Source organism: Pseudomonas sp. Pseusp15, from assembly GCF_059492165.1.
The window spans coordinates 4,002,121-4,232,806 of the sequence record NZ_CP168523.1; the positions used below are offsets into that span (position 1 = coordinate 4,002,121).

At 59.6% G+C, this 230,686-nt stretch carries 191 protein-coding genes, 2 tRNA genes, 2 rRNA genes and 4 pseudogenes (2 of these 199 running past the window's edge); 95 read left to right on the top strand and 104 right to left on the bottom strand.

Annotated features, from left to right (window positions below; translation table 11 throughout):
• Positions 1-810, top strand: the 3' portion of a protein-coding gene (pyk, locus tag ACEN8R_RS18220) for a pyruvate kinase (RefSeq protein WP_018926537.1). It extends 642 nt beyond the left edge of the window; the window shows 810 of its 1,452 coding nt (coding positions 643-1,452); the start codon falls outside the window, past its left edge; its stop codon occupies positions 808-810.
• 97 nt (positions 811-907) lie between these two features.
• Here the strand turns inward: pyk and ACEN8R_RS18225 are convergent, their stop codons facing one another.
• The 3 genes from ACEN8R_RS18225 to ACEN8R_RS18235 all read right to left on the bottom strand — a co-directional run bounded on the left by ACEN8R_RS18225 (position 908) and on the right by ACEN8R_RS18235 (position 3,824).
• On the bottom strand, positions 908-1,657 hold the full coding sequence (locus ACEN8R_RS18225) for an enoyl-CoA hydratase-related protein (RefSeq protein WP_258613207.1): 750 nt from the start codon (positions 1,655-1,657) through the stop codon (positions 908-910).
• A 132-nt stretch (positions 1,658-1,789) separates the two neighbouring features.
• Positions 1,790-2,725 (bottom strand): iron-sulfur-binding ferredoxin reductase, encoded by a 936-nt coding sequence (locus ACEN8R_RS18230; RefSeq protein WP_258613206.1) that lies wholly within the window; start codon positions 2,723-2,725, stop codon positions 1,790-1,792.
• Positions 2,718-3,824, bottom strand: a complete 1,107-nt coding sequence (locus ACEN8R_RS18235) for a GGDEF domain-containing protein (RefSeq protein ID WP_026286454.1) — start codon at positions 3,822-3,824, stop codon at positions 2,718-2,720. The genes ACEN8R_RS18230 and ACEN8R_RS18235 overlap by 8 nt, the downstream gene beginning before the upstream one ends.
• A 566-nt stretch (positions 3,825-4,390) precedes the next feature.
• Between ACEN8R_RS18235 and ACEN8R_RS18240 the strand changes: the two genes are divergently transcribed.
• The 4 genes from ACEN8R_RS18240 (at position 4,391) to ACEN8R_RS18255 (ending at position 10,859) form a co-directional block, all read left to right on the top strand.
• Complete coding sequence (locus tag ACEN8R_RS18240) at positions 4,391-5,914, top strand: fumarate hydratase (protein ID WP_007938826.1); 1,524 nt, start codon at positions 4,391-4,393, stop codon at positions 5,912-5,914.
• A gap of 217 nt (positions 5,915-6,131) precedes the next feature.
• Positions 6,132-7,892 (top strand): sensor histidine kinase, encoded by a 1,761-nt coding sequence (locus tag ACEN8R_RS18245; protein WP_086944484.1) that lies wholly within the window; start codon positions 6,132-6,134, stop codon positions 7,890-7,892.
• The gene (locus ACEN8R_RS18250; protein ID WP_018926548.1) at positions 7,892-9,226 is read left to right on the top strand and encodes a sigma-54-dependent transcriptional regulator; all 1,335 of its coding nucleotides are present in this window, start codon (positions 7,892-7,894) and stop codon (positions 9,224-9,226) included. The genes ACEN8R_RS18245 and ACEN8R_RS18250 overlap by 1 nt, the downstream gene beginning before the upstream one ends.
• Positions 9,227-9,539: 313 nt before the next feature.
• Entirely contained in the window at positions 9,540-10,859 is a 1,320-nt protein-coding gene (locus ACEN8R_RS18255) for an MFS transporter (RefSeq protein ID WP_018926549.1), read from the top strand.
• Between the two features lie 66 nt (positions 10,860-10,925).
• Here the strand turns inward: ACEN8R_RS18255 and ACEN8R_RS18260 are convergent, their stop codons facing one another.
• Positions 10,926-11,681, bottom strand: a complete 756-nt coding sequence (locus ACEN8R_RS18260; RefSeq protein WP_018926550.1) for a COG4705 family protein — start codon at positions 11,679-11,681, stop codon at positions 10,926-10,928.
• A 206-nt stretch (positions 11,682-11,887) separates the two neighbouring features.
• Here ACEN8R_RS18260 and ACEN8R_RS18265 point away from each other — a divergent pair, with 206 nt between their 5' ends.
• A complete protein-coding gene (locus ACEN8R_RS18265) occupies positions 11,888-12,079 on the top strand; it encodes a hypothetical protein (RefSeq protein ID WP_018926551.1) in 192 nt (63 codons plus the stop codon).
• 160 nt (positions 12,080-12,239) lie between these two features.
• Positions 12,240-12,869 (top strand): flavin reductase family protein, encoded by a 630-nt coding sequence (locus ACEN8R_RS18270; protein ID WP_018926552.1) that lies wholly within the window; start codon positions 12,240-12,242, stop codon positions 12,867-12,869.
• Here the strand turns inward: ACEN8R_RS18270 and ACEN8R_RS18275 are convergent, their stop codons facing one another.
• Positions 12,870-13,100 (bottom strand): hypothetical protein, encoded by a 231-nt coding sequence (locus ACEN8R_RS18275; protein ID WP_018926553.1) that lies wholly within the window; start codon positions 13,098-13,100, stop codon positions 12,870-12,872. It lies immediately after the preceding gene.
• Positions 13,101-13,141: 41 nt separating this feature from the next.
• Positions 13,142-13,495, bottom strand: coding sequence for an antibiotic biosynthesis monooxygenase family protein (locus ACEN8R_RS18280; protein ID WP_258613204.1), 354 nt, complete (start codon positions 13,493-13,495; stop codon positions 13,142-13,144).
• A gap of 336 nt (positions 13,496-13,831) precedes the next feature.
• On the opposite strand from ACEN8R_RS18280, the gene ACEN8R_RS18285 reads away from it, so the two are divergent.
• On the top strand, positions 13,832-14,761 hold the full coding sequence (locus ACEN8R_RS18285; protein ID WP_258613203.1) for an AraC family transcriptional regulator: 930 nt from the start codon (positions 13,832-13,834) through the stop codon (positions 14,759-14,761).
• 123 nt (positions 14,762-14,884) lie between these two features.
• Here the strand turns inward: ACEN8R_RS18285 and ACEN8R_RS18290 are convergent, their stop codons facing one another.
• From ACEN8R_RS18290 to ACEN8R_RS18315, 6 genes are all read right to left on the bottom strand, one after another.
• Positions 14,885-15,940, bottom strand: a complete 1,056-nt coding sequence (locus ACEN8R_RS18290) for an ABC transporter ATP-binding protein (protein WP_018926556.1) — start codon at positions 15,938-15,940, stop codon at positions 14,885-14,887.
• Positions 15,941-15,958: 18 nt separating this feature from the next.
• The gene (locus tag ACEN8R_RS18295; RefSeq protein WP_258613202.1) at positions 15,959-16,807 is read right to left on the bottom strand and encodes an ABC transporter permease; all 849 of its coding nucleotides are present in this window, start codon (positions 16,805-16,807) and stop codon (positions 15,959-15,961) included.
• Complete coding sequence (locus ACEN8R_RS18300; RefSeq protein ID WP_019581522.1) at positions 16,804-17,712, bottom strand: ABC transporter permease; 909 nt, start codon at positions 17,710-17,712, stop codon at positions 16,804-16,806. Before ACEN8R_RS18300 ends, ACEN8R_RS18295 begins: the two co-directional genes overlap by 4 nt.
• 203 nt (positions 17,713-17,915) lie before the next feature.
• Positions 17,916-19,019 carry an extracellular solute-binding protein gene (locus ACEN8R_RS18305; protein ID WP_019651395.1) on the bottom strand — a complete coding sequence of 368 codons (1,104 nt, stop codon included), beginning with the start codon at positions 19,017-19,019 and terminating at the stop codon, positions 17,916-17,918.
• 218 nt (positions 19,020-19,237) lie between these two features.
• Positions 19,238-20,686, bottom strand: coding sequence for an aldehyde dehydrogenase family protein (locus ACEN8R_RS18310; protein ID WP_258613201.1), 1,449 nt, complete (start codon positions 20,684-20,686; stop codon positions 19,238-19,240).
• Between the two features lie 8 nt (positions 20,687-20,694).
• Positions 20,695-22,332 (bottom strand): 5-guanidino-2-oxopentanoate decarboxylase, encoded by a 1,638-nt coding sequence (locus ACEN8R_RS18315; RefSeq protein WP_258613200.1) that lies wholly within the window; start codon positions 22,330-22,332, stop codon positions 20,695-20,697.
• A 159-nt stretch (positions 22,333-22,491) separates the two neighbouring features.
• Here ACEN8R_RS18315 and ACEN8R_RS18320 point away from each other — a divergent pair, with 159 nt between their 5' ends.
• On the top strand, positions 22,492-23,373 hold the full coding sequence (locus ACEN8R_RS18320) for a LysR substrate-binding domain-containing protein (protein ID WP_018926562.1): 882 nt from the start codon (positions 22,492-22,494) through the stop codon (positions 23,371-23,373).
• 130 nt (positions 23,374-23,503) lie between these two features.
• Here the strand turns inward: ACEN8R_RS18320 and ACEN8R_RS18325 are convergent, their stop codons facing one another.
• The gene (locus ACEN8R_RS18325) at positions 23,504-24,118 is read right to left on the bottom strand and encodes an NAD(P)-dependent oxidoreductase (RefSeq protein WP_138866899.1); all 615 of its coding nucleotides are present in this window, start codon (positions 24,116-24,118) and stop codon (positions 23,504-23,506) included.
• Positions 24,119-24,326: 208 nt separating this feature from the next.
• Entirely contained in the window at positions 24,327-25,208 is an 882-nt protein-coding gene (locus tag ACEN8R_RS18330) for an MBL fold metallo-hydrolase (protein WP_477744536.1), read from the bottom strand.
• Positions 25,209-25,322: 114 nt separating this feature from the next.
• Between ACEN8R_RS18330 and ACEN8R_RS18335 the strand changes: the two genes are divergently transcribed.
• A complete protein-coding gene (locus tag ACEN8R_RS18335; RefSeq protein WP_019581528.1) occupies positions 25,323-26,228 on the top strand; it encodes a LysR family transcriptional regulator in 906 nt (301 codons plus the stop codon).
• Positions 26,229-26,322: 94 nt separating this feature from the next.
• Positions 26,323-26,499 carry a hypothetical protein gene (locus tag ACEN8R_RS18340; protein ID WP_167331182.1) on the top strand — a complete coding sequence of 59 codons (177 nt, stop codon included), beginning with the start codon at positions 26,323-26,325 and terminating at the stop codon, positions 26,497-26,499.
• A gap of 20 nt (positions 26,500-26,519) precedes the next feature.
• On the opposite strand, the gene ACEN8R_RS18345 is transcribed toward ACEN8R_RS18340, so the two are convergent.
• Positions 26,520-27,431: a helix-turn-helix domain-containing protein gene (locus ACEN8R_RS18345; protein WP_018926567.1), complete on the bottom strand. Its 912-nt coding sequence runs from the start codon at positions 27,429-27,431 to the stop codon at positions 26,520-26,522.
• 179 nt (positions 27,432-27,610) lie between these two features.
• Between ACEN8R_RS18345 and pobA the strand changes: the two genes are divergently transcribed.
• Together pobA and ACEN8R_RS18355 are read left to right on the top strand one after the other, a co-directional pair.
• Positions 27,611-28,804, top strand: coding sequence for a 4-hydroxybenzoate 3-monooxygenase (pobA, locus tag ACEN8R_RS18350; RefSeq protein ID WP_018926568.1), 1,194 nt, complete (start codon positions 27,611-27,613; stop codon positions 28,802-28,804).
• Between the two features lie 78 nt (positions 28,805-28,882).
• Positions 28,883-30,400, top strand: coding sequence for an MDR family MFS transporter (locus ACEN8R_RS18355; protein ID WP_018926569.1), 1,518 nt, complete (start codon positions 28,883-28,885; stop codon positions 30,398-30,400).
• A gap of 248 nt (positions 30,401-30,648) precedes the next feature.
• Here the strand turns inward: ACEN8R_RS18355 and ACEN8R_RS18360 are convergent, their stop codons facing one another.
• The 3 genes from ACEN8R_RS18360 to ACEN8R_RS18370 all read right to left on the bottom strand — a co-directional run bounded on the left by ACEN8R_RS18360 (position 30,649) and on the right by ACEN8R_RS18370 (position 33,589).
• Entirely contained in the window at positions 30,649-31,518 is an 870-nt protein-coding gene (locus tag ACEN8R_RS18360; protein ID WP_018926570.1) for a hypothetical protein, read from the bottom strand.
• Positions 31,519-31,634: 116 nt separating this feature from the next.
• On the bottom strand, positions 31,635-32,627 hold the full coding sequence (locus ACEN8R_RS18365) for an NAD-dependent epimerase/dehydratase family protein (protein WP_018926571.1): 993 nt from the start codon (positions 32,625-32,627) through the stop codon (positions 31,635-31,637).
• A 68-nt stretch (positions 32,628-32,695) separates the two neighbouring features.
• Positions 32,696-33,589 (bottom strand): LysR family transcriptional regulator ArgP, encoded by an 894-nt coding sequence (locus tag ACEN8R_RS18370; RefSeq protein WP_018926572.1) that lies wholly within the window; start codon positions 33,587-33,589, stop codon positions 32,696-32,698.
• 96 nt (positions 33,590-33,685) lie between these two features.
• On the opposite strand from ACEN8R_RS18370, the gene ACEN8R_RS18375 reads away from it, so the two are divergent.
• The 10 genes from ACEN8R_RS18375 to ACEN8R_RS18420 all read left to right on the top strand — a co-directional run bounded on the left by ACEN8R_RS18375 (position 33,686) and on the right by ACEN8R_RS18420 (position 47,649).
• Positions 33,686-34,087 (top strand): ACT domain-containing protein, encoded by a 402-nt coding sequence (locus tag ACEN8R_RS18375; protein ID WP_258613195.1) that lies wholly within the window; start codon positions 33,686-33,688, stop codon positions 34,085-34,087.
• A 7-nt stretch (positions 34,088-34,094) separates the two neighbouring features.
• On the top strand, positions 34,095-34,697 hold the full coding sequence (locus ACEN8R_RS18380) for a LysE/ArgO family amino acid transporter (RefSeq protein ID WP_018926574.1): 603 nt from the start codon (positions 34,095-34,097) through the stop codon (positions 34,695-34,697).
• A gap of 176 nt (positions 34,698-34,873) precedes the next feature.
• Complete coding sequence (locus ACEN8R_RS18385) at positions 34,874-35,470, top strand: superoxide dismutase (RefSeq protein ID WP_007938876.1); 597 nt, start codon at positions 34,874-34,876, stop codon at positions 35,468-35,470.
• A gap of 342 nt (positions 35,471-35,812) precedes the next feature.
• Positions 35,813-37,864, top strand: coding sequence for a putative bifunctional diguanylate cyclase/phosphodiesterase (locus tag ACEN8R_RS18390; RefSeq protein WP_018926575.1), 2,052 nt, complete (start codon positions 35,813-35,815; stop codon positions 37,862-37,864).
• A gap of 144 nt (positions 37,865-38,008) precedes the next feature.
• Positions 38,009-39,343, top strand: coding sequence for an imelysin family protein (locus ACEN8R_RS18395; protein WP_018926576.1), 1,335 nt, complete (start codon positions 38,009-38,011; stop codon positions 39,341-39,343).
• Positions 39,344-39,614: 271 nt separating this feature from the next.
• Positions 39,615-41,042 carry a di-heme oxidoreductase family protein gene (locus tag ACEN8R_RS18400; RefSeq protein WP_495624245.1) on the top strand — a complete coding sequence of 476 codons (1,428 nt, stop codon included), beginning with the start codon at positions 39,615-39,617 and terminating at the stop codon, positions 41,040-41,042.
• A gap of 27 nt (positions 41,043-41,069) precedes the next feature.
• On the top strand, positions 41,070-42,134 hold the full coding sequence (locus tag ACEN8R_RS18405) for an imelysin family protein (protein ID WP_019651380.1): 1,065 nt from the start codon (positions 41,070-41,072) through the stop codon (positions 42,132-42,134).
• 14 nt (positions 42,135-42,148) lie between these two features.
• Positions 42,149-43,246, top strand: coding sequence for a DUF1513 domain-containing protein (locus ACEN8R_RS18410; RefSeq protein WP_018926579.1), 1,098 nt, complete (start codon positions 42,149-42,151; stop codon positions 43,244-43,246).
• Between the two features lie 214 nt (positions 43,247-43,460).
• Positions 43,461-44,609, top strand: a complete 1,149-nt coding sequence (locus ACEN8R_RS18415; RefSeq protein WP_018926580.1) for an efflux RND transporter periplasmic adaptor subunit — start codon at positions 43,461-43,463, stop codon at positions 44,607-44,609.
• Positions 44,610-44,622: 13 nt separating this feature from the next.
• On the top strand, positions 44,623-47,649 hold the full coding sequence (locus tag ACEN8R_RS18420; protein ID WP_018926581.1) for a multidrug efflux RND transporter permease subunit: 3,027 nt from the start codon (positions 44,623-44,625) through the stop codon (positions 47,647-47,649).
• 58 nt (positions 47,650-47,707) lie between these two features.
• Here the strand turns inward: ACEN8R_RS18420 and ACEN8R_RS18425 are convergent, their stop codons facing one another.
• The 4 genes from ACEN8R_RS18425 to colR form a co-directional block, all read right to left on the bottom strand.
• Positions 47,708-47,935 carry a hypothetical protein gene (locus tag ACEN8R_RS18425; RefSeq protein ID WP_026331876.1) on the bottom strand — a complete coding sequence of 76 codons (228 nt, stop codon included), beginning with the start codon at positions 47,933-47,935 and terminating at the stop codon, positions 47,708-47,710.
• 141 nt (positions 47,936-48,076) lie between these two features.
• Positions 48,077-48,745: a class I SAM-dependent methyltransferase gene (locus ACEN8R_RS18430; protein ID WP_018926583.1), complete on the bottom strand. Its 669-nt coding sequence runs from the start codon at positions 48,743-48,745 to the stop codon at positions 48,077-48,079.
• Between the two features lie 141 nt (positions 48,746-48,886).
• The gene (locus tag ACEN8R_RS18435) at positions 48,887-50,167 is read right to left on the bottom strand and encodes a sensor histidine kinase (RefSeq protein WP_018926584.1); all 1,281 of its coding nucleotides are present in this window, start codon (positions 50,165-50,167) and stop codon (positions 48,887-48,889) included.
• Positions 50,157-50,840 (bottom strand): two-component system response regulator ColR, encoded by a 684-nt coding sequence (gene colR, locus ACEN8R_RS18440; protein ID WP_007938890.1) that lies wholly within the window; start codon positions 50,838-50,840, stop codon positions 50,157-50,159. Before colR ends, ACEN8R_RS18435 begins: the two co-directional genes overlap by 11 nt.
• Before the next feature lie 201 nt (positions 50,841-51,041).
• Between colR and ACEN8R_RS18445 the strand changes: the two genes are divergently transcribed.
• Together ACEN8R_RS18445 and ACEN8R_RS18450 are read left to right on the top strand one after the other, a co-directional pair.
• Positions 51,042-52,991: an LTA synthase family protein gene (locus ACEN8R_RS18445; protein ID WP_258613193.1), complete on the top strand. Its 1,950-nt coding sequence runs from the start codon at positions 51,042-51,044 to the stop codon at positions 52,989-52,991.
• Positions 52,992-53,044: 53 nt separating this feature from the next.
• Complete coding sequence (locus ACEN8R_RS18450) at positions 53,045-53,788, top strand: phosphatase PAP2 family protein (protein WP_258613192.1); 744 nt, start codon at positions 53,045-53,047, stop codon at positions 53,786-53,788.
• A 175-nt stretch (positions 53,789-53,963) separates the two neighbouring features.
• Here the strand turns inward: ACEN8R_RS18450 and groL are convergent, their stop codons facing one another.
• From groL to ACEN8R_RS18470, 4 genes are all read right to left on the bottom strand, one after another.
• Positions 53,964-55,610, bottom strand: coding sequence for a chaperonin GroEL (gene groL, locus ACEN8R_RS18455; protein ID WP_018926587.1), 1,647 nt, complete (start codon positions 55,608-55,610; stop codon positions 53,964-53,966).
• A 49-nt stretch (positions 55,611-55,659) separates the two neighbouring features.
• On the bottom strand, positions 55,660-55,953 hold the full coding sequence (locus tag ACEN8R_RS18460) for a co-chaperone GroES (RefSeq protein ID WP_018926588.1): 294 nt from the start codon (positions 55,951-55,953) through the stop codon (positions 55,660-55,662).
• A 245-nt stretch (positions 55,954-56,198) separates the two neighbouring features.
• Positions 56,199-56,675, bottom strand: coding sequence for an FxsA family protein (locus ACEN8R_RS18465; protein ID WP_018926589.1), 477 nt, complete (start codon positions 56,673-56,675; stop codon positions 56,199-56,201).
• Positions 56,676-56,741: 66 nt separating this feature from the next.
• Entirely contained in the window at positions 56,742-57,473 is a 732-nt protein-coding gene (locus ACEN8R_RS18470; RefSeq protein WP_495624246.1) for a HugZ family pyridoxamine 5'-phosphate oxidase, read from the bottom strand.
• A gap of 165 nt (positions 57,474-57,638) precedes the next feature.
• Here ACEN8R_RS18470 and ACEN8R_RS18475 point away from each other — a divergent pair, with 165 nt between their 5' ends.
• On the top strand, positions 57,639-58,397 hold the full coding sequence (locus ACEN8R_RS18475) for an SDR family oxidoreductase (protein WP_018926591.1): 759 nt from the start codon (positions 57,639-57,641) through the stop codon (positions 58,395-58,397).
• Between the two features lie 64 nt (positions 58,398-58,461).
• Here ACEN8R_RS18475 and apbC read toward each other — a convergent pair whose 3' ends face one another.
• Positions 58,462-59,556: an iron-sulfur cluster carrier protein ApbC gene (gene apbC / locus ACEN8R_RS18480; protein ID WP_018926592.1), complete on the bottom strand. Its 1,095-nt coding sequence runs from the start codon at positions 59,554-59,556 to the stop codon at positions 58,462-58,464.
• Positions 59,557-59,754: 198 nt separating this feature from the next.
• On the opposite strand from apbC, the gene metG reads away from it, so the two are divergent.
• The 8 genes from metG (at position 59,755) to ACEN8R_RS18520 (ending at position 66,640) form a co-directional block, all read left to right on the top strand.
• Positions 59,755-61,809, top strand: a complete 2,055-nt coding sequence (metG, locus tag ACEN8R_RS18485) for a methionine--tRNA ligase (protein ID WP_018926594.1) — start codon at positions 59,755-59,757, stop codon at positions 61,807-61,809.
• A 144-nt stretch (positions 61,810-61,953) separates the two neighbouring features.
• Entirely contained in the window at positions 61,954-62,523 is a 570-nt protein-coding gene (locus tag ACEN8R_RS18490) for an electron transport complex protein RnfA (protein ID WP_064616316.1), read from the top strand.
• Entirely contained in the window at positions 62,520-63,524 is a 1,005-nt protein-coding gene (rsxB, locus tag ACEN8R_RS18495) for an electron transport complex subunit RsxB (protein ID WP_495624247.1), read from the top strand. The genes ACEN8R_RS18490 and rsxB overlap by 4 nt, the downstream gene beginning before the upstream one ends.
• Complete coding sequence (locus ACEN8R_RS18500) at positions 63,511-64,503, top strand: RnfABCDGE type electron transport complex subunit D (protein ID WP_018926597.1); 993 nt, start codon at positions 63,511-63,513, stop codon at positions 64,501-64,503. The genes rsxB and ACEN8R_RS18500 overlap by 14 nt, the downstream gene beginning before the upstream one ends.
• Positions 64,500-65,111 carry an RnfABCDGE type electron transport complex subunit G gene (locus ACEN8R_RS18505; RefSeq protein ID WP_064616314.1) on the top strand — a complete coding sequence of 204 codons (612 nt, stop codon included), beginning with the start codon at positions 64,500-64,502 and terminating at the stop codon, positions 65,109-65,111. The genes ACEN8R_RS18500 and ACEN8R_RS18505 overlap by 4 nt, the downstream gene beginning before the upstream one ends.
• The gene (locus tag ACEN8R_RS18510; protein WP_018926599.1) at positions 65,104-65,718 is read left to right on the top strand and encodes an Rnf-Nqr domain containing protein; all 615 of its coding nucleotides are present in this window, start codon (positions 65,104-65,106) and stop codon (positions 65,716-65,718) included. Before ACEN8R_RS18505 ends, ACEN8R_RS18510 begins: the two co-directional genes overlap by 8 nt.
• On the top strand, positions 65,715-66,353 hold the full coding sequence (gene nth, locus ACEN8R_RS18515) for an endonuclease III (RefSeq protein WP_018926600.1): 639 nt from the start codon (positions 65,715-65,717) through the stop codon (positions 66,351-66,353). Before ACEN8R_RS18510 ends, nth begins: the two co-directional genes overlap by 4 nt.
• Positions 66,354-66,460: 107 nt before the next feature.
• Positions 66,461-66,640 (top strand): PA3496 family putative envelope integrity protein, encoded by a 180-nt coding sequence (locus ACEN8R_RS18520; protein WP_018926601.1) that lies wholly within the window; start codon positions 66,461-66,463, stop codon positions 66,638-66,640.
• A 91-nt stretch (positions 66,641-66,731) separates the two neighbouring features.
• Here the strand turns inward: ACEN8R_RS18520 and ACEN8R_RS18525 are convergent, their stop codons facing one another.
• Positions 66,732-67,358 carry a response regulator transcription factor gene (locus tag ACEN8R_RS18525; RefSeq protein ID WP_018926602.1) on the bottom strand — a complete coding sequence of 209 codons (627 nt, stop codon included), beginning with the start codon at positions 67,356-67,358 and terminating at the stop codon, positions 66,732-66,734.
• Positions 67,359-67,923: 565 nt separating this feature from the next.
• On the opposite strand from ACEN8R_RS18525, the gene ACEN8R_RS18530 reads away from it, so the two are divergent.
• A complete protein-coding gene (locus ACEN8R_RS18530; protein ID WP_018926603.1) occupies positions 67,924-68,505 on the top strand; it encodes a hypothetical protein in 582 nt (193 codons plus the stop codon).
• A 174-nt stretch (positions 68,506-68,679) separates the two neighbouring features.
• Here the strand turns inward: ACEN8R_RS18530 and ACEN8R_RS18535 are convergent, their stop codons facing one another.
• Entirely contained in the window at positions 68,680-69,897 is a 1,218-nt protein-coding gene (locus ACEN8R_RS18535; RefSeq protein WP_007938916.1) for an argininosuccinate synthase, read from the bottom strand.
• A 129-nt stretch (positions 69,898-70,026) separates the two neighbouring features.
• Complete coding sequence (locus ACEN8R_RS18540) at positions 70,027-70,935, bottom strand: flagellar protein MotY (RefSeq protein WP_018926605.1); 909 nt, start codon at positions 70,933-70,935, stop codon at positions 70,027-70,029.
• A gap of 157 nt (positions 70,936-71,092) precedes the next feature.
• Between ACEN8R_RS18540 and pyrC the strand changes: the two genes are divergently transcribed.
• On the top strand, positions 71,093-72,139 hold the full coding sequence (gene pyrC, locus ACEN8R_RS18545; RefSeq protein ID WP_018926606.1) for a dihydroorotase: 1,047 nt from the start codon (positions 71,093-71,095) through the stop codon (positions 72,137-72,139).
• A complete protein-coding gene (gene rnt, locus ACEN8R_RS18550; protein ID WP_007938919.1) occupies positions 72,136-72,813 on the top strand; it encodes a ribonuclease T in 678 nt (225 codons plus the stop codon). Before pyrC ends, rnt begins: the two co-directional genes overlap by 4 nt.
• Before the next feature lie 76 nt (positions 72,814-72,889).
• Here the strand turns inward: rnt and ACEN8R_RS18555 are convergent, their stop codons facing one another.
• Entirely contained in the window at positions 72,890-73,492 is a 603-nt protein-coding gene (locus ACEN8R_RS18555; RefSeq protein WP_018926607.1) for a peroxiredoxin, read from the bottom strand.
• A gap of 314 nt (positions 73,493-73,806) precedes the next feature.
• On the opposite strand from ACEN8R_RS18555, the gene ACEN8R_RS18560 reads away from it, so the two are divergent.
• Complete coding sequence (locus ACEN8R_RS18560) at positions 73,807-74,025, top strand: bacterioferritin-associated ferredoxin (RefSeq protein ID WP_018926608.1); 219 nt, start codon at positions 73,807-73,809, stop codon at positions 74,023-74,025.
• Positions 74,026-74,225: 200 nt separating this feature from the next.
• Positions 74,226-74,699, top strand: coding sequence for a bacterioferritin (gene bfr, locus ACEN8R_RS18565; protein WP_007898512.1), 474 nt, complete (start codon positions 74,226-74,228; stop codon positions 74,697-74,699).
• Positions 74,700-74,873: 174 nt separating this feature from the next.
• Here bfr and grxD read toward each other — a convergent pair whose 3' ends face one another.
• The 3 genes from grxD to plzR form a co-directional block, all read right to left on the bottom strand.
• Complete coding sequence (gene grxD / locus ACEN8R_RS18570) at positions 74,874-75,215, bottom strand: Grx4 family monothiol glutaredoxin (RefSeq protein ID WP_007938922.1); 342 nt, start codon at positions 75,213-75,215, stop codon at positions 74,874-74,876.
• 97 nt (positions 75,216-75,312) lie between these two features.
• On the bottom strand, positions 75,313-77,421 hold the full coding sequence (locus ACEN8R_RS18575) for a molybdopterin oxidoreductase family protein (protein WP_018926609.1): 2,109 nt from the start codon (positions 77,419-77,421) through the stop codon (positions 75,313-75,315).
• A gap of 135 nt (positions 77,422-77,556) precedes the next feature.
• On the bottom strand, positions 77,557-77,847 hold the full coding sequence (gene plzR, locus ACEN8R_RS18580; protein ID WP_018926610.1) for a PlzR type 4 pili assembly inhibitor: 291 nt from the start codon (positions 77,845-77,847) through the stop codon (positions 77,557-77,559).
• Between the two features lie 406 nt (positions 77,848-78,253).
• On the opposite strand from plzR, the gene argF reads away from it, so the two are divergent.
• Both argF and ACEN8R_RS18590 read left to right on the top strand, forming a co-directional pair.
• Positions 78,254-79,174, top strand: a complete 921-nt coding sequence (argF, locus tag ACEN8R_RS18585) for an ornithine carbamoyltransferase (RefSeq protein ID WP_026286458.1) — start codon at positions 78,254-78,256, stop codon at positions 79,172-79,174.
• Complete coding sequence (locus tag ACEN8R_RS18590) at positions 79,171-80,280, top strand: ABC transporter ATP-binding protein (RefSeq protein ID WP_018926612.1); 1,110 nt, start codon at positions 79,171-79,173, stop codon at positions 80,278-80,280. The genes argF and ACEN8R_RS18590 overlap by 4 nt, the downstream gene beginning before the upstream one ends.
• Before the next feature lie 48 nt (positions 80,281-80,328).
• On the opposite strand, the gene ACEN8R_RS18595 is transcribed toward ACEN8R_RS18590, so the two are convergent.
• Positions 80,329-81,111, bottom strand: a complete 783-nt coding sequence (locus tag ACEN8R_RS18595; RefSeq protein WP_026286459.1) for a PhzF family phenazine biosynthesis protein — start codon at positions 81,109-81,111, stop codon at positions 80,329-80,331.
• A 117-nt stretch (positions 81,112-81,228) separates the two neighbouring features.
• Positions 81,229-81,699: a Cys-tRNA(Pro) deacylase gene (gene ybaK, locus ACEN8R_RS18600; RefSeq protein WP_018926614.1), complete on the bottom strand. Its 471-nt coding sequence runs from the start codon at positions 81,697-81,699 to the stop codon at positions 81,229-81,231.
• Between the two features lie 369 nt (positions 81,700-82,068).
• On the opposite strand from ybaK, the gene ACEN8R_RS18605 reads away from it, so the two are divergent.
• From ACEN8R_RS18605 to ACEN8R_RS18655, 11 genes are all read left to right on the top strand, one after another.
• Entirely contained in the window at positions 82,069-82,920 is an 852-nt protein-coding gene (locus ACEN8R_RS18605) for an MIP/aquaporin family protein (RefSeq protein WP_019581559.1), read from the top strand.
• A 76-nt stretch (positions 82,921-82,996) separates the two neighbouring features.
• A complete protein-coding gene (gene glpK / locus ACEN8R_RS18610) occupies positions 82,997-84,502 on the top strand; it encodes a glycerol kinase GlpK (RefSeq protein ID WP_018926616.1) in 1,506 nt (501 codons plus the stop codon).
• 95 nt (positions 84,503-84,597) lie between these two features.
• The gene (locus ACEN8R_RS18615) at positions 84,598-85,353 is read left to right on the top strand and encodes a DeoR/GlpR family transcriptional regulator (protein WP_007938932.1); all 756 of its coding nucleotides are present in this window, start codon (positions 84,598-84,600) and stop codon (positions 85,351-85,353) included.
• Positions 85,354-85,674: 321 nt separating this feature from the next.
• Entirely contained in the window at positions 85,675-87,213 is a 1,539-nt protein-coding gene (gene glpD / locus ACEN8R_RS18620; protein WP_018926617.1) for a glycerol-3-phosphate dehydrogenase, read from the top strand.
• 355 nt (positions 87,214-87,568) lie between these two features.
• Positions 87,569-88,483 carry a glutamate/aspartate ABC transporter substrate-binding protein gene (locus tag ACEN8R_RS18625; protein WP_026286460.1) on the top strand — a complete coding sequence of 305 codons (915 nt, stop codon included), beginning with the start codon at positions 87,569-87,571 and terminating at the stop codon, positions 88,481-88,483.
• 164 nt (positions 88,484-88,647) lie between these two features.
• Entirely contained in the window at positions 88,648-89,394 is a 747-nt protein-coding gene (locus ACEN8R_RS18630; RefSeq protein ID WP_018926619.1) for an amino acid ABC transporter permease, read from the top strand.
• Complete coding sequence (locus ACEN8R_RS18635; RefSeq protein WP_018926620.1) at positions 89,394-90,065, top strand: amino acid ABC transporter permease; 672 nt, start codon at positions 89,394-89,396, stop codon at positions 90,063-90,065. Before ACEN8R_RS18630 ends, ACEN8R_RS18635 begins: the two co-directional genes overlap by 1 nt.
• Positions 90,062-90,796 (top strand): amino acid ABC transporter ATP-binding protein, encoded by a 735-nt coding sequence (locus ACEN8R_RS18640; protein ID WP_018926621.1) that lies wholly within the window; start codon positions 90,062-90,064, stop codon positions 90,794-90,796. Before ACEN8R_RS18635 ends, ACEN8R_RS18640 begins: the two co-directional genes overlap by 4 nt.
• Before the next feature lie 148 nt (positions 90,797-90,944).
• Positions 90,945-92,846, top strand: a complete 1,902-nt coding sequence (aauS, locus tag ACEN8R_RS18645; RefSeq protein WP_018926622.1) for a two-component sensor histidine kinase AauS — start codon at positions 90,945-90,947, stop codon at positions 92,844-92,846.
• Complete coding sequence (aauR, locus tag ACEN8R_RS18650; RefSeq protein ID WP_086946084.1) at positions 92,843-94,171, top strand: two-component response regulator AauR; 1,329 nt, start codon at positions 92,843-92,845, stop codon at positions 94,169-94,171. Before aauS ends, aauR begins: the two co-directional genes overlap by 4 nt.
• A gap of 8 nt (positions 94,172-94,179) precedes the next feature.
• On the top strand, positions 94,180-94,509 hold the full coding sequence (locus ACEN8R_RS18655) for a GlpM family protein (protein ID WP_495625019.1): 330 nt from the start codon (positions 94,180-94,182) through the stop codon (positions 94,507-94,509).
• Between the two features lie 193 nt (positions 94,510-94,702).
• Here ACEN8R_RS18655 and ACEN8R_RS18660 read toward each other — a convergent pair whose 3' ends face one another.
• Positions 94,703-95,737, bottom strand: coding sequence for an alpha/beta fold hydrolase (locus tag ACEN8R_RS18660; protein ID WP_026286461.1), 1,035 nt, complete (start codon positions 95,735-95,737; stop codon positions 94,703-94,705).
• A 245-nt stretch (positions 95,738-95,982) separates the two neighbouring features.
• Positions 95,983-98,295: a 5-methyltetrahydropteroyltriglutamate--homocysteine S-methyltransferase gene (metE, locus tag ACEN8R_RS18665; protein ID WP_495625020.1), complete on the bottom strand. Its 2,313-nt coding sequence runs from the start codon at positions 98,293-98,295 to the stop codon at positions 95,983-95,985.
• A 119-nt stretch (positions 98,296-98,414) separates the two neighbouring features.
• Here metE and metR point away from each other — a divergent pair, with 119 nt between their 5' ends.
• Positions 98,415-99,332 (top strand): transcriptional regulator MetR, encoded by a 918-nt coding sequence (gene metR / locus ACEN8R_RS18670; protein ID WP_018926627.1) that lies wholly within the window; start codon positions 98,415-98,417, stop codon positions 99,330-99,332.
• Positions 99,333-99,337: 5 nt separating this feature from the next.
• On the opposite strand, the gene ACEN8R_RS18675 is transcribed toward metR, so the two are convergent.
• The 4 genes from ACEN8R_RS18675 to nosR form a co-directional block, all read right to left on the bottom strand.
• Positions 99,338-99,847, bottom strand: coding sequence for a GNAT family N-acetyltransferase (locus ACEN8R_RS18675; RefSeq protein ID WP_018926628.1), 510 nt, complete (start codon positions 99,845-99,847; stop codon positions 99,338-99,340).
• A gap of 2 nt (positions 99,848-99,849) precedes the next feature.
• Entirely contained in the window at positions 99,850-100,488 is a 639-nt protein-coding gene (locus tag ACEN8R_RS18680) for a LysE family translocator (RefSeq protein ID WP_064616303.1), read from the bottom strand.
• 36 nt (positions 100,489-100,524) lie between these two features.
• The gene (locus tag ACEN8R_RS18685) at positions 100,525-100,959 is read right to left on the bottom strand and encodes an NUDIX hydrolase (protein ID WP_018926630.1); all 435 of its coding nucleotides are present in this window, start codon (positions 100,957-100,959) and stop codon (positions 100,525-100,527) included.
• A gap of 179 nt (positions 100,960-101,138) precedes the next feature.
• Positions 101,139-102,491 carry a response regulator c-di-GMP phosphodiesterase, NosR family gene (gene nosR, locus ACEN8R_RS18690; protein WP_019581571.1) on the bottom strand — a complete coding sequence of 451 codons (1,353 nt, stop codon included), beginning with the start codon at positions 102,489-102,491 and terminating at the stop codon, positions 101,139-101,141.
• 257 nt (positions 102,492-102,748) lie between these two features.
• On the opposite strand from nosR, the gene ACEN8R_RS18695 reads away from it, so the two are divergent.
• The 6 genes from ACEN8R_RS18695 to ACEN8R_RS18720 all read left to right on the top strand — a co-directional run bounded on the left by ACEN8R_RS18695 (position 102,749) and on the right by ACEN8R_RS18720 (position 113,029).
• The gene (locus ACEN8R_RS18695) at positions 102,749-105,055 is read left to right on the top strand and encodes a GGDEF/EAL domain-containing response regulator (protein WP_138866884.1); all 2,307 of its coding nucleotides are present in this window, start codon (positions 102,749-102,751) and stop codon (positions 105,053-105,055) included.
• Entirely contained in the window at positions 105,052-106,914 is a 1,863-nt protein-coding gene (locus ACEN8R_RS18700) for a putative bifunctional diguanylate cyclase/phosphodiesterase (RefSeq protein ID WP_064616301.1), read from the top strand. The genes ACEN8R_RS18695 and ACEN8R_RS18700 overlap by 4 nt, the downstream gene beginning before the upstream one ends.
• Before the next feature lie 44 nt (positions 106,915-106,958).
• Positions 106,959-107,918, top strand: a complete 960-nt coding sequence (locus ACEN8R_RS18705; protein WP_018926634.1) for a cytochrome-c peroxidase — start codon at positions 106,959-106,961, stop codon at positions 107,916-107,918.
• Positions 107,915-109,726, top strand: coding sequence for a DAHL domain-containing sensor histidine kinase (locus ACEN8R_RS18710; protein ID WP_495624248.1), 1,812 nt, complete (start codon positions 107,915-107,917; stop codon positions 109,724-109,726). The genes ACEN8R_RS18705 and ACEN8R_RS18710 overlap by 4 nt, the downstream gene beginning before the upstream one ends.
• A complete protein-coding gene (locus ACEN8R_RS18715; RefSeq protein WP_477744522.1) occupies positions 109,723-111,129 on the top strand; it encodes an ATP-binding protein in 1,407 nt (468 codons plus the stop codon). Before ACEN8R_RS18710 ends, ACEN8R_RS18715 begins: the two co-directional genes overlap by 4 nt.
• Positions 111,130-111,409: 280 nt before the next feature.
• A complete protein-coding gene (locus ACEN8R_RS18720) occupies positions 111,410-113,029 on the top strand; it encodes an FMN-binding glutamate synthase family protein (RefSeq protein WP_018926637.1) in 1,620 nt (539 codons plus the stop codon).
• On the opposite strand, the gene ACEN8R_RS18725 is transcribed toward ACEN8R_RS18720, so the two are convergent.
• The 3 genes from ACEN8R_RS18725 to ACEN8R_RS18735 are packed head-to-tail and all read right to left on the bottom strand — an operon-like array spanning position 113,007 to position 117,043.
• Positions 113,007-114,602, bottom strand: coding sequence for a glycosyltransferase family 39 protein (locus ACEN8R_RS18725; protein ID WP_495624249.1), 1,596 nt, complete (start codon positions 114,600-114,602; stop codon positions 113,007-113,009). The two genes, ACEN8R_RS18720 and ACEN8R_RS18725, sit on opposite strands and share 23 nt — an antisense overlap.
• Positions 114,592-116,100, bottom strand: a complete 1,509-nt coding sequence (locus tag ACEN8R_RS18730) for a glucosyltransferase domain-containing protein (protein ID WP_495624250.1) — start codon at positions 116,098-116,100, stop codon at positions 114,592-114,594. The genes ACEN8R_RS18725 and ACEN8R_RS18730 overlap by 11 nt, the downstream gene beginning before the upstream one ends.
• Before the next feature lies 1 nt (position 116,101).
• Entirely contained in the window at positions 116,102-117,043 is a 942-nt protein-coding gene (locus tag ACEN8R_RS18735; protein WP_018926640.1) for a glycosyltransferase family 2 protein, read from the bottom strand.
• 257 nt (positions 117,044-117,300) lie between these two features.
• On the opposite strand from ACEN8R_RS18735, the gene ACEN8R_RS18740 reads away from it, so the two are divergent.
• The gene (locus ACEN8R_RS18740; protein WP_495624251.1) at positions 117,301-118,425 is read left to right on the top strand and encodes an OpgC domain-containing protein; all 1,125 of its coding nucleotides are present in this window, start codon (positions 117,301-117,303) and stop codon (positions 118,423-118,425) included.
• Positions 118,426-118,479: 54 nt separating this feature from the next.
• Here ACEN8R_RS18740 and ACEN8R_RS18745 read toward each other — a convergent pair whose 3' ends face one another.
• Entirely contained in the window at positions 118,480-119,901 is a 1,422-nt protein-coding gene (locus ACEN8R_RS18745; protein ID WP_457327282.1) for an amino acid permease, read from the bottom strand.
• Positions 119,902-120,515: 614 nt separating this feature from the next.
• Between ACEN8R_RS18745 and ACEN8R_RS18750 the strand changes: the two genes are divergently transcribed.
• The 3 genes from ACEN8R_RS18750 (at position 120,516) to ACEN8R_RS18760 (ending at position 129,601) form a co-directional block, all read left to right on the top strand.
• Positions 120,516-120,974, top strand: a complete 459-nt coding sequence (locus ACEN8R_RS18750; protein ID WP_082920823.1) for an REP-associated tyrosine transposase — start codon at positions 120,516-120,518, stop codon at positions 120,972-120,974.
• Between the two features lie 301 nt (positions 120,975-121,275).
• Positions 121,276-124,386, top strand: a complete 3,111-nt coding sequence (locus ACEN8R_RS18755) for a transglycosylase domain-containing protein (protein ID WP_495624252.1) — start codon at positions 121,276-121,278, stop codon at positions 124,384-124,386.
• A gap of 388 nt (positions 124,387-124,774) precedes the next feature.
• Complete coding sequence (locus ACEN8R_RS18760; RefSeq protein WP_495624253.1) at positions 124,775-129,601, top strand: NEL-type E3 ubiquitin ligase domain-containing protein; 4,827 nt, start codon at positions 124,775-124,777, stop codon at positions 129,599-129,601.
• A gap of 51 nt (positions 129,602-129,652) precedes the next feature.
• On the opposite strand, the gene ACEN8R_RS18765 is transcribed toward ACEN8R_RS18760, so the two are convergent.
• The 7 genes from ACEN8R_RS18765 to ACEN8R_RS18795 all read right to left on the bottom strand — a co-directional run bounded on the left by ACEN8R_RS18765 (position 129,653) and on the right by ACEN8R_RS18795 (position 137,867).
• Positions 129,653-130,867, bottom strand: coding sequence for a hypothetical protein (locus ACEN8R_RS18765; RefSeq protein WP_495624254.1), 1,215 nt, complete (start codon positions 130,865-130,867; stop codon positions 129,653-129,655).
• Positions 130,868-130,905: 38 nt separating this feature from the next.
• Positions 130,906-132,153 carry a hypothetical protein gene (locus tag ACEN8R_RS18770; protein ID WP_495624255.1) on the bottom strand — a complete coding sequence of 416 codons (1,248 nt, stop codon included), beginning with the start codon at positions 132,151-132,153 and terminating at the stop codon, positions 130,906-130,908.
• Positions 132,154-132,177: 24 nt separating this feature from the next.
• A complete protein-coding gene (locus tag ACEN8R_RS18775; protein WP_457327279.1) occupies positions 132,178-132,678 on the bottom strand; it encodes a CS1 type fimbrial major subunit in 501 nt (166 codons plus the stop codon).
• Between the two features lie 3 nt (positions 132,679-132,681).
• Positions 132,682-133,422 carry a molecular chaperone gene (locus ACEN8R_RS18780; RefSeq protein ID WP_457327278.1) on the bottom strand — a complete coding sequence of 247 codons (741 nt, stop codon included), beginning with the start codon at positions 133,420-133,422 and terminating at the stop codon, positions 132,682-132,684.
• Between the two features lie 41 nt (positions 133,423-133,463).
• Positions 133,464-134,747 (bottom strand): hypothetical protein, encoded by a 1,284-nt coding sequence (locus ACEN8R_RS18785; protein ID WP_495624256.1) that lies wholly within the window; start codon positions 134,745-134,747, stop codon positions 133,464-133,466.
• Entirely contained in the window at positions 134,747-137,269 is a 2,523-nt protein-coding gene (locus ACEN8R_RS18790; protein WP_026286465.1) for a CS1-pili formation C-terminal domain-containing protein, read from the bottom strand. The genes ACEN8R_RS18785 and ACEN8R_RS18790 overlap by 1 nt, the downstream gene beginning before the upstream one ends.
• Positions 137,270-137,378: 109 nt before the next feature.
• Positions 137,379-137,867 (bottom strand): CS1 type fimbrial major subunit, encoded by a 489-nt coding sequence (locus ACEN8R_RS18795; protein ID WP_018926651.1) that lies wholly within the window; start codon positions 137,865-137,867, stop codon positions 137,379-137,381.
• A 517-nt stretch (positions 137,868-138,384) separates the two neighbouring features.
• Here ACEN8R_RS18795 and ACEN8R_RS18800 point away from each other — a divergent pair.
• On the top strand, positions 138,385-138,966 hold the full coding sequence (locus ACEN8R_RS18800; RefSeq protein ID WP_018926652.1) for a PadR family transcriptional regulator: 582 nt from the start codon (positions 138,385-138,387) through the stop codon (positions 138,964-138,966).
• Positions 138,963-139,754 (top strand): siderophore-interacting protein, encoded by a 792-nt coding sequence (locus ACEN8R_RS18805; RefSeq protein ID WP_018926653.1) that lies wholly within the window; start codon positions 138,963-138,965, stop codon positions 139,752-139,754. The genes ACEN8R_RS18800 and ACEN8R_RS18805 overlap by 4 nt, the downstream gene beginning before the upstream one ends.
• A gap of 184 nt (positions 139,755-139,938) precedes the next feature.
• On the opposite strand, the gene ACEN8R_RS18810 is transcribed toward ACEN8R_RS18805, so the two are convergent.
• From ACEN8R_RS18810 to ACEN8R_RS18820, 3 genes are all read right to left on the bottom strand, one after another.
• A complete protein-coding gene (locus ACEN8R_RS18810; RefSeq protein ID WP_026286466.1) occupies positions 139,939-140,583 on the bottom strand; it encodes a Pr6Pr family membrane protein in 645 nt (214 codons plus the stop codon).
• A 2-nt stretch (positions 140,584-140,585) separates the two neighbouring features.
• Positions 140,586-140,816, bottom strand: a complete 231-nt coding sequence (locus ACEN8R_RS18815) for a VF530 family protein (protein WP_018926655.1) — start codon at positions 140,814-140,816, stop codon at positions 140,586-140,588.
• 160 nt (positions 140,817-140,976) lie between these two features.
• Positions 140,977-142,365, bottom strand: coding sequence for an aminotransferase-like domain-containing protein (locus ACEN8R_RS18820; protein WP_018926656.1), 1,389 nt, complete (start codon positions 142,363-142,365; stop codon positions 140,977-140,979).
• Positions 142,366-142,713: 348 nt separating this feature from the next.
• Here ACEN8R_RS18820 and ACEN8R_RS18825 point away from each other — a divergent pair, with 348 nt between their 5' ends.
• From ACEN8R_RS18825 to lon, 8 genes are all read left to right on the top strand, one after another.
• A complete protein-coding gene (locus tag ACEN8R_RS18825; protein ID WP_018926657.1) occupies positions 142,714-143,919 on the top strand; it encodes a benzoate/H(+) symporter BenE family transporter in 1,206 nt (401 codons plus the stop codon).
• On the top strand, positions 143,916-145,088 hold the full coding sequence (locus tag ACEN8R_RS18830) for an NAD(P)/FAD-dependent oxidoreductase (RefSeq protein ID WP_018926658.1): 1,173 nt from the start codon (positions 143,916-143,918) through the stop codon (positions 145,086-145,088). The genes ACEN8R_RS18825 and ACEN8R_RS18830 overlap by 4 nt, the downstream gene beginning before the upstream one ends.
• Positions 145,089-145,118: 30 nt before the next feature.
• Positions 145,119-145,550 carry a Rid family detoxifying hydrolase gene (locus ACEN8R_RS18835; RefSeq protein WP_007941724.1) on the top strand — a complete coding sequence of 144 codons (432 nt, stop codon included), beginning with the start codon at positions 145,119-145,121 and terminating at the stop codon, positions 145,548-145,550.
• Between the two features lie 108 nt (positions 145,551-145,658).
• Positions 145,659-146,912 carry a threonine synthase gene (gene thrC, locus ACEN8R_RS18840; RefSeq protein WP_026286467.1) on the top strand — a complete coding sequence of 418 codons (1,254 nt, stop codon included), beginning with the start codon at positions 145,659-145,661 and terminating at the stop codon, positions 146,910-146,912.
• A 13-nt stretch (positions 146,913-146,925) separates the two neighbouring features.
• On the top strand, positions 146,926-148,164 hold the full coding sequence (gene glyA, locus ACEN8R_RS18845; protein ID WP_018926660.1) for a serine hydroxymethyltransferase: 1,239 nt from the start codon (positions 146,926-146,928) through the stop codon (positions 148,162-148,164).
• A 243-nt stretch (positions 148,165-148,407) separates the two neighbouring features.
• Entirely contained in the window at positions 148,408-149,790 is a 1,383-nt protein-coding gene (locus ACEN8R_RS18850; RefSeq protein ID WP_018926661.1) for a carbohydrate porin, read from the top strand.
• Positions 149,791-149,940: 150 nt separating this feature from the next.
• Positions 149,941-152,349 (top strand): glucose/quinate/shikimate family membrane-bound PQQ-dependent dehydrogenase, encoded by a 2,409-nt coding sequence (locus ACEN8R_RS18855; RefSeq protein WP_018926662.1) that lies wholly within the window; start codon positions 149,941-149,943, stop codon positions 152,347-152,349.
• Positions 152,350-152,593: 244 nt separating this feature from the next.
• Positions 152,594-155,011 (top strand): endopeptidase La, encoded by a 2,418-nt coding sequence (lon, locus tag ACEN8R_RS18860; protein ID WP_018926663.1) that lies wholly within the window; start codon positions 152,594-152,596, stop codon positions 155,009-155,011.
• 727 nt (positions 155,012-155,738) lie between these two features.
• Here the strand turns inward: lon and ACEN8R_RS18865 are convergent.
• Complete coding sequence (locus tag ACEN8R_RS18865; RefSeq protein WP_018926665.1) at positions 155,739-158,810, bottom strand: efflux RND transporter permease subunit; 3,072 nt, start codon at positions 158,808-158,810, stop codon at positions 155,739-155,741.
• 6 nt (positions 158,811-158,816) lie between these two features.
• Positions 158,817-159,917: an efflux RND transporter periplasmic adaptor subunit gene (locus ACEN8R_RS18870; RefSeq protein ID WP_019581601.1), complete on the bottom strand. Its 1,101-nt coding sequence runs from the start codon at positions 159,915-159,917 to the stop codon at positions 158,817-158,819.
• A 94-nt stretch (positions 159,918-160,011) separates the two neighbouring features.
• Between ACEN8R_RS18870 and ACEN8R_RS18875 the strand changes: the two genes are divergently transcribed.
• Positions 160,012-160,656, top strand: a complete 645-nt coding sequence (locus ACEN8R_RS18875) for a TetR/AcrR family transcriptional regulator (protein WP_018926667.1) — start codon at positions 160,012-160,014, stop codon at positions 160,654-160,656.
• 64 nt (positions 160,657-160,720) lie between these two features.
• On the opposite strand, the gene ACEN8R_RS18880 is transcribed toward ACEN8R_RS18875, so the two are convergent.
• Positions 160,721-161,503, bottom strand: a complete 783-nt coding sequence (locus tag ACEN8R_RS18880) for a class I SAM-dependent methyltransferase (protein ID WP_086946360.1) — start codon at positions 161,501-161,503, stop codon at positions 160,721-160,723.
• Between the two features lie 93 nt (positions 161,504-161,596).
• On the opposite strand from ACEN8R_RS18880, the gene ACEN8R_RS18885 reads away from it, so the two are divergent.
• On the top strand, positions 161,597-162,217 hold the full coding sequence (locus ACEN8R_RS18885) for a hypothetical protein (protein ID WP_018926669.1): 621 nt from the start codon (positions 161,597-161,599) through the stop codon (positions 162,215-162,217).
• A gap of 35 nt (positions 162,218-162,252) precedes the next feature.
• On the opposite strand, the gene ACEN8R_RS18890 is transcribed toward ACEN8R_RS18885, so the two are convergent.
• The 6 genes from ACEN8R_RS18890 to ppc form a co-directional block, all read right to left on the bottom strand.
• A complete protein-coding gene (locus ACEN8R_RS18890) occupies positions 162,253-163,074 on the bottom strand; it encodes an isocitrate lyase/PEP mutase family protein (RefSeq protein ID WP_086946358.1) in 822 nt (273 codons plus the stop codon).
• A 31-nt stretch (positions 163,075-163,105) separates the two neighbouring features.
• Positions 163,106-163,966 carry a DUF72 domain-containing protein gene (locus ACEN8R_RS18895; protein WP_026286468.1) on the bottom strand — a complete coding sequence of 287 codons (861 nt, stop codon included), beginning with the start codon at positions 163,964-163,966 and terminating at the stop codon, positions 163,106-163,108.
• Positions 163,963-164,268 carry a hypothetical protein gene (locus tag ACEN8R_RS18900; protein WP_018926672.1) on the bottom strand — a complete coding sequence of 102 codons (306 nt, stop codon included), beginning with the start codon at positions 164,266-164,268 and terminating at the stop codon, positions 163,963-163,965. Before ACEN8R_RS18900 ends, ACEN8R_RS18895 begins: the two co-directional genes overlap by 4 nt.
• Before the next feature lie 277 nt (positions 164,269-164,545).
• Positions 164,546-165,220: a tRNA (adenosine(37)-N6)-threonylcarbamoyltransferase complex dimerization subunit type 1 TsaB gene (gene tsaB, locus ACEN8R_RS18905; protein WP_018926673.1), complete on the bottom strand. Its 675-nt coding sequence runs from the start codon at positions 165,218-165,220 to the stop codon at positions 164,546-164,548.
• Between the two features lie 93 nt (positions 165,221-165,313).
• Complete coding sequence (gene adk / locus ACEN8R_RS18910) at positions 165,314-165,961, bottom strand: adenylate kinase (RefSeq protein ID WP_018926674.1); 648 nt, start codon at positions 165,959-165,961, stop codon at positions 165,314-165,316.
• Between the two features lie 303 nt (positions 165,962-166,264).
• Entirely contained in the window at positions 166,265-168,895 is a 2,631-nt protein-coding gene (ppc, locus tag ACEN8R_RS18915; protein ID WP_018926675.1) for a phosphoenolpyruvate carboxylase, read from the bottom strand.
• A 202-nt stretch (positions 168,896-169,097) separates the two neighbouring features.
• On the opposite strand from ppc, the gene ACEN8R_RS18920 reads away from it, so the two are divergent.
• The 3 genes from ACEN8R_RS18920 (at position 169,098) to lptF (ending at position 170,972) form a co-directional block, all read left to right on the top strand.
• Positions 169,098-169,442: a hypothetical protein gene (locus ACEN8R_RS18920; protein ID WP_018926676.1), complete on the top strand. Its 345-nt coding sequence runs from the start codon at positions 169,098-169,100 to the stop codon at positions 169,440-169,442.
• Between the two features lie 286 nt (positions 169,443-169,728).
• Positions 169,729-170,127 carry a DUF4398 domain-containing protein gene (locus ACEN8R_RS18925; RefSeq protein ID WP_018926677.1) on the top strand — a complete coding sequence of 133 codons (399 nt, stop codon included), beginning with the start codon at positions 169,729-169,731 and terminating at the stop codon, positions 170,125-170,127.
• Positions 170,128-170,183: 56 nt separating this feature from the next.
• The gene (gene lptF / locus ACEN8R_RS18930) at positions 170,184-170,972 is read left to right on the top strand and encodes a lipotoxin F family OmpA-related lipoprotein LptF (protein ID WP_018926678.1); all 789 of its coding nucleotides are present in this window, start codon (positions 170,184-170,186) and stop codon (positions 170,970-170,972) included.
• A 123-nt stretch (positions 170,973-171,095) separates the two neighbouring features.
• Here lptF and ACEN8R_RS18935 read toward each other — a convergent pair whose 3' ends face one another.
• The 17 genes and pseudogenes from ACEN8R_RS18935 to ACEN8R_RS19015 all read right to left on the bottom strand — a co-directional run.
• Entirely contained in the window at positions 171,096-171,425 is a 330-nt protein-coding gene (locus ACEN8R_RS18935) for a PA3694 family proteiin (protein ID WP_007940182.1), read from the bottom strand.
• A complete protein-coding gene (locus tag ACEN8R_RS18940; RefSeq protein WP_007940179.1) occupies positions 171,422-172,336 on the bottom strand; it encodes an alpha/beta hydrolase in 915 nt (304 codons plus the stop codon). Before ACEN8R_RS18940 ends, ACEN8R_RS18935 begins: the two co-directional genes overlap by 4 nt.
• A gap of 130 nt (positions 172,337-172,466) precedes the next feature.
• Entirely contained in the window at positions 172,467-173,717 is a 1,251-nt protein-coding gene (locus ACEN8R_RS18945) for a flavohemoglobin expression-modulating QEGLA motif protein (RefSeq protein ID WP_172901247.1), read from the bottom strand.
• A gap of 63 nt (positions 173,718-173,780) precedes the next feature.
• On the bottom strand, positions 173,781-174,335 hold the full coding sequence (locus tag ACEN8R_RS18950; RefSeq protein WP_018926679.1) for a hypothetical protein: 555 nt from the start codon (positions 174,333-174,335) through the stop codon (positions 173,781-173,783).
• 70 nt (positions 174,336-174,405) lie between these two features.
• The gene (locus ACEN8R_RS18955) at positions 174,406-175,122 is read right to left on the bottom strand and encodes a TetR/AcrR family transcriptional regulator (protein WP_007940176.1); all 717 of its coding nucleotides are present in this window, start codon (positions 175,120-175,122) and stop codon (positions 174,406-174,408) included.
• A gap of 102 nt (positions 175,123-175,224) precedes the next feature.
• The gene (lysS, locus tag ACEN8R_RS18960) at positions 175,225-176,727 is read right to left on the bottom strand and encodes a lysine--tRNA ligase (RefSeq protein WP_018926680.1); all 1,503 of its coding nucleotides are present in this window, start codon (positions 176,725-176,727) and stop codon (positions 175,225-175,227) included.
• A 68-nt stretch (positions 176,728-176,795) separates the two neighbouring features.
• A protein-coding gene (gene prfB, locus ACEN8R_RS18965; RefSeq protein ID WP_096481021.1) for a peptide chain release factor 2 occupies positions 176,796-177,891 on the bottom strand; the annotation gives its coding sequence in 2 pieces (ribosomal slippage) (positions 176,796-177,818 and positions 177,820-177,891; 1,095 coding nt in all).
• A gap of 282 nt (positions 177,892-178,173) precedes the next feature.
• Positions 178,174-179,175, bottom strand: coding sequence for a response regulator (locus ACEN8R_RS18970; RefSeq protein ID WP_018926681.1), 1,002 nt, complete (start codon positions 179,173-179,175; stop codon positions 178,174-178,176).
• Between the two features lie 48 nt (positions 179,176-179,223).
• Positions 179,224-180,234, bottom strand: coding sequence for a chemotaxis response regulator protein-glutamate methylesterase (locus tag ACEN8R_RS18975; RefSeq protein ID WP_018926682.1), 1,011 nt, complete (start codon positions 180,232-180,234; stop codon positions 179,224-179,226).
• On the bottom strand, positions 180,231-182,537 hold the full coding sequence (locus ACEN8R_RS18980; protein WP_018926683.1) for a hybrid sensor histidine kinase/response regulator: 2,307 nt from the start codon (positions 182,535-182,537) through the stop codon (positions 180,231-180,233). Before ACEN8R_RS18980 ends, ACEN8R_RS18975 begins: the two co-directional genes overlap by 4 nt.
• Positions 182,534-183,217, bottom strand: a complete 684-nt coding sequence (locus tag ACEN8R_RS18985; RefSeq protein WP_018926684.1) for a chemotaxis protein CheW — start codon at positions 183,215-183,217, stop codon at positions 182,534-182,536. The genes ACEN8R_RS18980 and ACEN8R_RS18985 overlap by 4 nt, the downstream gene beginning before the upstream one ends.
• A complete protein-coding gene (locus tag ACEN8R_RS18990) occupies positions 183,214-184,488 on the bottom strand; it encodes a CheR family methyltransferase (protein ID WP_018926685.1) in 1,275 nt (424 codons plus the stop codon). The genes ACEN8R_RS18985 and ACEN8R_RS18990 overlap by 4 nt, the downstream gene beginning before the upstream one ends.
• Positions 184,485-185,021, bottom strand: coding sequence for a chemotaxis protein CheW (locus tag ACEN8R_RS18995; RefSeq protein WP_018926686.1), 537 nt, complete (start codon positions 185,019-185,021; stop codon positions 184,485-184,487). Before ACEN8R_RS18995 ends, ACEN8R_RS18990 begins: the two co-directional genes overlap by 4 nt.
• Positions 185,021-186,196 (bottom strand): annotated as a pseudogene (locus ACEN8R_RS19000) (methyl-accepting chemotaxis protein); the annotation flags it as partial. The gene ACEN8R_RS18995 and the pseudogene ACEN8R_RS19000, both read right to left, overlap by 1 nt.
• Positions 186,170-186,823, bottom strand: a pseudogene (locus ACEN8R_RS19005) (MCP four helix bundle domain-containing protein); the annotation flags it as partial. The pseudogenes ACEN8R_RS19005 and ACEN8R_RS19000, both read right to left, overlap by 27 nt.
• 202 nt (positions 186,824-187,025) lie before the next feature.
• Complete coding sequence (locus tag ACEN8R_RS19010; RefSeq protein ID WP_018926688.1) at positions 187,026-189,440, bottom strand: hypothetical protein; 2,415 nt, start codon at positions 189,438-189,440, stop codon at positions 187,026-187,028.
• Positions 189,441-189,725: 285 nt separating this feature from the next.
• A pseudogene (locus ACEN8R_RS19015) lies at positions 189,726-189,848 on the bottom strand (tellurite resistance TerB family protein); the annotation flags it as partial.
• A 325-nt stretch (positions 189,849-190,173) separates the two neighbouring features.
• On the opposite strand from ACEN8R_RS19015, the gene ydcS reads away from it, so the two are divergent.
• From ydcS to ACEN8R_RS19040, 5 genes are all read left to right on the top strand, one after another.
• Entirely contained in the window at positions 190,174-191,325 is a 1,152-nt protein-coding gene (ydcS, locus tag ACEN8R_RS19020) for a putative ABC transporter substrate-binding protein YdcS (RefSeq protein ID WP_018926690.1), read from the top strand.
• 154 nt (positions 191,326-191,479) lie between these two features.
• The gene (locus tag ACEN8R_RS19025) at positions 191,480-192,517 is read left to right on the top strand and encodes an ABC transporter ATP-binding protein (RefSeq protein ID WP_018926691.1); all 1,038 of its coding nucleotides are present in this window, start codon (positions 191,480-191,482) and stop codon (positions 192,515-192,517) included.
• Between the two features lies 1 nt (position 192,518).
• Complete coding sequence (locus tag ACEN8R_RS19030; protein WP_018926692.1) at positions 192,519-193,463, top strand: ABC transporter permease; 945 nt, start codon at positions 192,519-192,521, stop codon at positions 193,461-193,463.
• On the top strand, positions 193,453-194,277 hold the full coding sequence (locus ACEN8R_RS19035; RefSeq protein WP_018926693.1) for an ABC transporter permease: 825 nt from the start codon (positions 193,453-193,455) through the stop codon (positions 194,275-194,277). Before ACEN8R_RS19030 ends, ACEN8R_RS19035 begins: the two co-directional genes overlap by 11 nt.
• Before the next feature lie 80 nt (positions 194,278-194,357).
• On the top strand, positions 194,358-195,782 hold the full coding sequence (locus ACEN8R_RS19040) for a gamma-aminobutyraldehyde dehydrogenase (RefSeq protein ID WP_018926694.1): 1,425 nt from the start codon (positions 194,358-194,360) through the stop codon (positions 195,780-195,782).
• A gap of 88 nt (positions 195,783-195,870) precedes the next feature.
• Here ACEN8R_RS19040 and ACEN8R_RS19045 read toward each other — a convergent pair whose 3' ends face one another.
• Positions 195,871-196,056 carry a hypothetical protein gene (locus ACEN8R_RS19045; protein WP_007940616.1) on the bottom strand — a complete coding sequence of 62 codons (186 nt, stop codon included), beginning with the start codon at positions 196,054-196,056 and terminating at the stop codon, positions 195,871-195,873.
• A 410-nt stretch (positions 196,057-196,466) separates the two neighbouring features.
• Between ACEN8R_RS19045 and ACEN8R_RS19050 the strand changes: the two genes are divergently transcribed.
• The gene (locus ACEN8R_RS19050) at positions 196,467-198,092 is read left to right on the top strand and encodes a glucan biosynthesis protein D (RefSeq protein ID WP_018926695.1); all 1,626 of its coding nucleotides are present in this window, start codon (positions 196,467-196,469) and stop codon (positions 198,090-198,092) included.
• Positions 198,093-198,165: 73 nt separating this feature from the next.
• Here the strand turns inward: ACEN8R_RS19050 and ACEN8R_RS19055 are convergent, their stop codons facing one another.
• From ACEN8R_RS19055 to ACEN8R_RS19065, 3 genes are all read right to left on the bottom strand, one after another.
• Positions 198,166-199,272, bottom strand: coding sequence for an NADH:flavin oxidoreductase/NADH oxidase (locus ACEN8R_RS19055; protein WP_018926696.1), 1,107 nt, complete (start codon positions 199,270-199,272; stop codon positions 198,166-198,168).
• 229 nt (positions 199,273-199,501) lie between these two features.
• The gene (gene recJ, locus ACEN8R_RS19060; protein ID WP_495624257.1) at positions 199,502-201,211 is read right to left on the bottom strand and encodes a single-stranded-DNA-specific exonuclease RecJ; all 1,710 of its coding nucleotides are present in this window, start codon (positions 201,209-201,211) and stop codon (positions 199,502-199,504) included.
• Between the two features lie 66 nt (positions 201,212-201,277).
• Entirely contained in the window at positions 201,278-201,820 is a 543-nt protein-coding gene (locus ACEN8R_RS19065) for a YaeQ family protein (RefSeq protein ID WP_007940622.1), read from the bottom strand.
• A 149-nt stretch (positions 201,821-201,969) separates the two neighbouring features.
• Here ACEN8R_RS19065 and ACEN8R_RS19070 point away from each other — a divergent pair, with 149 nt between their 5' ends.
• Together ACEN8R_RS19070 and ACEN8R_RS19075 are read left to right on the top strand one after the other, a co-directional pair.
• Positions 201,970-203,169 carry a CaiB/BaiF CoA transferase family protein gene (locus tag ACEN8R_RS19070; protein WP_018926698.1) on the top strand — a complete coding sequence of 400 codons (1,200 nt, stop codon included), beginning with the start codon at positions 201,970-201,972 and terminating at the stop codon, positions 203,167-203,169.
• Positions 203,150-204,076 (top strand): TIGR02285 family protein, encoded by a 927-nt coding sequence (locus ACEN8R_RS19075; protein WP_138866857.1) that lies wholly within the window; start codon positions 203,150-203,152, stop codon positions 204,074-204,076. The genes ACEN8R_RS19070 and ACEN8R_RS19075 overlap by 20 nt, the downstream gene beginning before the upstream one ends.
• Before the next feature lie 171 nt (positions 204,077-204,247).
• On the opposite strand, the gene ACEN8R_RS19080 is transcribed toward ACEN8R_RS19075, so the two are convergent.
• From ACEN8R_RS19080 to queA, 12 genes are all read right to left on the bottom strand, one after another.
• Positions 204,248-204,535, bottom strand: a complete 288-nt coding sequence (locus ACEN8R_RS19080; RefSeq protein ID WP_018926700.1) for a DUF3509 domain-containing protein — start codon at positions 204,533-204,535, stop codon at positions 204,248-204,250.
• A gap of 203 nt (positions 204,536-204,738) precedes the next feature.
• A complete protein-coding gene (locus ACEN8R_RS19085) occupies positions 204,739-206,112 on the bottom strand; it encodes a transporter substrate-binding domain-containing protein (protein WP_495624258.1) in 1,374 nt (457 codons plus the stop codon).
• A 133-nt stretch (positions 206,113-206,245) separates the two neighbouring features.
• Positions 206,246-207,655 carry a threonine synthase gene (gene thrC / locus ACEN8R_RS19090; protein WP_019651847.1) on the bottom strand — a complete coding sequence of 470 codons (1,410 nt, stop codon included), beginning with the start codon at positions 207,653-207,655 and terminating at the stop codon, positions 206,246-206,248.
• Between the two features lie 66 nt (positions 207,656-207,721).
• Positions 207,722-209,026 (bottom strand): homoserine dehydrogenase, encoded by a 1,305-nt coding sequence (locus ACEN8R_RS19095; RefSeq protein ID WP_018926703.1) that lies wholly within the window; start codon positions 209,024-209,026, stop codon positions 207,722-207,724.
• Between the two features lie 134 nt (positions 209,027-209,160).
• Complete coding sequence (locus tag ACEN8R_RS19100; protein ID WP_018926704.1) at positions 209,161-209,892, bottom strand: DsbC family protein; 732 nt, start codon at positions 209,890-209,892, stop codon at positions 209,161-209,163.
• Between the two features lie 265 nt (positions 209,893-210,157).
• Positions 210,158-211,054, bottom strand: a complete 897-nt coding sequence (gene xerD / locus ACEN8R_RS19105; protein WP_007934017.1) for a site-specific tyrosine recombinase XerD — start codon at positions 211,052-211,054, stop codon at positions 210,158-210,160.
• Positions 211,055-211,190: 136 nt separating this feature from the next.
• Entirely contained in the window at positions 211,191-211,739 is a 549-nt protein-coding gene (locus ACEN8R_RS19110; RefSeq protein ID WP_018926705.1) for a glycine zipper 2TM domain-containing protein, read from the bottom strand.
• Between the two features lie 120 nt (positions 211,740-211,859).
• Positions 211,860-212,774, bottom strand: coding sequence for a protein translocase subunit SecF (gene secF, locus ACEN8R_RS19115; protein WP_018926706.1), 915 nt, complete (start codon positions 212,772-212,774; stop codon positions 211,860-211,862).
• A gap of 9 nt (positions 212,775-212,783) precedes the next feature.
• A complete protein-coding gene (gene secD, locus ACEN8R_RS19120; protein ID WP_495624259.1) occupies positions 212,784-214,652 on the bottom strand; it encodes a protein translocase subunit SecD in 1,869 nt (622 codons plus the stop codon).
• 63 nt (positions 214,653-214,715) lie between these two features.
• Positions 214,716-215,051 (bottom strand): preprotein translocase subunit YajC, encoded by a 336-nt coding sequence (gene yajC / locus ACEN8R_RS19125; protein ID WP_007934009.1) that lies wholly within the window; start codon positions 215,049-215,051, stop codon positions 214,716-214,718.
• Between the two features lie 43 nt (positions 215,052-215,094).
• The gene (gene tgt / locus ACEN8R_RS19130; RefSeq protein ID WP_019651852.1) at positions 215,095-216,210 is read right to left on the bottom strand and encodes a tRNA guanosine(34) transglycosylase Tgt; all 1,116 of its coding nucleotides are present in this window, start codon (positions 216,208-216,210) and stop codon (positions 215,095-215,097) included.
• A 14-nt stretch (positions 216,211-216,224) separates the two neighbouring features.
• Positions 216,225-217,274, bottom strand: a complete 1,050-nt coding sequence (gene queA / locus ACEN8R_RS19135) for a tRNA preQ1(34) S-adenosylmethionine ribosyltransferase-isomerase QueA (protein WP_019651853.1) — start codon at positions 217,272-217,274, stop codon at positions 216,225-216,227.
• A 107-nt stretch (positions 217,275-217,381) separates the two neighbouring features.
• Between queA and ACEN8R_RS19140 the strand changes: the two genes are divergently transcribed.
• The 3 genes from ACEN8R_RS19140 (at position 217,382) to ACEN8R_RS19150 (ending at position 218,515) form a co-directional block, all read left to right on the top strand.
• A tRNA-Leu gene (locus ACEN8R_RS19140) sits at positions 217,382-217,466 on the top strand.
• A gap of 161 nt (positions 217,467-217,627) precedes the next feature.
• Positions 217,628-217,957: a hypothetical protein gene (locus ACEN8R_RS19145; protein ID WP_495624260.1), complete on the top strand. Its 330-nt coding sequence runs from the start codon at positions 217,628-217,630 to the stop codon at positions 217,955-217,957.
• A complete protein-coding gene (locus ACEN8R_RS19150) occupies positions 217,958-218,515 on the top strand; it encodes a hypothetical protein (RefSeq protein WP_258613154.1) in 558 nt (185 codons plus the stop codon).
• Here the strand turns inward: ACEN8R_RS19150 and ACEN8R_RS19155 are convergent.
• Complete coding sequence (locus tag ACEN8R_RS19155; protein WP_230139360.1) at positions 218,512-219,261, bottom strand: tetratricopeptide repeat protein; 750 nt, start codon at positions 219,259-219,261, stop codon at positions 218,512-218,514. The two genes, ACEN8R_RS19150 and ACEN8R_RS19155, sit on opposite strands and share 4 nt — an antisense overlap.
• A gap of 129 nt (positions 219,262-219,390) precedes the next feature.
• Here ACEN8R_RS19155 and ACEN8R_RS19160 point away from each other — a divergent pair.
• The 6 genes and pseudogenes from ACEN8R_RS19160 to ACEN8R_RS19185 form a co-directional block, all read left to right on the top strand.
• Positions 219,391-219,519: pseudogene (locus ACEN8R_RS19160) on the top strand (DUF3077 domain-containing protein); the annotation flags it as partial.
• Positions 219,520-220,180: 661 nt separating this feature from the next.
• The gene (locus ACEN8R_RS19165) at positions 220,181-220,657 is read left to right on the top strand and encodes a formate dehydrogenase subunit gamma (protein WP_018926718.1); all 477 of its coding nucleotides are present in this window, start codon (positions 220,181-220,183) and stop codon (positions 220,655-220,657) included.
• Positions 220,654-222,216, top strand: coding sequence for a formate dehydrogenase beta subunit (locus tag ACEN8R_RS19170; RefSeq protein WP_495624261.1), 1,563 nt, complete (start codon positions 220,654-220,656; stop codon positions 222,214-222,216). The genes ACEN8R_RS19165 and ACEN8R_RS19170 overlap by 4 nt, the downstream gene beginning before the upstream one ends.
• Positions 222,213-225,101 (top strand): formate dehydrogenase subunit alpha, encoded by a 2,889-nt coding sequence (gene fdhF, locus ACEN8R_RS19175; RefSeq protein ID WP_019581640.1) that lies wholly within the window; start codon positions 222,213-222,215, stop codon positions 225,099-225,101. Before ACEN8R_RS19170 ends, fdhF begins: the two co-directional genes overlap by 4 nt.
• Positions 225,098-225,319 carry a formate dehydrogenase subunit delta gene (locus ACEN8R_RS19180; RefSeq protein ID WP_018926721.1) on the top strand — a complete coding sequence of 74 codons (222 nt, stop codon included), beginning with the start codon at positions 225,098-225,100 and terminating at the stop codon, positions 225,317-225,319. Before fdhF ends, ACEN8R_RS19180 begins: the two co-directional genes overlap by 4 nt.
• A 229-nt stretch (positions 225,320-225,548) precedes the next feature.
• Entirely contained in the window at positions 225,549-225,932 is a 384-nt protein-coding gene (locus ACEN8R_RS19185; RefSeq protein ID WP_018926722.1) for a hypothetical protein, read from the top strand.
• A gap of 92 nt (positions 225,933-226,024) precedes the next feature.
• Here the strand turns inward: ACEN8R_RS19185 and ACEN8R_RS19190 are convergent, their stop codons facing one another.
• The 5 genes from ACEN8R_RS19190 to ACEN8R_RS19210 all read right to left on the bottom strand — a co-directional run.
• Positions 226,025-226,378, bottom strand: coding sequence for a gamma-glutamylcyclotransferase family protein (locus tag ACEN8R_RS19190; protein ID WP_064616227.1), 354 nt, complete (start codon positions 226,376-226,378; stop codon positions 226,025-226,027).
• Between the two features lie 13 nt (positions 226,379-226,391).
• A complete protein-coding gene (locus tag ACEN8R_RS19195) occupies positions 226,392-227,057 on the bottom strand; it encodes a M24 family metallopeptidase (protein WP_018926724.1) in 666 nt (221 codons plus the stop codon).
• A 153-nt stretch (positions 227,058-227,210) separates the two neighbouring features.
• Positions 227,211-227,326, bottom strand: a 5S ribosomal RNA gene (rrf, locus tag ACEN8R_RS19200).
• A gap of 168 nt (positions 227,327-227,494) precedes the next feature.
• Positions 227,495-230,386 (bottom strand): 23S ribosomal RNA (locus tag ACEN8R_RS19205).
• A 246-nt stretch (positions 230,387-230,632) separates the two neighbouring features.
• Positions 230,633-230,686 (bottom strand) — tRNA-Ala (locus ACEN8R_RS19210); it runs 22 nt beyond the window's last position.

The window sequence follows — 230,686 nt, forward strand, 5'->3', positions numbered from 1 at the left end:
ACCGCCTGGCTGGTGGCGAAGATCGAACGCGCCGAAGCCGTGGCCGACGACGAAACCCTCGACGGCCTGATCAAGGCCTCCGACGCGGTGATGGTGGCCCGTGGTGACCTGGGTGTGGAAATCGGCGACGCTGAGCTTGTGGGCATTCAGAAGAAAATCATTCTGCACGCACGTCGCCACAACAAGGCCGTGATCGTCGCGACCCAGATGATGGAGTCGATGATCCAGAACCCGATGCCGACCCGCGCCGAAGTGTCCGACGTAGCCAACGCCGTGCTCGACTACACCGACGCCGTGATGCTCTCGGCCGAAAGTGCTGCTGGCCTGTACCCGCTGGAAGCGGTGCAAGCTATGGCGCGCATCTGCATCGGCGCTGAAAAGCACCCGACCAGCAAGACCTCCAGCCACCGCATCGGCAAGGAATTCGAGCGCTGCGACGAGAGCATCGCGCTGGCAACCATGTACACCGCCAACCACTTCCCAGGCGTGAAAGCGATCATCGCGCTGACCGAAAGCGGCTACACCCCGCTGATCATGTCGCGTATCCGCTCGTCGGTGCCGATTTACGCGTTCACCCCGCACCGCGAAGCCCAGGCCCGCGCAGCGATGTTCCGTGGCGTGTACACCGTTCCGTTCGACCCGGCCTCGCTGGCACCGAACGAAGTCAGCCAGAAAGCCATCGACGAGCTGGTCAAGCGCGGCGTCGTGCAGAAAGGTGACTGGGTGATCCTGACCAAGGGCGACAGCTACCACACCACCGGCGGTACCAACGGCATGAAGATCCTGCACGTGGGCGACCCGCAGGTCTGAGTGACCGATTGCTGAAAAACAAAAGCCCCGCCATGTGAATGGCGGGGCTTTTTTCGTCTGTGGTGATCGTTCCCACGCAGAGCGTGGGAACGATCGGTTAGTGTTTGCTGATAAACGCTGACAACGCCGCCATCGCTTCCGGCGAGCGCAACCGCTGGGTGAACAACGCGCCCTCTTCTTCTATGACCTGGCGCAGCTGTTCCCGGTCCGGCGCTTTCATCAATTGCTTGCTGATGCGCACCGCTTCCGGTGGCAATGACTCGAACCGCAACGCCATCTCCCGCGCCTTGGCCAACGCCGCCTCGCCACTGCCCAAGGCCTCAGTCGCAATGCCCCACGCCGCAGCCTGTTCACCGCTGAACCCTTCACCCAACAGCAACAACTCCGCCGCTTTGGCCTGCCCAAGCAAGCGCGGCAGGATCAGGCTGGAGCCGAACTCCGGGCATAACCCCAGATTGACGAATGGCATGCGCAACCTCGCAGCCGCACTGACATAAACCAGATCGCAATGCAGCAGCATCGTCGTGCCGATCCCCACCGCCGCGCCGGCTACCGCAGCGATCACCGGCTTGCGGCACTCAAGAAGGCCGAGCATGAAGTGGAACACCGGGCTGTCGAGGTTGCCCGGCGGTTGCTGGATGAAGTCGGCGATGTCGTTGCCAGCTGTGAAGCATTCGGCGCTGCCGGTGATCAGCACGGCGTTGATGTCGGGATCGCTGTCGGCAAGCCGCAAGCCCTCCGCCAGTTGACTGTACATGGCGCGGGTCAGGGCGTTTTTCTTTTCCGGGCGGTTGAGGCGCAGGGTCAGTAAACCGCGCTCACGTTCAAACTGGATGGCGTCGGGCATGGCGTGTCCTGATCTGAGAGGATCAACTGTGGCGAGGGAGCATGCTCCCGCTTGAGTGCGCAGCGCTCACAAACTTTTGGGGCCGCTTCGCAGCCCAACGGGGGCGAGCCCCCTCGCCACAGCAATCAGCGCTCAACCATGGGGGACAAAGACATCCGCCAGCAGTTGATTGCGCGGCAAACCCGCCAGGTACAGGCGCCGGGCAAAGGCGTCGACGCTGTCGGGTGCTCCGCAGACTAAGGCCAGGGTTTGCCGGGAAACAAGGCGCAGTTGCGCCAAAGCCGCGGGCAACTCGGCCGCCGTCCACAGCTCGACATTAAGGTTTTCACGGCCCTCGGCCATGGCTTGCAGGGGTTTGGCCAGATAATGCTCACTGGCATCATGGGCCAGGTGAATGACGCGGATGGCGCCCTGGTGATGCTGACGCAACGCTTCGCGCAAGATGCCGAACAGCGGCCCCAGACCGGTGCCAGCCGCCAGCAACCACAGCGGTCGGGTGTGCCAGTCCGGATCGTAATGCAGCGCCCCGCCGCGCAACTCGCCGAGGCGGATCGGATCGCCGATTCTCAAGCGACGCGCCGCGTCACTGAACTCCCCCGGTTGACGGCAATCGAGGTGGAATTCCAGAAAGCGGTCTTCTTCCGGCAGGCTGGCCAGGGAATATGGCCGCGCCACCTGCCCCGCCCACAACACCAGATGCTGCCCCGCCTGATAGCGCAACGGGCGCTCGCTGGTCAGGCGCAAGCGCAATACGCTGGCGCTCAGCCAATCGCTGGCGACCACTTGCGCGGCAAGACCATCGCGCAACGGGTCAAAGGTTTCGACTTGCAGATCGTCAACCACCTGGCACTGACAGGCCAACCGCCAACCCTGTTGGCGCTGTTCATTGCTCAAGGCATCGGGACGGCTGTCGCTGGGCAGGCCCTCGACACATTTGACCAGGCACGCGTGGCAACTGCCGGCGCGGCAGCTATAGGGCACCGGCACGCCGTTTTGATTGAGGGCATCGAGCAGGTTACTGCCCGCCGCCACTGCCCATTGGCGTTCGCCGACCCGTAACTCAGGCATCGACATTCTCCCAGGCGGCCGCGCAACGGTTACGGCCGTCACGCTTGGCGCGGTACAGCGCCTGATCGGCGCGGTGCAAGGCGTGATCCAGATCGTGGCCCAGTTCCAACAAGGTCATGCCCGCCGACAGGCTGAGATGGGCGATCTCCAGGCCGACCAATTCGACATCCATGAAGGCTATGCGCAAGCGCTCGCAACAGGCCGTCAGGCGCTCGGCATCGCAATCGGGCAACAGCACCACGAATTCTTCACCGCCGTAACGGGCCAGAATATCGCCATCGCGCAGGCAGGCCGTGGCCACTCCGGCGAACGCTTGCAGCACCTGATCACCGGCGGCGTGGCCGTGAACATCGTTGATGCGTTTGAAGTGGTCGAGGTCGATCAGCGCCAGGCCATGCACCACACCGACTTCCATGGCATTCAACTCGCGGGAGGCCAGGCGCAGGAAATGCCGGCGGTTGAACAGCCCGGTGAGTTCGTCGGTCGCCACCAGGCCTTCGAGCTGGCGCATCATCCCGCGCAGGGTGTCTTGATGCGCCTGCAAGGCGAACCGCCGCTGCCGCATACGCTGGCGCGACACCTGGACGTAACGGGCATAGAGCACCAGCCAGCCGAGTACCACAAACAGCACGCACACCTGCAACAGGGACTGCGTCGGGTCGTGCAGCTCGAAGTGGTAGAGCTCCCATAACGTGATGGCGCTGAAACTGAAAAACACCAGCAACGCGCAACGCACAAAAGCAATACGCGACAGATGAAACAGCCCGAACAACAGGATCAGCAGGTAAAACACCAGAAACGCACCGCGCGCCTCGTCCAGATGGGCGATCAGCCAGGATTGCCAACCCAGCCCCAGCAGAATTTGCACTTCGGTCAGGCTGGGGTCGGAACACCGCAGGTTCGTGCCGCTGTAAAACACCGCGAACAACACGGCCTGACTGAACACCGTCAACACGCTGCCGATCACCATGCCAGCAAGGGAGTCGTTGTAATGGCCGGTGAAAAACGCCAGCCACACCAGCAGCAAGGCCAGGGCATAAGTGCCGGCCGCAAGGGCAAAGCGTTTGAGCAAAAGCCGCTGGATGGCGTTATGGGTCAATCGTTGATTCACCGTGCGAAAGGAGGCTGTCAGAGTGTCCTACTCTACAGGCCGGATGCCACTTTAGTGGCGAGTCTGATAAATGACCATTCAATTTTTGTGGCGAAAATCTGGCGTCAAACCCATGACCCGCTTCCTGTGAGTCGAGCCTTGCTGCATTCCAGGTAGCAGCTGCCGAAGACTGCGTTCGCTGTAGCAGCTGTCGAGCTTGCGAGGCTGCGTTCGGCTGCGAAGCAGTCGTGAATCCGGCTGACACGGTCTGCCTGACATACCGCAAATCTCTGATATTGCGACTGCTTCGCAGCCGAACGAAGCCTTCGGCAGCTGCTACAGGTTCGCGTTGTGCGGCTATATCAGGATTCGTGGCGATCCGCACCGGCGATGTATGCGACCAACGTTTGACTGTCAACAGATGTACCCGCCTTTGATGCGCGGTATACTGCCGCGCCTTTTTAGCGTCGCGCCAGCATGCCCGGCGTGCCTTGAAAGGTGTCTGCGACCGACCGATGCACCCAAGCCGCAGGCACCTTATTGAATGTTCCCGTCTTTTAGAGGAGCGCGACTCGATGACCGTGATCAAGCAAGACGACCTGATTCAGAGCGTTGCTGACGCACTGCAATTCATTTCTTACTACCACCCCGTGGATTTCATCCAGGCGATGCACGAGGCCTACCTGCGTGAAGAATCGCCGGCAGCCCGCGATTCCATCGCGCAAATCCTGATCAACTCGCGCATGTGCGCCACCGGCCACCGCCCGATCTGCCAGGACACCGGCATCGTCACCGTGTTCGTGCGCGTAGGCATGGACGTACGTTGGGATGGCGCCACCATGGGCCTGGACGACATGATCAACGAAGGCGTGCGCCGGGCTTACAACCTGCCGGAAAACGTCCTGCGTGCCTCGATCCTCGCCGACCCGGCGGGCGCTCGTAAAAACACCAAGGACAACACCCCGGCCGTTATCCACTACTCCATCGTTCCGGGTAACACCGTGGAAGTGGACGTGGCGGCCAAGGGCGGCGGTTCCGAGAACAAGTCGAAAATGGCCATGCTCAACCCGTCCGACTCGATCGTCGACTGGGTTTTGAAAACCGTTCCGACCATGGGCGCCGGCTGGTGCCCACCGGGCATGCTCGGCATCGGCATCGGCGGCACCGCCGAGAAAGCCGCCGTGATGGCCAAGGAAGTGTTGATGGAATCCATCGACATTCACGAGCTTAAAGCACGCGGCCCGCAGAACCGTATCGAAGAGATGCGCCTGGAGCTGTTCGAGAAGGTCAACCAACTGGGCATCGGTGCCCAGGGCCTGGGCGGTCTGACCACCGTGCTCGACGTGAAGATCATGGATTACCCGACCCACGCCGCCTCCCTGCCGGTGTGCATGATCCCGAACTGCGCCGCCACCCGTCACGCGCACTTCGTGCTCGACGGTTCCGGCCCGGCCTCGCTGGAAGCGCCACCGCTGGACGCCTACCCGGAAATCGTCTGGGAAGCCGGCCCGTCGGCCCGTCGCGTCAACCTCGACACCCTGACGCCGGAAGAAGTGCAGAGCTGGAAGCCGGGCGAAACCGTCCTGCTCAACGGCAAGATGCTCACCGGTCGCGACGCCGCGCACAAGCGCATGGTCGAGATGCTGAACAAGGGTGAAACCCTGCCGGTGGACCTGAAAGGTCGCTTCATCTACTACGTCGGCCCGGTTGATCCGGTGCGCGAAGAAGTGGTTGGCCCGGCTGGCCCGACTACCGCTACGCGGATGGACAAGTTCACCCGTCAGATCCTCGAGCAAACCGGCCTGTTGGGCATGATCGGCAAATCCGAGCGCGGCCCGACCGCAATCGAAGCGATCAAGGACCACAAAGCCGTTTACCTGATGGCAGTCGGCGGCGCGGCTTACCTGGTGGCGCAAGCGATCAAGAAATCCCGCGTGGTGGCGTTCGCCGAACTGGGGATGGAAGCGATCTACGAGTTCGACGTGAAAGACATGCCGGTCACCGTTGCGGTGGACAGCAAGGGTGAGTCGGTACACATCACTGGCCCTGCGATCTGGCAGCAGAAGATCAGCGAAAGCCTGGCGGTGGAAGTGCAGTAAGCGCTTCAGTCTGCCCGTACGGCCGGCTCATCGTTATGGATGACCCGGCCGTTTTTTTTATCCAGTGTCCAAACCGTTCGCGATAGAAAAACCTGGTACTTTGGCAACTCTCAAGCCTGTCAGTCGCCCGAACGATCGGTGAGTGCGCGAACAGGACGCCGAGCCGATCACCTGCATGGTATGGTGCCCGCCCGACTTACTCTCTGTTTGCGCCAGCATGCTGCCGACCTCCCGTACCCTGCGTCTGTCGTTGTACTCCCTGCTGATCGTCGCCGGTGCCGTCCTCGCCGCCACCCTGGCCATCCGCCACGCCGAACGCCAGGCGCTGGAAGAAGACGCCGCCCGCGCCAACCAGCAACTGGCGCTGTACGCCAATTCCCTGCATACCCTGATCGACCGCTACCGCGCCCTGCCCGCCGTGCTGGCGCTGGACCCGGAGTTGCGCGCCGCGCTCGATGGCCCGGTAACGCCTGAGCAGCAGGACGCACTGAACCGCAAACTGGAAAAAATCAACGGTGCCGCGCAGTCCTCGACCCTGGAACTGCTCGACCGCACCGGCCTGGCCGTGGCCGCCAGCAATTGGCGTTTGCCCAGCAGTTACGTCGGCCACAACTACGGTTTTCGCCCTTACTTCAGCCAGACCCGCACCCAGGGCGCCGGGCGCTTTTATGCGGTAGGCGTCACCAGTGGCATTCCCGGTTACTTTCTCTCCAGCGCGGTGACCCGCGACAGCGGCGAGTTCCTCGGCGCCATGGTGGTGAAACTGGAATTCCCGGAGCTGGAGCGCGAATGGCGTCAGGGCAGCGACACGTTGCTGGTCAGCGATGCACGCGGGATCATCTTCATTGCCAACCAGCCGGGCTGGCGCTATCGCCTGTTGAAACCGTTGAACGACAGCGATCACACCGAGCTCAAGGCCACCCGCCAATACGACAAACAACCGCTGACACCGCTGGATTACCAATCGCTGCAGCGCTTTGACGACAACAGTGATCTGGCGCGCGTCGTCGGTCCTGACGGCACGGAAAACTACTTGTGGGAATCGCTACCGCTGACCACTGAAGGCTGGACCTTGCACCTGCTGCGCCGCCCACAAGTCGCCTTCGAAGACATCCGTAACGCCGCGCTCGCCGCTGCCGGGTTGTGGCTGGCGCTGGTGTTTCTGTTGCTGTTCCTTAATCAACGCTGGCGACTGGCCAAAATGCGCCAACGCAGCCGCGAAGAACTCGAACAACTGGTGGAAGAACGCACCCGTGACCTGCGCACCGCTCAGGACGGACTGGTGCAATCGGCCAAACTCGCGGCGCTGGGGCAGATGTCCGCAGCGCTGGCCCATGAAATCAATCAGCCCCTGACCGCCCAGCGCATGCAGCTTGCTACGCTGAGGTTGCTACTCGATCACGGCCGGGTCGACGACGCCTACAAGGCGCTCAAACCGGTGGACGACATGCTCACGCGCATGGCTGCCCTCACCGGCCACCTGAAAACCTTCGCGCGCAAAAGCCCCAGCGGTTTGCGCGAACGGCTGGATCTGGCGGCGGTGGTGGATCAGGCCCTGCAATTGCTCGACGCGCGCCTGCGCGATGAACAGGTCAGCCTGGTGCTGCATCTGACCCGTCCGGCCTGGGTGCGTGGCGATGCGATTCGTCTGGAACAGGTGCTGATCAACCTGCTGCGCAACGCCCTGGACGCCATGCAGGGCAAACCCTGCAAGCGTCTGGAAATCCGCCTCGAAGCCGATGAACAGCTATGGCGCCTGAGTGTGATCGACAATGGCGGCGGCATTGCCGAAGAACACTTGAGCCAGGTGTTCGATCCATTCTTTACCACTAAGCCGGTGGGTGATGGCCTGGGCTTGGGGCTGGCCGTGTCCTTTGCCATCGTCCACGAAGCGGGCGGACGCCTGAGCGCCGATAATGGCGAAAAAGGCGCGGTGTTCAGCCTGACGTTGCCCATTGATCTGGAGGTAGCTGCCTGATGCTCAATTCGGTGATGGTGGTCGATGACGAAAGCAGCATCCGCAGCGCCGTCGAACAGTGGCTGAGCCTGTCGGGGTTCGAGGTGCAGCTGTTCAGCCGCGCCGATGAGTGCCTGGCGCAACTGCCGAAACACTTCCCTGGGGTGATTCTCAGCGATGTGCGCATGCCCGGCATGAGCGGGCTGGAACTGCTGGCCGAAGTGCAGCGCCGCGACGCCGATTTACCGGTGATCTTGCTGACCGGTCACGGCGATGTGCCGATGGCCGTCGAAGCGATGCGCGATGGCGCCTACGATTTCCTCGAAAAACCCTTCAGCCCGGAAACCCTGCTGAGCAGCCTGCGTCGGGCGCTGGACAAGCGCCGGCTGGTGCTGGAAAACCGTGCCCTGCACGAGCAGGCCGACAATCGCGCCAAACTCGATGCCACCCTGCTGGGAGTGTCCCGTGGTTTGCAGACGCTGCGCCGGCAAGTGCTGGATCTGGCGACGCTGCCGGTCAATGTGCTGATCCGTGGCGAAACCGGCAGCGGCAAGGAACTGGTTGCCCGCTGCCTGCACGACTTCGGTCCCCGCGCCGACAAGCCCTTCGTCGCCTTGAACTGCGCGGCGATTCCCGAGCAGTTGTTCGAGGCCGAACTGTTCGGCCATGAGAGCGGCGCGTTCACCGGCGCCCAGGGCAAACGCATCGGCAAGCTCGAATACGCCGACGGCGGCACACTGTTTCTCGATGAAATCGAAAGCATGCCGCTGGCGCAGCAGGTGAAACTGCTGCGGGTGTTGCAGGAGCAGAAGCTCGAGCGATTGGGCTCCAATCAGAGTATCCACGTGGATTTGCGGATCATCGCCGCGACCAAACCCGACTTGCTGGATGAAGCCCGGGCCGGGCGTTTTCGCGAGGACCTGGCGTATCGCTTGAACGTCGCCGAGCTGCGGCTGCCGCCGTTGCGTGATCGGCGTGAAGACATTCCACTGCTGTTCGAGTTCTTCGCCCAGAGTGCCGCCGAACGCCTTGGCCGTACCTTTCCACCGTTGAGCGGGCCGCAATTGAGCCATCTGCTGAGCCACGACTGGCCGGGCAATGTACGCGAACTGGCGAACGTCGCCGAGCGCCAGGTGCTGGGCCTCGGCGAACCGGAACCGGTGGGGATCGATCCCGGCCAGTCACTGGCGGCGCAGCAGGAAGCCTTCGAAGCGCATTGCTTGCGCGCGGCGCTGACCCGGCATAAGGGCGATGTGAAAGCGGTGCTTGAAGAACTGCAACTGCCGCGCCGTACCTTCAATGAAAAGATGCAGCGCCATGGGTTGAGCCGGGAGATGTTCATATCCGACACATGACCTGTGGCGAGGGGGCTTGTCGGAACGCCGCATCGCCCCGTTCGGCTGCGAAGCAGTCGTAAAATCTGCAAATGTGGTGTACCTGAAAAAATGCCGGGGAGCGCTTCGCACTCCAACGGGGGCAAGCCCCCTCGCCACAAGTGATCGGCGGAAATCCGCTCATACTTACGCATACCTTGAGCGACTATCCGCTCAACAAAACCTCTCACCCCCTCTAAACCGGCCCTCCTCTCCTTGGCACAGCTCCTGCTATAGCCCCTGCAGGCTGCGTTTACACGCGCTCCACAAAAACAATTAAACGAAGGATCCTTCAATGGATAACTCCAACGCCCTGCCCCTTGGGTCGGCTGCCGTGCCGGCTAAAGAAAGAAGCACCGCCAGCCGGATCAAATCGATCTTCAGCGGCTCTGTCGGCAACATGGTCGAGTGGTATGACTGGTACGTCTACGCCGCCTTCTCCCTGTACTTCGCCAAAGTCTTCTTCCCCAAAGGCGACACCACCGCCCAACTGCTCAACACCGCCGCAATCTTCGCCGTGGGCTTTTTGATGCGCCCGATCGGCGGTTGGCTGATGGGCCTCTACGCTGACAAGGCCGGCCGTAAAGCCGCGCTCATGGCGTCGGTCTACCTGATGTGCTTCGGCTCGCTGCTGATCGCCCTGAGCCCGGGCTATGAAACCATCGGTATCGGCGCGCCGATCCTGCTGGTGTTCGCCCGCCTGCTACAAGGTTTGTCGGTGGGGGGTGAGTACGGCACCTCGGCGACGTACCTCAGCGAGATGGCGACCAAGGAACGTCGCGGCTTCTACTCCAGTTTCCAATACGTGACGCTGATCTCCGGCCAGCTCATCGCCCTGGGTGTGCTGATCGTGCTGCAAAACTTCCTGACCACCGAAGAGCTGTACGCCTGGGGCTGGCGCATTCCGTTCGCCATCGGCGCGTTGTGTGCCGTGGTCGCGCTGTACCTGCGTCGCGGCATGGAAGAAACCGAGTCGTTCACCAAGAAAGAGAAAGCCCGAGAAAGCGCAATGCGCACCTTGCTGCGCCATCCCAAGGAACTGATGACCGTGGTCGGCCTGACCATGGGCGGCACGCTGGCGTTCTACACTTACACCACGTACATGCAGAAATACCTGGTGAACACCGTCGGCATGAGCATTTCCGACTCCACCACGATTTCCGCGGCCACGCTGTTTCTGTTCATGTGCCTGCAACCGATCATCGGCGGGCTGTCGGATAAAGTCGGTCGTCGGCCGATCCTGATTGCCTTCGGTATTCTCGGGACGCTGTTCACCGTACCGATCCTGACCACCCTGCACACCATCCAGAGCTGGTGGGGCGCGTTCTTCCTGATCATGGCGGCGCTGATCATCGTCAGCGGCTACACCTCGATCAACGCGGTGGTCAAAGCCGAATTGTTCCCGACCGAAATCCGCGCCCTGGGCGTCGGCCTGCCGTACGCACTGACCGTGTCGATCTTCGGCGGCACCGCTGAATACATCGCCCTGTGGTTCAAGAGCATCGGCATGGAAACCGGTTACTACTGGTATGTCACGGCGTGCATCGCGGTGTCGTTGCTGGTGTACGTGACCATGAAAGACACCCGCAAGCATTCGCGGATCGAGACCGACTGACAGCAATATTGATAGTGGCTGTACCGTCCTCTTCGCAGGCAAGCCCGTGAAGAGGACGACTCAGTCTCAAGTCAACTCGGCCGCCGTCTGCTTCGCGTACTTGCCCTGCACGTAAGACGCCCCCGCAATCATCACCACCAGAACCCCCGCCAACACCAGCGACGAACCGATGGTGCCGAAATCCAGGCCACCCTTTGCATGGGGTTTGGTCAGGAAGTCGCCCAAGGTTGCGCCGAATGGCCGCGTCAACACGAACGCCACCCAGAACAGCAGCACCGACGAAATCTTCGTGAAGTATTTCAACAGCACCACCAGCGCAATGGTCGAACCGATCAACAGTGCGCCGCCGGCAAAACCCAGGCCCGAGTCGTCGGCCAGGTAATCGCCAAGCGCCGTGCCCAGGGTGTTGGAAAACAGAATCGCCATCCAATAGAACATCTCGCCCCGGAAGGTCTGGACCTTGGTGACGTTCAGCGAATCGCCGCTCAAGCGCCAGGCCGCGAATATCCCCAGCAGAATCGCAATCAGGATCATCGAACCCGTGGCGTAGCCCAATTCAAGGGTGCGGTCCATGAAGTCGGACATGGTGGTGCCAGCGGTGCTGGTCGACAGAATCACGATCCAGTACAGCACCGGCTTGTAAGTTTTGGACATCAACTGCGTGACCAGCGTCAGCACAAAGACGCTGATCAGGATCAGCGAGCTGATGGCGTAACCGACATTAAGGGTCATCGATAACAAATCCCCCGCGGTTTCACCCAGGGTCGTTGCGCAGATTTTCATGACCCAGAACGCCAGGGTGATCTGAGGAAGTTTATTCATTCAAGGCAAGCTCCAGTTCGTGGCAGTCGTTTCTTCGGGTTATTGACCGGTGCGCAGACTGGCGGTGGAGCGGTGAAAAATAGGTAAGTGCAGGATGAAAATTCTGTCACGCAGACAAGAGAGCCCGATTAATCGCTGGTTAATGCCCAGTACGCATCCTGCCCCCCGTCGATCAATTCATTGCAATGTGCAAACTGGAGTTACCCATGAAAACCAAACTGATGCTTGCCCTGACCCTCTCTGTGCTGGCGGCCAATACCTTCGCCGCCGATGGTTACGACCGCACCGGTTCCGCCGTCTTCACTGCGCAAAGCAACACCGCTGACGACAGCCGCACCGACGCGGCCAAAGTCGCTACCGACAGCGTCGATCGCACCGACGCTGCCCGTACCAACTGATCCCTGTACGCACCACACAGCCCGGCTCTGGCCGGGCTTAGTCATTTCTGGGGAAAGCAAAACCCGGTGATCGCCACAGAAGCCCCACTCCCACTGATTGAAATCTGCCGCTGGCCCTTGCACCATGCTCACCTCCCGAACGCCCTCAGGAACTCACTCCATGCCCGACGATATCCACTTCTACGAACCCGCCAACGGCCATGGCCTGCCCCATGATCCGTTCAACGCCATCGTCGGCCCGCGTCCCATTGGCTGGATTTCCTCCCAGGACGCCAACGGTCGCCTGAACCTGGCGCCCTACAGCTTCTTCAACGCCTTCAACTACATCCCGCCGATCATCGGGTTTTCCAGTGTCGGGCGCAAAGACAGCCTGAACAACATCGAGCAGACCGGCGAGTTCGCCTGGAACCTGGCGACGCGTCCGCTGGCCGAGCAGATGAACCAGAGCTGCGCCATGGTCGGGCCGGAAGTCAACGAGTTCGAACTGTCCGGGCTGACCACCGCCGCGTCGAAGATCATTCAGGTGCCACGGGTCGCCGAAAGCCCAGTGTCCTTCGAGTGCAAGGTCACGCAGATCATTCAGTTGCAGCGCGCCAACAAGGAAGTGGTGCCGAGCTGGCTGATTCTCGGCGAAGTGGTCGCCGTGCACATCGCCAAATGGCTGTTGAAGGATGGGGTGTACGACACCGCCGCGGCAGAACCGATTCTGCGCGGCGGCGGGCCAGCGGATTATTTTCAGCTGGGGCCAGAGGCACTGTTCAAGATGTTCCGCCCGGGGGCGGTCAAGTGATTACCAGAGCAGGTCGGCGTCTTGTTTGACGTCTTTGAGGTGGGTCAGCTCTTTGGCCGCGGCCTCGTCGGCTTCATGAGCGGTCTTGAACGTCTGGCCTTCCAGCACTTTGTGAAAAACCGGGGCACCGGAACCACCGAGGGCTTTGACGGCAATCGCGGCGTGGTAACCGCCCTCGCTCGGTACTACTGCTGAAACGGCTTCGAAGTGTTCAAAAGCTTTACGTGCCATGTCGCGGATCCTGGCTAATGGAGAGTTGCGCCATTAAACCCTCAACCGGCCAGTTTGTGTACCGCTGCCTGGGACTGGCCGAGGGCCTGGGTCGCCGAGACATCCTTGAAAGTATGGAAATCCAGGCTGTTGACCACCATTTCCTGCACCAGCTCGGTAAAAATCTGCATCGCCGGGCTGCCGAAGTAAGCGGTCATCGCCTGTTGGCTGGCCCAGAAACCGGACACCAGCCACAGCTCGGGATCACATTGCGAGTGCTGCAGGGCGAAGCTCAGGCAACCCGGCGCGTTGCGCGACGGTTCGATCAGGGCGCTCAGGCGCGCACCGAGTTCTGCCGAACGCCCGGCGCGGGCGCGAACGAAGGCCATATGACTGACGGGGATCTGCGTAGACATGTTCAACCCTCCCAGGGAGTCGAGTGGCAGCCGTGGGACGGGCTGCGACAGGATCCAAGATTAGGCGGCGCATCACAGTCAGCGTTAGTCGATTTCTGCCGGCTTATTGCACAATCCTGCGCAACTGCAAAAAGCCTCTGTAACAGCGCGCAAAGTATTGTCACACCGCTGTCACACCACTTTTAAGCAAGTTTCATCCACATTGCCCTGCTATGGCAGCCTCGTGTATTCACCCCGCGCAGAATCAGGCAAGCTTTTGACAGGATGTGTCTACCGCTGTCCCTTGCACAAATTTAAGCTCGGCCCATGACCAACACTTCACGGAGGATTCCCTGCATGTCGTCGCTCGATCACTTTCAGGCTCCGCTTCCCGCTGACATGGAAAAACAGCGCGCGGAACTGGCCGACCTCATCCGTCGCAACACGCTGGACGATGGTTCCTATGCCACCGCCGTCGGTTCGCTGTTCATGTCGCGTCACAGCAAATCCCATGATTTCGCCCCGGGGCTGGCCCAACCGGCCCTGTGCATCATGGCCCAGGGACGCAAGGAAGTTCGGTTGGCGGACGAACACTTCAATTACGACCCGCTGAATTACCTGGTGGTATCGGTCTCGATGCCCCTGAGCGGGCGGGTGGTGAATGCCTCGCCCGAAGAACCGATCCTCGCGGTGCGGCTGGACATCGACCCGGCGGAAATCACCGCGCTGATTGCCGACGCCGGCCCCATCGGCCTGCCCACACGGCCCACGGGCCGAGGCCTGTATGTCGAGCGGATCGACGCGGCCATGCTCGACGCCGTGCTGCGCCTGGCGCGTTTGCTGGACACACCGAAAGACATCGCCATGCTGGCGCCGCTGATTCGTCGGGAGATTCTGTATCGGCTGTTGCGCAGCCAGCAGGGACATCGGCTGTATGAGATTGCCATCGCCAACAGCCAGAGCCATCGCATCAGCCAAGCGATCAAATGGCTCAACGGCAATTATGAGCAACCGCTGCGCATCGACGACCTGGCGCGGGAAGTGAACCTGAGCGTGTCGACGCTGCATCACCGCTTCAAGGCGATGACGGCGATGAGTCCGCTGCAGTATCAGAAACAGTTGCGCCTGCAAGAAGCGCGGCGGTTGATGCTGGCCGAAGGGCTGGAAGCGTCGGCGGCGGGGTATCGGGTGGGGTATGAAAGCCCTTCGCAGTTCAGCCGCGAGTACAGCCGATTGTTCGGGGCACCGCCGCTGCGGGATTTGGCGCGGTTGCGGTTGTCCGTGTAGTCAGATTCATACCCTGTAGGAGCGAGGCTTGCCCGCGAAGGCGTCGTATCAGCCAGCATCAATGCTGAGTATGAAATAGCCTTCGCGGGCAAGCCTCGCTCCTACGAGGATGGCGGTGTTTGTTCAGGCGCTCAGTACTCGGCACGCCTCAGCCGGCAAGGTCACCGACACCGGATTGCCAATGCTCAACCCAACGTCCTGACACGGCGTGCTCAACGCGGTAAACGACACCCCGGAACATTCGACGGTGGTTTCGATGGTCGCGCCGATATCCCGCACAAACGTCACCTTACCCAGCAAGCGATTCCCCGCCGTCGCCTGGGGTTGCGACAATTGCAGGTCTTCGGGGCGAATCAGCATTTTCACCTTCTCCCCCACCACGATGCTGCTGCAGATCGGCACTTGCAGCGCATCACCGCCGGGCAGGCTGACCTTGCCATTGCCCAACGCCGTGGCCGGGAAAATATTCCCCGAACCGATGAAGTCCGCGACGAATTCATTGGCCGGGTGCCGATAAATCTCAATCGGCGTGCCCACCTGCTGCACCCGATGCTCACCCAGCACCACCACGATGTCGGCCATGGTCATGGCTTCGCGCTGGTCGTGGGTGACCATGATGGTGGTGATGTTCAAGCGCTGTTGCAGCTGACGGATTTCCACCTGCATCGACTCGCGCAACTTGGCGTCCAGCGCCGACAGCGGTTCGTCGAGCAGCAGGATTTTCGGCCGCGAAGCAATCGCCCTCGCAATCGCCACGCGCTGACGCTGACCGCCGGAGAGTTTTGCCACTGGGCGATCAATCATTTCCTGCAGTTGAATCAGCTCAAGCAACTCCACCACCCGCGCCTGCTGATCGGCCTTGCTGACCCCACGCAGTTTCAACGGATAGGCAATGTTCTCCCCCACCGTCATGTGCGGGAACAGCGCCAGGGATTGAAACACCATACCGAAATTGCGCTGATGCGCAGGGGTATGGCCGATGTCTTCACCGTCCAGGCGAATCTCGCCGCCGGTCAGGGTTTCGAGCCCGGCGATCATCCGCAGCAAAGTGGTTTTACCGCAGCCCGACGGGCCGAGGAAACACACCAGTTTGCCCTCGGGCAAATGCAGGTTTACATCCTTTACCGCGCAGGCCGAGCCGTAATGTTTCTCGACGTTTTCCAGAATCAGACCAGTCATTTGAATCACCTCAAGAAATCAGAACGAAACGCCGCCTTCGCCAACCAACTTTTCCAGCGCCCAAATGAGCACGAAGTCGATCAGCACGATCAGCACGGCAAACGAGAAAACGGTAGGGTCGAGCGATGACACGGTGCGGCTGTACATCCAGATCGGCACGGTCATGACGTCGATGGTGTAGAGGAAATAGGTCACGGTGAATTCGTTGAACGAGACGATGAACGCCAGCAGCATGCCCGCCAGAATCCCCGACTTCATCAACGGCACCACCACATCGACAATCGCCCGAGTCGGTGAAGCGCCGAGCATTTGCGCGGCCTCTTCGACTTCGCTGCCGATGGAGAGCATCGCTGCCGTGCAGTTTTTCACCACGAACGGCAGCGCCAGAATCACATGGGCAATCACCAGCCGCGAGGTGGTGATCTGGAATGGCAGGCTGTCGAACACCAGCAGCAAGGCCAGGCCCAACACCACCATCGGGAACACCAGTGGCAGCGACATCAATTGCAGCGCCACGGCCTTGCCACGGAACTCGCAACGGGTCAGCGCGTAAGCCGCCGGCACCGCGATGATCGTGGCGAAGATCATGGTCAGGCAGGCCACCATCAGGCTGGTGCTCATGGCTTTGCCCAGGCTCAGCACGTCGCTGGCATCCGGTGAGACGAAGGTGTGCCAGGCGGCCTTGTACCATTGCAGGCTGTAGCTGCTGGGCGGAAAGTCGAGGTTCGACGCGCCGCTGAATGACATGACGATCATGGTCAGGATCGGCAGCACCGCCAACAGCAAAATGAAGCCCGAGAGGATGCCGGCGAACTTGCCGGTATCGCCCGGCAGCAACGACTGACGCTTCTTGATCAAAGTGCTCATTGGGAAGCCTCCAGCATGCGCCGACGACGGCCAGTGATGTATTCGGACAAGGTCATGATGGCCAGGGTGGTAACGATCAGTACCACGCCGGCAGCGGACGCGGCGGGCCAATTCATCAGCGGGGCGATCTGGTCATGGACCATTACCGCCAGCATCGGCACGCGCCGACCGCCGAGCAGCAAAGGCACCACGAAGCTGCTGGCGTTGTAGGCAAACACCAACGTCGCGCCGGTGATGATCCCCGGAAAACTCATCGGCAACACCACTTGGCGAAACACCTGCAGGCGACTGGCGCCCAAGGTTGCAGCGGCTTCTTCGTAAGTGCGGGCGACTCCGCGCATGGCACTGGCAATCGGCAGCACGGCCAACGGGAACGCGGTTTGCACCAGGCCCATCAACACGCCGTTCTGGTTGTACAGCAGCATGATCGGCCGCTTGATCAGGCCCAGGCCCATCAACGCCTGATTGAGCATCCCGCCCGGGCCGAGAATCACCAGCCAGCCATAGCTTTGCAGTAACAGGTTGACCAGCAACGGCAACAGCACCGCCGCCAGGAAAATCCGCCGCACGAACGGTGAGGTCAGCCGCGACATGGTGTAGGCCACCGGGATCGCCAGCAGCACCGCGATCACCGCGCTGATCAGCGCCAGGCGCAGGGTCAGCAGCAAGGATTTGAGGTAGTACGGTTCCAGCAATTGCGCGTAACTGGCCAGGCTGAAGCCGGACCACTCCGCACCTTTGGTGCCCACGCTCATGCGCAGCACCAGGAGGCTGGCGGCAATCAGCACGCCGAGAAACAGCATCGACGGCGAGAGGAAAAACCACGCACGCACTGTCGGTGAGACACCCCGATTAGCGCGCGTGGGTGCGACGCTTACCGGATGGGTCAGAGGTTGGTGTTCCATAGCAAGGGTCTCGTCAATGGAAAGCAGCAAGACTGAGATTCGGCAAAACCTGTGGCGAGGGAGCTTGCTCCCGCTGGGTTGCGCAGCGACCCCAATCAATCACCGCGCCCTTTCAGATAGAACGCGGTGCCTGGTTTTGCGGCTGCTACGCAGCCGAGCGGGAGCAAGCTCCCTCGCCACAATGAATCTTCAAACCGCAGAAATCAGGAAGAAAAGATTTCCGTGTAACGACGAATCCATTGGTCATGCACGGTGGCCAGGAAGGCGTTGTCGTGCATGATCGCCTTCTCGGCAATCTGCTCCGGCGTAAGGATGTACGGGCTCTTGCGGGCTTCGGCGGAGATGATCGCCTTGGCGTTGACCGGACCGTTGTAGATGTCTTCGGCCATCTTGCCCTGCACCAGCGGGTCCAGAGAGTGGTTGATGAAGGCGTAGGCCAGGTCGGTATCGCCCGGACGGTTTTTCGGCATCACCGAGAGCATCAGGTCGGTGTAGAAACCTTCCTTCATGCCGAACGTGGCGCCCAGACCGTAGGCCGGGTCGCGGATCTGTTTCGGGAAAAACGCCGGTGCGTACAAGCCGCCCATGTCCAGCGACCCGGTGCGGAACAGCTCGGCGATCTGGTTCGGGTTTTCACCCAGGGTCACCACGCGGCTCTTGAGCTCGGCGAGTTTCTTGAAGCCCGGCTCGATGTTGTGTTCGTCACCACCGGCCAGTTTGGCGGCGATGATGATCAGGTCCATGGCCTCGGTCCAGTTCGGCGGCGGCAGGAAAATGTTCGGCGCCAGGTCGGCGTCCCACATCGCGGCGTAGCTGTCCGGGGCTTCTTTCTGGGTACGGGTGCTGTAGACCAGGCTGTTGCACCACAGCAGGTAACCGATACCGTGGCCATTGGCGCCGGTGCGATATTTCTCCGGCACGTCCACCAGGTTGGGGATGCGGTTGAGGTCGGGTTTTTCCAGCAGGTTGGCGGCGGCCAGGCCTTCGGCGCCGACGCCGGCCAGGGTGATGATGTCGTACTGTGGACGATCACCGCCGGCCTTGAGTTTGGCGACCATTTCCGAGGTACTGCCGGTGCGGTCAGCGATGACCTTGCAGCCGTACTTGTCTTCGAAGGTCGCCGCGATATTGCGCAATGCTGCAAGGCCCGTGTCATCGGACCAGGTCAGCAAGCGCAGGGTCTTGCCCGCAAAGCGCGTGTCGCTGGCATTGGCCCGGATGAACGGCATGCTCATGGCTGCCGCGGCTACCGACGCCACACCCACGGTTTTGATGAATTGACGTCTGTTCAGATCATGCTTGCCCATGAAGGACTCCCTTTGTTTTTTTAAGTATGAGGTTGGTCGCAACCGTTGCATCCGCGCGGCCAGATCGGCTTAAAGTCCCCGGTTTCAAAGGACTTGAGCTGTGCCGGCGGGTTCATCCTGAGGTCGTGCAAAACACCTGACTATCGATAAAAACTCATTGAAGCCATGACGTTGGCGCATGCCTCATCAAGAGGCATGCGCTCACTGTTTTCGTGCTGTCAGACGGCCCGAATCACATGCTTGATTTCCTGGAACGCCTGCAAACCCCACGGCCCCAATTCGCGGCCGATGCTGCTCTGTTTGTAGCCACCCCAGGCGGTCTGCGGGAAGATCACTTGCGGCGCGTTGATCCACACAAGCCCCGCCTGCAAAGCGCTGGCGACCCGATCGGCGGCCTCGCTGTCGCGCGTGACCACACTGGCGACCAGACCGAACGGGCTGTCGTTGGCCAAGGCGATCGCCTCGGCTTCAGAGCTGAAACTGCGCACGCAAATCACCGGACCGAAAATCTCTTCGCACCACAACGCACTCTCGAGGGGCGCGTCGATGAAAACGGTTGGCTGCAAAAAATATCCGCGCGACAGGTCCGCCGGGCGATTGCCGCCGCAGATCAGCTTCGCGCCAGCGCTCAAACCGCGATCGATGTGGCCCAGCACCCGCTGGTATTGCGCCTGGTTGACCAGTGCGCCCATCTCCACGTTCGGGTCGAACGGGTCGGCCACGCGAATGGCTTCGGCACGGGCCTTCAATCGCGCGACAAATTCATCCGCCAGTTCATCGGCGACCAGCACGCGGCTGGTCGCGGAACACATCTGCCCGGCGTTGAAGAAACCGCCGCCACAGGCCACTTCCACGGCCAGTTCGATATCGGCATCGGCGAGCACCAGCAGCGAGGATTTACCGCCCAGTTCCAGGCTCACGCCTTTCACGGTTTCCGCCGCCCGCTGCATCACCTGCACGCCCACCGCGTTGCTGCCGGTGAAGGAAATCTTGGCGATGCGCGGGTCAGCCGACAGCGGTGCGCCGACCGCAAGGCCGGTGCCGCAGACCAGGTTGAACACACCGTTTGGCACACCGGCCTCGGCAATGATCGTCGCCAGTTCCAGCTCCGGCAGCGGCGTCACTTCAGACGGTTTGAGCACCACGCAGCAACCGGCGGCCAGGGCCGGGGCGAGTTTCCAGGCGGTGGTGACCATCGGGAAATTCCACGGCACGATCAGCCCCACCACACCGCACGGTTCGCGGCGCAAACGGGCGCTGAAATCGTCGCTCGGCAATGCCACGACACTGTCTTGTTTCGCGTCCAGGCCTTCAGCCAGACCGGCGTAATACTCGAAGGTGGCGATCACGTCGTCGACGTCGATGGCCGCTTCGAACAGCGGTTTGCCGTTGTTGCTCGACTGCAACTTCATCAACTGTTCGCGCCCGGCCTGCACGCCCGCGGCGATTCTGCGCAGGATCGCCCCGCGCTCGGCACCGGTGGTTTTCGACCATTGCTTGAACGCGTTGGCCGCAGCCGTGACGGCCTGATCGACAGCGTGAGCATCGCCGCCGTTAACGGTGGTCAGCAGGGCTTCGGTCGCCGGGTTGATCACACGCAGATGTTCGTTGCCAGCGGACCATTGGCCATCGATGAACAGGCCGTCGAGGGTCGTCGGAAAGGTCATGGGAGCACTCATTGCGACACCGCCTTCATCCACTGGGTCTGGTCGATTTCAATCAGGGTCGGGCCCTGACGATCGGTGGCCAGGCGCAACGCATCACGCAAGCTGTCAACACTGTTGACCGCTTCGGCCGCACAGCCCAGGGCCTTGGCCACACCGATAAAGTCCGGGGTATAGATGTCCACGCCCACCGGCTCGATGGCGCGGTTGACCATGTATTTCTTGATCTCTTCGTAGCCCTGGTTATTCCACAGCAACACGATCACCGGCGTACGCGCTTCCACCGCACTGGCCAGTTCCGGCAAGGTGAATTGCAGGCCGCCGTCGCCGATCAGGCACACCACCGGAGGGCGCGTGCCGCCTTCGACGCTGCCACCGAGCCAGGCGCCAATCGCCGCCGGCAAGGCGTAACCGAGGGTGCCGTAACCGGTGGACGAGTTGAACCAGCGACGCGGACGCTCCGGGTTGAAGGTCAGGTTGCCGGTGTACACCGGTTGGGTCGAATCGCCGACGAACACCGCGTTCGGCAATTCGTGCAGCACGGTTTCCAGGAAACGGGTCTGGGCCAGGGTCGGGGCGTCCCAGGTCGCGGCGAGCTCTTCTCGCAAGCGAGCGGCGCGCACCTGGCCCCAGTCGTTGCGGCGCTCGGCCAGCGACTTGTGGGACAGCGCACTCAGCAGGGCCTGGGCGGCATTGCGCGAGTCGGCCACCAACGCCACCTTCGGCGGGTAATTACGCACGGTCTGGTCTGGGTCGATGTCCACGCGCAGCAGCACGCCCGGGATTTCGAAGCCGCCGGCGAAGGTGATGTCGTAATCGGTTTCGGCCAGTTCGGTGCCGATGGCCAGCACCACGTCAGCCTCGGCCACCAGCGCACGGGTGGCCACCAGGCTTTGGGTCGAACCGATCAGCAGCGGGTGGCTGGATTCGAGCATGCCTTTGGCATTGATGGTCAGGGCCACTGGCGCATCCAGCAGCTCGGCCAGTTCAGTCAGCTCGGCCGCCGCATCGATGGCGCCGCCACCCGCGAGAATCAATGGGCGTTTGGCACCGGCCAGCAGGTCGGTCATGCGGCTGATCGCGCTGGGCGAAGCACCGGCGCGGTCGATGTTCACCGGCACGCTGGCGAGCAGGTCATCAGCCTCTTCGACCAGTACGTCCAACGGGATTTCGATGTGCACCGGACGCGGACGCCCGGCCTGGAACAGCGCGAAGGCCCGCGCCAACACGCCCGGCAATTCCGCCGCCGACATCAAGGTATGGGAGAACGCCGCCACGCCGCCGACCAGTGCGCTCTGGTTCGGCAGCTCATGCAGCTTGCCGCGCCCGCCGCCCAATTGGCTGCGCGATTGCACGCTGGAGATCACCAGCATCGGGATCGAGTCGGCGTAAGCCTGGCCCATGGCGGTGGTGATGTTGGTCATGCCGGGGCCGGTGATGATGAAGCACACGCCCGGCTTACCGCTGGTGCGAGCATAGCCGTCGGCCATGAACCCGGCGCCCTGTTCATGACGTGGAGTGACGTGGTTGATGCTCGAACGGGCCAGCCCACGATACAGCTCCACGGTATGCACCCCGGGAATGCCGAACACCTGCTCGACCCCGTAATCTTCGAGTAACTTGACCAATACTTCGCCGCACGTCGCCATGTGTTTGCCCTTTTTGTTCGTTTGAGACGCCGGGCCTGCGCAGTGTTTATGATGGATTGGCAGGCCCGGGAATGGCCTCATTGGAACGGGCGACACATAGCCGCAACAATGGATAAAAAGTCATACTAGCCATGTCCTCACGTCATACCTTGGATCCCAATGAAACGACTGCCTCCCCTGCCGGCGCTGCACACTTTTCTGATCACCGCGCAGTGCTGCAACTTCACCCGGGCCGCCGAACAGCTGCACATCACCCAAGGCGCGGTGAGCCGGCAGATCGCCGGGCTGGAAGATCATCTGGGTTATGAACTGTTCATTCGCCAGGCGCGGGGCTTGAGCCTGACCGCCGAAGGACGTGAGTGGTTGCCACGGGTGCAGCAGATTTTCGGCCTGATCGATGAGGCCGTGGAGCAGATCGGCGAGAAGCGCGAAACCTTGCAACTCAAGGCGCCGACCTGCGTGATGCGCTGGCTGTTGCCGCGCCTGTTGCAGTGGCAAAAGGAACGCCCGGATGTGCCGGTGGAATTGACCACCACGGTGAAACACGGCGTGGACTTTCATCGTGAACAGTTCGACGCGGCGGTGATGTATGGCCCGCCGCCGGAGAGCTCACTGGCCTCCCATCATTTGTTCGATGAGCAACTGACGCCCGTGTGTTCCCGGCCGATGCTTGAAGGGCCACTGGCCTTGCAGACACCGGCAGACCTGCAACAACACTTGTTGCTGCATCCGACCCGGGATGAACGGGACTGGAAAGCCTGGTTGAAAGCGGCGGATATTCATCTGAGTAATGTCGGCAAGGGCCAGCACTTCGAAACCCTGGACCTGGCGATGTCGATGGCGTCCCAGGGGACAGGCGTGGCGATTGGCGATTGGTCGTTGATCGGCGATGACCTGAGCGCCGGGCGGCTGGTCATGCCCTTTGATTTGAAGGTGAAAACCGGATTGGCGTATTACCTGGTGTTCCCCGAAAAACCTGCGCCTTCGCCGAAGTTGCGCGAATTGATGGGGTGGTTGGTGGAGCAGGCGCAGGCACGGTAACCGCCCCCCCGATGATCGTTCCCACGCTCCGCGTGGGAATGCAGCCCGGGACGCTCCGCGTCCCATCCGGAGCCGAACGCGGAGCGTCCGTTGAGGCATTCCCACGCAGAGCGTGGGAACGATCAATCACTCAATACCCGACCGTAAACCGCTGGCGGGAATGCTTCGGTGTTTCCACTTCATCCAGCAACGCGATCGCGTAATCGGCAAAGGTAATCCAGCTGCGGCCCTGCGCACTCACCAGCAAGTCATCCTTGCCGACTCGAAACGTGCCCGTACGCTCACCTTCGACAAACTCCGCCGACGGCGACAGGAAGGTCCAGTCCAGGTTCTGTTCCTGACGCAAGGTGTTGAGGAAATCGGCACCGGCGCTGGCCTCAGCCTTGTACTCCGGCGGAAAACCTTCGCTGTCGATCACCCGTGTGCCGCCCGGCAGCAACAGCGAACCGGCACCGCCCACCACCAGCAGACGCTTGACCCCGGCCTGCTTCACCGGCTCGATGACGGCGCTGGCGGGGATGGTGGAGAAATGTGCAGCACTGATTACTGCATCATGACCAGCGACGGCGGCTTGCAAAGCGGCAGCATCGAGCACGTCGACGTTTTTGCTGACGACACCGGCACGCTGGCCGATTTTAGAGGTGTCGCGGGCGATGGCGGTGACGCTGTGACCGCGACGCAGGGCTTCTTCCAACAGTTGGCTACCGGCACGACCGGTGGCACCGATGATTGCGATTTTGCTCATGACGTTCTCCAGTTGATGTAACTGTGATGTATAGCGTGTGTGTAATCAGCACAACCTTTGTGGCGAGGGAGCTTGCTCCCGCTCGGCTGCGAAGCAGTCGTAAAACCTGTAAATGCGGTGTGCCTGATGGAGTGCAGGGAGCGCTTCGCACTCCAGCGGGAGCAAGCTCCCTCGCCACAAAGGCTTGTTCAGTTTCAGGTCCGACGGGTTACCACTTCATCTCGCCCTTGGCGACTTTGGCACTCAGCTCCAACGAGCTTTCTTCGCCCAGGGTCGGGTAGCGTTTTTTCATCGCGCCGATCAGTTCGGCTGAATCTTTCGCCTTGGCGGTTTCTTCGTCGAACGCCTTGATGTAATCAGCGGTGAACTGCACAGCCGCCAGGGAGCGAGCGCTCTCACCGAGGTAGTGACCCGGCACGATGGTGTTCGGCTTCAAGGCTTCGATCGTGTGCAGCGTCGTCAGCCAATCGGCATGGGACTGCGCGGTCTGGGTATCAGCCATCCACACATGAATGTTTTCGGCGACAACCACACCACCGACCACTGCCTTGATCGACGGAATCCACACAAAGCTGCGATCCGGTTGCTTGCCATCCAGGCCGAGCACCTGCAGTTTCTGCCCTTCCAGCATCAGGCTGTCGCCCTTGAGCACGTGCGGCACGATGGTTTTGTTCGGCACGTCGGCGCCCATTTTCGGACCCCAGAACGCCAGTTTGCCGTCGACGGTTTTCTTGATGTGATCAACGGTCGGTTGCGAGGCCAGCACTTTGGCGTTCGGGAACGCCTGGGTGAGGGTGTCGAGGCCGAAGTAGTAATCCGGGTCACCGTGGCTGATGTAGATGGTGGTCAGTTGCTTGCCGCTGGCGCGGATTTTTTCCACCACTTGTTCGGCCTGGGATTTGCCGAATTGTGCGTCCACCAGAATCGCTTCCTTCTCGCCGCTGACCAGTACCGAGGTCACTGGGAAGATCGCGTTGGTGCCCGGGTTGTAGACGTCCAGGGTCAGGGTCGACGCCGCAGCGGCGTGGGCCGCGAAGCCCAGTGCGGCGGTTGCCAGAAGAATGCGTTTGATTGAAGTGAAGCCGATCATCTGTTGCTCCGTTGTCCGAATGCCGTGCTTGGCGATGGGACAGAGCTTAGTTGCCTGGTTCGATACAAAAAATGCGATGCTTGAACATAGTTTGTTTCTGAAAGCGGGCAAATCATGGATCGTCTACAAGCAATGCGGGTGTTCGTCACGGTGGTGGACCTGGGCAGCCAATCGGCCGCCGCCGATCACCTGGACCTGTCGCGGCCGGTGGTTTCACGGTATCTGGCGGAGCTGGAAGATTGGGTCGGCGCACGCCTGATGCACCGCACCACGCGCAAATTGAGCCTGACCGCCGCCGGCAGTGAAATCCTGCCCCGGTGCCGGCAGATGCTCGATTTATCCAGCGACATGCAAGCCGCCGTCAGCGAGCCGGACGACGCACCGCGCGGCCTGCTGCGGATCAGCGTCAGCACCTCGTTCGGCCAGGCGCAACTGGCCGATGCCATGGCCGCCTACGTCAAACGTTACCCCGGCGTAAGCATCGATCTGCAAATGCTCGACCGCACGGTAAACCTGGTGGATGAGCGCATCGACCTGGCCATCCGCACCAGCAACGACCTGGACCCGAACCTGATCGCCCGGCGGCTGACGGTCTGCCGCTCGGTGATCTGCGCCTCCCCCGCTTACCTGCGCGAGCACCCGGCGCCGCAGCGGGTCGAAGACCTGAGCCTGCACAATTGCCTGACCCACTCCTACTTCGGCAAAAGCCTCTGGCATTTCGAGCAGGATGGCGAACCGGTCTCGGTGCCGGTACAGGGCAACATCAGCGCCAACGAAGCCAGCACGCTGTTGCGCGCGGCGATGGCCGGGGCCGGTGTGGCGATGCTGCCCAGTTACCTGGCCGGCATGCATATCCACAGCGGCGAACTGATCCGCCTGCTGCCCCAGGCCGAGCCCCGTCAGATGAACATCTATGCGGTGTATGCCTCACGCAAGCACATGCCGGTGGCGTTGCGCAGCATGCTGGATTTTCTGGTGCTCAGATTTCCCGAAGAACCGGCATGGGATGTGGGCCTTTAACCGGAGTGAATGTGGGGTGGTTTTGATGGCAACTCACCGGCGCTGACCTATGCTCAAAGCAGTACCCAAGGGTATTCGTTCAGAGGTCAACGCCATGAACATCAAAACAAGAAGATACCTCGCCATTTTCATCACCTGCGCGGCGACGCTGGCGCTGTATGGCACAGCCGCCTGGCGTGTCGAACAGTTGCGCAAAGTGCCCCATGACTTCGCGAGCTGCAACTTCGAGCGCTGCATCCCCCACAGCGCAAGCCTCAACGCCCTCCGCTGACGAACACCTTGTGGCGAGGGTCAGGTCTCGCTCTTCTGATCGGCAGCGTCCTGATCGGCTTTCAAGCGGTCGCGAAAAGCCTTGGGCGAGATCCCCACCCGACGTCGGAACAAGCGTGTGAAGTTGGTCGGATCGGAAAACCCCAGCACATCGGACATTTCATAAATGGTCATGCTGGTGTAGGTCAGCAAGCGCTTGGCCTCCAGCAACTGACGCTCGTGCATGATCTGCAACGCCGGTTGCCCCGCCAGTTCACGGCACGTGCCGTTGAGGTGGGACACGGAAATCCCCAGCCGATGGGCCAGGTCCTCGACCTTGACGTGCTGGCGATAGGTCTCCTCCACCAGCTGGATAAAACCGTTGAGGTATTCCCGGGCACGCTGCGGACGCTGATTGGCAGCGCGGCGCTGGATCACCTGGCGGCTGACCCACACCATGATCACGCTGACCAGAGAATGCATGAGCATTTCCCGCGCCGGCTGATGGCCGGTGTATTCGCTTTGCAGCGCTGAAAACAGGCTGTTGAGGTACTCGCTGTCCTTGCCCGCCGGGTAGCTTTCGGCTTGGGCCAGGGCATTTACCGAATTGCCCAACTGCGCCTGAAGATGGGCGACCAGCGGCGCGGCCAGGGTGACGACGAATCCTTCGACGTCCTCGGAAAACCGATAACCATGCACCGATAACGGCGGCAGGATGATGATTGCCGGCTCAGCCAATTGTGAGCGTTTCCCTTCGATTTCAAGCTCTGCCTGACCTTTGAAGACGAAGAGCAACTGACACAAATCAGCGTGGCGATGGGGTTTTATTTCCCATTGATGTTCGCGGCTGCGTTTTGAAATGGTTTCACAGTGGAGCAAATCGGGGGTCGGCCAATCCAGGCTTTCACCGTAGAGTTTGAACACCGGAATCGATGGCAGGGCGGGCTTGTTCATCACTTCAATCCAGGCCTCGAAGGTAACGGGGCGATAATCGCACCGATTGGCAGAATGTACAGGTATCGGCTCAGTTTTCACCTTCAATTGACGGACCCGCAAGTGAAAAATGCAAGCACTCGATCCATAAAAATCATCCACCGGCGTTGGTCGCGTGGAGCTTGCGAGTCATAAAAACAATGAAAACACTAAAAACCCAAATCGCCATCATCGGCGCCGGCCCCTCTGGTTTGCTACTCGGCCAATTGCTGCATAACGCCGGCATCGACACCCTGATTCTCGAACGCCAGACCCCGGACTATGTGCTGGGACGCATCCGTGCCGGTGTCCTCGAACAAGGCATGGTAGAGCTGTTGCGTCAGGCCGGAGTGGGCCAGCGTATGGACGCCGAAGGGCTGGTCCACACCGGCTTCGAACTGGCCCTGGACGGGCGCCGGGTACACATCGATCTGCAAACATTGACCGGTGGCAAAACCGTGATGGTGTATGGCCAGACCGAGGTCACCCGCGACCTGATGGCCGCTCGTCGGGACACTGGCGCGCAGACAATTTATTCGGCCGGCAACGTCGTCCCCCACGGCATGAAAAGCGCTGAACCCTATGTGACCTTCGACAAGGACGGCGAAACGTATCGACTCGATTGTGACTACATCGCCGGTTGCGACGGTTTCCATGGCGTGGCGCGACAGTCGATTCCTGCCGACTGCCTGAAGGTATTCGAGCGGGTGTATCCGTTCGGCTGGCTGGGGATTCTCGCTGACACTCCGCCAGTTCACGAGGAGTTGGTCTATGCGCGGCATGAACGGGGCTTTGCGTTGTGCAGCATGCGTTCGCCGACACGCACCCGTTATTACCTTCAGGTACCGGCCCAGGATCAGGTCGATGACTGGTCCGACCAACGCTTCTGGGACGAACTCAAATCCCGTCTGCCAGCGGCCCTCGCCGATGTGCTGGTGACCGGCCCGTCGATCGAGAAAAGCATCGCGCCGCTGCGCAGTTTCGTGGTCGAGCCGATGCAGTACGGGCGGATGTTCCTGGTCGGCGACGCCGCGCACATCGTCCCGCCCACCGGTGCCAAAGGCCTGAACCTGGCGGCCAGCGACGTCAGTACGTTGTTCAATATTCTGCTGAAGGTTTACCGCGAAGGCCGTGTTGATTTGCTGGAGAAGTATTCCGAAATCTGCCTGCGGCGGGTGTGGAAAGCCGAGCGGTTTTCCTGGTGGATGACCTCGATGTTGCATCGCTTCGACGAGCACGACGCGTTCAGTCAGCGCATCAGCGAATCGGAACTGGCCTATTTCGTTGACTCCGAGGCGGGCCGAAAAACCATCGCGGAAAACTACGTCGGCCTTCCGTACGAGGCTATCGAATAGGCTCCTATCGACTTACACTGGCGAGCACTCCCGCTCGCCTTGCTCCTTGCGGGTCCATTACTGTCCGCAGGTTTTACCGTGACCAATCTCAACCGGCCTGAAACGCCCAAACCGGCTATTCGCAGCGTGCTGATCGCCCTGATGCTGGCGATCTTTCTGGGCGCGCTGGACCAGACCATCGTCGCTGTGTCGATGCCGGCGATTTCCGCGCAGTTCAAGGACGTCAGCCTGCTGGCCTGGGTCATTTCCGGCTACATGGTGGCGATGACCGTGGCGGTGCCGATCTACGGCAAGCTCGGCGATCTGTATGGCCGCCGCCGGTTGATGCTGTTCGGCATGGGCTTGTTCACCCTGGCTTCATTGTTCTGCGGCATGGCGCAAAGCATGGAGCAACTGGTGCTGGCGCGGATCTTTCAAGGCATCGGCGCCGGCGGTATGATTTCGGTGAGCCAGGCGATCATCGGCGACATCGTTCCACCGCGCGAACGCGGTCGCTATCAGGGCTACTTCAGCAGCATGTACGCGGTGGCCAGCGTGGCCGGCCCGGTACTCGGTGGCTACATGACCGAATACCTGTCCTGGCGCTGGGTATTCCTGATCAACCTGCCGTTGGGCCTGGGTGCCTGGTGGGTGGCTTATCGCACGCTGGTAGGGCTGCCGGTGCCGCAGCGCAAGCCGATCATCGACTACCTCGGTACGTTGCTGATGATCATTGGCCTGACGGCGTTGTTGCTGGGCATCACTCAGGTTGGCCAGGGGCATTCGTGGCGCAGCCCCGAAGTGGCGGGTTTGCTCGGTTGTGCGGTGGCGGTGCTGGCGGTGTTCGTCTGGCATGAACGGCGGGCGCGGGAACCGTTGCTGCCGATGCATTTGTTCGCCAACCGCAATGCGATCCTTTGCTGGTGCACGATTTTCTTCACCAGTTTCCAGGCGATTTCCCTGATCGTGCTGATGCCGCTGCGCTTCCAGAGCGTCACCGGCGCCGGGGCCGACAGCGCGGCACTGCACCTGTTGCCGCTGGCCATGGGCTTGCCGATAGGCGCCTATTTTGCCGGGCGCCGGACCTCGGTGACCGGTCGTTACAAACCGATGATCCTGACCGGCGCGTTGCTCATGCCGTTGGCGATTCTCGGCATGGCGTTCAGTGCGCCGCAGGCATTTGTGCTGAGCAGCCTGTTCATGTTGCTCTGCGGAATCGCTGGCGGCATGCAGTTCCCGACGTCGTTGGTGGGCACGCAAAACTCGGTGGATCAACGGGACATTGGCGTTGCCACCAGCACCACCAATCTGTTCCGCGCTCTGGGCGGCGCAGTGGGCGTGGCGTTGATGTCGGCACTGTTGCTGGCGTTGTTGCAGGATTCCAGTTTCGCGCACCTGGCCGGCTCGTCGCTGATTGCCGAGGGTCGTTCGGGGAATGTCTTGCTCGATGGTTTGAACGCCGCGCCGGGGGATGCGCAAAACGCCTTGCGCGCCGAGCTGCTGCTGACCTTCAGGCATTTGCTGATGGTCAGCGCGGCGGTGTCGCTGCTGGGGCTGGCGGCGGCGATTGCCATGCCGAACAGGGTGTTGCGCGGGCGGGAAGACAAGGTTCGCTAGAAAGACCGAGGCTTGCCCGCGAAGACGTCAGCCCGGACACCACTAACGACCAGGCGTTGTGTTGCTTTCTGTGGCGAGGGAGCTTGCTCCCGTTGGGTGGCGCAGCCGCCCCAAACCCATTCACCACCGCTATTCAGATAACCTGCGGTGCCTGATTTGCGACTGCTGCGCAGTCGAGCGGGAGCAAGCTCCCTCGCCACAAAAGTCCCACTCCACAGGCCCACTCCACACAACATCACTGCATCGGGCTATTGAGGCCGGGCGTGCAGCTGTTGTTGCAGGTTCTGGATCTGCGCCTGCAGGGTGTTGATGTTGCGGGTGACCTGGCCACGGAAGGCGTCGAACTCGGCGGTATTGTTGCCACCTTGCGCCGCGGCCGGGCGGTTGTCCTGTTGGCTTTTGAGCACGATCATGTCTTGCTCCAGACGCTCGACGGCGGCGCTCGGGTTACCTTGCCGCTTCAGCGCAGCGATATCGGCGCCAAGGCTTTTGAGTTGGGCGTCGACTTTGCTGGTATCGGCCGGTGCGCTCTTCAACGCGGCCAGCTCGCCGCTCAAGGCTTTGACCTGGGCCTGCAACTGAGCATTGGCGGCTTGTTGTTCGCTGGCCTGCGTGGTCATTTGCGCCAGGCGCTTGTCCAGATCGGAGGTCTGGCCGAGCACGCCTTGCTGCTGTTTACTCTGATCCTGGAGTTTGCTTTCCAGCTGTTTGCTCTGGTCCTGGAGCTTGCCTTCCAGTTGTTTGATCTGCAGCTTCAACGCTTCACTGCCGGTGTTGACCGTGGACTGGCTGGCCACGACCTTGCCGGAAATGTCCTGCAAGCGCCCCGCCGCTTCCTCACTGATACGGGCGAAACTTTCCTGGGTCGCCACCAGTTGTTGTTCCATCAGCGATATCTGCTGGAAACTCCACCAGGCAAGGCCAGCGAAGGCAAAGAACAACGCACCGACCAACGCCCACAGCGGGCCGGTGCTCGGGCCTTTGACCTTGACTACCGGTGTGGTGCGCGAATGCACGGAAGTGCGCGCGGTGGTCGGAAAATCATCGTCGTCGAGGCTGTCGGCACGCAGGCTCGGTACATCGTCGAAGTCGTCGTTGGCATCGTTACGCATGGACATTGAGTCAACCTTTGTAAAACGCGATGATGGCTTGATGCGGCGAAGTATAACCCTCGCTGCCGCACCGGTTGACCCTGAACCCCGAACTCGGTTCAGTGAGGGCCGGCCCTTGTGTGTCAGCGAATGTCCTGAGCCTTCCACCAGGCGCAAAATTCATCGAGGGCGGTCCAGAGACTGACTTTCGGATCGTAATCCAGATAATGCCGGGCGCGACTGATGTCCAGGGTGAAATTTTTGTTCATTACCTGCATGCCCAGCCGCGACAGGGTCGGCTCGGGACGACCCGGCCACAGCTTGCAAACACCCTCGTTGAGCGCGGCAAGGCTGTAGGCCAAGCCGTAGGAACGGTAACGGGTCACCTGTGGCACATCCATATTGCGCATCACGTAATTGACCACATCCCACAACGGCACCGGCGCTCCGTTGCTGATGTTGTAGGCCTTGCCCAAGGCCGAACCGCTGGCCAGCAAGCTACTGAACAACGCCTCATTGAGGTTTTGCACACTGGTGAAGTCAACCTTGTTCAGGCCATTGCCGATAATCGCCAACCGCCCTTTGCGCTGCATCTTCAGCAACCTGGGGAAAATGCTCATGTCGCCTGCGCCCGTCACGAAGCGCGGGCGCAAGGCCAGGGTTTCGAGGCCGAACTCCTGCGCACCGAAAACTTTTTGCTCGGCCAGGTATTTGGTTGCGGCGTAAGGATGCTTGAAGCGCTTGGGCACCTGGTCTTCGGTCAACCCCAGGTGATCGCGGCCATCGAAGTAAATCGATGGCGACGACAAGTGCACCAGGCGCCGCACCCGTTGTTTCAGGCAGGCCTCGACCACGTTCTCGGTGACCTCGACGTTGCCTTGATGGAAATCCTGATAGCGCCCCCACAAACCGACAGCGCCGGCGCAATGGACCACGGCTTCGACGTCGGAACACAGGTCGCGCGCCAGTTGCGGGTCGCTCAAGTCGCCCTGGATGAACTCGGCACCACGGCGCACCAGATGCTCGACGCTCTCGGCCCGGCGACCGTTGACCCGCACATCCAGGCCCTGCTCCAGGGCGAAACGCGCAAAGCGCCCGCCAATGAAGCCGCTTGCGCCGGTGACCAGAATCTTCATGTATTGCTCCGAATATTTCGTTTTGCGTTTTACGTTTTGCATAGGGCGTGAGGTCTTGACGCCAGCCGTCAGTCCAACGGCACCAGCCATTGCTTCGACGAGCGCACCAATTGATCGGTGAGTAACCCCAACAGCTGACCGCCATTGCGCCAATGATGCCAGTACAGCGGCACATCGATCGGCTTATCTGGCAAAAGCTCCACCAATTGGCCGCGCGCCAGTTGCTCGCGCACCTGCAATTCAGGCACCAGGCCCCAGCCAAGCCCTGCTTCCGTGAGACGAAGAAAACCTTCGGAAGACGGGCATAAATGGTGTTCGAAACCGCCATTCACGCCGACTGACGCGAGGTAACGATGCTGCAGGAAATCGTCCGGGCCAAATACCAGCGCCGGGGTTCTGGCCAACTGATCGGCGCGCACACCTTGGGGAAAATGCCGGGCAATGAATGCAGGGCTGGCCAACGCACGGTAGCGCATCGCCCCCAACAGCACACTGCGCGCACCGGCCACCGGCCGCTCACTGGCGCACAGACACCCCGCCACTTCGCCTGCGCGCATGCGTTTGAGGCCGACGGTCTGGTCTTCCACCACCAGGTCGAGCAACAGATGCTCCTGCGCGCAAAAATCCCCCACCGCCGCAGCCCACCAGGTGGCCAGGCTGTCAGCGTTCAGCGCGATGCGCAGGCGTTCCGGCAGGCCTTCTTCGTCCAGCGCCGGCACCAGGCTTTGCAGATCGCGCTCCAGCAATCGCACCTGCTGCACATGGTTGAGCAATCGCCGGCCAATCTCCGTCGGAGCCGGTGGCGTGACCCGCACCAGCACCGGTTGGCCGACCCGCGCCTCGAGCAGTTTGATGCGCTGGGAGATGGCCGATTGGGACAAGCCCAAGACCTGCGCGGCGCGTTCGAATCCGGCCTGCTCGATCACGGCGGCGAGGGCGGACAGTAATTTGTAGTCGAACATCAGTTTTCCTAATGAGCGATCAGCACTATTGGTTTTTCTTATACAACTTCCCACCGGAGAATGGCCAGCAAGAACTCTTGAACAAGGATCACCGACATGGCTGGCGAAACCTCTTTGGCAACCCTGCTGCGCAGCATGAGCCCGCAACTCAACGACGGCGAATACGTGTTCTGCACGTTGCCTGACGGCAAGCTGCCCGCAGGCCTTGAGATTGTCGGCAACTTCCGCGAACAGGAAGGGCTGACGGTGATTCTGCAACGTTCCCACGCCGAGAAGGCCGGTTTCAGCTTCGACTACATCGCTGCCTGGATCACCTTGAACGTGCACTCAGCCCTTGAAGCCGTCGGCCTGACCGCCGCGTTCGCCACGGCACTGGGCCAGGCCGGCATCAGTTGCAACGTGATTGCCGGCTACTACCACGACCATTTGTTCGTCGGCCAGGCCGATGCCGAACGCGCCCTGCAGGTACTGCGGGATCTGGCGGCCAACGCGGAGTAAAAATCTTATGTGGCAAAGCTATGTGAACGGCCTGTTGGTGGCCGCCGGGCTGATCATGGCGATCGGCACTCAGAATGCGTTTGTGTTGGCGCAGAGCCTTCGACGTGAACATCACCTGCCGGTGGCGGCGCTCTGCGTAACCTGCGATGCGTTGCTGGTAGCCGCCGGGGTGTTCGGCCTGGCGACGTTGCTGGCGCAGAACCCGACTCTGTTGGCCATCGCTCGTTGGGGGGGCGCGGCGTTTCTGCTGTGGTATGGCAGCCTGGCCCTGCGTCGGGCGTGCTCGAAACAAAGCCTGCAACAAGGCGAGAACCAGACCGTGCGCTCATTGCGGGCGGTACTGCTCAGCGCTTTGGCGGTGACCCTGCTCAACCCGCACGTCTACCTGGACACCGTGTTGCTGATCGGCTCCCTTGGCGCACAACAAACCGAGCCCGGTGCTTATGTCGTGGGTGCGGCCAGTGCATCGTTGCTGTGGTTTTTTACCCTGGCCCTTGGCGCAGCGTGGCTGGCGCCGTGGTTGGCGCGGCCGAGCACCTGGCGAATCCTCGACCTGTTGGTGGCCGTGATGATGTTCGCTGTAGCGTTCCAGTTGATCATCGCTTCATGATTTATTCCAAAAGGCTCTGGAACCTCTATTCCACACAGTTGTTGCGTGGTTATGCCGCACCCCCGGTGCTATGATCCGATCCCTGCGCCGCAAAGAGTACAAACTCCCCGGCGCATGTCTGGCCGCCCGTGATCGGCCTTGCGCTCACCGCAACTGACCTGATTAGGAGAATCATCATGGCTTTCGAATTGCCGCCGCTGCCTTACGCGCACAATGCCCTGCAGCCGCACATTTCAGAGGAAACTCTGCAATACCACCACGACAAGCACCACAACACCTATGTCGTGAACCTGAACAACCTGGTGCCAGGCACCGAGTTCGAAGGCAAGACCCTGGAAGAAATCGTCAAGACTTCCTCGGGCGGTATCTTCAACAACGCCGCTCAGGTCTGGAACCACACTTTCTACTGGAACTGCCTGGCGCCAAACGCCGGCGGTCAACCAACCGGCGCTCTGGCTGATGCCATCAACGCTGCTTTCGGTTCGTTCGACAAGTTCAAGGAAGAGTTCAGCAAAACCTCCATCGGCACCTTCGGTTCCGGTTGGGGCTGGCTGGTGAAAAAGGCTGACGGTTCCCTGGCCCTGGCCAGCACCATCGGCGCCGGCAACCCGCTGACCAGCGGCGATACCCCGCTGCTGACCTGCGACGTCTGGGAACACGCTTACTACATCGACTACCGCAACCTTCGTCCGAAGTACGTCGAAGCGTTCTGGAACCTGGTCAACTGGAAATTCGTGGCTGAGCAGTTCGAAGGCAAAACCTTCACCGCTTAAGCTTCGCGCCAGTCAAAAAACCCGGCTTTTATGCCGGGTTTTTTTATGCCATCGAAAATCCGTACGTAAGGCGTGCTTTCCCACAACGCGCGCCGCATTCGCCCTCTTGCCCCCGCAGTACAGCGGTCTAACATCAACACTAGGAAAAATTGCCTCAACCGCCTCAAGTTGAGGGCCCCGGCAACCGACACAGTGTTAATAGGGCAAATACTCCAAACAGCAGCATATCGGCCAAGCTACCGGCAATATCCCCCGGGTTGGATTGTCCCTTTGACTGCCATCACGGGATTGCCAATACTCATGGCAACTTGACGCTACCCGCACGGAACAAGGAATAACCCTTTGAAGCTGGAACTCAAGAACAGCTTGTCGGTGAAGTTACTCCGGGTCGTGCTCCTGTCGGCATTGATCGTCGGCGTGGTCTTGAGCTGCGCACAGATTGTTTTCGATGCCTATAAAACACGTCAGGCGGTTGCCAACGATGCCCAGCGCATCCTCGACATGTTCCGCGATCCCTCCACTCAGGCGGTCTACAGCCTGGATCGGGAAATGGGCATGCAGGTGATCGAAGGCCTGTTCCAGGATGACGCCGTGCGCATGGCCTCCATCGGCCACCCCCACGAAGCCATGCTCGCGCAAAAATCCCGCGAGCTTCAGCAGTCCCACAGCCGCTGGCTGACTGACCTGATCCTCGGCCAGGAACGCACGTTCACCACCCAACTGGTGGGTCGCGGTCCCTACAGCGAGTACTACGGCGACCTGAGCATTACCCTCGACACCGCCACCTACGGCCAGAGCTTCATCGTCAGTTCGGTGATCATCTTCATCTCTGGCGTCTTGCGCGCCCTGGCCATGAGCCTGGTGTTGTATCTGGTTTACCACTGGCTGCTGACCAAACCATTGTCGCGGATCATCGAACATCTGACTGAGATCAACCCGGACCGCCCCAGCGCCCACAAGATTCCGCAGCTCAAGGGCCATGAAAGAAACGAGCTGGGGGTCTGGATCAACACTGCCAACCAGCTGCTCGAATCCATTGAGCGCAACACTCACCTGCGCCACGAAGCAGAAAACAGCCTGTTACGCATGGCCCAGTACGATTTTCTCACCGGTCTGCCGAACCGCCAGCAATTGCAGCAACAGCTGGACAAGATCCTTGTCGACGCCGGCAAATTGCAGCGTCGGGTCGCGGTGTTGTGTGTCGGGCTCGATGACTTCAAAGGCGTCAACGAACAGTTCAGCTACCAGACCGGCGACCAGTTGCTGCTGGCCCTGGCCGATCGCCTGCGGGCTCACAGCGGCCGCCTTGGCGCCCTCGCCCGCTTGGGTGGCGACCAGTTCGCGCTGGTCCAGGCCGACATCGAACAACCCTACGAAGCCGCCGAACTGGCCCAAAGCATTCTCGATGATCTGGAAGCGGCGTTCGCCCTCGATCATCAGGAAATCCGCCTGCGCGCCACCATCGGCATCACCCTGTTCCCCGAGGACGGTGACAGCACCGAGAAGCTGCTGCAAAAAGCCGAGCAGACCATGACCCTGGCCAAGACGCGCTCGCGCAACCGCTATCAGTTCTATATCGCCAGCGTCGACACGGAAATGCGTCGGCGTCGCGAGCTGGAAAAAGATCTGCGCGACGCCTTGATCCGTGACCAGTTCTACCTCGTCTACCAGCCGCAGATCAGCTACCGCGATCATCGCGTGGTAGGTGTCGAGGCGTTGATTCGCTGGCAGCATCCCGAGCATGGGCTGGTGCCGCCGGACCTGTTCATTCCGCTGGCCGAACAGAACGGCACCATCATCGCCATCGGCGAATGGGTGCTGGACCAGGCCTGCAAACAACTGCGCGAGTGGCACGATCAGGGCTTCGTCGACCTGCGCATGGCGGTGAACCTGTCCACCGTGCAATTGCACCACGCCGAGTTGCCGCGGGTGGTCAATAACCTGCTGCAGATCTACCGCCTGCCACCGCGCAGCCTGGAGCTGGAAGTCACCGAAACCGGCCTGATGGAAGACATCAGCACCGCCGCCCAGCACTTGCTGAGCCTGCGTCGCTCCGGCGCGCTGATCGCCATCGACGACTTCGGCACCGGTTATTCGTCATTGAGTTATCTGAAAAGCCTGCCGCTGGACAAGATCAAGATCGACAAGAGCTTCGTTCAGGACCTGCTCGATGACGACGACGATGCGACCATCGTCCGGGCCATCATCCAGCTGGGCAAAAGCCTGGGCATGCAGGTGATTGCCGAAGGCGTGGAAACCGCCGAGCAAGAGGCCTACATCATCTCCGAAGGCTGCCACGAAGGTCAGGGTTATCACTACAGCAAACCGCTGCCGGCGCGGGAATTGAGCGTCTACCTCAAGCAGGCCCAGCGCAGTAACGCGGCCATCCTCTGAAACAACGGCGATCTTTTGATCTGCGTGAATAAGAAATATTTGCAGGCGTAACCCTTTACAGGTAATGCGAAAGATTTGCATTATGTCGCACTTTTGCGCGCCGCCCGTGCGCGCCCACTCCATCACCGAAGCAGGATGTTCGCCATGATTCGTATGCCTCTGGCCACCGCCAGTCTGCTGGCCATCGCTATTTCCCTCGCCGGTTGCGGCGAAGGCAAAGACAAGGCTGCCGCTCAACAAGCGCCGACCCCGGCCGCCAGCACAGCTGCGCCTGCTACCACCGCTAAAGTCGATGAAGCCGCCGCCAAGGCTGTGGTCGCACATTACGCCGACATGGTCTTTGCCGTTTACAGCGATGCCGAATCCACCGCGAAAACCCTGCAAACCGCCGTCGACGCGTTCCTCGCCAAGCCGGACGCCGACACCCTCAAAGCCGCCCGGGCTGCCTGGGTCGCGGCCCGCGTGCCTTACCTGCAAAGCGAAGTGTTCCGCTTCGGCAACACCATCATCGACGACTGGGAAGGCCAGGTGAACTCCTGGCCACTGGACGAAGGCCTGATCGACTACGTCGACAAATCCTACGAACACGCACTGGGTAACCCGGGCGCCACCGCCAACATCATCGCCAACACCCAGATTCAGATTGGCGAAGACAAGGTCGACGTGAAAGACATCACCCCGGAAAAACTCGCCAGCCTGAACGAGCTGGGCGGTTCCGAGGCCAACGTCGCCACCGGCTACCACGCCATCGAGTTCCTGCTCTGGGGCCAGGACTTGAACGGCACCGGCCCTGGCGCCGGCAACCGCCCAGCCTCCGACTACCTGGAAGGCAAAGGCGCTACCGGCGGTCACAATGATCGTCGTCGCGCTTACCTGAAATCCGTGACCCAACTGCTGGTCAACGACCTGGAAGAAATGGTCGGTAACTGGAAGCCGAACGTGGCCGACAACTACCGCGCCACCCTGGAAGCGGAACCGGCTGAATCCGGTCTGCGCAAAATGCTGTTCGGCATGGGCAGCCTGTCCTTGGGCGAACTGGCGGGCGAGCGCATGAAGGTTTCCCTGGAAGCCAACTCCCCGGAAGACGAACAGGATTGCTTCAGCGACAACACCCACAACTCGCACTTCTACGATGCCAAAGGCATTCGTAACGTGTACCTGGGCGAATACACCCGTGTCGACGGCACCAAAATGACCGGCGCCAGCCTGTCGTCCCTGGTGGCCAAGGCCGACCCGGCTGCCGATGCCGCGCTGAAAGCCGACCTGGCTGCGACCGAAGCCAAGATCCAGATCATGGTCGACCACGCCAACAAGGGTGAGCACTACGACCAACTGATCGCTGCCGGCAACACCGCTGGCAATCAGATCGTGCGCGACGCCATTGCCTCTCTGGTCAAGCAGACCGGTTCGATCGAAGCTGCCGCCGGCAAACTGGGCATCAGCGACCTGAACCCGGACAACGCTGATCACGAGTTCTGATCAACGCTGGCTGAGCGAATACAAAGGCGACCTTCGGGTCGCCTTTTTCATGCCTGTCTTTTGGGTGATGCTGATGACCTCATCGCGGGCAAGCCACGCTCCCACGGGGTCAGCGCAAAACCCTGTGGGAGCGTGGCTTGCCCGCGATGGGGGCGACGCGGTCTGACATCAAACCCTGCCTCACATCAACCAAACGATAATTCCTCTTATTCAAACTCCCCTGCCCTGTTAGACTTTGCGCCCTTGTTTTGCTCGTCTTGCAGGATGTCCGATGCCCACGCTGCCTCTTCGCTTGTCTGCACTGTTGCTGGCCCTGGGCCTGAGTGCCTGCGATGACGCCCCGCGTTTTACCCAGGCCGAACCTGGTGAAGCCCGGTCCGGTGGCAGCGCAACAGTGCGCAAGACCGATAAGAACGCATTCTCCTTGCCCTCCGCCAATCTGGCGCCGTCACGACGCGTCGACTTCAGCGTCGGTAATAGCTTCTTTCGCAGCCCCTGGGTGATCGCGCCGTCGACCACCACCGCCCGCGATGGCCTCGGCCCGTTGTTCAATACCAACGCCTGCCAGAACTGCCACATCAAGGACGGGCGCGGTCATCCGCCAACGCCCGATGCGCCGAATGCGGTGTCGATGCTGGTACGCCTGTCGATCCCCAATGCCCCCGCCTACGCCAAGGTCATCGAACAACTGGGCGTGGTGCCGGAGCCGGTCTACGGCGGCCAGTTCCAGGACATGGCAGTGCCCGGCGTCGCCCCGGAAGGCAAGGTGCGTGTCGATTACACGCCGGTCCCGGTACGCTTCAAGGACGGCAGCGAAATCGAGTTGCGTAAACCAATCTTGCAGATGACCCAACTCGGCTACGGCCCGATGCACCCGGACACACGTTTCTCGGCGCGCATCGCACCGCCGATGATTGGCCTGGGCTTGCTTGAAGCGATTCCCGACGAGGCCATCCTGGCCAACGCCGAGGCTCAGGCCCGGGAGAGAAACGGCATCGCCGGACGACCGAACCGGGTCTGGGACGACGCGCAGCAGAAGACTGTTCTCGGACGATTTGGCTGGAAAGCCGGGCAACCGAACCTCAATCAGCAGAATGTTCATGCGTTCTCTGGTGATATGGGCCTCACGACCAGCCTGAAACCCATTGATGACTGCACCGACGCCCAAACTGCTTGCAAACAGGCGCCCAACGGCAATGGCCCCGATGGCGAGCCGGAAGTCAGCGACAACATTTTGCGTCTGGTGCTGTTCTACAGCCGTAACCTCGCCGTGCCGGCCCGTCGCGATGTTGGCGCACCTGAGGTGCTGGCCGGCAAGAATCTGTTTTTCCAGGCCGGATGCCAGTCCTGTCACACCCCTCAATACACCACCGCCGCCAACGCCGCGGAACCTGAATTGGCCAATCAAGTGATTCGCCCTTACAGCGATCTGCTGCTGCACGACATGGGCGACGGTCTGGCCGACAACCGCACCGAGTTCCAGGCCAGTGGCCGCGACTGGCGTACGCCGCCGTTGTGGGGCATCGGCCTGACGCAGACGGTCAGCGGACACACCCAGTTTTTGCACGACGGCCGCGCCCGCAACCTGCTCGAAGCCGTGCTCTGGCATGGCGGCGAGGCAAAAGCGGCGCAACAACAGGTTTTGTCTTTCAACGCCGAGCAGCGCGCGGCGTTGCTGGCGTTTTTGAATTCCCTTTAATACGTATTCCTTCAGCGGGAGCCCGACATGTTCCGTCCCAAATTGTTGTTCACCAGCCTTGCCGCCCTCGCCCTGGGCGCCTGTTCGCCCCAGGATCCGCAAGCGGTCACCTCGGCGGCCATCGCCAAGCAAGTGATCCTGCCGAGCTACAGTCGTTGGGTGGAAGCCGACCGGCAATTGGCGGTCAGCGCCCTGGCGTTCTGCCAAGGCAAGGAAACCCTGGACACCGCTCGCGCCGACTTCCTGCACGCGCAAAAAGCCTGGGCCGAGTTGCAACCGCTGCTGATCGGGCCGCTGGCCGAAGGCAACCGTTCGTGGCAGGTGCAGTTCTGGCCGGACAAGAAAAACCTCGTCGGCCGTCAAGTCGAGCAACTGGTCACTGCGCAGCCGCAGATCGATGCTGCCGCCCTGGCCAAGTCCAGCGTCGTGGTGCAAGGCCTCTCGGCTTATGAATACATCCTGTTCGACAGCAAGATCGACATGGCCGACAGCGCTCAGAAAGCCAAATACTGCCCGCTGCTGACCGCCATTGGCGAGCGTCAGAAGCAACTGGCCGAAGAGATCCTGTCGCGCTGGAACACCAACGACGGCATGCTCGCGCAGATGAGCAAATTCCCCAACCAGCGCTACGCCGACTCACACGAAGCGATCGCCGATCTGCTGCGTGTGCAAGTGACTGCACTGGACACCCTGAAGAAAAAACTCGGCACGCCGATGGGCCGTCAGAGCAAGGGTACGCCACAGCCATTCCAGGCCGATGCCTGGCGCAGCCAATCGTCGCTCAAAGGCATGGAAGCAAGCCTGAGCGCTGCGCAAACCGTCTGGGTGGGTGTCGACAACAAAGGCCTGCGCGGTCTGCTGCCGAACGAGCAAAAACCGTTGGCCGACAAGATCGACGCGGCCTACGCAGCGTCCCTGAAACTGCTTGCCGGCAACCAGCGCTCGCTGACCGACATGCTCACCGACGATGCCGGTCGCCAGCAGCTGAACGACATCTATGACAGCCTCAACGTTGTCCACCGCTTGCACGAAGGCGAACTGGCCAAGGCGCTGGGCATCCAACTGGGCTTCAACGCCAACGACGGCGACTGATGAGGGCAAGTGCCATGCTGCGACGCCAGGCTCTGACGTTAGGGAGTTTGCTGCTGGGTGCGGTGACACTGGGCGGCTGGACGCTGTTCAAGCAAAAGGACAAAAGCCCGCTGCTGCTCTCGGCGCGGGACGACGGTGACGGCAAGCACTATGCCGTCGGTTATCGACTGGACGGCACCCGGGTGTTTGCCACCCAGGTCGGTCAGCGCTGCCATGACATCATCAACCACCCGACACTGCCGATTGCGCTATTCGTCGCTCGGCGTCCGGGCACCGAGAGCTACCTGATCGACCTGCGCGACGGCACGCTATTGCAAACCGTGGTGTCGCAGCCGAACCGGCACTTCTACGGTCACGCGGTGATTCACCAGAGCGGTGACTGGTTGTACGCCACCGAGAACGACACCTCCGATCCGGGCCGTGGCCTGCTTGGTGTGTATAAGTTCGAAGGTGAGCGACTGGTGCACAGCGGCGAAATTTCCACCCACGGCGTCGGCCCGCATCAAGTGTCGTGGATGCCCGATGGCGAGACGCTGGTGGTGGCCAACGGCGGCATTCGCACCGAGGCTGAAAGCCGGGTCGAGATGAACCTCAATGCCATGGAGCCGAGCCTGGTGCTGATGCAACGCGACGGCACGCTGCTGAGCAAGGAAACACTAGCCCAGCAGATGAACAGCGTGCGGCACTTGGGTATCGCCAGTGACGGCACCATCGTCGCCGGTCAGCAGTTCATGGGCGATGCTCACGAGTCTTCGGAGCTGCTGGCAATCAAGCGTCCCGGTCAACCGTTCGTGGCCTTCCCGGTGCCTGAGCATCAGTTGCAGGCCATGGGGCATTACACCGCCAGCGTTGCCGTACACAGCGAACTGCGCCTGGTCGCCCTGACCGCGCCGCGGGGCAACCGCTTTTTTATCTGGGACCTGGACAGCGGTGAAGTACGCCTGGATGCACCGCTTCCCGATTGCGCCGGGGTCGGGGCCGTGGCCGATGGTTTTGTCGTGACCTCCGGGCAAGGCCGTTGCCGGTTCTACGATTGCCGCCAGACAAACCTTGTTGCAAAACCTCTGGAATTGCCTGCGGGGCTCTGGGACAACCACCTTCACCTGATCTGAACACGCAACCTGTAGCAGCTGGCGCAGCCTGCGTTCGGCTGCGCAGCAGTCGTGAAATCAGACACCGAGTTGTATCAGACGAACCGCGGTGTCTGGATTACGACTGCTTCGCAGCCGAACGCAGGCTGCGCCAGCTGCTACAGTTGGAATCCCCTTCGCAGTGGGAGTAATGTTTTCGCCTGTCTCACCTGATTTTCTCCAAGGAAATGGAAATATGCTGCGTCGCCGCATGCTGATCATGTTGGGTGTTGTCCTGCTAATCGTGCTGGTCCTGGCCGGTTACAAAGCCTTCTCCATCTATACGATGATGAAGGGCTTCTCTGTGCCGAAACCACCGATCAGCGTCGCCGTGGCCACCGCCACCGAACGTCCGTGGCAAAGCCGTTTGCCAACGGTCGGCACCCTTACGGCGCTGCAAGGGGTCGATCTGAGCCTGGAGGTCGACGGCACCGTCAAGGAAGTTCAGTTCGAGTCAGGACAGAAGGTCAAGGTCGGTCAGCCGCTGCTGCAACTCGACAGCGCCGTGGAAACCGCCCTGCTGGCAACCGCCCAGGCCGACCTGGGACTGGCGCAACTGGATTACGGTCGCGGCAGCCAACTGGTAGGCAGCCAGGCTATTTCCAAAGGTGAGTTCGACCGACTCTCGGCGGTATTGCAAAAGAGCCGGGCCACGGTCAATCAGCTCAAGGCGGCGCTGGAGAAAAAACGAATCCTCGCACCGTTCAGCGGGACCATCGGTATTCGTCGGGTAGACGTCGGCGACTACGTGGCCAGCGGCACGATGATCGCCACCCTGCAAGACCTCAGCAGCCTCTACGTCGACTTCTTTGTACCCGAGCAGGACGTGCCGAAGATCACCCTCGGCCAATCGGTACAGGTCATTGTCTCGGCCTACCCGACGGAGACTTTCCCCGGCACCGTCAGCGCCATCAACCCGAAGGTAGAAAGCAGCACCCGCAACGTGCTGGTGCGCGCGACCCTGGCCAACCCCGATGGCAAACTCCTGCCGGGGATGTTTGCCAGCCTGCAGGTGTTGTTGCCCGACCCGCAGCCGCACATCGTGGTGCCGGAAAGCGCGATCAGCTACACCCTTTATGGCAACTCGCTGTATGTCGTCGCGCAGAAAAAGGCCGAAGACGGCAGCCTCGAAAAAGACGACAAGGGCGAACCGGTTCTGATCGCCGAACGACGCTTCGTCGAAACCGGCGAGCGCCGCGACGGGATGGTCATGATCACCAAAGGCGTGCAGAACGGCGAAAAAGTGGTCACGGCTGGTCAGCTCAAACTGGACCACGGCGTGCACGTTGCCATCAGCGACGACAAGACCCTGGCTGAGAAGAACAGTCAGCCGCGCGCTGACTGATCAAGGAATCCCCATGGCTTTTACCGATCCGTTCATCCGCCGCCCGGTGCTCGCCACCGTGGTCAGCCTGTTGATAGTGCTGCTGGGCTTCCAGGCCTGGAGCAAGTTGCCGCTGCGCCAATACCCGCAAATGGAAAACGCCCTGATCACGGTGACCACCGCTTATCCCGGAGCCAACGCCGAGACCATCCAAGGCTATATCACCCAACCGATGCAGCATAGCCTGGCCAGCGCCGAGGGCATCGACTACATGACCTCGGTCAGTCGCCAGAACTTCTCGGTGATCTCGATCTACGCGCGCATCGGCTCCAACACCGACCGCCTGTTCACCGAACTGCTGGCCAAGGCCAACGAGGTCAAGAACCAGCTGCCCCAGGACGCCGAAGACCCGGTGCTGAGCAAGGAAGCCACCGGCGCCTCGGCGCTGATGTACATCAGTTTCTTCAGCAACGAGCTGAGTAACCCGCAGATCACCGACTACCTGTCCCGGGTTATCCAGCCGAAACTGGCGACCCTGCCGGGCATGGCCGAAGCCGAGATTCTCGGCAACCAGGTGTTCGCCATGCGCCTGTGGCTGGACCCGGTGAAGCTCGCCGGTTTCGGCCTGAGCGCCAGCGATGTGACCAACGCCGTGCGCCAGTACAACTTCCTCTCCGCCGCCGGCGAAGTGAAAGGCGAGTACGTGGTCACCAGCATCAACGCCAACACCGAACTCAAGTCCGCCGAGGCCTTTGGCGCAATTCCGCTCAAGGTCGACGGTGACAGTCGTGTGCTGTTGCGAGACGTGGCGCGGGTCGAGATGGGCGCGGAGAACTACAACACCATCAGCTCCTTCGGCGGCACACCCTCGGTGTACATCGGCATCAAGGCCACACCCGGCGCCAACCCGCTGGACGTGATCAAGGAAGTGCGCAAGATCATGCCGGACCTGGAAGCCCAGCTGCCGCCAAACCTCAAGGGCGAAATCGCCTACGACGCCACGCTGTTCATCCAGGCCTCCATCGACGAGGTGTTGAAAACCCTGTTCGAAGCGGTGCTGATCGTGATTGTGGTGGTGTTCCTGTTCCTCGGCGCCCTGCGTTCGGTGGTGATCCCGGTGGTGACCATTCCGCTGTCGATGATCGGCGTGATGTTCTTCATGCAGATGATGGGCTACTCGATCAACCTGCTGACCTTGCTGGCGATGGTCTTGGCCATCGGGCTGGTGGTGGACGACGCCATCGTGGTGGTGGAAAACATCCACCGGCACATCGAAGAAGGCAAGACACCGTTGGATGCGGCCATCGAGGGCGCACGGGAGATCGCCATGCCGGTGGTGTCGATGACCATCACCCTGGCGGCGGTCTATGCGCCGATCGGCTTCCTGACCGGCCTGACGGGGGCGTTGTTCAAGGAGTTCGCCCTGACCCTGGCCGGGGCGGTGGTGATTTCCGGTGTCGTCGCCCTGACGCTGTCGCCGATGATGTGCGCCATGCTGCTGCGCCACGATGAAAACCCCAGCGGCCTGGCCCATCGCCTGGACGTGATCTTCGAAGGCCTCAAGCGCCGCTACCAGCGTGTGCTTCACGGCACTCTCAACACCCGTCCGGTAGTGCTGGTGTTCGCGGTGATCGTGCTGTGCCTGATCCCGGTACTGCTCAAGTTCACCAAGTCGGAACTGGCGCCGGACGAAGACCAGGGCGTGATCTTCATGATGGCCAACGCCCCGCAACCTGCCAACCTCGACTACATGAACGCCTACACCGACGAGTTCGTCGCCATTTTCAAGGAGTTTCCCGAGTACTACTCCTCGTTCCAGATCAACGGCTTCAACGGCGTGCAATCGGGGATCGGCGGCTTCCTGCTCAAACCCTGGAATGAACGCCACCGGACCCAGATGCAGATCCTGCCGCTGGTCCAGAGCAAACTGGAAAGCATTCCCGGGCTGCAAATATTCGGCTTCAACCTGCCGTCCCTGCCAGGCACCGGCGAGGGCTTGCCGTTTCAATTCGTGATCAACTCGGCTAACAGCTACGAGGCGCTGTTGCAGGTGATGGACCGAGTGAAAAAAAGAGCGATGGAATCCGGCAAGTTTGCTTTTGTCGACGTCGACCTGGCCTTCGACAAGCCCGAAGTCGTGGTGGACATCGATCGCGCCAAGGCTGCGCAGATGGGTGTGTCCATGCAGGACCTGGGCGGTACTCTTGCAACGATGCTGGGCGAGGCGGAGATCAACCGGTTCACCATCGAAGGTCGCAGCTACAAGGTCATCGCTCAGGTGGAACGGCCCTACCGCGATAACCCTGACTGGCTGAACCATTATTACGTCAGGAACACCAAGGGCGAACTGCTGCCCCTGTCGACCCTGATCACCGTGACCGACCGCGCGCGGCCGCGTCAGTTGAACCAGTTCCAGCAACTCAACTCGGCGATTCTTTCCGGGGTCCCGCTGGTCAGCATGGGTGAAGCCATCGACACCGTGCGCCAGATCGCCCGGGAAGAGGCACCGACGGGTTACGCCGTCGACTATGCCGGTGTTTCACGGCAATACGTTCAGGAAGGCAGCGCGCTGTGGGTCACCTTCGCCCTGGCCTTGGCGATCATCTTCCTGGTGCTGGCGGCCCAGTTCGAAAGCTTCCGCGATCCGCTGGTGATTCTGGTGACTGTGCCGCTGTCGATCTGTGGCGCATTGATCCCGCTCTTCCTCGGCTGGTCGAGCATGAACATCTATACCCAGGTGGGGCTGGTGACGTTGATCGGACTGATCAGCAAGCACGGGATCCTGATCGTCGAGTTCGCCAACCAGTTACGCAAGGAGAAAGGCCTGACACCTCGCGAAGCGGTAGAGGAAGCGGCGGCCATTCGTCTGCGCCCGGTATTGATGACCACGGCGGCAATGGTGTTCGGCATGGTGCCGTTGATCATCGCCACGGGCGCGGGAGCCGTTAGCCGGTTCGACATCGGCACGGTGATCGCAACGGGGATGTCGATCGGGACGCTGTTCACCTTGTTCGTGCTGCCATGCATTTACACATTGCTGGCCAAACCCGATAAACCTTAACGTCAAAAAAGCAAAAGGCCTCGCAACTGCGAGGCCTTTTATTTGGGCTTCAATCTGTTCAACTCTGTGGCCTCAGTCCCTGAGAAAGTCCGAACATGAACAGTAACAAGTCATGATCGGGTTGAGTGGCCACGGGTGCTTTGGCTACCCGGGGCAACGGACAATGTGCGTCGCCGTGCACGGAACTGAGGACCTGCGTGCGGGGCTGCTCCCAGGCAGCCACCGCCAAAGAAGCAACTGCCAAGGCTCCGGCTAAAAACAAACCTCGTGCAATTTCGAGTTTCATTGCGATAAGCCTTTGATAGCGCTGCCAAACGCCTTGTTATAAAAGTAGACGAGTTTTTCCCCGTCTGTATCGCTGAACGACGAGTGGCGACGCCCTTGCTTCAGGTCATGGGGCGCAGCTGCATAGTGCACTGCCATTCTGTTACCTCTTGCGTAATACATAGACCCGCCACATGGCATAGAGCGGTAAAAAATCCATTTGCCCCTGAATATGGAAACCCGCCTGCTCGAACTCCTTTTCAATCGTGGCAGCCGGTAACACAAATCGAGTCTGGTAACCTTCCTGCCCACGCAGCCTCTCGGCGCGCTTGCGTTTCCAGGCCTTGAAATTGCCGTCTACCCACAACGAAACAATCACGCTGTCGCGGGTGACACGCTCGAATTCACGCAGGATGGTCAGTCGTTGCTCGGCTTCACCGATGTGATGGAGCAGACGCATGCAGAAAATGCTGTCGACCGCGTTATCGGGCAAGGCAATGTCGAATGCAGACGTGTGCAAGGGTTGTACCCTTTTGACCACGTCGGCGGGTTGAGTGCGCATGGCAGTCTTGAGCATGGACACCGAGTTGTCGGCCCCGATGATGACACGGTTGTGCTTTTCCGCGAGCAACGGCCAGAAACGCCCGGCACCGCAGGGCAAATCGAGGACCAGGCCAGGTTCACCGGCCAACGCCAGGGCCTTTCGCGCCAGGTGTTCATCACGCCATTGGGACAGCCGGCGACCGAGCCCCACCTGGTGCTTGCGCACATTTTTCTGTGCGGGTTGATCGTCGTATTTTTCGGAGAAGCCGAGCTTTATCGGGCCAGCCATGACTGCAATCTCCTGAGCTTCTGATGACAACCACCTTAAGTTGCGGGGTGTCAGCGTCAGGTCATGCCTTGGTGAAAATTTCGTCAGGTAAACCCGGAATCATTTCAGGGTTTTACGGAGCCGATTTATTTTTCAACCCATTCACCGCTTTTTCTGACTCAACTCCACCTGGAAGCGACAACCGTTGGGCTCCATGTTCGTCAGGCTGACACTCCAGCCCTGGTTCTCGCAGATCCGTTGCACCAGCGACAGCCCCAGCCCCAAGCCCTCGCCACGCTTTTCGCTGCCGCGCACGAAAGGCTCGAACATCGCCTCGCGTTTTTCTTCCGGAATGCCCACACCACTGTCCTCGACCACGAACCCCGTATCCGTCAGGGCCAAGCGGATAAACCCATGCTCGGTGTAATGCAGCGCATTACGCAACAGGTTGCCCATCACCGCGTGCAGAAGCGTCGCGTTATAGCGAGTGTCCGGCGGGTTGCCCAACTCGACGTTCAACGTCAGGCCCTTGGCTTCGATCGGTTCGCGCCATTGGCAAAGCAACCCGTCGGCCACCTGACTGAGGCTCTGCTGGGGGCCCATGCTGGCGTCTTCATGCTGAGCGCGGGCCAGCATGAGGAAGGTCTGCACCAACTCGCGCATCTCTGCGCAAGCCCGGGCGATCCGCTCGACCTGGGCACGCCCGCGCTGATCGATGCCGGCGTTTTCCAGCAACAATTCACAGGAACTGGCCAACACCATCAATGGCGTGCGCAGTTCGTGGCTGACGTCACTGGTGAACAATCGCTCACGGGTCAACGCCTGACGCAAGCGCCCGAGGGTGGCGTCGAAGGCCACGGCCAGCTCGCCCACTTCATCGGCGGCATAATCCGGCGCCAGTGGCGGTGCCAGACCCAACAGCTGATCGCGATGGCGCACCTGGCGGGCCAGTCGCACCACCGGCGCCATCACCTTGCGCGCCAGCACCCAGCCCAGAAATACCGCCAGCGCCAGGCTCAGTACGAACCCCACCAGCACTACGGCAAACAGCACCCGTTCACGCTCTTCGAAATCGCTCTGGTCCTGCAACAGCACGTAGCGCCGTCCGTCGACGATTTCGACCATGGCGTGATACGACAGATGGTCGCGAAAGACTTCATGAAAACCCGAGTCCAGGTGCCGCAAATCCTTGGGTAACTCAAAATCGCCCGGCCCGCCGCTGAAATAGAACAACTGGTCCGGCTCGGGGCGGTGGCTCCAGTCCGTCACGCTGTCCATCAGCAACAGGCGTTGCAAATCGCCACCCAGACCTGACGAAATCAGTTTCTCCTCCACCAGGTGCACGGTCGCGATGATGCCTATCGCGAAGGCTCCCGCGACCAATGCGCTCATCAACGCAAAGGCGATGATGATCCGTTGCGAAAGGCTCTGCTTAAACTCCATCACGGCCCTCGGCCAAGCGATAACCGACGCCGTGCACCGTGTGCAGCAGGGGTTTGGCGAACGGCTTGTCGATCACCTGGCGCAATTGATGGACGTGGCTGCGCAGGCTGTCGCTGTCCGGGCAATCGTCGCCCCACAGGGCCTCTTCGAGAATTTCCCGGCGCAGCACGTGCGGGCTTTTCTGCATCAACACCGCCAGCAACTTCAGGCCCACCGGGTTGAGTTTCAGCAGACGGCCTTCGCGCGTCACCTCCAGGGTATCGAGGTCGTAGCTCAGATCGCCGACCTGCAAGGCACGGCGACCGCCACCCTGGGCACGGCGCATGACCGCCTCGATGCGCGCCGCCAGTTCTGACAGGGCAAAGGGTTTGATCAAGTAATCGTCGGCGCCGGATTTGAAGCCTTGCAGACGGTCGTCCAGTTGATCGCGCGCAGTGAGCATGATCACCGGCGTATCACGGCGGGCGTCTTCGCGCAGGCGTTTGCACAGGGTGTAGCCATCGATACCGGGCAGCATGATATCGAGTACGATCAAGTCGTAATGCTCGGTGGCCGCCAGGTGCAAGCCAGATAAACCGTCCTGCGCGCAATCCACGGTGTAACCTTTGAGCCCCAGATAATCGGCCAGGTTGGCCAGGATATCGCGGTTGTCTTCAACCAATAGAATTCGCATCGGCACCTCCTCCGTATACAGTAACGGCCGTCTTGGCCCGCGCAGCTTAAGGCCTAGTGTGACTCAGGGCTAGGGCGGCCGGTCGTAGAATCGATGCGCTCAACCAAATAATGGTGCTAACAAGTTTTTCACTGTCGGTTCACAACCCGACTACAGCGTTCAAGAGAAACTTTCGCGCGATTGATATAGGGAATGTAGATAATGGATTGTTTGAAGACGGCGCCAATGCGCTTTCTGCTACTGGTAACCGGTTCCTGGCTGGTCATTTTTCTCCTGACCCGAAGCGTTCTCCTCCTCACTCACCTGGATGAGGCAGGCAGCGGGCTCCTGTCCGTGTTTGGCATCGGCCTGCTTTATGACCTGGGTTTCATTGCCTACGCGGCGCTGCCCATGGGCCTCTATCTGCTGCTATGCCCGCCGGCCTTGTGGCGCCGCCGTGGCCATCGCTGGTTCCTTCAGGGCCTGCTGACCGTCAGCCTGTTCGCCATGCTGTTCACGTCGGTGGCCGAATGGCTGTTCTGGGATGAGTTCGGTGTGCGTTTCAACTTTATCGCCGTCGATTACCTGGTCTACTCCGACGAAGTGCTGAATAACCTGTTGGAGTCGTACCCGATCGGCAAGCTGCTGAGCCTGCTCGCGGTGCTGGCCGTGATCCTGAGCCTTGCGCTGCGCAAATCCTTCAACGCTGCGCTGGACGCACCATTGCCTGCCATGCGCGGGCGTCTGCTGAATGCACTCGGCCTGCTGATCGTCGCGGGCCTGAGCGCGCAACTGCTCAGCCAGGATGCGCCGCGCGCTCAGGGCGGCAATGCCTATCAGAACGAACTGGCGAGCAATGGCCCGTACCAGTTCTTCGCCGCCTTTCGCAATAACGAACTGGATTACCCGCAGTTCTACAGCACCCTGCCGACCTCCGTCGTCGCGCAACAGATTCGCGCGGAACTGACCGAGCCCAATGCTCGCTTCATCGGCGAGGATCCACAGGACATCCGCCGGATGATCGATAATCCCGGCACCGAACGAAAACCCAACATCGTGCTGGTCACCATCGAAAGCTTCAGCGCCAAGTACATGGGCAGCAATGGCGACGATCGCAACCTGACACCAAACCTCGATGCCTTGCGCAAACAAAGCCTGTACTTCAATAATTTCTACGCCACCGGCACCCGCACCGATCGCGGCCTGGAGGCCATCACCCTGGCCATTCCACCGACGCCGGGGCGCTCGATCGTCAAGCGCGTGGGTCGTGAAAGCGGCTTCGCCAGCCTCGGCCAGCAACTCAGCGCCGTGGGTTACGACAGCGTATTCGTGTATGGCGGGCGCGGTTACTTCGACAACATGAACGCGTTCTTCAGCGGCAACGGCTATCGCGTTGTCGACCAGAGCAGCGTCGATGAATCAGAGATTCACTTCAAGAACGCCTGGGGAATGGCTGACGAAGACCTCTATAACCAGACCCTGAAACTGGCCGATGCCGACTACGCCAGGCAACAGCCGTTTCTACTGCAACTGATGACCACCTCCAACCATCGCCCCTACACCTACCCGGATAACCGGATCGATATCAAATCCGGTAACGGACGCGACGGTGCGGTGAAGTACACCGACTTCGCCATTGGTCAGTTCCTCGATCAGGCGCGCAAAAAACCCTGGTTCGATAATACAATCTTCGTCTTCGTTGCCGATCACACGGCTGGCAGCGCTGGCAAAGAAGACTTGCCGATCAGCAACTATCAGATTCCGCTGTTCATCTATGCACCGAAGCTGATCGACGCTCGGGAAACCGCACAGCTGGCCAGTCAGATCGACCTTGCGCCAACGTTGCTCGGGCTGCTGAACCTGGATTACCAGTCGACGTTCTTCGGTCGCAACCTGTTGCAGGACAATCCACTGCCACCGCGAGTGGTGGTTGGCAACTATCAACATCTGGGCTTGTTCGACGGTAAGGATTTAGCGATCCTGAGCCCGCGTGAGGGTCTGCGTCGCCACGACGATGCACTGACCGACAGTCGCGAATCACGGGCCACCACCGTTGATCCGTTGATCACCCGCGCAATTACTTATTACCAAACTGCCAGTCATGGCTTCAAGCAACAGCTGCTCGGCTGGAAAGCGCCCACGGAGGGCACCCGCCAAGTCAGCGAACGTTAATCGAATGGCCCCGGGCTGATGCCCCGGGGTTTTTCCATTCATCAGGATCCACCATGTCATCAACCGCTGTCCGTCCCATCTCCCGCCCGCTCAACTTCTGGCTGTATCTGGGAGTGCCCGCCATTGCGGCGATCACCCTGCTGCTGCTCGAATTGACGTCCCTGGACATGGACCTTGCCAAGCTGTTCTATGATCCGGTCGCCGGTGCATTCATCGGGCGCCACAGTTATTTCCTGGAAGACATCCTGCATGACCGGGCCAAGCAAGTGGTCATTGCCTTTTCGGTGTTCTCGATCCTGGGCTTTGTCGGCTCCTTTTTCATTGAAAGGCTCAAACCGTTCAAACGTGAAATGGGTTGCCTGGTGTTGTCTCTGGCGCTGTCAACCTCCTTTGTCACTCCGCTCAAAGCGGCAACGGCGGTGCAATGCCCATGGAGCCTGGAACAATTCGGCGGGCACGAAACCTACAGCGAGCTGCTGAGCCCTCGCCCGCATACCGACAAGCCAGGCCGCTGCTGGCCCGGTGGTCATGCGGCGACCGGTTTCACCCTGTTTGCGTTGTTCTTTGTGTTGCGTGACCGACGCCCACGGCTGGCACGCTATGCGTTTGTCTTCGCTTTCACATTGGGCTCGGTGTTTTCCGTCGGCCGGATGATGCAGGGCGCGCACTTCTTCTCGCACAACGTGTGGACGGCGATTTTCTGCTGGCTGTTTTGCCTGGGTGCGTACTACAACATCCTGTACCGGCCGGCCTCCAAGACTGAACAGGCGAACGAGGCAAAACCGGTCAGCGCCTGAACCGACGCCATTGCGAGCAAGCCCTGCTCCCACAGGTTTACGCAATCCACTGTGGGATCGTGGCTTGCCCGCGATGGATGGCCGCGACGCGATCTGCGGACCTACCAAAATGAAGGCAATAAAAAGCCCCGCCTGCTCGACGCAGGCGGGGCTTTTTTATAGGGGTAAGGCTGGCTTACATCATGCCGCCCATGCCACCCATACCGCCCATGTCTGGCATACCGCCGCCAGCTGCACCGTCTTTCTTCGGTGCTTCGGCAACAGCGGCCTCGGTGGTCAGGATCAGACCGCCAATCGAGGATGCAGCTTGCAGAGCCGAACGGGTCACCTTGGTTGGGTCCAGGATGCCCATTTCGATCATGTCGCCGTATTCGCTGGTGGCAGCGTTGTAACCGAAGTTACCCGCGCCTTGCTTGACCTTGTCGACAACCACGCTTGGCTCGTCGCCGGAGTTGGCAACGATCTGACGCAGTGGCGCTTCAACCGCACGACGCAGAACAGCGATACCGACGTCCTGATCGGCGTTGTCGCCTTTCAGTTCGCTGATGGCTTGCAGGGCACGGATCAGTGCCACGCCGCCGCCAGGTACCACGCCTTCTTCAACGGCTGCACGGGTAGCGTGCAGGGCGTCTTCAACGCGGGCTTTCTTCTCTTTCATTTCAACTTCGGAACCAGCGCCGACCTTGATCACTGCAACGCCGCCGGACAGTTTGGCCAGGCGCTCTTGCAGTTTTTCACGGTCGTAGTCGGACGAAGTGTCGGCCACTTGTTGACGGATCTGGGTCACGCGAGCCTGGATATCAGCCTCAACGCCGGCGCCGTCGATCACGGTGGTGTTTTCTTTGGACAGGATCACGCGCTTGGCATTACCCAGGTGTTCCAGGGTAGTGCTTTCCAGGCTCAGACCGATCTCTTCGGAGATCACGGTACCGCCGGTCAGAACAGCGATATCCTGCAGCATGGCCTTGCGACGGTCGCCGAAGCCTGGAGCCTTGACGGCTGCGACTTTAACGATGCCACGCATGTTGTTCACAACCAGAGTCGCCAGGGCTTCGCCTTCAACGTCTTCGGCCACGATCAGCAGTGGACGGCCGGCTTTGGCAACGGCTTCCAGTACTGGCAGCATTTCGCGGATGTTCGAGATCTTTTTGTCGACCAGCAGGATCAGCGGACCGTCCAGCTCGGCAGTCATGGTCTCTGGCTTGTTGACGAAGTACGGGGACAGGTAGCCACGGTCGAACTGCATGCCTTCAACAACCGACAGTTCGTTTTCCAGGCCCGAGCCTTCTTCAACGGTGATCACGCCTTCTTTACCGACTTTTTCCATGGCTTCGGCAATGATGTCGCCGATGGAGTTGTCGGAGTTGGCCGAGATGGTACCTACCTGAGCGATTGCCTTGGTGTCAGCGCAAGGCTTGGACAGGGCTTTCAGTTCCTTGACGATCGCGATGGTCGCTTTGTCGATACCGCGCTTCAGGTCCATCGGGTTCATGCCGGCAGCGACGGCTTTCAGGCCTTCGTTGACGATCGACTGAGCCAGAACGGTAGCGGTGGTGGTACCGTCGCCTGCGTCATCGTTGGCACGGGAGGCAACGTCTTTGACCAGCTGCGCGCCCATGTTTTCGAAGCGGTCTTCGAGTTCGATTTCTTTGGCTACGGAAACGCCGTCCTTGGTGATGGTCGGAGCGCCGAAGCTCTTCTCGATGATCACGTTACGGCCTTTCGGGCCCAGGGTCGCTTTTACTGCGTCAGCCAGAACGTTGACACCGGTGAGCATTTTCTTGCGGGCGGAGTCGCCGAATTTAACTTCTTTAGCAGCCATGATCGATATTCCTTAAATACTTTGTAGTAGCGGGAAAATGAGCGGGGAATCAGCCTTCGACAACAGCGAGAATCTCGTTCTCAGCCATGATCACCAGGTCTTCGCCATCGACTTTCACAGTGTTGCTGCCGGAGTACGGGCCGAACACCACCTTGTCACCCACTTTCACGGACAGTGCACGCACTTCGCCGTTGTCCAGCACTTTGCCTGGGCCTACAGCTAGGACTTCACCCTGGTTTGGCTTCTCAGCAGCCGAACCTGGCAGGACGATACCGCCAGCGGTTTTCTTTTCTTCTTCGCTGCGACGGATAACGACGCGGTCATGCAGAGGACGAAGCTTCATTGTCGATCTCTCCTAATTGTGGTTTTCATCGGCCGGTGTAGTCCCGGCGGGTTTAACAAATCCGGCGGCGCCGGGTGCGGTTCGTCGAGCGAACCGCGGAAGTCTGTCTGGCGCAATTGCCAGAAACCTTGCGGTGACCGTTACATAAGGGCGTGCGAGCCTATTTCAAGGGCCGAGAGCGAAATTTTTACGTCGATACCCTGAAAATGAACACGGCACCCAAAGGTGCCGTGTCGATGGACATGTTACTTGGAGTCGCGGTGTTCGAACTCGCCTTCGATCACGTTAGGCTCACGGCCCAACGGCTGACGTGGAGCAGGACCGCCCCGCGGCTGAAGGTCATCGGCAAACGCACGCTGGCGCATCGCTTGTTCCTCGGCGCGCTGGCGCATTTTATTGGCCAGCAGTCGACGAGAGATCGGCAGCAACATAATCAGACCCAGCACGTCGGTGACGAAGCCCGGCAGAATCAACAGACCACCCGCCAGGGCCAGCATCAGGCCTTCGAGCATGGTCTGGGCCGGCAACTCGCCGCGGCTCAGGCTTTCACGAGCGCGCAGCGCAGTAGCCAGACCGGCGATACGCAGCACGAACACGCCGAGCATCGAGCCGAGAATGATTAGCAGCAGGGCCGGGAAAAACCCGATCGCTGCGCTGACCTTGACGAATACGAACAGCTCCAACACCGGAAACAGTACAAAGAGCAACAAAAAAGGGCGCATCAAATGGTTCCTCAACGCAAGTAAGCCTTGCCAGTGTTCCTTAGATGACGTCGCCGTTTCGTGAATTCAAGCATCGGCCACTTGAATTTTCGGCCAATGTTCGGCGTGAGCCAGGAAAACCAAGGCTTCCCGGACTTGTGTCGGCGTATTACAAGGCGCTTGAAACGGCAGCCAGTAGAGCCCCTGGCCGATGCGCAAGTGCATGCCTTCGCTATCGATGCCGACCAATTGCGCTGGCACGGTTTTCGGCAAGCCCGCCAGGTCGACATAGTGGGCGATGGCTTTGGCGTGATCGGCATTCATGTGCTCGACCATGCTCACTTCGGCCTTGCCGGCGAACGGGTTGGCGAGGGTCAGTTGGTCGACCCAGTGAATCGCGCCGAAGCCGCCGATGTAACGGTGGCGTACCGGTTTGAGCACCCAGAAATCGAAATCGTGGGCCTTGTGATAGTTCTGCGAATCCGGGAAATAGCGGTAGTAACGCTCGGCTGCCGCTTCGATGGCTGCGGTGTCCTCGAGTTTTTCCCCTTCGGCCAGGTAGGTCAGCCGACCAACGGCTTGCACGTCTTCGGCCTCGCGTTCACCCACCAGCAGCGAGCATTTCGGATCCTTCAGCAGGTTGTGAGTGTGCTGAGCGATGCGGCTGATAAGGATCAGCGGCCGGCCCTGTTCGTCCAGACAGTACGGAACCACGGAGCCAAACGGGAAACCGGGCATCGCTTTGGAGTGCGTCGAGAGCACTCCACGGTATTCCTTGAGAAGCAATTCTCGGGCATGCTTAGCCACTACAACGCTCAATTTATGACTCCTTATATAGATTCCGTCGAAAAAACGGACAGGCGTCTGGGTGAAAGTTCCAGTACGCCACAGGGGCAGTTCTCATGTGCAGCCAGGCCACATCAGGCTCAGATCGAGAGGCCCTCTAGAAGGAGAAACACTCCGATCGGCTATGGGGCTATGCGAATGCAACTCACTGACAAAGTAATCATTATCACCGGCGGTTGCCAGGGTTTAGGCCGTTCCATGGCCGAGTATCTTGCAGGTCGTGGCGCCAAGCTGGCCCTGGTGGACCTGAACCAGGAAAAACTCGACGCCGCCGTCGCCGCTTGCAAGGCCAAGGGTGTCGAGGCCCGTGCCTACTTGTGCAACGTCGCCGATGAAGAGCAAGTGACCCACATGGTCAGCCAGGTGGCCGACGATTTCGGCGCGATCCATGGCCTGATCAACAACGCCGGCATTTTGCGTGACGGCCTGTTGCTGAAGGTCAAGGATGGCGAAATGACCAAGATGAGCCTGGCCCAATGGCAAGCGGTGATCGACGTCAATCTGACCGGCGTGTTCCTGTGCACCCGTGAAGTCGCGGCAAAAATGGTCGAGCTGAACAACAGCGGCGCGATCATCAATATCTCGTCGATCTCACGCGCCGGCAATATCGGCCAGACCAACTACTCCGCCGCCAAGGCCGGTGTCGCTGCGGCGACCGTGACCTGGGCCAAGGAACTGGCGCGCTACGGGATTCGCGTGGCGGGCATTGCGCCGGGCTTCATCGAAACTGAAATGACCCTGAGCATGAAACCTGAAGCGCTGGAAAAGATGACGTCCGGGATTCCGCTCAAGCGCATGGGCAAACCCGAAGAGATCGCCCAGTCGGCGGCCTACATTTTCGAGAATGACTACTACACCGGTCGGATTCTGGAGCTGGATGGCGGGTTGCGTATCTAAAGCAATATCAAAAGATCGCAGCCTCGTGTCGAGCGAAGCGAGGTTGCGATCTCTTTTCAGCGATTTAATCGTCGCTGACGGTGATGTTCGGCATCGCCGGCGTCGCAGCTTCCTGCAACACGATCCGCGCGCCGACATGGCGGGCCAGTTCCTGGTAAACCATCGCAATCTGGCTGTCAGGCTCGGCGATCACCGTTGGCTTGCCGCCATCGGCCTGTTCGCGGATCAGCATCGACAGCGGCAACGAAGCCAACAGTTCGACGCCGTACTGGTTGGCCAGCTTCACACCCCCGCCCTCACCGAACAAATGCTCGGCATGCCCGCAGTTGGAGCAGATGTGCACGGCCATGTTTTCGACCACACCCAGCACCGGGATGTTGACCTTGCGGAACATTTCCACGCCCTTGCGCGCATCCAGCAATGCCAGATCCTGCGGGGTGGTCACGATCACCGCACCGGCCACCGGGACTTTTTGCGCCAGGGTCAACTGGATGTCGCCGGTGCCTGGCGGCATGTCGATGACCAGGTAATCCAGGTCGCCCCAGGCCGTTTGCGTGACCAGTTGCAACAAGGCGCCGGACACCATCGGCCCACGCCAGACCATCGGCGTGTTGTCGTCGGTCAGGAAGGCCATGGACATCACTTCGACGCCATGGGACTCGATCGGAATGAACCATTTCTGATCCTTGACCTGAGGACGGGTGCCTTCAGGGATGCCGAACATGATGCCCTGGCTCGGACCGTAGATGTCCGCGTCGAGAATCCCCACTTTGGCACCTTCACGAGCCAACGCCAGCGCCAGGTTGGCGGCCGTGGTGGATTTGCCCACGCCTCCCTTTCCAGACGCCACGGCCACCACGTTTTTGACATTGGCCAACCCCGGAATCTGTGCCTGGGCCTTGTGCGCGGCAATCACGCTGGTGATCTCGACACGGGCAGTGACCACGCCATCCAGGCCCTCGATGGCCATCTGCAACAACTGCGCCCAGCCACTCTTGAACAGACCGGCGGCGTAACCCAGCTCCAGCTGGACGCTGACGCGATCGCCCTGAATATCGATGCTGCGCACGCACCCGGCGCTGACCGGGTCCTGGTTCAGATAAGGGTCGGTGTATTGGCGAAGGACGGCTTCCACCGCTGCGCGATTGACGGCGCTCATGGGCAACTCCGATAGCAAGACTGGAAAATCAGGCGGGTATCCTAACCGTTCTGTCGCCTGGACGGGATGCTTTCAGAATATGACAAATATCTTATGACCGGCGGGTACAAAGGTCCGTGGAGGCTGGCCGTGGGGGTGAAAAATATGCGCCGGCGCTTTATAGTGGCCGACCTCCGTTTCATCAAGTAGCCGAGCCCCATGTCCGAGCCACGCAAGATCCTCGTCACCAGCGCCCTGCCCTATGCCAATGGTTCGATCCACCTCGGCCATATGCTGGAATACATCCAGACCGATATGTGGGTGCGCTTCCAGAAGCATCGCGGTAACCAATGCATTTATGTCTGCGCCGACGACGCCCACGGTTCGGCCATCATGCTGCGCGCAGAAAAGGAAGGCATCACCCCGGAACAACTGATCGCCAACGTCCAGGCTGAACACAGCGCCGACTTTGCCGAGTTCCTGGTGGACTTCGACAACTTCCACTCCACTCACGCCGAAGAAAACCGTGAGCTGTCGAGCCAGATCTACCTGAAGCTGCGCGACGCCGGGCACATCGCCACGCGCTCGATCACGCAGTACTTCGACCCGGAAAAGAAAATGTTCCTGGCCGACCGCTTCATCAAGGGCACCTGCCCGAAATGCGGCACCGAAGACCAGTACGGCGACAACTGCGAAAAATGCGGTGCAACCTACGCGCCGACCGACCTCAAAGATCCGAAGTCGGCAATCTCCGGCGCCACGCCGGTGCTCAAGGATTCCCAGCACTTCTTCTTCAAGCTGCCGGACTTCCAGGAAATGCTGCAAGCCTGGACCCGCAGCGGAACCTTGCAAGAGGCCGTGGCCAACAAGATCGCCGAATGGCTGGACGCCGGCCTGCAACAGTGGGACATCTCCCGCGATGCGCCGTACTTCGGCTTCGAAATTCCTGATGAACCAGGCAAGTACTTCTACGTGTGGCTGGACGCGCCGATCGGCTACATGGCCAGCTTCAAGAACCTGTGCAACCGTACGCCTGCACTTGATTTCGACGCGTTCTGGGGCAAGGACTCCACCGCCGAGCTGTACCACTTCATCGGCAAGGACATCGTCAACTTCCACGCCCTGTTCTGGCCAGCGATGCTCGAAGGCGCCGGTTTCCGTAAACCGACCGGCATCAACGTGCACGGCTACCTGACCGTCAACGGTCAGAAGATGTCCAAGTCCCGCGGCACCTTCATCAAAGCCCGGACCTATCTGGATCACCTGTCGCCGGAATACCTGCGCTACTACTATGCGGCCAAGCTGAGCCGTGGCGTCGATGACCTGGACCTGAACCTCGAAGACTTCGTGCAGAAGGTCAACTCGGACCTGGTCGGCAAAGTCGTCAACATCGCCAGCCGTTGCGCCGGTTTCATCCACAAAGGCAACGCTGGCGTGCTGGTGGCCGGCAACGCCGCACCGGAGCTGACCGAAGCGTTCCTGGCCGCAGCACCGAGCATCGCCGAAGCCTACGAGGCGCGTGACTTTGCCCGGGCCATGCGCGAAATCATGGGCCTGGCCGACCGTGCCAACGCCTGGATCGCCGACAAGGCACCGTGGTCGCTGAACAAACAGGAAGGCAAGCAGGATGAAGTCCAGGCCATTTGCGCCCTGGGTATCAACCTGTTCCGCCAATTGGTGATTTTCCTCAAGCCGGTGCTGCCGCTGCTGGCCGCCGATGCCGAGGCGTTCCTGAACGTCGCACCACTGACCTGGAACGACCACGCCACCTTGCTCAGCAACCATCAGCTGAACGAGTTCAAACCGTTGATGACCCGCATCGACCCGGTAAAAGTGCAAGCCATGACCGACGCCTCGAAAGAAGACCTGACCGCCAGCCAGACCGACACCGGCGAAGCTGCCGCGCCTCAAGGCAACGGCGAACTGGCCAAGGATCCGCTGTCGCCGGAGATCGAGTTCGATACCTTTGCCGCGGTCGACCTGCGCGTCGCCCTGATCCTCAAGGCCGAAGCCGTCGAAGGTGCCGACAAACTGCTGCGCCTGACCCTGGACATCGGTGACGAGCAACGCAACGTGCTCTCCGGCATCAAGAGCGCCTACCCGGACCCGGCCAAGCTTGAAGGTCGCCTGACCATGATGATTGCCAACCTCAAGCCTCGCAAAATGAAATTCGGGATCTCCGAAGGCATGGTGATGGCGGCCGGCCCTGGTGGCGAAGAAATCTATCTGCTGAGCCCCGACAGTGGCGCCAAGCCAGGTCAGCGCATCAAGTAAAGTCCTGCGCTAAACCGATCCCACAGTCGTGCCCGGCGCGACTGTGGGATTTTCATATCTGGCCCACCCTCCTTCCTTGCCGGATAATGCCTAATCTCTTTTTAGAGAGCCCCTTAAGAAAGCCCTGTTCTTACCGGCACGATCATGACCGAACTGCTTCTTACGCTTATCAGCGCTGCCCTGATCAACAACCTCGTGTTGCACTGGCCGCTGGGCGTCGATCCGGTGCTGGGCAGCGAGCGGCGACAAGTGCATGCATTGGGCATCGCGACGACGTGCCTGATGCTGATCGTCGGCACGCTCGGCCATGCGCTCTACCACTGGCTGCTGGTGCCGCTGGGGCTGACGTCGCTGCGACTGTTCGTATTCCTGCCGCTGAGCGTTCTGCTGATCGGCCCGCTGCTGAAACTGCTTCCACGGTTATTCGCCAAGCTTTCATTCGAGGGTCTCTGGCCCCTGCTGCTGGGCAATGCCGGCGTGCTTGGGCTGACCCTGCTCAACGCTCAGGACGACAAGGGACTTTTCCACGCCATAGCCTTGAGCCTCGGTGCCGGGCTGGGTTTCTGGCTGGTGCTGAGCCTGTTCAGCGACTTGCGCCAACGCACACTCGATAACGATGTCCCCCTGCCCTTTCGCGGCCTGCCGATCGAATTGATCGGCGCCGGATTGATCGCAGTGGTTTTTCTCGGATTCAGCGGGCTGATCAAAACATGAGTCTGATTCAACGCATCGATGCCCTCTTGCCGCAGACCCAATGCGGCAAGTGTGGCCACCCCGGATGCAAACCGTACGCCGAAGGCATCGCCAGTGGCGAGCCGATCAACAAGTGCCCACCGGGCGGCAGCGAAACCATCGCGGCCCTCGCCGAGCTGCTGAAAGTGCCGGTGCTGGAACTGGACGTCAGTCGCGGTTCGGCACCGGCGCAAATCGCGTACATCCGCGAAGCCGAATGCATCGGCTGCACCAAATGCATTCAGGCCTGCCCGGTCGACGCGATTGTCGGCGCGGCGAAATTCATGCACACGGTCATCGTCGACGAATGCACCGGTTGCGACCTCTGCGTGGCGCCCTGCCCGGTGGATTGCATCGAGATGCATCCGCTACCGCTGGCCACGCTGCCGATTGTCGGTGGGCTGGCGTTCAGCCTGGAGGAACAACAGGCCCGGGCCGCCAAGCGCAACCGCGCGCGACGTCGCTTCGAACAGCGCAATGCCCGCCTACATCGCGAAGAGGAACAGAAACTCGCCGAACGTCAGGCCCGCGCCCAACGCGCCGTGCAGCACAGTGAAGTGACGCTCGACCCGGTTCAGGCCGCGCTCGAGCGCGTGCGTGCGCAGAAGGCCGCCAATGCCGATGCGGCGCTGAAAAAGGCCAAGGTCGATCTGGCGATGAGTCGGGCGCAGCTGAATAAATCGCTCAAGGCCTTCGGGCATCCACCGACCTTCGAACAGCAATCGCAACTGATCGTGCTGCAACAGCAGTTCGAAGCTGCCGAACAGGCGCTGTCGCTGCTGGAAAGCAGTGCACCGGTGGTAGCTACTCCACCTGTTCCGACAAACGATGCCGAGCTGAAACGGGCGAAGATCCAGTTGGCCATGCGCCGCGCCGAACTCAAGAAGGCTCAAACAAACGAAGCGCCGGCCGAACAGATCACAGCATTGCAACATGCGCTCAGCGAAGCCGAGCGGCAGGTGGATGCCTATGCCACCCCTTGAATCGGTGGATGAACGCCTTCAGCAGGCCATGAAGCTGGTGTTGCTGGCCACCCTGCCGGGAATGCTGATGTTGTTCTGGCTGTACGGTTGGGGCGTGTTGATCAACCTGATTCTGACTGCAGCTACCGCACTGGCCGTTGAAGCAGCGGTGTTACAGCTGCGCAAGCAACCTGTAAAACCGACAGTGAGCGATGGCAGTGCGCTGGTCAGCGCGACCCTGTTGGCCCTGGCCTTGCCGCCTTATTGCCCGTGGTGGCTGACGGTCAGCGCAGCGGCATTCGGACTTTTTTTCGGCAAGCACCTGTATGGCGGCGTCGGCAGGAATCCGTTCAACCCGGCGATGCTCGGTTTCGCCCTGGCTTCAGTGACGTTTCCTCAGCAAATGACCCATTGGCCGTCGTCCCACGGCATGGACTTCCTCGCAGGCCTGCAACAAGTGTTCGGCTTCAACCTCGGCCAGACACCAGACGCGTGGGCCCAGGCCACCGCGCTGGACAGCCTGCGAATCAACAAAAGCCTGACCATGGACGAACTGTTTGCCGGCAACCCGGCATTCGGCCATTTCGGCGGCCGGGGCGTGGAATGGGTCAACCTGGCCTTCCTGGCCGGCGGCGCGTTTCTGCTGCAACGGCGGGTGTTCAGCTGGCATGCGCCGGTCGGCATGCTCGCCAGCCTGTTCGTCATCAGCCTGTTGTGCTGGAACGGTTCGGGCTCCGATTCCCATGGCTCGCCACTCTTCCATCTGCTCACTGGCGCGAGCATGCTGGGTGCCTTCTTCATCGTGACGGAACCGGTATCCGGCGCGAAAAACCCCACGGCCCGGTTGCTGTTCGGTGCCGGAGTGGGGCTGCTGACTTACTTGATTCGCACGTGGGGCGGCTATCCCGACGGGGTGGCTTTTGCCGTCCTGCTGATGAACCTCTGTGTACCGGCGCTGGAGCGGTTTGCTGCCTCCAGACAAGCGCAGGTCAGCCCATGAACCGAGCGACAAGCGTTGTGACCCTGGTATTACTGGCAGGCCTGGGGACAGGCGCGACTTACCTCGCGCAGTACACCAGCGCCGCACGCATTGCCGCCGAACAACGCCTGATCGACAGCCGCAATTTGCTGGATCTGCTAGCGCCCGACAGCTACGACAATCAGCCACTGGAACACCCCCTCAACGTCGAAAAAACACGCCTGCCCAACAGCACGCTGCTGAATGGCTATCTGGCGTCCAAGGCCGGCCAACCGAGCGCCGTGTTGCTGCGCAGCCAGACACTGGGCTACGCCGGCGCCATCGATTTGCTGATCGCCATCGACCCCCATGGCACGTTGCTGGGGGTCAAAACCCTCAAGCAATCGGAAACCCCGGGGCTGGGCGGCAAGCTCGCCGACTGGCCCAATGCCTGGCTGCAAGTGTTTACCGGCAAGTCTCTAGGCGAACCAAGCGACACTGGCTGGGCCTTGAAAAAGGACCGAGGGCAATTCGATCAGATCGCAGGCGCGACCATCACCTCAAGAGCGGTGATCAATGCCACCCACGATGCATTGCGTTACTTCGATGAACACCGGCAACCGCTGATCGGGAGCAGCGCCCATGAATAAGTCATCAACCCTGCAGAACTCGCTGATGCTTGCGCCTCTGATCGGCGTCACTGATTCATTGGTAACGGCTCTAGGCCTGTGGCTGATGTTCGCTCTGGTGCTCAGTGTTTATGACGTGAGCATGGGTATCTTGCGCTCACGACTGATTCCGGCAACCCATTTACTGGCCTGCCTCCTGCTGGCTGCCACACTGACCAGTTGTGTGGAGCTCGCCATGCAAGCCTGGTCGCTTCAATGGCACCAGCATCTGGGGTTCTATACCGGATTGATCGCCTTGCAATGCGTGGTGCTGGAACATAACGGTTTTTTCCAGGGCACAAGGCGTGACCGCCTGCGCCTGTGCGGCCTGTTCGGCGCCTTGATGATTGGCCTGGGCCTGCTGCGCGAGCTTATCGGCAACGGGACACTGGGTAGCCATCTGCCCTGGCTGACCGCTGCCATGCAACCGGACTGGCAAGGTTGGGTGCTCACCGCTGACGGTGGCCTGCGCTTGGCCACGCTGGCCCCCGGCGGGTTTATTCTGCTGGGGCTGCTGATCGCCGCACGTCAGGCCTGGACCCGCCCCTCCCCCACATTGACCTCCTTCGAGGAAACGCATCGCCCATGAATGCCGCAAAACGTCTGGAAATTTTCCGCAGGTTTCACGAAGACAATCCTGAACCGAAGACCGAGCTGGCCTATTCCTCGCCGTTCGAACTGCTGATTGCCGTGATTCTCTCGGCGCAATCGACCGATGTCGGCGTCAACAAGGCCACCGCCAAACTGTTTCCGGTGGCCAATACGCCGGCGGCGATTTATGCCTTGGGCGTCGAAGGATTGTCGGAGTACATCAAGACCATCGGCCTGTATAACAGCAAAGCAAAAAACGTGATCGAAACCTGTCGCTTGCTGGTAGAGCGCCATGGCGGTGAAGTACCGCAGACCCGCGAAGCGCTGGAAGCGTTGCCCGGCGTCGGCCGCAAGACCGCCAATGTGGTGCTCAATACCGCCTTTCGTCAGCTGACCATGGCCGTGGACACCCACATTTTCCGGGTCAGCAACCGTACCGGCATTGCTCCGGGCAAGAATGTGGTCGAGGTGGAGCAGAAACTGATGAAATTCGTGCCGAAGGAGTATCTGCTCGACGCCCATCACTGGCTGATTCTCCACGGACGCTACGTTTGCCTGGCCCGCAAGCCGCGTTGTGGCAGCTGCCGGATCGAGGACTTATGCGAATACAAGCAAAAGACCTCGGACGATTGAGGCTCTATTAGTTTTCTTGATTAGCCGATTGAAAAAATCTTTTTTACCCGCCGGGAAATTGTCGATATAAGGAGCGCCAAAGGCAGTCTTAGCCTGGAGTTAACCTTATGAGCACTGGCAAAGAGCAATTGGACGTAGAAGACGACTTCACCGCCGTTGAGGCCGATGACGCAGAACCGGTGGTGGAAGTAGCGAAGACCAACCTGAGCAAACGCCGCACCATCGACAATCTGCTGGAGGAGCGCCGACTGCAAAAGCAATTGGCCGATTACGATTTTGACCTATGACACCTAAAAGCCTCCCGAAACGGAGGCTTTTTACTAAGTGCCCATCCCCGACAAACGCCCGCTCATCGCCCCTCGTCAAACGCTGGCATACTCATACCAGGCCATTACGTTGAGCCAATTCAATAAGATCGACCAGTGAGCGAGCATTGAGCTTCAGCAACAGGCGAGTCTTGTAAGTACTGACGGTTTTATTGCTGAGGAACATCCCATCGGCGATTTCCTTGTTTGTCTTTCCTCGGGCCAACTGCTGAAGGACCATCATTTCCCGCCCGGACAAACGATCCACCATATCGGCTTCACTGGCATTCCCAAGACTGGAGCGCACAGTATGCAGCGCCTGATTAGGAAAGTAGCTATAACCTGACAATACAGCCTTTATTGCACTGAGCAACTCAGTAAGGTCCTGTTGTTTACAGACATATCCGGCGGCACCCGATTGCATACAACGCATGGAAAAATGTCCTGGAGCCTGGGACGTCAATATCAGCACTTTAAGAGGCATCGCCGCCGAGGTCAGGCGCGCGATAACTTCCAACCCATCCAGCTTCGGTATTCCAATATCCAGGATAACGATATCCGGCATAAGTTCACGAGCAAGTTGCAATGCATCCACGCCATTGTCTGTTTCTGCAATGACTTCGTAGCCATGACGCTCCATTAGCATACGTACCGCAAGACGAATGACGGGGTGATCATCCACGATCAGCACTTTATTCATGGGCAATTCCAATTTTCGCTGTTCGAATTTTTAGAGCCCGCACCATAGCCTAGTCGTTTCACCCATGGCATGCCGTCCCCCTCGACCACTCGCACCGAGAGACATTACCTACAAACAACACGGATTATTCCTACAAGAAATCATTGCGCATGATGAGCCAGGGATTTTATTGGCCGAACACTGCTAAACGCTTCGACAATGTCTTTGTAACAATTCACACCCCAAAAAAACAGGGTTCAACGCCCTTGGTCCGACAGACCGCGACTATTAAGCTACCCTTAAAGGTAACGAGTATCTTGCAGAATCTTACATAACCCGGCCCGAACCACTCGAAAAACCTTACATACAGCAACACTTCACAACCCAAACAAACCCACACAATTTTAAAACAAATAAACAGCCATACCCAGACCCAGAACAATACAATTACTATATCAACCTCAACCACACAACAAAAAGAAACTTAAAATAACAAATACAAAAAAACACACTCATACATGCATCACCACCAAAACACACCCTATAAACCAACAGAGAAAAAGATAATATCTAATGAGTAAAAAACATGATAAAACTCAAAAAAAGAATCACCAACCCCATGACAATCATTGCAATATTTGCAGCACTGTCCGAAACATCAGCTGCTGTATCGCTGCCCTTTCTTGACCACAAGGAGAGAGAACTCTACATCTGGTTTCTGATCAGCTTTCCCTTTTATTTGCTTTTTCTTTTCTTCGCCACACTTAACTTCAATTATCGATCGCTTTACGCGCCCTCCGATTTCGAGAAGGGAAAGCATTTTATAAAAGTCATGGACAACGCTGATCACTCTGGAAACAGCACTTCCAGTGTGTCGCCTGAACGCTCGGTCCAACACCATGTGCAGCTGCCCGCGCCGCTAAAGGATCTGCACATCATTGATGCACGCTGGATAACCAAAAAAATGGGGTTCAGCGCCCTGATGGAGAGTATCCAGCACGCTCCGGATAATCCTGCACACGTGATCGTATTTCTCACGTGTGCCGATTCGGAGGTAGTGCTGAAGGACAGCGCGCTCAAACACTGGAAACAACTAAAGAAACGCAGCAACGCAACGTTCTGTGTTTCTTACAATTTGAGCTCACATGGCGTGACGATCATGGGCTAGGTTTTGACCCGTCGCACAGAGCAAGGCAGCCCTTGAAGTGAGATCAAAGGCAGGCAGCAGAGGGAACGGTTAGAAGAAACCAGCAGAAAGCGAAACGTAATATGCAGCAGCCCTTTTTCAGAACTGTGGCCTTGTCATCGACAAGGCCACAGTTCCATTACCGCATCAAAGGTCTCAAAACAGCTTGCGGCCTTTGTTCGCCGCGATACGCATGCGCAAGGCGTTGAGCTTGATGAAGCCCGCCGCATCGGCCTGGTTGTAGGCGCCGCCATCTTCCTCGAAGGTCGCGATGTTGGCGTCGAACAACGACTCGTCGGACTTGCGTCCGGTGACGATCACGTTGCCCTTGTACAGTTTCAGGCGCACTACGCCGTTCACGTGGGCCTGGGAAGCATCGATCATCTGTTGCAGCATCAGACGCTCTGGGCTCCACCAGTAACCGGTGTAGATCAGACTGGCGTATTTAGGCATCAGCTCGTCTTTGAGGTGAGCCACTTCGCGGTCCAGGGTGATCGATTCGATCGCACGGTGAGCGCGCAGCATGATGGTGCCGCCAGGCGTCTCGTAGCAGCCACGGGATTTCATGCCCACATAGCGGTTTTCGACGATGTCCAGACGGCCGATACCATGTTCGCCACCGATACGGTTCAAGGTCGCCAGCACGGTGGCCGGGGTCATTTCGACACCGTCCAGTGCAACGATGTCGCCGTTGCGGTAGGTCAGTTCCAGGTACTGCGGTTTGTCAGGAGCGTTCTCCGGGGAAACGGTCCAGCGCCACATGTCTTCTTCGTGCTCGGTCCAGGTGTCTTCCAGCACGCCGCCTTCATAGGAGATGTGCAGCAGGTTGGCATCCATCGAGTACGGGGATTTTTTCTTGCCGTGACGCTCGATCGGAATCGCGTGCTTCTCGGCGTAGTCCATCAGCTTCTCACGGGACAGCAGGTCCCATTCGCGCCATGGAGCGATCACTTTCACGCCTGGCTTCAAGGCGTAGGCGCCCAGTTCGAAACGAACCTGGTCGTTGCCCTTGCCGGTCGCGCCGTGGGAAATGGCGTCAGCACCGGTTTCGTTGGCGATTTCGATCAGGCGTTTGGCGATCAACGGACGAGCGATGGAAGTACCCAGCAGGTACTCGCCTTCGTAAACGGTGTTGGCGCGGAACATCGGGAACACGAAATCACGCACGAATTCTTCGCGCAGATCGTCGATATAGATTTCTTTTACGCCCATGGCCTGTGCCTTGGCGCGGGCCGGTTCGACCTCTTCGCCCTGACCCAGGTCAGCGGTGAAGGTCACTACTTCACAGTTATATGTATCCTGCAGCCACTTGAGGATCACCGAAGTGTCCAGGCCGCCGGAATACGCCAGAACGACCTTGTTTACGTCCGCCATGCCATCACTCCACGGGGTTCTACGGAAAGCTGTCAAGTCTACCGCTCATGCAGGACAATTTACAGAGGCGCGACAGCTTATGACGACGAAGCGACAGATTATGTCGAGCGAGCGACGAATTCAGCAGGTTCAGGAGGTCGTCGCGCTGCTCGCGGCGGCGGTGGCTTGAGGCGCAGGTTTCTCGGTCGGTGCGACCCGCTCGAGACGTACGGCAACCCGGCGGTTCTTCGCCCGGTTGGCGGCATTGTTGTTGGGCGCCAGCGGATAGCGCTCACCGTGAAAACGCAGGGTGATCTGCGATTCCTGGACACCATTGGCCTTGAAGAAATCCATCACCGCCAGCGCCCGGCGTCGTGACAGTTCACGGTTGGTCAGCCGGTTACCGCTATTGTCGGAATGGCCATCGAGTTCAATGTGGTTGACCGTCGGATCGGCCTTCATGAACTCCAGCATGACCTGCAACTGGGCCTTGGCCCTGGCATCGAGATCGATACCCTCCCCCGGAAAGCCGACCTCGGATTGCTTCACTTGCTCGAAATTCTGTGGCAACAGCTTGGCGACGCAACCCTGATAGTCACCATAGGCCTTGCTGAACTTGACCGGCAGCAGACGCACTTCAGACACCCGACCGTCGCCCGATGAGTGTCGTACGACCGGGCTGCGCCCCTCCATCAGCCCGCTGATCAGGCGCCCGGCCTGCACTTGCGAACTGTTGAACAGCACGTTGCCACTACCGATTCTCACCGAGCCCAGGTTAATGTCGCCACGCCCCGGCTGCCATGGCGCAGCCGCCGCCAGCAAGGTGGCGGAACCCCCACCGATCATTGAGTTGTAGGCCTTCAGTCGAAATGTCGCCTGCTCTCCGGCGCGCCGCACAAACTCACCCGAACCGAAATCGGTGATCGGTTGAGTCAGGCGGCATTCGAACTTGTCGCCTTCGACCGTCCACTCGATGCTCTCCAGGCGAGTCTGGAAAGTGAGCGCCATCGCGGGAAGGCTGGCAAACACACTGAGCAAGGCTAAATAACGCTGGCGCACGGGAGGCTCCACTGGCTTCTACGACAAAAAGACCGACACACATATTCACGGCCTGCCTGTTGGGTATCGGAAGCTTGTCGTAAAACTTGATAGCGAGTGCCTGGAAGAGTCTTTTCCGGTAGCATTCCCCTGAGTTTGACCCGCCTGGAATTCCCTCATGTCCGACCGCCTGACCCTGCTGCGTCCCGACGACTGGCACATTCATCTTCGCGATGGTGCCGTGTTGACCAATACCGTCGCGGATGTCGCGCGCACCTTTGGTCGCGCCATCATCATGCCCAACCTGGTACCTCCGGTGCGCAACGCTGCTGAAGCCGATGGCTATCGCCAGCGGATTCTCGCCGCACGTCCGGCCGGCAGCCGTTTCGAACCGCTGATGGTTCTGTACCTGACCGACCGCACCCAGCCCGAAGAAATTCGTGAGGCCAAGGCCAGCGGTTTCATTCACGCCGCCAAGCTGTACCCGGCAGGCGCGACCACCAATTCGGACTCTGGCGTCACCAGCATCGACAAGATTTTCCCTGCACTGGAGGCCATGGCCGAAGTCGGGATGCCCTTGCTGGTTCACGGTGAAGTCACCCGTGGCGATATCGACGTTTTCGATCGGGAAAAAATCTTCATCGATGAGCACATGCGTCGCGTGGTCGAGCGTTTCCCAACGCTCAAAGTGGTGTTCGAACACATCACCACCGCCGATGCCGTGCAGTTCGTCAACGCGGCTTCGGCCAACGTTGGCGCCACCATCACCGCGCATCACCTGCTGTACAACCGCAACCACATGCTGGTGGGTGGGATTCGGCCGCACTTCTATTGCCTGCCGATCCTCAAGCGCAATACCCACCAGGAAGCCCTGCTCGACGCTGCCACCAGCGGCAGCGACAAGTTCTTCCTCGGCACCGACTCGGCCCCCCATGCCCAGCACGCCAAAGAAGCGGCTTGCGGCTGTGCCGGTTGCTACACCGCTTATGCCGCGATCGAGATGTATGCCGAAGCCTTCGAACAGCGTAATGCGCTGGACAAGCTCGAAGCCTTCGCCAGCCTCAATGGCCCGCGTTTCTACGGTCTGCCGGCGAACACCGATCGCATCACCCTGGTCCGCGAAGAGTGGACCGCCCCAACCAGCCTGCCATTTGGCGAGCTGACCGTTATCCCGCTGCGCGCCGGTGAAAAACTGCGCTGGCGCCTGCTGGAGGAACACGCGTGAGTGAAGACCATTTCGACGACGAACAGGACGGTCAAGGCGGTGGAGGTGGTCCTCGTCATCCAATGGCTGCCAGATTCCGTGGTTACCTGCCGGTTGTCGTCGACGTAGAAACCGGTGGCTTCAACTCGGCCACCGACGCCCTGCTGGAAATTGCTGCAACCACTATCGCCATGGATGAAAAAGGGTTCGTGTACCCCGATCACACCTACTTCTTCCGGGTTGAGCCATTCGAAGGCGCCAACATCGAAGCAGCAGCCCTGGAATTCACCGGGATCAAACTCGATCACCCGTTGCGCATGGCAGTGAGTGAAGAAGCGGCGCTGACCGATATCTTCCGTGGCATTCGCAAGGCCCTGAAAGCCAACGGTTGCAAACGGGCGATTCTGGTCGGTCACAACAGCAGCTTCGACCTGGGTTTCCTCAACGCGGCAGTCGCGCGCCTGGACATGAAACGCAACCCGTTTCACCCGTTCTCCAGCTTCGACACCGCGACCCTCGCCGGTCTTGCCTACGGTCAAACCGTACTGGCCAAGGCCTGTCAGGCAGCGGACATCGACTTCGACGGTCGTGAGGCTCATTCGGCTCGCTACGATACCGAGAAGACCGCCGAGTTGTTCTGCGGCATCGTCAATCGCTGGAAACAGATGGGCGGCTGGGAAGACTACAACGACTGAGTCTGGTCGCCGGTTTATCCCGCCCATAAAAAAACCGGCCTCAGTGAGGCCGGTTTTTTATTGCCGGACGCCTGGCTTACAGCGCAGCAGCGTGCTCGGTCAGGTAAGCCGCAACGCCTTCTGGCGAAGCGTTCATGCCTTTGTCGCCTTTTTTCCAGTTGGCAGGGCAAACTTCACCGTGCTCTTCGTGGAATTGCAGAGCGTCAACCAGACGGATCAGCTCTTCCATGTTACGGCCCAGCGGCAGGTCGTTGACGATCTGCGAGCGGACAACGCCCTTGTCGTCGATCAGGAACGCACCACGGAAAGCCACGCCGTCAGCGGACTGAACGTCGTAAGCCTTCATGATTTCCTGCTTGATGTCAGCAGCCATGGTGTAACGAACCTGGCCAATACCGCCATTGTTCACCGGGGTGTTGCGCCACGCGTTGTGGGTGAAGTGCGAGTCGATCGAAACGGCGACCACTTCAACGTTGCGTGCCTTGAAGTCAGCCATGCGGTTGTCCAGAGCGATCAGCTCGGACGGGCAAACGAAGGTGAAGTCCAGTGGGTAGAAGAACACCAGGCCGTATTTGCCTTTGATGGCCGAGGACAGGGTGAAGCTGTCTACGATTTCGCCATTGCCGAGTACGGCCGGTACGGTGAAGTCAGGGGCTTGTTTGCCTACGAGTACGCTCATTGGATATCTCCTGGTGTAATAACGTTGAAGAACAGGGCTCATGCCAGCCTGTCACCCTCAGGCGACAGCCCTGTGACACGAACCTCCTTCGCAAAAGGCCGACCATCATACACCGCGTTTTTCGCCTGTCCTTAGCGGTTTTTTTCTGGCGGGCAAAATGGCCGCTGCTATTTTTTTTCGCAAGGCGCGAGAGGAAACCGTTCGTCAGTCAAAGGCCCTTATGACGAAAAGCCTTCAGAAACCACTTTGACAATCATTCTCGTTAACATTAAGATCCATCGCAATTGAGTCACAACCAGCGACGGTTCTCACTTATGTATGTCTGCCTCTGCACCGGCGTCACCGACGGTCAAATCCGCGATGCAATCTATGAAGGTTGCTGCAGCTACAAAGAAGTCCGTCTGGCTACCGGCGTAGCCGGCCAATGCGGTAAATGCGCTTGCCTGGCCAAGGAAGTAGTGCGTGAAACACTGGGCAAACTGCAAACGGCCCAGGCGGCGATCCCCTACCCCGTAGAATTTACAGCCGCATAACTACCGTATTTCGAAGAACCGGACTTGATGTCCGGTTTTTTTATGTCTGAAAATCAATCGCTTAGGCCTTAGACGCGGAACACAAACATTCTTATTCCGATTAATTTTCATTTAAGTTTCAATAACTTAGGTTTGACACTATTAATTACGCGGCTCAAACTCCGCCTTATATACAGCTAATACAGGGCAGGACTCCCACCATGAAAGGCGACGTTACAGTCATCCAGCATCTCAACAAAATCCTTGCCAATGAACTGGTCGCGATCAATCAGTACTTCCTGCACGCGCGCATGTATGAAGATTGGGGCCTGAACAAGCTCGGCAAGCACGAGTACCACGAATCCATCGACGAGATGAAGCATGCTGACAAGCTGATCAAGCGCATCCTGTTCCTTGAAGGCCTGCCGAACGTCCAGGACCTGGGCAAGCTGCACATCGGCGAACACACCAAGGAAATGCTTGAGTGTGACTTGAAGATCGAGCGCGACGGTCATGCCGACCTGAAAGTCGCTATCGCCCATTGCGAAACCGTTGGCGACTTCGGTAGCCGTGAACTGCTCGAAGACATTCTTGAGTCCGAAGAAGAACATATCGACTGGCTGGAAACCCAGCTGGGCCTGATCGATAAAGTCGGCCTTGAGAACTATCTGCAATCGCAGATGGGCGAAGAGTAAGTTCTACGCCGCTAACCCCGACGCAATAAAAAGCCCCGCTCTCTTTACAGAGGCGGGGCTTTTTACGTGCGCTCTTGTAGGAGCGAGGCTCGCCCGCGAAGAACGATGACGCGGTGTATCTGCAGAAGCGCGGCGCCTGCTTCGCGGGCAAGCCTCGCTCCTACAGGTACCGAATCAGGCTTCGGTCTTGGCAGCGGCGGCTTTGGCGGCGGCGTCTTTGATCAGTGCCTGCAACGAACCGTCGGCAGACATTTCAGTCATGATGTCGCTACCACCAACCAGCTCACCGGCAACCCACAGTTGTGGGAAGGTTGGCCAGTTGGCGTACTTTGGCAGGTTGGCGCGGATTTCCGGGTTCTGCAGGATATCCACATAGGCAAACTTTTCACCACAGGCCATCACAGCCTGGGCGGCTTTCGCGGAGAACCCACACTGCGGGGCATTCGGCGAGCCTTTCATGTAAAGCAGAATGGTGTTGTTGGCAATCTGCTCTTTAATCGTTTCGATGATATCCATGGAGCACCTCGGCTGAACTTTCCGACTCAGTGGTCGGCACGGTGGCGCATTGTAACGGAAACCCGAGCGCCATGCTCGGCCTCCCCGACAGACATGTTCACGCCGCCGCCACGGTCACCGGCACGCCGTTCAATGCCGCATTGCCCGACAACTCATCGAGCTGACATTCGTCAGTCAGGTCATTGGCGCTGGAACCTGGCTGGCCACTGGCAATCGTCATCTGCACGCCCGGTCGTGCATGACCCCAACCGTGGGGCAGGCTGACCACTCCTTTCATCATATCGAGGCTGGCGACCACTTCAACCTCGATCGCGCCGACCCGTGAACTGACGCGCACCCGCTGCCCATCGCTGAGCCCCCGGCTGGCCAGGTCGTCCGGGTGCATCAGCAGTTGATGGCGCGGCTTGCCCTTCACCAGGCGGTGATAGTTGTGCATCCATGAGTTGTTGCTGCGCACATGGCGGCGACCGATCATCAGTAACTCATCGGCGGCTGGTGCTTGCAACGCCGCAAAGCGCGCCAGATCGGCGAGGATCTCCACAGGCGCCGCCTGGACGCGCTGATTGGCCGTCTTCAGACGAGGCGTCAAATTGGGCTTGAGCGCGCCGAGATCGATACCGTGAGGGTGATCGAACAAGGTCGCCAGCGACAGTTTGTGCCCTGAAGCATCGCCATACAGGCCCATCCGCAGCCCCCGGTCAATCATCTGCGCCGGCGCAATGGTCGGTTTCAGCTCCTTGCCGGTCTTCGCCGCAAAGGCCTTGGCCAGCCCCACGAAGATCTCCCAATCATGCAGCGCGCCTTGCGGCTTGGCGAGAATCGCCCGGTTGAAACGGGTGACGTTGCGCACCGCGAACATATTGAAGGTGGTGTCGTAATGATCGTTTTCCAGCGCCGAAGTCGACGGCAGGATCAGGTCGGCATAACGCGTGGTTTCATTGATGTACAGGTCGACGCTGACCATGAACTCCAGTCCGTCCAGCGCCTGCTCCAGCTGTCGGCCATTGGGCGTGGACAGCACCGGATTACCCGCCACGGTGATCAGCGCACGGACCTGCCCTTCCCCCTCGGTGAGCATCTCTTCGGCCAGCGCCGACACCGGCAACTCGCCACCGTATTCAGGACGCCCGGACACGCGGCTTTGCCACAGGTTGAAATGGCCGCCCGATGTGGACGCCACCAGGTCCACCGCCGGCTCGGTGCATAACGCACCGCCGACACGATCAAGGTTGCCGGTCACCAGATTGATCAATTGCACCAGCCAATGGCACAAGGTGCCGAAGGCCTGGGTCGAGACGCCCATGCGGCCATAGCAGACCGCCGTCGGGGCTGCCGCGAAGTCCCGCGCCAGTTGACGGATCTGTTCGGCGGGGACTGCGCACAGCGGGCTCATGGCCTCGGCAGTGAAACCTGCGATCGCCTTACGCACTTCATCCAGCCCATCGACCGGCAAATGACTGTCGCGGGTCAGGCCTTCAGCGAATAACGTATTGAGCAGCCCGAACAACAGCGCCGCATCGCCGCCGGGGCGCACGAACAGATGCTGGTCGGCAATCGCCGCCGTTTCGCTGCGACGCGGATCGACCACCACCACTTTGCCACCCCGGGCCTGAATCGCCTTGAGGCGCTTCTCCACATCCGGCACGGTCATGATGCTGCCGTTGGAGGCCAGCGGATTACCGCCCAGGATCAACATGAAATCAGTGTGATCGATGTCCGGGATCGGCAACAGCAAGCCGTGGCCATACATCAAATGACTGGTCAGGTGATGGGGCAACTGATCGACCGACGTCGCGGAAAACCGGTTACGGGTTTTCAACAGGCCGAGGAAGTAATTGCTGTGGGTCATCAACCCGTAGTTGTGCACGCTGGGGTTGCCCTGATAGACCGCCACCGCGTTCTGCCCGTGACGCTCCTGAATCGCCGCCAGGCGTTCGGCTACAAGGCTGAACGCATCTTCCCACTCGATAGGCTGCCACTCGCTACCCACTCGCTGCATCGGCTGACGCAGGCGATCCGGGTCGTTCTGAATGTCTTGCAGGGCCACCGCCTTGGGGCAGATATGCCCACGGCTGAAGCTGTCCTGAGGGTCGCCCTTGATCGAGGTGATCTGCACGCCGCTGCCTTCGACCTCGGTGGTTTCGATGGTCAGGCCGCAGATGGCTTCACACAGGTGGCACGCACGGTGATGGAGAGTCTTGGTCATGGCCAGTCTCTGTTTTGTTCTGGGCGGGCAATGTCGGCCGCGGGAACAAAACTATGGCGCGTGACTTGCCACCGCGCCAGCGACGTTCGTCTTGTGAATCGACGACCATCAGGCCGGCCGATGGCAGCAAGGAGATCAGTTCGGCGGCAGACTCGGCGGCGCCTGCAGCTGGATTTCCTCGATGGTTTCGATCTGCTCGTGGGCGACGTGCACGCCGGTGAGCTCGCCGATCAGCCGCCAATGCTCGTCGAGCCCGGCACTGATGGTGGCCATGCGGTCGATCATGCGCCGGCCAGCCGCCTTGGTGACTTCATCTTCACTGCGTAACAACTCGAAAGACATCGAGGTCATGGAAGCAGTGAGGTGGGTCAGAGAGCGAGCCGTAAGGCCGAGTAGCTCCATCAATAACTGTTCTTTCGATTCCATTCCTGAGGCTTCCTGCGTCGCTCGTGCTTTAGTTATAACCCAGCACTTTGCATTAGCAAATGTTTCAGACTAGACACATTGCCCGCCAAAGGCTCGAATGACAGATCAAAAACCGACTGCCAATCTGTCGCCCGCGCCCTGCCTGATTGCCAAGCCCGGCGAGCCCAGTGTACAAATGCTCAGCTGCTGTCAGGAAACAGGCTTCAAAAGCGCTACTGCGGTCACCCCGTAGCCTCTCTGAAATCCTCTAAACACCGTAGCCTATTGGAAAAACGCGACATTTAATGTCAATATCGCGCCTCCCCCTATTTCGTCGCCCCGTGCGGCTTACGCCGCAGGTCTCGCCCGTTTTTCAGTTAAACAAGGCTTTGAGTATCTGCGGTCTGTTGCAAAAAGGTAGTCAATGATGAGCGCAAGGCACTTTCTCTCCCTGATGGATTGCACGCCCGAAGAGCTGGTCAGCGTGATCCGTCGAGGCGTTGAGCTCAAGGACCTGCGTAACCGCGGCGTACTGTTCGAGCCTTTGAAAAACCGCGTCCTGGGGATGATTTTCGAGAAGTCCTCGACCCGTACCCGTATTTCGTTCGAAGCCGGCATGATCCAGCTCGGTGGCCAGGCGATCTTCCTGTCGCCGCGCGACACTCAGCTGGGCCGTGGCGAACCGATCGGCGACGCCGCCATTGTCATGTCGAGCATGCTCGATGCAGTGATGATCCGTACGTTTTCGCACAGCACCCTGACCGAATTCGCCGCCAATTCGCGAGTCCCGCTGATCAACGGCCTGTCCGATGACCTGCACCCGTGCCAGTTGCTGGCCGACATGCAAACCTTCCTCGAACATCGCGGTTCGATCCAAGGCAAGACCGTGGCCTGGATCGGCGACGGCAACAACATGTGCAACAGCTATATAGAAGCGGCGATCCAGTTCGACTTCCAGTTGCGCATCGCCTGCCCGGAAGGTTACGAACCCAATCCTGAGTTCGTGGCCAAGGCCGGCGATCGGGTAAGCATCGTCCGCGATCCTCGGGAAGCCGTACGCGGCGCGCATCTGGTGAGCACCGACGTCTGGACCTCCATGGGCCAGGAAGAGGAAACCGCCAAGCGCCTGAAGCTGTTCGCACCGTTCCAGGTCAACCGGGCGCTGCTCGACCTGGCCGCACCGGACGTGCTGTTCATGCATTGCCTGCCGGCCCACCGTGGCGAGGAAATCAGCCTCGACCTGCTCGACGACCCGCGTTCGGTGGCCTGGGATCAAGCCGAAAACCGTCTGCATGCACAAAAGGCCCTGCTCGAGTTTCTAGTCCCACCTTCGTACCATCACGCATGAGCCAGCCATTACTGCTGAACCTGCGCAATCTGGCCTGTGGTTATCAAAACCAGCGGGTTGTGCAGAACCTCAACCTGCATTTGAATGCCGGCGATATCGGTTGCCTGCTGGGCTCTTCGGGCTGCGGCAAAACCACCACCCTGCGGGCCATTGCCGGTTTCGAACCGGTGCACGAGGGTGAGATCCAGTTGGCGGGCGAGACCATCTCCAGCGCCGGCTTCACCCTCGCCCCGGAGAAACGCCGGATCGGCATGGTGTTCCAGGATTACGCGCTGTTTCCGCATTTGAGCGTGGCCGAGAACATCGCCTTCGGGATCCGCAAGCACCCGCAAAAGGATCGTGTCACCGAAGAATTGCTCGAACTGGTCAACCTGAAAAACCTCGGCAAGCGCTTTCCCCATGAACTGTCCGGTGGCCAGCAGCAGCGGGTTGCACTGGCCCGCGCCCTGGCGCCGGAACCGCAACTGTTGTTGCTCGACGAACCGTTCTCCAACCTCGATGGTGAGTTGCGACGCAAGCTCAGCCATGAAGTACGCGACATCCTCAAGGCTCGCGGCACCAGTGCGATTCTGGTGACCCACGACCAGGAAGAAGCTTTCGCGGTCAGCGACCATGTCGGCGTTTTCAAGGAAGGTCGCCTTGAACAATGGGATACCCCCTACAACCTCTATCACGAACCGCTGACACCGTATGTGGCCAGCTTCATTGGCCAGGGTTACTTCATTCGCGGTCAGTTGAGCAGCCCGGAGTCGGTGCAGACCGAATTGGGTGAATTGCGCGGCAACCGTGCCTACACCTGGCCGATCGGTGGCGCCGTGGACGTATTGCTGCGTCCGGACGACATCGTCTATGCACCGTCCAGCCCACTGAGGGCGCAGATTGTCGGCAAGAGCTTCCAGGGTGCCTCAACGCTGTACCGCTTGCAGTTGTCTACGGGCGCGCAGCTGGAGTCGATTTTCCCAAGTCATGCCGATCATCTGGTCGGTGCTGAAGTCGGCATTCGGGTAGCGGCGGAACACCTGGTACTGTTCCAGGCCTCCGGCAGTACAGCGGCGCAGATTCCGACGATCGAGTCCGGGGTTCGGCGCTACGGCGCCGCCAGCTGAACAACGCGGACATAGGTGGGAGCTCGCTCCCATCTATTGGATTTTCGTTTAACCCAGCATTAGCGTTCCGCTCGCGACCAGCGTCGCATTCCCGCCAATACTCACCCGATCCCCTTCCAGCTGACAAAACAACTCCCCACCCCGCGCCGAGCACTGATAAGCCGTCAGACTCGACTTGCTCAAGCGTTTCGACCAGTACGGAATCAGGCTGCAATGGGTTGAACCGGTCACCGGGTCTTCGTTGATGCCGATCGCCGGGGCAAAGTAGCGCGACACAAAGTCATGCTTGCTGCCTTTGGCTGTCACGATGGCGCCCGGCCATGGCAATTTCGCCAGGGCAATCATGTCTGGCTGACAATCGAGCACCGCCTGCTCGGACTCCAGCACCACGAACAATTCGTTCGAGCCCAGCACATCGACCGCCTCGACGCCCAAGGCGCGCTCGACATCCAGGGTCACGCCCACTTCCGACGGCACGACTGCCGGGAAATCCAGCCACAAGCGCCCACCCTCTCGGGTGACACTCAACGGGCCGGACTTGCAGATGAAGTCCAGTCGCTCGACCGGTTCTTTATAGAGTTCAAACAGTACGTAGGCACTGGCCAGGGTCGCATGACCGCATAACGGGACTTCGGTGGTCGGAGTAAACCAGCGAATGCGCCAGACAGCACCCTCACGCACCAGGAACGCGGTTTCGGCGAGGTTATGTTCGGCGGCGATTTTTTGCATCAACTCATCGTCAAGCCAGGCATCGAGCCGGTACACCATCGCCGGGTTACCACTGAACGGCCGATCACTGAACGCATCGATCTGATGAAACTCAAGCTGCATGGCACTTCTCCCTTTCTTCAGGTCGCCGAGCATGAAGCCCGGCATAGCCCTTCACCAGTGACAGAACGAACCAATTTCCACCATACAGCGCCGGGTTGTTAGCCCAAGACCTTCTGCTCAGGCTCGACCGATATCGGCGAACTTCGCCTGGGTGTGTTCGGCCAACACGGCAGGCGCCAGTTCGACTTCCAGACCGCGCCGCCCGGCGCTGACGAAGATGCTGGGAAACGGCTGGGCCGAATGATCGATAAACGTGCGCAGGCGCTTCTTCTGCCCGAGCGGGCTGATACCGCCCAACAGATACCCCGTCGAACGCTGCGCAGCGGCTGGATCGGCCATTTCGACTTTTTTCACGCCTGCGGCCTGTGCCAGCGCCTTCAAGTCCAGACTTCCGACGACCGGCACCACCGCCACCAATAACTCCCCCTTCTCGCTGGCCGCCAGCAATGTCTTGAACACCTGCGCGGGGTCCAGGCCCAGTTTTTCCGCGGCCTCCAGACCATAGGACGCTGCCTTCGGATCATGTTCGTAACTGTGCACACGATGTTCGGCACGAACTTTTTTCAACAAATCCAATGCGGGGGTCATGACAGCTCCAGACTTGGCGGCAGAAGAAAAATACTGCGCAGGATTCTAGGTCATTGATCGATAAAAGGCTCTATTGCGCTGCTATTTCCAGGGCCTGGCCGGGCTTTCGGTCGTTCGTCCACACGCTTCTCGCCAGATGAACGATGCGATCATTCACAGGACTAATAGTTTAAATATGACTAATGGTTCACTTTCGACCTTTGACAGCAGTGCTTCTTGTCTATATTTTTTCGAATGTGAACACAGCACGAACGTCTCACCGCAGCACCCGGCAGTAAGCCGAGCACAGGATGGGGATCCTGCCTCGGTGAAAATCGCGCTTTGACCTCGATGGAAAAGCGCCAGACAACAACAAAAACGAGGTTTTCAATGACAACTGCGTTACAACAACCGTCGCTCTCGAGCCAATGCATGGCCGAGTTTCTGGGTACTGCACTGCTGATCTTTTTCGGTACCGGCTGCGTTGCCGCGCTCAAGGTGGCGGGTGCCAGCTTCGGGTTGTGGGAAATCAGCATCATCTGGGGGGTTGGCGTCAGCATGGCGATCTACCTCACCGCCGGTGTTTCCGGTGCGCACCTCAACCCTGCCGTGAGTATCGCGCTGAGCATTTTCGCTGACTTCGAAAAGCGCAAACTGCCTTTCTATATCTTCTCCCAGGTCGCCGGTGCCTTCTGCGGGGCATTGTTGGTTTACACGCTGTACAGCAACCTGTTCTTCGATTTCGAACAAACTCACCAAATGGTTCGTGGCACCGAAGCCAGCCTTGAATTGGCCTCGGTGTTCTCCACTTTCCCGAACCCTGCCCTGTCCACGGGCCAGGCCTTTCTGGTTGAAGTGATCATCACCGCCATTCTGATGGGCGTGATCATGTCGCTCACCGACGACAACAATGGCCTGCCCAAAGGACCGCTGGCGCCGTTGTTGATCGGCCTGCTGATTGCCGTGATCGGCAGCTCGATGGGGCCGCTGACCGGTTTCGCGATGAACCCGGCCCGCGACTTCGGTCCTAAACTGATGACTTTCTTCGCAGGCTGGGGTGAAATTTCCTTCACTGGCGGACGCGATATCCCGTACTTCCTGATTCCGGTTTTTGCACCGATTGTCGGTGCCTGTCTCGGTGCTGCAGCTTATCGCGGGCTGATTGCCCGTCATCTGCCCAGCGCCATACCTGCTACAAAGGACGCAGCACTGGCCATTGACGGCAAACCAAGAACGTCTTGAAACCGTTGGCGCGTGATCCTGCCCATTTTGATCCCGCGCCTGACTTCACTTCCTTATTTCGTCCAAGGCAATCGACATGACCGACATTCAGAATAAGAACTACATCATTGCCCTCGATCAGGGTACGACCAGCTCCCGCGCGATCATTTTCGATCGCGACGCGAACGTGGTTTGCACCGCCCAGCGTGAATTCGCACAGCATTACCCGCAAGCCGGTTGGGTCGAACACGACCCGATGGAAATCTTCGCCACCCAGAGCGCCGTGATGGTCGAAGCCCTGGCTCAAGCCGGCCTGCATCACGACCAGGTCGCGGCCATCGGCATCACCAACCAGCGCGAAACCACCGTGGTCTGGGACAAGACCACTGGCCGCCCAATCTACAACGCGATCGTCTGGCAGTGCCGCCGCAGCACCGAAATCTGCCAGCAGCTCAAGCGCGATGGCCACGAGCAATACATCAGCGACACCACGGGCCTGGTCACCGACCCGTACTTCTCCGGCACCAAACTCAAGTGGATCCTCGACAATGTCGAAGGCAGCCGTGAGCGGGCGCGCAAGGGTGAACTGCTGTTCGGCACCGTCGACAGCTGGCTGATCTGGAAATTTACCGGCGGCAAGGTGCACGTCACCGACTACACCAACGCCTCGCGCACCATGCTCTTCAACATCCACACGCTGGAGTGGGACGCGAAGATGCTGGATGTCCTCGACATCCCGCGCGAGATGTTGCCGGAAGTTAAGTCCTCGTCCGAAATCTACGGCCACACCAAAAGTGGCATCGCCATTGGCGGTATCGCCGGCGACCAGCAGGCCGCCCTGTTCGGCCAAATGTGCGTCGAGCCAGGCCAGGCGAAAAACACCTACGGTACCGGCTGTTTCCTGCTGATGAACACCGGCGACAAAGCAGTGAAGTCCAAACACGGCATGCTGACCACCATCGCTTGCGGCCCGCGCGGCGAAGTGGCCTATGCACTGGAAGGCGCGGTGTTCAATGGCGGTTCCACCGTGCAGTGGCTGCGTGACGAACTGAAGATCATCAATGACGCCCACGACACCGAATACTTCGCCAACAAGGTCAAGGACAGCAACGGCGTGTACCTGGTGCCGGCCTTCACCGGTCTGGGCGCTCCGTACTGGGACCCGTATGCCCGTGGTGCGTTGTTCGGCCTGACCCGTGGCGTACGCGTGGATCACATCATTCGTGCGGCGCTTGAGTCGATTGCCTACCAGACCCGCGATGTTCTGGACGCCATGCAGCAGGACTCCGGCGAGCGCCTGAAGGCCCTGCGCGTGGACGGCGGCGCAGTGGCGAACAACTTCCTGATGCAGTTCCAGGCCGACATTCTCGGCACTCAGGTCGAGCGTCCGAAAATGCGCGAAACCACCGCGCTGGGCGCCGCTTACCTGGCGGGCTTGGCCTGCGGTTTCTGGGGCAGCCTGGACGAGTTGCGTGGCAAGGCGGTAATCGAGCGCGAGTTTGAACCAGCGCTGGACGAAACCGCGAAGGAAAAACTCTACGCCGGCTGGAAAAAAGCCGTCAGCCGCACTCGCGATTGGGAACCGCACGAAGGCGCTGAATAAGCCACGGACCGGACTCGTATCCGGTTGTAACTGGTAGGGAGCGGATTCCTGCGGCATCATGGGCAAATTTTGCACGGCAGCCCAAAGGAAGCCCCATGAATCTGCCTCCCCGTCAGCAGCAAATCCTCGAACTGGTCCGCGAACGCGGCTATGTCAGCATCGAGGAAATGGCCCAGCTGTTCGTCGTTACACCGCAAACCATCCGCCGCGATATCAATCAACTGGCGGAAGTGAATCTGTTGCGTCGCTATCACGGCGGCGCAGCCTACGACTCCAGCGTCGAAAACACCGCCTACGCCATGCGCGCCGATCAGATGCGCGATGAAAAGCAGCGTATCGGCGAAGCCATTGCGGCGCAGATTCCCGATCATGCCTCACTGTTCATCAATATCGGCACCACCACCGAATCCATTGCTCGGGCGCTGCTCAACCACAGCCACCTGAAGATCATCACCAACAACCTGCATGTGGCCTCGATGCTCAGCGCCAAGGACGACTTCGACGTGCTGCTGACCGGTGGCAACGTGCGGCGTGACGGTGGCGTGGTCGGTCAGGCCAGCGTCGACTTCATTAACCAGTTCAAGGTCGACTTCGCCCTGGTCGGCATCAGTGGTATCGATGAAGACGGCAGCTTGCTGGATTTCGACTATCAGGAAGTGCGGGTGTCCCAGGCGATCATCGCCAACGCCCGACAGGTGATTCTCGCCGCGGACTCCAGCAAATTCGGGCGCAACGCCATGATTCGCCTGGGGCCGATCAGCCTGATCGATTGCCTGGTCACCGACCAGCCGCCTTCGCCGGCCCTGGCGCAGTTGTTGAGCCAGCACAAGATTCGGCTGGAGGTCGTGTAAGCACATCCCCCCTGTGGCGAGGGGGCTTGCCCCCCCCCGTTCGGCTGCACAGCAGACGCCAATCAGACAACATGTTCTTCCTGAGATACCGCGGTAGCCGGTTTTAGGGCCGCTTCGCAGCCCAGCGGGAGCAAGCTCCCTCGCCACAAAAGCACTCCCTACCATCATTCAATGTTCGAAAATTTTCCTTTAACGGCCCTTCGATCAGTATTTTCAATCGAAGCACACTGGCTGTGGGCGTCTTTATGGGCTAGTATTTTCGCAAATGAACATTAATGTTCGAATTCAAATATAGAAATCAAAAAAGCCCGAGGCCAGCCGATGCCCACTTCTACCTTGCCTACGCCCCCTCTCGCCGAGGTCTACGATATCGCCGTCATTGGTGGTGGGATCAATGGCGTGGGGATCGCAGCGGATGCCGCCGGTCGCGGCCTTTCGGTGTTCCTTTGCGAAAAGGATGATCTGGCCAGCCACACTTCGTCGGCCAGCAGCAAGCTGATCCACGGTGGCCTGCGCTACCTGGAGCATTATGAATTCCGCCTGGTGCGCGAAGCCCTGGCCGAGCGCGAAGTGCTGCTGGCCAAGGCACCGCACATCGTCAAACAGATGCGCTTCGTGCTGCCCCACCGCCCACACCTGCGTCCGGCCTGGATGATCCGCGCCGGTCTGTTCCTTTATGACCACCTCGGCAAACGGGAAAAACTCGAAGGCTCGAAAAGCCTGAAGTTCGGCCCGGACAGCCCGCTGAAAAGCGAAATCACCAAAGGCTTCGAATATTCCGATTGCTGGGTCGATGACGCACGCCTCGTCGTACTGAACGCCATGGCTGCCCGCGAGAAAGGTGCTCACGTTCATACGCAAACCCGCTGCGTCAGTGCCCGTCGCACCAAGGGCCTGTGGCACATGAACCTGGAACGCGCCGATGGCAGCCTGTTTTCGATCCGCGCCAAGGCACTGGTGAACGCTGCCGGCCCATGGGTCGCCCAGTTCATTCGTGACGACCTGAAGATGGAATCGCCATACGGCATCCGTCTGATCCAGGGCAGCCACCTGATCGTGCCAAAACTGTACGAAGGCGAATACGCGCACATTCTGCAAAACGAAGATCAGCGCATCGTCTTCACCATTCCGTACCTGAACCACTTCACCCTGATCGGCACCACCGACCGCGAGTACACCGGCGACCCGGCAAAAGTGGCGATCACTGAAGGCGAAACCGATTACCTGCTGAAAGTGGTCAATGCCCACTTCAAGAAACAACTCAGCCGCGCGGACATCCTGCACAGCTACTCCGGCGTTCGTCCGCTGTGCAACGACGAATCCGACAACCCGTCGGCCGTCACCCGCGACTACACCCTGGCGTTGTCGGGTTCTGGTGAAGAAGCACCGTTGCTGTCGGTGTTCGGCGGCAAGCTGACGACCTACCGCAAACTGGCCGAGTCGGCGCTGGCGCAATTGGCCCCGTACTTCACGCACATCAAGCCAAGCTGGACCGCCAGCGCGCCCCTGCCCGGTGGCGAAGACATGACGACTCCGCAGGCATTGAGTTCGCGGATCCGCGACAAGTTCGACTGGATCCCCACCGAGATCGCCCGACGCTGGTCCACCACTTACGGCAACCGCACCTGGCGCATGCTCGAAGGCGTGGAAAACCTCGGTGACCTGGGTGAACACATCGGCGGCGGCCTCTACACCCGCGAAGTCGACTACCTGTGCAGCGAAGAATGGGCGACCACCGCCGATGACATCCTGTGGCGCCGCAGTAAGCTTGGGCTGTTCACCACTGCGGCGGAACAGCAGAAGCTCAAGGATTACCTGAACAAGCTCGAACAGAACCGCAGCAAGATCGAAGCAGCCTGATCGGATATCCGGTTAGACCAAAGCCCCTGAATCCCACGATTCAGGGGCTTTTTCATACCGCGCATTACTGCAGGAGCGAGGCTTTGTGCGAGTTAATCCATTCGGTTTTCCGAACGCGACTCCTCGGTCGATTCGGAAAACCGGATCATCCGACAACAAACTCAACGTCACTAACATTAAAATACTCTTAAAAATCAATAATTTGATAGATGATGCATGGTCTGGCACGAGTCATGCTCTACTCTCCCGGACGAATGTTTATTGCGCTACTCCTTCAGGAGCCGCCAGGCATTCGAAGCACCAAAAAAGGCCGATGAACTGGCTCCATAAAAAAAACAATGTCGAGGAAAATTTGATGCGCATCGTTCCCCATCTCCTGGGCGCAGCCATTGCTGCCGCTCTGATTAGCACTCCAGTTTTCGCCGCCGAACTCACCGGCACACTGAAGAAGATCAAAGAGTCCGGCACCATCACCCTCGGGCATCGTGACGCTTCCATTCCGTTTTCCTACATCGCGGACGCTTCCGGCAAACCGGTTGGCTACTCCCACGATATCCAGCTGAAAATCGTCGAAGCCATCAAGAAAGACCTGGACATGCCCAACCTCCAGGTCAAATACAACCTGGTGACCTCGCAAACCCGTATCCCGCTGGTGCAGAACGGCACCGTGGACGTCGAGTGCGGCTCCACCACCAACAACGTCGAGCGTCAGCAACAAGTTGATTTCTCCGCCGGCATCTTCGAAATCGGTACCAAGCTGCTGGCCAAGAAAGACTCGCCCTACAAAGATTTCGCCGACCTCAAAGGCAAGAACGTCGTGACCACCGCCGGCACCACGTCCGAGCGCATCCTCAAGTCGATGAACGCCGACAAGCAGATGGGCATGAACGTGATCTCCGCCAAAGACCATGGCGAATCCTTCCAGATGCTGGAAACCGGCCGTGCCGTGGCCTTCATGATGGACGACGCCTTGCTGGCCGGTGAAATGGCCAAGGCCAAGAAGCCGGATGACTGGGCCGTGACCGGCACACCACAATCGTTCGAAATCTACGGCTGCATGGTTCGCAAGGGCGACGCACCGTTCAAGAAAGCCGTCGACGACGCAATCATCGCGACCTACAAGTCGGGCGAGATCAACAAGATCTACGAAAAATGGTTCATGCAGCCAATCCCGCCAAAAGGCCTGAACCTGAACTTCCCGATGAGCGACGAGCTCAAGACCCTGATCGCCAATCCGACCGACAAAGCGGCTGACGAAAAGAAATCCTGATTTCTGACTAACGTTCCCCCCTGAGAAGGCCTCTGCCCTTTCAGGGGTTGTCACTCCCTGCTGGCATTTCTGGAAACACTCGAACCGGTGGTTGTCGAGCCGTTCGCGTGTGCCTGACCGTCATCGGGCACTTGTACATCGATCGAATCCGAGGGGAGACCCTAATGAATTACAACTGGGACTGGGGCGTGTTCTTCAAGTCCACCGGCGTGGGCAGCGAAATTTATTTCGACTGGTACCTCTCCGGTTTAGGCTGGACCATCGCCATCGCCGTCGCCGCCTGGATCATCGCGCTGCTGCTGGGCTCGATCCTGGGTGTCATGCGCACGGTGCCGAATCGCATCGTATCGGGCATCGCGACCTGCTACGTCGAACTCTTCCGTAACGTGCCACTGCTGGTGCAGCTGTTCATCTGGTACTTCCTGGTGCCCGACCTGCTGCCGCAAAACCTGCAGGACTGGTACAAGCAGGACCTGAACCCGACCACCTCGGCCTTCCTCAGTGTCGTCGTGTGCCTGGGCCTGTTCACCACGGCCCGGGTTTGCGAACAAGTGCGCACCGGTATCCAGGCGCTGCCCCGCGGCCAAGAATCCGCTGCCCGCGCCATGGGTTTCAAGCTGCCGCAGATCTACTGGAACGTACTGCTGCCCCAGGCTTACCGCATCATCATTCCGCCGCTAACTTCGGAATTCCTGAACGTGTTCAAGAACTCCTCCGTCGCGTCGCTGATCGGCCTGATGGAGCTGCTGGCGCAGACCAAACAGACCGCCGAGTTCTCCGCCAACCTGTTCGAAGCCTTCACCCTGGCAACGCTGATCTACTTCACCCTGAACATGAGCCTGATGCTGCTGATGCGCGCGGTCGAGAAGAAAGTCGCCGTGCCGGGCCTGATTTCCGTAGGGGGTAAATGATGGAATTCGACTTCTCGGGCATCATTCCGTCCCTGCCGGGTATGTGGAACGGCATGGTCATGACCCTCCAGCTGATGGCCCTGGGCGTGAGCGGCGGGATCATCCTCGGCACGGTCCTGGCGTTGATGCGCCTGTCCCACAACAAACTGCTGTCGAACATTGCCGGCGCCTACGTCAACTACTTCCGCTCGATCCCGCTGCTGCTGGTCATCACCTGGTTCTACCTGGCGGTGCCGTTCGTATTGCGCTGGATCACCGGCGAAGACACCCCGATCGGCGCGTTCGCCTCGTGCATCGTGGCGTTCATGATGTTCGAAGCAGCGTACTTCTGCGAAATCGTCCGGGCCGGCGTGCAGTCGATTCCCAAGGGCCAGATGAGCGCCGCCCAGGCCATGGGTATGACGTATGGCCAGATGATGCGGTTGATCATCCTGCCGCAAGCGTTCCGCAAGATGACCCCGCTGCTGTTGCAACAGAGCATCATCCTGTTTCAGGACACCTCGCTGGTCTACGCGGTCGGCCTGGTGGACTTCCTCAATGCCTCGCGTGCCAGTGGCGACATCATCGGCCGCTCCAATGAGTTCCTGATCTTCGCAGGTCTCACGTACTTCATCATCAGCTTTGCCGCCTCGCAGCTGGTCAAGCGTCTGCAAAAAAGGTTCGCCGTATGATCTCTATCAAGAACGTCAACAAGTGGTATGGGGACTTCCAGGTACTGACTGATTGCAGCACCGAGGTCAAAAAAGGCGAGGTGATCGTGGTGTGCGGGCCGTCCGGTTCCGGCAAATCCACCCTGATCAAGTGCGTCAATGCACTGGAACCGTTCCAGAAAGGCGACCTGATCGTCGATGGCACGTCCATCGCCGATCCGAAGACCAACCTGCCGAAACTGCGCTCGCGGGTGGGCATGGTGTTCCAGCATTTCGAACTGTTCCCGCACCTGACCATCACCGAAAACCTGACCATCGCGCAGATCAAGGTGTTGGGTCGCAGCAAGGAAGAAGCCACCAAGAAAGGCCTGCAACTGCTTGAGCGCGTCGGGCTGTCTGCCCATGCGCATAAGCACCCGGGCCAGCTTTCCGGTGGCCAGCAACAGCGTGTGGCGATCGCCCGTGCGCTGGCGATGGACCCGATCGTCATGCTGTTCGACGAACCGACCTCGGCACTGGACCCGGAAATGGTCAACGAAGTGCTGGATGTGATGGTGCAACTGGCCCACGAAGGCATGACCATGATGTGCGTGACCCACGAAATGGGCTTCGCCCGCAAGGTCGCGGACCGGGTAATCTTCATGGACGCCGGCAAGATTATCGAAGACTGCAGGAAAGAAGAGTTCTTCGGCGACATCAACGCCCGCTCCGAGCGTGCGCAGCATTTCCTCGAGAAGATTCTGCAGCACTAAGAAGGAAGGCACCGCTCCCCTAATTGTGGGAGCGGGCTTTTGTGGCGAGGGGGCCCCCTCGCCACAAAAGCCCCCTTGCCATACAGCAACTCCCACGGGGCCCGTGGGGATATGGATATTGTGTTGTGGTTGACCCAAGGCATCTGTGATGAAATGCGACTCCACTCTCTATCGCGCCGCGCCGCCATCACTCGCCGTGAAACCCCGTTTGATTCGCCATCTGTTCCTGCCGCCGCTGATCATCGCCCTGATGATCGGATTGGGTTACATCGGCTTCTGGGTCAGTGAACACTACGGCATTCGCAGCCTCAGCGAGAATGGCCAGCGTCAGCTGGAACTGCACGCGCGCGCCGTCGAAAGCGAGATCAGCAAATACACCTACCTGCCCAGCCTGCTGGAACTCGAATCGAGTGTTTCCAAGCTACTGGCCGACCCGTCGCCGGAACACCGGCAGACGGTCAACGAATACCTCGAAGGCCTGAACCGGCGCAGCCGCAGTCGGGCCATTTATGTGATGGACACCACCGGTCGCGTACTGGCCACCAGCAACTGGCGCGATGTCGACAGTTATCTGGGCGAAGACCTGTCCTTCCGCGCCTACTTCCAGAACGCCGTGCGCGGTCAGCCGGGACGTTTCTACGGCATCGGCAGCACCAGCGGCGAACCCGGCTATTACCTGGCTCATGGCCTGGAGGAACACGGCAAGATCACCGGCGTCGCGGTGGTCAAGGTGCGCCTCGAAGCCATGGAAGAACGCTGGCAGCGCGCGCGCCTGGAAGCGTTCGTCAGCGACGAGAACGGCATCATCATTCTCTCCAGCGATCCGGCGCGGCGGCTCAAGTCGGTGCTGCCGTTGAGCGACGACACCAAGGAACGCCTGGCCCGCAGCCTTCAGTACTACTGGTATCCGCTGAATGAACTGCAACCGCTGGCCCGAGAGAAACTGGCTGAAGGCGAGGAAAAACTGACCTTCCCCGCCAACAGCGAACTGGTGTCCGATGAAGAGAACATCAGCTACCTGTCGCAAACCCGGCCGCTGAGCGACACCCCGTGGAATTTCACCCTGCTCACGCCCCTGCAAGACCTGCGGCGTGAAGCGATCAATCAGGGAATCCTGGTGGCGGTGGCGTTTGCCCTGGTGGCCTTCCTGCTGATCGCCTGGAACGAGCGCCGCAAAGTGATCGCCACCCGCCTCGCGGCGCGGGAAGCCTTGCAGGAAGCCAACAATCAACTGGAGCGTCGGATTACCGAACGCACCACTGACCTGCGTGCCAGCAACGAACGGCTCAAGGGGCAGATTCGTGAGCGTCGGCAGGCTGAAGAAACCTTGCGCCGCGCTCAGGATGAACTGGTCCAGGCCGGCAAACTGGCGGCCATCGGCCAGATGTCCACCAGCATCGCCCACGAATTGAACCAACCGCTGGCAGCCTTGCGGACCTTGTCCGGCAATACCGTGCGTTTTCTGGAGCGCGGTCAGCTGGATGTGGCCAGCACCAATCTCAAAACCATCAATGAACTGATCGACCGCATGGGCCGGATTACCGCCAGCCTGCGTTCCTTCGCCCGACGCGGCGATGACCAGGGCCAGGCCAGCCTCGGCAAAGGCGTGGACGCCGCCCTGCAGCTGCTGGGCAGCCGGATGGAAAGCGTGCCGCTGCAACTGCATCGCGATTTCACCGACGTGCAGGTGCAGATCGACCAGACCCGTCTGGAGCAGATCCTCGTCAACCTGATCGGCAACGCGCTCGATGCCATGCAGTCGCAGCCCCAACCGACGTTGTGGCTCGAAGGCGAGGAATACGACGGCAAGTATCGCCTGCGGGTGCGCGACAACGGCCACGGCATCGATGCCGAAGCGCGCAAGCATCTGTTCGAACCGTTCTTCACCACCAAGCCCGGCGAACAGGGCCTGGGCCTCGGCCTGACCCTGTCGGCGAGCCTGGCCGCCGCCACGGGCGGGCATCTGGGTGTCGAACACCCGGCCAGCGGTGGCACCACCTTCGTCCTCAGTTTACCGTTGGTAAGCCCTACTCCCGCCGAGCCAATATGAACAACGACCTTAGTGTGCTGATCGTCGAAGACGACCCCCATGTGCTGCTCGGTTGCCAACAGGCACTGACGCTTGAAGACATTCCCTGCATCGGCGTCGGCAGCGCCGAAGAAGCGCTGGAGCGGGTGGGCGATAACTTCGCCGGCATCGTCATCAGCGACATCCGCCTGCCGGGCATCGATGGCCTGGAACTGCTGACCCGGCTCAAGGCCCGCGATCGCAGCCTGCCGGTGGTGTTGATTACCGGCCACGGCGACATCTCGATGGCCGTCGGCGCGATGCAGAAAGGCGCCTACGACTTCATGGAGAAACCCTTCTCCCCCGAACGCCTGGTGGACGTCGCCCGCCGTGCACTGGAGCAACGCAGCCTGGCGCGGGAAGTCACCTCGTTACGTCGCCAACTGTTCGAGCGCGATTCCCTCGAAGGCCGGATCATCGGTCGCTCGCCGGCCATGCAGAACCTGCGGGAACTGATCGCCAACGTCGCAGATACGTCGGCCAACGTGCTGATCGAAGGCGAGACCGGCACCGGCAAGGAACTGGTTGCACGTTGCCTGCACGACTTCAGCCGTCGGCACAGCAAACAGTTCGTCGCGCTGAACTGCGGTGGCCTGCCGGAGAACCTGTTCGAAAGCGAAATCTTCGGCCACGAGGCCAACGCTTTCACCGGTGCCGGCAAACGGCGGATCGGCAAGATCGAACACGCCGATGGCGGCACGCTGTTCCTCGACGAAGTGGAAAGCATGCCGCTGCCGTTGCAGATCAAGCTGCTGCGGGTGCTGCAGGAACGCACCCTCGAACGCCTGGGTTCGAACCAGAGCGTGGCGGTGGATTGCCGGGTGATCGCCGCGACCAAGTCCGACCTGGATGAGTCGAGCAAGGCCGGCGAGTTTCGCAGCGACCTGTATTACCGCTTGAACGTGGTCACCCTGGAACTGCCGCCGCTGCGCGAACGCCGCGAAGACATCCTGCAATTGTTCGAGCACTTTTTGCAGCAGTCATCCCTGCGCTTCGACCGCTCGCTGCCTGAACTGGACAACCAGACCGTGTCGATTCTGATGAGCCACGACTGGCCAGGCAACGTGCGCGAACTGCGCAACGTCGCCGAACGCTTCGCCCTCGGTCTGCCGGCCTTCAAGAAGACCGGCGCCAGCGGCAGCAATCAGGGCCTGGCCTTCGCCGAAGCGGTGGAAGCTTTCGAACGCAACCTGCTGAACGATGCCTTGCAGCGCAGCGGCGGCAACCTGACCCAAGCCAGTCAGGAACTGGGGATGGCCAAGACCACACTGTTCGACAAAGTGAAGAAATACGGGCTGAGCCACTGATGGACCTGATTTTCAAAGCAACCCTGGGCGCGGCGGTGGTGGTGATCCTCGCCATGCTGGCCAAGACCAGAAACTATTACATCGCAGGCCTGGTGCCGCTGTTTCCGACCTTTGCGCTGATCGCTCATTACATCGTCGGCAAAGGGCGTTCACTGGATGATCTGAAGACCACCATCGTGTTTGGCATGTGGTCGATCATTCCGTACTTCATCTATCTGGCGACCTTGTATGTGATGGTCGACCGGATGCGGCTGGAGGCTTCGCTAGCGGTGGCGGCAGTGGCGTGGTTGATGGCGGCGACGGTGCTGGTCAGCGTGTGGGTGCGCCTGCACGGCTAACCCCCTTTCCTTGAAATCTGTGACTTTTGAACTGTGGCGAGGGAGCTTGCTCCCGCTCGGGTGCGCAGCAGCCGCAAAACCGGTGTACCTGGTATCTCTGACGGAAACAGTCGCTGTTATTGGGGCTGCTTCGCAGCCCAGCGGGAGCAAGCTCCCTCGCCACAAGAGCCCGCTCCCACATTTGGATTGGGAACTACAGAAGATTGGGAGTTGCCACCGGATCAATCTGCGCCCAGTGCGAAGTATCTTCGCGATGGGCCTGCAAATACGGCAACACCGCCGCCAGCAACGGCGCCTTGAACGCTTCCTGAAAACGATGGGCCAGCCCCGGAATCAACTTCAACTGACTGCCACGAATGTGTGCCGCCAGATGCACGCCATGCATCACCGGCAACAACGGATCAGCGGTGCCGTGAACCACCAGCGTCGGCACGCGCAGTTGGTTGAGCAGATCTACACGACTGCGCTCGGCAAGGATCGCCATGATCTGGCGCTTAACGCCTTCCGGGTTAAACGCCCGGTCATAAGACAGCGCCGCTTGATGCAGCAACGCCTGCCGATCATCAGTGACCGAAGGACTGCCCAGCGCCGCCAGCAAATCAGCCTGTTGCTCCAGCGCCACTTCACGATTCGGCGCACCGCGTCGCGCGAGCAACTGCACCAGCGCCGCACTCGGCGCCGGCAAGCCTTCGGCACCCGAGCTGGTCATCAGCAACGTCAGGCTCTCGACCCGCTGCGGCGCCATCGCCGCCAGATGCTGGGCGATCATCCCGCCCATGCTGGCGCCCAGCACGTGAAATTGCTCGACGTGCAAGGCGTCCATCAACCCCAGTGCATCGTCGGCCATGTCGGTCAGCGTATAAGGCGCGGCCACCGGTAAACCGAGTTTGTAGCGCAGCACTTCGAACGTCAGGTTGGCCTCGGCCGGTGCCTGGCGCCAAGTGGACAGGCCAACATCGCGATTGTCATAGCGAATCACCCGGAAACCCTGCTGACACAACGCGACCACTACCTCATCCGGCCAGTGAATCAACTGCCCGCCCAGGCCCATCACAAGCAACAACGCAGGGTCGGACGCACGGCCGATGCTCTGGTACGCCAGACTCACCTGATCCAGATCGACCTGTTCGGTCGGAACATTGACATCGCAACGAGACGCCGCCAAAGACGGGAAATTGAACAACACAGCGATTAGAAAGACCGCTGTGGATAAAAATCGTGCACGCATGAAAAACACCGAAACGCAGAACTCCAGTAGAGCGCGAGTCTGATGAAGTTTGTACAAGCGCGCTGCCACAGTTACGTGACAGTTTGATGAAGAGTGCTGAACGGTCATTTTCAAGACCGCGTTATCGTTCTTCGCGAGCAAGCCCGCTCCCACAGGATTGATGTCGTACACAACTTCTGTGATCGACCTCTACCCCTGTGGGAGCGGGCTTGCTCGCGAAGGCGCCAGAACAGGCGCCGCAGGATTTAGGCCAACTGACTGCGCAACTGCCGCGCCGCCGCCACCATGTTCACCAACGCCGCTTCAGTTTCCGGCCACGCGCGGGTCTTGAGCCCGCAGTCGGGATTCACCCACAACCGCTCGGCCGGAATCCGCTTCACCGCTTTGCTCATCAACTTGACCATCTCGGCGGTGTCCGGCACCCGTGGCGAGTGGATGTCGTAGACGCCCGGGCCGATGTCGTTCGGGTAGTCGAAGGCTTCGAAGGCTTCCAGCAATTCCATATCCGAGCGTGAGGTTTCGATGGTGATGACGTCGGCGTCCATGGCCGCGATGGATTCGATCACGTCATTGAATTCGCTGTAGCACATGTGGGTGTGGATCTGGGTTTCGTCACCCACACCGGAGGCGCTCAAGCGGAACGCTTCCACCGCCCAGTCGAGGTATTCCTGCCATTGCGCCCGGCGTAGCGGCAGGCCTTCGCGGAACGCGGCTTCGTCGATCTGGACGATCTTGATGCCCGCAGCTTCCAGGTCGACCACTTCATCACGCAGGGCCAACGCCAACTGCTGCGCCTGGATTTTGCGCGAAACGTCTTCGCGCGGGAACGACCACATCAGCATGGTCACGGGACCGGTGAGCATGCCTTTCATGACCTTGTCGGTCAGGCTCTGGGCATAGGTGATCCAGTCGACGGTCATGGCGTTTGGGCGGCTCAGGTCGCCGTAGATGATCGCCGGTTTGACGCAGCGCGAACCGTAGCTCTGGACCCAGCCGAAACGGGTGAACAGGTAGCCGTCCAGTTGCTCGGCGAAGTACTCGACCATGTCGTTGCGCTCGGCTTCACCGTGCACCAGCACGTCCAGCCCCAGGCGTTCCTGGATTTTCACGGCGTGGCGGATTTCGCTGTGCATGGCATCGGTGTAATCGTTGGCCGAGAGTTTGCCTTGCTTGAAGGCCTGACGAGCCAGGCGGATCGAACCGGTTTGCGGGAACGAGCCGATGGTGGTCGTCGGGAATGCCGGCAGCTGCAAGCGCGCGCGCTGTTGCTCGATCCGTTTGGCAAACGGCGAATGGCGTTGGCTGTCTGCCGCGCCGATGGCGTTGATGCGGGCCTGGACATCCGCCTTGTGGATACGCGGCGATTGGGCGCGGCTGGCCTGAATGGCGCGACTTTCAGCCAGGGCGGCTTGCACCTTGGGCGCTTGCGGATCGTTCAGGGCATCGCGCAGCACGGCGATCTCACCGCACTTCTGCACGGCAAACGCCAGCCAGCTTTTCAGTTCGGGGTCGAGTTTGTCTTCACGCGCAAGGTCCACCGGGCTGTGCAGCAGCGAGCAGGAACTGCTGACCCACAAGTTATCGCCGAAGCGCTCCTGGGCAAATTGCAGTTGTGCCAGGGCTTGCTCCAGTTCGCAGCGCCAGACGTTGCGGCCGTTGACCAGCCCCACCGAAAGAATCTTGTAGGTCGGCAGTCGATCCAAAACCTGGCCGAGCTGATCCGGCGAACGCACCGCGTCAATGTGCAAACCTTGTACAGGCAGGCCGACGGCCAGCCCGAGGTTGTCTTCCAGGCCACTGAAGTAGGTGGCCACGAGTTTTTTCAGTGGCGAGTATTGGAGGATGTGGTAAGCGCGCTCGAAGGCGTTTTTCCAGGCCTGTGGCAAGTCGAGGGTCAGGATCGGCTCATCGATCTGCACCCACTCCACGCCTTGGGCGGCGAGGCGGCCGAGGATTTCACCGTAGATCGGCAGCAGGCGCTCCAGCAGGTCGAGCTTGTCGAAGTCGTTGCCTTTGGCTTTGCCCAGCCACAGGTAAGTCAGCGGGCCGATGATCACCGGTTTGACGTTGTGGCCGAGGGCCTTGGCTTCTTCGACTTCATCGAACAGCTGTTCCCAGCTCAGTTTGAATGGTTGGTCGGCGCTGAATTCCGGGACCAGGTAGTGGTAGTTGGTGTCGAACCACTTGGTCAGTTCCTGGGCGTATTGCGCGGTGCCGTGTTCGCTGCCGCAGCAGGCTGCCGTGGCGCCACGCGCCATGGCGAACAGAGTGTCGAGGGTCGGCAGGCCGCGTTCATCCTTGACGCTGTCGAAACGCTCGGGGATCACACCGAAGGTCAGGGAATGGGTCAGTACCTGGTCGTACCAGGCGAAGTCGCCGACGGGCAGCAGGTCGATGCCGGCGTCTTTCTGCAATTGCCAGTGGGTGGCGCGCAGTTGGCGGCCGACGCTGTTCAGGGCGTCCTGATCGAGATCGCCCTTCCAGTAGGCTTCGAGGGCTTTTTTCAGTTCGCGGTCGGCACCGATGCGCGGAAAACCAAGTGTGTGGGCCAGGGCCATGGTGAATTTCTCTCTATAAAGGATGCTGTAAAACATGCTGCTATTGTCGACAGCTCAGCCAACATGAGACAAACTCAACCTTTTCGTGTTGATCACAAGTTTTCCTCATGGAGCCCTCGGTGCTTGAAATCCGTCACCTGAAAACCCTGCACGCCCTGCGCGAAGCCGACAGCCTGGTGGATGCAGCCGACCGCCTGCACCTGACCCAATCGGCGCTGTCCCACCAGTTCAAGGAGCTGGAAGAACGCATGGGCATGCCGCTGTTCGTGCGCAAGACCAAACCGGTGCGCTTCACCAGTGCCGGCTTGCGCCTGCTGCAACTGGCCGACGCCACCCTGCCGTTGCTGCGCAGTGCCGAGCGCGACATTGCACGGCTGGCCGGTGGCACGGCGGGGCGTCTGCACATGGCGATCGAGTGCCACAGTTGCTTCCAGTGGCTGATGCCGACCATCGACCAGTTCCGCGATGCCTGGCCGGAAGTCGAGCTGGACCTGGCCTCGGGCTTCTCCTTCGCCCCGCTGCCGGCGCTGGCCCGAGGCGACCTGGACCTGGTGGTGACCTCCGATCCGCTGGAACTGGTGGGCATCACTTACGTGCCGTTGTTCACCTACGAAGCCATGCTCGCGGTGGCGAACCAACACCGCTTGGCGAGCAAACCGTACATCGTGCCCGAAGACCTGCTCACGGAAACCTTGATCACCTACCCGGTGGAACGCGATCGACTGGACATCTTCACCCGCTTCCTGGAGCCGGCCGACATCGAACCGGCGCAGGTGCGCACCTCGGAACTGACGGTGATGATGATGCAACTGGTGGCTAGCGGTCGCGGTGTCTGCGGCATGCCCCATTGGGCGCTGCATGAGTACAGTTCACGGGGTTATGTGAAGGCCAAGCGACTGGGGGAGAAAGGCTTGTTTGCGACGTTGTATGCCGGGATCCGCGCCGACATGCTGGATGCGCCGTACATGCGCGACTTTTTGCTGACGGCCAAGGACACGTCGTTTTCGACGCTGGATGGGGTTAGTGCCGTCCGATAGAACGATCAAGGCTCAGGGGTGATCTCGCGCCACATGTGGATCTTGTCGAAGTAGTCTTCGCCGACCCGCACCGCCAACGGTTCCAGGCCAAACTGCACGAAGCCGCAGCGCTGATACAGCCTGAAGGCGGCTTCGTTGCCGGCGGTGACGGTCAGCTGGATCAGCCGCAGGCCCTGATGACTCTGCGCTTCAGCCAACGCGGCCTGTAACAGTTGATAACCGAGCCCGCGCTGGCGCACCTTGCCGGTCACGTACATGCCAAACAGCGTCGCCTTGTGCCGGGCCTTTTCCCGAGACTCGAAGGCCAGGCCGACGATGCCTGCCAGTTCCCCTTCCTCGAACGCCCCGAGCACCCGGTCCAGCTTGCTGGTCAGGCGCGACTCCCACCACCCCAGCGGCATCGTGGCGCGCTCGCGCACGCTGGAAGTGAACGCCTGGGGATGCGAGTCGTAGGCTTCGAGCATCAGCGCCCGATAATCCAGGGCATGACTGGCATCAAGCCGCTGAATCCACATGTTCAGGCCACTCGCCGCTGCTCAAACATCAACCGCACCGCCAGCCCGGACAGGACGAAGCCCATGAAATAGCGCTGCATCGCCAGCCAGTTCGGGTTGTTGACGAACCAGGAGGCGATGCCTGCGGCGAACAGCGCGATCAGCAGGTTGACGCTGAAGCTCACGCTGATCTGGGTCAGGCCGAGGATGATGCTCTGGTTGAACACCGAACCGTGCTCAGGGGAAATGAACTGCGGAAACACCGACAGATAAAACACCGCGATCTTCGGGTTCAGAGCGCTGGTGAGAAAACCCATCGTGATCAATTTGCGTGACGAGTCCGCCGGCAACTGCTGCGCCTCGAACGGCGAACGCGCACCGGGCTTGACCGCCTGCCAGGCCAGCCACATCAGGTACAACGCACCGGCCCACTTCAGCACCTCGTAGGCCACCGGCACGGCCATGAACACCGCGGTCAAACCCGCTGCAGCAGCGAACAGGTGCACTAGAAATCCCGCGACCACACCCAGCAATGACGTCACCCCGGCCTTGCGTCCCTGGCAGATGGAACGGGAGATCAGGTAGATCATGTTCGGCCCCGGCGTGAGTACCATCAGCAACGCCGCGGCGGCAAAAATCAGCAAGTCTTGAAGTGGAATCATGGGCATCCTGTCCTTGAAGTCAGAGGGTCTGGGTGATCAGGCGGTTTCGATCAGTGAAGCTCGATAAAACGGCAAGATCAGGTCTCGTGTCAATGGCGCCAGCGTGAGATCGCCGTCGGTGGCCGGGTCGATCCAGCGCACCTCTTCGATTTCCGCCGCCGGGCAAACGTCAGAATCGATGGTCAGCTGAAACAGTTCGGCCTGTACGACAAAACCCGGCTCGTTGGCGGCCGGTGCCGAGAATGGCCCCAGGTAGGTGGCGTGCGCCGGATCGATGACCAGTCCCAATTCCTCCTCCAGCTCACGGGCCAGGGCGTGGACCGGTTGCTCATGAGCCTCGATCTTGCCCCCCGGCTGCATGAACGCCTGGGTGCCGCGCTTGCGCACCAGCAAGGTGCGACCGTCGGGGCCGATCAACAGGGCAGCGGCAATGTGGATGATGCGGGGCGAAGCGGCGGATGAAAGCGTCATGGATCAGGATTGGCCTTGGGTAAAGGCGCAAGGATCACATGAGCGCCGGCTTTTCGTCACGCCGAAAAAAATTTCCGCAGCCTCCCTGTAGGAGCGAGGCTTGCCCGCGAAGAATGAACCGCGTTTTTTCAGGTACTACGCGTCATCGTTCTTCGCGGGCAAGCCTCGCTCCTACAGACTCAACTCGTCTCGAGAATCGCCACTTCCTCCGGCACTTTCACAAAAATGCTGTACTTGGCACCTTCCATCGCCTCGAACGCGATCAGTTTCTCCACCAGCGGCCCGTTCAACACCTTGCCGGCATTGAGCAGCAGCATGCCGTTGTCGGCATTCAGGTTGCGCGCCAGGATCATGCCCGCCGCCAAGTCCCGGGTGGTCAGCACCTTGACCGTCGGATCGGCCAGCGTCACATCGCTCAGGTAAGCAGCACAGACCTTAATGAAATCCTCCACCAGTTCCGGGTCATAGAGCCGACCGGCGTACTGGCGGATATACACCAGGGCTTCATCGCTGTTCATCTGCCGTTCGAGGATCAGCCCGCGCTGCAACTCGATGAAATCCACCGCCAGTTTCAGCAACCGTGAACCGAGCGGAATGGCCTCGCCCTTGAGCCGATCGGGAAAACCGCTGCCGTCCCAACGCTCCTGGTGATGCAGGATCAGCCGCGCGGCATCTTTCATCGGGTCGAGCGTCATCAGCAGCGACTCACTCTGCTTCGGATAACCCCGATAGCGCTCGCGGTCATTGTGATGCAGCAGATCCGAAGGCGTGCTCATCATGCTGTCGGTCCAGCTCAATTTACCGATGTTGTAGAGCGCCGCCGCCATGGTCAGGTCTCGACTGGTGGCTTCGTCCAAGTAATGGAGTTTGCAGTACACCCGCACCAGTTCGATGATCTGCCGGTTGGTCTGCTTGGCAGGTGGCAGGCGCAGGTTGGCCAGCAACGAAAACACTTCCGTGCCGGTGACATAGCTGCGTTTGAGCTCTTCGTAAGCCAGGTCCAGCATGTCAGCAGTCTGTTGCAGCTCGCTGGTGCGGGCCGCGACGTGTTTTTCCAGGGTGGTGTTGAGCAGCTTCAGTTTTTCGTTCTGGTCCCAGGTCTCCTGCACCAGACGCAACCGCTCACGCTCGGAATACTGATAGGCCAGCGATTGCCGCAGAGTCAGCAGCATTTCCTCATCGTGCCAGGGCTTGCTGATGTAACGATGGATCTGCCCTTCATTGATGGCTTTGATAATGGCCGAGGGGTCGGCATAACCGGTCAACATGATCCGGGTGGTGTCGGGGTAGCGCTGATGGACGTGGGCCAGCAGCGTGGCGCCGTCCATATTAGGCATTCGCGCGTCACTCATCACCAGATCGACCGACCGCTGCTCCATGATTTCCAGGGCCTGGGCACCGCTGGTGGCCAGCAGCACCTCGTAGGGCTGGCTGCGCAGCAGGCGGCGCAGGCTGTTGAGAATCGACTCCTCATCGTCGACCAGCAGTAACGTGGGTTTATCGGTCACAGTCGTGGGGAGCTGCTCTTCCATGGCGATACCTCAAGTGAAACCAGCCTCTTTATGTCAGGCGCGAAAAAACTTCCTCTGACTTTCCCGAGCCTGAGCTACAGGCTAGATGATTTTCCGACCGACTCCGCAAATGATTCGTTTCAGTCAACCGGGCGAATATCCGACCGGACGACTATGCTCAGGTCACTCGGATCCAAACGATGCCCGCTCCGTCCTGCACTCAGGGAAGGGATACCCTCTATGAGCTCATCGCACCAAACTGCTGTCGGTACAGGCGCATGTCAGTGAATACGCTGCTTGCGCGGACTAATCGTCGGATTCTCATCGTCGACGACACCGCGTCGATCCACGAGGATTTCGCCAAGATTCTCAGCCCGTCATCGATCGAAGACGACAGTCTGGCCAGCGCTGAAAACGCCCTGTTCGGCACCCCCGTGTCGGTATCGTCGCAAGGTTTTATCATCGAATCCGCGTTTCAGGGCCGTGAGGCGCTGGACAAGGTCGAGACCGCGCTGGCGAATGACTCACCCTACGCGATGGCCTTCATCGACATGCGCATGCCGCCGGGCTGGGACGGGCTGGAAACCATCGAACGCCTGTGGCAGGTCGATCCCAAGCTGCAAGTGGCGCTCTGCACCGCGTATTCCGACTATTCCTGGGAAGACATCGACGAGCGCCTGGATCTGGGCGATCGCCTGCTGATCCTGAAAAAACCGTTCGATGCCATCGAAATCCGCCAGATGGCCAGCGCATTGACCGCCAAGTGGCAAATGACCGAAGACGCGGCACTGAAGATGTCCCTGCTGGAGCAAGCGGTCGAGGAGCGCACCCGGGAGCTGTCCGACGCCAACATCATTGTGCAGAACAGCCCGACCATTCTGTATCGGCTGCGGGGCGAACCGTCGTTTCCGTTGATGTATATCTCCCACAACATCACCAAATACGGCCACATCGCGGCGGCCCTGGTGGCTTCTTCCAACTGGGCTCAGGAGCTGATCCATCCCGACGATCAAGAGAAAGTCGACACCGCCATGGCGCGGGTGCTGGACCGCCATGCAGCCGGTGCTTCCATCGAATTCCGGATGCGCACCGGCGACGGTGACTGGCGCTGGGTCGAAAACCGCTACATCCCGGTGCGCGACGATGAAGGCCGCTTGCTGGAAGTCGAAGGCATCATCATCGACATCACCGAACGCAAACTGGCCGAGGAAAAGATCGCCCTGCTGGCCCGCACCGACGGGCTGACCGGGCTGGCCAACCGCGCGACGCTGATCGAGCGCCTGCATCAGGCGTTCGCCGCCGCCCGGCGCGGGGCCACCCCGTTCGCCATGTTTTACCTGGACCTGGATCACTTCAAACGCATCAACGACACCCTGGGCCACCCGGTGGGTGACCTGTTGCTGCAGGAGGTCGCCCGACGGATCAAAACCTGCGTGCGGGAAAACGACGTGGTCGCCCGTCTGGGGGGCGACGAGTTCGCGATTCTGCAACTGGACGTCGGCGATCCGACCCAATCAGCGGCCCTGGCCGCCAAGGTCCGCGATGCACTGGTGCTGCCCTACTCCCTGGCCGGCAACGACGTGAGGGTCTCGGTCAGTATCGGCATCAGCAGCTACACCCAGGTCAGCCTCAGCGCCGACAGCCTGTTGACCCAGGCCGACATGGCGCTGTATCGCTCCAAGGAAAAGGGCCGCAACCAGTACCACTTCCACTCCGAGGAAATCAATCAGGAAGTGGTCGAGCGCATGACCATCGCCAACGACTTGAAAACCGCCATCGAACGCGACGAGCTCGAACTGCGTTACTGGCCGGAAGTAGACCTGAGCAGTGGCAAGATCCTCGGCATGGAAGCGCAGGTCAGCTGGAATCACCCCATACGCGGTTTACTGGAAGCCCCCGCATTCCTGCCCGCGGCGGAAAAGACCGGCATCATCATCGCCCTCGGTCACTGGGTGCTGGAGCGCGCCTGTCGGCAAATGCACCAGTGGCGCGATGAAGGCATGGCACCACCGGTGGTGGCGATAAAACTGTCCCTGGCCCAGCTCAAGAGTGGTCCCGAGCTGATCTATGACGTGTTGCGCACCACTGCCCGCTGGGATCTGTGCCCGTGGGACCTGCGTTTCGACGTCACCGAAGCGACCCTGGCCCAGACCAAGTGGACGCACAACGATATCCTGCCACGCCTGCGTGAGCTGGGGGTGAAGATCGCCATCGATGACTTCGGCACCGAATACTCTTCGTTCGACTACCTCAAGACTTACCAGGTCAATCACCTGAAACTCGCTCAGGCGTTCATCGACACCGCCGCCCACGACGCGGCCAGCGCCACCACCTTGCGGGCCATTATCAATTTCGCCCGCGACGTCGGGATCGGCATCATCGCCGAAGGTGTCGAAACCCAGGAGCAACGTACTTCGCTGATGGCCACCGGTTCACCGATGAATGCCCAGGGCTACTACTTCAGCAAAGCGGTCAGCAGCCAGCAGGCCGCCGAACTGTTGAAAGCCGGGAGCATCGTGTGCGCGAATCACAATCCCGGAGCAATGCCGGGTGATTCGCAACGTGCCACGGAGGACAAGGAATGAAAACTCCGTTCATCCAGGCCAACCGGCGCATTCTGATCATCGATGACACGCCCTCGATCCATGAGGACTTCCGCAAGATCCTGGGCGCCGATACCGACGATGAACTCACCCTCGCCGGCACTGAAGCCGCGCTGTTCGACACCCCACAAACGACTCGGCTGGTCTTCCAGCTCGACTCCGCCTATCAGGGCCAGGAAGCACTCAAACTGGTCAAGCGGGCCCAGGCAGAAGGTCGCCCTTACGCCATGGCGTTCACCGACATGCGCATGCCGCCTGGCTGGGATGGTCTGGAAACCATCGAGCGGCTCTGGAAGGTCGACCCTAACCTGCAAATCGCGCTGTGCACGGCGTTCTCCGATTACACCTGGGAAGCCATGGCCGAACGGCTGGAGTTCGGCGATCAGTTGCTGGTGTTGAAGAAACCTTTCGACAGCCTGGAAATCCGCCAGATGGCCAGCGCCCTGACCTGGAAGTGGCAGATGGCGCAGGACGCGGCGATGAAAGTGCTGAGCCTTGAGCAAACCATCGAAGCCCGGGTCCACGAACTGCTCAAGGTGTCTCATCTGTTGCAGTACGACGTGTTGACCGAGCTGCCCAACAGCACCTTGCTGGGTGACCGGCTGAACCAGTCCCTGGCCTTGTCCAGACGCCATGACAAACAACTGGCGGTGATGTTTCTGGGGCTCGACCGCTTCAAGCGCATCAACAATGCGTTGGGCCACCCGACCGGTGACGAGATGCTCAAGCGTGTCGGGCAAAGCCTGGTGGCCTGCGTGCGCGCCTCCGACTCGGTGTTTCGCTACGGCTCCGACGAATTTGTGGTGATCCTGGCCGACATCCACCACCCCCAACAGACCAAGGGCATCGCCGAAAAACTGTTGAACGCCATACGTGCGCCCCAGCACGTCGCCGGGCACGACTTGAGCGTGACGGCCAGCCTGGGCATCAGCATCTATCCGGATGACGGTTTCGATGCCATCGCACTGATCAAGAAAGCCGAAACCGCGATGCGCAACGTCAAGGAAAGCGGCCCCAACGATTTCAGCTTTTTCATCGATGAGATGAACCAGCGCGCGCGGGAACAGCAGACCATCGAGTCGGGGATTCGCCTGGCACTGGAGCGGAACGAGTTTGTCCTGCACTACCAACCGAAACTCGACCTGGGCAGCGGCAAGGTGGTCGGCGCCGAGGCGTTGATCCGCTGGCAAAAACCGGGGCACGGCTGGATCTACCCGACAGACTTCATTGCAGTGGCCGAAGACAGCGGCTTGATCGTGCCGTTAAGCAAATGGGTGCTGGCCCAGGCCTGTCGGCAAGCCCGTACCTGGCAGGCAAAAGGCCTGCCGAATCTGTGCATGTCGGTGAACGTGTCGGCCATCGATTTCCGCCAGCGGGATTTTGTCGACGGCATCGAACAGATACTCCAGAACACAGGCATGGACCCGGCCTTGCTGGAGCTGGAAATTACCGAAGGCGTATTGATGCAGAACGTCGATGCCACGATGGTCGCGCTGAGTCGGCTCAAGGCATTGGGGGTACGGCTGGCCATCGATGACTTCGGCACCGGCTATTCCAGCCTGAGTTACTTGCAACGGTTTCCCATCGATGTACTGAAAATCGATCAATCGTTCATTCGTGGCCTGGGCCGTGACAGCAACGACGCGGCTCTGGTCGGCGCCATCATCAGCCTGGGCAAAAGCCTCAATCTGACGGTCATTGCCGAAGGGGTGGAAACCCTCGAACAACTGAACTTTCTCAAGGCGCTCCATTGCGAGGAAGGCCAGGGTTACTACTTCAGCAAAGCCGTGGAGCCGGACGCCTTCGTGCAATACCTGACCTCCGTAAAGCCCCTCTCCTGAACGATGTGCAACGACACACAGGCCCTGAGCCAAGGAATCACAAGATGTCACGTTCCTTCTGCTACTTGCTCCTTGCGCCTCTACTCGGTTGTTGTCTGATAGCCAGTGGCGCACCGCTGGACGAACCGCTCAAACCCTTGCCCGCAGTGCCCGAGCAGAATCCCTTGCAAGTCGAACTCGGTCGCCGGTTGTTCAACGAACCACGGCTGTCGGTCAACAACAGCCTGTCCTGCGCCAGTTGCCATCGTCTGGAAATCGGCGGTGCCGACGACAAGGCGTTGTCCACTGGCTTCAAGGGCGATCCCTTGACGATCAATACCCCGAGCGTGTTCAACGCGAGCCTGAACTTCCGGCAATTCTGGAATGGCCGCGCCGATTCTCTGGAAACCCAGGCCCACGAAGTGGTGCAGAGCCCCAGTGAAATGGGCAGTCATTGGGAACAAGTGGTCCAGATGCTCTCCGCCGACCCGGATTACAAAAACGCTTTCACCAAGGCCTACCCGGACGGCGTCACCATGAACAATGTGCAAAGTGCCCTGGCCACCTACGAGCGCACGCTGATCAGTGCCAACTCGCGCTTCGACCAATACCTGTCGGGCAATACCGAGATCCTCACGACTGACGAGAAATACGGTTACCAACGCTTCAAGGACTACGGCTGCATTGCCTGCCATCAGGGGGTGAACATCGGCGGCAACATGTTCCAGAAGTTCGGGGTGATGGGCGATTACTTTCAGGCTCGAGGCAACCCCACCGAAGCCGATCTGGGCCGCTATCTGGTCACCAAGGCTGAAGAGGATCGCAACGTGTTCAAGGTGCCGAGCCTGCGCAATGTCGCCGTGACCGCGCCGTACTTTCACGACGGCTCGGCTAAAACCCTCGAAGAAGCGGTAGACGTGATGTTCAAGTTCCAGCTCGGTCGTGTGCCCTCCGACAAGGACAAGGACCTGATCATCAAATTCCTCAAGACCCTGACCGGTGAATGGGGAGGCAAACCTTTATGAAAACTTTCCCCCGTCGCAACCTGGCACTGCTCGCAGCCGTGGCCGTACTGCTGGCCTCGACGCTGTTGTTCCTGTACCTCAAGTCCAGCTCGAACGAGACGTCGACCTACGCCGAATCCCGGGACTTGATCGGTCGGATCAAACAGTTGAACGCGCAATGGGAAACCGAGATTCTCAAGGCCAGGATCGCCATCAGTCACAACTACGATCCACTGGTGACACCGCTGAGCGAGATGACGCGCCTGTGGCAGCGGTTCGAGAGCATGGAGTCCAATCACGGCCGCAACGACACGCCGACCTGGCGTGCCAGTCATGAGGCATACCTTGCCGCCATCCAGGAAAAAACCCGGCTGGTGGAGCAATTCAAATCCCACAACGCGGTGCTGCGCAACTCACTGGCGTTCCTGCCCACGGCCGAAGACGACATCCAGCAACCACTCGCCCAATTGTCAGATGAAGACAAGCTGCAACTGCAGAACATCGCCACCGACACTTACGACTTGCTGCTCAGCAGCCTGGAATTCGCCCAGGTCACCTCCGACGATAAAGCGGCGGATATTCTGCTGGGGATGAACAAACTGGGGGTTAACAAGCAACGATTGCCGGAGCAGTTTCACAGCCCGATCGATATTTTGAGTAACCACGTCACCCTGATCCTGCGTGAGCAACCGGTGGTCAATCGGTTACTGGAAAACATCGAGGCCATTCCCGTGGCCGAACGACTGGACGACATTACCGGCCTGCTGAACGAAGACCAGCAGCAAACCGATGCCATCGACCAGCGCTACCACTTCTACATGCTGGTGTTTTCGACGCTGCTGGTGCTGGTGCTGGTGTACCTGGCAATCCGCCTGATGCGCAGCTTCGGGGAGACTCAGCGGGTCAACAAAGAACTGCAAACCGCCAACGAAGTCCTCGAACAACGGGTCGAAGAGCGCACTCGCGAACTCAAGGATACCCAGAGCGAATTGCTCGACACCGCGCGTCAGGCCGGCATGGCCGAAATCGCCACCAACGTGCTGCACAACGTCGGCAACGTGCTCAACAGCGTGAACATCTCGGCCGATCTGGTCAGCCGCCGGCTGCGTAGCAGCAAGGCCCAGGGGCTGGGCAAGGCGATGCAGCTGATCAACGAGCATCAAAGCGACCTCGGCACTTTTCTGACCCAGAACGAAAAAGGAAAACTACTGCCAGGCTATTTGAATCAACTGGTGGAGGCGATTGCCCTCGAACAGCAAGGCATGACCGAGGAACTCGCGCAGTTGAGCAAAAGCGTCGATCACATCAAAGACATCGTCGCCACCCAGCAGTCCTACGCGGGGGCCAACAACCTGGTGGAACCGCTGTACATCAGCGAATTGCTCGAGGACGCCCTGCGCATGAACGCAGGCGCCTTGACCCGGCATCACGTCACGGTGGTCAAGGAGTACGGCGACGTACCGCAAGTGATGGGCGACAAGCACCGCTTGTTGCTGATCCTGATCAACCTGATCAGCAACGCCAAATACGCCATGTCCGACCTCAGCAACCGAGCCCGACAGATCACCCTTGGGGTAAAAGTCGTCGAGGACACGATCCTGCAAATCAGCGTCAAGGATGACGGCGAAGGCATTGCGCCGGAAAACATGACGCGGATCTTTGCCCACGGTTTCACCACCCGCAAGGAAGGCCACGGCTTCGGCCTGCACAGCTGTGCGCTGGCCGCGATCGAAATGAACGGCCATCTCACCGCCCACAGCGACGGACCGGGCAAGGGCGCCCTGTTCACCTTGCAGATCCCGTTGAACCCCGTCATGGAGGAAGCATGAGCGACCTATCGAACCGCCGCATTCTGCTGATCGACGACACCCCGTCCATCCATGATGACTTTCGCAAAATCCTCACCCCAACCTCGGCCAAACATGCAGAACTGGACGAAATGGAGGCCGCGCTGTTCGGCAGCGAAGTGAAATCCACCCAACCGCTGTTCGAACTGGATTCGGCCTACGGCGGTCAGGAGGGCCTGGGCAAACTCGTCCAGGCCTTACAGGAAAACCGTCCCTACGCCCTGGCCTTCGTCGACATGCGCATGCCCGAGGGCTGGGACGGTGCACAGACCATCGAACACCTGTGGCAGGAAGACCCGAGCCTGCAAGTGGTGGTGTGTACCGCCTATTCCGACTATTCGTGGGATGAACTGCTGGAGCGCCTGCACGCCCACGACCGCCTGCTGATTCTGAAAAAACCGTTCGACAATATCGAAGTCCAGCAGATGGCCAATACCTTGCTCACCAAATGGGACATGACCGAACGGGCGTCTATCCAGATGAGCCATCTGGAGCATCTGGTGGATCAGCGCACGGCCCAGTTCAAACAGGCCAGCGAAGCATTGCAGCGGGAAATCGACGAGCGCAAACAATTGGAAAGCCAACTGGTGCAGTCGGAAAAACTCGCCTCGCTGGGGCAACTGGCGGCGGGTGTCGCCCATGAAATCAATAATCCCATCGGCTTCATTTCCTCCAACCTCGGCACCCTCGATGGCTATTTCAAGCAACTGCAGACCATGCTCGATGCCTATCGGGAGGCGGAGGCGGCCATTACCTCAAGCGAGGTCCTCGAACGTCTCGGCCAGCTCCGGGAAAAGGTCGAGCTGGAGTTTCTGCGCGAAGACATTCCGCTGCTGATCAAGGAGTCCAAGGACGGCATCAATCGGGTCGGGCAGATCGTCAAAGACTTGAAGGACTTCTCCCGCGTCGACTCCAATCAGGAATGGCAGTGGACCAACCTGCAACAGGGCATCGAGTCGACGCTGAACATCGTCGCCAATGAACTCAAGTACAAGGCCGATGTGGTGAAGGAGTATCAAACGCTGCCTGACATCGAATGCCTGCCGTCGCAGATCAATCAGGTGATCATGAACCTGATCGTCAACGCGTCTCAGGCCATGGGGCCGGAACGGGGCACCATCACCCTGCGTACCGGGCTTGAAGGTGAAACGGTGTCGATCGAAGTCGCGGACACCGGATCAGGCATCGAACCGGAATGCCTGCAGAAGATATTCGACCCGTTCTACACCACCAAACCGGTGGGCCAGGGGACAGGGCTCGGGTTGTCCCTGTCCTATGGCATCGTGAAAAAACACCGGGGCGACATTTCGGTACGCAGCGAAGTCGGCGTGGGTACCACGTTTCGGGTCGAGCTGCCGGTGCGCCAATCGAAAGCGGCTGTCTGACCAGCCGAACAAGGGATCAAATCTCAATCCAGGCTGTTTTCGTTTATTCTCCAGGCGCAGAATGCCAGACGCTCTGTGCTAACACAGGAGATCTCTGTGGCGAGGGAGCTTGCTCCCGCTGGATCGCGAAGCGATCCCAAAACAGGCAATGCGTTCAGTCAGACAAATCCCGTCAGCAGGTTTTGCGACTGCTGCGCAGCCGAGCGGGAGCAAGCTCCCTCGCCACAAAAGCCTGTATACCACGGTCCATCATGACCGAGTCCGAACCCAAGGAAACCGTATGAGCCTGTCACTCCTGAGCCGCTACGCCTTCTTTGCCGTCTGTGTGATATTCACCCTCGCCAGCCTGCCCTTCCTGGCATACGACTGGCTCTGGCCGATCGCCGCCGTCACCGGCGTCCTCAGCCTGGTGGGCCTGTTCGACCTGCTGCAAAGCCCTCATGCGGTGCGCCGCAACTACCCGATCCTGGGCAATATCCGTTATCTGGTGGAGGGCATTCGCCCGGAAATCCGCCAGTACCTGCTCGAATCCGACAGCGATGCCCTGCCCTTCTCCCGGGCCCAGCGTTCGCTGGTGTATTCACGGGCCAAGAACGAGAGTGCCGATAAACCTTTCGGCACGCTGATCGACGTGTATCAGTCGGGTTTCGAATTCATCGGCCACTCGATGCGCCCGGCGCCGTTGAGCGACCCGAGCAGTTTCCGGGTGATGGTCGGCGGTCCGCAGTGCACCCAGCCGTACTCGGCATCGGTGTTCAACATCTCGGCCATGAGCTTCGGTTCCCTCAGCGCCAACGCCATTCGCGCGTTGAACCAGGGCGCCAAACTCGGCAACTTCGCCCATGACACCGGCGAAGGCAGCATCAGCCCCTATCACCGGGAAAACGGCGGCGACCTGACCTGGGAACTGGGCAGCGGCTACTTCGGCTGCCGCACCGCCGATGGCCGCTTCGACCCGGAACGCTTCGCCGCCCAGGCACAGAACCCGCAAGTGCGGATGATCGAAATCAAAATGAGCCAAGGCGCCAAACCCGGCCACGGCGGGATTCTGCCCAAGCACAAAGTCACCCAGGAAATCGCCGAAACCCGTGGCATCCCGATGGGCGAAGACTGCATTTCGCCGTCGCGCCACAGCGCGTTTTCCACGCCGATCGAAATGATGCACTTCATCGCGCAACTGCGTGAACTGTCCGGCGGCAAACCGGTGGGCTTCAAGTTCTGCCTGGGCCACCCGTGGGAATTCATGGGCATCGCCAAGGCCATGCTGGAAACCGGCATCCTCCCGGACTTCATCGTGGTCGACGGCAAGGAAGGTGGCACCGGCGCCGCGCCCGTGGAATTCACCGACCACATCGGCGTACCGATGCGTGAAGGCCTGTTGTTCGTGCACAACACCCTGGTGGGCCTGAACCTGCGGGACAAGATCAAACTCGGCGCCAGCGGCAAAATCGTCAGTGCCTTCGACATCGCCAGCGTCCTGGCCATCGGTGCCGACTGGGCCAACTCGGCGCGCGGCTTCATGTTCGCCATCGGCTGCATCCAGTCACAAAGCTGCCACACCAACAAATGCCCGACCGGCGTCGCCACCCAGGACACCCTGCGCCAGCGCGCGCTGGTCGTTCCGGACAAGGCCCAGCGTGTGTACAACTTCCATCGCAATACACTGAAGGCCCTGGCCGAAATGCTCGCCGCCGCAGGCCTCGACCATCCTTCACAGCTGTCGGCCAAGCATCTGGTGCGACGCATGTCGGCGACCGAGATCAAGCTGTTCTCGCAGCTGCATGTGTTCTTGAAACCGGGGGAATTGCTCACTGGCGAAGTGAACGGCGAGTTTTATTCGCGGATGTGGCAGATGGCACGGGCGGACAGTTTTGAGCCTAACGAAACGGCTGCCGCATAGGGTGTTTTTGCGCGCCGACCTCAACGGTTGGCGCTCCCTCCAGAATGAACAAACGAGCCTCACTGTCTCCCTCTTTCAACGTCAGCACCTGTTTCCAGTGTTCGGGAAACAAGGCGTCATGTTCAGGGCGCACATAACCCGTTACCCACCAGACCCTCTTGGCGTTCAGTTTCAGGGTCGAAAAGTCATTGAAGAGAATCCAGAGCAGGTGGCGGGGAATGAGTGCCCAACCACCGTATTCGGCGGTTCCCCACAGGGTGCCGGTCGGCGATTTGACGACGTATAGCCTTGGTTGAATGCCGGTGGCGTTGTAGTAGGTGAACGGCAAGTACCAATACAGGTTATCCACAACGATTTCGTCATCCGGATGGGCTTCACGACTGAGTCCGGCGACCACGGCGTCCAGTTTCGCGTCTCTGCGAATGCTGGTGCCGTTCATCTCATCCGTTTGTGCGTAAATCGCCGACAGCCCGTGCACTTCCACCAAGACAATAAAAACCATGGCGACAGCAGCTAGGACAGCGTGGCGTTGGCTCAATGCGTCCAGTGCGAGCGCAACGATAAGGGGCAACGCAGCGGCGGCGAATACCAGGTACCTGGCATTGAAAACCGGCACGATCAGCGACACCAGAAACACGGTCAGCGCCGGCACAAAAAAATAGCCCACCAGCAAAACACTGAAGGGTCGCTCGTTGCGTGCCTTGAACAGTACGGCAGCGGCGCAAACCATGATCAAAACCAAGGGTGTCGCGCGCCATAAGTCACTGGTCGAACCCTCCATCACCACCAGTTGCCAAACGAAGGTCAGCACCGTCGGCCAGGTCAGCGGCGGTATCCATTCGAGCCCGTCCATTCGCAGCAATTGACTGACGAGAGGCGGTGCCCACGGCAGGTACAACACGACGATTGCACTGTTTACCAGTATCCACGCACGTACGGGGACCGTGTCCTGGACCTTGCGCACCCGCCACCAAAAAAGCCAATGCACCAACACGCACAATGCGGCGAAGTAGTGCGTGTAAAAAGCCGCCGTCATCAGCAACACGTAAACGGCCGGGTAACGCTTTTGATCCGGCGCCTTGACCCAGCACACCAGCGCCACAGTCGCCCCCATCAGCCAAAACCCCAGCAAGGTATACATTCGCACTTCCTGGCTGTAGCGCACCGATATCGGCAGCAACGCCAACAACAATGCTGCGATCCAGATCGCCTTTCGCGTCGCCAACAGGCTCATCAATTTAATGCCCAGCAACAGCGTGCCGACATCAGCCAGTGCGCTCAGGGACCGCGCAGATAACACGCCATGACCGAACAGCACCATCCAGTAATGCAGCAAGACATAGTAAAGCGGCGGATGAACATCCCGAGCCGTCGTGGCCCAGATGTACGCAGGCGAGCCCTCGGCCAGCAGTATGCTGTAAGCCTCGTCGTACCAGATGACCGGCACGGTGATGGCGTGAAATCTCGCCAACAATGCGATCGCCAGCACCCCCAGCAAACCCGCACCGTCGGCAACCCCGGATGGCAAGCGTTTGAGATAGATCGCGGGAGCGCTCACCGTTTCACCACGCAAGCGTGGCGATCGGCGTCGGCTCTTTCATCACGATGAAACCGTAGTCACCCAACAGATAGAGGTTGTAGAACTTGTTATCCACCAGCGGTGGATAACCCTGATAACCCATCAACGTCGCGTTGCGTCGCTCCCGCTCCGCGACCACGTTGGTGATGCCCGCTTTCGGCAGGTTTTCCGCCAGCATGTAGAAGTTGATGTTCAGCAGATAATGCAAAACCGGCATCCGCTTGAACGAGCCCGCAGCCTCCACCAGCCAGTGATCGGAATAACTCACCGACATGTAAATGCGCTTGGCCTCGCGCAGTTGCCGATGGGATGCAATGTCATGCCCCAGGGAAAACAACGCGCTGGAGGCAAAGGTGTTCTGCACCGACAGCACGCGACCATAGGCGTAGGACAGCGAAAGCATGGCCAGCAGCGGAACCACCAACAGCAGCGTCAGCCGCTCATGAATATGTGCCAGCGCCAGATGGCTCAAATAGAACAGCAGCACCAACAGCACCGCGAACCCCATCAAGGTTCTGGCGCCTTCATTGAAATCCCGGAAAAACAACACAGCCCCCGACACTAGAAAAATCACGGTCGGCACAGTCAGCACACATGCCAGGCCCATCAGCACTTTTCTCAACGCCGTGTCCTGGCGTGCCACCACGTTCCGGGCCAGCCGTACGCTGCCCGCGATGGCACACAACAGCAGCACGGCGAACACCCAGGTGAATCCACCGTGAAACAGCAGCACGACTTTTTCCAGCACGCGGCCGATGTTGATTTCCAGTTGCAGCCAGGGTGCTGCCGCCCAGTTCAGGAACAAAACACGGGTCTGATCCATGAATGGATAAGCGGTGACGCTGTAGATCAAGCCGCCGAGCAACACCTGGGCGAGTTTCCAGCCGATCAACTCGCACCATTGCGGCCAGGCCCATTTATCGTTCGCGCCCCTGAGCAGTTCGAGGCAACACAGGCCCAGAAATACATTAATACTCACCTGATAGAGCCCCAGCCCCAGGGCAATCAGGAAGGACGGCACCAGCCATTGCAGGATGCGCGAAGGATGACGAAACGTGATCGCATAGATCACCGCCACCAGGCTCAAGGCATTGGCCGGTCCGTCGTATTGATACGACAGGTTCTGCAGGAAGAACGGGTTGTACCAAAGCGGCAACACCACCATGCAGCAGGATAGCGTCGGCTGCGGGTAGTAATGAAACGTCAGGCTGGTCAACGCAAAAGTCATGGCCAGGGAGGCGATCAACAGCGGCAATGGAAAGATGTTCGGTGCGGCATCGCTAAAGGTCAGTGCGTTGTAAAACAGCTCGGTGAATAACCGCCCCTGCCCCACCCAGTCCGTGCCGGCAGACAGCGAACGCCAGTTGTCATCGATGTAGGGATAGTCGGCGAGGATCAGCGGAATGACATAGATCAGCGTCGCGAGTTGAAAAAACAGCCAGACCCGACGACGGCCGATTTCGCCGCTGAAAAAATCGCTCAGTCTGCCCATGCTAAAGCCCGACCCGGTCTTTGCCGCCGATGACGTCTTTGATCACATACCGGGGCCGATGCTTGGCTTCGATGTAGATGCGACCGACATACTCTCCAAGAATGCCGATGCCGATCAGTTGCACACCGCCCAGAAACAATATGGCCGTCATCAATGAAGGGTAACCGGGGACGCTGTTGCCGAAGAAAATCTTGTCCAGCACCATGTACACCGCATACAGCACCGCGAAGATTGAAATGCCGCCGCCGATGTAAGTCCACAACTGCAAGGGTACGGTGCTGAACGAGGTAATGCCTTCCAGCGCCAGGTTCCACAGCTTCCAGCCATTGAATTTGCTGCGTCCCGCCACCCGCTGGGCCCGCTCGTACTCCACCACCACGGTGGTGAAACCGGCCCATGACAGAACGCCTTTCATGAACAACTGATGCTCGGGGAGTGCGCGAATCACATTGACCACCTTGCGATCCATGAGGCGGAAATCCCCGACGTTCTCTTCGATACGGGTGTAGGAAATCCTGTTCAGCAGGTGGTAGAACATTGCCGCACTGTGGCGTTTCAGGTAACTGTCGCTGGCACGGTCCCGGCGCTTGGCGAGTACCACATCGGCACCTTTTTGCCACTCGGCAATCAACCGTGGAATGACGCTGATCGGGTCCTGCAGGTCCACGTCCATGGGGATCACCGCATCGCCAGTGGCGTACTCCAGCCCGGCAAACAACGCCGGCTCCTTGCCGAAGTTGCGCGAGAAATTGATCAGCAATACCTGTTCATCGACCTGGGCCAGCGCCTTGGCCTGCTCAGCCGTCTGATCGGTACTGCCGTCGTTGATGAACACGATCTCGACTTCATAAGGGTCAAGTTTCAACTCACGACGCACCGCCTGGTGGAACAGACTGATCGCCTGCTCTTCGTTGAATACCGGGACAATCAGCGAAACCTTCACGTTTCACACTCCTGAGAACCGAAGTGTAGATGCTCGCCAGATGCCATCATGGGGAGTTCTGGTGCGCGGACAGTCCGGCAGACCGACGGCCACATCGTTCGATCCGTTCGCTATAAGCATCTGAGACATTCGGTAATATCCAGTCTTTTGCAATTGCCTGTGAATAACGGCACCCTGCGCGCCGCCAATGTGCGGCGCCCCCTCTTTTGCGGCGCCGGCAACTCCTTATTCAACAGCCCGTTCAAGAGCCCGCCTTCATGACGTCTGGACGCGATCACCGAATCGACTTTTTCCGCGGCCTGGCCCTGATCTTTATCTTCTGGGACCACGTGCCGCAGAACCCGCTCGCGCAGTTCACGGTGCGTAACTTCGGCTTCAGCGATGCGGCGGAGATTTTCGTGTTCCTGGCCGGTTACGCGGCCGTGCTGGCCTACGGCAAGATCGCCCGGCGCGACGGGCTCATGGTCGCCACGGTGAAAATCCTGCGACGCGCCTGGGTGCTTTATGTAGTGCACATCTTTTTGCTGGCGCTGCTGATGGGCATCGTGTTTTTCGCCAACAGCCACGTGGAAACCCGCGATCTGGTGCAGGAAATGGGCTTGCAGTATTTCCTCAGCAATCCGCAGCAGGCGTTGATGGACGAGTTGCTGCTGCGCTTCAAGCCGAACCTGATGGACCCGTTGCCACTGTACATTCTGTTGCTGCTCGGCCTGCCGCTGGTACTGCCGATACTGCTGCGCAAGGCGGAATACGTGGTGGGGCTGTCGGTGGTGTTGTACCTGCTGGCGCCATGGTTGCAGTGGAACCTGGCGGGCACCGACGGGGGCGTGTGGTTTTTCAATCCGATGGCCTGGCAGCTGCTGTTTATTCTCGGGGGCGCGGCGGCGATTCACCGGCAAAGGCCTCGGGCGCCGCAACCTCGACCGCTGACTCGACAGCCGGTTCTCATCGCGGCTCTGACCTATCTGGTAATGACCGGGATGATCGCGCTGTCGTGGAAATGGCCGACCGTGCATGACGCGTTCATGCCCCAATGGCTCGGCGAATGGCTCTATCCGATCAGCAAGACCAACCTCTCACCGGCGCGTCTGCTGCACTTCCTCGCCCTCGCCTACGTCACCGCCAGGTTGTTGCCGAACACGGGCTGGACGCAACACTGGCTGGCGCGACAAAGCTGTCGCATGGGCCGATATTCCCTGGAGGTGTTTTGTTTTGGTGTGTTGCTGGCGCCGTTGGCGGACATGCTCAATGCCTTGGGTGGGAACGTATTGGCGATGCAGCTATTCAGCGCAATGTTGGGGGTCGGGTTGATGGCGTTGCTGGGGGCCTGGCTGGACTTCAATAAGCGGTTGAACATGCCGATACCCGTGGCAGCCGTTTAAATGCAAAAGCCCCGATCATTCTGACCGGGGCTTTTGCATGGCTGGCGTTACAACTTACGAAGCCGAACGCACCGCGCCTTGCGCCACATTGGTCGGCTGCAACTTGAACATGTAGAACAACACCGTCAGCAGTACCAGGAACGCCGGGCCCACATACAGCGCCACTCGGGTATCCGGGAAGTACGCCATCAGGCCGACCACCAGCACCAGGAAGGCCAGCGCCAGATATGAACTGACCGGGTACAGCCACATGCGGTATTTCAGGCCGGCACGCTCGCTGGCACTCAGGCCTTTGCGGAACTTGAGCTGGGCCAGCAGGATCATCACCCAGGTCCAGATCGCGCCGAAGGTGGCTATCGCGGTAACCCAGACGAAAACCTTCTCAGGCACCATGTAGTTGAGCAGCACGCCCAGCAACAACGCGCCGATCGACAACAGCAACGCACGACGGGGCACACCGCCGTTCGAGGTTTTGGCGAAACCGGCCGGGGCCTGGCCGTTCTGCGCCAGGCTGTAGAGCATGCGCCCGGTGCTGAAGATGCCGCCGTTGCAGGACGACAACGCCGCAGTGATCACCACGAAGTTGATGATGCCGGCGGCGGTCTTGATGCCCAGACGCTCGAAGGTCATCACGAACGGGCTGCCCTGGGTGCCAATTTCGTTCCACGGGTAAATTGACAGGATCACGAACAAGGCGCCGACGTAGAACAGCAGAATCCGCCAAAACACCGAGCCGATCGCATTGGGGATGGTCTTCTGTGGGTTCTTCGCTTCACCGGCGGTCAGGCCGATCATCTCGACGCCGAGGTAGGCGAACATCACCATTTGCAGGGACATCAACACGCCTTGCACGCCATTGGGCATGAAGCCGCCGTGGGCCCACAGATTGGAAATCCCCAGGGCGACGCCGTCGTTGCCGAAGCCGAACGCGATCACGCCGATACCGCCGACCACCATCGCAATGATGGTGACGATCTTGATCAGGGCGAACCAGAATTCGAACTCACCGAAGGCTTTCACCGCGATCAGGTTGATCGAGCCCATGCTGACCAACGCGGCAAGTGCCCAGATCCAGCGCGGCACGTCGGGGAACCAGACGCCCATGTACACCGCCACTGCGGTGATTTCCGCGACGCAGGTCACCAGCCACAGGAACCAGTAGTTCCAGCCGGTCAGAAAACCCGCCAAAGGCCCGAGGTAATCCTGGGCATAACGGCTGAACGAGCCGGCGACCGGATTGTGCACGGCCATTTCGCCGAGGGCACGCATGATCACCAGGATCGCCAGACCGCCGATGATGTAGGAGAGCATGATGGCCGGGCCGGCCATTTCGATGGCCTTGGCCGAGCCCAGGAACAGGCCGACGCCGATACAGGCACCGAGTGCCATCAGGCGAATATGCCGTTCGCCCAGTTCGCGTTTAAGCGGGCCGCCCTGAGCGGTCTCGCCGTGAGGCAGGTGATTGCCGACTGGCATAGGGGTGCAACCTCGTCTTGTTATTGGATATGACCACCGAGTGTCGAAGCGCCGACCGATAGGCCAGCGCCTGGTGAAACCGGGCCTGTCTTGTGGACAGACACGTCTTGTCGGACAAAACCTCCAAGATCAGCGGGGCGTGCAGTATAAAAAGCTAACGACAGGTGTTTTCACTATATAAAACACAATATTCAGCGATAACTAACGGGTAATTCCCGCAGAACGGAGTGGCATTACCTGGCTTTTGCAGGTTTTTTCGCCACTGGAACCGCACGGAGTATTGCACAGCAATGGTGCATCGTCATGCCCCTACCTAGGCAGCATTTACCTCGTTGATGCGTCTAGCTCAACCCTTTCAGACGACACCTACCTTGTGGCGAGGGAGCTTGCTCCCGCTCGACTGCGCGCAGTCGCAAACCCGGTGAATCGTATTTATCAGACAAGTCCGGAATTGGGGCCGCTTCGCAGCCCAGCGGGAGCAAGCTCCCTCGCCACAAAAGCGCTATTCCCAATTGGATCCTGCATGGTTTTCGGAAATTTCAGTCAAATGTTGCAGATTCAGGTTTGGAGATAGGGACTAGGGGCAAAGGGGGAACTTCAAAAGGGCGCAAGGAATGCATCCACAACCAAATTCACATCTGCTACGCCATGGACGATGTTCAGAACAGGGTCGGGCCTATCTCATCACAGCGGTTGTGCACCAACGCCGCCGAATATTCACTGATTGGCGGTTGGGACGTCTGTTAGTTACCGAACTCAAGCGGGCCCACGACCAGAAGTGGGTCAACTCAATAGCGTGGGTCGTCATGCCAGATCACTTCCATTGGTTGGTACAACTCGAACAACACTCCCTGGCGCAACTCATGCAAGCCACCAAATCTCGCAGCACACTCTCCATCAACCGAGCGTCAAACAATGAAGGGGCTTTTTGGCAAAGCGGCTACCACGACCGGGCAATCCGCGATGGAGAAGGACTCCTGCCATTCGCTCGTTACATTGTTGCCAATCCATTGCGCGCAGGGTTGGTCAATAAAATTGGCGATTACCCACTATGGGATGCCTGTTGGCTATGAACCCAGCAGCACCATAACCCTGTGGCGAGGGAGCTTGCTCCCGCTCGGCTGCGCAGCAGTCGTGAATCCTGTACATGCGGTGTATCTGAAAAAATCCGGTGTTGCTGGTTTTTGGGACCGCTGCGCAGTCCAACGGGGGCAAGCCCCCTCGCCACAAGCAAGCTCCCTCGCCACAACAGCCCTTCTCCATAGGTAATCGTGCGCATCTGATATTTGGTTGTTCACAATTTTTTCACCAACGCCAACCACCGTCTAAGCTTCAAACAAGTCCGATCAATCTGCGTGAATGGATCAGTCGACTATGGGCGCTTTGTGGCAAACCGATTCGAGTGACACTGTGGTTCCGACTGAACGTGTGGATGAAGCGCCTTTACCTGAAAAACCCCGTCGTTCACGGCACGGCTGGGGGGCGTTCTGGTTGCTGCTGCTGATTATCCTGATTGTCCTGGGCCTGGCCGCGGCCAAGGAAATGCGCACCTCCAAGTTCCAGGCCCGGGAAATCAGCAAATATGCCGCCTCGCTGAAATACGAACTGCAACCCGGCCCCAGCGACGCGATTCGCTACCCTGGCGAAGGCCCGTTCGATCAGCGTCTGGGCTACAGCTCCCTGGATGAATTTCTGCCGCGCCTGCTCAAGCGCGATTACGTCATAGCGGCGCAAACCCGCTTTTCGCCTGCGCTGATGAAGTACAGCGACAAGGGCTTTTTCATTCCCTATACCGAGAAAATCCAGGCCGGGCTGTCGATCACCGATTGCCGTGCGGCCCCGCTGTATCAGTTCAAGTATCCACAACAGCTCTATTCAAGCTTTGCCGCGATCCCGCCGGTGGTGGTCAACAGCTTGCTGTTCATCGAAAACCGCTTTCTGCTCGATCCGCACCAGCCCCTGGCCAACCCCGCCGTGGACTGGCCGCGGTTCGGCATGGCGGCGTGGTCCCAGGTAGCCAAGCTGTTGCGCCTGCCCGGCCAATCGGCGGGCGGCAGTACGCTGGCGACACAGCTTGAAAAATATCGACACTCGCCCGACGGCTTGACTGTGTCGGGCGCGGAAAAAATCCGCCAAATGATTTCCGCCAGCGTGCGGGCCTATCAGACGGGGCCGGAAACCCTTCAGGCACGGCAAAATGTGATTCGCGATTACCTCAACAGTGTTCCGCTGTCCGCGGTACCGGGCCACGGTGAAGTGCACGGCATGGCCGAAGGTTTGCGCGTGTGGTACGGCGCCGATTTCAACAAGGCCAACGAACGGCTGGCCGGCACCGACACCGATCAGAAAAGCCTGGCGGAAAAAGGCCTGGCCCTGCGTGAAATGCTGTCGCTGATGATTGCTCAACGCCGCCCTTCGCACTACTTGACCAAGGGCCGCGATGAATTGGCCAGCCTGACCGACAGCCATATTCGCCTGCTGTCACAAAATGGGGTGATCGATGCGCCGCTCGCGGCGGCGGCACTGGCCAGCCAAGTGACCTATCGCGACTGGCAGACCCAGCCCACCATCCAACCAATCGAAACCAACAAAGGCATCAGTGTCGCGCGCAGTCGCCTGGGCAGTTTGCTCAACCGGCCGCTGTATGACCTCGACCGCCTCGACCTTTCCGCCACCAGCACCCTGCAAGGCGAGCTGCAAACCCAGGCCACCGCATACCTCAAGCATCTGGCCGACCCAGCCTATGCAGCGGAAATCGGCCTGATCGGCGAACGCCTGCTCACCCCCACCAGCACCACGCAGGTGCGCTACAGCTTCACCCTGTTCGAACTGACCCCGGACGGCTCGCGGGTACGGGTGCAGACCGACAGCACCGACCAACCGTTCGACATCAATGAAGGCAGCAAGCTGGAACTGGGCTCCACCGCAAAAATGCGTGTGCTCACCACTTACCTGCAGATCATCTCCGAATTGCACGATCGCTACGCAGGCATGACCGTTGCCGAACTGAAGAAAACCGAAGTCGCCGAACAGGATCGCCTGAGCAGCTGGGCCGTCGATTACATGATTCAGAACACCGACCGCAGCCTGCCAAAAATGCTCGGCGCCGCACTGGATCGCAAATATTCGGCCAGCCCCGGCGAGGCGTTTTTCACCGGTGGCGGGCTGCACACGTTCGTTAACTTCCGCAAGGAGGACAACGGCCGCATGCCGTCCCTGCGCGATGCCATTCGTGAGTCGATCAACCTGCCGTTCATCCGGCTGATGCGCGACCTGGTGCGCTACAGCACCTACGCAGGCCCCAACAGCAGCGCCGAATTGCTCAAGGACGACCGCGACCCGCGGCGTCAGGAATACCTGGCCCAGTTCGCCGACCGTGAAGGCACCGCATTCCTGCTGCGGTTCTGGAAGAAGTACCAGAACAAAGACACCCAGACCCGCCTCGAGACCTTCCTCGACAGCATGCACCCGACACCGATCCGTATGGCGGCCGTGCATCGCTACCTATTCCCGCAGGCCGACCAGGAGAGCTTCAACACCTTCGTGCGCTCACACCTCAAGGGCGCCAAGCTCACGGAAAAACTCACCGACGAACGCCTCGAACGCCTGTACCTGAGTTACGGCCCGGGCAGCTACGACCTGCCGGATCAGGGCTTCATCGCCAAGGTCCACCCGCTGGATCTGTGGCTGATGGGCTACTTGCTGAACAACCCCGACGCCAAGTTCAGCCAGATCGTCAAAGCCAGCGAATTCGAACGCCAGGAGGTTTACAGCTGGCTGTTCAAAAGCAAACACAAGGGCGCCCGTGACAGCCGCATCCGCACGATGCTGGAGATCGAGGCGTTCCTCGACATTCATCAACGCTGGCAGAAAGTCGGCTATCCGTTCGACCACCTGGTGCCCTCGCTGGCCACCGCCATCGGCAGCTCCGGCGACCGCCCCGCCGCACTGGCGGAGCTGATCGGCACCATCCTCAACGACGGTGTACGCCTGCCGACGCTGCGTATCGACAGCCTGCACTTCGCGGCCGGTACGCCCTATGAAACCCAACTGATCAACAATCCGGTCGTCGGTAAACGCGTAATGCCTTCCGAGGTGGCAACCGCCATGCGCGAGGCCTTGTCGCAAGTGGTGGATGCCGGCACGGCCAAACGCGTGGCAGGCAGTTTCAAACTGGCCAACGGCACCCCGCTGGCCATGGGCGGCAAAACCGGGACCGGCGACAACCGCATAGAAGCCATCGGTCCGGGAGGGCGGATTCTGAGCTCGAAATCAATCAACCGCACCGCAACGTTCGTGTTCTACATCGGCGATAGCCATTTCGGCACCTTGACCGCCTACGTGCCGGGGCGCACGGCCGAAGCCTTCAAATTTACCTCGGCGTTGCCCGTGCAAGTGCTCAAGGGCATGGCGCCCATCCTGATGCCGTATCTGCAACCGGGGAGTGGCACCGGATGTTTGCCCGTGGAGCTCTCCCGCCGCTGACCGGGTAGTAAATAGTTATTTTCGGCATGGAAAATTCCAATGCTTTCGGCATTCTCCACAGGTGTTCCGCGCAGTAATTCAGACTTTTACTTTGAGCGATGAAGGATAGGCTGTTGCCTTCCATAACTGCTCAAGGCTGATAAAAACAATGTCAGATTTACAAGGACGTAAAACTGCCCGCCCAGGAGGGGCAGACGACGATAAGGGCCGTCACTACGCTTTCATCCAGAGTCGAATTCACCCGACATTCAAGGAAGCTTCGTTGCGCAGGGCGCGGGAACTGAGCCTCACACAAACCCGTTCCGGACAATGGATCAGGACCGCCACTCGATCTGCTCACACACAGTTACAAGATGCCAACCTTGAACTCTGGTCTGCCCAGAACAAGGTGGATCGGTTTCTCGAAGAGTTACAAAACGTTGATGACTTCGCTGAACCCTTGCTCACCGATGAATTGATGAAACAGTACGGGGTCGATGTCGATGTCAGAACCACTTACTTGCATCTTTACTTACCCAAGGAACGCCCCTGGTATGCCATCGACGTCACAGGCGGCGTCGTCACCCGAACCGTCTCCCTGCTGAACGCTGCCCTGCACAACTTCGCACGCAGCGAAACCTGCGAGCCGGATTCCGACTTCATCAGCCAGCCCGATGAGCGCGGTCTGTTCGACGTCCTGCCGGTCAAACGCAAAATGTCCATCGCCCAGTTCCAGACCCTGTGTCGTGAGCTGGACATTGGCGCGCGCTATACCCGATACCTTGAAGACCGCTTGCTACCAGGCGATGCCGTCGCCAGGCGTTTTCTGCAACTCAAAATCATCGACAGCGAGAAAGCTGCCTTTAAGGCAGCCGTTCAACAAGCGCTGATGACCGGCGACATTGATGCCGATGCGAGCGACCTGATCCTGAAGATGCTCGATGGCCAGCGCAACCTCACCCGCAAGGGCCGGGTGATGCATTTCGCTGAACTGTCCATTCTGGACAGCCGGCTGGCCGGGATCGTATTGATCACACCGGACCTGTACCGTGAGCACAGGCGAGAGGTCGTGCCGATATTCGCGTATGTCCCGCAAGACCCTGAACATCCGTTGAAAGAGTACCCCTCAACGGTCGCCTTCATGAATGAACTGACTCGCCAGCTGCGGGACAACCCGCTCATCTCGTCCACTGGAATGACTTATCGCCAGTTCTTCAGCCGGTTCGTCGATCAGCCGGAGCGAGGGCATTTTTTCGGGGGGTTGCAGCAGCGTCTGTTCGAGGTGAAATGGCATCAGAAAGATCCGCTGGATCCAGGGCCCAGCTGGCGGGAAGTGCCGGTCGAGCAGCCCAATCTTCGTTTCAGCGCCACACCGATCCGCGGCGAATTCTGGAAATACCGCTTTGAGCAGAAGCTGAACAAAATCCTCAATGACGCCCGACACATCGCCGTGTCCACCGCCGACACCGATCGCAATGCCCGATGGGCCTGGTGGGAGAATTTCAAGAAAATAGTCTCGGACATCTTCAACGTCGCCCTGATGGTCGTCACACCGTTCGTGCCGGGGTTGGGGGAATTGATGATGGCCTACACCGCCTATCAGATCGCCAACGATGTCATCGAAGGCTTCGTCGACATGACGTTGGGGCTGTGGAACGAAGCCGTCGAGCACATCGTGGGTGTGGTGGAAGATGCCATTCAACTGGCGGCGTTCGCCGCCGGGGCAAACATTGGCGAGGTCGTGCGTCTGAAACTCTCGCCACTGATCGAAGGCATGAAACCGGTCACGCTGCCCAATGGCGAGCCACGCCTGTGGCATCCCGATCTGCGGCCTTACGAACTGCCGGATGTGAAGCTGTCGGCCGACTCCGGTCCTGACGAACTGGGCCTGCATACCCACCAGGGCCAGGACATCCTGCCGCTGGATGACACCCACTTCGCCGTGCAGAAAGACCCGCAAACCGGCAACTACCGCGTCAAGCATCCACACCGCGCCAATGCGTATTCACCCGAGTTGCGACACAACGGCCTCGGCGCCTGGACTCACGAAGGCGAAAACCCGCGAGCATGGAGTACGCCGAAACTGCTGCGCCGTCTCGGCCACACCGTCGACGGTCTGACCGACGCGGATCTCGAACACGTGCGCATTGCCAGCGGCACCGACGACGGCGCACTGCGCCGGATGTACATCGACAACACGGCTGCGCCACCGCTACTGGACGACAGCCTCGAACGCCTGCACCTCCAGCGCCAGGCCCGGAACGGCATTGAACGGATTCGCACAGGGCTGGCGCTGGATCCGTCCTCCTACTGGTTTGAACCGCTGGCGACCTACCTGGACGGCTGGCCTGCGGATAAATCGCTGAAGGTTTATCACAACGACGACCTGACCGGTCCCTTTCGCCAGTACGGCAATCCCGAGGCAACGGCGGGGCAGACGCTGGCCACCAGCCTGTCGCACCTGTTGAGCGACCAGTTTGCGCCAAGCCTCGTCAACTTCCTCGATGAAGCGGAACTGCAAGCAGTACTCGGCCGGCCAATGGCGAAAAGCGAACAGGTGCAAGCGCTGCGCGATCGGCTGGCGGACGAAGCCAATCGCCTGCTTCCAGACATCGTCAATCAGCTGTACCAAGGTGCACAAGCATCGGACGATCCCCGGGTCAGGCTCGTGCGCCATGAGTTTGCACAGCTGCCGTCCCGTGCGGTGAAGACCCTGCTGAGCCGTGCCGACAGCCCTGACCTCAAGCGAATGGAACAAGAGCAGCGCCTGCCTTTGAACATCAAGATCCGCGCCCGTGAAGCGGACTTCGAAGTCCGGGCAAACCATGCCTATGAAGGGTTCTACGACGATGCGCAGTGGGTGCCGGAAACCGAAAGCCTGGTGCTCAATGCGCTCAGGATTCATTCCGACACGTTCAATGAGTTACGCATCGAAGTACGCGAAGGCAGCGATGCCGGCCCCCTGCGCTGCAGCGTGGGTACGCAGGACGCGTCGACCGTCCGGATACTGGTCCGGGATGAGGTGAGCCGCTTCGAAGTCTGGGACGCGCAAAACCACAAATTGCGGGAAGCCGCCGATTTTTTCGAAGCGGTGCTCAACGCCTTGCCGAAAAACAAACAGACGCAATTGGGTTATCGACCCGGCCAGGGCCGTTTTTTCAAACAATGGGTCATGGTCAAGACCCAGACACCTGCCGAACGCCGCACCGTGCTCCTCGCGCCACCAATCCGTCCGCGGGCGGATCACGAAGACATGATGCTGTTGCGCGGCCCTGGCTTGTCCACCCGCAAAGCCACCCTCACGGAAAGGGTGCGGGACCTCTACCCCCACTTCAACGAACGAGAAGCCGATACCTTTGTGCGATCCCTTGGCTCGCCGGAACAAGGGCATCAGACCCTGACACGACTGGACCGCGAACTGCATGATCTTGAGGTGCTGCTCAATAAATGGCGATATCGGCAACCTGATAGCTGGGGTCCGGATCGCCAAGGGTTCGTCCGCGGTGGCGGGCTGCACATCAGCGAACGGCTCATCGATTGTTTCAGGAGAAAGCCCACCGTATTCGGCGAGCGCAGCACCACTTCCGATGGCGGCTATGCACTGGACCTTTCCACGGAAATCGACGCTGTCGACCTCAAGCGTTGGTGGAAGGAACTGCCGGACATCAAGCACTACCTCGATCAGATCACCACGTTGAACCTGGACCGCACGACGTTCTCCCAGAAAGCCTCCGGCCTGTTGAAAGACTTCCCCCACCTGCGGCAACTGAGCGCCCGCGGTTGCGGCTTGACGCAGTTGCCCGACAGCATCGGCAAAATGCATTACCTGCGCACGCTACGCCTGATGAACAACGACATCAGGCTGACGCCGGCGTCGGTCGAGCAGCTGCGAAACCTGACCCGTATCGAAACACTCAGGCTCGATGACAACCCAAGGCTGGGGATGCTGCCGAACGTTGAGCGCATGCCCAGGCTCAGCATCCTGAGTCTGAGCAACACGGGGGCCACCACGTGGCCCGACGGGCTCTTTGCGCCCAACAAGCGTCGGCCTCGAGGATTTTTTCTGGATCTGCAGGAAAACCCGATCAGGATCATTCCCACCGTCGTGCCCGGCTCTGACGATGCGTTTATCGTGGCGCGGACCCGCCTGTTCGAAATGAACCTGTCTCAGGCCAATGTCGTCAAGTTCCAGGCGTATCGACGCTCGGTCGGCATCTCGCCCACACAGGTCTATACCGACGCCGCCACCGACGCGATGGCCCAATGGCCGATGAAGGATGACTCGGAGTGGTGGAGTGCCGAAGTCTCCGGGTTGGGGACCTTCCGCCAGGAAGCCTGGCACGACCTGATGTCCGAGCCTGGCTCTGAAGGGTTTTTCGCCTTGATCCAGAAACAGACCACCTCGGCCGATTACCGGGCCGGCGGTGAATTGCGTAATCAACTGAGCAGCCGGGTATGGCGAATGGTCGAAGCCGTCGACCTGGACAGCGAGTTGCGCGCCGATCTGTTCGAAATGGCAACGTCGCCCACGACCTGCGCCGATGCGGGAGCCCAGATGTTCAACCACATGGGCATCAAGGTGCTTGCCTCCGAAGCCTATGCCTTGTCGACATCGGGCGCCATGCTGGAAAGCAGGTTGGTCAGGTTGGCAAAAGGGGCGGCCCGTCTTGCGCGGGTGGAAGATATTGCACGGGCCGATTTCGCCAAACGTCCGGGCGGCGACGAAATTGAAGTGTACCTCGCCTATGAGAGCGGCCTGGCGCAACGTCTCGATTTGCCGTGGCAATCGACATTGTTGCGGTATCCCGAATTGGCCAGGGTGAACGCTGAAATGCTCGACACGGCGTTCGACACGGTAATGTCGATGGAAGCCGGCGACGGGTTGGTCAATGGAATGATCGAACAGCCGTACTGGGAGAAATACCTGCGTGACACCTATCCCGCGGAGTTCCGGCGCAATGCCCGGATGTATGAACACAGGACCGACCTGCTGGATGAACTGCGCGAGGCCCAACGCGCCTGGGCCGGTTCCAAAGAGCAGTTGATTGTGCAACGACGCGCGCTCAAGCAGCGGTTACTCGACCTTGCCAGTCAACTCAACGTCCCGGAAAGCCTTGTGCTCACCGGCGAGGAAATGACGGACGAGGTCTATGGCGGTTTGCTCAACGACATCGGCTACGAGGAAAAACAGCTGAGCCGTCGGTTGACCCGAGCGGCGCTGCAAAACGCCGGATAATCAGCCCCCGCCCTGAAGGCGATCATGCCTTCAGGGCGTCTTCCACTGTTATCACACTTCGGAGTCCCATATCACGGTGATGTTTCCGGAGTATCTGGACGACACCCCGGGCTGGATCATGTAATCCACATAATTGGGTGCAATCTCGAAATGCAGGGTACCTGGCGCGCGATCCACGTAGAAACCGGGTTGGAATTTCTGGGCATTCGCCTGCCCGACATGCAAAGGACGCCGCGTGACCGGTTGCCCGAAGATATCCGTCAAACCGTTGGGCAAGGTGACGCTCAGTTTCACCACGGCAGCTCGCTTCGAAACGGGGTCGAGAATCATGCAATCGGTTAATCCGGTGATTTGACACTGAAGCTGCATCTTGAAACGGCTGGACGAAGAAATGTTGAAGGTTTGATCACGAAACAACCGGGTCGGTTTTCGCCCCTGGGTCAGCCAGGCCTGCCATCCCCCTGACGGAACGAGTTCCACTTGATTGCCGCCTGGGGGAATATCCACCTTCAAGGTGTGCTCGACATTCAACGTGAAGTTGAGGGTGATCAAATCGTCATCAGGCAACATGACATCGCCCATGTCGAAATCCTGATGCGGCCCGACGGTGTAGTTCAGCACGCCACGATAGGTGCCTGCCGACATCTTGAGCGGGTTGGGCGTGGCCAGCTCGTAGCTGAACCCCGTGTTTTCATAAGCGAACCGGTAGTCCTGGGTAATGTCCTTTTGTGCCTGCTTGGCACACACACCCGCATTGGCCGGCACTCGCCAGAAGAACGCATAGTACAAGGCAGTGCCATAACCCACCCCGCCATATCCACAAGGGGGAGGCGCATTGACCCAGGTACTTTGCCAGACCCCTGTGGGCAGAGGCGTCTTGATCGTGTAAGCGGCCCCGATCCCGTTCACGCGCATCCTGAGCGTCTCGGACTCTCCGGTCACGTCGTGCACCACCGTGACGTCTCGCCAGGATGAAGGAACCCGGAACATCGCGCCCCGACGCTGCTCATGCAGCGCCGGTATATCTGCCGCCGCCCGGAAGCGAACAGGCAACAAAATGCTGAAAACGCCCTCCTCGCAGTACTCGGGATGATCTCCGCAATACCCGCCCTGAGGGGTCGTATTGATAAAGGTGTTTTGCATCGGTTTCGCCGGATCGGGACGAAATACCGCGGTCATTTCAACGGTGCTGGCGACCGCGGTCTGCATGAACGCACCCGCCAATCCCAAGCCGCTCAGCTGGATGATTTTCCTGAGTATTTCCATGATTGCTGCACTCCTTTTCACTGCATTGGCGCAAGACACTAAACTTCTGAATCCCATATAACTGTCACGCGTCCCGAATACCGTCGTTGTTGTCCGGGGCGAATCATTTCTGCCACTTCACTGGCGGGTATTTCGAAATGCAGGATTCCCGGTTTGCGATCCACATAAATCCCTGGCATGAACAACTGCGTGCCACTGCCGTCCAGGCGCAATGGCCGACGATTGACAGGTTGGCCGCCCGCGTCCGTCAAGCCAGGGGGCAGACTGACGCCAACGTTCAATGGCACAAAGTCGCCGGACAACGGTTCATTTAGCGAGCAGGTATTACCCAGGACGTACTGGCACTGCAACTGCATCTTGAAACGTGAACTGGCGGAAATGTTGAAGGTCTGGTCGCGGAACAGGCGCGTCGGTTTGCGCCCTTGCGTCAGCCAGGATTGCCAGCCACCCTGCGGGACCAGTTCAACACGACTTCCACCAGGAGGCACCTCGACCTTGAGGGTGTGCTGTACGTCCAGGGCGAAGTTCAACGTCAATGAAGGACTGCTGGGCAGCATGATGTCGCCCAAGTCGAAATCGCCGTGGGGGCCGATCGTGTAGGTCAAGTTACCTAGATATTTTCCCGAGGACATGCCCAAAGGGTTAGGGGTCACCAATTCATACGCAAAATCGACATATTCGTAACGCATCCACGGCACGTCGAATTTCGCCTGTTTCTGGCATGAAACTTCAGAAGGTGTTTTCCAGAAAAAACGATACCTTTGTGGCGCAAAAAAACCCACGCCACTGTATAGGCAGGGTGATGGCGCATTCACCCAACTGCTGCCCCACAATTTATTATGGGCCTCTCGATAATCGTTACCTGCGCCCACCAGCTGAATCACATCGTCAGTAACATAGGCAGAGCCGAACCCGGCGATTCGAACCTTCACTGTTTCCGGTTCGCCAGTCGTTTCATGAATGACCGTCAGCTCTCGCCATTGTGCCGGGACCTTGATCATCGCGCCTTGCCGGGCATCACCATGATTGGCCACGATTGGCCCACTGGAGTCGAACTCGATGGGCACCTGCAGGCTGAACATCCCGTTGTCCCGGCATTCGCTGGGATAGCTGGCGCAGTAACCACTGGGAGGGGTGTCATTCTGGAATTGGTTACGCTGCGGATTCGCCGAGTCCGGCTTGAACGAGGCTTGAATTTGTACCTCCTGCGCCCAGACCGATGACAGCGATCCCAGGAGCACGGCCATTGCGCCCGCCCATGGTTGTAACGCTTGAAAACGAATCATCCCTTGCGCCCCACACAATCGGTATCAGGCATCCGGCATCACCGCGTTGAAGATCATGTTGACGCTGCCAAAGTAATTGCCGGGCTTGTAAACCCCATCGGCAGGCGGCATCGGGAGGATTTCCAGCACCACGCGTTTACCAGGCGCGGCCTCGGCCATGGACACCACCTCGCTGCTCTCGTGCTCGCTCAACTGTTTGCCGTTGAACAGCACCCGCAAGGCAATGTCATGGGCGTCGGTGCCGTTGGACAGATACGGTCGGCCTTCCAGCCGCGCCTCGATCGAGCCCGCTTCGTTCTTCACATCGAAGTACTTGCGCAAGCCACCCAGTGTCGACGACGTCAAGTTCCAGGGCAGTTGCTGTTCGCGATGGATCCAGCCCGGGTCCGATGGAATGACATAAAACGCCTGGGTCGGAATCGTCACGAACACTTCGAAGGTGTGCTCTTCCCGGGCGGCGAAGACATCAGCGCTCGTCCACATCGCGACAACCGACAAAAAGACCTGGGTCAGCTTCCTGCTCATGGGTTATCCCTTCACGTCCAGTTTTTTGCTGCGTTCACCTTCAACCAGGGTGAAGCGATATTCGCGACCGGCCTGTTTTTCGAACTCAAAGGTACGGCCCGCGAGGATGTGATGCTTGGTGGTGGGCTGGCAGTCCTGCTCGTTTTTAACCGAACAATCCTTGAACTCATCGACCACCACCACGCTGTTGCCGTTGTTGCGGATCCGATACGTGCCTGTGTTGTTTTCAATCGCACTGTCGAAGCGTGTTTCCTTTGGCCGTACGAAAAACACCGCGCCATAACCTGCCAGTACGGTGACCCCGGCCGACAGGGATTTTTTGTAGTCCTCCCGCTCTTCGCCGGACACCGCGAATTCGTCCTCCTTCTCCGGCACCACGGGTACGAATCGCACCCGGAAATAACGCTCCCTGTCCCGTTCGCCCATGAACAGCAGACGGGTGCCCTGCATGCCATTGGCAGGCACGATCAGTCGCGCGGGACTTGCCATCAAACCATCGCGGGACTTGCCGTCGGTGTTGGATTTGAGCGGCACTTCCTGCGACTTGCCGTCGGCGTCGTAGAGAATTTCGAGAATGTTGACCTTGACGAACGCCGTGCTGTCGCCGCCATTGAATACACGCTTCAGATAGGTGCTCTTATCACCGTCCAGATAATCGTAAACGGTGCCGATATTGATACTCGGTGCGGCATGAACCGTTTGGGCAAACAAACAAAAACCCATTAAGGCTAACAAGCTCTTCATGTTTCAGTACCTCACTTAATAAACTTGAATATCGAAAACAATCAAATTTCCGAATCCCAGATAACCGTTACATTGCCGGAATAATATCGTGATCGGCCCGGCCGAATCATCTCAGCCACTTCGCGGGAGGGGATTTCGAAGTGCAGAGTCCCCGGCCTTCGCTCCACATAAAAACCGGGTTGAAACAGCTCGGTACCACTACCATTACGAAGTAGTTGTCGACGGGTCACTGGTTGCCCACTTGCATCGGTCAAGCCGTGTGGAAGACTTACGCTGATATTCAATGGAACAACGTGGCCCGAAATTGGCTCTTGCAAAGAGCAGGTATTGCCATCCTGGGTGTACTGACACTCCAGCTCCATTTTGAAACGCGAACTGGCCGAGATATTAAACGTTTGGTCCTTGAATAAACGCGTCGGCTTTCGGCCTTGTTGCAGCCAGGATTGCCAGCCACCCTGCGGGACCAATTCCACACGATGACCACCGGGTGGAACTTCAACCTTGAGCATATGCTCAACGGTAAGTGTGAAGTTCAGCGTTAGAGACTCTTCACTGGGCAACATGACATCACCCATATCAAAATCCTTACCCGGGCCAACGGAGTACTGAATACTTCCGGTGTAAGTACCTTGCGACAACTTCAAGGGCTCAGGGGTTTGAAGCTCGTAAGCAAAGTCAAAAGACTTATAATCAAACTCTGGAATAATGTAGTTAGGTGCTTTATGACAAGTGCTACCCGCCGGAGTAAGCCAGAACGTTTCATGCTCCCTCATATTTGTACTCGCCATTATCGCCCACTGACAGGGTGACGGAGGACTCAACCATAGCCCTCCTTGCCACAGAAGTCCGTGAGCGGCGTGAGAACCCAAATCTGGACGCCCAACCAAATCGCGTGCATCGTGGCTGAGGCGATAGTTAACCGCGAAACCAGGCATACGTACTTTCACTTCCACCGTTTCAGTGCTTGCACCCCCCATTTTGGTAACTGTCAATGTTCGCCATTCCGCCGGGATGCGGAACATTGCGGCTTCGCGGCGATTGGTCTCATGGACCCGGATTGGTCTGGTTGCAGTGAATGTAATGGGTGTCCTGAAACTGGACAGTCCTCGTCGCTCACAGGCCGGTTCGTTACCCTGGCAGAACCCGGTGAACTTCGTTGTATTGATAAATTTATTGACCAGCGGGTTGGATGGATCCGGACTGAATTTCGCTTCTATCTCCATGACAGCCGCTTCGCTCACTGCCCCCAGCAATCCAGACAACATCAAAACGTTGGCCGTCCGTTTGAGTAGGCGTATCACGCTGATTCTATCCTCCACGCCCACTAACCCCGTCTTTCAGATAGATAAGTCGCATCCGCCAACGTATCCGGCGTACAGCGCAAATCGCCGATCATCAGCACGTTGTTTTCGGTACGTCCACTGTTCGGGTCCAGGCGGAACTGGCACAGCAACTGGCTGCCGTGGCGCACTTCCAGGGTTGGCGAACCGGCATTCATTTCCATGGAGAAGAAACCGTCCACTTCGCTCACCCCACGGCTGGCGTGGTTGATGATGTGATGGCCTTTGAGTGGGTTGCCCTGCGGGTCGATCAGGCGCCCGAGGACGGTCAGGGTTTTCATCACTTTCACCTGGCGATATTCCACACCGCCCTTGTTCAGGTGATAGCTGGAACGGGCCGGTTGGATGGTGGCGGCGGGAACGTGGTTGCCCTCGAAATCGAAACTGACCGAGCTGCTTTTGTACGCGGTGATCGGCACGAAATTGCGCCCGGGCTTGAGCACCGCGCTGCCACCGCTCAAGTCATCGGCGCGCAAGGCGATGTCCTCGATGTCCGACTCCACGTCGATGATCATGCCGGCACCGTTGCGGTGATATTGGCTGGTCATGACCATTTTTTGCCCGCCGACGGCCACGGTGCTGTCGAGGTTCAAGCCTCCGGTTAGGTCGTTGTTGAAGGACGAGCGCTGGATGAAGCCGTCGCCGTTGACAAGGTCAGAACTCATGGTCGCCATGGCATTCAACCCGATGCCGTAGGTGTCGGTGATGGCCGTGGCGGAGACGCTTTGCAGCAGATGGTCCTGAAGGGTTTTGCGGTAGGTGATCGAAGCGTTGTTATCGCGCCCGCCATCACGGTCGGTGCGAGTGCCTATGCTGCCGGAAAGCTGTTCACCGGGGCCACCCAACGCGATGTTGACACTCAAATCGATACCCCGATTGCGGTCGTCTCCCGAACTCACGCTGCCTGGTCGATCAAACAGCGACAGGCGCCAATTGGCGTCACTGCCAAACAGTTGGGTGCGCTGGGTCCAGCCCAGATCCACGCCCGTCCCGTTGGTGTTGCCTTCGCTGTGGGACACCCGGGCATTGACCGAGCTTTTGCTGTTGAGTCGATGGTTTATCGACAGGGAAGAGTTGCTGGTCTGGCCAATAAATACATTGCGCTGACGCACCCGCGTGCCATCGGGCAGCGTGTCGTACAGCCGGGTGGTATCGAGCCAGCTACGGTTATGGCTGGCGACGATGCTGCCGCTGCCATAGGAATAAAGCCCTTGCACGTCGAAGCCGGTACCGTAGTCCTCGGTTTTGTATACGTTGGCATAGACGCTGGCGTTGTTGACGATTGCCCAATCGACCGACGTGCCGTACTGCAGAGCGTCGCGCACCTGTCGACCCGACAGGCCCAGGATGACTCGCGGGTGCAGCAGGAAGTTGAACGCGGCCCCCGCCGTCATGTCGCCGTCGGCCTGCTCTTCCCAGTTGCTGAGCAATTTCGATTCGCGGCCGGCGAACAGGTTATAGCGCCAGCGCTCGTCATGGTTACGCCAGTTGTTGGGTTTGTAGACCAGCTCCAGGGTGCTGGAGGTGATTTGGCCGTCTTCGATCAGACGCACTTCCACTTCATAAATACCGCCGGGCAGCGGACGCGTATCGAGGGTCTGCAACCCGGCAGGCACCGCCTGGGTGTTGATCAGCAAACCGTCGCGGTAGATCTCCACCGAACCCTGTCGATTGGCGGTGACGTAGATCGGATAGACCGCCGGTTTCGGGTTGTTGATGGCCAGGCTGTCGGAGCTGCCGTACATGACGCCCAATGCGGTGTCGGGGCTCGCGCCGAAGGCACGTGGCTGACGGGTCAGGCCTTCGGACGTCGGTGTGAAATAGCCCAGGCGCAGAAAATTGCCCTCCAGCTCCCGCTGGGTAAAGAGCTCATGCACCGCGTGATACAGCTTGTTATCCAGACCGCCCAGTCGAGACAGTTGCATATTGACGGCCTGGGTCCAGTTACCCAGGCTGCTGCTGGCTTCCAGGCCGTAGCGCCCGCCCAGGTCCTGGTTCTGCCCGCCGTTGAGGTTCAGCTGGTTACGCACGATCAACCCGGTGCTACCATTTTCGGGCAGGTTGTAATAACGCTGTACCTGATCGTCGCGCTCAGCGTTTTGGGTGAGGATCGACACCAGTGAGTTTTCAAGGCTGTAGTGCACGGCCAGCAGTTGCTCGGGGCAATTGGCCTGGCAGCCACCGAGCGCCACTCCTTGTTTCAGATAGTTGGCCCAGATGTCGCGTTCACTGGGCTTGATCATGCTGTCGCTGACATCGGCGAAGTCAACGAGGGTGATGCGATCGTCGCGGGTCAACACGACCATCGCCTCACCGAGAAACTGTTGGTCAAGTTCCACGCGCACCGCCAGTGGCACATCAAAGAAATGCTCTTCGAATTCGGTCGGCAATCCCTTGGCCTGCGCCAACAGACTTCGAGGTGTATGGCCGTTTTCCGTGGGCGCGGCCAGGGCAGTTGCACAAAAACATAGGGCAAGCGCCGTCGCGATGGGCGTCATCGGGAACATGAACGAAATACTCTGAAGATAAATTCGTTGAAACCCGATCGACAGGCAAAACTTGCCCGCCGATCGGTAAGTGTTATGAATTAAGGATGAACCTTAGTTAATAACGGTATTACGGAATGCGAGGAATGGCATCGAAGATCACCACTGGATTGGCGGTGTACAGGCCATTCTGGGTGTCGGTTGGTTTGGCAGCGGCAATCACCAGGTCAGCTTGCATGCCGCCGTTGGACTCGGAGTCACCGACCACTTCCTGCGACACGCCGGTCAGGGTTGTGCCATTGAACATGTAACTCAATGCGATGGTGTTGATGCCGTTGGACAATGGCTGTGGGCCGCCTTCGACGTAGGCGCCGACCGAACCGTTGGTGTGTTGTACATCATAAGTCGCACGGATTGGAGTCAGCGTACCGGCCCCCAGTACGTAGGCCATTTTTTCATCTTTACCGAAGTTCGGGTCCCGCGGCTGAGCATGGAATACCTTGCTTGGAATGGTGGCGCTGATGTTGATGGAGGTGCGCGATTCTTCCGCAGCGAACGCTACCGAAGAGCTCAGGGCCAGCAGGGTCATCGGAACGGCGATTGCAAACTTCTTGAACATTGTTGAGTACCTGTCTTTTTCAAAGGATCGGACCGTGGAAAGTCACAACAAGCCAACACCCGGCACGAAGCATGGCGTTTTGGCTTAACTTTCGACGCCGGAGAATGATCGACCAATCGCTTGAGAAAGTAAGTACGTAACTTCCGAAGAACATGTAGTAACAACGGCTCTCGAACAGCAGGAAAAAAGTTAAAGAAACAGTAACTTTATTGTTTTTCCCTCAGAGAAATACTACACACAGTTTTAACTGAAAAAACACACAGACAAGAACTGATTTAAACTTCCGTAAGACCAATACTACTGTTCGCACACGAATAGACCAGCACTAAACGGAAGAACTTCATAATTAGTTCAATTACTCTAAAAATCAAACCTTCGTAGCATCCTCGTCACTCCCGTGCGCTCCCCACTCGCGCCTTTCCCCAAGCCCTCCAATCTCGACCGTTGGTCAAAAACGCTTGCGCCAGCCTAAAGATATATCTTAAGTTGTATCTAAACACGACGAGAGAAAGCAAAAATGAGAGACCATCATTCCCCCCACCGCGAACACGGCGACGGCCGCGACGGCTTCGAGAAACGCCCGGGTCCCGGCCGCGAGCGCGGCGGTCGCGGCCCACGCGTATTCGCCCCTGGCGACCTGAAATTGCTGCTGCTGGCGCTGATCGCCGAGCAGCCGTGCCACGGCTATGACCTGATCCGCCAGATCGAAAGCATGTTCGACGGCGCCTACAGCCCCAGCCCTGGCGTGATCTACCCGACCCTGACCTTCCTTGAAGAAAGCGAATTGATCCTGGGCGACGCCGAGGGTGGCAAAAAACGCTACAGCATCACCGACGCCGGACGTCTGTCATTAAGCGAGCAGGCGATTGCCCTGGACGGTGTGCGCATGCGCATCGAAGTCAGCAAGCGCTCATTGCGCGGCCAGGACCGCCCGGCCGAGATCCATGAAGCGGTGCACAACCTGCGTCATGCCTTGCAAATGCACCATGGTCGCTGGAGCCCGGAAGAAATCCTGCGGGTGCGCGACCTGCTCAACAACACGGCCAAAGCCATCGTCGACGGCCCCGCCGTTCAACCCGTTTCGGAGAAAGTCGAATGACCGACGTTATCGTGCCATCCCAAACCATTCACCGTGTCAGCCACGAGATCAAACGCCGTCGCCTGCAAGTGCTGCGGGTGGTTGACCTGACGCCGCGCATGCGCAGGATTACCCTGGGCGGCCCAGAACTCGCAGGCTTCGTCAGCCTCGGCACGGATGACCACGTCAAACTGCTGTTCCCGCAAAACGCAGCGGAACAGGCAGCGCTGGAAACCCTGGTACTCGGCGCCGGCAAGGACAACGGGCCGATGCCCGCAATGCGCGACTACACGCCCCGTCGTTACGACCTGGACACGCTGGAACTGGACATCGACTTCGTGCTGCACGGCGACGGCCCTGCCTCGACCTGGGCCGAGCAGGCCAAACCCGGCCAGTTCCTGCACATCGGCGGGCCGCGTGGCTCGATGATCGTGCCGGACATCTTCGACAGCTACCTGCTGATCGGTGACGAAACCGCCCTGCCCGCCATCGCCCGTCGACTCGAAGGCCTGGCCGCCAATCGACGTGCACTGGTGATCGTGGAAGTGGAAAACGGCGCCGAACAACAACGCCTGGAAAGCGCCGCGCAGGTCGATGTGATCTGGGTGCTGCGCGAAGGAGGCAGAAATAACCTGCTGACCACCGTGCAACAGATCAAAGTGCCCGCTGGCAATCTGTATGCGTGGGTGGCGACCGAAACCAAAGCGTCGCGGCAGATCCGCCGGGCATTGCTCGATGAGCACGGGCTGGACGAGCAGTTTGTGAAGGCTGTCGGCTACTGGCGGCTGGAAGACAGCGACGAGGAATAAACGCCACGCTGTGGCTGCATGCTTTTTGTGGCGAGGGAGCTTGCTCCCGTTGCGTCGCGCAGCGGCGCTAAAACCTGCAACGGAGTTTTAACCGGCACAGCATATTTGCTGATTTTGCGACTGCTTTGCAGCCGAACGGGGGCAAGCCCCCTCGCCACAAAAACTCCCTCGCCACAGTCAGTGTTCACTTGCGATCCGTACGCCACCGATCCAACCCGATCACCAACAGTGAAACCAGCACAAACCCCGCCAACAATCCCCCAGCATTCACGAACACCTGTGGATAACCCAGTTTGTCGACATCAATGAACGGGTAGGGATAAACCGCCAGCAGATGCCCACGCCAAAGCGAATAGCCGAAGTACACCAGCGGATAAATCACCCACAACGCAATGTGCCGCAGCCGCAACGTCCCCTTGGGTACACAGAACCACCAATAAACCAGGAACAGCAGCGGCATGACGTCATGCATCAGCTCATCGGCCAGCCATTGCCAGCCTTCGGGATGCCATAAATGGCGCAACAACAGGCTGTACGCCACGCCGACCACCGCGATACTCACCGCAATGGCACTGCTCACCCACGGCTGCAAAAACCAGCGTCGCGCCGCCGACTCGCGAGACGTCAGTTCACAGGTCAGCACCACCGCCACCAGCGTATTGGTCAGCACCGTGAAAAAGCTGAAAAAACTCACCAGCCCGCCCAGCAGGCTGGCCGCGATACTCCAGCGGGCATAGAGAATCAGGTACATCTGAATGCTCAAGCCTGCCCAGCCCAGAATCGCCGCCACGGCCACACAACGACGCCTCGCGATCGAGGGTATGACCATGCTCAGACCGGGCGCTTGGTGCGCATCAGTTTCACGTACAGACGCTCGACCTTCTCCCGCGCCCACGGAGTTTTGCGCAAAAAGGTCAGGCTCGACTTGATGCTTGGGTCGCTCTTGAAGCAGCGGATATCGATACGCTCGGCCAGCCCCGACCACTCGTAGTGCGCAACCAGGGCGTTGAGGATTTGCTCCAGCGTCACGCCGTGCAGGGGATCAGGGTTGTGTTCGGTCATGCCGGGCCTTCGAACGATGAAAGGATGGGGAGCCGCGCACCTTAACGGAGGCTTTCGTCCGGTGGAAGGGCTCCGGACAGAGGCATTCGTCAGAGACTGAATTAACTGTAGGTGAGTTGGCCATCATCCGAGGGACAAACGTCAGGAGATAGCACCCGGCTCAGTAATAACGACGCGGGTCCGAATCGATCAGGCTGGCCAGCTTGGTCAGGGCAAACCGCAATTCGTCCTGGCTGGTGGGCGACATCAACACCAGTCGCACGCAGCGCGTAATGCCGTTACGCTCGGCCTGGAACTGGGTACCGCTGAGGACCAGCACACCGTTGGCACGGGCCAGCATGGTGAATTCGTCGCTGGTCCAGGGCTCGGGCAACGTCAACCAGACGTGGTAGGAATACGGCTGGGTCTTGAGCTCGAAATTGGCGAAGATTTCCTGAGCGATCGCCTGCCGCCCGGCGGCCTCGTTGCGCTGAATGCGTATCAGCTTTTTATCCAACCCCTCGGTGATCACGTTGCTGGCCAACTGAGCGGTCAATGGCGACGGCATCCAGACGCTGCTGCGCACCATGGAGGTCAGGCGCGACAGCAGTTTCGGCGGGCTATAGAGATAGCCAATCCGCAAGGCCGGCATGACCGACTTCGACAGACTGGTCAGGTACACCGAACGATCCGGGGCAAACGCCGACAGCGGCTTGATCGACGGGTCGGTGGCCAGAAAACCGTAGATGTCATCGTCCAGGATAATGAAGTCGAACTCCTCGGCCAACGCCGCGATTTGTGCCCGACGTTTTTGCGACATGATCGCCGCCGTTGGGTTCTGGCACGTCGCCACGCAGACCAGCATCGCCGGTTTCTCACGCTGGCACAGCTCACGCAGCGCTTCGGGAATGATCCCTTCATCGTCCATTGGTACGCCACGCAGGCGTCGTTCGAGTCCATGGGCAAGGGAAATGATGCCGGGGTAGCAGAGCTCCTCGCAGAGCACCAGATCACCGGCGTTGGTCAACGCACTCATCGCGACCATCAAACCATGCTGTGCGCCGGCGGTGATCACCACTTGCTGCCATTGTGCATCGGGCAACGAATGGCGCAGCCATTGCGCGCCCGCCTCGCGATGAGCCGGATGACCGCCATCGGGGGCATAGTCGAGGGTATGGGCAAAATCCGTGCTTTTGGCCATGCCCACCAAGGCTCCACGCAACCAGTATTCCAGGGTTTCGCTGTAAGGCTTGATGATCGAAAGGTCCAATAACTCAGACTGCCCAAGATTCAGCGAAACGGCACTGTTGCTGGCCGGCAGTTCCAACTGTTTCTGGTTGAGCACATAAGTGCCACGCCCCACTTCCCCCTGCACCAGACGCCGCCGATGGGCTTCGCTATAGGCACGACTGATGGTACCGGGCGTGACATTCAGCGTGGTGGCCAGCTCCCGCAGGGTCGGCAGACGATCACCTTCGTTCAACACGCCGTTGCTGATATCGCGCGCCAACGCGTCGGCAATCGACAAATACATCGGCTGGCTGAACTCGCTTAGCTGAGGAACCCACATGAATGATCGCTACCCATCGTAGAAATGATGAATATCCGAGCATATCACATGGTGGTTAGGCAACTAATAAATGGATTAAATCAATAAATTGAGTCGATTGATTCGGCGAATGAATCGAAAAGCATCTTTCATGCAAAATATTTTTCAAAAACGATATTTTCTTATAAATCAAATAGTTATTTGAAAAAAGCCTGACAAATACAGCTTGATAGCAAAAAAACATCTCGTAACAACCTCCTCGCCTATTGAATCAACTCAATTCATTCAAATACACTCATCTCGAATCGAATCAATCGACTCAATCTCATTCTGAATCACCGCGTGCCAGCCACGCCAAGCCGAGACATCATGGACACACTCAGAAAGGATCTATCCCTGTCAGCGATCATTGCAGGCTTCATCGCCGTGATCATTTCCTATGCCGGCCCGCTGATCATCGTGTTTCAGGCGGCCCGGGAGGCACACCTGCCCAATGATCAAGTGTCGTCCTGGATCTGGGCTATTTCCATCGGCAGCGGCATTACCGGTCTGTTATTGAGCTGGCGCTTGCGGATTCCGGTGATTACGGCATGGTCGACACCGGGTGCGGCGTTGCTGGTGTCGATGCTGCCCACGGTCTCCCTGCCCGAGGCCATCGGCGCCTATGTGGTGGCTTCGGTGATTATCGCGGTGGTCGGCTTGTCCGGTGCGTTCGACAAATTGATGAGTCGCCTGCCAAAAGCCATCGCCGCCGCCATGCTCGCCGGCATCCTGTTTCGTTTCGGCGCTGAACTCTTCACCTCAATCAAGCTGCAGCCGAGCATGGTGCTGTCAATGATCGCGGCGTACCTGCTGTTCAAACGCTTTTCACCGCGCTACGCCATCCTGTCGGTATTGATTGTCGGCTGCGCCGTGGCCGCCTCGTTCGGTGGACTCAACACAGGTTCGATCACCGTCGATGTCGCTCACCCGATCTTCATTGCCCCGCAGTGGAGCTGGCACGCGATCATCAATATCGGCCTGCCGCTGGCCCTCGTCACCCTGACCGGGCAGTACGTGCCGGGCATGGCGGTGTTGCGCACCTCGGGCTACAACACCCCCGCGCGCTCGATCATTTCGGTCACAGCCATCGGCTCGATTTTGATGGCGCCATTCGGCTCCCATGGCTTAAACCTGGCAGCCATCACCGCCGCTATCTGCACCGGCCGCGAAGCCCATGAAGATCGCGACAAGCGTTACATCGCCGGGATCGCCTGCGGGGTGTTCTACATTCTGATGGGCATCTTCGGCGCGACCCTCGCTTCGGTGTTTTCTGCCTTGCCCAAAGAGCTGATCGCCTCCCTCGCCGGCCTGGCCCTGTTCGGGGCGATCAGCGCCGGGCTGACCGGAGCCATGGCTGACGAGAAACAACGCGAAGCGGCGCTGATCACCTTCCTGGTCACCGCCTCGGGCATGAGTTTCCTGGGGCTGGCCGCTGCATTCTGGGGGCTGATCTTCGGGCTCGTGGCACATTTCGTACTGACCTACACCCGGGAAAGCAAATCCGGCACCGTCGTCGAGGGCAGCCGACCATGACCGCTCGTTACGACTTCATCGTGGTTGGCGGCGGGATTGCCGGGGTATCCGCCGCCTATGAACTGGCGGCTCACGGCAGCGTGTGCCTGCTTGAACGCGAACCACAACTGGCCTATCACACCACCGGGCGTTCGGCGGCGATTTCCATGGAAAGCTACGGCAACCAGCAGATCCGCTCGCTGACTTGTGCCTCCCGGAGCTTTTTCGAGAATCCGCCCGAGGGGCTCGCCGAACATCCATTGTGGGCACCACGGGGTGCGTTGATCGTGGCCCAGGCGGCACGTGTGGATAAGTTGGCCGCCCGTTTCACCGCGGTTCTCGGGCAGGTGCCGACGGCGCAGTTCCTCGACGAGAAACAAGTCCTTGAACTGGTGCCTTACTTGGCAGAGGGCGCGTGGAGCGCGGGGATTTTCGAACCCAGCGCCTTCGATCTGGATGTACACGGCATTCATGGTGCCTATCTTGGCGGCCTGCGCGCTCGCGGCGGTGTGGTCAAACGTGAGACCGAAGTGTTGCGGGGCCAGTACCGTGCCGGTCACTGGACGTTACACACCCAGGATGGCCAGCACCTCGAGACCGCGATTGTGGTCAACGCCGCCGGCGCCTGGGCCGATGAATTGGCCGAGCGCTGCGGTTTGCCGAAGGTAGGTGTGCGGCCACTGCGCCGCACGGTGCTGGCGGTCGATCCGCAATGCGACGTGCACCGCACACCATACCTGGGAACGGTCGACGAAGACATTTTCATCAAGCCGGAAGCCGGACGCCTGATCGTCTCGCCTTGCGATGAAAGCCCGTCGTTGCCTTGCGATGCCCTGCCGGATGAACTCGATCTGGCCATCACCATGGATCGCCTGCAAAACACCACACGGCTGCGCCCTCGCTCGATCATCAACAAGTGGGCAGGCCTACGCACCTTTGTTGCCGACCGTTCGCCGGTATTGGGCCAGGACCCGTTGCAGGAAAGTTTCATCTGGCTTGCCGCACTGGGCGGCTACGGCATTCAGGCCGCACCGGCCATTGCCCGGTTGTGCAGTCACGCCGCACTGGGCAACGCAATGCCGTCCGACCTGGCGGCCCTGCACCTCAACTACCAGCACTTTTCCCCGGCGCGTTGCCGTGACGAGGAATTCTCGGCCCTGGCCGTGCGACAGGTTGCCGACTTGCACTAACCCCCCAACCCACTAACAAGGATCGTCATCATGCAGACCAACGCTCAACTCCAGCCCTTGGCCAAACCTTTTCTGGGCGAAGAAAACGTCATCTTCACCGACAAGGCCCCGCTGCCTCTGGGCACTTACTCCCAAGGCATCAAGGTCAGTCATGGGCAGACCATCTACCTGTCGGCACAGACCCCGGTCTCGGCGTTGAACAATGAAGTGCTGGCTCAGGATTTCGAAGGGCAACTGCGTCAGACCCTGGACAATCTGGCGCAGATGGCCGAAGCCGCGGGCGGCACTCTGGCGAACGTGGTCAAGGTCACTGCGTTCATCACGGACCTGAGCGAGTTCCCGACCCTGAACCGGGTCATGGAAGAGTATTTCACCCAGCCTTATCCAGCCCGCACCACCGCCGGCGCCAGCGCCTTGGCGCGCAATACCCTGGTCGCCATCGACGCCATCATGGTGGTCTGAAAAAAAATCTTCGGATAGCGAAGTACCCGTCGGTCCGGCGCATCGGAGTGATCCGTGTTTCCGCGCTGAACCGACGTTGTCAGGGAAGCGTACTTTCAAGGGTTGGCCATGAAGAAGTCTTACAGAGAGTATGTATTGCAGTGCCTGGCTTGCGAACGCCGCTACCAGCCACATGAAGTCAGCTACTACTGCCCCCATTGCAAAATCGATGGTGCTCTCGATGCGCTCTACGATTACCCGACACTGGCACGCGAATGGTCACGGGACAGTCTGGCTCATGACCACGCCCGGGGAATGTGGCGTTATGACCGGCTGATGCCGCTGAATTCCACGCAGTTCATTCCACCATTACTGGTGGGTAACACGCCGTTGTATTCACGTCCCGAATTGCTCGGCAGAGAGGCGCCAATCAAGGTATTCATCAAGGATGAATCCCGGCAGCCTACCGGCTCATTGAAGGATCGCGCCAGCGCCCTGGCTGTAGCCCATGCGATGCAATCCGGTGCGAGCACCGTCGCCGTCGCCAGCACTGGCAACGCTGCTTCGGCGCTGGCCGGAATGAGCGCGAGCCTGGGTCTGCGCAACGTGATTTACCTGCCAAAAAGTGCTCCCCGCGAGAAACTCGCACAAATGCAGGGCTACGGTGCCGAGATCGTACTGGTCGATGGGCAATACGACGAAGCGTTCGAACAATGCTTCGACGCCTGCGAAACCCATGGCTGGTACAACCGCACCACCGGCATCAATTCGTACATGAGCGAAGGCAAGAAAACCGTGGCTTTCGAGATGTGCGAACAGCTCGCCTGGCAAGTCCCGGATCTGGTGTTTGTCCCAGTCGGCAATGGCTGCATCCTGGGCTCGGTGTACAAAGGCTTCTTCGATCTGCTGCAACTGGGCTGGATTGAACGCATGCCACGGCTGATCGGCGTACAGGCGCAAAACAGCAATTTCATGTATCGAGCCTGGCGCAGCGACCAGCCGATGCAGCAGACCGAACGCATTACGCCTACCAGCCTCGCCAGCAGCATCAACGTGGCCCTGCCGCGCGACCGTCTCAAGGCCTTGCGCGCGGTAACGGCCAGCGAGGGCGAGTTCATCTGTGTCAGTGACCCGAGCATTGTCGCAGCGGCGTCCAGACTGGCCGCCAGCACCGGCGTTTTCCCCGAAGCCGGGGCAGCCAGCGCCTTCGCCGGTCTGCTCAAGTACGCCGAAGAACACCCCGACACGCCGCAAACCGCCGTGGTGCTGATCACCGGCAGCGGTCTGAAAGACACGTCCATTTTTCTTTCCGATACCAGCAAAAGCCAGTCACGGGTGTTGCCGCGTCACGCGCCAGCCCCCTTGGCTGAAGCACTCATTTAAAGGAATGCCCTCCATGAGCCTGCAGAATCTAGACCCCACCCTCGCTCGCCTGATCGGCCGCGAACGCAACCGCCAGGAAACCCACCTGGAGTTGATCGCCTCGGAAAACTACGTCAGCGAAGAAGTGCTGGAAGCCCAAGGTTCGGTGCTGACCAACAAGTACGCCGAAGGCTACCCAGGCAAGCGCTATTACGGTGGCTGTAAAGTGGTCGACGAGATTGAAAGCCTCGCCATCGAACGTGCCTGCAAACTGTTTGGTAGCGAATATGCCAACGTCCAGCCGCACTCCGGCTCCCAGGCCAACCAGGCCGTGTTTCTCGCTGTGCTCAACCCTGGCGACACGATTCTGGGAATGTCCCTGGCCGATGGCGGCCACTTGACCCATGGCGCCTCGGTAAACTTCTCCGGCAAGTTCTACACCGCCTATTCTTACGGCCTGGAAAAACACAGCGAAACCCTCGACTACGCCGAGATGGAAGCCCTGGCCCGGGAACACCGACCGAAAATGATCATTGCCGGTGCCTCGGCGTATTCAAGGACCATCGACTTCCAGCGTTTTCGCAACATCTGCGATGAAATCGGGGCGTACCTGATGGTCGACATGGCGCACTACGCCGGACTCATCGCAGCCGGCCTGTACCCCTCGCCGGTCGGCATTGCCGACTTCGTCACCTCGACCACTCATAAAACGCTGCGCGGCCCACGGGGTGGTCTGATCCTGGCCAAACGCGAACATGCGGCGTTGCTCGACAAGACGATATTCCCGGTCTATCAGGGCGGACCTCTGATGCACGTCATCGCCGCCAAGGCCGTAGCGCTCAACGAAGCCCTCGGCGATGAGTTCAAGCACTATCAGCAACGCGTCATCGACAACGCCAGGACCATGGCGAATATCCTTACTCGACGCGGCCTGCGGGTGGTGTCAGGGGGCACCGACTGCCACATGTTCCTGCTCGATCTGCGCGCGAAGAACATCACCGGAAAAGATGCCGAGGCGTTGCTCGAGAGCGCCCACATCACCTTGAACAAGAACGCGATCCCCGACGATCCGCAAAAACCTGCGATCACCAGCGGCATCCGCATTGGTACACCCGCCCTGACCACGCGGGGCTTCGGTGAAGCCGAATGCGCCGAAGTGGCCAACCTGATTGCCGACCTGCTTGAGCAACCGACCAATGCGGCACTGCTGGACAATGTCCGTCGACGGGTGATGCATTTGTGTGAATGCTTCCCGGTCTATCTGTTGAATTAACGGCCCTGAAACATGGCGAGGCGGACTATTCAGTCCGCCTTTTTTTTGCGCCACCTGGCACTGCGGCGACCGGTCGCAGCCGACTGTTACCAAATCCGAAATGATCCATGTCAGTAAAAGCCCTTTCTCAATGTGTTACAGAACATTATCCTTACGCCCGTCCTGCTGAAACGCTTCTCCCCTGCTGCATTCCTGCTGCGTTCAGCGCATCCCCTTTAGAAAAAGATCAAGAATTCCTTCTCTATGCCTGATTTTCAAACTCCGCGAGACAGCGCTGTCTCACCCGCTGTGTCCAGCCGAAAAGCCCTGAAGCTGATCAGCGGGTTCACCGCTCTGGGCCTTGCCACTTGCGCCCAGGCCGCGCCAGCCTTCGATAGCAACTCGCCATGGATGCTGGGTGACTGGAACGGCACTCGCACCGAACTTTCGGAAAAAGGCTACGACTTCAAAGTCGATTACACCGGTGAAATGGGCAGCAATTTGCACGGCGGCTACGACCATGACCGTACCGCGCGCTACAGCGATCAGTTTGCCTTGGGCACTCACCTGGACTTGCAGAAGATTCTGGGTTGGGACGACGCTGAGTTTCAGCTGACCATCACCGAACGCAATGGCAACAACATCAGCAACGACCGGATCAACGACCCGCGTGTCGGCGGTTTCACCTCGGCGCAGGAAGTCTGGGGTCGTGGCCAGACCTGGCGCCTGACGCAGATGTGGTATCAGCAGAAATTCTTCGACCAGAAGCTCGACATCAAGGTCGGCCGCTTCGGCGAGGGTGAAGACTTCAACAGCTTCCCCTGCGACTTCCAGAACCTGGCGTTCTGCGGCTCCCAGGTCGGTAACTGGGTCGGTGGCATCTGGTACAACTGGCCCGTCAGCCAGTGGGCCATGCGCGTCAAATATCACCTGACGCCCGAGCTTTACGCACAAGTCGGGGCTTACGAGCAAAACCCGTCCAATCTGGATCGCGGCAACGGTTTCAAGCTCAGCGGCAGCGGCACTCAGGGCGCAATCCTGCCGGTAGAACTGGTCTGGACCCCGAAGCTCAATGGCCTGCCGGGTGAATACCGCGCCGGTTACTACTACAGCAGCGCCAAGGCCAGCGACGTTTATAAGGACGGCAATGGCCAGCCGGCCGCCCTGAGCGGCGAGGCTTACCGCAGTGCATCGAGCAAACATGGCGTATGGCTCGGTATTCAGCAGCAACTGACCAGCCGCGCCAGCGACAACTCACGCGGCCTGAGTGTGTTCGCCAATGCCACGATGCACGACAAGAAGACCAACGCCATCGACAACTATGTCCAGGCCGGCGTCGTCTACAAAGGCCTGTTCGATGCCCGCGCCAAAGACGATATCGGCTTCGCCCTGGCCCGTGTCCACGTCAACCCGGCCTACCGCAAGAACGCCGAGGCCACCAACCAGGCCCGCGCCGTCCAGGACTTCGACGATCCGTCGTTCCTGCCCCCGCAAGACACCGAATACAGCAGCGAGCTCTATTACGGCGTGCACGTCACCAACTGGCTGACCGTGCGCCCGAACCTGCAATACATCCGCCACCCCGGTGGCGTGGACAAGGTCGACGACGCGCTGATTGGCGGGATCAAGATCCAGTCATCGTTCTGATCAAACGCATAAAACCTGTGGGAACTGGCAAGCCTGCTCCCATCAGGACCGCATCAACCAAACACTTTTTCGATGAACCATGCCCGCGCCAGATCGTCATCTACAGTGAACTTGCGCGGCACTACTTAAAACGTCACGGAGAACCACACTATGAGCACTGATGGTGCTTTGAGTCGAAGCCGTTTATTGCCGACCCTGCTCGGCATTCTGCTTCTACTAATGGGCCTGGCCTTGCTGGCCGGGGGAATCAAGCTGAGCATGCTCGGCGGCTCGCTGTATTACCTGCTGGCCGGTATCGGCCTGTTGGTGGCTGGTGGGCTGCTGCTGGCCGACCGTTATGCGGCGCTGAGCGTGTACGCGGTGGTGCTATTCGCCAGTACCGTCTGGGCACTGTGGGAAGTCGGTCTGGACTGGTGGCAACTGGTGCCGCGTCTAGCACTGCTCTTTACCCTCGGCATCGTAATGCTGCTGCCATGGTTTCGTCGCCCGTTGCGTCGCGGCGACTTCAACCCGGTCGGCACCGGTGTGCTGAGTGCTGCCGTGGTCATCGCCGGTATCGCCGCGCTGGCCAGCCTGTTCACCAACCCCGGTGAAATCAAAGGCCAACTGGACCGTGACACCGTGCCTGGCATGAGCAACACCGCCCCGGCCATGCCGGATGGCGACTGGAACTCCTACGGCCGCAGTGCCCATGGCGATCGCTACTCGCCACTGGCGCAAATCACCCCGCAGAACGTCAGCAAACTGGTTCCCGCCTGGACTTTCCGCACCGGTGACCTGCCTGGCCCGAACGACCCGGGCGAAACCACCGCCGAAAACACCCCGCTCAAAGCCAACGGCATGCTCTATGTCTGCACGCCGCACAGCCAGGTGATCGCACTGGACCCGGACACCGGCAAGGAAATCTGGCGTTTCGATCCGAAGCTCTCCACGCAGAACGCGGCGAACTTCAAGGGTTGGGCGCACATGACCTGCCGTGGCGTGACCTATCACGATGATGCCGCCTACGCGTCCGAGCAGAGCCCGACCGGCACTGCCACCCCGCCAGTGACCAGTGTCTGCCCGCGCCGTATTTTCCTGCCGACCGCCGACACCCGCCTGATCGCCCTGAACGCCGACACCGGCAAAATGTGCGAAGACTTCGGTAACGGTGGCCAGGTCGACCTGACCGCCAACATCGGCAGCTTCACCCCTGGTGGTTACTACTCCACTTCGCCACCGGCGGTCACCAAAGACCTGGTGGTGATTGGCGGCCACGTCACCGACAACGTTTCCACCGACGAGCCAAGCGGCGTCATCCGCGCGTTCGACGTGCACACCGGCAAACTGGTGTGGAACTGGGACAGCGGCAATCCGGACGACACCACGCCGATTGCCGAAGGCAAGGTCTACACCCGCAACTCACCGAACATGTGGTCCATGTTCGCCGTCGACGAAAAACTCGGCATGCTCTACCTGCCGATGGGCAACCAGACCCCGGATCAGTTCGGTGGCGCGCGTACCCCTGAATCGGAACTGCACTCCGCCGGCCTGACCGCGCTGGACATCGCCACCGGCAAAGTGCGCTGGCACTTCCAGTTCACTCACCATGACCTGTGGGACATGGACGTCGGTGGCCAACCAACCCTGATGGACCTGAAAACCGCAGACGGTGTGAAACCGGCGGTGCTCGCGTCCACCAAGCAAGGCAGCATCTACGTGCTGGACCGCAGCAACGGCCAACCGATCGTGCCGATCAATGAAATCCCGGTGCCGCAAGGCGCGGTGGAAGGCGACCACACTTCGCCGACCCAACCGATGTCCGACCTGAACTTCGTGCCGCCTACCCTCAAGGAACGCGACATGTGGGGCGTGACCCCGTTCGATCAGATGCTGTGCCGGATCGACTTCAAATCCCTGCGTTACGACGGCATGTTCACGCCGCCGTCGCTGCAAGGCTCGATCGTTTATCCGGGTAACTTCGGCGTGTTCGACTGGGGCGGCATGTCGGTTGACCCGGTGCGTCAGATTGCTTTCGTGAACCCGAGCTACATGGCGTTCAAATCGAAACTGATCCCGGCCGCCGAAATCGCCAAACAAGGCCCTCGCGTCAGCGAAACCCAAGGCGTACAGCCCAACAAAGGCGCGCCATACGGCGTGATCCTCGAAGCCCTGCTGTCGCCAATGGGCCTGCCGTGCCAGGCACCGGCGTGGGGTTACGTGGCGGCGGTCGACCTGACCACCCACAAAACCATCTGGAAGCACAAGAACGGCACCGTGCGCGACAGCTCGCCGGTTCCGATCCCTCTGAGCATGGGCGTACCGAGCCTGGGCGGGACCTTCACCACTGCCGGTGGCGTGGCCTTCCTGAGCGGCACCCTCGACCAGTACCTGCGCGCCTACGACGTGAAAAACGGCAAGCAGCTGTGGGAAGGCCGCCTGCCAGCCGGCGCGCAAACCACACCGATGACCTACACCGGCAAGGACGGCAAGCAATACGTGCTCGTCGTCGCGGGTGGTCACGGCTCGCTGGGCACCAAGCAAGGTGACTATGTGATTGCGTACAAACTGTCGGAATAAGCGGTAACGGCAGTTAAAACAAAGGCGACGCCCTGTGAGGGGCGTCGCCTTTTTTTGTGGGCGCTGCAATCCCCGCCATCCCCAAAATCCCTGTAGGGCGGCGTGCATCTTTTGATCTGGCTTTTGACCTTGATCCACCCGCACCTGTCAAAACCCTGAACACACACTCTGAAATAGCCAGGGCCATTGAAACCACCCCCCACCTGCCCCATCTAAGATCCATACCCTATTGCGCAGGTGCCCCATGACCGACCAGCAAGAATTCCCCGAAGACCCGAGCGAATACGCAGAAACAGACAACGCCGAACACCATGCACCCGGCAAAGGCCTCACCCTGCCTGGCCAGAACCTGCCGGACAAGGTCTACATCATCCCGATCCACAACCGGCCTTTCTTCCCGGCGCAAGTGCTGCCGGTGATCGTCAACGAAGAGCCGTGGGCCGAGACTCTCGAACTGGTAAGCCAGTCCGACCACCATTCCCTGGCCCTGTTCTTCATGGACGCCCCCCAGGACAACCCGCGCCATTTCGATACCAAAGCCCTGCCGGAATACGGCACGCTGGTCAAAGTCCATCATGCCAGCCGCGAAAACGGCAAACTGCAATTCGTCGCCCAGGGCCTGACCCGGGTGCGCATCAAAACCTGGCTCAAGCACCATCGCCCACCGTACCTGGTGGAAGTCGAATACCCGCACCAGCCCACCGAGCCGACCGACGAGGTCAAGGCCTACGGCATGGCGCTGATCAATGCGATCAAGGAGCTGCTGCCGCTGAACCCGCTGTACAGCGAAGAGTTGAAAAACTACCTCAACCGCTTCAGCCCCAACGATCCGTCGCCCCTGACCGACTTCGCCGCCGCCCTGACCTCGGCCACGGGCAGCGAGTTGCAAGAAGTGCTCGACTGCGTGCCGATGCTCAAGCGCATGGAAAAAGTCCTGCCGATGCTGCGCAAGGAAGTCGAAGTCGCGCGCTTGCAGAAAGAGATTTCCGCTGAAGTTAACCGCAAGATTGGCGAACATCAGCGCGAGTTCTTCCTTAAGGAACAACTCAAGGTCATCCAGCAAGAGCTGGGGCTGACCAAGGACGATCGCAGCGCCGACATCGAACAGTTCGAGCAACGCCTGACGGGCAAGGTGTTGTCGCCCCAGGCGCAGAAACGCATCGTTGAGGAAATGAACAAACTGTCGATCCTCGAAACCGGATCGCCGGAATACGCGGTGACCCGCAACTACCTCGATTGGGCGACTTCGGTGCCGTGGGGCGTGTATGGCGAGGACAAACTCGACCTCAAGCATGCGCGCAAGGTGCTGGACAAACACCACGCCGGCCTCGACGACATCAAGGACCGCATCCTCGAGTTCCTCGCAGTCGGTGCCTATAAAGGCGAGATCAGCGGCTCCATCGTGTTGCTGGTGGGCCCGCCGGGCGTGGGCAAGACCAGCGTTGGTAAATCCATCGCCGAATCCCTCGGTCGACCGTTCTACCGCTTCAGCGTTGGCGGCATGCGTGACGAAGCCGAGATCAAGGGCCATCGCCGCACCTACATCGGCGCACAACCGGGCAAACTCGTCCAGGCGTTGAAAGACGTCGAAGTGATGAACCCGGTGATCATGCTCGACGAGATCGACAAGATGGGCCAGAGCTACCAGGGCGACCCGGCCTCGGCGCTGCTGGAAACCCTCGACCCGGAACAGAACGTCGAATTCCTCGACCATTACCTGGACTTGCGCCTGGACCTGTCGAAAGTGCTATTCGTCTGCACCGCCAACACCCTGGACTCGATCCCCGGCCCGTTGCTGGACCGGATGGAAGTGATTCGCCTGTCGGGTTACATCACCGAAGAAAAAGTTGCCATCGCCAAGCGTCACCTGTGGCCGAAACAGCTGGAAAAGGCCGGCGTATCCAAAGGCAACTTGAGCATTAGCGACACTGCATTGAGGGCCTTGATCGACGGCTATGCCCGTGAGGCCGGAGTCCGTCAGCTGGAGAAAAACCTCGGCAAACTGGTGCGCAAAGCGGTGATGAAACTGCTCGATGAACCGAAAGCCGTCATCAAACTCGGCCCCAAAGACCTGGAAGCCTCACTCGGCCGCCCGGTGTTCCGCAACGAGCAAGTGTTGTCCGGCGTCGGCGTGATCACCGGGTTAGCCTGGACCAGCATGGGCGGCGCGACCCTGCCGATCGAAGCCACGCGCATCCACACCCTCAACCGAGGCTTCAAACTCACCGGGCAGCTGGGGGACGTGATGAAAGAGTCGGCGGAAATCGCCTACAGCTACGTCAGCTCCCATCTGAAGCAATTCGGCGGTGACCCGACATTCTTCGATGAAGCCTTCGTCCACCTCCACGTACCGGAAGGCGCAACACCGAAAGACGGCCCGAGCGCCGGCGTGACCATGGCCAGCGCCCTGCTCTCCCTCGCCCGCAACCAGCCACCGAAAAAAGGCGTAGCCATGACCGGTGAACTGACGCTGACCGGGCATGTACTGCCGATTGGCGGCGTGCGCGAAAAAGTCATCGCAGCGCGTCGGCAGAAGATCAATGAACTGATTTTGCCGGAGCCGAACCGCGGTAACTTCGAGGAGTTGCCGGACTACCTGAAGGAAGGCATTACCGTGCACTTTGCCAAACGCTTTGCGGATGTGGCGAAGATATTGTTCTGACCCGTAACCTGATCGTTTCCATGGGTTGGGAATAATCAGACTCAGCAAAAAGCCCGCTGACCTTTTAAGGGGTCAGCGGGCTTTTCATTTGTGCTACGTCTGCGGATCTAGATTATCGAGCACGCGGTTCATCATCGACTATCAAGCTCGCCTCCACGAATGCTGTCTCAAAAACTCACGAAACTGAGTTCTGAATACGACATCCCGATCATTTGACTCAGTTTCAAACGATTCTGAGACAAGCGTAGGAGCTGCCGCAGGCTGCGATCTTTTGATCTTAAAAAATCAGATGCGGATCAAAATCAAAAGATCGCAGCCTGCGGCAGCTCCTACAGGGGAGCGGCGTACACCCGCCCCTCACCACTCAACAGGCCGAGCGTTAGCTCGCCTGCCGCCTTTGATCTTGATCTGCCCGCCCCTTCGGGAGGCTGAGCGGAGGTGTTCATCTGGGGATTGGCGCGCAGCGCCGTTCGACGCAGTCGAACCCATCGCATGTAGGTTGAAGCGAAGCCAACCGTAGGGCGATGCCCCCAGATGGATACCGGAGCGAAGGAACGCCGAGCCTTAGCGAGGGGCCGGACGCTTGGGGCGAGCGTTTTTTGCTTCCTTTTTTAGGCGCTTGTAAAAAAGGGAGTCGCCGTAAGGGCGAAACCATAAGCCGCCGTTACCGCAGAAATGGATATGTACACCACCAACAAGAACATGGTCGGCCCGAAGGCCGCCAAGATCAAGCCGGTTCTTTTTTCACTCTGAACCAAGCCGCATACAACGCCGGCAAGAACAGCAACGTCAACGCCGTCGCCACAATCAGCCCGCCCATGATCGCCACCGCCATCGGCCCGAAAAACACACTGCGCGATAATGGAATCATCGCCAGCACCGCCGCCAGCGCGGTCAACACAATCGGCCGGAAACGTCGCACCGTCGCCTCGATGATCGCCTGCCAGGGCTTGAGCCCGGCAGCAATGTCCTGCTCGATCTGATCCACCAGAATCACCGAGTTACGCATGATCATCCCGGACAGCGCGATGGTCCCGAGCATGGCGACGAAACCGAACGGCTGACGGAACACCATCAGAAACAACGTCACCCCGATCAACCCCAGCGGCGCTGTCAGAAACACCATGGCAGTGCGTGAGAAACTGCGCAGTTGCAGCATCAGCAACGTCAGCACCACCACGATGAACAGCGGCACGCCGGCCTTCACCGAGTTCTGCCCACGAGCCGAGTCTTCCACCGTACCGCCGACTTCCAGCAGATAGCCGTCCGGCAGTTCGGCGCGGACCGGATCGAGGGTCGGCATGATTTGCTGCACCAGTGTCGCCGGTTGTTCCTTGCCGTAGATGTCGGCGCGAACCGTCACGTTGGGCAGGCGGTTACGGTGCCAGATGATGCCTTCTTCAAAGCCGTATTCCAGCGTGGCAATCTGCGACAGCGCCACGCTGCGACCGTTGTCGGTCGGCACGGCCAGGCTCGGCAGCAATGCCAGTTCAGTGCGCTCATGCACCGTGCCGCGCAGCAGGATCTCGATCAATTCGTTGTCTTCGCGGTACTGACTGACACTGGAGCCGGTCAGCGAGCTTCGCAGGAACCCCGAGAGGTTCGCCGTGCTCACGCCCAGCGCCCGCGCGCGATCCTGATCGACGTTCAGGTACACGACTTTGCTCGGCTCTTCCCAATCCAGATGCACGTTGGCCACGTGTGGGTTCTCGCGAACCTTGGCCGCGACTTTACGCGCCAGGGCGCGGACGTCCGCAATGTTCTCACCGGTGACCCGGAACTGCACCGGATAGCCAACCGGCGGGCCGTTTTCCAGACGCGTGACCCGCGAGCGCAGGGCCGGGAATTGTTCATTGAGGGTTTCGATCAGCCAAGTGCGCAGGGCTTCGCGGTCTTCGATGGTTTTGGCCAGGACAACAAATTGCGCAAAGCTTGCAGCCGGAAGTTGCTGGTCCAGCGGCAGGTAGAAACGCGGCGAACCGGTGCCGACATAAGCCACATAGTTGTCGATCCCGGCGTGATCCTTGAGCAGGCCTTCGAGACGCTTGACCTCCTCGGCGGTGTTGCTCAGGGAGGCACCTTCGGCGAGTTTCAGATCAACCATCAATTCCAGTCGCCCCGATGCCGGGAAGAACTGCTGCGGCACGAAACGGAACAGCACCACGGACGCGACGAACATCACGATGGTCAGCACGATCACCGTTTTGCGTCGGCGCACGCACCACTCCACCAGCCGTCTGACGCGCTGATAGAACGGCGTGCCGTAAGGGTCGGGTTGGCCGTCGCCAGTGCCGTGTTTGGCGGCGTGAATTTTCGCCAGGTCCGGCAGAAGTTTCTCCCCCAGATAAGGCACAAAAACCACGGCGGCCACCCACGACGCCAGTAGCGCGATGGTCACCACCTGGAAGATCGAGCGGGTGTACTCGCCAGTGCCCGATTGCGCGGTGGCGATCGGCAGGAAACCGGCGGCGGTGATCAACGTACCGGTGAGCATCGGGAACGCGGTGCTGGTCCAGGCATAGCTGGCGGCCTTGATCCGGTCGAAGCCCTGCTCCATTTTGATCGCCATCATTTCCACGGCGATGATCGCATCATCCACCAGCAAGCCCAGCGCCAGCACCAGCGCGCCGAGGGAAATCTTGTGCAGGCCTATCCCTAAGTAATACATGCAGGCGAACGTCATCGCCAACACCAGCGGTATCGCCAGCGCTACGACCATGCCGGTGCGCACGCCGAGGGAGAAGAAGCTCACCAGCAACACAATCGCCAGGGCCTCCACCAGCACCTGAACGAACTCGCCCACACCGGTTTTCACCGCGGCGGGTTGATCGGAGACTTTGCGCAACTGCATGCCAGCCGGCAGGTTTTGCTGAATCCGGGCGAACTCGATTTCCAGCGCCTTGCCCAATACCAGAATATCGCCACCGTCCTTCATGGCCACCGCCAGACCGATGGCGTCTTCAGCCATGAAGCGCATGCGCGGCGCCGGTGGATCGTTGAAGCCACGACGAACGTCCGCCACATCACCGATGCGGAACGTGCGATCTGCAACGCGGATCGGGAAGTTCTTGATCTCGTCGACCGTCTGAAAATTCCCCGAGACCCGTAGCTGCAAACGCTCGCTGGTGGTTTCGAAGAAGCCGGCGGTGGACATCGCGTTCTGTTCTTCAAGTGCCTGCTGCACCGCCGCCAGCGGCACTCCGAGGGTGGCCAGTTTAACGTTGGAGAGTTCGATCCAGACCTTCTCGTCCTGCAACCCGAGCAGGTCGACCTTGCCCACATCCTTGACCCGTTGCAGCTGGATCTGGATGCGGTCGGCGTAATCCTTGAGCACTGCGTAATCAAAGCCCTCGCCGGTCAGGGCGTAGATGTTGCCGAACGTGGTGCCGAATTCATCGTTGAAAAACGGGCCCTGGATACCCGGTGGCAGGGTCTGGCGAATATCGCCGATCTTCTTGCGGACCTGATACCAGAGGTCCGGGATATCCACCGAATGCATGGAATCGCGCGCCATGAACGTCACCTGGGACTCACCCGGGCGGGAGAACGAGGTGATCCGTTCGTACTCCCCGGTTTCCATCAGTTTCTTTTCAATACGCTCGGTGACCTGGCGCGAAACTTCCTCGGCCGTGGCCCCCGGCCAGTTGGTACGAATTACCATGGCCTTGAAGGTGAACGGCGGGTCTTCGCTTTGGCCAAGCTTGGTGTAGGACAACGCCCCGACCACAGCCAGCAGGAGCATCAGGAACAGTACGATCTGGCGGTTACGCAGCGCCCATTCGGATAGATTGAAACCCATCGGGGATTACTCCTTGTGCGCCAGATTGACCACGCGATTGGAGCGATCCACCGGGCGCACTTGCTGCCCGTCGTGAAGCACATGAACACCGGCCGCCACCACCCAGTCGCTGGCGTTCAGCCCCTCGAGCACCGGCACGGTTTTCTCGCCAAATGCACCGACCCGCACCGGGACTTTTTTCAAGGTGTTGTTGGCGCCGACCACCCACACGTAGGTGGCGCCGTTTTCTGCGGTGAGGGCCGACAGCGGCACTGACAACGGCACCACTTCGGCAGTCTGGATGAACACCCGGGCGCTCTGGCCGAGTTCGGCGGGAACCTTGCCGGCGGTAAAAGCGATACGGGCGGCAAATGTGCGGGATTTGGGATCGGCGGCAGGCGACAACTCACGGATCTGCCCAGGGAAACGCTGATCGGGTTGGGTCCAGAGCTCCACCGAGACCGGCTGACCGACCTTGAAGCGGCCGAAGCTCTGCTCTGGCAGGCTGATCAATACTTCGCGCTCGCCATCGGTGGCCAGGGTAAACACGGTTTGCCCGGCCGCCACCACTTGCCCGACTTCAACCGCGCGCTTGGCCACCACGCCATCCTGCGGCGCACGCAGCACCGCGTAACTGGCCTGATTGGTCGAAACGTTGAATTCGGCTTTGATTTGCTTGAGGCGGGCCTCACCGGAGCGATAGAGGTTTTCCGCGTTGTCGTACTGCGAACGGCTGACCATCTGCCGCTCCATCAGGGTCTTGTAGCGATCACGCTCGGCGCGCACCAGGTTCAGATTGGCTTCGGCAGCCGCGACCTGGGCACGGGTGGCTTCCAGTTGCAGGCGCACGTCCTGAGGATCGAGTTCCGCCAGGGGTTGGTCAGCCTTGACCCGCTGCCCTTCTTCGACCAGTCGTCGGCTGACTTTGCCGCCAATCCGGAAGGCAAGGTCCGGCTCATAACGCGCGCGAACTTCGCCGGGATAGCTTTCCATTGCCTGGGCCGAGGGCTCTGGCTGCACCACCATGGCCGGGCGCACGCTGACCGGAGGGGCTTCTTCATGGCCACATGCCGACAATAGAAAAGCCAGACTGACCGGCAACGCGAGGGGCAAGGCAAAGCGCAGCATGGTGAACGACCTTTCGCTAATGGGGCTTGGAATAATTATACTGACCAGTATGTTATTAATAGCAAACTCACCAGTCCAGTATTAAAAGCGAAGAATGTCAGACAATCTTTCCACCCCCAGCGGTCCGGGCCGTCCCAAGGATCTGGCCAAGCGCCGGGCAATCCTCGACGCGGCGAAAATCCTGTTTTTGAGTAAGGGATACGCCAACACCAGCATGGATGCCGTAGCGACTGAGGCCGGCGTGTCGAAGCTGACGGTCTACAGCCATTTCAACGACAAGGAGACGCTGTTCTCTTCCGCTGTCGTGGCCAAATGCGAGGAGCAATTGCCTCCGCTGGTTTTTGAATTGCCGGACGGCGTCGCCGTGGAAACCGTGCTGCTGAACATCGCACACGGCTTTCATCAACTGATCAACAGCGACGAATCGGTGAACCTGCACCGGCTGATGATGACGCTGGGCAGCCAGGACCCGAAACTCGCACAGATCTTCTTCGAGGCCGGGCCGGAACGCGTGCTGCACGGCATGGAGCGTTTGCTGAGCAAGATCGATCAGAGTGGCGTGTTGAGCATCGACAAACCGCGCAATGCCGCCGAGCACTTCTTCTGCCTGCTCAAGGGCGCGGGGAATTTCCGCTTGCTGTATGGCTGCGGCGAACCGGTAACCGGGGATGCGGCCGAAGCCCATGTGCAGGAAGTGGTGGGATTGTTTATGCGGGCGTATCGGCCGGAGTCGGCCTGATAGATATTTGGCGTGATGATCGTTCCCACGCTGCGTGGGAACGATCAGTGAAGGCGACTCGATCTTAAGGCTTGAGCGCTTTCTTCGGATAAATGTCATACCGGCTGGACTTGCCGTCCAGCGCATGGCTCGGCTTCGGCCCATCGATGCACGGCGCCTTGCGCGGGCGTTTGACCACCACCCGGTGACTGGCCAGGGCCAAGGCCGCTGCGAGCAGGGCCGGTGCATCCGGATCATCGCCGACCAGCGGCCGGAACAGGCGCATTTCCTTCTTCACCAACGCGGTTTTCTCACGATGGGGAAACATCGGGTCGAGGTAGATCACCTGCGGCGGCTCGCCTTCCCAGTTGCGCATCACCTCGATCGAATTGCCCTTGAGCAAACGCATACGCGCCACGATCGGCGCTACGTCGAAATCTTCCGCGCCGCGTGCCAGACCATCTTCAAGCAAGGCGCCGATCAGCGGCTGGCGCTCGATCAGGCTCATCTCGCAGCCCAGGCTGGCCAGCACGAACGCGTCCTTGCCCAGCCCGGCCGTGGCGTCCAGCACCCGTGGCCGCACGCCTTGGGCGATGCCGACCGCCTTGGCGATCATCTGACCGCTGCCGCCGCCGTACAACCGACGATGGGCCGCGCCACCCTCGACGAAGTCGACCCGCACCGGCCCCGGTGCATCCGGCCCCAGTTGTTGCAGTTGCAAACCCTGCTCACCCACCTGCAAGGCAAACTCGCCGTCATCCACCTGCAACGGCAAACCCAGGCGCTCGGCCCATTGCTCGGCCTGTGGCTGGAACGTCGCGCCCAAGGCTTCGACATGGATGCGGCAGGCCGCAGGTTGCTCAATCATGGGAAAACACGCTCAAAAAATTAATGATCGGCAAAAACGGCCGATAACCAAACTATCGAGCATTTTGCCAGAGCTGAGCGTCGACCGAGAAAAATGTCAGGCATTCAACGCACATCGATAGGTTACATCTCGCCCCACGGCGATTTTGGCCTGCGAAACTCCCAAGCACTGAGCGGCGTCAGTCACCTGTGGCAAGATTTTTTTGCCCAGGCCCTGGCCGATCAGTCGGGCGATGTGGTGCCGGCGTCTCTGGACTTTCCGCCGGTCGATCTCGACAGCCCGGTCGAACCGACCGTCGGCAGCGAGCTGCTGGCGCACATCATTTCCCAGCGCGAATGTGATGTGAAAGAAACCGAAGTCCGTCCGCCGGAGCCATTGTTCCTGCCAATTGCCGAGTTCGAAATGGACCTGGCCGATAAACCGTTCCCACCGTTCCCGCCGGAAGAAATCGTCGCGCAACAGAAACAGCAGGACTTCGAAAGCGGCTGGGTTCGCCCGATCGTGCTCACCGCCGGTCAACCGCTGCCCGAGCCTGGTGCCGCGCCGCAACCGCGTCCGCTGCACTTGCCAATCGCCGAGTTCGAACTCGACCTGCTGGACAAGCCATTCCCGCCGTTCTCACCGCAAGAGTTGGTGGAACAGCAGAAACAACTCGATTTCGATAACGGCTGGGCGCGCCCGATCGTTCTGCAGAACCTGCGCATCGCCGCATAACCCCTCAGCGGCCCAACCATCACGGCCCGACCTCGTCAGCCTTTGAAGAATTGATTGGCCTTCTGGAACGGCATCGACCGGGAAGTGAAGCCAAAGGTCCCGTGTTGCTGGATTTCCTCGGCCGCGCGCAAGAACTCGCCATACGCTGCCAAAGCCAGGGCTGAACCGACGCTGATGCGTTTGACGCCCATTTCGCTCAACTGCGCTACCGTCAGCTTGAGCCCGCCGGACATCAACACATTCACCGGTTTCGGTGCCACGGCGCGAACCACCGCCAAGACCTCTTCGGCATTGCGCAGGCCTGGGGCGTAAAGCACGTCCGCGCCGGCCTCGGCGAATGCCTGCAAACGGCGAATGGTGTCGTCGAGGTCAGGATTGCCGTGCAAATAGTTCTCGGCACGCGCCGTCAACGTGAAGGGGAAAGGCAAACTGCGCGCTGCTGCGACAGCGGCTTCGATACGCGCCACGGCATGCTCGAAGCAGTAGATCGGACCGTCTTCACGCCCGGTGGCATCCTCGATCGAACCGCCTACGGCACCGGCCTGAGCGGCCCGCAGAATACTTTGGGCGCACTCGGCAGGAGCGTCGGCAAAGCCGTTTTCGAGATCCACCGCGACCGGCAAATCAGTGGCCGCAACAATCGCCTCAACGTTTGCCAGGGTATCGTCGAGCGTCAGCCCACCATCAGGACGGCCCCGGGAAAAGGCATAACCGGCGCTGGTGGTTGCCAGTGCCTCGAAGCCCAGGCTGGCAAGCATTTTCGCTGAGCCGGCGTCCCAGGGGTTGGGAATGACAAAGGCGCCCTCGCGTTCGTGCAATGCTTTGAACGCCTGGGCTCGAAGGGTTTGCGCATCCATTGGCAGACTCCTGAAAAAGGGAAAACCCGCTTCAGAGCAAACCAAGTTGCTCGGCGGCGGGTTCTCTGTATAGCTCAGGCAGCGGCGGCAAGCCAGGCAAACGCTGCATCAGTTGTGCGTGAAAACGTTGTGCCAGTTTCGCCGCCAGCAGGTTATCGGCGGTGTGCAGAAAGATATACGGCGTGCGGCCCTCTTCGATCCAGACGGCGATTTTCTCGACCCATGGCACCAGGAACGGATCGTTGGCTTCCAGTTCGGGGTGGCCGATGAAGCGCACCTGTGGAAACTGAGTGAACGCCGCAGGGCGAGGCGGCACCCTGGGCTTTTTCGATTGGGCGTGGAGTACCGAAGGATCGGTCGAGGTGCAGCTGAACAGCGCGCGCGGATCGAGGCAGATGCGCTCGACGCCACGATCCAGCAGCAGGCGATTGAGCATTCGCTCGGCATCGCCCTTGGCAAAGAACTCGTCATGCCGCACTTCGACCGCCAAGGGCCGGTCCACCGCATCAATAAAACCGGCCAGCTCCGACAGTCGTTGCGGGGTAAAGCTTTTGGACAATTGCAGCCACAATGGCGAAACCCGCTCCCCCAGAGGGCTGAGCAATTGCAGGAACGTTTCTGTGGCGGTCAATTGGTCGCGCAGGTCACCGCTGTGGCTGATATCGCCGGGGAATTTGGCGGTGAAGCGAAAGTGTTCGGGCATGGTCTCGGCCCAGCGCTGCACGGTGGCGGCAGCCGGGCTCGCGTAGAAGGTCGTATTGCCTTCCACGGCGTTGAACACTTGAGAATAAAGATCAAGAAACTCGGCGGGCCTGGCGTCCTGTGGATACAAGTAGTCGCGCCAGGCGTTTTCGCTCCAGGACGGGCAGCCGAGGTAATAAGGCAGCATCAGATGTACAGGTCGAGACCCAGCACATCCGCATCCCAGTCGACAAAAGTGGCCGTGCTCAGGTAACTGGCCAGTGCCATCGCCACGCTTTTGCTCATGGCGCGGTGATAAATCATGTCTTGTTGACGCGCGGGAAGATTGCTCAGGCGTTGCGCGGAGGCTTTGGCGGCGCGGGCGGCCAATTGCTCTTCGGTAGGGAATTCCAGCTCGCCGTCGACATCGACGGAGTCATCCTCAGACACATGGCCTTTACGAGGCTTGCGCTTGATTGGGTAGGACTGGGAGGAAACGCCGTCTATACGCATAAGTGCATGCTCGGTATCGATGATGGCAGTTTAGTGGCGCATTACCCACTTCGCAAACCGCCGAGTGATAACTAGAACACAGAAAAGCGAAAAGGTTTAAAAGCGGCGGGCAGAAACTGATGATTAGCTGCGGTTGGAACACTTTGTGGCGAGGGAGCTTGCTCCCGCTGGGCTGCGAAGCTGCCCCCAAGCGCAGTCAGGTAGACCGCGCAGTCAGGTTCTACGACTGCTCCGCAGCCGAACGGGAGCAAGCTCCCTCGCCACAGGACCGTGTGGATTACCGCGCTTTCGGCGTCGCGACTTTATCGCGCAAATACACCGGCTGCGCCTGATCGGCCACGATCGCTTCACCGCGTTCCCAGGCGAAACGCGCCAGGGTCAGCAAATCTTCGGCGTGGGGCAGCATGCTCGCGTCCTGGCCGCTCAGGTTCACTGCAATACGCTCGGCATAACCCCAACCGGTGCCCGCGCCGAACCACTCGCCGCTGGCATCGACCGGCAACGCGGCGGCTTCCGGTGGCAATACCGCTTCGTTGCCCACCAGCCGCATCTCCCCCGCCGTTTCGCGGTAGCAGCCCCAATACACCTCATCCATACGCGCATCGATGGCTGCCGCGACCTGGCTGACGCCGTGTTCGCGATAAGCCCGCTGGGCGAGCACCGCGAGGTTGGAGACCGGCAACACCGGACGGTCCAGCGCAAACGCCAGCCCTTGCACCACGCCAATGGCGATCCGCACACCGGTAAACGCGCCCGGCCCACGACCGAACGCAATGGCGTCGACCGCTTGCAGCGTGGTCCCGGCATCGGCCAGCAGTTGCTGGATCATCGGCAACAGCTTCTGCGCATGCAGGCGCGGGATCACCTCGTAATGACTCGTGACCTTGCCGTCATGCAGCAAGGCAACGGAGCAAGCTTCAGTCGCGGTGTCCAGGGCCAGCAAGGTGCTCATCGATGTATCCGTAAGAGAGGTCAGAAAAAGTGCGCCAGTATAAACAACTACGGCCCGCAAGCGGGCCGTAGAAGATGAAGCCGATCAGACTTTTCAGCTCAGTGCTTCAAGCACCTTGCCGGTAATCGTCTCAACCGAGCCGACACCCGGAATATGGCTGTACTTCGGCTTGCCCTGAGCAGCGGCCAGGCCTTGGTAGAACTCCACCAGAGGTTTGGTCTGGGAGTGGTAGACCGACAGGCGATGACGCACGGTTTCTTCGGTGTCGTCCTTGCGCTGCACCAGCTCTTCACCGGTGATGTCGTCTTTGCCGGCGATTTTCGGCGGGTTGTACACGGTGTGGTACACGCGGCCGCTGGCCTCGTGAACGCGACGACCGGCGATACGCTGAACGATCTCTTCGTCATCGACGGCGATTTCGACCACATTGTCCAGTTCCACGCCAGCTTCTACCAACGCTTCAGCTTGCGGAATGGTGCGCGGGAAACCGTCGAACAGGAAACCGTTGGCACAGTCAGGCTGCGCAATACGGTCCTTGACCAAAGCGATGATCAGATCGTCGGAGACCAGACCACCGGCATCCATGATGCTTTTGGCTTTGATGCCCAGCTCGGTGCCGGCTTTTACAGCAGCACGCAGCATGTCACCGGTAGAGATTTGCGGAATGCCGAACTTTTCGGTGATGAACTTAGCCTGAGTACCTTTACCGGCCCCGGGAGCTCCCAGCAGAATGACGCGCATTAGATGTGCTCCTCAATTTTTTATTTAGAATTACTTAAACAAAACAAAGGATTCGCCTCGTAGGGCCAATCTCAAAAAATAGGGTCGTGACCGCCCAAACGGCCAAAGGCTGATCAAGATACACAGCAGGCCCTGCCCACACAAGCCGCCGAAAGTCGGAGAAACCTGCGCAGGACGTGCCCTTTCGAAGGGGTACCCCAAGTCGCAACCCCGTCATTAACTGTCGCCTGACAGACCTTCTCAACCGCTCGCCGACAGGCACTCGACGCTCGCACCAGGTGCCTGTTCCCTATGACGAAAACCTTAGCCGGTATTTCGCAAACCGGCGGCAATCCCCGCCACAGACACCAGCAACGCCTGTTCTACCGGGCTGCCCTGCGCTTCATCCTGCTGCCGCGAACGGGCCAACAGTTCGGCCTGCAATAGATGCAGCGGGTCGAGGTAGGTGTTGCGCAGGCGGATGAATTCAAGGGTGTCTGGGCTATGTGCCAGTAGCTGGGACTGACCCGTCAGCCCCAGGACCACCGCACAGGCCTGCGACAATAGGTCGCGTAAATGCGCACCCAAAGGGAGCAGATCCGGCTCGACCAGGCGCTCGTCGTAAGACTGGGCGATATCGGCGTCGGCCTTGGCCAGCACCATTTCCAGCATATCGATGCGGGTGCGGAAGAACGGCCATTGCTCGCGCATCTGCCCCAGCAGCTCCCCTTCGCCGCGCTCCAGCGCCTTGCTCAGCGCCGTTTCCCAGCCGAGCCAGGCCGGCAACATCAGGCGCGTCTGGGTCCAGCCGAAAATCCACGGAATGGCGCGCAGGCTTTCGATGCCGCCGGCGCGGCGCTTGGCCGGGCGGCTGCCCAACGGCAAGCGCCCCAACTCCTGCTCCGGGGTGGACTGGCGGAAATACTCGACGAACTGCGGATTTTCCCGCACCACGGCGCGGTAAGCCTTGACCCCATCGGCGGCCAGTTCGTCCATCAAATGGCGCCAGGCAGGCGTAGGAGGTGGTGGCGGCAGCAAGGTCGCTTCCAGCACCGCCGCCAGGTACAGATTGAGGTTTTGCTCCGCGATGTCCGGCAGGCCGAATTTGAAACGAATCATTTCCCCCTGCTCGGTGGTGCGGAAACGCCCCGCCACCGACCCCGGCGGCTGCGACAGAATCGCTGCGTGCGCCGGGCCGCCACCACGGCCCACGGTGCCGCCACGGCCGTGGAACAACAGCAGCTCCACTTGTTGCTCCCGGCAAATATCCACCAGACGTTCCTGCGCCCGATACTGCGCCCAGGCCGCCGCCGTAGTGCCGGCGTCCTTGGCCGAGTCGGAATAACCGATCATCACTTCCTGCGGCCCTTGCAGGCGCGAGCGATAACCCGGTAGCAACAACAGTTTTTCGATCACCGGGCCCGCGTTGTCGAGGTCGGCGAGGGTTTCGAACAGCGGCACCACGCGCATCGGCCGTAATACGCCGGATTCCTTGAGCAGCAACTGCACGGCCAGCACATCGGAAGCAGCGCCAGCCATGGAAATCACATACGAGCCGAGGGAAGCCCCCGGTGCCGCAGCGATTTCCCGGCACGTCGCCAGCACTTCGGCGGTGTCGGCAGACGGCTTGAAGTAGGCCGGCAGCAACGGCCGGCGATTGTTCAGTTCGCGCATCAGGAAGGCGATGCGCTCCTCTTCGTTCCAGTCCTCATAACGACCCAGGCCGAGGTAATCGGTGATTTCGGTCATGGCTGCGGTGTGGCGCGAGGAGTCCTGTCGCACATCGAGGCGCACCAGAAACAGCCCGAACGTCACCGCTCGGCGCAGGCAGTCGAGCAACGGGCCATCGGCGATGACGCCCATGCCGCATTCATGCAGCGAGTGGTAACACAGCTCCAACGGGTCCAGCAGGTCGCGGTTGTTTTGCAGCACATCGGCGGACGCCGGCGTGGTGGCCGTCAGGGAGGCCTGGGCCCAGTTACGAGTTGCGCGCAGGCGCTCACGCAGCTGTTTGAGTACCGCGCGGTAAGGCTCGGCGCTGTCGCCAGCCTTGGCTTTCAGGGCCTCGCTGGCCTGTTGCATCGACAATTCGGCGGCGAGGTGATCGACATCGCGCACATACAAATCGGCAGCCATCCAGCGAGCCAGCAGCAAGACTTCGCGGGTCACGGCGGCGGTGACGTTGGGGTTACCGTCACGGTCGCCGCCCATCCACGAGGCGAAGCGAATCGGCGCGGCCTCCAGCGGCAGGTGCAGGCCGGTGGCGGCATGCAGGGCCTGGTCGGCCTTGCGCAAATAGTTGGGAATCGCCTGCCACAGCGAATGCTCGATCACCGCAAAGCCCCACTTGGCTTCGTCTACAGGTGTCGGGCGGGTGCGGCGGATTTCTTCGGTGTGCCAGGCTTCGGCGATCAGGCGCTGCAAGGTGGTCTTGATCTGCTCGCGCTCGGCGCCGGTCAGGTCGCGATGATCCAGGGCCGCCAGTTGCGCGGCGATCGCGTCGTATTTCTGGATCAGTGTGCGTCGCGCCACTTCGGTGGGGTGCGCCGTCAATACCAGCTCGATGTCCACCCGCCCCAATTGCCGGGCCAGGGATTCGGCGTCATGCCCCGCAGCCAACAGGCGAGTGAGCAGCTCCGGCAACACCCGGGCCTCGAACGGCGCGGGTTGTGACTCTTCGCGGCGGTGAATCAGCTGATATTGCTCGGCGATATTGGCCAGGTTGAGGAACTGGTTGAACGCCCGCGCCACCGGCAGCAATTCGTCCTCGCTCAACTGGTTGAGGCTGGCGCTGAGTTCGGCATCCATCGAACCGCGACGGTCGGCCTTGGCGCCTTTGCGGATTTGCTCGATCTTGTCGATAAAGCCATCCCCGTACTGCTCACGAATGGTGTTGCCCAACAGCTCACCCAACAGGTGAACGTCCTCGCGCAAGCGTGCATCAATATCGGTCATCAGCAGTTCTCCAGCGAAAATCCGGGCGGCTATGCTTTGATAATAGAGAGTGCCGTTGTAAAGCGGTTCTTACAAGTAAACCAGGGACTGCAAACCCCGAACGTTGCAGCTAGGCTCAACACCAAGCCGTACAACGGCTTGCCACCGGCCACCGCCGGACACTCACCCGGCCTGCCATGAGCAGGTGCGTAATGAGGTCATTATGAAAATCCGCGAGCTCGCCAAGCACTGGGAAGAAAACGCCAAGGGTCGCCTGACCGACACTGGCTATACGATTCGTCTGGACGTGGAAGCCGCCGCACGGCTGGCGGCGATTATCGATATGTACCCCAAACGGCACCCTGAAGAACTGCTCGGAGAATTGATTGGCGCCGCCCTGGAAGAGCTCGAAGCGAGCTTTCCGTATGTGAAAGGGTCAACGGTGGTCGCCACCGATGAAGAAGGCGATCCGCTGTACGAAGACGTCGGTCCAACCCCGCGTTTTCTCGCCTTGTCCCGTCGTCATTTGCACGATTTGTCGACCGAAAACGATAAGCCAAAACACTGATCTGCGCGTCTTCCCTCCCTTCCAGAAATGCGTATTTCCTGGCCCGTGCAGGGTCGGGAATACCCCTGCGTACGACTAAAGTTCCCGATTTAGAGCCTTGTCCGTCAGGTCAAAGTTTTTTCGGGCGAAAGGCCATTTTCTCTGAACTTTTAAAAAACGCCTCGGGTCAACCCAGTAACCACGCCTGGGACGGCCGTTTCAAAATGCTCTGGAAATCGAAGGTTGCGGCTCCTTGCCCAGGATGGATTCAGATGTATTTCAGGAGTTATCCAACGGAGTTGAAACCATGAAGACCAGCACTGCTTCATCCTCGTCCACCCACCTGCGCGGTCTCAAACTGGCGGCCCTGGCCATCGGCAGCAGTTTGGTTCTGGCCGGATGCGCCGGCAACCCGCCCACCGAGCAATACGCCGTGACTCAATCGACCGTGAACAGTGCCGTCAGCGCCGGAGGCACCGAATTCGCCGCGGTGGAAATGAAGTCCGCTCAGGACAAGCTCAAACAAGCCGAAATCGCCATGCACGACAAAAAGTATGACGAAGCCAAAATGCTCGCCGAACAGGCCGAGTGGGACGCCCGAGTGGCAGAACGCAAAGCCCAGGCGATGAAAGCCGAACAGGCTGTAAAGGACTCACAGAAAGGTGTTCAGGAACTGCGTCAGGAAAGTCAGCGCACCGTGCAGTGAGCGCGCATCCCGATTTTCAGGCCTGACACTTTTATCGATAGAAAGGACGAACCGCTATGCGCAAACAACTGATGATACCCGCCCTCCTGGCCGCAAGCATTGCACTGGCTGCCTGCGCCACACCGCCCAACACCAACCTGGAGCAAGCCCGCACCAACTACGCCGGCCTGCAAGCCAACCCGCAAGCCAGCAAATTCGCGGCACTGGAAACCAAAGACGCCAGCGATTACCTGGACAAGGCCGACAAGGCTTACCAGGACAAGGAAGACCAGAATAAGGTCGACCAACTGGCTTACCTGACCAACCAGCGTGTTGAAGTGGCCAAGCAGACCATCGCCCTGCGCACCGCGGAAAACAACCTGAAGAACGCCGCGGCTCAGCGAGCCCAGGCGCGTCTGGATGCCCGCGACCAGCAGATCAAACAATTGCAGGCCAGCCTCAACGCCAAACAGACCGATCGCGGCACGCTGGTAACGTTCGGTGACGTGCTGTTCGCCACCAACAAGGCCGACCTGAAACCCAGCGGCTTGGTGAACATCAACAAACTGGCGCAGTTCCTTCAGGAAAACCCCGACCGTAAAGTGATTGTCGAAGGCTACACCGACAGCACCGGCGCGGCGTCGTACAACCAGTCGCTGTCCGAGCGCCGCGCGACCTCGGTGCAAGTGGCCCTGATCAAGATGGGTGTCGACCCGGCGCGCATCGTGGTCCAGGGTTATGGCAAGGAATACCCGGTGGCCGAAAACACCAGCGTCTCCGGCCGTGCGATGAACCGTCGGGTGGAAGTGACCATTTCCAACGACAACCAGCCGGTGATACCGCGTTCGGCTGTCAGCTCGAATTAAGTGAACCACGCTGCCATGTAACGTCTGTAGGAGCGAGGCTTGCCCGCGAAGAACGATGACTCGGTGTATCTATTAGACCGCGTCATCGTTCTTCGCGGGCAAGCCTCGCTCCTACGGGATGTTTTATTGTTCGAGTTTTTGCGGGGTTTCCTGGCCCATGCAGCGCACGGCTTTTTTCTTGTTGTTGACCAGTACGCCGGTCAGGCCTTTCTGTTCGGTATCAAACATCACCAGTACGCCATCGATGCACTGCGCCACTTGCGCGGCCGGTTCCAGGGAGATTTTGTAGTCTTCGCCCGGCACGGTCTTGAGCATGGTGAAGTCGCTGAGCAGCAACGCATCCTCGGGTTTGGCGAAGTGCAGGTAGCCGTACCACCACAGGGCCCCGACGGTGCCGAGGATGCTGCAAATACCGGTGATGATCAGCGGGATGGCGTTACGTTCTTCACTCATTGCGGACTCTCTGGTGGTTCATCTTCAGAATTCGGGGGTGCCGGGTAATTCGGAATTTCACCCAGGCGGCGCAGGCCGTTGAAATGCTGCGGGTCTTCGAGGTAACGCAGCATGACTTTTCGCCAGACCGGGTCGGCGAAGGTTTGCACATGACCGCCCCGGGTCAGTTGCAGCACTCGCGGCGGCGGCGCAGCTTGATACAGTCGGATGCCGTTGGAAAGGGGCACCAGCTGATCATCGATACTGTGATAGATCAGTTTCGGTACACCATTGAGCTGTGTCATGGAACGGATCGCGCTATCGCCATCCGGCACCAGCCAGGACAACGGCACCTGGAACGGCCAGGTCATCCAGGAGGTGCTGAGGGCGAAACGCCCGACATCGCGGTAGCTGGCAGGCACGCCATCGAGCACGAAAGCCTTGAGTTGCCGCTGGCGCTCGGGATGCTGGGCCAGGTAATGCACGGCCATCGAACCGCCAAGGCTCTGACCGAGAAGGATCAACGGCTTGCCCTTGACCTCCGGCGCCTGGTCGAGCCATGTGAAGGCGGCGTCGATGTCCTGATAAATCTCCGGCAACGCCGGCTTACCTTCGGACAATCCGTACCCGCGATAGTCCACCAGCAACACCTGATAGCCCTGCTTCGGCAACCACCAGCTCGCACCCAGATGCCACGCCAGGTTGCCGCCGTTACCGTGCAGATGCAGCACAGTGCCTTTGACTTCGACGCCTTTTTTCGCCGGCAGCCACCAGCCATGCAGCTTGAGGCCATCGGCAGTGGTCAGGGTGACGTCGCGATAGTCGAGCTTGGCTTTTTCCGGGGTGAACGGCTGGCCGGGCTCGGGGTAGAACAGCAAAGAGCTGCAACCGCCGAGGGCCAGGAGCAGGCAGAAGATGCCGAGGATTCTCATCCGGTGAAGCCTCAATGTGGGTGATCGTTCCCATGCTCCGCGTGGGAGTGCATACCGTGACGCTCTGCGTCACAGTGGACGCTCTGCGTCCATGGCGGCATTCCCACGCAGAGCGTGGGAATGATCTGAATCAAAGGATATTGGAGTAATCCGCTTCGATCCGGTCCAGGCTCAGGTGGTTGAGGAAGTTGGAGAAGCACATCCACGCCGACAACGCGTTCATGTCGCGGAACTGCTCAGGCAGGTACTTGGGCGGCACCACCAGGCCTTCGTCCACCAATTGGCGCAAGGTCCGCATGTCCTCCAGCGTAGTCTTGCCGCAGAACAACAGCGGTATCTGCTCCAGCTTGCCTTTGCGCACGGCCAACTGAATGTAGTTGTAAATCATGATAAAGCCCTTGAGGTAGGACAAGTCTTTGGTAAATGGCAGACCATTCGGCACCGAGCCGCGGAACACCCGACTGGCATTGCCGTAGCTTTCGGCCATTTCAAAGCCCTGAGCCCGGAAGAACTCAAAGATCTGCAAGAAGTCCGCGCCCTCCTCCACCATATGAATGGCGCGGGTGCGGTTGGTCAGTTTGCGCAAGCGGCTCGGGTAGGAGGCGAAGGTGATGATTTCCATCAGGATCGCCAGGCCCTCCTGAGTCACGGTGGACGACGGCGGGCCCTTGGACAGGAACGTACAGATCGGCTGATTCAGACCGTTGAGGGTGGTGCCCACATGCACCAGCCCTTCATGGACTTCCAGCGCACGCACGTCGCGATTGTTGAACATCGCGTCGGTGCGGATCTTGATGTAGTCGGCGCCGGCCGCCGCGTCGGCGACGATCCCGTCGGACTCGAACACCCGGATGGTTTCCTCGTTTTCGCCAAACACCTTGTTCAACCGATGTTGCAGCAGGTCGACGGCTTCCTTGGCGGTGAGGACTTTCGGTTCGTCCTTGAGGTCGCCACGGCCGTCGATGTTGTTCAGGTAATCGGAGAGCATCAGCCCCAGGTCGGCCAGGGTCGGGTCGCCGGCGTGAAACGCATCGGACGCCGCGCCGTACAATTCCTGGGAAATCAGCCCGAAATCCTCGGTGCCGCGCGCTTCAAGCATGCGCACCACCATGCGGTATTCCTTGCACATGCGGCGCATGATCTGCCCGACCGGGTTGAACTGGCCAAGTTGCCGAGTGATGTCGCGCTCGATGTTCTGGAACTCCAGCTTCACTTTGCTGGAGTCGAACGACAGCGGTCGATTGAGGTAGTAGTCGCGGTCCACGGCCGGCATTTCCTTGCCCTTGCCCTTGAGGAACCCCTTGCGAATACTGTCATCCCACTTGACCGCATCCAGAATGCGAATCGGCGTCTGCGCCAGCACTATGCGATCGGACAACATGCGTATCGTCTGCTGGTATTCGTCCACCCGAGACTCCTGTAGTAAAGCTCTTACGTGCTGGGTTTATTTGGTTTTGGCCAGGCGCTGATAGCGTACCGCTTCGACGAAGACATCGGAATTGGCCGGGTCGTCGAGGTAGGCGAATACCTGATCCAGGCTGTTGTTGATCAACACCCCATCGCCATCTTCAGTCTGAAAGCCTTCGCCACTGAGGGCTTCTTGCCCCATGGCCTGCCTGATCTGCTCAAGGTCGAGGTTGTAGACCACCAGTTCGTGCTTATCGTTGAGCTCGAAACCGGCGATGGTGAAATGCCCGCCGAACTGCGCCGGCACCTTCGCCGACAGGTACCAGCGATTGCCATGGCGCGACACCGTGAAAGGATAGGCTTCGCGCTCATGGGGTTTGGCCTTGAAGTAGCTGACCGCCTGGTAGTGATTGTCGCCGACGCGTGTCAGTTCCAGGTTCATCGGCTCGCCCCAGGCATTGGTGCTGGCCCATTTGCCGAGCAACCCTGTAGGCGCGGGCTCGCTGGCGGGCAGCGACTCCTTGAAGGTCACCAGGCAGCCACTGAGCAGCAGGAACGACAAGGCGATCACCACGACACGCCAGGCTTTCATTCAACACTCCCTATCGACACACGATGCCCCCTACTGGCCACTCTCCCACAGGGTTGAGTCCCACAAGGGGTTACACCGACGCCAGTACCAGGTGCATGTAGCGGGTCAGGATGCCGAGCATTTCCTCTTCGGCAACAGGCTCGGCATCGTTGAGCAGGCCCTGATATTCCATCCGTCCGACAATCGCCGTCAACACTTTGGCATCTTGTTGTGGCTCGCGGGAACCCAATACTTCGAAAAGCTGGCAGGTGCCCTGCAAGAGAATTTGCTGATGGGAACGCACCAACAACGCCAGACGCGGGTTAAGCAACGCTTCCTGGCGGAAGGCTTGCTCGGCCATCAAGTGCTCGCGGCGATTGATCAATTGCCGATGAACATAGTCAGCCATCAGCCGTGCGATATCGTCCGCCAGCTGCGAGCGCGACTCGGCGGTGCCATCACCGCTGACAACCATCTCGCGCAACAGGCCTTCGTTGCTGGCCCACAACCGGGCCATGTATGCCGCGCTGCGTTCCACGTATTGGGCAAAGGTATCGGTGAGCAAGTCATCGATGTCCTTGAAGTAGTAAGTGGTGGCCGACAGCGGCACACAGGCCTCGGCGGCCACCGCACGGTGCCGCACAGCCCGCACGCCATCGCGCACGACAATGCGCATCGCCGCGTCGAGAATGTCCTGTCGACGCTGTTCGCTGCCCTGTCGGCTGGCCTTGCGGCCCTGGTACTGAACACTTTCAGCGACCGCAGTGGCGATATCCGCTGCACCTTCTTGAGCAATTGCACGATTCACGACAGGTATTCCTCTCTAACGTCAAAAGTAACCAATTGATACGTTTGTACCAGACAGGCAATAAAAAGCCGCCTGTTTTAGGCGGCTTTTTAATTGAAACATTTACGCTTGCGGGCGCATGTGCGGGAACAGGATCACGTCGCGAATCGACGGTGAGTTGGTCAGCAACATCACCAGACGGTCGATGCCGATCCCTTCACCGGCGGTCGGCGGCATGCCGTACTCCAGCGCACGAACGAAGTCGGCGTCGTAGTGCATGGCTTCATCGTCGCCAGCATCCTTGTCGGCCACCTGTGCCATGAAGCGCTCGGCCTGGTCTTCCGCGTCGTTCAACTCGGAGTAGGCGTTGGCGATTTCACGGCCGCCGATGAACAGTTCGAAACGGTCGGTGACGTTCGGGTTCTCGTCGTTACGACGGGCCAGCGGCGACACTTCGAACGGGTACTGGGTAATGAAGTGCGGCTGTTCCAGCTTGTGCTCGACCAGTTCTTCGAAAATCATCACCTGCAGTTTGCCCAGGCCTTCGAAACCGAGCACCTTGGCGCCGGCCTTCTTGGCGATGGCGCGGGCCTTGTCGATGTCGTTCAGGTCGGCAGCGGTCAGTTCAGGGTTGTACTTGAGGATCGAGTCGAACACCGACAGGCGCACGAACGGCTCGCCGAAGTGGAACACCTTGTCGCCGTAAGGCACGTCGGTGCTGCCCAGAACCAGCTGCGCCAGTTCGCGGAACAGTTCCTCGGTCAGGTCCATGTTGTCTTCGTAGTCAGCGTGGGCCTGGTAGAACTCGAGCATGGTGAACTCGGGGTTGTGCCGGGTCGAAACGCCTTCGTTACGGAAGTTGCGGTTGATTTCGAAGACTTTTTCAAACCCGCCAACAACAAGCCGCTTGAGGTACAGCTCCGGCGCAATGCGCAGGAACATCTGCATGTCCAGCGCGTTGTGGTGAGTTTCGAACGGCTTGGCCGCCGCACCGCCCGGAATGGTTTGCAGCATCGGCGTTTCGACTTCCAGGAAGTCACGCTTCATCAGGAAGCTGCGGATGTGCGCAATCACTTGCGAACGCACGCGGAAGGTCTGGCGCACGTCTTCGTTGACGATCAGGTCGACGTAACGCTGGCGGTAGCGCTGCTCGGTGTCGGACAGGCCGTGGTGCTTGTCTGGCAGCGGGCGCAGGGATTTGGTCAGCAGGCGCACGTTGGTCATTTCAACGTACAGGTCGCCCTTGCCGGAACGGGCCAGGGTGCCTTCGGCGGCAATGATGTCGCCCAGGTCCCAGGTTTTCACCGCGGCCAGGGTCTCTTCGGACAGGGTTTTACGGTTGACGTAAACCTGGATGCGCCCGGACATGTCCTGAATCACCATGAACGAGCCACGGTTGAGCATGAGACGACCGGCAACCTTGACCGGGATCGCAGCCTCTGCCAGCTCTTCCTTGGTCTTGTCCGCGTACTTCTTCTGCAAGTCTTCGCAGTAGGCGTCGCGGCGGAAGTCGTTGGGGAAGGCCTGGCCCTTGGCGCGCTCGGCAGCAAGCTTTTCCTTGCGCAGGGCGATCAGGGAGTTTTCTTCCTGTTGCAGGGCTTGCGGGTCGAGTTGTAGGTCGCTCATGTCTTTAAAAATTCCATCACAGATTCGTTGCCCCCAGCCTTCGGCTGGGGATCGCTGTAGGGCGTGCCTTACAGCCCTTGTTTCAGGCTCGCCACCAGGTATTCGTCGATGTCGCCGTCGAGCACCTTGTCGCAGTCGCTGCGTTCGATGTTGGTGCGCAGATCCTTGATCCGCGAGGCATCGAGCACGTACGAACGGATCTGGTGACCCCAGCCGATGTCCGACTTGGTGTCTTCCAGGGCCTGGGAGGCGGCGTTGCGTTTCTGCACTTCCTGCTCGTACAAGCGCGCCCGCAACATTTTCATCGCGGTGTCTTTGTTGGCGTGCTGGGAGCGTTCGTTCTGGCAGCTGACCACGGTGTTGGTCGGTACGTGAGTAATCCGTACGGCCGAGTCGGTGGTGTTTACGTGCTGACCACCGGCACCGGAGGAGCGGTAGGTGTCGATGCGCAGGTCCGACGGGTTGATGTCGATTTCGATGTTGTCATCGATTTCCGGCGACACGAACACGGCCGAGAACGAGGTGTGACGACGGTTGCCGGAGTCGAACGGGCTCTTGCGCACCAGACGGTGCACGCCGATTTCGGTACGCAGCCAGCCAAAGGCGTATTCGCCCTTGATGTGCACGGTCGCGCCTTTGATACCGGCGACTTCACCGGCCGACAATTCCATGATGGTCGCGTCGAAACCGCGTTTATCCGCCCAGCGCAGGTACATGCGCAGCAGGATGTTGGCCCAGTCCTGGGCCTCGGTACCGCCGGAGCCGGCCTGGATGTCCAGGTAGGCGTTGTTCTGGTCCATCTCGCCGCTGAACATGCGACGGAATTCGAGCTTCTCGAGGGCTTCGCGCAAGCGCTCCACTTCAAGGGCTACGTCGTCGACGGCGGCCTGGTCTTCTTCCTCGGCAGACATCAACAGCAGGTCCTTGGCATCGGCCAGACCGCTGGACATTTCATCGAGGGTTTCTACGATCTGGGCCAGCGCAGAGCGCTCGCGACCCAGGTTCTGAGCGTACTCAGGGTTGTTCCAGACACTCGGATCTTCAAGCTCGCGATTGACTTCGGTCAGACGCTCATGCTTTTGATCGTAGTCAAAGATACCCCCGAATAGTTTCGGAGCGCTCGGACAGGTCCTTGATACTGTTAAGGATCGGGTTGATTTCCATGGCGGGCAGCACTCGTTGGCGAACTTTTGAAAGCCGGCGAGTATAACGTAATCACGCTGTCAAGGCAGCCCGCCTGGCGGCTTTAGGGGCGAATGGTTACGGAATAACGCGGGGGGCCCGTAGCAGCTGCCGAGCCCGCGAGGCTGCGTTCGGCGGCGCAGCCGTCGTAAAGTCAGACAACGCGGTCATTCAGGCAAACCGCATACACAGGACTTGCGAGGACTTCGTCCTCGAACGCAGCCTCGCGGGCTCGGCAGCTGCTACAGCGCTACAGTCAGCGGGTTACTCAATTCCCACCTGGTTGCGCCCATTGTTCTTCGCCAGGTACAGCCCCTTGTCCGCCGCCAAGATCAATTGCCGGCAGTCGCTGCCCGGCTGCGGGATCACGGTCGACAGGCCGATGCTGATGGTCAGGCACGAACCTTCGGTCGGGAAAACGTGCGGGATCTTCAATCCGACCACGGTCTGGCGCAGTTTTTCCGCCACCAGCCGCGCACCGCCCGGCGAGGTGTTGGGCAAGACCAGGACGAACTCTTCGCCGCCGTAACGGGCCGGCAGGTCCGATGGCCTGGCGCTGGCGTCGCGAATGGCCGTGGCGACTTTGCGCAAGGCTTCATCGCCTTCGAGGTGGCCAAAACTGTCGTTGTAGGACTTGAAATAGTCGACATCGATCATCAGCAACGACAATTGCGTCTGGTCACGCAACGAACGCCGCCACTCCAGTTCCAGGTATTCGTCGAAGTGCCGACGGTTCGACAGCCCGGTCAGGCCGTCGGAGTTCATCAAGCGTTGCAGCACCAGGTTGGTGTCGAGCAACTGTTGCTGGCTGACCCGCAACGCACGGTACGCCGCGTCACGCTGCAGCAGGGTCATGTAGGAGCGCGAGTGATAGCGGATGCGCGCCACCAGTTCGATGTTGTCCGGCAGCTTGACCAGGTAATCGTTGGCCCCGGCGGCAAACGCCGCGCTCTTGATCAGCGGGTCTTCCTTGGTCGACAGGACAATGATCGGAATGTCCTTGGTCGCCGGGTGATTACGGTATTCGCGCACCAGGCTCAGGCCGTCCAGGCCGGGCATGACCAGATCCTGAAGGATCACCGTCGGCTTGATGCGGATCGCCTGGGCGATGGCCTGGTGCGGGTCGGCGCAGAAGTGGAAGTCGATGTTTTCTTCGTTCGACAGACCACGGCGCACCGCCTCGCCGATCATCGCCTGATCGTCCACCAACAACACCATGGCGGCGTTTTCGTCGGTTTTGAAGTCGTCGAGCTGTAATTCATTCATGTGCGGTCACCTGAGTACTGCTTGGGCCACGATTGCTGCTAATGATAGTCATTTTTGGAAAATCTCCAGCAAACGTGGCGCTATCTTGTCCAGCGGGCGGATTTCCACGGCAGCGTCGATGGCTGCGGCCGCCTTGGGCATTCCGTACACGGCACTGCTGTTCTGGTCCTGAGCGATGGTCAGGTAGCCCTGTTGGCGCATGAGTTTAAGCCCCTGGGCGCCGTCACGCCCCATACCGGTCAGTAGAACGCCCACGGCATCACCGCTCCAGTAATTGGCCACACTCTCGAAAAACACATCGATCGAAGGCCGATAGATCTCGTTGACCGGTTCGGCGGTGTAGGCCAGCGTGCCGTTTTTCAGCAAGCGGATATGGTGATTGGTACCGGCCAGCAGGATCGTGCCGCTTTGCGGCGGTTCACCTTCCTGGGCCAGGCGCACGTCCAGGCCGCTGGCGCTGGCCAGCCATTCGGCCATGCCGGCGGCGAACACCTGATCCACATGCTGGACCAGCACGATGGCCGCCGAAAAATCCCGGGGCAGGCCCTTGAGCAGCACTTCCAGCGCCGCCGGCCCGCCAGCGGATGAACCGATCGCCACCAGGTGCTGGCGCGAGGCCGAGTTGCGGTGCGGGCTCGGTGCCGATCGCTCCCGATTGCTGTGGTCACCGATCAACCAGCCAATGTTGAGGATCTTGCGCAGCAGCGGCGCAGCGGCTTCCTGAGGGTTACCAGCGCCCAGCGCCGGGGTATCGACCACATCCAGTGCGCCGTAGCCCATGGCTTCGAACACCCGGTGCACGTTCTGCTGACGGTCGACGGTGACGATGACGATCGCGCACGGGGTCTCGGCCATGATCCGCCGGGTCGCTTCCACGCCGTCCATCAACGGCATGATCAAGTCCATCAGGATCAGATCCGGGGTGTATTCGGTGCAACGTTGCACCGCCTCGGCCCCGTTGCTGGCAACCCAGACCACCTCGTGCGCCGGTTCGAACGCCAGGGCGCGGCGCAAGGCCTCTACCGCCATGGGCATATCGTTGACGATGGCGATTTTCATGCTCGCGCCCCTCCAATGAGCTCAACGACTGCATCCAGTAAGGCGTCATCATGAAAACTGGCCTTGGCTAGATAATAGTCGGCGCCGGCGTCCAGTCCACGACGACGGTCTTCTTCGCGGTCCTTGTAGGACACCACCATCACCGGCAGCGATTGCAGGCGATTGTCGCGACGCAATAAAGACACCAGCTCGATGCCGTCCATGCGCGGCATGTCGATGTCGGTGATCAGCAGATCGAAATCCTCCGAACGCAGGGCATTCCAGCCATCCATACCGTCCACCGCCACGGCGACGTCGTAGCCGCGATTGAGCAGCAACTTGCGCTGCAACTCACGAACGGTCAGCGAATCGTCCACCACCAGAATCCGTTTGCGCGCGGCCTCAACGGCCTGATTGGCGTGCCGGGCAATGCGCTCCAGACGCCCGGTATTGAGCAGTTTGTCCACCGAACGCAGCATGTCTTCGACGTCGACGATCAGCACCACTGAACCGTCGTCGAGCAAAGCCCCGGCGGAAATGTCCTGTACCTTGCCCAGACGCTCGTCCAGCGGCAGCACCACCAGCGTCCGCTCGCCGATAAACCGCTCGACCGCCACCCCGTAGATCGCCTCGCGCTCGCGCATGACCACGACTTTGAGGGTCTGCGCGCTGTTCTGGCTCGCCGGCCGATGCAACAGCTGACTGGCGGCGACCAGCCCGACATGCCGGCCTTCGTACCAAAAGTGCTGCCGGCCTTCGACCTGCACGATGTCTTCCGGCTCCAGGTCGCACATGCGCTCGATGTGCGCCAGCGGGAAGGCATACGCCTCGTCACCGACTTCCACCACCAGACTGCGCACCACCGACAGCGTCTGCGGCACTTCAAGATGGAAACGACTGCCCGCGCCCGCCGTCTGCTCCAGCACCACGGCGCCGCGCAACTGCCGGACCATGTGCTGAACCGCATCCAGCCCGACGCCGCGCCCGGACACTTCGGTGACCGTGTCGCGCAGGCTGAAACCCGGCAGAAACAGGAACGTCAGCAGCTCTTCTTCGCTCAACTGCGCGGCAGTCTCGGCTGGGGATAACTGCCGCTCGACGATCGTGCGGCGGACCTTTTCCAGGTCGACGCCATTGCCATCATCGCTCAGCTCCAGCACCAGCAGACCGGCCTGATGGGAGGCTCGCAAACGGATCACGCCTTCCTCCGGCTTGCCCGCCAAGCGTCGCTGTTCCGGGGTTTCGATGCCATGATCCACCGCATTGCGCAGCAGGTGTGTCAGCGGCGCTTCGAGCTTTTCCAGTACGTCTCGGTCGACTTGGGTCTTGTCGCCCTCGATCTCCAGCCGCACCTGTTTGCCAAGGTCGCGCCCAAGATCGCGGACCATGCGTACTTGACCGCTCAGCACGTCGGCGAACGGCCGCATGCGACAGGCCAGCGCGGTGTCATACAACACTTGTGCGCGCTGACTGGCGTGCCAGGCGAACTCGTCCAGTTCGGCGTTTTTTTCCACCAGCAATTGCTGGGACTCGGCCAGCAATCGGCGGGCATCGCCCAAGGCTTCCTGGGCTTCGAGGCTCAAGGCATGGTCCTTGAGATGAACGTTGAGGCTTTCCAGCGCCCGCAGGCCATTGCTCTGCATGCGTTTAAGGCGCTGCATGGTGGCCAGGTGCGGCTTGAGGCGCTGGGTTTCCACCAGGGATTTACTCGACAGGTCGAGCAGGCTGTTCAAGCGCTCGGCCGTGACACGCAATACGCGCTCGCCAGTGTCGGTGGCGCGCCTGGTCTTGGACGCAGGCTCGGCGGGCTCTGCCTGAGGTGTTTCAATGAGTGTTTCGACGGGTGTTTCGGCGGCACGAACGGGCGGCTCGACCCTGGGTGTCGACGGTTCGAGCTGAGGTTCTGCCATCGGCAGCGCGATGGGAACAGTCGCCATGTGCTCAAGCAGCCGTCCCATCAAAACAACGTAAGCGTCGATATCCGCAGCCGCCGGAGCATTGTTCGGCGTCGCAATCCGCATCAGCAGATCGGTGCCCTGCAACAGCGCATCAATGTGTTCGGGTCGCAGGTACAGGCGCCCTTCCTGGGCGCTGACCAGGTAATCCTCCATCACGTGGGCGACGCTGACCCCGGCATCGACGCCTACAATCCGCGCCGCGCCCTTGAGCGAATGGGCCGCGCGCATGCACGACTCGAGGTAATCGGCCTGGGTCGGATCACGCTCCAGCGCCAGCAGACCGGCGCTCAGCACCAGGGTCTGGGCCTCGGCTTCCAGGCTGAACAGCTCCAGCAAGGAGGCGTCACGCATTTGGTCGGGGGTCATGTGAGGCTCCGGGTCACGGCAGACAGCAGCTGCTCTTCATCCAGCCAACGCAGGCTGCGACCTTTGAATGGCAAGACTCCGCGGGTGTATTTGGCGCTGGCCTGGGTGCCGGACTGGGACGCGGCATCGAGAATGCGCTCGTCGATGGCGTGAATCCCGTCCACTTCGTCCACCGGCACCACCACCGGCCCGCCGTGGGCGGCGATGATCAGCATCCGCGGCGTTACCCGCGCGCCGGGCGCCACGCTACTGGTGTCGTCGAGCCCCAACAGCTCCACCAAAGACAGGCACGCCACCAAGGCACCGCGCACATTCGCCACGCCGAGCAATGCCCGGGAACGCTGGTGCGGCAAGGAATGGATCGCTTGCAGTGGCGCCACTTCGACCAGGCTGCGAGTGGCCAGGCCCAGCCACTCTTCGCCGAGGCGAAACATCAGCAGCGAGCGGGTTTTCACCTCACTCTCGGCCACCGTGGAGATTTGCCCACGGTCGCCCTGCGACAAGGCGTAGCGGTCGAGCAAGCGCGTGGCGGCAGCCGAATACACCGCGCAATTGCGGCAATGAATGTGCTCGCTCAGCAGCGGACAGGACTGGTCGCCGTGGATACCGATGCGGTTCCAGCAGTCGTCGATGGCCTGGGCATCTTCATGGGTGACGCTCAAGGTGTCGGAGGCGTTCATCGTTTACGCTCACTGTCAGCGGCGCGCTCGCTGCGGGCGGCGCGGGCCTGCAATCGTCTGGCACCCGCCGTGTCGCCCTGGGATTGCAACAAGGCAGCCAGGTGCATCAACGCGTCGGGGTGTTGCGGTTCGAGGTACAACGCCTTGCGATAAAAACCCTGGGCCTCCAGGGCACTGCCGGCGACATCGCTGAGCAGCCCCAGCCAATAGAACACTTGGGCCACCGGTTCGTGACTGCGCAAATAACTTTCGCACGCGGCGCGGGCCTCGGCACTTTTGCCTTCATTGGCCAGCGCGGCGATATGCGCCAACAGCGTGGCGGCGTCCGAAGAAGTGGCCGAAGGGGTGGCGGCAGCCTGAGGTATCGGCACGACCGTCGCAAAAGGCCGACTGCGCACAGGCGGCGGAGTCACGCTGCGCAACGGTTGCTGCACTGGCAGCGACATCGGCGTGAAAGTCGCAGGCGGCTCGAGCGCGCTCTGGCGACTGAAGGCAAACGACTGCGGGATACCGATCGAGCGCATGCCGAAACGGCCGAGCAGACTGCCCTCGGCCGGGCCGATAAATAGCACGCCATCGACGTGAGTCAGGCGCTTGAGCACTTCGAACACTTGCTGCTGGGTCGGCTGGTCGAAATAAATCAGCAGGTTGCGACAGAACACGAAGTCATAGGGCGGCTCGTTGACCAGCAAGGTCGGATCCAGCAGGTTACCGACCTGTAAACGCACCTGTTCGAGCACGCGCCCGCTGAGGCGATAGTTATCGTGTTCAGCGGTGAAGTGGCGCTCGCGAAACTCGAGGTCCTGGCCACGAAACGAATTCTTGCCGTACAGCGCGAGCCTGGCCTTTTCCACCGACAGCGGGCTGACGTCCATGCCGTCGACCTTGAACTGGTGCGGCGCCAGCCCCGCATCAAGCAATGCCATGGCGATCGAGTACGGTTCTTCGCCGGTAGAACACGGCAAGCTGAGAATCCGCAGGGCGCGCATGTTGTTGATCGCCGCCAGCCGCTTGGCCGCCAGCTTCGCCAGCGTGGCGAAGGATTCCGGGTAACGGAAAAACCAGGTTTCGGGGACGATCACCGCTTCGATCAGCGCCTGCTGTTCGTCGCGCGAGCCCAGCAAAGTGTGCCAGTACTCATCGGCCGTCCGCGCCCGAACCGCCGTAATGCGCTGGCGCACCGCGCGCTCGATGATCGCCGGGCCGACCGAGCCGACATCCAGGCCGATACGCTCCTTGAGGAAATCGAAAAACCGTTGATCGCTGCTCATCCCTGCTCCTCAAACTGCGCCAGGTCCAGCGGCGGCGAGGGAAACAATAAGGCGCGAACCTGTGCATCCAGTAAATCGGCAACCCGCACCCATTGCAGCAGCCCCTGGGCATCTTCGCGCACCGGGCCGAGATACGGCGCCTGGCGATTGTCCAGGCCATAAGGCTGAAAGTCCGCCGGGTTGCAGCGCAACGTGTCGGTGACCTGCTCCAGAATCAGCCCGAGCAATTGCGCAGGCGTTGCCTCATCCGGCCGATAGTGCACCAACACCAGCCGTGTGCTGGTGCGGGCCTGGGCCGGTTGGCCAAACGTCAGCGCGCTGAGGTCGATCACCGGCACCACCGCGCCGCGATAGGCGAACACCCCCGCCACCCAGTCTGGCGCCCGGGGAATGGGTTTCAACGGCAGTTGCGGCAGCACTTCGGCCACCTCGATGGCCTGCAAGGCGTAGCGCTCGTTGCCGATGCGGAACACCAGAAACAACGACTGCTTCGCCGGCATCGCCACGCCGCGCCTGGCCGTAAGTTCGCTCATCAGACTTTGAATCGCGAGACACCGCCACGCAGCCCCACGGCCACCTGGCTCAGTTCGTCGATGGCGAAACTGGCCTGGCGCAGGGACTCAACCGTCTGGCTGCTGGCATCGCCCAATTGCACCAGCGCGTGGTTGATCTGCTCGGCGCCGGTGGCCTGGGCCTGCATGCCTTCGTTGACCATCAACACCCGTGGCGCCAGCGCCTGGACCTGATGAATGATCTGCGACAGCTGCTCGCCCACCTGCTGCACCTCGGACATGCCGCGGCGCACTTCCTCAGAGAACTTGTCCATGCCCATGACCCCGGCCGACACCGCCGACTGGATCTCGCGCACCATCTGCTCGATGTCGTAGGTGGCCACGGCGGTCTGGTCTGCCAGACGTCGCACTTCGGTGGCGACCACGGCAAACCCGCGACCATACTCGCCGGCCTTCTCGGCTTCGATCGCGGCGTTCAGGGACAACAGGTTGGTCTGGTCGGCGACTTTGACGATGGTCACCACCACCTGGTTAATGTTGCCGGCCTTCTCGTTGAGGATCGCCAGCTTGGCGTTCACCAGATCTGCCGCGCCCATCACCGAGTGCATGGTGTCTTCCATGCGCGCCAGGCCTTGCTGACCAGAACCGGCCAGCACCGAAGCCTGGTCGGCGGCGGTGGAGACTTCGGTCATGGTGCGCACCAGGTCGCGCGAGGTGGCGGCAATTTCACGGGATGTCGCACCGATTTCGGTGGTGGTGGCCGCGGTTTCGGTGGCGGTGGCCTGTTGCTGCTTGGAGGTCGCGGCGATTTCGGTGACCGACGTGGTGACCTGCACCGAGGAACGCTGGGCCTGGGACACCAACGAGGTGAGCTCGGTCATCATGTCGTTGAACCCGGTTTCCACCGCGCCGAACTCGTCCTTGCGATCCAGATTCAGGCGACTGCTGAGATCGCCGGTGCGCATGACTTCGAGGATATCCACAATGCGATTCATCGGCGCCATGATCGCGCGCATCAGCAGCAGGCCGCAGAGGCCGGCGGCGATGATTGCCACCAGCAAAGAGACGCCCATGCTGATTTTGGCGGCCGTCACCGCGTCACTGATGGCCAGCGTGGATTGTTCAGCCAGGGCGTGATTATTTTCAAGAAGGCTGTTCAATTGCATGCGCCCATTGACCCAGGCCGGCGTCAGTTTTTGCTCCAGGGCAAGCACCGCCTGGTCGTACTCTTTGCGCTGATAGAGATCGATAACGTTGTTCATCTCTTTGTTGTAGAGCTGATGACGCACTTCGAACTCCTCGAACAGAGCCCGATCGTCCTCCGTGAAAATGGTTTTACGGTAGTTGGCTATTTGCTCGTTCAAGCGCTCTTCGAAACTTTTGTACATGGTCTGGTCGGCGACGGTCATTTCACGATGCCCGGAAAGGCCGACAAGCTGTTGGGTGAGGTTAAAACTGTCGACCCACGCACCGCGGATCATCGAACTGTAATACACCCCCGGGACCGCATCGGTGCGAACCGATTCTGCGCCGGCGTCGATCTTCATCAGCCGAGAAAAAGACACCACAACCATCAGCAGCATGATTGCGATAATTACCGCAAAGCTCGCCAAAATGCGTTGGCGCAACGTCCAGTTCTTCACAGTCAGTCCTCGGTGCGGGTCAAATTGCGGGGGAGTATAGCCGAGGGTCTGTGGGAGCGGGCTTGCTCGCGAAGAACGATAAGGCGGTTCCTGACGAACATTTGTGGCGAGGGGCTTGCCCCCGTTCGGCTGCGCAGCAGTCGCAAACCCGGCCAATGCGGTTTGTCTGAATAACCGCATCTGTAAATTTTGGGGCGGCTTCGCCACCTAATGGGGCAAGCCCCCTTCGCCACCGACGCAGCCTCCAGGACGGCGTCGTTTGTAAGCAAAAAGATCGCAGCCTTCGGCAGCTCCTATGCCGATCGCGTGCACCCGTTCCTAACGGATAAACGCGATCTGAAGGAGCTTCCGAAAAGCTGCGCCCCGTTAAAGCCGCTGACGCTCACTGCCAGTTAACGGCATGGACGTTAGAGGACAGATTCGACTCGATATCGACCAAACGGTGGTAGCGATATCCGCGACCAAACCAGGCGAGTTGATTCCAGGTCGTATGATTGGCCGGTATGCCAAACTGGTATCCACCACCTGCCTCAGTAGTCAGTAATACTGTTCGCGCATAGGGACGAGCATCGCAAGTACCGAAGAACGTGACCCAATTATTCGCGTTACCCCCCGAAGGAACGTAACTTCCTTGAAACAGAACGTAAGAGATGGTTGGAGCTTTTAACGGAGCCAGCACTGTAAACGTACGAGGGGCAGACTCCGGCTGAGGCCCGTAAACAGTTCTGGCCACAAGACGATGGCTCGTCAAACCCAGCCCCGTGACGGTATGGGTCGAAATACCCTGGTCATTGGCAAACTGCCTGCTGACAGACGTTTTGCCATCCAGAATCTGCACTTCAAGTTTCGGACTCGACGCGACTGTCACGGTGACGCGAATATCGGTGGTGTAGCCCCCTTCTTTGATCTCCCCCTTGCTGTCCTTCAGTGACGTGATATTCGGCGTCTGCAGTGCCAGGGTAGTGACCGCGTAACTTTGCAGCGGGAAGGTCACGATCGTCTGTTCGTTTTCGTTGGGGTGCAGGTCGACTTTTGCCCGAATCGTCAGCTCACTGCCGTTCCTGAGTTTCAGCAGTTTTTGACGCAACAAAGGTATTTGCAAGCCCTTTTCTACCTCCGTCGCCGTTGTTTCTTTTCCACTGGTAATCGGGATCGTGACGGAGTTGCCATTGCTGTCGGTTCCGCTGGCATCCAGCGTATACGGTTGGCCGATATCGATAAATGACCAGGGCACGACCGCAACATGAGCATCCCCGACGAACGAACGGGTATCCAAATCGCGCCCATTCGCCTCTGCAACTTCAGGCGCCGGAAAGTTCGGATCCTGTTCTTTGTACTTTTCTACGGTGACAATCAATGACTCGGAGACGGTCTCGTTGCCGTTGCGCAGCAGAGTCCATGAGAATTCGACTTGGCGCCCGATATTGGCACTGATGAATTTTGTGTCGAGCTTGAAGTTGGCCCGTGAGTTGGAATTGAACGGCTTAAATCCAAACTTGGGTGACCCTGCGCCCGACGCGCCCTTGACCACCAGTTTGGCCTGATCTCCCGGAAGAAACCCGATCAGCTCGACACGCCCGTTGGCGCCTTCGAGGTTTTTACCCGGTGAAAGAACACCGCCCTCGACCACTTGTACCGTCGGCACAGGCAAAACACCCTCGCCTCCCCTGAGCACACGCGCTTTGGTGTTATAGGAGCTGGCGATCACCATGCCGTTTCTGATCAGTTCGCAAGTCATTTGTACCTGCCCGCCCGGGAAAACCTTGCTCGCGGGTATTTTCAACAAATAAGTCGATGGCACTCTGCCGACAGTCACCTGCGGATTATCTGTCACCGACGAACCTGTAAGTGGCACGCAAACATAATTGCCCTGGATAACATCCTTGGCTTCAAAAAGCCCTTTGAACGCGTGTACCCGTGCATGGAGAAACTGTGTTCTGTTCACTTTGACGGGGTCGATGGTGTCAGCGTCGTCGCTCTCGTCATTGGGGTCTTCAATCAAGTCCGGCCCCGCCAGTTGTTTCTCCATAAGGTCAATGTCCCGCTCAACCCCCTTGGACCAGAGAGATCTTTCAGTGTAGTTTTCCAACTGATCCCTGACCGTGTACACAAACAGGAAAGCCGGATGACTCCCGGCCTCTTCGAACACGTCCTTGCTGACCCGAATCTTGATAGGGCTGCCGACCACATCCGGTTCTTGTGGATCGTCCGAAACACCGACCACGCGTCTGACTTCAACCCCATTGCACTTGAGAGTGATGACATCGTGGAGCTTCATGAAAAGGTAAGAAACAGTGACCCAAACACCCTTCTTGACTTCATTTGGCCCAATGTCTTCTGGCACTTCGATACCCAGGCCGTCGTGGTAGTTATCGCGAGGGTCGACGTCCCTCCCGGCAGGGCGATGCTGACTGTATTCACAAAAGAGCGCCGCTGACTCACTGCTATTACCACTCAGACGCGTTACTGAATAAGTGAACCGCTGAAGCCCCTCACGCAGTAGTGCTTTAGGCACCCAAAAACTGCGCCGAAGTTGCTCATCAATCTCAGCCTCGACATCAACTTTCACCCCATTGAGAAAAAGAATGACTGCCGTAACAGGGTTGCCTGGCTGATCGATAGGGGGATCAACGACAACACGAAGCCTCCCGCTCTCGGTCAGCCTGAGGGGAACACCGACCAGAGGTTTCCCCGCACCAGAGTTTTCGCTTTTGACATCCGCTGTAGCCCCCGGAATAGACGGTGAATAATCTTGCAGGACATTATTTTCAGCTGTCATCGAGAGATCGTCACCCATCACATACGCTCCTTGTCTGCTGGTCGCGAACAGCGGCCTGATAAGCGACATCAGGCCATTGAGCCGTAGATTTGGCTACTGTCAGAAATAACAGGTAAAGGTCTATTCCAGACAAACGGTAAATCGGAACGGCATCCGAAAAAAGTGCTGAAACAACAAAACCCGCCACCTCAACAAGAGGTGGCGGGTTTTGTTTGAGGATCGTTAAAGGTGCTGCTTACGTTTACATAAAAGCCTGCCGCACCTGCGTCTCCAACTCGGCCTTCAACCCCGGCTCCAGCTTCAACTGCCGCCGAGCAAACCGCCCAACCCACCGCTGGATGATTTGTTCTGCGTGCCACCGGCCTTGTTCTGCAACAGATCCCGACCGGACCTGAGCAGTTGATCGAGCAATCCACGGGTATTCATTTACCGCCTCCACGAAATCGGGTTAACCGGATCATTAAGGCCACCAGCCTGGATTGAAAGTGCCCGGTTCCTCTTCGCGAGAGTGCTTCCAGATGTTGCTCATATCTCGATAAACAGTCGGTAACGCACCCACACAATCTATTTCATCGAATGCAGCCCCGGGGATTTGTCGACCGTGACATCGGGCACTAGTCTGGATAAACCCATGACACAGCCCGGCCTCGGTCAGCCTCCCACAAAGCGCACTACGCTAATAACAAGCCACTCGTGGCGAACTACCCCGTTCAACGCTGTCCCGACCCTAATTAAAGAAGAGGGAAACCCCATGTTCGAACACAAGACCGCACTGCTCAGTGCAATCGCCACGGCGCTTCTGGCCAGCGCCAGCCTGCAGGCCGCCGAACCGCTGAAAGCCGTCGGTGCCGGCGAAGGTCAGCTGGATATCGTTGCCTGGCCCGGCTATATCGAACGGGGCGAAAGCGACAAGGCCTACGACTGGGTCAGCGCTTTCGAGAAGGAAACCGGCTGCAAGGTCAACGTCAAGACGGCCGGTACGTCCGATGAGATGGTCAGCCTGATGGCCAAGGGCGGTTACGACCTGGTGACGGCGTCCGGCGATGCCTCCCTGCGCTTGATCGCCGGCAAGCGCGTCCAGCCGATCAACACCGCATTGATCCCCAACTGGAAGAATCTCGATCCGCGCCTGAAGGATGGGCCGTGGTACGTGGTCGACAAGCAAACCTATGGCACCCCGTACCAATGGGGGCCGAATGTGCTCATGTACAACACCAACGTGTTCAAACAGCCGCCGACCAGTTGGAGCGTGATACTCGAAGAGCAGAAGCTGCCCGACGGCAAATCCAACAAGGGCCGCGTGCAGGCATATGACGGCCCGATCTACATCGCGGACGCGGCGCTGTACCTGAAAACCGCCAAGCCGGAACTGGGCATCAAGGACCCTTACCTGCTCGACGAAAAACAGTACAAGGCCGTTCTCGACCTGCTGCGCGCCCAGCAAAAGTTGATCCACCGCTACTGGCACGACACCACCGTGCAGATGAGTGACTTCAAGAACGAAGGCGTGGTGGCTTCCAGTTCCTGGCCGTATCAGGTCAACGGCCTGATGAACGAGAAACAGCCAGTCGCCTCGACCATCCCCAAAGAAGGCGCCACCGGGTGGGCCGACACCACCATGATGCACGCCGAAGCCAAGCACCCGAACTGTGCTTACAAATGGATGGACTGGTCGCTGACGCCGAAGGTCCAGGGTGATGTGTCCGCCTGGTTCGGCTCTCTGCCGGCGGTCCCGGCGGCGTGCAAGGCAAGCGAACTGTTGGGGGCCGAGGGGTGCAAAACCAACGGTTTCGACCAGTTCGACAAGATCGCCTTCTGGAAAACCCCGCAGGCTGAGGGTGGCAAGTACGTGCCTTATAGCCGCTGGACCCAGGACTACATCGCGATTATGGGAGGCAGGTAATACCCCCCTTGTGGCGATGGAGCTTTGTGGCGAGGGGGCTTGCCCCCTCGCCACAGTGAGCATTCCAGCTAAAAAAGCACACCGATTCAGCTTTTTCAGAAGTCCAGGCAGGAGCCGCTGTGATGGGCCCCGGCTTTTTGGGAGCACCGTATCCATGACGCTTGCAGTCCAGTTCACCAACGTTTCCCGTCAGTTCGGTGAGGTGAAGGCCGTTGACCGGGTTTCCATCGACATCCAGGACGGCGAGTTCTTTTCCCTGCTGGGCCCTTCTGGTTCGGGTAAAACCACCTGCCTGCGCCTGATCGCCGGTTTCGAACAGCCGAGCACCGGCTCCATCCGCATCCATGGCTTGGAGGCCGCCGGGCTGCCGCCGTATCAGCGCGACGTGAACACCGTGTTCCAGGATTACGCGCTGTTCCCGCACATGAACGTACTCGACAACGTCGCCTACGGTTTGAAAGTCAAAGGCGTCGGCAAGACCGAACGCCACAAACGCGCCGAAGAAGCCCTCGACATGGTCGCCCTCAACGGCTACGGCGAGCGCAAACCGGTGCAGCTGTCGGGCGGCCAACGCCAGCGTGTGGCCCTGGCCCGCGCATTGGTCAATCGCCCTCGTGTGTTGTTGCTCGATGAACCCTTGGGCGCCCTCGACTTGAAGCTACGCGAGCAAATGCAAGGCGAACTGAAGAAGCTGCAACGCCAGCTAGGCATCACCTTTATCTTCGTCACCCACGACCAGACCGAAGCGTTGTCGATGTCCGACCGCGTGGCGGTGTTCAACAAAGGACGCATCGAACAGGTCGACACGCCGCGCCACCTCTATATGAAACCGACAACCACCTTCGTCGCCGAATTCGTCGGCACGTCCAATGTAATACGCGGTGATCTGGCCCGGCAGTTGAGCGGCAATCCTCAGCCGTTTTCGATCCGCCCGGAACACGTGCGTTTCGCCGAAGGGCCGCTGGCCAGCCATGAAATAGAAGTCAGCGGCGTGCTTCATGACATCCAGTATCAGGGCAGCGCCACCCGCTATGAACTGAAACTGGAAAACGGCCAGACCCTGAACATCAGCCAGGCCAACGTCCAGTGGCTGGACGTCAGTGCGCAACATCAGCCCGGGCAACGCATCAGCGCTCGCTGGGCGCGCGAGGCGATGATCCCGCTGCACGACAATGTTGTAGGCGGGGTATGAGATGGACAGTGTGATCTCTCGAACCCCGGCCAACGGCTCGCCGCTGCGCCGGTTTTCCAACCTGCTGTACCGGAGGCCGAACCTGTATCTGTCGCTGCTGCTGGTGCCGCCGTTGCTGTGGTTTGGCGCGATCTACCTCGGCTCGCTGCTGACCCTGCTGTGGCAAGGCTTCTACACCTTCGATGACTTCACCATGACGGTCACCCCCGACCTGACCCTGGCGAACTTCGCAGCGCTGTTCCAGCCATCGAACTTCGACATCATCCTGCGCACCCTGAGCATGGCCATCGTCGTGTCGATCGCCAGTGCAATCGTGGCCTTCCCGATCGCCTACTACATGGCGCGCTACACCAGCGGCAACACCAAGGCGTTTTTCTACATCGCGGTGATGATGCCGATGTGGGCCAGTTACATCGTCAAGGCCTATGCCTGGACCTTGCTGCTGGCCAAGGGCGGCGTGGCCCAGTGGTTCGTTCAGTACCTGAACCTGGAGCCGGTGTTGCAGTTCGTACTCGGGATGCCGGGAGTGGGTGGCAGCACCCTGTCGACCTCGCACCTGGGGCGGTTCATGGTGTTTGTCTATATTTGGCTGCCGTTCATGATCCTGCCGATCCAGGCGTCACTGGAACGCCTGCCGCCGTCCTTGCTGCAAGCTTCGGCGGACCTGGGCGCCAAGCCGCGTCAGACCTTCATGCAAGTGATTCTGCCGCTGTCGATTCCGGGGATCGCGGCCGGTTCAATTTTCACGTTTTCACTGACGCTGGGCGATTTCATCGTGCCGCAACTGGTGGGCCCGCCGGGCTACTTCGTCGGCAGCATGGTCTACGCCCAGCAAGGGGCGATCGGCAACATGCCGATGGCGGCAGCCTTCACCCTAGTGCCGATCGTGCTGATCGCCATTTACCTGGCCATCGTCAAACGCCTGGGGGCCTTCGATGCGCTCTGACTCTTCCTCTCAAGACCGGGCCTCCCTGGGCCTGCGCATCGCCGCCTGGGGCGGGTTGCTGTTCTTGCACTTCCCGATCCTGATCATTTTCCTCTATGCCTTCAACACCGAAGACGCAGCGTTCAGCTTTCCGCCCAAGGGCTTCACCCTGAAGTGGATCGCCGTGGCGTTCTCGCGGCCCGACGTACTGGAGGCGATCAAGCTGTCACTGCAGATCGCCGCCATCGCCACGCTGATTGCGCTGATCCTCGGCACCCTCGCCTCGGCGGCGTTGTACCGGCGGGACTTCTTCGGCAAGCAAGGTATTTCGCTGATGCTGATCCTGCCGATTGCATTGCCGGGGATCATCACCGGGATCGCGCTGCTGGCGACCTTCAAGACCCTGGGGATCGAGCCGGGGGTATTCACCATCGTGATCGGTCACGCGACCTTCTGCGTGGTGATCGTCTACAACAACGTCATCGCCCGATTGCGCCGCACGTCCTACAGTTTGATCGAAGCGTCGATGGACCTCGGCGCCGACGGCTGGCAGACCTTCCGCTACATCGTCCTGCCGAACCTCGGCTCGGCGTTGCTGGCTGGCGGCATGCTGGCGTTTGCCCTGTCGTTCGACGAAATCATCGTCACCACCTTCACCGCCGGCCACGAACGCACCTTGCCGTTGTGGCTGCTCAACCAGCTCAGCCGCCCTCGGGACGTGCCGGTGACCAACGTCGTGGCGATGCTGGTCATGATGGTGACCATGTTGCCGATTCTCGGCGCGTATTACCTGACCCGTGGTGGGGAGAGTGTTGCGGGCAGTGGCGGGAAATAACTGACCACTGGAAACCGGAACCTGTGGGAGCAGGGGCCAGTTCCCACAAAAAGAAAACAACAGCTTCGGAGGACAAAGCCATGCAAACCAAACTCTTGATCAATGGCCAACTGGTCGCCGGCGACGGCCCCGCCCAAGCCGTGTTCAACCCGGCCCTCGGTCGCGTACTGGTGGAAATCAACGAAGCCAGCGAAGCCCAGGTCGACGCCGCCGTGCGCGCCGCCGATAGCGCCTTCGAAGGCTGGTCGCAAACCACGCCGAAAGAACGCTCGCTGTTGCTGCTCAAACTCGCCGACATCATCGAAGCCCATGGCGAAGAGCTGGCCAAACTGGAGTCGGACAACTGCGGCAAACCCTACAGCGCCGCGCTGAACGACGAGATCCCGGCGATTGCCGACGTGTTCCGATTCTTCGCCGGGGCCAGCCGTTGCATGAGCGGTGCGCTGGGGGGTGAATACTTGCACGGCCACACCTCGATGATCCGCCGCGACCCGGTGGGCGTGATTGCCTCCATCGCGCCATGGAACTACCCGCTGATGATGCTCGCCTGGAAAGTCGCCCCAGCCCTGGCCGCCGGTAATACCGTGGTGCTCAAGCCGTCGGAACAAACCCCGCTGACCGCCCTGCGCCTGGCAGAACTGGCGTCGGAGATTTTCCCGGCGGGTGTGCTTAACCTGGTGTTCGGTCGTGGTCCTTCCGTTGGCACCCCACTGGTCACCCACCCGAAAGTGCGCATGGTGTCGCTGACCGGCTCCATCGCTACCGGCTCGAACATCATTTCCAGCACCGCCGGCAGCGTCAAACGCATGCACATGGAACTGGGCGGCAAGGCGCCGGTGATCATCTTCGACGATGCCGACATCGACGCCGCCGTGGAAGGCATTCGCACCTTCGGTTTTTACAACGCCGGCCAGGACTGCACTGCCGCTTGCCGCATCTACGCTCAGGCAGGCATCTACGACACCTTCGTCGAGAAGCTCGGCGCCGCGGTCAGCAGCCTCAAGTACGGCTTGCAGGATGATCCATCGACGGAGCTGGGCCCATTGATCAGCGCCCAACATCGTGACCGCGTGGCCGGGTTTGTCGAGCGGGCCATGGCGCAACCGCACATTCGTGTGATCACCGGCGGCAAGCCAGTGGAAGGCAATGGCTTCTTCTTTGAACCGACGGTGCTGGCCGACGCACAACAGGACGACGAGATCGTGCGCCGCGAAGTATTCGGGCCGGTGGTATCGGTGACCCGATTCACCGATGAAGCGCAGGCCCTGGCCTGGGCCAACGACTCGGAGTACGGCCTGGCATCGTCAGTCTGGACCTCGGACGTCGGCCGCGCCCATCGACTGTCTGCACGCCTGCAGTACGGCTGCACCTGGGTGAACACCCACTTCATGCTGGTCAGCGAAATGCCGCACGGTGGTCAGAAACTGTCCGGTTATGGCAAGGACATGTCCATGTATGGGTTGGAGGATTACACGGTTGTGCGGCATGTGATGTTCAAGCATTAAAAACGAAAGGATCGCGGCCTGCGGCAGTTCTCCTGTAAGCGCTGCCGCAAGCCGCGATCCTTTGCTCAACGGACAAAGCCTTTACACCTCAAAACCGCGAAACACTCCTCATCGCATCCACCAGATAGCGCATCGCAATCCGGTCACTCTCCGACAGCTCGCGATAGCGCTCCACCAACTTCAACTCCTCCGAACTGAGACGACGCCTTCGCCGCCCGGTGGCCAGGCAGGGAAAGAGTCCTAACATTTCAGTGATGCCTTGTACTTTCGACATGGACGATGTCCTTCTATACGTCAAAGAAAACTGCAAAACCGCATCGCCCTATCACTTTCAGCGGCCGTCTTGTGTGCACTGAACCCACCGGCCTGAAGGGCCGAAACCGGTCATGCCCATAGAATAGAAATTAAATCGGCGCTGAAAAGCGGTTTTTAGAGTAATTAGTCGAAAAAAGCAGATATGCCCTATAAATCAGAAAACGCTGTGAGAAACGTTACCTGACATGTCTTGTTTCATTGCCGCGCTGTCGCGGTGCTATCAATCATTTTTGCTCTGTAATCGAACGGTTTAAGCTATTTGGCATCTCTTTACAGTCCGTTGTGTTTGGCCAAGGCATGTCCGAACCGCTATTTCTGATCCAGCACGTGCCAGGAACGGCGCGGGATTGTTCACGACAGGTTGTACTTATGCATCGCAGGAATTTGCTCAAAGCGTCCATGGCCATCGCGGCTTACACCGGTCTCTCGGCCACCGGCCTGCTGGCCGCAAACGCCTGGGCCGGCAGTGGCACTGCCGATGGCGACGCCCAGGCGTTCGACTTCGAAGCGCTGAAAAACCAGGCCAAACAGCTCGCCGGCAAGCCGTATCAGGACACCAAACAGGTGCTGCCGCCGACGCTGGCAACCATGACGCCGCAGAACTTCAACGCGATCCGCTACGACGGCAATCACTCGCTGTGGAAGGATCTGAAAGGTCAGCTGGACGTGCAGTTCTTCCACGTCGGCATGGGTTTCAAGCAGCCGGTGCGCATGTACAGCGTCGATCCCAAGACTCGACTGGCGCGCGAGGTGCATTTCCGCCCGTCGCTGTTCAATTATGAAAAAACCACCGTCGATACCCAGCAGCTCAAGGGCGACCTGGGATTTTCCGGGTTCAAGCTGTTCAAGGCCCCGGAGCTGGATCAGCACGACGTACTGTCGTTCCTCGGCGCCAGCTATTTCCGTGCGGTAGACGCCACCGGCCAGTACGGTTTGTCGGCCCGCGGCCTGGCAATCGACACCTACGCCAAGAAGCGTGAAGAATTCCCGGACTTCACCAAGTTCTGGTTCGAGACACCGGACAAGGACAGCACCCGATTCGTGGTGTACGCCCTGCTCGATTCGCCAAGCGCCACCGGGGCCTACCGTTTTGACATCGATTGCCAGGCCGAGCGCGTGGTGATGGAAGTCGACGCCCACGTCAATGCCCGCACCGCCATCGAGCAACTGGGCATCGCCCCGATGACCAGCATGTTCAGCTGCGGCACCCACGAACGCCGTATGTGCGACACCATTCACCCGCAAATCCACGACTCCGATCGCCTGGCCATGTGGCGTGGCAACGGCGAGTGGATCTGCCGTCCGCTGAACAACCCGGCCACCCTGCAATTCAACGCCTTCGCCGACACCGACCCGAAAGGCTTTGGTCTGGTGCAGACCGACCATGAATTCGACAGTTATCAGGACACCGTCGACTGGTACAGCAAGCGCCCGAGCCTGTGGGTAGAACCTACGACCGCGTGGGGCGAAGGCTCTATCGATTTGCTGGAAATTCCTACGACCGGCGAAACCCTGGACAACATCGTCGCGTTCTGGACGCCGAAGAAACCGGTCGCCGCCGGTGACTCCCTGAACTACGGCTACAAGCTCTATTGGAGCGCCCTGCCACCGACGGGTACGCCGCTGGCACGGGTCAACGCGACCCGTTCGGGCATGGGCGGCTTTGTCGAAGGCTGGGCACCGGGTGAGCATTATCCTGAAGTCTGGGCACGCCGCTTTGCCGTGGACTTCACCGGCGGCGGGTTGGACCGCTTGCCCGAAGGCGCGGGGATCGAACCGGTGGTGACCTGCTCGAACGGTCAGGTGAAGGATTTCAACGTGCTGGTGCTCGATGACATAAAGGGCTACCGAATCACCTTTGACTGGTACCCGACCAATGACAGCGTGGCGCCGGTGGAGCTGCGGTTGTTCATTCGCACCAATGACCGCACGTTGAGTGAAACCTGGTTGTACCAGTATTTCCCGCCGGCGCCGGATAAGCGCAAGTACACCTGATATAGGCTGCGATCTTTTGGCGTTAAAAAGCCCCGGTCAACCCGACCGGGGCTTTTCGTTTTTACAGCGGCCTTCAGTCACGCAAATCCGATTCATGAATCGGCTGGTCACGATGAGTGGCCCGTTGGTATTGCGCCGGCCAGATCGCCTTGTGCCCACCCAGATCGTCATCGGCATGCAGCGGCCAATACGGATCACGCAACAACTCCCGGGCGAGGAAGATAATGTCGGCCTGACAGGTACGCAGAATATGCTCGGCCTGGGCTGGCTCGGTGATCATGCCTACCGTGCCGGTGGCAATGCCCGACTCTTTACGTACCCGCTCAGCAAATCGGGTCTGATAACCGGGCCCTGTAGGAATCTCGGCATTTACCGCCGTACCGCCCGACGAAACGTCGATCAGGTCCACACCCAGATCTTTCAAACGTCGCGCCAGCTCCACGGTTTCGTCGGGGTTCCAACCGTCTTCCACCCAGTCAGTGGCCGATACCCGCACAAACACCGGTAACTCTTCAGGCCACACGGCCCGCACCGCTTCGGTGACTTGCAGCACCAGCCGAATACGATTCTCGAATGAGCCACCGTACTGATCGCGCCGTTGATTGCTCAAGGGCGAAAGAAATTGATGCAGCAGATACCCATGGGCGGCGTGCACTTCGACCACTTTGAAACCGGCGATCAACGCCCGTTTGGCCGAATCGACGAAAGCCTGGACGACCTCGGCGATCTCACTTTCATTAAGCTGCTTGGGTGGGGTGTGCTGGGGGTCGAAAGCGATCGGCGAAGGGCCGACCGGGATCCAGCCGCCATCTTCCGGCTTGACGCTGCCATGCTTGCCCAGCCACGGCCGATGCGTGCTGGCCTTGCGCCCGGCGTGGGCCAGCTGGATGCCGGCAACGGCGCCCTGAGCGGCAATGAAACGCGTAATACGTTGCAAGGGTTCGATCTGTTGATCATTCCAGAGACCTAGGTCCTGGGCGGTGATACGCCCATCGGCGGTGACCGCCGTGGCTTCGGTGAATACCAGACCTGCGCCGCCGATCGCGCGGCTGCCGAGATGGACCAGATGCCAGTCATTAGCCAGCCCATCGACGCTGGAGTACTGGCACATCGGTGACACCGCGATGCGGTTAAGCAGGGTCAATTGACGAAGGGTATAGGGTTCAAGCAGCAGACTCATGGGGCACCTCTCAAATCAGTGGGCAGGCTCCAGGGTTCTGTTTGAATAGTCGACGAGTGACAGGAAAAAGGTGCAGCACCCGCCCCCGCGGGCAAAAAATTCGACAAGACGTCACAAGGATAATCAAGCAGTGCTTAGAGCCTAGTCGACATCGCGGGATCAGGGAGGGTTCAAGAAATGAAACACCGCCAATTTGAGGTCAAACCAAAACCACAACAGCAGTTAGACATTATCGCGGTTCGATGTGGGCAATCATCAACTGTACAGTCTCGTTCCCACGAAACTCGTTGAGGTCGAGCTTGTAGGCCAATTCGACCCACTTGATGGTCGGATTCGGCCAGATGTCCCGGTCGATACCAAAGGCGATGCCATCCAGCTTCACCGAGCCGCATGCACTCTTCAGCACCACTTTAAGGTGCCGCTCGCCAACGACTCGTTGCTCGACCAACTGGAACACCCCGTGAAACAGCGGCTCCGGAAAGTGTTGCCCCCAAGGTCCGGCGTGGCGCAGGGCGCGGGCCAGTTCCAGGTGAAACTCCTCGACCGCCAGGGTGCCGTCCGACAGCAGTCGCCCGGTCAGGTCTTCTTCGCGCATTTGCCTGCGCACTTCGGCGTCGAAGGCTTGCGCGAACAACGGAAAATTCGCTTCCGGCAAGGTCAGGCCGGCCGCCATGGCGTGGCCGCCGTATTTGCTGATCAGGTTCGGATGTTGCGCCGCGACCACGCTCAAGGCATCGCGAATGTGAAAGCCCTGAACCGAACGCCCCGAGCCCTTGAGCAGGCCATCGCCAGCATCGGCAAAGGCAATGGTCGGACGGAAATAACGCTCTTTCATACGCGAGGCGAGGATACCGATCACCCCCTGGTGCCACTCGGGATCGAACAGGCACAGGCCGAACGGCATCGATTCCACCGGCAGATCCTTGAGTTGGGCCAGCGCCTCGCGCTGCATGCCCTGCTCGATGGATTTACGGTCCTGGTTCATGCCATCCAGCTGAGCCGCCATTTCACGGGCGGCGCCGGCGTCTTCGGTGAGCAGGCACTCGATGCCCAGGCTCATGTCATCCAGCCGCCCTGCCGCATTCAGACGCGGGCCGAGGATAAAGCCCAGGTCAGTGGAGGTGATGCGCGAATGATCACGCTTGGCCACTTCAAGGATCGCCTTGATCCCCGGCCGCGCACGCCCGGCGCGAATTCGCTCCAGGCCCTGATGCACCAGAATCCGGTTGTTGGCATCCAGCGGCACCACGTCGGCGACGCTGCCCAGCGCCACCAGGTCGAGCAATTCGCCAATGTTCGGCTGCGCCTTGCTCTCGTACCAGCCCAGGCTGCGCAAACGCGCACGCAGGGCCATCAGTACATAGAAAATCACCCCGACACCGGCCAGGGCTTTGCTCGGGAATTCGCAACCCGGCTGGTTCGGATTGACGATGGCATCGGCCAACGGCAGCTCGTCGCCGGGCAAGTGGTGGTCGGTGACCAGCACCTTGAGCCCGGCCTTTTTCGCCGCTGCCACGCCTTCGACGCTGGAAATGCCGTTGTCCACGGTGATCAGCAACTGCGGCTCGCGGGTCAGCGCCACTTCGACGATTTCCGGGGTCAGGCCGTAGCCGTACTCGAAGCGGTTTGGCACCAGATAGTCGACATGCGCCGCGCCCAACAGGCGTAACCCCAACATGCCCACGGTACTGGCCGTCGCGCCATCGGCATCGAAGTCGCCAACGATCAGAATCCGCTGACGCTGCTCCAGCGCCGTCACCAACAAATCCACCGCCGCCTCGATGCCCTTGAGCTGCTGGAACGGAATCAGCCGCGCCAGGCTCTTGTCCAGTTCAGCCTCGGACTGCACGCCCCGCGCCGCGTAAAGGCGGGTCAGCAGCGGTGGAATATCACCGAGGAATGGCAGGGTGTCGGGCAACAGGCGAGGTTCGATGCGCATGGGGTGACAGGTGCTTCTCTTGAATACGTAGGATAAAACCGGGGGACGCGGCCAAGCGGCGAATAATCAGCCGCGTTCGCCGGCCAGCCATTGCAACTGGACTTCGTGCTGACCACGGTCGTCGGTGACGAAAATCGTTCCTTCGCTGATCATCACGTCCCACTTGATAACGCGCGGCATGTCCTTGGCCAGGGTTTCCAGCACTTCCTGGGGCACGGCGGCGATGTTGACGTTTTTCAGGGTCTTGATCGCCGGGATCACTTTGCCTTCCCAGACACGCAGGCTGCCGTAGGCCAGCAGGCTGGTGCGTTCGGTGCGGCGCGAGCACCAGGTCAGGCGGTCGGCGTCTGGCTGGCCGACTTCGATCCAGTGCAGGACACGGTCGTCCAGGCTCTTTTCCCACAGCGCCGGCTCATCCACGTCTGACAGACCGCGGCCAAAAGACAGCTGCTCGTTGTACCAGAAGGCGTAGGCCAGCAGCCGCACGGTCATGCGCTCTTCGGTTTCCGAAGGGTGACGGGCGATGGTCTGCTTCACGTTCTCGTAGACGCTGCGGTCGAGGTCGGTGAGGTTCAGTTCAAACTTGTAGGTCGTGGACGGCTGGGCCATGAACGGGCTTCTTGATACGGGGAAAGGCGGCAAGTCTAACCGATGCAAGAGGGCAATCAACGAATTGAAGGCGAATCAACTTTGGGCGATGGATGTCGGCCTATGATAAAACGCTGCATTCGCTCAGCCTTTGTCCTACAGGATTTCGCATGCCGTTCTCCAATAAACCGCTCTCGGGTCTGAAAGTCATCGAATTGGGTACGTTGATTGCCGGGCCGTTTGCCTCGCGTATTTGCGGCGAATTCGGCGCCGAAGTGATCAAGATCGAGTCACCGGACGGCGGTGATCCGTTGCGCAAATGGCGCAAGTTGTATGAAGGCACCTCGCTGTGGTGGTTCGTTCAGGCGCGCAACAAGAAATCCCTGACCCTGAACCTGAAACACCCCGATGGCCTGGCGATCCTGAAACAGCTGCTCAGTGAAGCGGACATCCTGATCGAGAATTTTCGCCCCGGCGTGCTGGAAAAGCTCGGCCTGGGCTGGGAAGTCTTGCACGCGCTGAACCCGAAACTGGTGATGGTGCGGCTCTCGGGCTTTGGCCAGACCGGCCCCATGAAAGATCAGCCGGGCTTCGGTGCGGTCGGTGAGTCCATGGGCGGCCTGCGCTACATCACCGGGTTCGAGGACCGGCCGCCAGTGCGCACCGGGATTTCCATCGGCGACTCGATTGCCGCGCTCTGGGGCGTGATCGGCGCACTGATGGCCTTGCGTCATCGCGAGGTCAACGGCGGTTTGGGGCAAGTAGTGGACGTGGCGCTGTATGAAGCGATCTTCGCCATGATGGAAAGCATGGTCCCGGAGTTCGATGTGTTCGGCTTCATCCGCGAACGCACCGGCAACATCATGCCGGGCATCACACCCTCCTCCATCCACACCAGCGCCGATGGCAAACACGTGCAGATCGGCGCCAACGGCGATGCGATCTTCAAGCGATTCATGCTGATCATCGGCCGCGAGGATCTGGCCAACGACCCAGTGCTGGCCAGCAACGACGGGCGTGACAGCCGTCGCGACGAGATTTACGGGGTGATCGATCGCTGGGTCAACTCACTGCCACTGGACGCGGTGATCGAGCAATTGAACCAGGCCGACGTTCCCGCCAGCCGGATCTTCAGCGCCGAAGACATGTTCAGCGATCCGCAATACCTGGCCCGGGAAATGTTCCTGCAAGCCAAGCTTCCCGACGGCAAGGACTTCAAGATGCCCGGCATCGTACCGAAGCTTTCCGAGACACCCGGCACCTCGGAATGGGTCGGGCCGCAGTTGGGTGAACACAATGCGCAAGTCCTCCACGATCTGGGCTACGACCCGGCACAGATCGCACGACTGCGTGAAGACGGGGCCATCTAAGCTGAATCGCCTGCTTTCATCTGTCCTCGATTACGCCGGCATCGGGCGCCTGCTGGCGGCGCTCGGGCTGTTGTCGGGCCTGATATCCCCGGCCCTGGCGCAACCTAAGGAGCATTTGTTCTGGCTGTTGCGCGACCTGCCGCCACTGACGATCTTCGAAGGCCCGAAAAAAGGCCAGGGCGTCATTGACCAACTGATGCCCCTGCTGATCGCCGGTATGCCGCAGTACGAACATACCCTGATACGGGTCAATCGCGCCCGCGGCATGCAGATGCTTCACGAAGAATCCTTTACCTGCGACCCCTCGCTGGTCTGGAGCAGGGAGCGCGAACAGTGGATCACGTATTCCATTCCGGCCTTCCGGGTGGTCAGCAATGGGCTGGTGATCCGACGTGAAGATCGGTCGGTGCTGGAGCCGTTTCTTTCCAACGGTGCAGTCGATTTGGCGGCCCTGTTGGCCAGCGGTCGACAGAAAGTCGGTGTGATCGCCGAGCGCCGTTACGGTGAGTTCCTCGACACACTGCTGCAACAGGCGCCAGCCGGCGCGCTGACGCCCCACTATGGCAATGACGCCCTCGGCAGCCTGCTGCAGATGCAACGCTTGGGTCGTTTGCAGGTGGTATTGGGTTACTGGCCGGAAATCCGCTATCAGGCCCATCAGGAAAACCTGGCCGATGAGCAACTGGAGTTCTACCCGGTCAAAGGCACGGGCAACTACATGCCCGTGTACATCGGTTGCTCGAATACGCCCCTGGGTCGACAGGCGATCAGTGAAATCAACCGACTATTGCGCGCCCTGCCCCGCGAGCACCTGGACCCGTTGTATGCCGACTGGCTCGACCCGCAAAGACGCAAGAATTACCTGGAAGAAACCAAGGCCTTTTTCGAGCATCAGGCCACGCAATGACAAATCGCAGGCAAAAAGAAACCCCGAGAAGTGGGGAGACAACTCGGGGTTAAACGTGGCCTGTATTACAGACCCGTAGCAGCAAGCTACAAGCACCGGAGCACAATGCTTGATCCTGCCGTTACATGGTCTGACTGACCTTGGCGCAGGAAGGTTCCCACAAAAAACACTTCAATTTCGGCTGGCCAGGCGCTTGTCCTGAGCAGCATTGCGCAACGCCGCGATAACACAGGGCTCCAGGCGTCCTTCAGCGATCATTACGTCACGGTGCAAGCCGTCGACGACATCCGTCAGCAGACGTTTATCGGTTAACTGGGCCTGATTGAACAGCCGTTCGACCACGATAGCGCCGGTCGCACTCTTGAGCGTCACCAGGCATTCGCCATGGGCACCCGATGGGGTCAACGTGACTTGGTACGGGCTCAGAGCCTCGCCGAGCAATAGACTGATACTTTCCATCTCGATCACCACTCAATAGTCCGTAAACAAAGTGCCTGGGGCGTATCCACAGTAATTGACCCCAGGCCCGAGAAGAAAGTTCTGGATTCCAACGGCAGGCGCACCGGCGCCTCTGGTGGATAAAGCATGCCCGGAAAAGATGACAGTAAAAAAACAGCCGCGTTTAAACCCTTTCACCCGAGACACATGCCTTGTAGCAGCTGCTACAGGCATTGCGCTTTACGCCTGCCTTGTCTCCGCTTGGCCAGATCGGTCCATCCGCCCAACAGTCCTCGCAATTGACCGTCCGCGCTGTAAAACGGCACCGTCCACTGATAGATGTCCCTGACGCCGTCCTTGAACATCAACTGGCGCTCGCTGAAGCGGGTCTTGCGCGTACCCAGCTGGGCCATGAACTCGGCGTGCAGTTGCTCGGCGGTTTCCTTGGGCAAGACATCAAGCTCGATCAGTCGGCGCCCCTGAATCTGGTCGAAACGGGTCGACAAACTCTCCTCATAACTTTTGTTGCACATGATCAAACGCCCTTCCAGATCACGCACGAACATCGGATCGGGCATGGCGTCTATCAAGGCGTGCTGGAAGGCGAGCTGGTCATTGAGGTCTTTTTCGGCGTCCCGACGTTGCTGGATCAACATCGCGAGTCGTCGGTTCCACAACAGGGATAGCAGCACAAAAACACTGGCGAAAAAAATGCCCCAACAGCCCCATTCGGTTATTTGCTGCCAGGTCGAAGGCGTCTGTACAGGAACAATGCCATCGAGCCACTTCAAGCGAATCGCGCGTAATTCGGCAGGCGGAAACGCTTCGAGCGCCTTGTTGAGGATGCTCAACAATTGCGGCTGCCCTTTGCGTAGCGCCAGATGATCAGCTTCCCATTTACCCTCCACCGTATCGCCCACCTTGAGCTGCCCTGACGGATAGAGCTGCGCCCCGGTTTCATTCTCGATGGTGGCGTAGGCTTCGCCGCTTTCGACCAGCGCCCTGGCCTCGGCGTAGGTTTTGACCGAACGCAGCTCGATGGACGGATAGTCGCGACGAATGGTCGCCTCCAGCGCATGCCGGGCTGGCAGCACCAGTACTCTTTTCGACAGCTGCTGCATGGATTGCACCGCTGGCGCGCCCGCTCGCCCGACGAACACCCAGCCCGCACCACCGAACGCATGACTGAAATCCAGGAACTCCTTGCGCTCCTCACTCATTGCCAGTGTGGTGCTAATGTCTGCCGCGCCGCTTTCCAGCCGCTCCAGCAATTGATCGGTGGAAAACGTCTCTTCATGGAGGAACTTCAGCCCTGTCATGGCGCTGATGCGGTTGAGCACATCGTTGTTCAACCCGCTCCAGTGTCCATGCTCATCCTTGAACAGATACAACGGGTACTGCGCCGACGCGACCGTGACCGTCGGATGTTCCGCAATCCATTGCAGCTCCTGAGCGTCTAGCCCGATAGCGGCCTCGGCGACCGCCCCCCGGGGCTCATAAGCCGCCAATTGCGCCGCCAGCCCCCATTGAGCAACGCTCATGGCTCCGACCAGAAATATCCAGCACGCAGCTGGTTTAAACCCTCTAAAAAACAGCATTGCCACTTCCTTGGTGATCGTCTCGCCCGCCCTTCATGGGCGGCTCTTCATTTACGAAACCCGACAAGTGTGGCATGCAGAAATGAGAAAGCCCGTCAGGAGACGGGCTTCAAAATGTGACAGCTTTTACCGGTTACAGTGGCTTGCCGCGGTTGCCATGCTGACTGACAAAGGCCTGCACGGCTTTCAGGTCATTCGGCAACACGGTGCAACGCTCGTCTCGCTCAAACAAATCAGAAAGATGTGCAGGTAGTTCGAGTGCTTTTCCTACACCGGCTTTTTCCACCGCGTCCGGGAATTTGACCGGATGAGCCGTGCCCAGGATCACCATCGGGATATCCAGGCTGCGACGGCATTCGCGCGCGGCCTTCACGCCGATGGCGGTGTGCGGGTCCAGCAGCTCGCCGGTTTGCTCGAAGACTTCGGCAATGGTTTCGCAGGTTTGGGCGTCATCCACCGCCAGCGAATCGAACAGCTTGCGCGCCTCGGTCCAGCGTTCCTGCTCGACGCTGAAACCGCCGCCCTGCTTGAAGGTGTCCATCAAACCGGCAATCGCCGCGCCGTTGCGACCGTGCAGGTCGAACAGCAGGCGTTCGAAGTTCGACGAGACCATGATGTCCATGGACGGCGACAGCGTGGCGTGCAGGGTTTCCTTGACGTACTGATTGCCGCTCATGAAGCGGTGCAGGATGTCGTTGCGGTTGGTGGCGACGATCAACTGGTTGATCGGCAGGCCCATGTTGCGCGCCAGGTAACCGGCGAAGATATCGCCGAAGTTGCCGGTCGGCACCGAGAACGATACCGAACGCGCCGGGCCACCCAGTTGCAGGGCTGCGTGGAAGTAATAAACGATCTGGGCCATGATCCGCGCCCAGTTGATCGAGTTCACCGCTACCAGGCGAGTGCCCTTGAGGAAGCTCTGGTCGGCGAAGCTCGCCTTGACCATTTCCTGGCAGTCATCGAAGTTGCCTTCGATGGCGATGTTATGGATGTTCTCGCCGAAGATGGTGGTCATCTGGCGACGCTGCACTTCGGACACGCGGTTGTGTGGGTGCAGGATGAAGATGTCGACGTTTTCGCAATGCTTGCAGCCTTCGATGGCCGCCGAACCGGTGTCACCGGAGGTAGCGCCGACGATCACCACGCGCTCACCGCGCTTTTCCAGCACATAGTCGAGCAGGCGACCGAGCAGTTGCAGGGCGAAGTCCTTGAACGCCAGGGTCGGGCCGTGGAACAGCTCCAGCACCCATTCGTTGCTGTTCAGCTGACGCAACGGCGCCACGGCGTTGTGGGAAAACACGCCGTACGTTTCTTCAAGAATCTTTTTGAAATCGGCATCGGGAATGCTGCCGGTGACGAACGGGCGCATCACCCGGAAGGCCAGTTCGTGATACGGCAGGCCGGCCCAGGAAGCGATTTCTTCCTGAGTGAAACGTGGCAGGTTTTCCGGGACGTACAGACCGCCGTCGGTGGCTAGACCGGCCAGCAGGACGTCTTCGAAATTCAGGGCCGGTGCCTGGCCGCGGGTACTGATGTAACGCATGACTGACTCCAATGGACAGTGTTCGCAATGCCGGGCCCGCGTGCGGGCCCGGTGAACGATAACGGCTTAGTTCAGGTGCTCGACGCGGATCCGTACAACCGGACCGACCACGCCCGCCAAGGCTTCCAGGGCAGCGATCGCATCGTTGATGTGCTGTTCCAGCACGCGATGGGTCAGCAGGATCATCGGCACCAGGCCGTCGTGTTCCTCGACTTCCTTCTGCATGATCGATTCGATGTTGATGCCGCGCTCCGACAGGATGCTCGCCACCTGGGCCAACACGCCCGGATGGTCCTTGGCCTGAATGCGCAGGTAGTAAGCGCTTTCGCAGGCTTCGATCGGCAGGATCGGGTGGGCCGACAGCGAATCCGGCTGGAAGGCCAGGTGCGGTACACGGTTTTCCGGGTCGGAGGTCATGGCGCGAACCACGTCCACCAGATCGGCGATTACCGACGAAGCGGTCGGTTCCATACCGGCGCCAGCACCGTAGAACAGGGTCGAACCGGCAGCATCACCGTTGACCATCACCGCGTTCATCACGCCGTTGACGTTGGCGATCAGGCGATCGGCCGGGATCAGCGTCGGGTGCACGCGCAACTCGATACCGGCCGCGGTGCTGCGCGCCACGCCCAGGTGCTTGATGCGATAGCCCAGCGCTTCGGCGTAGTTCACGTCAGCGGTGGTCAGCTTGGTGATGCCTTCGGTGTAGGCCTTGTCGAATTGCAGCGGAATGCCGAACGCGATGGACGCCAGGATCGTCAGCTTGTGGGCGGCGTCGATGCCTTCGACGTCGAACGTCGGGTCGGCTTCGGCGTAACCCAGGGCCTGCGCTTCGGCCAGCACGTCTTCGAAGGTCCGGCCTTTTTCACGCATTTCGGTAAGGATGAAGTTACCGGTGCCGTTGATGATGCCGGCCACCCAGTTGATACGGTTGGCGGACAGGCCTTCACGGATCGCCTTGATCACCGGAATGCCGCCGGCCACGGCCGCTTCGAACGCAACGATCACGCCCTTCTCGCGAGCCTTGGCGAAAATTTCATTACCGTGAACGGCAATCAGTGCCTTGTTCGCGGTGACCACATGCTTGCCATTCTCGATGGCCTTGAGTACCAGCTCGCGGGCAACGGTATAGCCGCCCATCAGCTCTATGACGATGTCGATCTCAGGGTTCGTGGCCACTTCGAAGACATCGTTGGTAATCGCAATACCGGTCGTCTGGAACTGAGGCTTTGGCGTGCGCATGGCAATTTGTGCCACTTCGATTCCACGCCCGGCACGACGAGCAATTTCCTCGGCGTTGCGCTGAAGTACGTTGAAGGTACCGCCACCGACGGTCCCTAACCCACAGATGCCTACTTTGACCGGTTTCACTGTGAACTCCCCATAAAACGGCCGACTCGAGGCCGGCCGTGAAAACAGCCGCAGGTTCGCGGCTCTCTATTGATGGCCCGGCAAATGCTGCCGCCGGACCACGCTCGTCAAAGGCTGGCCGTGACGATGCGAATTTACTTCGCGCCCAGTGCCAGTTTGGCGACTTGTGGCGCAGGCTGGTAGCCCGGAATGACCTGACCGTCAGCCAAAACGATGGCCGGTGTACCGTTCACGCCAATCGACTGACCGAGGGCAAACTGCTTGGACACCGGGTTATCGCACTTGGCGGCCTTGATTTCCTTGCCATCGACCATCTTGTCCATGGCGGCTTTCTTGTCTTTGGAGCACCACACGGCTTGCAGTTGCTCGTCACCCGGCGAGCCCAGGCCCTGGCGCGGGAACGCAACATAACGCACTTCGATGCCGCGTTTGTTCAGCTCAGGCACTTCGGCGTGCAGCTTGTGGCAATACGGGCAAGTGGTGTCGGTGAACACGGTGATGTGCGACTTGGTTTCGCCGATGGCCGGGTAGACCACGGTTTCAGCCACTGGAATGCCATTGATCAGTTTGGCAATGCCCAGGCGTTCGGTCTTCTCGGTCAGGTTGACCGGTTTACCGTCCTTGAGCTGGAACAGGTAGCCCTGAACCACGTATTGGCCGTCGGCGCTGGCGTAAAGCACGCGGCTGCCCTTGAGCTTGACTTCGTACAGACCTGGCAGCGGGCTGGCGGTGATGGTTTCGACCGGCACGTCGAGCTGGAGGTTTTCCAGGCTTTTACGAATGGCTTGGTCGGCCGCGTCATCGGCGACGGCAAAGGTGCTGACCAACGCAATGGCTGCAGCGGCGAAAATCTGGGTCAGACGCATGAGAACTCCTGAAGGCGGACAAATGGGACGATCAGAACGCCCGTGCCGAAACACCGGGTCATAACCGCCCATCGTGCAAACCGGCAAAGCCTACCACATAAGGCCCGTGTGGCGAGGGGGCTTGCCCCCGTTGGGTTGCGAAGCAGCCCCTCTTTGGCGATCCCTATCCGACATATGGACCGAGGCGTGAGGCTTGACGACTGCTGCGCAGCCGAACGGGGGGGCAAGCCCCCTCGCCACAGGGTTTGTAACCATCCCGCATTGATTAGCCTCTGGGGTGATGCTTGGCATGCAGATCCTGCAAGCGCGCCCGGGCGACGTGAGTATAGATCTGGGTGGTGGAGAGATCGCTGTGGCCGAGCAACATTTGCACCACCCGAAGGTCGGCACCGTGGTTGAGCAGGTGCGTGGCGAAGGCATGACGCAAGGTATGCGGCGACAGCGACTTGCCGATCCCGGCGACCTTGGCCTGGTGCTTGATGCGATGCCAGAAGGTCTGGCGGGTCATCTGCTCACCGCGCTGGCTGGGGAACAGCACATCGCTGGGACGCCCGCCCAGCAACTCGCCACGGGCATCGCGCATGTAACGCTCGACCCAGACAATCGCCTCCTCGCCCATCGGCACCAGCCGCTCCTTGCTGCCCTTGCCCATCACCCGCAGCACGCCCTGGCGCAGGTTGACCTGTTCCAGCGTCAGGCTGATCAGCTCCGTCACCCGCAAGCCACACGCGTAAAGCACCTCAAGCATGGCGCGATCACGCTGACCGATGGCCTCGCTCAAGTCCGGCGCAGCCAGCAAGGCCTCCACATCGGCTTCCGATAAGGATTTAGGCAATGGCCTACCCAGTTGCGGCATATCCACGCGCAGGGTCGGATCCACGGCAATCAGCTTTTCCCGCAACAAATAGCGATAGAAACCACGCACACCGGAGAGGAATCGCGCCGTAGAACGGGGTTTGTAGTTTTGCTCCAGGCGCCAGGCCAGGTGATCGAGGATCAACTCGCGCCCGGCGTTGATCAGCTCCAGGCCTTTTTCCTGCAACCAGCCGTTGAACAAGGCCAGGTCGCTGCGATAGGCATCGCGGGTGTTATCGGAAAGGCCTTTCTCCAGCCACAGGGCGTCGAGGAACTGGTCTATCAGGGGATGATCGATGGCAGGCATGGGGGCTCAGGACTGGCGGGCAAAAGGCCGCAAAAATGAAGAGTCTTGCATAACACGTTGAAGGTGACACATGAAATTCGGGCACAAAAAAAGCATCCCTTGCGGGATGCTTCTTTTTGAGTAGACGCTCAGCTCATTACCGGGCCGGTTCGTTCTGCCCCAGGATCAGCTTGCCATCCTTGTCGACCGGAATCTGATTGCCTGGATCGCGATCCATCCGCACCTTGCCTTCCTTGCCGTCCAGCGAATAACGAACGTCGTAGCCTACGACCTTGTCGCTGATGTCATTGACCGTGTTACAGCGAGTCTGAGTCGTGGTGTAGGTGTCACGCTCCTGCATGCCTTCCTGCACCTTGTTACCCGCATAACCGCCGCCGACCGCACCGGCCACTGTGGCGATTTTCTTGCCTGTACCGCCGCCGATCTGATTGCCCAACAGGCCACCAGCCAGGGCGCCGACCACCGTACCGGCGATCTGGTGTTGGTCTTTCACCGGCGCTTGCCGGGTCACCGTAACGTCCTTGCACACTTCACGTGGAGTCTTGATTTGTGTCTTGACCGGTTCAACGGCCAGCACTTGTGCATACTCAGGGCCGCTTTTAACCAGTTTGTAGGTGGCAACAGCACCACCGGCAGTCACACCGACAGCACCCAATACCGCACCAACCAGCAACGACTTGTTCACATGAACCTCCTGGCTATAACAGACGGGACAAACCCGCGCTTCTCCCAGCCTTGGAGCATGAAAAAAGGCGCGAGTTCAACACTCGCGCCTTCTCGGCTTGCAGCAGGAAAACGATAACCGTTATGGACGGTCGTCGACTTCCTTCTCGCTCGTCGCCACAGGAATCAGGTCTTCGCTGTTCAGGTTCAGCCAGATCAGCACCACGTTCGCGATGTAGATCGAGGAGTAAGTACCCGCCAGAACACCGATGAACAGGGCAATGGAGAAACCGAACAGGTTGTCGCCACCGAAGAACAACAGGGCCGCGATCGCCAGCAAGGTGGAGATCGACGTCGCCATGGTCCGCAGCAGGGTTTGCGTGGTCGAGATGTTGATGTTCTCGATCAGGCTGGCCTTGCGCAGGACGCGGAAGTTCTCACGAACCCGGTCGAATACCACGATGGTGTCGTTGAGCGAGTAACCGATGATCGCCAGTACCGCCGCCAGCACCGTCAGGTCGAAGGTAATCTGGAAGAACGACAGGATACCGACGGTCACGATAACGTCGTGGATCAAGGACACGATCGCACCGACCGCAAACTTCCACTGAAAGCGGAAAGCCAGGTAGATCAGGATGCCGCCCAGCGCCATCAGCATGCCGAGACCGCCCTGGTCGCGCAGCTCTTCACCCACCTGCGGGCCGACGAACTCGACACGCTTGACCTGAGCCGGGTTGTCGCCGCCGACTTTCTGCAGCGCTTCAGCCACCTGGTGACCCAGTTGCGGATCTTCGCCAGGCATGCGCACCAGAAGATCGGTAGTCGCACCGAAGTTCTGCACGATGGCTTCGTGATAACCGGCTGTAGCCAGTTGCTCACGCACCTTGGTGACATCGGCCGGACGCTCGTAGGTCAGCTCGATGAGCGTACCGCCGGTGAAGTCCAGGCCCCAGTTCATGCCCTTATGAAAGACACTGAACATTGCCAGCGCGGTAAGGAACAATGTGACGCCGAACGCAAAGTTGCGAACGCCCATGAAGTTGATTGTACGTAACATGGCAGCCCCTTAAATCCACAACTTCTTGAAGTCACGACCGCCGAAGATCAGGTTGACCATCGCGCGGGTCACCATGATGGCCGTGAACATCGAGGTAAAGATCCCGAGGGACATGGTCACGGCGAAACCCTTGACCGGGCCGGTGCCCATGGCAAAGAGAATCCCGCCCACCAACAAGGTTGTCAGGTTGGCGTCGAGAATCGCGGTGAATGCCCGGCCGAAGCCTTCGTTGATTGCCCGTTGTACGGTCATGCCGGCCGCGATCTCTTCACGTATCCGCGAGAAGATCAGGACGTTGGCGTCGACCGCCATACCCATGGTCAATACGATACCGGCGATACCCGGCAGGGTCAGCGTTGCACCCAGCAGCGACATCAAGGCCAGCAGCATCACCATGTTCACTGCCAGCGCAACGGTGGCGATGAGGCCGAAGAAGCGGTAGATGGCCATGATGAACAGCGAGACAAACAGCATGCCCCACAATGATGCATCGATACCTTTGGTGATGTTGTCGGCACCCAGGCTTGGGCCAATGGTGCGCTCTTCAGCGAAGTACATCGGAGCCGCCAGACCACCGGCACGCAGCAGCAGCGCCAGCTCGGACGATTCGCCCTGGCCGTTCAGGCCAGTGATGCGGAACTGGGCACCCAGCGGCGACTGGATGGTCGCCAGGCTGATGATCTTCTTCTCTTCCTTGAACGTCTGAACCGGCACGTCTTTCTCGACGCCGTTGACCACTTGCTTGACGTAAGTGGTGACCGGACGCTGTTCGATGAAGATCACCGCCATGCTGCGGCCGACGTTGCTGCGAGTCGCACGACTCATCAGCTCGCCACCGTGACCATCCAGACGGATGTTCACTTCTGGCGTACCGTGCTCGCCGAAGCCCGCCTTGGCGTCAGTCACCTGGTCACCGGTGATGATCAGGCCACGCTCGATCAGAGCCGGAGGACGCTTGCCTTCACGGAACTCGAATTCCTCGGAAGTGGCTTTCGAAGCGCCAGGCTCAGCCGCCAGACGGAACTCCAGGTTGGCCGTCTTGCCGAGGATACGCTTGGCTTCTGCGGTGTCTTGCACGCCCGGCAGCTCAACCACGATGCGGTTGGCGCCCTGGCGCTGAACGATAGGTTCGGCAACACCCAGCTCGTTGACGCGGTTACGTACCGTGGTCAAGTTCTGCTTGATGGAGTATTCGCGGATTTCCGCCAGCTTGGCCGAGGTCATCGCCAGACGCAGTACCGGTTGGCCATTGAGGTCGGCCGGAACAATGTCGAAATCGTTGAAGTTCTTGCGGATCAGCGCACGGGCCTGTTCGCGGGAGTCTTCATCAGTGAAGCCCAGCTGAATGGCACCGCCCAGTTGCGGCAGGCTGCGATAGCGCAGTTTCTCTTTGCGCAACAGGCTCTTCACATCGCCTTCGTAGACTTTCAGGCGTGCGTCGAGGGCTTTGTCCATGTCCACTTCCAGCAGGAAGTGCACACCACCGGACAAGTCCAGACCCAGCTTCATCGGGTGCGCGCCCAGGCTGCGCAGCCATTGCGGGGTGGTTTGCGCCAGGTTCAGTGCAACGACGTAGTCATCGCCCAATGCCTTGCGCACAACGTCTTTGGCTGGCAACTGGTCTTCAGCCTTGACCAGGCGAATCAGACCGCCCTTGCCGTTTGCCGCCAGCGTGGCCGCCTTGACGTTGATCCCGGATTCCTTGAGCGCGGTGCTCACACGGTCCAGATCAGCCTGATTGACTTGCAGCGCAGTGCTTGCACCGCTGACCTGAATGGCCGGGTCGTCAGGATATAGATTGGGAGCGGAATAAATCAGACCGACCGCCAGCACCGCCAGGATCAGAATGTATTTCCACAGAGGGTATTTGTTCAGCATCACGCCGCCCGCTTATGACGCGGGGCGCCTTGCGCGCCCCGTCGATTGAGTAGAAGTTGTAACTTAGATCGCTTTGAGCGTGCCTTTTGGCAGCGTGGCGGCGATGGCGCCTTTCTGGAACTTCATTTCAACGGTGTCGGAAACTTCCAGAACCACGAAGTCGTCGGACACTTTGGTGATTTTGCCGGCGATACCACCGGTGGTCACAACTTCGTCACCTTTTTGCAGGCTGCTCAGCAGGTTCTTCTGCTCTTTGGCGCGCTTGGCCTGTGGACGCCAGATCATCAGGTAGAAGATGACCAGGAAACCGACCAGGAAAATCCACTCAAAGCCGCCGCCCATCGGGCCTGCCGCAGGTGCAGCAGCGTCAGCCATGGCATTAGAGATAAAAAAGCTCATTTAGCACTCCAGTTGCAAATGTTGAATCTTGGGGTCAGAAAACTCAGTCCAAAGGCGGAACAGGCAACCCGCGTTTGGCGTAGAAGGCATCGACAAAGGCGGCCAATGTACCCTGTTGAATAGCCTCGCGCAAACCAGCCATAAGCACTTGATAATGGCGCAAGTTATGGATGGTATTGAGCATGCTTCCCAGCATTTCGCCGCACTTGTCCAGGTGATGCAGATAAGCGCGGGAGAAGTTCTGGCAGGTATAGCAATCGCAGGTCGGATCCAGCGGCGAATCATCATGGCGATGGAACGCGTTACGGATCTTCAGCACGCCTGTATCAATGAACAGATGCCCGTTGCGGGCATTACGGGTTGGCATCACGCAATCGAACATGTCCACACCGCGGCGCACACCCTCAACCAGATCTTCCGGTTTGCCAACGCCCATAAGGTAACGAGGTTTGTCAGCCGGCATCTGACCCGGCAGGTAATCGAGCACCTTGATCATCTCGTGCTTGGGCTCGCCCACCGACAGACCGCCGATGGCCAGGCCGTCGAAGCCGATCTTGTCGAGGCCTTCCAGGGAGCGCATGCGCAGATCCTGGTGCATGCCGCCCTGCACGATGCCGAACAACGCCGCCGTGTTGTCGCCATGTGCATTCTTCGAACGCTGAGCCCAGCGCAACGACAGCTCCATCGATACGCGAGCGACGTCTTCGTCGGCCGGGTACGGGGTACATTCGTCGAAGATCATCACGATGTCCGAGCCCAGGTCACGCTGGACCTGCATCGACTCTTCCGGCCCCATGAACACTTTGGCGCCGTCGACCGGAGAGGCGAAGGTCACGCCCTCCTCCTTGATCTTGCGCATGGCGCCCAGGCTGAACACCTGGAAACCGCCGGAGTCGGTCAGGATCGGGCCTTTCCACTGCATGAAATCGTGCAGGTCGCCGTGCTTCTTGATCACTTCGGTGCCAGGACGCAGCCACAAGTGGAAAGTGTTGCCCAGAATGATTTCCGCGCCGGTGGCGACGATATCCCGTGGCAGCATGCCCTTGACCGTACCGTACGTGCCCACCGGCATGAACGCCGGGGTCTCGACGGTACCGCGCGGGAAGGTCAAACGACCGCGACGCGCCTTGCCGTCAGTAGCAAGCAACTCAAACGACATACGACTTTGGCGACTCATTCTTTGTCCTCAGGGCCACGTGGTGCGGGATTACGGGTGATAAACATCGCATCACCGTAGCTGAAAAAGCGGTATTCGTTGTCGACGGCGGCTTTATAGGCGGCCATGGTCTCGGGATAACCGGCGAACGCCGAAACCAGCATCAACAGTGTGGATTCGGGCAAATGGAAGTTGGTGACCAGAGCATCGACCACATGAAACGGCCGGCCCGGGTAGATAAAGATATCGGTGTCGCCACTGAATGGCTTGAGCACGCCATCACGCGCGGCACTTTCCAGGGAACGCACGCTGGTGGTCCCCACGGCCACCACACGACCGCCGCGAGCGCGGCAGGCCGCAACGGCATCGACCACGTCCTGGCCGACTTCCAGCCATTCGCTGTGCATGTGGTGATCTTCGATCTTCTCCACGCGCACCGGCTGGAACGTGCCCGCGCCAACGTGCAAGGTCACGAATGCGGTCTCGATGCCCTTGGCGGCAATCGCCTCCATCAGCGGCTGATCAAAATGCAGCCCCGCCGTCGGCGCCGCCACCGCACCCAGGCGCTGGGCGTACACCGTCTGATAACGCTCGCGGTCCGAGCCTTCATCCGGGCGATCTATATAAGGAGGCAACGGCATGTGCCCGACGCGGTCGAGCAGCGGCAACACCTCTTCGGCAAACCCCAGTTCGAACAACGCATCGTGACGCGCCAGCATCTCGGCCTCGCCACCGCCGTCGATCAAAATCTTCGAGCCGGGCTTGGGCGACTTGCTGGAGCGCACATGGGCCAGCACGCGATGACTGTCGAGCACCCGCTCCACCAGAATTTCCAGCTTGCCGCCGGAAGCTTTCTGGCCAAACAGCCGCGCCGGAATCACCCGGGTATTGTTGAACACCATCAAATCGCCTGGGCGCAAATGCTCAAGCAAATCAGTGAATTGACGGTGTGCCAGGGCGCCGCTGACCCCATCCAGGGTCAACAGGCGACTACCGCGACGCTCGGCCAAAGGATGGCGAGCAATCAGCGAATCAGGGAGCTCGAAGGTAAAGTCAGCAACGCGCATGATGGGGTTCGTCTAGCAGGGCCGGGAAGTCTAGCGGAAATATCAAAAATTCTCCATGTACCTGATTGACCAGCGGTATTCACCTCTCTATACTTCGCCGCCATTGAGCCCTGATGGCGGAATTGGTAGACGCGGCGGATTCAAAATCCGTTTTCGAAAGGAGTGGGAGTTCGAGTCTCCCTCGGGGCACCAAAATTAAGAAAGGTCTTGCTTTGCAAGGCCTTTTTTTTCGCCTGTAGAAAAGCCATTGCCCGCACCGCTGTCGTGTAGGGGCCGCCGAAGGTTGCGATCTTTTGATCTTGCTTCTCTTAGCACGTCCCGCACCGGCGGAACATTTCACAAGGATTCCCACCATGGAATTGCAGCTGGAAAGCGTCGCCCTCTTCTCCCTGAAACTGGCTTACGAGACGGATGATTCAAGTCCGATTTTGCGTGATGATCTGGTCATGGGTGATTACCAGCGGGATGTGTTTGAGTTGCTGGTGCGGCGAGGGGATGTCGAGACCATTAAGGTCAAAGTGGCTGAATGCGTAGGTCTGGCGCTTGAGGCGATAGGTGGAGTTGGTACGGCGCTGGGTCGAGAACTAGATAGATTGTCAGGAGATTTCAGCGCTGCGCAGACGATGGAACAGCTTGATACACCGCTCATTGCCCTTAAGGAATACTTGAAAGATATTCAGTGAATGAAAATGCAGTGTGCAAACCAGGCGTTTCCGGCTTTTCTTAAACAAGAGGCAGAGGCTCTCGACCAGGTTATAGGGCTGCTCTGCCAGGCGCGTGTGGAAATGCATCGATTCATAGAGGTCAGAGTCGGTGAGGAGGAGTTGATCATTCCCTACCGGATTTATGACCTAGGTTATGAGACAGCCTTTGACTACTTGAGTGAAACCCAGAGCCTTTTGTACTCGTGCCTTCTGACACGGCACCACGATGGTCATGTGCGCCAACGTCAATTGGAACGGATTCTCTCAGTGCATGCCCCCTGGATTGTCCCGTTCGTGTTGCAACTGACAGGCGAGTACGTCATCCAGATTCTAGAAACCGTTGAAGCGCACCTACCCAAGTTCGATCCGGCGCTTTACGGTCGTTTTATTCGGGACAATCAGGCGTACTTTCAAACGACGCAAGCACGCATGATCAGTTACTGGAATTGCTACTACCGACACTCGTACAAATGCCAGTCCGACTATGTAGGGTTTCGGCTGTTTACCAAATTTCGCGAATTTCAAGAAAGCTGCTAGAACTCAACCCTGTTATAAACGCCTTCAGCTCCCACATTATGACCAAAGCCGCACCACTCACCTGCCGTGCGCTTTACAGTGAGCAGATCTTTTTTAATGTCGAAGTCGTATACGCAGTCGCCTTCGTCATCTCCGCTCATGGCGTATTTAGCCTTGCCATTATCAACCTCTAATACCGTTGAAAACTCACCTATATTGGGACCGTAGTACATCGCCATCAGGCCAGTGTAATAACCCTGAAAATCAACTTTGTATTTCTGACCCTGCGGCTTGATAGTCATGGTGCTCCATAACGACGCCCCGGCATATTGCCAATATTGTCCTTCTGATTTAGCAGACAGTTTTTCTACCGAGTTTTTTATATCGCCACTGAATTTTTCAAGATTGAAAATCGACTTTTTGTCGTTTGGAAGAATATTCAGCCATGCCCGGGCCTTAAGGTAATTGCCTTCGTGTACATAGGTGAGAGCGACGTTATTGTAGGCCATCGCAACTGCCTCTTCGCCCAGCTGACAACTTTCCGACCAGCCGACCTGACGCTCGTATTGCTCCCGAGCCTTGGCGTATTGCTTAAGCTTGTAATACTTTCCGCCCTCGGCGGAGTATTCACTAATTTTAAGACAGTTAGCCGTCGCCTCCTCCTCAGTAATGTCCGCATGAGCAAAAAGCGGGGTAATAAAAAGCAGTATGATCGCGTCAATTTTTATAAAGCGGCGCGCTGAAGGATAGAAGTACTGAATGTCCATATTATTTTTCCTGTTTAAAGCTTAAATTCCAAACGGCGCAAAGGGTAGCGTTATCATGCGGGAGAAACAATTGCATAAAAAGGGGACAGTCCATCTGACGGCAGTGACATTTTTTGCGATGCCTGAAGCCGCCATGCCTGGGCTGCGCATTATTTGACGGCGATGAGTAAGGCGGTGGTTGATGATGCGGTGAAGGTGCTTGCGCGGGATCGAGATTCTGCGCCGGCACCTGAGCGGGCGGCGACATCTGAAGGGTAGTGGCTGGAGAATGGCGGGATGGTTTTGATGCCGGTGGGTGACCGGTATGACGCCTGTGGGAGTGAGCTGCTTGGGATGGTGGCCGGGCATCAGTATTGATGTTGGCTGAGCTGGCGCTTTCGCGAGCAAGCTTCGCTCCTACAGGGGTTGCGGTTGTCTGACAGGGATTGTTAGCCCCGAGCTTTTCGGGGCTTTTAGTTGATCAGATCAAAGCGGGGCTTTTTATCCAGCGTGAATGTTTATAGGGCCTTTGGTTTACAGCGCAATAAATCAACGCAACTGCTCCCTGGAATTGCCCACGGATCTGATGCTGTTTCTTACCTGTGATGCTTGATATATATCAGGCATCGACAGGCCCTCAGGGCATTAGGTCAGTGAGCGAACGCCCCACGCCCCGCTCATCTAGACTTAATGGATAGTCGTAGGCAGAACCGAACACGTCGCTTTGGTGCGGATGATTCAAAGGCGGCGTGGCAAGCTGCGTGATATGCCTGAAGAGGTGCGGCAAAGACCGCGCCGGGCACAACAAGATGCCCACTCAGGGTGCCCTGGCCAACGGTCTGAAAATGCCACGAAACCGTGACGTGGTGTGAACGCCGCAGCCGACACTTTCGGACGACCGACAACCGCCTGGTTTGTCCGTGACCGTGAGGAATGCTGTATGTCTGATGAGATGTTGCACCTGCCTATGGTCAACAGCCTGCTGGAGCGCCACAAGGGTTTGCCCGGCGCATTGTTGCCGATCCTTCATGAAATTCAGGAGGGCATCGGTTACATCCCCGATGCCGCCGTTCCCGAGATTGCCCACGCCCTTAACCTGAGTCAGGCTGAGGTTCGTGGGGTGATCAGCTTCTACCATGACTTCCGCACCGCGCCTCCGGCCCGGCATATCCTGCGTCTGTGCCGGGCCGAGTCCTGCCAGAGCCGCGGCGCCGAGCAGCTCGCGGCGCAATTGCGCGACCGCCTGCAACTGGACGACCACGGCAGCAGTGCCGACGGCAACATCAGTCTGCGCCCGGTGTATTGCCTCGGCGCCTGCGCCTGCTCACCTGCCCTGGAGCTGGATGGTCAGGTGCATGCGCGGCTCACTGCCGAACGCCTGGATGCCCTGCTCAACGCTTGCCAGGAGGACGCATGATGCCGACGCTTTATCTGCCCTGTGATTCTCTTGCCCGTGCCGTAGGCGCCGATGAGGTGGCCGTGGCCCTGACCACTCAGGCCCGGGAGCGCGGTCTGCCGCTGGACTTGCAACGCACCAGCTCGCGCGGCCTGTACTGGCTGGAACCGCTGCTGGAAGTGGACAGCCCGCAAGGTCGTATCGGCTTCGGCCCGCTGACCGCTGCCGATGTGCCGTCCGTGCTTGATGCGCTGCAAGGCGAGCCGTCCGCTCATCCGCTGGCCTTGGGGCTGGTGGAGGAGTTGCCTTATCTGAAGAGCCAACAACGCCTGCTGTTCGCCCGCGCCGGCATTACCCGGCCGTTGTCCCTGGAGGATTACCGGGCTCACGGAGGCTTCGAGGGCTTGACCCAGGCCATCGCCTTGGGCGGCGAGCAGACCGCGACTGCAGTATTCGATTCGGGTCTGCGTGGCCGTGGCGGCGCGGCTTTCCCGGCCGGGATCAAATGGCGCACGGTGCGCGCCACCCAAGCGGCGCAGAAATACATTGTGTGCAACGCCGACGAAGGCGACTCCGGCACCTTCGCCGACCGTATGCTGATGGAAGGCGACCCCTTCCTGCTGATCGAAGGCATGGCCATTGCCGGCATCACCGTCGGCGCCAGCTACGGCTACATCTATGTGCGCTCGGAATATCCACAGGCCGTGGCCACCTTGCGCGAGGCGCTGGACATCGCCCGGGCCGCCGGTTACCTCGGCGCCAATGTCGGCGGCAGCGGATTGGCCTTCGACATGGAAGTGCGGGTCGGTGCCGGCGCTTACATCTGCGGTGAGGAAACCGCGCTGCTGGACTCCCTCGAAGGCAAGCGCGGGATCGTCCGCGCCAAGCCGCCGATCCCCGCGCTGCAGGGCCTGTTCGGCCTGCCGACCCTGGTGCACAACGTGCTGACGCTGGCCTCGGTGCCAATGATTATGGCCAAGGGCGCGCAGTTCTATCGCGATTACGGCATGGGCCGTTCCCTGGGCACCATGCCCTTCCAGCTGGCGGGCAATATTCGTCACGGCGGTCTGGTGGAACGGGCCTTTGGCCTGACCCTGCGGGAATTGGTGGAAGACTACGGCGGCGGGACCGCCAGTGGCCGGCCGCTGAAGGCCGCGCAGGTTGGCGGCCCTCTCGGTGCGTGGGTGCCACCCTCGCAATTCGATACGCCGCTGGATTACGAAGCCTTCGCCGCCATGGGCGCGATGCTCGGCCACGGTGGTGTGGTGGTGGCTGATGACACGTTGGACATGGCCCACATGGCGCGCTTCGCCATGCAGTTTTGTGCCGAGGAATCCTGTGGCAAATGCACACCGTGCCGTATCGGCTCGACCCGGGGCGTTGAGGTGATAGACCGCCTGCTGGCTGCGCCTGACCAGAACGGTCGCGATGAGCAGGCGATCATCCTCAAGGACCTGTGCGACACAATGCAATACGGTTCGCTGTGCGCGTTGGGCGGCATGACCTCCTATCCGGTCGTCAGCGCCCTCAAGCACTTCCCCGCCGACTTCGGTCTGCAAGCCTCGGAGGCCGAGCAATGATCACTGTATTCGACCCGAAAACCGATATGGATCTGGGTACCCCGGCCCGCGAAAGCCAGGTGCAAGTCACCCTGAACATCGACGGCCAAAGCATCAGCGTGCCCGAAGGCACCTCGGTGATGCGCGCCGCCGCGTTGCTGGGCACCACCATCCCCAAACTGTGCGCCACCGACAGCCTGGAAGCCTTTGGCTCCTGCCGCATGTGTCTGGTGGAGATCGACGGCATGCGCGGCTACCCCGCATCCTGCACCACGCCGGTCAGCGAAGGCATGACCGTGCACACCCAGACGCCGAAGCTCGCGACCCTGCGCCGCAACGTCATGGAGCTGTACATCTCCGATCACCCGCTGGATTGCCTGACCTGCTCGGCCAACGGCAACTGCGAGCTGCAAACCGTCGCCGGCCAGGTCGGCCTGCGGGAAGTGCGTTACGGCTATGAGGGCGAGAACCATCTGGACGACGTGAAGGACACGTCCAACCCGTACTTCGACTACGACCCGAGCAAGTGCATCGTCTGCAACCGCTGCGTGCGCGCCTGCGAAGAAACCCAGGGTACGTTTGCCCTGACCATTACCGGGCGCGGGTTCGAATCCCGGGTCGCGGCCGCCGGTGGCGAGGACTTCCTCGACTCGGAATGCGTGTCCTGCGGCGCCTGTGTGCAAGCCTGCCCGACCGCGACACTGATGGAAAAAAGTGTGGTCGAACTGGGTCAGCCCGAACATAGCGTCATCACCACCTGCGCCTATTGCGGCGTGGGCTGTTCGTTCCGCGCCGAGATGAAAGGCGACCAACTGGTGCGCATGGTTCCGGACAAAAACGGCCAAGCCAACCACGGCCACTCCTGCGTCAAGGGGCGCTTTGCCTGGGGCTACGCGACTCACCCGGATCGCATCACCAAGCCGATGATCCGCAAGTCCATTAACGACCCTTGGCAGGAAGTCAGCTGGGATGAAGCGGTGACTTACGCCGCCAGCGAATTCCGCCGGTTGCAGCAAAAATACGGCCGCGATTCCATTGGTGGCATCACCTCCAGCCGTTGCACCAACGAAGAAACCTACCTGGTGCAAAAACTGGTGCGCGCCGCGTTCGGCAACAACAACGTCGACACCTGTGCGCGGGTCTGCCACTCGCCGACCGGCTATGGCCTGAAACAAACCCTGGGCGAGTCCGCCGGCACACAGAGTTTCGACTCGGTGATGCAGGCTGACGTGATCCTGGTGATGGGTGCCAACCCCAGCGACGCTCACCCGGTGTTCGCCTCCCAGCTCAAGCGCCGTCTGCGTGAAGGCGCGCGACTGATCGTCATCGACCCACGCCGTATTGACCTGGTGGACACGGTGCATGCCCGCGCCGAACTGCACTTGGCCCTGCGTCCGGGCACCAACGTCGCCATGCTCAACGCCCTGGCCCACGTCATCGTCACCGAAGGCTTGCTCAACCAGGCCTTTATCGACGCCCGTTGCGAAGGCAACGATTTCGCCCACTGGAAAGAGTTCGTCAGCCGAGCGGAAAACTCGCCGGAAGCCCTTGGCCCTGTCTGCGGCGTAGAACCTGCCGATATCCGTGCCGCTGCGCGCTTGTATGCCACCGGCGGCAACGCGGCGATCTATTACGGCCTGGGCGTCACCGAGCACAGCCAGGGCAGTACCGCGGTCATGGGCATTGCCAACCTGGCCATGGCCACCGGCAACATCGGTCGAGAAGGCGTGGGCGTGAACCCGTTGCGTGGGCAGAACAACGTTCAGGGCTCCTGCGACATGGGCTCCTTCCCCCACGAACTGCCCGGTTACCGTCACGTCTCCAACGAGGTGGTACGGACGCAGTTCGAACAGGCCTGGAACGTCACCCTGCAACCCGATCCGGGCCTGCGCATTCCCAACATGTTCGAGTCTGCACTGGCCGGCAGCTTCAAGGGCCTGTACTGCCAGGGCGAAGACATCGCCCAGAGCGACCCCAACACCCAACACGTCACCGCGGCGCTGTCGGCCATGGAATGCATCGTGGTGCAGGACATTTTCCTCAACGAAACCGCCAAGTTCGCCCATGTGTTCCTGCCGGGCGCCTCGTTCCTGGAAAAAGACGGCACCTTCACCAACGCCGAGCGGCGCATCTCCCGGGTACGCAAGGTCATGGAGCCTCTGGGCGGCAAGGCCGACTGGGAAGGCACCGTGGCTCTGGCTAACGCCCTGGGCTATCCGATGAACTACAAGCATCCGTCGGAAATCATGGATGAAATCGCCAGCCTGACGCCGACCTTCACCAACGTCAGCTACGCCGCACTGGATAGTCACGGCAGCCTGCAATGGCCGTGCAACGCCGCGGCACCGGACGGCACCCCAACCATGCACATTGAGGAATTCGTGCGTGGCAAGGGGCGCTTCATGCTCACCGGCTACGTGCCGACCGAGGAAAAGGTCAACAGTCGCTATCCGCTGCTGCTGACCACCGGACGCATCCTCAGCCAGTACAACGTCGGCGCCCAGACCCGGCGTACTGAAAACGTCGCCTGGCACGACGAAGACCGCCTGGAAATCCACCCGACCGACGCCGAGAGCCGTGGGATCAACGAAGGCGATTGGGTCGGCATCGGCAGCCGCGCCGGCCAGACCGTACTGCGGGCACGAGTCACCGAACGGGTTGCCCCGGGCGTGGTGTACACCACCTTCCACTTCCCTGAGTCGGGTGCCAACGTGATCACCACCGACAACTCCGACTGGGCGACCAACTGTCCGGAGTACAAGGTCACCGCCGTGGAGGTCAGCCGCGTCTATCACCCTTCCGAGTGGCAAAAACGCTATCAGGCATTCAGCGACGAACAACAACGCCTGCTCAACGAACGTCGCCATGAACGCAGCGCCGGGACAAAAGCCGAGGTACGCCGATGAGTACGGAAAACCTGATCAAGATGGTCAACCAGATCGCCCAATACTTTGCCAGCGAACCGGATCAGCAACAGGCCGTGCTCGGCGTGCGCAATCATCTGCAGATGTACTGGACGCCCGGCATGCGCAAGGAGTTGCTGGCCTGGCAGACGACGCATCAGGGAGCAGACTTGCACCCGCTGGCGCAGGCGGCGGTTAGTGGCGCGGGCTGGGAGGCTTAGGTTTACAGATCCCTTGGCCTGTTGAGACGGGCCAAGGGAGCGTTCCAGCGTTTTTAACGTCGACCCTGTATTCAATGAGTGACGGAGTCAAACGCAGCCAAAATCCACATCAATCAGCAACATCCTTCGGCATAACCCCATCGGTTTGATATCGTGTTGCCATCGCCTCATCTCATCAAAGATGACCAATGGCGGTTTCAGGGTTATTGCGAACAAGGAAAAGGATTGAATGCTGCTAATTGGCGTATTGGTGTTCCTCGCTGCGACAGTGGGGATGTGGATTTGGGTGGTGAAGAACCGCGGAGCTGTGAATCTATGGCTCGCCAACCTGGCAGGTGCCGTGGGTAGTTTTATTGTCGGGATAGCGGTGCTGGTTTTGTTCAATAGATGGCTTGCCCCCGGAGAAGCCTCCTCAGCACGGATCGTTTTATACGTACTCTATACGTTGATGGCGGTTATGGGCGCCTTCGTCGGCACATGGCTCTTGGTGATTGCCAGACTCAAGCAGTCTGAACACCCCGCCTTCCGTCATTTGATTGCCGGGACGTGTAGTCTGTTGGCGGCAGCGATCACTTTGGTAGTGTGGTCAGTAATCCTCCTCCCCAGCAAATGAGTATCCCCCCAGGCAATTGCTGAACTTCAGCCTGGGCCTGCATGATCATCGCCGGCGAGAGTCCTTGCCCGTCGGCGTGAAACTTCCGGAAGTCAGGCTCGCACGTAGACCCAGGCACTGATGCCGGACTTGAGGGTCACACTGACGCGTTTGTAGTCCGCCACCTCGTATTCGTCGGCCGCGACCAGCTCTTGGGCCGTGATCTCGAAAACAGTGCCGGCGATCTCGTCCGACAGGTCGCCACTCTCCTGCACGATCGGATGATGGCTTTTCCCACTCGCCGCCAACACCGCCGGATCGGTTATCTCGACCAGGTTCTGCTTGTAACCTGGCAGGCTGTCCAGGCGCCCTTTCAACTCGCGCCCGAAGGTGGACAGCTGAACGGCCCGGTCCTGCAAAGTACCGTAGGAGAACAGCAGAACCGGTTGCTCTGTTTGGTTTGGCATGAGGTTTCCTTGATCAGATAAGCAAGTCTTCGTAGAACGCTCCGAAAGGGCGCTCAGGGTGGGCGATCTGGATTTCCAGAATCCACAGGCCGGTCGTTGGGCACTTGTCTAAATCCCCGAGGTCGCCACCACGGTGAATGGCATGAGGGAAATCGCTGACTCTGTGGCCCTTGATGTCCAGGTTGAGCTTCCACCCCATGGCTTGCGCCTGGTCGGCCGCATAGCGGTAAAGCTCCATGCCGGAAACCCGCTCGCTGCGCCAAAAGCCTTCGACCCGATTGAAAAGCTCCCGGGAGGCCGCAGCACAGGCGATCATTTCCGGGTCGGAACCGGTGGTGAACGTCGCCCCTGCATCACCTTCGTGCCCTTGCCAGACCGCGCCCATGTCGACGAAGAAAATATCTTCGTCACCCAACACAGGATCGCCATCGGAGCGTTGTTTGAACGTCTTGAGCGTATTGGCGCCAAAGCGGATCAGCAGCGGGTGCCAGATGCGATCCATGCCAAGTTCCGACAGAACCTGTTTACCCAGTGACTGGGCTTCGGACTCGCGCATGCCGGGAGAAACAACCCGGGCAATCTGTTCGATAGCCTTCCAGGTCATCTGCTGCGCATGGCGCATCGTTTCCAACGTGTAATGCTCGCCTACTGCTTCTTTACCGCTCAGGGCCGCTGTCATCGATCATTCCTTTTGTACGAATTCTCGCTATATATTTTCATATACTGCGATATTCGATAAAAAAGATATAGCCATGATCCAGGCTGAAGAAACTTTCCTGCGGACAAAACAAAACCCCTACCTGCATACGCAGATAGGGGTTTCGGAATTTAATCTTGACGATGACCTACTCTCACATGGGGAAACCCCACACTACCATCGGCGATGCATCGTTTCACTTCTGAGTTCGGGATGGGATCAGGTGGTTCCAATGCTCTATGGTCGTCAAGAAATTCGGGTACCGAACCGTCTTTCGACGCTTCAGCAAATTGGGTATGCGATAGTTTCTGCGGTTTTTGTGAATGCTTGCGAACTTTCGGTTCATTGCGTCTTCACACACCGCAATCTGGTGCCCTTTCGCTTTTCAGCTCGAAGCATACAAATTGCTTGGGTGTTATATGGTCAAGCCTCACGGGCAATTAGTATTGGTTAGCTCAACGCCTCACAGCGCTTACACACCCAACCTATCAACGTCGTAGTCTTCGACGGCCCTTCAGGGGACTCAAGGTCCCAGTGAGATCTCATCTTGAGGCTAGTTTCCCGCTTAGATGCTTTCAGCGGTTATCTATTCCGAACATAGCTACCCGGCAATGCCACTGGCGTGACAACCGGAACACCAGAGGTTCGTCCACTCCGGTCCTCTCGTACTAGGAGCAGCCCCTCTCAAATCTCAAACGTCCACGGCAGATAGGGACCGAACTGTCTCACGACGTTCTAAACCCAGCTCGCGTACCACTTTAAATGGCGAACAGCCATACCCTTGGGACCGGCTTCAGCCCCAGGATGTGATGAGCCGACATCGAGGTGCCAAACACCGCCGTCGATATGAACTCTTGGGCGGTATCAGCCTGTTATCCCCGGAGTACCTTTTATCCGTTGAGCGATGGCCCTTCCATACAGAACCACCGGATCACTAAGACCTACTTTCGTACCTGCTCGACGTGTCTGTCTCGCAGTCAAGCGCGCTTTTGCCTTTATACTCTACGACCGATTTCCGACCGGTCTGAGCGCACCTTCGTACTCCTCCGTTACTCTTTAGGAGGAGACCGCCCCAGTCAAACTACCCACCATACACTGTCCTCGATCCGGATAACGGACCTGAGTTAGAACCTCAAAGTTGCCAGGGTGGTATTTCAAGGATGGCTCCACGCGAACTGGCGTCCACGCTTCAAAGCCTCCCACCTATCCTACACAAGCAAATTCAAAGTCCAGTGCAAAGCTATAGTAAAGGTTCACGGGGTCTTTCCGTCTAGCCGCGGATACACTGCATCTTCACAGCGATTTCAATTTCACTGAGTCTCGGGTGGAGACAGCGCCGCCATCGTTACGCCATTCGTGCAGGTCGGAACTTACCCGACAAGGAATTTCGCTACCTTAGGACCGTTATAGTTACGGCCGCCGTTTACCGGGGCTTCGATCAAGAGCTTCGCGTTAGCTAACCCCATCAATTAACCTTCCGGCACCGGGCAGGCGTCACACCCTATACGTCCACTTTCGTGTTTGCAGAGTGCTGTGTTTTTAATAAACAGTCGCAGCGGCCTGGTATCTTCGACCGGCGTGGGCTTACGCAGCAAGTGCTTCACCCTCACCGGCGCACCTTCTCCCGAAGTTACGGTGCCATTTTGCCTAGTTCCTTCACCCGAGTTCTCTCAAGCGCCTTGGTATTCTCTACCCAACCACCTGTGTCGGTTTGGGGTACGGTTCCTGGTTACCTGAAGCTTAGAAGCTTTTCTTGGAAGCATGGCATCAACCACTTCGTGTTCTAAAAGAACACTCGTCATCAGCTCTCGGCCTTAGAATCCCGGATTTACCTAAGATTCCAGCCTACCACCTTAAACTTGGACAACCAACGCCAAGCTGGCCTAGCCTTCTCCGTCCCTCCATCGCAATAACCAGAAGTACAGGAATATTAACCTGTTTTCCATCGACTACGCTTTTCAGCCTCGCCTTAGGGACCGACTAACCCTGCGTCGATTAACGTTGCGCAGGAAACCTTGGTCTTTCGGCGTGGGTGTTTTTCACACCCATTGTCGTTACTCATGTCAGCATTCGCACTTCTGATACCTCCAGCAAGCTTCTCAACTCACCTTCACAGGCTTACAGAACGCTCCTCTACCGCATCACCTAAGTGATACCCGTAGCTTCGGTGTATGGTTTGAGCCCCGTTACATCTTCCGCGCAGGCCGACTCGACTAGTGAGCTATTACGCTTTCTTTAAAGGGTGGCTGCTTCTAAGCCAACCTCCTAGCTGTCTAAGCCTTCCCACATCGTTTCCCACTTAACCATAACTTTGGGACCTTAGCTGACGGTCTGGGTTGTTTCCCTTTTCACGACGGACGTTAGCACCCGCCGTGTGTCTCCCATGCTCGGCACTTGTAGGTATTCGGAGTTTGCATCGGTTTGGTAAGTCGGGATGACCCCCTAGCCGAAACAGTGCTCTACCCCCTACAGTGATACATGAGGCGCTACCTAAATAGCTTTCGAGGAGAACCAGCTATCTCCGAGCTTGATTAGCCTTTCACTCCGATCCACAGGTCATCCGCTAACTTTTCAACGGTAGTCGGTTCGGTCCTCCAGTCAGTGTTACCTAACCTTCAACCTGCCCATGGATAGATCGCCCGGTTTCGGGTCTATTCCCAGCGACTAGACGCCCTATTAAGACTCGCTTTCGCTACGCCTCCCCTATTCGGTTAAGCTCGCCACTGAAAATAAGTCGCTGACCCATTATACAAAAGGTACGCAGTCACCCAACAAAGTGGGCTCCCACTGCTTGTACGCATACGGTTTCAGGATCTATTTCACTCCCCTCTCCGGGGTTCTTTTCGCCTTTCCCTCACGGTACTAGTTCACTATCGGTCAGTCAGTAGTATTTAGCCTTGGAGGATGGTCCCCCCATATTCAGACAAAGTTTCTCGTGCTCCGTCCTACTCGATTTCATTGACAAGAGATTTTCGCGTACAGGGCTATCACCCACTATGGCCGCACTTTCCAGAGCGTTCCGCTAATCTCAAATCAACTTAAGGGCTAGTCCCCGTTCGCTCGCCACTACTAAGGGAATCTCGGTTGATTTCTTTTCCTCAGGGTACTTAGATGTTTCAGTTCCCCTGGTTCGCCTCTTGCACCTATGTATTCAGTACAAGATAACCATCTTATGATGGCTGGGTTCCCCCATTCAGACATCTCCGGATCAAAGTCTGTTTGCCGACTCCCCGAAGCTTTTCGCAGGCTACCACGTCTTTCATCGCCTCTGACTGCCAAGGCATCCACCGTATGCGCTTCTTCACTTGACCATATAACCCCAAGCAATCTGGTTATACTGTGAAGACGACATTCGCCGAAAATTCGCATGCTCAATTAAGAGCAACTCACAAATTTTACCTTAGCCTGATCCGTTACCAGTGAAAGTAACGTTCAGTCTATCTTTCTATCACATACCCAAATTTTTAAAGAACGATCTAGCCAAAGACTAGAAATCAACATTCACCATCATCACAATGGAATGCTCATTTCTAAGCTTTCAACAACAGAAGCAGTAGTGGTGGAGCCAAACGGGATCGAACCGTTGACCTCCTGCGTGCAAGGCAGGCGCT

Excerpts from the sequence above, each read along its gene's own strand:
- ACEN8R_RS18225 (WP_258613207.1), bottom strand. The coding sequence starts at position 1,657 with ATGCCCGACGCCATCCAGTTTGAACGTGAGCGCGGTTTACTGACCCTG.
- ACEN8R_RS18230 (WP_258613206.1), bottom strand. The coding sequence starts at position 2,725 with ATGCCTGAGTTACGGGTCGGCGAACGCCAATGGGCAGTGGCGGCGGGC.
- ACEN8R_RS18240 (WP_007938826.1), top strand. The coding sequence starts at position 4,391 with ATGACCGTGATCAAGCAAGACGACCTGATTCAGAGCGTTGCTGACGCA.
- ACEN8R_RS18245 (WP_086944484.1), top strand. The coding sequence starts at position 6,132 with ATGCTGCCGACCTCCCGTACCCTGCGTCTGTCGTTGTACTCCCTGCTG.
- ACEN8R_RS18250 (WP_018926548.1), top strand. The coding sequence starts at position 7,892 with ATGCTCAATTCGGTGATGGTGGTCGATGACGAAAGCAGCATCCGCAGC.
- ACEN8R_RS18255 (WP_018926549.1), top strand. The coding sequence starts at position 9,540 with ATGGATAACTCCAACGCCCTGCCCCTTGGGTCGGCTGCCGTGCCGGCT.
- ACEN8R_RS18260 (WP_018926550.1), bottom strand. The coding sequence starts at position 11,681 with ATGAATAAACTTCCTCAGATCACCCTGGCGTTCTGGGTCATGAAAATC.
- ACEN8R_RS18265 (WP_018926551.1), top strand. The coding sequence starts at position 11,888 with ATGAAAACCAAACTGATGCTTGCCCTGACCCTCTCTGTGCTGGCGGCC.
- ACEN8R_RS18270 (WP_018926552.1), top strand. The coding sequence starts at position 12,240 with ATGCCCGACGATATCCACTTCTACGAACCCGCCAACGGCCATGGCCTG.
- ACEN8R_RS18275 (WP_018926553.1), bottom strand. The coding sequence starts at position 13,100 with ATGGCACGTAAAGCTTTTGAACACTTCGAAGCCGTTTCAGCAGTAGTA.
- ACEN8R_RS18280 (WP_258613204.1), bottom strand. The coding sequence starts at position 13,495 with ATGTCTACGCAGATCCCCGTCAGTCATATGGCCTTCGTTCGCGCCCGC.
- ACEN8R_RS18285 (WP_258613203.1), top strand. The coding sequence starts at position 13,832 with ATGTCGTCGCTCGATCACTTTCAGGCTCCGCTTCCCGCTGACATGGAA.
- ACEN8R_RS18290 (WP_018926556.1), bottom strand. The coding sequence starts at position 15,940 with ATGACTGGTCTGATTCTGGAAAACGTCGAGAAACATTACGGCTCGGCC.
- ACEN8R_RS18295 (WP_258613202.1), bottom strand. The coding sequence starts at position 16,807 with ATGAGCACTTTGATCAAGAAGCGTCAGTCGTTGCTGCCGGGCGATACC.
- ACEN8R_RS18300 (WP_019581522.1), bottom strand. The coding sequence starts at position 17,712 with ATGGAACACCAACCTCTGACCCATCCGGTAAGCGTCGCACCCACGCGC.
- ACEN8R_RS18305 (WP_019651395.1), bottom strand. The coding sequence starts at position 19,019 with ATGGGCAAGCATGATCTGAACAGACGTCAATTCATCAAAACCGTGGGT.
- ACEN8R_RS18310 (WP_258613201.1), bottom strand. The coding sequence starts at position 20,686 with ATGACCTTTCCGACGACCCTCGACGGCCTGTTCATCGATGGCCAATGG.
- ACEN8R_RS18315 (WP_258613200.1), bottom strand. The coding sequence starts at position 22,332 with ATGGCGACGTGCGGCGAAGTATTGGTCAAGTTACTCGAAGATTACGGG.
- ACEN8R_RS18320 (WP_018926562.1), top strand. The coding sequence starts at position 22,492 with ATGAAACGACTGCCTCCCCTGCCGGCGCTGCACACTTTTCTGATCACC.
- ACEN8R_RS18325 (WP_138866899.1), bottom strand. The coding sequence starts at position 24,118 with ATGAGCAAAATCGCAATCATCGGTGCCACCGGTCGTGCCGGTAGCCAA.
- ACEN8R_RS18330 (WP_477744536.1), bottom strand. The coding sequence starts at position 25,208 with ATGATCGGCTTCACTTCAATCAAACGCATTCTTCTGGCAACCGCCGCA.
- ACEN8R_RS18335 (WP_019581528.1), top strand. The coding sequence starts at position 25,323 with ATGGATCGTCTACAAGCAATGCGGGTGTTCGTCACGGTGGTGGACCTG.
- ACEN8R_RS18340 (WP_167331182.1), top strand. The coding sequence starts at position 26,323 with ATGAACATCAAAACAAGAAGATACCTCGCCATTTTCATCACCTGCGCG.
- ACEN8R_RS18345 (WP_018926567.1), bottom strand. The coding sequence starts at position 27,431 with ATGAACAAGCCCGCCCTGCCATCGATTCCGGTGTTCAAACTCTACGGT.
- pobA (WP_018926568.1), top strand. The coding sequence starts at position 27,611 with ATGAAAACACTAAAAACCCAAATCGCCATCATCGGCGCCGGCCCCTCT.
- ACEN8R_RS18360 (WP_018926570.1), bottom strand. The coding sequence starts at position 31,518 with ATGTCCATGCGTAACGATGCCAACGACGACTTCGACGATGTACCGAGC.
- ACEN8R_RS18365 (WP_018926571.1), bottom strand. The coding sequence starts at position 32,627 with ATGAAGATTCTGGTCACCGGCGCAAGCGGCTTCATTGGCGGGCGCTTT.
- ACEN8R_RS18370 (WP_018926572.1), bottom strand. The coding sequence starts at position 33,589 with ATGTTCGACTACAAATTACTGTCCGCCCTCGCCGCCGTGATCGAGCAG.
- ACEN8R_RS18375 (WP_258613195.1), top strand. The coding sequence starts at position 33,686 with ATGGCTGGCGAAACCTCTTTGGCAACCCTGCTGCGCAGCATGAGCCCG.
- ACEN8R_RS18380 (WP_018926574.1), top strand. The coding sequence starts at position 34,095 with ATGTGGCAAAGCTATGTGAACGGCCTGTTGGTGGCCGCCGGGCTGATC.
- ACEN8R_RS18385 (WP_007938876.1), top strand. The coding sequence starts at position 34,874 with ATGGCTTTCGAATTGCCGCCGCTGCCTTACGCGCACAATGCCCTGCAG.
- ACEN8R_RS18395 (WP_018926576.1), top strand. The coding sequence starts at position 38,009 with ATGATTCGTATGCCTCTGGCCACCGCCAGTCTGCTGGCCATCGCTATT.
- ACEN8R_RS18400 (WP_495624245.1), top strand. The coding sequence starts at position 39,615 with ATGCCCACGCTGCCTCTTCGCTTGTCTGCACTGTTGCTGGCCCTGGGC.
- ACEN8R_RS18405 (WP_019651380.1), top strand. The coding sequence starts at position 41,070 with ATGTTCCGTCCCAAATTGTTGTTCACCAGCCTTGCCGCCCTCGCCCTG.
- ACEN8R_RS18410 (WP_018926579.1), top strand. The coding sequence starts at position 42,149 with ATGCTGCGACGCCAGGCTCTGACGTTAGGGAGTTTGCTGCTGGGTGCG.
- ACEN8R_RS18415 (WP_018926580.1), top strand. The coding sequence starts at position 43,461 with ATGCTGCGTCGCCGCATGCTGATCATGTTGGGTGTTGTCCTGCTAATC.
- ACEN8R_RS18420 (WP_018926581.1), top strand. The coding sequence starts at position 44,623 with ATGGCTTTTACCGATCCGTTCATCCGCCGCCCGGTGCTCGCCACCGTG.
- ACEN8R_RS18425 (WP_026331876.1), bottom strand. The coding sequence starts at position 47,935 with ATGAAACTCGAAATTGCACGAGGTTTGTTTTTAGCCGGAGCCTTGGCA.
- ACEN8R_RS18430 (WP_018926583.1), bottom strand. The coding sequence starts at position 48,745 with ATGGCTGGCCCGATAAAGCTCGGCTTCTCCGAAAAATACGACGATCAA.
- ACEN8R_RS18435 (WP_018926584.1), bottom strand. The coding sequence starts at position 50,167 with ATGGAGTTTAAGCAGAGCCTTTCGCAACGGATCATCATCGCCTTTGCG.
- colR (WP_007938890.1), bottom strand. The coding sequence starts at position 50,840 with ATGCGAATTCTATTGGTTGAAGACAACCGCGATATCCTGGCCAACCTG.
- ACEN8R_RS18445 (WP_258613193.1), top strand. The coding sequence starts at position 51,042 with ATGGATTGTTTGAAGACGGCGCCAATGCGCTTTCTGCTACTGGTAACC.
- ACEN8R_RS18450 (WP_258613192.1), top strand. The coding sequence starts at position 53,045 with ATGTCATCAACCGCTGTCCGTCCCATCTCCCGCCCGCTCAACTTCTGG.
- groL (WP_018926587.1), bottom strand. The coding sequence starts at position 55,610 with ATGGCTGCTAAAGAAGTTAAATTCGGCGACTCCGCCCGCAAGAAAATG.
- ACEN8R_RS18460 (WP_018926588.1), bottom strand. The coding sequence starts at position 55,953 with ATGAAGCTTCGTCCTCTGCATGACCGCGTCGTTATCCGTCGCAGCGAA.
- ACEN8R_RS18465 (WP_018926589.1), bottom strand. The coding sequence starts at position 56,675 with ATGCGCCCTTTTTTGTTGCTCTTTGTACTGTTTCCGGTGTTGGAGCTG.
- ACEN8R_RS18475 (WP_018926591.1), top strand. The coding sequence starts at position 57,639 with ATGCAACTCACTGACAAAGTAATCATTATCACCGGCGGTTGCCAGGGT.
- apbC (WP_018926592.1), bottom strand. The coding sequence starts at position 59,556 with ATGAGCGCCGTCAATCGCGCAGCGGTGGAAGCCGTCCTTCGCCAATAC.
- metG (WP_018926594.1), top strand. The coding sequence starts at position 59,755 with ATGTCCGAGCCACGCAAGATCCTCGTCACCAGCGCCCTGCCCTATGCC.
- ACEN8R_RS18490 (WP_064616316.1), top strand. The coding sequence starts at position 61,954 with ATGACCGAACTGCTTCTTACGCTTATCAGCGCTGCCCTGATCAACAAC.
- rsxB (WP_495624247.1), top strand. The coding sequence starts at position 62,520 with ATGAGTCTGATTCAACGCATCGATGCCCTCTTGCCGCAGACCCAATGC.
- ACEN8R_RS18500 (WP_018926597.1), top strand. The coding sequence starts at position 63,511 with ATGCCACCCCTTGAATCGGTGGATGAACGCCTTCAGCAGGCCATGAAG.
- ACEN8R_RS18505 (WP_064616314.1), top strand. The coding sequence starts at position 64,500 with ATGAACCGAGCGACAAGCGTTGTGACCCTGGTATTACTGGCAGGCCTG.
- ACEN8R_RS18510 (WP_018926599.1), top strand. The coding sequence starts at position 65,104 with ATGAATAAGTCATCAACCCTGCAGAACTCGCTGATGCTTGCGCCTCTG.
- nth (WP_018926600.1), top strand. The coding sequence starts at position 65,715 with ATGAATGCCGCAAAACGTCTGGAAATTTTCCGCAGGTTTCACGAAGAC.
- ACEN8R_RS18520 (WP_018926601.1), top strand. The coding sequence starts at position 66,461 with ATGAGCACTGGCAAAGAGCAATTGGACGTAGAAGACGACTTCACCGCC.
- ACEN8R_RS18525 (WP_018926602.1), bottom strand. The coding sequence starts at position 67,358 with ATGAATAAAGTGCTGATCGTGGATGATCACCCCGTCATTCGTCTTGCG.
- ACEN8R_RS18530 (WP_018926603.1), top strand. The coding sequence starts at position 67,924 with ATGATAAAACTCAAAAAAAGAATCACCAACCCCATGACAATCATTGCA.
- ACEN8R_RS18535 (WP_007938916.1), bottom strand. The coding sequence starts at position 69,897 with ATGGCGGACGTAAACAAGGTCGTTCTGGCGTATTCCGGCGGCCTGGAC.
- pyrC (WP_018926606.1), top strand. The coding sequence starts at position 71,093 with ATGTCCGACCGCCTGACCCTGCTGCGTCCCGACGACTGGCACATTCAT.
- ACEN8R_RS18555 (WP_018926607.1), bottom strand. The coding sequence starts at position 73,492 with ATGAGCGTACTCGTAGGCAAACAAGCCCCTGACTTCACCGTACCGGCC.
- ACEN8R_RS18560 (WP_018926608.1), top strand. The coding sequence starts at position 73,807 with ATGTATGTCTGCCTCTGCACCGGCGTCACCGACGGTCAAATCCGCGAT.
- bfr (WP_007898512.1), top strand. The coding sequence starts at position 74,226 with ATGAAAGGCGACGTTACAGTCATCCAGCATCTCAACAAAATCCTTGCC.
- grxD (WP_007938922.1), bottom strand. The coding sequence starts at position 75,215 with ATGGATATCATCGAAACGATTAAAGAGCAGATTGCCAACAACACCATT.
- ACEN8R_RS18575 (WP_018926609.1), bottom strand. The coding sequence starts at position 77,421 with ATGACCAAGACTCTCCATCACCGTGCGTGCCACCTGTGTGAAGCCATC.
- plzR (WP_018926610.1), bottom strand. The coding sequence starts at position 77,847 with ATGGAATCGAAAGAACAGTTATTGATGGAGCTACTCGGCCTTACGGCT.
- argF (WP_026286458.1), top strand. The coding sequence starts at position 78,254 with ATGAGCGCAAGGCACTTTCTCTCCCTGATGGATTGCACGCCCGAAGAG.
- ACEN8R_RS18590 (WP_018926612.1), top strand. The coding sequence starts at position 79,171 with ATGAGCCAGCCATTACTGCTGAACCTGCGCAATCTGGCCTGTGGTTAT.
- ACEN8R_RS18595 (WP_026286459.1), bottom strand. The coding sequence starts at position 81,111 with ATGCAGCTTGAGTTTCATCAGATCGATGCGTTCAGTGATCGGCCGTTC.
- ybaK (WP_018926614.1), bottom strand. The coding sequence starts at position 81,699 with ATGACCCCCGCATTGGATTTGTTGAAAAAAGTTCGTGCCGAACATCGT.
- ACEN8R_RS18605 (WP_019581559.1), top strand. The coding sequence starts at position 82,069 with ATGACAACTGCGTTACAACAACCGTCGCTCTCGAGCCAATGCATGGCC.
- glpK (WP_018926616.1), top strand. The coding sequence starts at position 82,997 with ATGACCGACATTCAGAATAAGAACTACATCATTGCCCTCGATCAGGGT.
- ACEN8R_RS18615 (WP_007938932.1), top strand. The coding sequence starts at position 84,598 with ATGAATCTGCCTCCCCGTCAGCAGCAAATCCTCGAACTGGTCCGCGAA.
- glpD (WP_018926617.1), top strand. The coding sequence starts at position 85,675 with ATGCCCACTTCTACCTTGCCTACGCCCCCTCTCGCCGAGGTCTACGAT.
- ACEN8R_RS18625 (WP_026286460.1), top strand. The coding sequence starts at position 87,569 with ATGCGCATCGTTCCCCATCTCCTGGGCGCAGCCATTGCTGCCGCTCTG.
- ACEN8R_RS18630 (WP_018926619.1), top strand. The coding sequence starts at position 88,648 with ATGAATTACAACTGGGACTGGGGCGTGTTCTTCAAGTCCACCGGCGTG.
- ACEN8R_RS18635 (WP_018926620.1), top strand. The coding sequence starts at position 89,394 with ATGGAATTCGACTTCTCGGGCATCATTCCGTCCCTGCCGGGTATGTGG.
- ACEN8R_RS18640 (WP_018926621.1), top strand. The coding sequence starts at position 90,062 with ATGATCTCTATCAAGAACGTCAACAAGTGGTATGGGGACTTCCAGGTA.
- aauS (WP_018926622.1), top strand. The coding sequence starts at position 90,945 with ATGAAATGCGACTCCACTCTCTATCGCGCCGCGCCGCCATCACTCGCC.
- aauR (WP_086946084.1), top strand. The coding sequence starts at position 92,843 with ATGAACAACGACCTTAGTGTGCTGATCGTCGAAGACGACCCCCATGTG.
- ACEN8R_RS18660 (WP_026286461.1), bottom strand. The coding sequence starts at position 95,737 with ATGCGTGCACGATTTTTATCCACAGCGGTCTTTCTAATCGCTGTGTTG.
- metE (WP_495625020.1), bottom strand. The coding sequence starts at position 98,295 with ATGGCCCTGGCCCACACACTTGGTTTTCCGCGCATCGGTGCCGACCGC.
- ACEN8R_RS18675 (WP_018926628.1), bottom strand. The coding sequence starts at position 99,847 with ATGTGGATTCAGCGGCTTGATGCCAGTCATGCCCTGGATTATCGGGCG.
- ACEN8R_RS18680 (WP_064616303.1), bottom strand. The coding sequence starts at position 100,488 with ATGATTCCACTTCAAGACTTGCTGATTTTTGCCGCCGCGGCGTTGCTG.
- ACEN8R_RS18685 (WP_018926630.1), bottom strand. The coding sequence starts at position 100,959 with ATGACGCTTTCATCCGCCGCTTCGCCCCGCATCATCCACATTGCCGCT.
- nosR (WP_019581571.1), bottom strand. The coding sequence starts at position 102,491 with ATGGAAGAGCAGCTCCCCACGACTGTGACCGATAAACCCACGTTACTG.
- ACEN8R_RS18695 (WP_138866884.1), top strand. The coding sequence starts at position 102,749 with ATGTCAGTGAATACGCTGCTTGCGCGGACTAATCGTCGGATTCTCATC.
- ACEN8R_RS18700 (WP_064616301.1), top strand. The coding sequence starts at position 105,052 with ATGAAAACTCCGTTCATCCAGGCCAACCGGCGCATTCTGATCATCGAT.
- ACEN8R_RS18705 (WP_018926634.1), top strand. The coding sequence starts at position 106,959 with ATGTCACGTTCCTTCTGCTACTTGCTCCTTGCGCCTCTACTCGGTTGT.
- ACEN8R_RS18710 (WP_495624248.1), top strand. The coding sequence starts at position 107,915 with ATGAAAACTTTCCCCCGTCGCAACCTGGCACTGCTCGCAGCCGTGGCC.
- ACEN8R_RS18715 (WP_477744522.1), top strand. The coding sequence starts at position 109,723 with ATGAGCGACCTATCGAACCGCCGCATTCTGCTGATCGACGACACCCCG.
- ACEN8R_RS18720 (WP_018926637.1), top strand. The coding sequence starts at position 111,410 with ATGAGCCTGTCACTCCTGAGCCGCTACGCCTTCTTTGCCGTCTGTGTG.
- ACEN8R_RS18730 (WP_495624250.1), bottom strand. The coding sequence starts at position 116,100 with ATGGGCAGACTGAGCGATTTTTTCAGCGGCGAAATCGGCCGTCGTCGG.
- ACEN8R_RS18740 (WP_495624251.1), top strand. The coding sequence starts at position 117,301 with ATGACGTCTGGACGCGATCACCGAATCGACTTTTTCCGCGGCCTGGCC.
- ACEN8R_RS18745 (WP_457327282.1), bottom strand. The coding sequence starts at position 119,901 with ATGCCAGTCGGCAATCACCTGCCTCACGGCGAGACCGCTCAGGGCGGC.
- ACEN8R_RS18750 (WP_082920823.1), top strand. The coding sequence starts at position 120,516 with ATGCATCCACAACCAAATTCACATCTGCTACGCCATGGACGATGTTCA.
- ACEN8R_RS18755 (WP_495624252.1), top strand. The coding sequence starts at position 121,276 with ATGGGCGCTTTGTGGCAAACCGATTCGAGTGACACTGTGGTTCCGACT.
- ACEN8R_RS18765 (WP_495624254.1), bottom strand. The coding sequence starts at position 130,867 with ATGGAAATACTCAGGAAAATCATCCAGCTGAGCGGCTTGGGATTGGCG.
- ACEN8R_RS18770 (WP_495624255.1), bottom strand. The coding sequence starts at position 132,153 with ATGATTCGTTTTCAAGCGTTACAACCATGGGCGGGCGCAATGGCCGTG.
- ACEN8R_RS18775 (WP_457327279.1), bottom strand. The coding sequence starts at position 132,678 with ATGAGCAGGAAGCTGACCCAGGTCTTTTTGTCGGTTGTCGCGATGTGG.
- ACEN8R_RS18780 (WP_457327278.1), bottom strand. The coding sequence starts at position 133,422 with ATGAAGAGCTTGTTAGCCTTAATGGGTTTTTGTTTGTTTGCCCAAACG.
- ACEN8R_RS18790 (WP_026286465.1), bottom strand. The coding sequence starts at position 137,269 with ATGTTCCCGATGACGCCCATCGCGACGGCGCTTGCCCTATGTTTTTGT.
- ACEN8R_RS18795 (WP_018926651.1), bottom strand. The coding sequence starts at position 137,867 with ATGTTCAAGAAGTTTGCAATCGCCGTTCCGATGACCCTGCTGGCCCTG.
- ACEN8R_RS18800 (WP_018926652.1), top strand. The coding sequence starts at position 138,385 with ATGAGAGACCATCATTCCCCCCACCGCGAACACGGCGACGGCCGCGAC.
- ACEN8R_RS18805 (WP_018926653.1), top strand. The coding sequence starts at position 138,963 with ATGACCGACGTTATCGTGCCATCCCAAACCATTCACCGTGTCAGCCAC.
- ACEN8R_RS18810 (WP_026286466.1), bottom strand. The coding sequence starts at position 140,583 with ATGGTCATACCCTCGATCGCGAGGCGTCGTTGTGTGGCCGTGGCGGCG.
- ACEN8R_RS18815 (WP_018926655.1), bottom strand. The coding sequence starts at position 140,816 with ATGACCGAACACAACCCTGATCCCCTGCACGGCGTGACGCTGGAGCAA.
- ACEN8R_RS18820 (WP_018926656.1), bottom strand. The coding sequence starts at position 142,365 with ATGTGGGTTCCTCAGCTAAGCGAGTTCAGCCAGCCGATGTATTTGTCG.
- ACEN8R_RS18825 (WP_018926657.1), top strand. The coding sequence starts at position 142,714 with ATGGACACACTCAGAAAGGATCTATCCCTGTCAGCGATCATTGCAGGC.
- ACEN8R_RS18830 (WP_018926658.1), top strand. The coding sequence starts at position 143,916 with ATGACCGCTCGTTACGACTTCATCGTGGTTGGCGGCGGGATTGCCGGG.
- ACEN8R_RS18835 (WP_007941724.1), top strand. The coding sequence starts at position 145,119 with ATGCAGACCAACGCTCAACTCCAGCCCTTGGCCAAACCTTTTCTGGGC.
- thrC (WP_026286467.1), top strand. The coding sequence starts at position 145,659 with ATGAAGAAGTCTTACAGAGAGTATGTATTGCAGTGCCTGGCTTGCGAA.
- glyA (WP_018926660.1), top strand. The coding sequence starts at position 146,926 with ATGAGCCTGCAGAATCTAGACCCCACCCTCGCTCGCCTGATCGGCCGC.
- ACEN8R_RS18850 (WP_018926661.1), top strand. The coding sequence starts at position 148,408 with ATGCCTGATTTTCAAACTCCGCGAGACAGCGCTGTCTCACCCGCTGTG.
- ACEN8R_RS18855 (WP_018926662.1), top strand. The coding sequence starts at position 149,941 with ATGAGCACTGATGGTGCTTTGAGTCGAAGCCGTTTATTGCCGACCCTG.
- lon (WP_018926663.1), top strand. The coding sequence starts at position 152,594 with ATGACCGACCAGCAAGAATTCCCCGAAGACCCGAGCGAATACGCAGAA.
- ACEN8R_RS18865 (WP_018926665.1), bottom strand. The coding sequence starts at position 158,810 with ATGGGTTTCAATCTATCCGAATGGGCGCTGCGTAACCGCCAGATCGTA.
- ACEN8R_RS18870 (WP_019581601.1), bottom strand. The coding sequence starts at position 159,917 with ATGCTGCGCTTTGCCTTGCCCCTCGCGTTGCCGGTCAGTCTGGCTTTT.
- ACEN8R_RS18875 (WP_018926667.1), top strand. The coding sequence starts at position 160,012 with ATGTCAGACAATCTTTCCACCCCCAGCGGTCCGGGCCGTCCCAAGGAT.
- ACEN8R_RS18880 (WP_086946360.1), bottom strand. The coding sequence starts at position 161,503 with ATGATTGAGCAACCTGCGGCCTGCCGCATCCATGTCGAAGCCTTGGGC.
- ACEN8R_RS18885 (WP_018926669.1), top strand. The coding sequence starts at position 161,597 with ATGTCAGGCATTCAACGCACATCGATAGGTTACATCTCGCCCCACGGC.
- ACEN8R_RS18890 (WP_086946358.1), bottom strand. The coding sequence starts at position 163,074 with ATGGATGCGCAAACCCTTCGAGCCCAGGCGTTCAAAGCATTGCACGAA.
- ACEN8R_RS18900 (WP_018926672.1), bottom strand. The coding sequence starts at position 164,268 with ATGCGTATAGACGGCGTTTCCTCCCAGTCCTACCCAATCAAGCGCAAG.
- tsaB (WP_018926673.1), bottom strand. The coding sequence starts at position 165,220 with ATGAGCACCTTGCTGGCCCTGGACACCGCGACTGAAGCTTGCTCCGTT.
- adk (WP_018926674.1), bottom strand. The coding sequence starts at position 165,961 with ATGCGCGTCATTCTGCTGGGAGCTCCCGGGGCCGGTAAAGGTACTCAG.
- ppc (WP_018926675.1), bottom strand. The coding sequence starts at position 168,895 with ATGACCGATATTGATGCACGCTTGCGCGAGGACGTTCACCTGTTGGGT.
- ACEN8R_RS18920 (WP_018926676.1), top strand. The coding sequence starts at position 169,098 with ATGAAAATCCGCGAGCTCGCCAAGCACTGGGAAGAAAACGCCAAGGGT.
- ACEN8R_RS18925 (WP_018926677.1), top strand. The coding sequence starts at position 169,729 with ATGAAGACCAGCACTGCTTCATCCTCGTCCACCCACCTGCGCGGTCTC.
- lptF (WP_018926678.1), top strand. The coding sequence starts at position 170,184 with ATGCGCAAACAACTGATGATACCCGCCCTCCTGGCCGCAAGCATTGCA.
- ACEN8R_RS18935 (WP_007940182.1), bottom strand. The coding sequence starts at position 171,425 with ATGAGTGAAGAACGTAACGCCATCCCGCTGATCATCACCGGTATTTGC.
- ACEN8R_RS18940 (WP_007940179.1), bottom strand. The coding sequence starts at position 172,336 with ATGAGAATCCTCGGCATCTTCTGCCTGCTCCTGGCCCTCGGCGGTTGC.
- ACEN8R_RS18945 (WP_172901247.1), bottom strand. The coding sequence starts at position 173,717 with ATGTTGTCCGATCGCATAGTGCTGGCGCAGACGCCGATTCGCATTCTG.
- ACEN8R_RS18950 (WP_018926679.1), bottom strand. The coding sequence starts at position 174,335 with ATGAAAGCCTGGCGTGTCGTGGTGATCGCCTTGTCGTTCCTGCTGCTC.
- lysS (WP_018926680.1), bottom strand. The coding sequence starts at position 176,727 with ATGAGCGACCTACAACTCGACCCGCAAGCCCTGCAACAGGAAGAAAAC.
- ACEN8R_RS18970 (WP_018926681.1), bottom strand. The coding sequence starts at position 179,175 with ATGAATGAATTACAGCTCGACGACTTCAAAACCGACGAAAACGCCGCC.
- ACEN8R_RS18975 (WP_018926682.1), bottom strand. The coding sequence starts at position 180,234 with ATGAAAATCGCCATCGTCAACGATATGCCCATGGCGGTAGAGGCCTTG.
- ACEN8R_RS18980 (WP_018926683.1), bottom strand. The coding sequence starts at position 182,537 with ATGACCCCCGACCAAATGCGTGACGCCTCCTTGCTGGAGCTGTTCAGC.
- ACEN8R_RS18985 (WP_018926684.1), bottom strand. The coding sequence starts at position 183,217 with ATGAACGCCTCCGACACCTTGAGCGTCACCCATGAAGATGCCCAGGCC.
- ACEN8R_RS18990 (WP_018926685.1), bottom strand. The coding sequence starts at position 184,488 with ATGAGCAGCGATCAACGGTTTTTCGATTTCCTCAAGGAGCGTATCGGC.
- ACEN8R_RS18995 (WP_018926686.1), bottom strand. The coding sequence starts at position 185,021 with ATGAGCGAACTTACGGCCAGGCGCGGCGTGGCGATGCCGGCGAAGCAG.
- ACEN8R_RS19010 (WP_018926688.1), bottom strand. The coding sequence starts at position 189,440 with ATGGGTGACGATCTCTCGATGACAGCTGAAAATAATGTCCTGCAAGAT.
- ydcS (WP_018926690.1), top strand. The coding sequence starts at position 190,174 with ATGTTCGAACACAAGACCGCACTGCTCAGTGCAATCGCCACGGCGCTT.
- ACEN8R_RS19025 (WP_018926691.1), top strand. The coding sequence starts at position 191,480 with ATGACGCTTGCAGTCCAGTTCACCAACGTTTCCCGTCAGTTCGGTGAG.
- ACEN8R_RS19030 (WP_018926692.1), top strand. The coding sequence starts at position 192,519 with ATGGACAGTGTGATCTCTCGAACCCCGGCCAACGGCTCGCCGCTGCGC.
- ACEN8R_RS19035 (WP_018926693.1), top strand. The coding sequence starts at position 193,453 with ATGCGCTCTGACTCTTCCTCTCAAGACCGGGCCTCCCTGGGCCTGCGC.
- ACEN8R_RS19040 (WP_018926694.1), top strand. The coding sequence starts at position 194,358 with ATGCAAACCAAACTCTTGATCAATGGCCAACTGGTCGCCGGCGACGGC.
- ACEN8R_RS19045 (WP_007940616.1), bottom strand. The coding sequence starts at position 196,056 with ATGTCGAAAGTACAAGGCATCACTGAAATGTTAGGACTCTTTCCCTGC.
- ACEN8R_RS19050 (WP_018926695.1), top strand. The coding sequence starts at position 196,467 with ATGCATCGCAGGAATTTGCTCAAAGCGTCCATGGCCATCGCGGCTTAC.
- ACEN8R_RS19055 (WP_018926696.1), bottom strand. The coding sequence starts at position 199,272 with ATGAGTCTGCTGCTTGAACCCTATACCCTTCGTCAATTGACCCTGCTT.
- recJ (WP_495624257.1), bottom strand. The coding sequence starts at position 201,211 with ATGCGCATCGAACCTCGCCTGTTGCCCGACACCCTGCCATTCCTCGGT.
- ACEN8R_RS19065 (WP_007940622.1), bottom strand. The coding sequence starts at position 201,820 with ATGGCCCAGCCGTCCACGACCTACAAGTTTGAACTGAACCTCACCGAC.
- ACEN8R_RS19070 (WP_018926698.1), top strand. The coding sequence starts at position 201,970 with ATGCCGTTCTCCAATAAACCGCTCTCGGGTCTGAAAGTCATCGAATTG.
- ACEN8R_RS19080 (WP_018926700.1), bottom strand. The coding sequence starts at position 204,535 with ATGGAAAGTATCAGTCTATTGCTCGGCGAGGCTCTGAGCCCGTACCAA.
- ACEN8R_RS19085 (WP_495624258.1), bottom strand. The coding sequence starts at position 206,112 with ATGCTGTTTTTTAGAGGGTTTAAACCAGCTGCGTGCTGGATATTTCTG.
- thrC (WP_019651847.1), bottom strand. The coding sequence starts at position 207,655 with ATGCGTTACATCAGTACCCGCGGCCAGGCACCGGCCCTGAATTTCGAA.
- ACEN8R_RS19100 (WP_018926704.1), bottom strand. The coding sequence starts at position 209,892 with ATGCGTCTGACCCAGATTTTCGCCGCTGCAGCCATTGCGTTGGTCAGC.
- xerD (WP_007934017.1), bottom strand. The coding sequence starts at position 211,054 with ATGCCTGCCATCGATCATCCCCTGATAGACCAGTTCCTCGACGCCCTG.
- secF (WP_018926706.1), bottom strand. The coding sequence starts at position 212,774 with ATGTTACGTACAATCAACTTCATGGGCGTTCGCAACTTTGCGTTCGGC.
- secD (WP_495624259.1), bottom strand. The coding sequence starts at position 214,652 with ATGCTGAACAAATACCCTCTGTGGAAATACATTCTGATCCTGGCGGTG.
- yajC (WP_007934009.1), bottom strand. The coding sequence starts at position 215,051 with ATGAGCTTTTTTATCTCTAATGCCATGGCTGACGCTGCTGCACCTGCG.
- tgt (WP_019651852.1), bottom strand. The coding sequence starts at position 216,210 with ATGTCGTTTGAGTTGCTTGCTACTGACGGCAAGGCGCGTCGCGGTCGT.
- queA (WP_019651853.1), bottom strand. The coding sequence starts at position 217,274 with ATGCGCGTTGCTGACTTTACCTTCGAGCTCCCTGATTCGCTGATTGCT.
- ACEN8R_RS19145 (WP_495624260.1), top strand. The coding sequence starts at position 217,628 with ATGGAATTGCAGCTGGAAAGCGTCGCCCTCTTCTCCCTGAAACTGGCT.
- ACEN8R_RS19150 (WP_258613154.1), top strand. The coding sequence starts at position 217,958 with ATGAAAATGCAGTGTGCAAACCAGGCGTTTCCGGCTTTTCTTAAACAA.
- ACEN8R_RS19155 (WP_230139360.1), bottom strand. The coding sequence starts at position 219,261 with ATGGACATTCAGTACTTCTATCCTTCAGCGCGCCGCTTTATAAAAATT.
- ACEN8R_RS19165 (WP_018926718.1), top strand. The coding sequence starts at position 220,181 with ATGTCTGATGAGATGTTGCACCTGCCTATGGTCAACAGCCTGCTGGAG.
- ACEN8R_RS19170 (WP_495624261.1), top strand. The coding sequence starts at position 220,654 with ATGATGCCGACGCTTTATCTGCCCTGTGATTCTCTTGCCCGTGCCGTA.
- fdhF (WP_019581640.1), top strand. The coding sequence starts at position 222,213 with ATGATCACTGTATTCGACCCGAAAACCGATATGGATCTGGGTACCCCG.
- ACEN8R_RS19180 (WP_018926721.1), top strand. The coding sequence starts at position 225,098 with ATGAGTACGGAAAACCTGATCAAGATGGTCAACCAGATCGCCCAATAC.
- ACEN8R_RS19185 (WP_018926722.1), top strand. The coding sequence starts at position 225,549 with ATGCTGCTAATTGGCGTATTGGTGTTCCTCGCTGCGACAGTGGGGATG.
- ACEN8R_RS19190 (WP_064616227.1), bottom strand. The coding sequence starts at position 226,378 with ATGCCAAACCAAACAGAGCAACCGGTTCTGCTGTTCTCCTACGGTACT.
- ACEN8R_RS19195 (WP_018926724.1), bottom strand. The coding sequence starts at position 227,057 with ATGACAGCGGCCCTGAGCGGTAAAGAAGCAGTAGGCGAGCATTACACG.